The sequence below is a fragment of the Paenibacillus sp. H1-7 genome (assembly GCF_022354825.1).
GTDB lineage: Bacteria > Bacillota > Bacilli > Paenibacillales > NBRC-103111 > Paenibacillus_S.
The window spans coordinates 6,570,366-6,801,051 of the sequence record NZ_CP031168.1; the positions used below are offsets into that span (position 1 = coordinate 6,570,366).

Annotated in this window: 189 protein-coding genes, 1 pseudogene and 1 riboswitch (2 of these 191 only partly in view); of the genes and pseudogenes, 48 read left to right on the plus strand and 142 right to left on the minus strand. The window is 52.6% G+C overall.

Translation table 11 applies throughout. The annotated features are described in order from the left end of the window. From DVH26_RS28980 to DVH26_RS29010, 7 genes are all read right to left on the minus strand, one after another. Window positions 1-451: the beginning of an ABC transporter substrate-binding protein gene (locus tag DVH26_RS28980; protein ID WP_239628267.1), read on the minus strand. Its footprint begins 524 nt before the window's first position; only the first 451 of its 975 coding nucleotides appear in the window; its start codon is at window positions 449-451; its stop codon lies beyond the left edge, outside the window. 36 nt (window positions 452-487) lie between these two features. After that, window positions 488-1,513, minus strand: a complete 1,026-nt coding sequence (locus DVH26_RS28985) for a FecCD family ABC transporter permease (RefSeq protein WP_239628270.1) — start codon at window positions 1,511-1,513, stop codon at window positions 488-490. Between the two features lie 2 nt (window positions 1,514-1,515). Beyond that, a complete protein-coding gene (locus DVH26_RS28990; protein WP_239628273.1) occupies window positions 1,516-2,520 on the minus strand; it encodes a FecCD family ABC transporter permease in 1,005 nt (334 codons plus the stop codon). A 125-nt stretch (window positions 2,521-2,645) separates the two neighbouring features. Continuing rightward, complete coding sequence (locus DVH26_RS28995; RefSeq protein ID WP_239628276.1) at window positions 2,646-4,286, minus strand: helix-turn-helix domain-containing protein; 1,641 nt, start codon at window positions 4,284-4,286, stop codon at window positions 2,646-2,648. Between the two features lie 221 nt (window positions 4,287-4,507). Then, window positions 4,508-5,404 (minus strand): sugar phosphate isomerase/epimerase family protein, encoded by an 897-nt coding sequence (locus DVH26_RS29000; RefSeq protein WP_239628278.1) that lies wholly within the window; start codon window positions 5,402-5,404, stop codon window positions 4,508-4,510. 43 nt (window positions 5,405-5,447) lie between these two features. Further along, complete coding sequence (locus tag DVH26_RS29005) at window positions 5,448-6,356, minus strand: Gfo/Idh/MocA family protein (protein ID WP_239628280.1); 909 nt, start codon at window positions 6,354-6,356, stop codon at window positions 5,448-5,450. A gap of 17 nt (window positions 6,357-6,373) precedes the next feature. Beyond that, entirely contained in the window at window positions 6,374-7,402 is a 1,029-nt protein-coding gene (locus tag DVH26_RS29010) for a Gfo/Idh/MocA family protein (protein ID WP_239628283.1), read from the minus strand. Between the two features lie 260 nt (window positions 7,403-7,662). Between DVH26_RS29010 and pdxK the strand changes: the two genes are divergently transcribed. Further along, window positions 7,663-8,472 carry a pyridoxine/pyridoxal/pyridoxamine kinase gene (gene pdxK, locus DVH26_RS29015; RefSeq protein ID WP_239628286.1) on the plus strand — a complete coding sequence of 270 codons (810 nt, stop codon included), beginning with the start codon at window positions 7,663-7,665 and terminating at the stop codon, window positions 8,470-8,472. A gap of 117 nt (window positions 8,473-8,589) precedes the next feature. On the opposite strand, the gene DVH26_RS29020 is transcribed toward pdxK, so the two are convergent. Continuing rightward, window positions 8,590-9,051, minus strand: coding sequence for a DUF6884 domain-containing protein (locus DVH26_RS29020; RefSeq protein WP_239628288.1), 462 nt, complete (start codon window positions 9,049-9,051; stop codon window positions 8,590-8,592). A gap of 18 nt (window positions 9,052-9,069) precedes the next feature. Further along, complete coding sequence (locus tag DVH26_RS29025) at window positions 9,070-10,260, minus strand: MFS transporter (RefSeq protein WP_239628291.1); 1,191 nt, start codon at window positions 10,258-10,260, stop codon at window positions 9,070-9,072. A 238-nt stretch (window positions 10,261-10,498) separates the two neighbouring features. Here DVH26_RS29025 and DVH26_RS29030 point away from each other — a divergent pair, with 238 nt between their 5' ends. After that, a complete protein-coding gene (locus tag DVH26_RS29030; protein ID WP_239628293.1) occupies window positions 10,499-10,699 on the plus strand; it encodes a hypothetical protein in 201 nt (66 codons plus the stop codon). Window positions 10,700-10,712: 13 nt separating this feature from the next. Here the strand turns inward: DVH26_RS29030 and DVH26_RS29035 are convergent, their stop codons facing one another. Next, window positions 10,713-11,444, minus strand: coding sequence for a DUF1906 domain-containing protein (locus DVH26_RS29035; RefSeq protein WP_239628295.1), 732 nt, complete (start codon window positions 11,442-11,444; stop codon window positions 10,713-10,715). A gap of 199 nt (window positions 11,445-11,643) precedes the next feature. Here DVH26_RS29035 and DVH26_RS29040 point away from each other — a divergent pair, with 199 nt between their 5' ends. Further along, window positions 11,644-12,249 (plus strand): pentapeptide repeat-containing protein, encoded by a 606-nt coding sequence (locus tag DVH26_RS29040; protein WP_239628298.1) that lies wholly within the window; start codon window positions 11,644-11,646, stop codon window positions 12,247-12,249. Between the two features lie 96 nt (window positions 12,250-12,345). On the opposite strand, the gene DVH26_RS29045 is transcribed toward DVH26_RS29040, so the two are convergent. Both DVH26_RS29045 and DVH26_RS29050 read right to left on the minus strand, forming a co-directional pair. Then, on the minus strand, window positions 12,346-13,272 hold the full coding sequence (locus DVH26_RS29045; RefSeq protein WP_239635525.1) for an NAD(P)-dependent alcohol dehydrogenase: 927 nt from the start codon (window positions 13,270-13,272) through the stop codon (window positions 12,346-12,348). A gap of 155 nt (window positions 13,273-13,427) precedes the next feature. Further along, window positions 13,428-16,124: a winged helix-turn-helix domain-containing protein gene (locus DVH26_RS29050; RefSeq protein WP_239628300.1), complete on the minus strand. Its 2,697-nt coding sequence runs from the start codon at window positions 16,122-16,124 to the stop codon at window positions 13,428-13,430. Between the two features lie 420 nt (window positions 16,125-16,544). On the opposite strand from DVH26_RS29050, the gene DVH26_RS29055 reads away from it, so the two are divergent. After that, window positions 16,545-17,528 carry a cation diffusion facilitator family transporter gene (locus DVH26_RS29055; RefSeq protein WP_239628302.1) on the plus strand — a complete coding sequence of 328 codons (984 nt, stop codon included), beginning with the start codon at window positions 16,545-16,547 and terminating at the stop codon, window positions 17,526-17,528. A gap of 118 nt (window positions 17,529-17,646) precedes the next feature. Here DVH26_RS29055 and DVH26_RS29060 read toward each other — a convergent pair whose 3' ends face one another. The 6 genes from DVH26_RS29060 to DVH26_RS29085 all read right to left on the minus strand — a co-directional run bounded on the left by DVH26_RS29060 (window position 17,647) and on the right by DVH26_RS29085 (window position 24,375). Beyond that, a complete protein-coding gene (locus DVH26_RS29060; protein WP_239628305.1) occupies window positions 17,647-18,777 on the minus strand; it encodes a glycoside hydrolase family 88 protein in 1,131 nt (376 codons plus the stop codon). A gap of 70 nt (window positions 18,778-18,847) precedes the next feature. Beyond that, window positions 18,848-19,915: a LacI family DNA-binding transcriptional regulator gene (locus DVH26_RS29065; RefSeq protein ID WP_239628307.1), complete on the minus strand. Its 1,068-nt coding sequence runs from the start codon at window positions 19,913-19,915 to the stop codon at window positions 18,848-18,850. Between the two features lie 209 nt (window positions 19,916-20,124). After that, window positions 20,125-21,036 (minus strand): SDR family oxidoreductase, encoded by a 912-nt coding sequence (locus tag DVH26_RS29070; RefSeq protein WP_239628310.1) that lies wholly within the window; start codon window positions 21,034-21,036, stop codon window positions 20,125-20,127. A gap of 144 nt (window positions 21,037-21,180) precedes the next feature. Next, complete coding sequence (sdhB, locus tag DVH26_RS29075; RefSeq protein WP_239628313.1) at window positions 21,181-21,945, minus strand: succinate dehydrogenase iron-sulfur subunit; 765 nt, start codon at window positions 21,943-21,945, stop codon at window positions 21,181-21,183. Window positions 21,946-21,947: 2 nt separating this feature from the next. Beyond that, the gene (sdhA, locus tag DVH26_RS29080) at window positions 21,948-23,708 is read right to left on the minus strand and encodes a succinate dehydrogenase flavoprotein subunit (protein ID WP_239628315.1); all 1,761 of its coding nucleotides are present in this window, start codon (window positions 23,706-23,708) and stop codon (window positions 21,948-21,950) included. 16 nt (window positions 23,709-23,724) lie between these two features. After that, the gene (locus tag DVH26_RS29085) at window positions 23,725-24,375 is read right to left on the minus strand and encodes a succinate dehydrogenase cytochrome b558 subunit (protein WP_239628317.1); all 651 of its coding nucleotides are present in this window, start codon (window positions 24,373-24,375) and stop codon (window positions 23,725-23,727) included. Between the two features lie 343 nt (window positions 24,376-24,718). On the opposite strand from DVH26_RS29085, the gene DVH26_RS29090 reads away from it, so the two are divergent. Then, window positions 24,719-25,618 carry a LysR family transcriptional regulator gene (locus DVH26_RS29090; RefSeq protein WP_239635526.1) on the plus strand — a complete coding sequence of 300 codons (900 nt, stop codon included), beginning with the start codon at window positions 24,719-24,721 and terminating at the stop codon, window positions 25,616-25,618. Window positions 25,619-25,620: 2 nt separating this feature from the next. Here DVH26_RS29090 and DVH26_RS29095 read toward each other — a convergent pair whose 3' ends face one another. Genes DVH26_RS29095 through DVH26_RS29105 form a run of 3 tightly spaced genes read right to left on the minus strand, consistent with a single transcriptional unit; the run spans window position 25,621 to window position 28,930 of the window. Continuing rightward, window positions 25,621-26,862 carry a cation:proton antiporter gene (locus tag DVH26_RS29095; protein ID WP_239628320.1) on the minus strand — a complete coding sequence of 414 codons (1,242 nt, stop codon included), beginning with the start codon at window positions 26,860-26,862 and terminating at the stop codon, window positions 25,621-25,623. 29 nt (window positions 26,863-26,891) lie between these two features. Then, entirely contained in the window at window positions 26,892-27,566 is a 675-nt protein-coding gene (locus DVH26_RS29100) for a potassium channel family protein (protein WP_239628322.1), read from the minus strand. 11 nt (window positions 27,567-27,577) lie between these two features. After that, entirely contained in the window at window positions 27,578-28,930 is a 1,353-nt protein-coding gene (locus DVH26_RS29105) for a TrkH family potassium uptake protein (protein WP_239628325.1), read from the minus strand. A 58-nt stretch (window positions 28,931-28,988) separates the two neighbouring features. Beyond that, window positions 28,989-29,134: riboswitch (cyclic di-AMP (ydaO/yuaA leader) on the minus strand. Window positions 29,135-29,391: 257 nt separating this feature from the next. Here DVH26_RS29105 and DVH26_RS29110 point away from each other — a divergent pair. Further along, the gene (locus DVH26_RS29110) at window positions 29,392-31,044 is read left to right on the plus strand and encodes a CPBP family intramembrane glutamic endopeptidase (RefSeq protein WP_239628328.1); all 1,653 of its coding nucleotides are present in this window, start codon (window positions 29,392-29,394) and stop codon (window positions 31,042-31,044) included. Between the two features lie 198 nt (window positions 31,045-31,242). Here the strand turns inward: DVH26_RS29110 and uvrC are convergent, their stop codons facing one another. Both uvrC and trxA read right to left on the minus strand, forming a co-directional pair. After that, entirely contained in the window at window positions 31,243-33,231 is a 1,989-nt protein-coding gene (uvrC, locus tag DVH26_RS29115; protein WP_239628331.1) for an excinuclease ABC subunit UvrC, read from the minus strand. Between the two features lie 186 nt (window positions 33,232-33,417). Continuing rightward, entirely contained in the window at window positions 33,418-33,735 is a 318-nt protein-coding gene (gene trxA / locus DVH26_RS29120; protein ID WP_079909707.1) for a thioredoxin, read from the minus strand. A 246-nt stretch (window positions 33,736-33,981) separates the two neighbouring features. Between trxA and DVH26_RS29125 the strand changes: the two genes are divergently transcribed. Beyond that, complete coding sequence (locus DVH26_RS29125; RefSeq protein ID WP_239628334.1) at window positions 33,982-34,128, plus strand: YqzM family protein; 147 nt, start codon at window positions 33,982-33,984, stop codon at window positions 34,126-34,128. A 251-nt stretch (window positions 34,129-34,379) separates the two neighbouring features. Here DVH26_RS29125 and dnaI read toward each other — a convergent pair whose 3' ends face one another. From dnaI to DVH26_RS29145, 4 genes are all read right to left on the minus strand, one after another. Further along, window positions 34,380-35,330, minus strand: coding sequence for a primosomal protein DnaI (gene dnaI / locus DVH26_RS29130; protein ID WP_239628336.1), 951 nt, complete (start codon window positions 35,328-35,330; stop codon window positions 34,380-34,382). Window positions 35,331-35,354: 24 nt separating this feature from the next. After that, a complete protein-coding gene (locus DVH26_RS29135; protein ID WP_239628337.1) occupies window positions 35,355-36,863 on the minus strand; it encodes a replication initiation and membrane attachment family protein in 1,509 nt (502 codons plus the stop codon). A 147-nt stretch (window positions 36,864-37,010) separates the two neighbouring features. Further along, entirely contained in the window at window positions 37,011-37,208 is a 198-nt protein-coding gene (locus DVH26_RS29140; protein ID WP_239628338.1) for a YwbE family protein, read from the minus strand. 53 nt (window positions 37,209-37,261) lie between these two features. After that, window positions 37,262-37,546 carry a YuiB family protein gene (locus DVH26_RS29145; RefSeq protein WP_239628340.1) on the minus strand — a complete coding sequence of 95 codons (285 nt, stop codon included), beginning with the start codon at window positions 37,544-37,546 and terminating at the stop codon, window positions 37,262-37,264. A 219-nt stretch (window positions 37,547-37,765) separates the two neighbouring features. Here DVH26_RS29145 and hemQ point away from each other — a divergent pair, with 219 nt between their 5' ends. Continuing rightward, window positions 37,766-38,512, plus strand: coding sequence for a hydrogen peroxide-dependent heme synthase (gene hemQ, locus DVH26_RS29150; protein ID WP_239628341.1), 747 nt, complete (start codon window positions 37,766-37,768; stop codon window positions 38,510-38,512). 104 nt (window positions 38,513-38,616) lie between these two features. On the opposite strand, the gene DVH26_RS29155 is transcribed toward hemQ, so the two are convergent. Then, window positions 38,617-38,883 carry a hypothetical protein gene (locus DVH26_RS29155; protein ID WP_239628343.1) on the minus strand — a complete coding sequence of 89 codons (267 nt, stop codon included), beginning with the start codon at window positions 38,881-38,883 and terminating at the stop codon, window positions 38,617-38,619. A 4-nt stretch (window positions 38,884-38,887) separates the two neighbouring features. Then, window positions 38,888-40,078 (minus strand): NAD(P)/FAD-dependent oxidoreductase, encoded by a 1,191-nt coding sequence (locus DVH26_RS29160; protein ID WP_239628346.1) that lies wholly within the window; start codon window positions 40,076-40,078, stop codon window positions 38,888-38,890. A gap of 414 nt (window positions 40,079-40,492) precedes the next feature. Between DVH26_RS29160 and DVH26_RS29165 the strand changes: the two genes are divergently transcribed. Continuing rightward, complete coding sequence (locus DVH26_RS29165) at window positions 40,493-41,482, plus strand: NAD(P)/FAD-dependent oxidoreductase (protein WP_239628347.1); 990 nt, start codon at window positions 40,493-40,495, stop codon at window positions 41,480-41,482. A 90-nt stretch (window positions 41,483-41,572) separates the two neighbouring features. On the opposite strand, the gene sda is transcribed toward DVH26_RS29165, so the two are convergent. From sda to erpA, 3 genes are all read right to left on the minus strand, one after another. Next, window positions 41,573-41,725, minus strand: coding sequence for a sporulation histidine kinase inhibitor Sda (gene sda / locus DVH26_RS29170; RefSeq protein ID WP_239628348.1), 153 nt, complete (start codon window positions 41,723-41,725; stop codon window positions 41,573-41,575). 263 nt (window positions 41,726-41,988) lie between these two features. Beyond that, a complete protein-coding gene (locus DVH26_RS29175) occupies window positions 41,989-42,279 on the minus strand; it encodes a hypothetical protein (protein WP_239628349.1) in 291 nt (96 codons plus the stop codon). A 479-nt stretch (window positions 42,280-42,758) separates the two neighbouring features. After that, on the minus strand, window positions 42,759-43,130 hold the full coding sequence (gene erpA, locus DVH26_RS29180) for an iron-sulfur cluster insertion protein ErpA (RefSeq protein WP_239628350.1): 372 nt from the start codon (window positions 43,128-43,130) through the stop codon (window positions 42,759-42,761). 545 nt (window positions 43,131-43,675) lie between these two features. Here erpA and mqnE point away from each other — a divergent pair. Together mqnE and DVH26_RS29190 are read left to right on the plus strand one after the other, a co-directional pair. Then, window positions 43,676-44,776 (plus strand): aminofutalosine synthase MqnE, encoded by a 1,101-nt coding sequence (gene mqnE / locus DVH26_RS29185; protein ID WP_239628351.1) that lies wholly within the window; start codon window positions 43,676-43,678, stop codon window positions 44,774-44,776. A gap of 54 nt (window positions 44,777-44,830) precedes the next feature. Beyond that, window positions 44,831-45,892: an NAD(P)/FAD-dependent oxidoreductase gene (locus DVH26_RS29190; RefSeq protein ID WP_239635527.1), complete on the plus strand. Its 1,062-nt coding sequence runs from the start codon at window positions 44,831-44,833 to the stop codon at window positions 45,890-45,892. Here the strand turns inward: DVH26_RS29190 and DVH26_RS29195 are convergent, their stop codons facing one another. Further along, window positions 45,893-46,147, minus strand: coding sequence for a YuzB family protein (locus tag DVH26_RS29195; RefSeq protein WP_239628352.1), 255 nt, complete (start codon window positions 46,145-46,147; stop codon window positions 45,893-45,895). Between the two features lie 79 nt (window positions 46,148-46,226). On the opposite strand from DVH26_RS29195, the gene DVH26_RS29200 reads away from it, so the two are divergent. Beyond that, window positions 46,227-46,472 (plus strand): NifU family protein, encoded by a 246-nt coding sequence (locus tag DVH26_RS29200; protein WP_239628353.1) that lies wholly within the window; start codon window positions 46,227-46,229, stop codon window positions 46,470-46,472. Between the two features lie 119 nt (window positions 46,473-46,591). Here DVH26_RS29200 and DVH26_RS29205 read toward each other — a convergent pair whose 3' ends face one another. The 4 genes from DVH26_RS29205 to DVH26_RS29220 all read right to left on the minus strand — a co-directional run bounded on the left by DVH26_RS29205 (window position 46,592) and on the right by DVH26_RS29220 (window position 50,001). Beyond that, the gene (locus tag DVH26_RS29205; protein WP_239628355.1) at window positions 46,592-47,401 is read right to left on the minus strand and encodes an SDR family oxidoreductase; all 810 of its coding nucleotides are present in this window, start codon (window positions 47,399-47,401) and stop codon (window positions 46,592-46,594) included. Window positions 47,402-47,498: 97 nt separating this feature from the next. Continuing rightward, window positions 47,499-48,239, minus strand: coding sequence for a Cthe_2314 family HEPN domain-containing protein (locus tag DVH26_RS29210; protein ID WP_239628357.1), 741 nt, complete (start codon window positions 48,237-48,239; stop codon window positions 47,499-47,501). Window positions 48,240-48,499: 260 nt separating this feature from the next. After that, on the minus strand, window positions 48,500-49,414 hold the full coding sequence (locus DVH26_RS29215) for a COX15/CtaA family protein (protein ID WP_239628359.1): 915 nt from the start codon (window positions 49,412-49,414) through the stop codon (window positions 48,500-48,502). Between the two features lie 242 nt (window positions 49,415-49,656). After that, a complete protein-coding gene (locus DVH26_RS29220) occupies window positions 49,657-50,001 on the minus strand; it encodes a thioredoxin family protein (RefSeq protein ID WP_239628361.1) in 345 nt (114 codons plus the stop codon). Window positions 50,002-50,188: 187 nt separating this feature from the next. Between DVH26_RS29220 and DVH26_RS29225 the strand changes: the two genes are divergently transcribed. Further along, on the plus strand, window positions 50,189-51,034 hold the full coding sequence (locus DVH26_RS29225; RefSeq protein WP_239628363.1) for an SPFH domain-containing protein: 846 nt from the start codon (window positions 50,189-50,191) through the stop codon (window positions 51,032-51,034). Window positions 51,035-51,049: 15 nt separating this feature from the next. Then, a complete protein-coding gene (locus tag DVH26_RS29230) occupies window positions 51,050-51,253 on the plus strand; it encodes a type II toxin-antitoxin system antitoxin (RefSeq protein WP_239628365.1) in 204 nt (67 codons plus the stop codon). 146 nt (window positions 51,254-51,399) lie between these two features. On the opposite strand, the gene DVH26_RS29235 is transcribed toward DVH26_RS29230, so the two are convergent. After that, window positions 51,400-52,992, minus strand: a complete 1,593-nt coding sequence (locus tag DVH26_RS29235) for a copper amine oxidase N-terminal domain-containing protein (protein WP_239628367.1) — start codon at window positions 52,990-52,992, stop codon at window positions 51,400-51,402. A gap of 189 nt (window positions 52,993-53,181) precedes the next feature. Here DVH26_RS29235 and DVH26_RS29240 point away from each other — a divergent pair, with 189 nt between their 5' ends. Together DVH26_RS29240 and DVH26_RS29245 are read left to right on the plus strand one after the other, a co-directional pair. Beyond that, window positions 53,182-54,483, plus strand: coding sequence for a DUF2515 domain-containing protein (locus DVH26_RS29240; protein ID WP_239628369.1), 1,302 nt, complete (start codon window positions 53,182-53,184; stop codon window positions 54,481-54,483). Window positions 54,484-54,572: 89 nt separating this feature from the next. Further along, complete coding sequence (locus tag DVH26_RS29245; protein ID WP_239628371.1) at window positions 54,573-55,358, plus strand: HAD family hydrolase; 786 nt, start codon at window positions 54,573-54,575, stop codon at window positions 55,356-55,358. Between the two features lie 142 nt (window positions 55,359-55,500). On the opposite strand, the gene DVH26_RS29250 is transcribed toward DVH26_RS29245, so the two are convergent. From DVH26_RS29250 to DVH26_RS29320, 15 genes are all read right to left on the minus strand, one after another. After that, window positions 55,501-56,286 carry a DeoR/GlpR family DNA-binding transcription regulator gene (locus DVH26_RS29250; RefSeq protein WP_239628372.1) on the minus strand — a complete coding sequence of 262 codons (786 nt, stop codon included), beginning with the start codon at window positions 56,284-56,286 and terminating at the stop codon, window positions 55,501-55,503. A gap of 142 nt (window positions 56,287-56,428) precedes the next feature. Next, entirely contained in the window at window positions 56,429-56,884 is a 456-nt protein-coding gene (locus DVH26_RS29255) for a GNAT family N-acetyltransferase (protein ID WP_239628375.1), read from the minus strand. A gap of 194 nt (window positions 56,885-57,078) precedes the next feature. Continuing rightward, window positions 57,079-58,758, minus strand: a complete 1,680-nt coding sequence (locus DVH26_RS29260; protein ID WP_239635528.1) for a putative polysaccharide biosynthesis protein — start codon at window positions 58,756-58,758, stop codon at window positions 57,079-57,081. A 75-nt stretch (window positions 58,759-58,833) separates the two neighbouring features. Then, on the minus strand, window positions 58,834-59,316 hold the full coding sequence (locus tag DVH26_RS29265; RefSeq protein ID WP_239628377.1) for a DUF456 domain-containing protein: 483 nt from the start codon (window positions 59,314-59,316) through the stop codon (window positions 58,834-58,836). 44 nt (window positions 59,317-59,360) lie between these two features. Continuing rightward, on the minus strand, window positions 59,361-60,101 hold the full coding sequence (locus DVH26_RS29270) for a Cof-type HAD-IIB family hydrolase (protein WP_239628380.1): 741 nt from the start codon (window positions 60,099-60,101) through the stop codon (window positions 59,361-59,363). Window positions 60,102-60,119: 18 nt separating this feature from the next. Further along, entirely contained in the window at window positions 60,120-61,997 is a 1,878-nt protein-coding gene (gene asnB, locus DVH26_RS29275; RefSeq protein WP_239628382.1) for an asparagine synthase (glutamine-hydrolyzing), read from the minus strand. Between the two features lie 253 nt (window positions 61,998-62,250). After that, window positions 62,251-62,436, minus strand: a complete 186-nt coding sequence (locus tag DVH26_RS29280) for a hypothetical protein (RefSeq protein ID WP_239628384.1) — start codon at window positions 62,434-62,436, stop codon at window positions 62,251-62,253. A gap of 160 nt (window positions 62,437-62,596) precedes the next feature. Further along, window positions 62,597-63,232, minus strand: coding sequence for an SGNH/GDSL hydrolase family protein (locus tag DVH26_RS29285; protein ID WP_239628386.1), 636 nt, complete (start codon window positions 63,230-63,232; stop codon window positions 62,597-62,599). Between the two features lie 30 nt (window positions 63,233-63,262). After that, window positions 63,263-64,609, minus strand: a complete 1,347-nt coding sequence (locus DVH26_RS29290; RefSeq protein WP_239628388.1) for an FAD-dependent oxidoreductase — start codon at window positions 64,607-64,609, stop codon at window positions 63,263-63,265. 112 nt (window positions 64,610-64,721) lie between these two features. Beyond that, a complete protein-coding gene (locus DVH26_RS29295; protein ID WP_239628390.1) occupies window positions 64,722-66,251 on the minus strand; it encodes an extracellular solute-binding protein in 1,530 nt (509 codons plus the stop codon). 92 nt (window positions 66,252-66,343) lie between these two features. Next, window positions 66,344-67,219, minus strand: coding sequence for a carbohydrate ABC transporter permease (locus DVH26_RS29300; protein ID WP_239628392.1), 876 nt, complete (start codon window positions 67,217-67,219; stop codon window positions 66,344-66,346). A 13-nt stretch (window positions 67,220-67,232) separates the two neighbouring features. Beyond that, a complete protein-coding gene (locus DVH26_RS29305) occupies window positions 67,233-68,198 on the minus strand; it encodes an ABC transporter permease (RefSeq protein ID WP_481857555.1) in 966 nt (321 codons plus the stop codon). Window positions 68,199-68,539: 341 nt separating this feature from the next. After that, the gene (locus DVH26_RS29310) at window positions 68,540-70,369 is read right to left on the minus strand and encodes a sensor histidine kinase (protein ID WP_239628395.1); all 1,830 of its coding nucleotides are present in this window, start codon (window positions 70,367-70,369) and stop codon (window positions 68,540-68,542) included. A 17-nt stretch (window positions 70,370-70,386) separates the two neighbouring features. After that, window positions 70,387-72,006 (minus strand): response regulator, encoded by a 1,620-nt coding sequence (locus tag DVH26_RS29315; RefSeq protein ID WP_239628397.1) that lies wholly within the window; start codon window positions 72,004-72,006, stop codon window positions 70,387-70,389. 219 nt (window positions 72,007-72,225) lie between these two features. Continuing rightward, the gene (locus DVH26_RS29320; RefSeq protein ID WP_239628399.1) at window positions 72,226-73,647 is read right to left on the minus strand and encodes an FAD-dependent oxidoreductase; all 1,422 of its coding nucleotides are present in this window, start codon (window positions 73,645-73,647) and stop codon (window positions 72,226-72,228) included. Between the two features lie 163 nt (window positions 73,648-73,810). Between DVH26_RS29320 and DVH26_RS29325 the strand changes: the two genes are divergently transcribed. Beyond that, window positions 73,811-74,854, plus strand: a complete 1,044-nt coding sequence (locus DVH26_RS29325) for a LacI family DNA-binding transcriptional regulator (protein WP_239628401.1) — start codon at window positions 73,811-73,813, stop codon at window positions 74,852-74,854. Between the two features lie 262 nt (window positions 74,855-75,116). Here the strand turns inward: DVH26_RS29325 and DVH26_RS29330 are convergent, their stop codons facing one another. Genes DVH26_RS29330 through DVH26_RS29345 form a run of 4 tightly spaced genes read right to left on the minus strand, consistent with a single transcriptional unit; the run spans window position 75,117 to window position 78,672 of the window. Then, window positions 75,117-76,001, minus strand: coding sequence for a metal ABC transporter permease (locus DVH26_RS29330; protein WP_239628403.1), 885 nt, complete (start codon window positions 75,999-76,001; stop codon window positions 75,117-75,119). Next, window positions 75,998-76,963, minus strand: a complete 966-nt coding sequence (locus tag DVH26_RS29335; protein ID WP_239628405.1) for a metal ABC transporter permease — start codon at window positions 76,961-76,963, stop codon at window positions 75,998-76,000. Before DVH26_RS29335 ends, DVH26_RS29330 begins: the two co-directional genes overlap by 4 nt. 6 nt (window positions 76,964-76,969) lie before the next feature. After that, window positions 76,970-77,734, minus strand: coding sequence for a metal ABC transporter ATP-binding protein (locus tag DVH26_RS29340; protein ID WP_239628408.1), 765 nt, complete (start codon window positions 77,732-77,734; stop codon window positions 76,970-76,972). A 26-nt stretch (window positions 77,735-77,760) separates the two neighbouring features. Next, window positions 77,761-78,672, minus strand: coding sequence for a metal ABC transporter solute-binding protein, Zn/Mn family (locus DVH26_RS29345; protein WP_239635530.1), 912 nt, complete (start codon window positions 78,670-78,672; stop codon window positions 77,761-77,763). A 393-nt stretch (window positions 78,673-79,065) separates the two neighbouring features. On the opposite strand from DVH26_RS29345, the gene DVH26_RS29350 reads away from it, so the two are divergent. After that, window positions 79,066-80,298 (plus strand): aminopeptidase, encoded by a 1,233-nt coding sequence (locus DVH26_RS29350; protein ID WP_239628410.1) that lies wholly within the window; start codon window positions 79,066-79,068, stop codon window positions 80,296-80,298. Between the two features lie 1,048 nt (window positions 80,299-81,346). On the opposite strand, the gene DVH26_RS29355 is transcribed toward DVH26_RS29350, so the two are convergent. The 6 genes from DVH26_RS29355 to DVH26_RS29380 all read right to left on the minus strand — a co-directional run bounded on the left by DVH26_RS29355 (window position 81,347) and on the right by DVH26_RS29380 (window position 86,984). Beyond that, window positions 81,347-81,886, minus strand: a complete 540-nt coding sequence (locus DVH26_RS29355) for a hemerythrin domain-containing protein (RefSeq protein WP_239628412.1) — start codon at window positions 81,884-81,886, stop codon at window positions 81,347-81,349. Window positions 81,887-82,090: 204 nt separating this feature from the next. Beyond that, window positions 82,091-84,139 (minus strand): peptidoglycan D,D-transpeptidase FtsI family protein, encoded by a 2,049-nt coding sequence (locus tag DVH26_RS29360; protein ID WP_239628414.1) that lies wholly within the window; start codon window positions 84,137-84,139, stop codon window positions 82,091-82,093. A gap of 23 nt (window positions 84,140-84,162) precedes the next feature. Beyond that, a complete protein-coding gene (locus DVH26_RS29365) occupies window positions 84,163-84,876 on the minus strand; it encodes an HAD-IA family hydrolase (RefSeq protein WP_239628416.1) in 714 nt (237 codons plus the stop codon). 160 nt (window positions 84,877-85,036) lie between these two features. Further along, window positions 85,037-86,194: a transglutaminase domain-containing protein gene (locus DVH26_RS29370; protein WP_239628418.1), complete on the minus strand. Its 1,158-nt coding sequence runs from the start codon at window positions 86,192-86,194 to the stop codon at window positions 85,037-85,039. Window positions 86,195-86,264: 70 nt separating this feature from the next. Continuing rightward, the gene (locus DVH26_RS29375) at window positions 86,265-86,687 is read right to left on the minus strand and encodes a hypothetical protein (protein WP_239628420.1); all 423 of its coding nucleotides are present in this window, start codon (window positions 86,685-86,687) and stop codon (window positions 86,265-86,267) included. Between the two features lie 33 nt (window positions 86,688-86,720). After that, entirely contained in the window at window positions 86,721-86,984 is a 264-nt protein-coding gene (locus tag DVH26_RS29380) for a hypothetical protein (protein ID WP_239628422.1), read from the minus strand. Window positions 86,985-87,028: 44 nt separating this feature from the next. On the opposite strand from DVH26_RS29380, the gene DVH26_RS29385 reads away from it, so the two are divergent. From DVH26_RS29385 to DVH26_RS29395, 3 genes are all read left to right on the plus strand, one after another. Next, the gene (locus tag DVH26_RS29385; RefSeq protein ID WP_239635531.1) at window positions 87,029-88,198 is read left to right on the plus strand and encodes an MFS transporter; all 1,170 of its coding nucleotides are present in this window, start codon (window positions 87,029-87,031) and stop codon (window positions 88,196-88,198) included. A 171-nt stretch (window positions 88,199-88,369) separates the two neighbouring features. Further along, the gene (locus tag DVH26_RS29390) at window positions 88,370-88,465 is read left to right on the plus strand and encodes a YjcZ family sporulation protein (protein WP_239628424.1); all 96 of its coding nucleotides are present in this window, start codon (window positions 88,370-88,372) and stop codon (window positions 88,463-88,465) included. Between the two features lie 307 nt (window positions 88,466-88,772). Continuing rightward, the gene (locus tag DVH26_RS29395) at window positions 88,773-90,347 is read left to right on the plus strand and encodes an S-layer homology domain-containing protein (RefSeq protein WP_239628427.1); all 1,575 of its coding nucleotides are present in this window, start codon (window positions 88,773-88,775) and stop codon (window positions 90,345-90,347) included. Window positions 90,348-90,503: 156 nt separating this feature from the next. Here the strand turns inward: DVH26_RS29395 and DVH26_RS29400 are convergent, their stop codons facing one another. Beyond that, the gene (locus DVH26_RS29400) at window positions 90,504-91,277 is read right to left on the minus strand and encodes a pirin family protein (RefSeq protein WP_239635532.1); all 774 of its coding nucleotides are present in this window, start codon (window positions 91,275-91,277) and stop codon (window positions 90,504-90,506) included. A 286-nt stretch (window positions 91,278-91,563) separates the two neighbouring features. Between DVH26_RS29400 and DVH26_RS29405 the strand changes: the two genes are divergently transcribed. After that, window positions 91,564-91,929 carry a toprim domain-containing protein gene (locus DVH26_RS29405; RefSeq protein WP_239635533.1) on the plus strand — a complete coding sequence of 122 codons (366 nt, stop codon included), beginning with the start codon at window positions 91,564-91,566 and terminating at the stop codon, window positions 91,927-91,929. 41 nt (window positions 91,930-91,970) lie between these two features. On the opposite strand, the gene DVH26_RS29410 is transcribed toward DVH26_RS29405, so the two are convergent. The 9 genes from DVH26_RS29410 to DVH26_RS29450 form a co-directional block, all read right to left on the minus strand. Next, entirely contained in the window at window positions 91,971-92,894 is a 924-nt protein-coding gene (locus tag DVH26_RS29410) for an AEC family transporter (RefSeq protein ID WP_239628429.1), read from the minus strand. A 24-nt stretch (window positions 92,895-92,918) separates the two neighbouring features. Beyond that, window positions 92,919-93,536 carry an SCO family protein gene (locus DVH26_RS29415; protein ID WP_239628431.1) on the minus strand — a complete coding sequence of 206 codons (618 nt, stop codon included), beginning with the start codon at window positions 93,534-93,536 and terminating at the stop codon, window positions 92,919-92,921. A gap of 88 nt (window positions 93,537-93,624) precedes the next feature. Next, the gene (cyoE, locus tag DVH26_RS29420; RefSeq protein WP_239628433.1) at window positions 93,625-94,578 is read right to left on the minus strand and encodes a heme o synthase; all 954 of its coding nucleotides are present in this window, start codon (window positions 94,576-94,578) and stop codon (window positions 93,625-93,627) included. A gap of 334 nt (window positions 94,579-94,912) precedes the next feature. Then, window positions 94,913-95,797 carry an urease accessory protein UreD gene (locus tag DVH26_RS29425; RefSeq protein ID WP_239628436.1) on the minus strand — a complete coding sequence of 295 codons (885 nt, stop codon included), beginning with the start codon at window positions 95,795-95,797 and terminating at the stop codon, window positions 94,913-94,915. Further along, a complete protein-coding gene (ureG, locus tag DVH26_RS29430) occupies window positions 95,790-96,452 on the minus strand; it encodes an urease accessory protein UreG (protein WP_239628438.1) in 663 nt (220 codons plus the stop codon). The genes DVH26_RS29425 and ureG overlap by 8 nt, the downstream gene beginning before the upstream one ends. 61 nt (window positions 96,453-96,513) lie before the next feature. Next, the gene (locus DVH26_RS29435; protein ID WP_239628440.1) at window positions 96,514-97,224 is read right to left on the minus strand and encodes an urease accessory protein UreF; all 711 of its coding nucleotides are present in this window, start codon (window positions 97,222-97,224) and stop codon (window positions 96,514-96,516) included. Between the two features lie 56 nt (window positions 97,225-97,280). Beyond that, complete coding sequence (ureC, locus tag DVH26_RS29440; RefSeq protein WP_239628442.1) at window positions 97,281-99,029, minus strand: urease subunit alpha; 1,749 nt, start codon at window positions 99,027-99,029, stop codon at window positions 97,281-97,283. Between the two features lie 4 nt (window positions 99,030-99,033). Further along, complete coding sequence (gene ureB / locus DVH26_RS29445; RefSeq protein ID WP_239628444.1) at window positions 99,034-99,399, minus strand: urease subunit beta; 366 nt, start codon at window positions 99,397-99,399, stop codon at window positions 99,034-99,036. Between the two features lie 16 nt (window positions 99,400-99,415). Further along, window positions 99,416-99,727, minus strand: a complete 312-nt coding sequence (locus DVH26_RS29450; RefSeq protein WP_239628446.1) for an urease subunit gamma — start codon at window positions 99,725-99,727, stop codon at window positions 99,416-99,418. Window positions 99,728-100,199: 472 nt separating this feature from the next. On the opposite strand from DVH26_RS29450, the gene urtA reads away from it, so the two are divergent. The 8 genes from urtA (at window position 100,200) to DVH26_RS29490 (ending at window position 107,400) form a co-directional block, all read left to right on the plus strand. Next, a complete protein-coding gene (urtA, locus tag DVH26_RS29455; RefSeq protein ID WP_379462109.1) occupies window positions 100,200-101,468 on the plus strand; it encodes an urea ABC transporter substrate-binding protein in 1,269 nt (422 codons plus the stop codon). Between the two features lie 120 nt (window positions 101,469-101,588). Further along, window positions 101,589-102,494, plus strand: coding sequence for an urea ABC transporter permease subunit UrtB (urtB, locus tag DVH26_RS29460; protein ID WP_239628449.1), 906 nt, complete (start codon window positions 101,589-101,591; stop codon window positions 102,492-102,494). Between the two features lie 55 nt (window positions 102,495-102,549). Continuing rightward, window positions 102,550-103,662, plus strand: coding sequence for an urea ABC transporter permease subunit UrtC (urtC, locus tag DVH26_RS29465; RefSeq protein ID WP_239628451.1), 1,113 nt, complete (start codon window positions 102,550-102,552; stop codon window positions 103,660-103,662). Window positions 103,663-103,868: 206 nt separating this feature from the next. Continuing rightward, window positions 103,869-104,657 carry an urea ABC transporter ATP-binding protein UrtD gene (gene urtD / locus DVH26_RS29470; protein ID WP_239628454.1) on the plus strand — a complete coding sequence of 263 codons (789 nt, stop codon included), beginning with the start codon at window positions 103,869-103,871 and terminating at the stop codon, window positions 104,655-104,657. Further along, window positions 104,644-105,339, plus strand: coding sequence for an urea ABC transporter ATP-binding subunit UrtE (gene urtE, locus DVH26_RS29475; RefSeq protein WP_239628456.1), 696 nt, complete (start codon window positions 104,644-104,646; stop codon window positions 105,337-105,339). The genes urtD and urtE overlap by 14 nt, the downstream gene beginning before the upstream one ends. Before the next feature lie 180 nt (window positions 105,340-105,519). Continuing rightward, window positions 105,520-106,347: an aldo/keto reductase gene (locus tag DVH26_RS29480; RefSeq protein WP_239628458.1), complete on the plus strand. Its 828-nt coding sequence runs from the start codon at window positions 105,520-105,522 to the stop codon at window positions 106,345-106,347. Between the two features lie 135 nt (window positions 106,348-106,482). Beyond that, complete coding sequence (gerQ, locus tag DVH26_RS29485; RefSeq protein WP_345774016.1) at window positions 106,483-106,950, plus strand: spore coat protein GerQ; 468 nt, start codon at window positions 106,483-106,485, stop codon at window positions 106,948-106,950. 240 nt (window positions 106,951-107,190) lie between these two features. Beyond that, the gene (locus DVH26_RS29490) at window positions 107,191-107,400 is read left to right on the plus strand and encodes a hypothetical protein (protein ID WP_239628461.1); all 210 of its coding nucleotides are present in this window, start codon (window positions 107,191-107,193) and stop codon (window positions 107,398-107,400) included. 199 nt (window positions 107,401-107,599) lie between these two features. On the opposite strand, the gene DVH26_RS29495 is transcribed toward DVH26_RS29490, so the two are convergent. The 14 genes from DVH26_RS29495 to DVH26_RS29560 form a co-directional block, all read right to left on the minus strand. Further along, window positions 107,600-108,421, minus strand: coding sequence for an ABC transporter permease (locus DVH26_RS29495; protein WP_239628463.1), 822 nt, complete (start codon window positions 108,419-108,421; stop codon window positions 107,600-107,602). 4 nt (window positions 108,422-108,425) lie between these two features. After that, window positions 108,426-109,094, minus strand: coding sequence for an ABC transporter permease (locus DVH26_RS29500; RefSeq protein ID WP_239628465.1), 669 nt, complete (start codon window positions 109,092-109,094; stop codon window positions 108,426-108,428). After that, window positions 109,024-110,307: an ABC transporter ATP-binding protein gene (locus tag DVH26_RS29505; RefSeq protein WP_239628468.1), complete on the minus strand. Its 1,284-nt coding sequence runs from the start codon at window positions 110,305-110,307 to the stop codon at window positions 109,024-109,026. The genes DVH26_RS29500 and DVH26_RS29505 overlap by 71 nt, the downstream gene beginning before the upstream one ends. 189 nt (window positions 110,308-110,496) lie before the next feature. Further along, window positions 110,497-111,213 (minus strand): KDGP aldolase, encoded by a 717-nt coding sequence (locus DVH26_RS29510; RefSeq protein WP_239628471.1) that lies wholly within the window; start codon window positions 111,211-111,213, stop codon window positions 110,497-110,499. Between the two features lie 66 nt (window positions 111,214-111,279). After that, complete coding sequence (locus tag DVH26_RS29515) at window positions 111,280-112,380, minus strand: DgaE family pyridoxal phosphate-dependent ammonia lyase (protein WP_239628473.1); 1,101 nt, start codon at window positions 112,378-112,380, stop codon at window positions 111,280-111,282. 22 nt (window positions 112,381-112,402) lie between these two features. Continuing rightward, window positions 112,403-113,059 carry a DUF4310 family protein gene (locus DVH26_RS29520; protein ID WP_239628475.1) on the minus strand — a complete coding sequence of 219 codons (657 nt, stop codon included), beginning with the start codon at window positions 113,057-113,059 and terminating at the stop codon, window positions 112,403-112,405. A 1-nt stretch (window position 113,060) separates the two neighbouring features. Next, window positions 113,061-113,849 (minus strand): DUF4311 domain-containing protein, encoded by a 789-nt coding sequence (locus tag DVH26_RS29525; protein ID WP_239628478.1) that lies wholly within the window; start codon window positions 113,847-113,849, stop codon window positions 113,061-113,063. Window positions 113,850-114,103: 254 nt separating this feature from the next. Next, window positions 114,104-114,442: a DUF4312 family protein gene (locus DVH26_RS29530; RefSeq protein ID WP_239628481.1), complete on the minus strand. Its 339-nt coding sequence runs from the start codon at window positions 114,440-114,442 to the stop codon at window positions 114,104-114,106. A gap of 5 nt (window positions 114,443-114,447) precedes the next feature. Continuing rightward, complete coding sequence (locus DVH26_RS29535) at window positions 114,448-114,813, minus strand: glycine-rich SFCGS family protein (RefSeq protein WP_239628483.1); 366 nt, start codon at window positions 114,811-114,813, stop codon at window positions 114,448-114,450. A gap of 6 nt (window positions 114,814-114,819) precedes the next feature. Beyond that, on the minus strand, window positions 114,820-115,191 hold the full coding sequence (locus DVH26_RS29540; RefSeq protein ID WP_239628486.1) for a PRD domain-containing protein: 372 nt from the start codon (window positions 115,189-115,191) through the stop codon (window positions 114,820-114,822). After that, window positions 115,182-116,315 (minus strand): amidohydrolase/deacetylase family metallohydrolase, encoded by a 1,134-nt coding sequence (locus DVH26_RS29545; protein ID WP_239628488.1) that lies wholly within the window; start codon window positions 116,313-116,315, stop codon window positions 115,182-115,184. Before DVH26_RS29545 ends, DVH26_RS29540 begins: the two co-directional genes overlap by 10 nt. Next, entirely contained in the window at window positions 116,309-118,252 is a 1,944-nt protein-coding gene (locus DVH26_RS29550) for a BglG family transcription antiterminator (RefSeq protein ID WP_239628491.1), read from the minus strand. Before DVH26_RS29550 ends, DVH26_RS29545 begins: the two co-directional genes overlap by 7 nt. Window positions 118,253-118,287: 35 nt before the next feature. Further along, window positions 118,288-120,027, minus strand: coding sequence for a phosphoenolpyruvate--protein phosphotransferase (gene ptsP / locus DVH26_RS29555; protein ID WP_239628493.1), 1,740 nt, complete (start codon window positions 120,025-120,027; stop codon window positions 118,288-118,290). A 36-nt stretch (window positions 120,028-120,063) separates the two neighbouring features. Beyond that, the gene (locus DVH26_RS29560) at window positions 120,064-120,321 is read right to left on the minus strand and encodes an HPr family phosphocarrier protein (RefSeq protein ID WP_239628495.1); all 258 of its coding nucleotides are present in this window, start codon (window positions 120,319-120,321) and stop codon (window positions 120,064-120,066) included. Between the two features lie 348 nt (window positions 120,322-120,669). On the opposite strand from DVH26_RS29560, the gene DVH26_RS29565 reads away from it, so the two are divergent. Continuing rightward, a complete protein-coding gene (locus DVH26_RS29565; protein WP_239628497.1) occupies window positions 120,670-121,983 on the plus strand; it encodes an ABC transporter substrate-binding protein in 1,314 nt (437 codons plus the stop codon). 110 nt (window positions 121,984-122,093) lie between these two features. On the opposite strand, the gene DVH26_RS29570 is transcribed toward DVH26_RS29565, so the two are convergent. From DVH26_RS29570 to DVH26_RS29605, 8 genes are all read right to left on the minus strand, one after another. Beyond that, window positions 122,094-122,657, minus strand: coding sequence for a HupE/UreJ family protein (locus DVH26_RS29570; protein ID WP_239628498.1), 564 nt, complete (start codon window positions 122,655-122,657; stop codon window positions 122,094-122,096). Window positions 122,658-122,682: 25 nt separating this feature from the next. After that, on the minus strand, window positions 122,683-123,774 hold the full coding sequence (locus DVH26_RS29575; RefSeq protein ID WP_239628500.1) for a hypothetical protein: 1,092 nt from the start codon (window positions 123,772-123,774) through the stop codon (window positions 122,683-122,685). 250 nt (window positions 123,775-124,024) lie between these two features. After that, window positions 124,025-125,035 carry a Gfo/Idh/MocA family protein gene (locus tag DVH26_RS29580; RefSeq protein WP_239628502.1) on the minus strand — a complete coding sequence of 337 codons (1,011 nt, stop codon included), beginning with the start codon at window positions 125,033-125,035 and terminating at the stop codon, window positions 124,025-124,027. Then, on the minus strand, window positions 125,028-126,053 hold the full coding sequence (locus DVH26_RS29585) for a Gfo/Idh/MocA family protein (RefSeq protein WP_239628504.1): 1,026 nt from the start codon (window positions 126,051-126,053) through the stop codon (window positions 125,028-125,030). The genes DVH26_RS29580 and DVH26_RS29585 overlap by 8 nt, the downstream gene beginning before the upstream one ends. Before the next feature lie 17 nt (window positions 126,054-126,070). After that, the gene (locus tag DVH26_RS29590; RefSeq protein WP_239628506.1) at window positions 126,071-127,159 is read right to left on the minus strand and encodes a ComEC/Rec2 family competence protein; all 1,089 of its coding nucleotides are present in this window, start codon (window positions 127,157-127,159) and stop codon (window positions 126,071-126,073) included. Then, on the minus strand, window positions 127,156-128,781 hold the full coding sequence (locus DVH26_RS29595) for a type 2 periplasmic-binding domain-containing protein (RefSeq protein WP_239635536.1): 1,626 nt from the start codon (window positions 128,779-128,781) through the stop codon (window positions 127,156-127,158). The genes DVH26_RS29590 and DVH26_RS29595 overlap by 4 nt, the downstream gene beginning before the upstream one ends. A 99-nt stretch (window positions 128,782-128,880) precedes the next feature. Beyond that, entirely contained in the window at window positions 128,881-129,735 is an 855-nt protein-coding gene (locus tag DVH26_RS29600; RefSeq protein WP_379462228.1) for a carbohydrate ABC transporter permease, read from the minus strand. Window positions 129,736-129,778: 43 nt separating this feature from the next. Further along, window positions 129,779-130,684, minus strand: coding sequence for an ABC transporter permease (locus DVH26_RS29605; protein WP_239628510.1), 906 nt, complete (start codon window positions 130,682-130,684; stop codon window positions 129,779-129,781). Between the two features lie 220 nt (window positions 130,685-130,904). On the opposite strand from DVH26_RS29605, the gene DVH26_RS29610 reads away from it, so the two are divergent. Next, a complete protein-coding gene (locus DVH26_RS29610) occupies window positions 130,905-133,160 on the plus strand; it encodes a helix-turn-helix domain-containing protein (RefSeq protein WP_239628512.1) in 2,256 nt (751 codons plus the stop codon). Window positions 133,161-133,357: 197 nt separating this feature from the next. Here DVH26_RS29610 and DVH26_RS29615 read toward each other — a convergent pair whose 3' ends face one another. The 12 genes from DVH26_RS29615 to DVH26_RS29670 form a co-directional block, all read right to left on the minus strand. Continuing rightward, window positions 133,358-133,654, minus strand: a complete 297-nt coding sequence (locus DVH26_RS29615; protein ID WP_239628514.1) for a DUF2325 domain-containing protein — start codon at window positions 133,652-133,654, stop codon at window positions 133,358-133,360. A gap of 216 nt (window positions 133,655-133,870) precedes the next feature. Continuing rightward, window positions 133,871-134,629: a sugar isomerase domain-containing protein gene (locus tag DVH26_RS29620; RefSeq protein ID WP_239628516.1), complete on the minus strand. Its 759-nt coding sequence runs from the start codon at window positions 134,627-134,629 to the stop codon at window positions 133,871-133,873. Between the two features lie 12 nt (window positions 134,630-134,641). Next, the gene (locus DVH26_RS29625; protein WP_239628517.1) at window positions 134,642-135,820 is read right to left on the minus strand and encodes an N-acetylglucosamine-6-phosphate deacetylase; all 1,179 of its coding nucleotides are present in this window, start codon (window positions 135,818-135,820) and stop codon (window positions 134,642-134,644) included. Between the two features lie 12 nt (window positions 135,821-135,832). Further along, window positions 135,833-136,621, minus strand: coding sequence for a glucosamine-6-phosphate deaminase (locus DVH26_RS29630; protein WP_239628518.1), 789 nt, complete (start codon window positions 136,619-136,621; stop codon window positions 135,833-135,835). Continuing rightward, window positions 136,608-137,918 (minus strand): neutral/alkaline non-lysosomal ceramidase N-terminal domain-containing protein, encoded by a 1,311-nt coding sequence (locus DVH26_RS29635; protein WP_239628519.1) that lies wholly within the window; start codon window positions 137,916-137,918, stop codon window positions 136,608-136,610. The genes DVH26_RS29630 and DVH26_RS29635 overlap by 14 nt, the downstream gene beginning before the upstream one ends. A gap of 54 nt (window positions 137,919-137,972) precedes the next feature. After that, window positions 137,973-139,235 carry an AGE family epimerase/isomerase gene (locus DVH26_RS29640; protein ID WP_239628520.1) on the minus strand — a complete coding sequence of 421 codons (1,263 nt, stop codon included), beginning with the start codon at window positions 139,233-139,235 and terminating at the stop codon, window positions 137,973-137,975. 22 nt (window positions 139,236-139,257) lie between these two features. Beyond that, the gene (locus tag DVH26_RS29645; RefSeq protein WP_239628521.1) at window positions 139,258-140,766 is read right to left on the minus strand and encodes a sodium:solute symporter family protein; all 1,509 of its coding nucleotides are present in this window, start codon (window positions 140,764-140,766) and stop codon (window positions 139,258-139,260) included. 137 nt (window positions 140,767-140,903) lie between these two features. Beyond that, window positions 140,904-142,046, minus strand: coding sequence for an ROK family transcriptional regulator (locus tag DVH26_RS29650; RefSeq protein WP_239628522.1), 1,143 nt, complete (start codon window positions 142,044-142,046; stop codon window positions 140,904-140,906). Window positions 142,047-142,131: 85 nt separating this feature from the next. Further along, window positions 142,132-142,308: a hypothetical protein gene (locus DVH26_RS29655; protein WP_239628523.1), complete on the minus strand. Its 177-nt coding sequence runs from the start codon at window positions 142,306-142,308 to the stop codon at window positions 142,132-142,134. A gap of 299 nt (window positions 142,309-142,607) precedes the next feature. Further along, window positions 142,608-142,991 carry a DUF6220 domain-containing protein gene (locus DVH26_RS29660; RefSeq protein WP_239628524.1) on the minus strand — a complete coding sequence of 128 codons (384 nt, stop codon included), beginning with the start codon at window positions 142,989-142,991 and terminating at the stop codon, window positions 142,608-142,610. After that, entirely contained in the window at window positions 142,984-143,481 is a 498-nt protein-coding gene (locus DVH26_RS29665) for a DUF6022 family protein (RefSeq protein WP_239628526.1), read from the minus strand. Before DVH26_RS29665 ends, DVH26_RS29660 begins: the two co-directional genes overlap by 8 nt. Window positions 143,482-143,502: 21 nt before the next feature. Further along, window positions 143,503-143,937 carry a DUF6526 family protein gene (locus tag DVH26_RS29670; protein WP_239628528.1) on the minus strand — a complete coding sequence of 145 codons (435 nt, stop codon included), beginning with the start codon at window positions 143,935-143,937 and terminating at the stop codon, window positions 143,503-143,505. 169 nt (window positions 143,938-144,106) lie between these two features. Here DVH26_RS29670 and DVH26_RS29675 point away from each other — a divergent pair, with 169 nt between their 5' ends. Then, a complete protein-coding gene (locus DVH26_RS29675; RefSeq protein ID WP_239628531.1) occupies window positions 144,107-144,694 on the plus strand; it encodes a TetR/AcrR family transcriptional regulator in 588 nt (195 codons plus the stop codon). A gap of 92 nt (window positions 144,695-144,786) precedes the next feature. Here DVH26_RS29675 and DVH26_RS29680 read toward each other — a convergent pair whose 3' ends face one another. The 3 genes from DVH26_RS29680 to DVH26_RS29690 all read right to left on the minus strand — a co-directional run bounded on the left by DVH26_RS29680 (window position 144,787) and on the right by DVH26_RS29690 (window position 147,946). Continuing rightward, window positions 144,787-145,620: a carbohydrate ABC transporter permease gene (locus DVH26_RS29680; RefSeq protein ID WP_239628533.1), complete on the minus strand. Its 834-nt coding sequence runs from the start codon at window positions 145,618-145,620 to the stop codon at window positions 144,787-144,789. Window positions 145,621-145,637: 17 nt separating this feature from the next. After that, window positions 145,638-146,519, minus strand: coding sequence for a carbohydrate ABC transporter permease (locus DVH26_RS29685; RefSeq protein WP_239635537.1), 882 nt, complete (start codon window positions 146,517-146,519; stop codon window positions 145,638-145,640). 152 nt (window positions 146,520-146,671) lie between these two features. Continuing rightward, on the minus strand, window positions 146,672-147,946 hold the full coding sequence (locus tag DVH26_RS29690) for an ABC transporter substrate-binding protein (RefSeq protein WP_239628535.1): 1,275 nt from the start codon (window positions 147,944-147,946) through the stop codon (window positions 146,672-146,674). Window positions 147,947-148,197: 251 nt separating this feature from the next. Between DVH26_RS29690 and DVH26_RS29695 the strand changes: the two genes are divergently transcribed. Next, the gene (locus tag DVH26_RS29695) at window positions 148,198-149,037 is read left to right on the plus strand and encodes a helix-turn-helix transcriptional regulator (protein WP_239628537.1); all 840 of its coding nucleotides are present in this window, start codon (window positions 148,198-148,200) and stop codon (window positions 149,035-149,037) included. 75 nt (window positions 149,038-149,112) lie between these two features. Here DVH26_RS29695 and DVH26_RS29700 read toward each other — a convergent pair whose 3' ends face one another. The 14 genes from DVH26_RS29700 to DVH26_RS29760 all read right to left on the minus strand — a co-directional run bounded on the left by DVH26_RS29700 (window position 149,113) and on the right by DVH26_RS29760 (window position 167,144). Then, a complete protein-coding gene (locus DVH26_RS29700) occupies window positions 149,113-150,024 on the minus strand; it encodes a hypothetical protein (RefSeq protein WP_239628540.1) in 912 nt (303 codons plus the stop codon). 85 nt (window positions 150,025-150,109) lie between these two features. Continuing rightward, entirely contained in the window at window positions 150,110-150,502 is a 393-nt protein-coding gene (locus tag DVH26_RS29705; protein WP_239628550.1) for a hypothetical protein, read from the minus strand. Window positions 150,503-150,556: 54 nt separating this feature from the next. Further along, a complete protein-coding gene (locus DVH26_RS29710) occupies window positions 150,557-150,955 on the minus strand; it encodes a hypothetical protein (protein WP_239628552.1) in 399 nt (132 codons plus the stop codon). A 374-nt stretch (window positions 150,956-151,329) separates the two neighbouring features. Further along, entirely contained in the window at window positions 151,330-152,847 is a 1,518-nt protein-coding gene (gene arfA / locus DVH26_RS29715) for an arabinosylfuranosidase ArfA (protein ID WP_239628554.1), read from the minus strand. A 135-nt stretch (window positions 152,848-152,982) separates the two neighbouring features. Further along, entirely contained in the window at window positions 152,983-153,975 is a 993-nt protein-coding gene (locus DVH26_RS29720; RefSeq protein ID WP_239628557.1) for a LacI family DNA-binding transcriptional regulator, read from the minus strand. 531 nt (window positions 153,976-154,506) lie between these two features. Further along, the gene (locus tag DVH26_RS37400; protein WP_379462184.1) at window positions 154,507-154,674 is read right to left on the minus strand and encodes a zinc ribbon domain-containing protein; all 168 of its coding nucleotides are present in this window, start codon (window positions 154,672-154,674) and stop codon (window positions 154,507-154,509) included. Between the two features lie 123 nt (window positions 154,675-154,797). Continuing rightward, window positions 154,798-155,832, minus strand: a complete 1,035-nt coding sequence (locus DVH26_RS29725) for an alpha/beta hydrolase family protein (RefSeq protein ID WP_239628558.1) — start codon at window positions 155,830-155,832, stop codon at window positions 154,798-154,800. Window positions 155,833-155,849: 17 nt separating this feature from the next. Continuing rightward, window positions 155,850-156,971 (minus strand): glycoside hydrolase family 88/105 protein, encoded by a 1,122-nt coding sequence (locus DVH26_RS29730; protein WP_239628561.1) that lies wholly within the window; start codon window positions 156,969-156,971, stop codon window positions 155,850-155,852. A gap of 183 nt (window positions 156,972-157,154) precedes the next feature. Beyond that, window positions 157,155-159,446: a glycosyl hydrolase family 95 catalytic domain-containing protein gene (locus DVH26_RS29735; protein ID WP_239628563.1), complete on the minus strand. Its 2,292-nt coding sequence runs from the start codon at window positions 159,444-159,446 to the stop codon at window positions 157,155-157,157. A 294-nt stretch (window positions 159,447-159,740) separates the two neighbouring features. Next, complete coding sequence (locus DVH26_RS29740) at window positions 159,741-161,258, minus strand: extracellular solute-binding protein (RefSeq protein WP_239628565.1); 1,518 nt, start codon at window positions 161,256-161,258, stop codon at window positions 159,741-159,743. 18 nt (window positions 161,259-161,276) lie between these two features. Beyond that, complete coding sequence (locus DVH26_RS29745; RefSeq protein ID WP_239628567.1) at window positions 161,277-162,410, minus strand: glycoside hydrolase family 88/105 protein; 1,134 nt, start codon at window positions 162,408-162,410, stop codon at window positions 161,277-161,279. A 16-nt stretch (window positions 162,411-162,426) separates the two neighbouring features. Beyond that, window positions 162,427-163,299 (minus strand): carbohydrate ABC transporter permease, encoded by an 873-nt coding sequence (locus tag DVH26_RS29750; RefSeq protein ID WP_239628569.1) that lies wholly within the window; start codon window positions 163,297-163,299, stop codon window positions 162,427-162,429. Window positions 163,300-163,327: 28 nt separating this feature from the next. Next, window positions 163,328-164,296 (minus strand): ABC transporter permease, encoded by a 969-nt coding sequence (locus DVH26_RS29755; RefSeq protein WP_239628571.1) that lies wholly within the window; start codon window positions 164,294-164,296, stop codon window positions 163,328-163,330. 493 nt (window positions 164,297-164,789) lie between these two features. Continuing rightward, window positions 164,790-167,144, minus strand: a complete 2,355-nt coding sequence (locus tag DVH26_RS29760; protein ID WP_239628573.1) for a response regulator transcription factor — start codon at window positions 167,142-167,144, stop codon at window positions 164,790-164,792. A gap of 164 nt (window positions 167,145-167,308) precedes the next feature. On the opposite strand from DVH26_RS29760, the gene DVH26_RS29765 reads away from it, so the two are divergent. Then, window positions 167,309-168,148, plus strand: coding sequence for an AraC family transcriptional regulator (locus DVH26_RS29765; protein ID WP_239628575.1), 840 nt, complete (start codon window positions 167,309-167,311; stop codon window positions 168,146-168,148). Window positions 168,149-169,779: 1,631 nt separating this feature from the next. On the opposite strand, the gene DVH26_RS29770 is transcribed toward DVH26_RS29765, so the two are convergent. From DVH26_RS29770 to DVH26_RS29780, 3 genes are all read right to left on the minus strand, one after another. Next, a complete protein-coding gene (locus DVH26_RS29770; protein ID WP_239628578.1) occupies window positions 169,780-171,348 on the minus strand; it encodes a glycoside hydrolase family 43 protein in 1,569 nt (522 codons plus the stop codon). A gap of 14 nt (window positions 171,349-171,362) precedes the next feature. Beyond that, window positions 171,363-172,835 (minus strand): glycoside hydrolase family 28 protein, encoded by a 1,473-nt coding sequence (locus DVH26_RS29775; RefSeq protein WP_239628580.1) that lies wholly within the window; start codon window positions 172,833-172,835, stop codon window positions 171,363-171,365. A 202-nt stretch (window positions 172,836-173,037) separates the two neighbouring features. Continuing rightward, window positions 173,038-175,197: an endo-alpha-N-acetylgalactosaminidase family protein gene (locus DVH26_RS29780; RefSeq protein WP_239628583.1), complete on the minus strand. Its 2,160-nt coding sequence runs from the start codon at window positions 175,195-175,197 to the stop codon at window positions 173,038-173,040. A 238-nt stretch (window positions 175,198-175,435) separates the two neighbouring features. On the opposite strand from DVH26_RS29780, the gene DVH26_RS29785 reads away from it, so the two are divergent. The 3 genes and pseudogenes from DVH26_RS29785 to DVH26_RS29795 all read left to right on the plus strand — a co-directional run bounded on the left by DVH26_RS29785 (window position 175,436) and on the right by DVH26_RS29795 (window position 177,839). Further along, on the plus strand, window positions 175,436-176,806 hold the full coding sequence (locus tag DVH26_RS29785) for a dipeptidase (RefSeq protein WP_239628585.1): 1,371 nt from the start codon (window positions 175,436-175,438) through the stop codon (window positions 176,804-176,806). A 31-nt stretch (window positions 176,807-176,837) separates the two neighbouring features. Then, window positions 176,838-177,416: pseudogene (locus DVH26_RS29790) on the plus strand (P-loop nucleotide/nucleoside kinase family protein); the annotation flags it as partial. 72 nt (window positions 177,417-177,488) lie between these two features. Next, window positions 177,489-177,839: a GNAT family N-acetyltransferase gene (locus DVH26_RS29795; RefSeq protein WP_239635538.1), complete on the plus strand. Its 351-nt coding sequence runs from the start codon at window positions 177,489-177,491 to the stop codon at window positions 177,837-177,839. An 86-nt stretch (window positions 177,840-177,925) separates the two neighbouring features. On the opposite strand, the gene DVH26_RS29800 is transcribed toward DVH26_RS29795, so the two are convergent. The 7 genes from DVH26_RS29800 to DVH26_RS29830 all read right to left on the minus strand — a co-directional run bounded on the left by DVH26_RS29800 (window position 177,926) and on the right by DVH26_RS29830 (window position 208,461). Next, a complete protein-coding gene (locus DVH26_RS29800; protein WP_239628587.1) occupies window positions 177,926-178,873 on the minus strand; it encodes an SAM-dependent methyltransferase in 948 nt (315 codons plus the stop codon). Between the two features lie 373 nt (window positions 178,874-179,246). Beyond that, on the minus strand, window positions 179,247-179,924 hold the full coding sequence (locus DVH26_RS29805) for a S1 family peptidase (RefSeq protein ID WP_239628589.1): 678 nt from the start codon (window positions 179,922-179,924) through the stop codon (window positions 179,247-179,249). Window positions 179,925-179,958: 34 nt separating this feature from the next. Continuing rightward, window positions 179,959-190,863 carry a chitobiase/beta-hexosaminidase C-terminal domain-containing protein gene (locus DVH26_RS29810; RefSeq protein ID WP_239628592.1) on the minus strand — a complete coding sequence of 3,635 codons (10,905 nt, stop codon included), beginning with the start codon at window positions 190,861-190,863 and terminating at the stop codon, window positions 179,959-179,961. Between the two features lie 80 nt (window positions 190,864-190,943). Further along, entirely contained in the window at window positions 190,944-198,560 is a 7,617-nt protein-coding gene (locus DVH26_RS29815) for an S-layer homology domain-containing protein (protein ID WP_239628594.1), read from the minus strand. Window positions 198,561-198,632: 72 nt separating this feature from the next. Further along, window positions 198,633-204,032: a hypothetical protein gene (locus tag DVH26_RS29820; protein WP_239628597.1), complete on the minus strand. Its 5,400-nt coding sequence runs from the start codon at window positions 204,030-204,032 to the stop codon at window positions 198,633-198,635. Window positions 204,033-204,320: 288 nt separating this feature from the next. Next, window positions 204,321-205,430, minus strand: a complete 1,110-nt coding sequence (locus DVH26_RS29825; protein ID WP_239628599.1) for a response regulator — start codon at window positions 205,428-205,430, stop codon at window positions 204,321-204,323. Next, window positions 205,423-208,461, minus strand: a complete 3,039-nt coding sequence (locus DVH26_RS29830; RefSeq protein WP_239628602.1) for a hybrid sensor histidine kinase/response regulator — start codon at window positions 208,459-208,461, stop codon at window positions 205,423-205,425. The genes DVH26_RS29825 and DVH26_RS29830 overlap by 8 nt, the downstream gene beginning before the upstream one ends. A 203-nt stretch (window positions 208,462-208,664) precedes the next feature. Here DVH26_RS29830 and DVH26_RS29835 point away from each other — a divergent pair, with 203 nt between their 5' ends. Further along, window positions 208,665-210,125, plus strand: a complete 1,461-nt coding sequence (locus tag DVH26_RS29835; protein ID WP_239628605.1) for an amidase family protein — start codon at window positions 208,665-208,667, stop codon at window positions 210,123-210,125. Between the two features lie 248 nt (window positions 210,126-210,373). Here the strand turns inward: DVH26_RS29835 and DVH26_RS29840 are convergent, their stop codons facing one another. Beyond that, on the minus strand, window positions 210,374-212,950 hold the full coding sequence (locus tag DVH26_RS29840) for a hypothetical protein (protein ID WP_239628607.1): 2,577 nt from the start codon (window positions 212,948-212,950) through the stop codon (window positions 210,374-210,376). 148 nt (window positions 212,951-213,098) lie between these two features. Next, on the minus strand, window positions 213,099-214,172 hold the full coding sequence (locus tag DVH26_RS29845; RefSeq protein WP_239628610.1) for a glycoside hydrolase family 88/105 protein: 1,074 nt from the start codon (window positions 214,170-214,172) through the stop codon (window positions 213,099-213,101). Between the two features lie 257 nt (window positions 214,173-214,429). Here DVH26_RS29845 and DVH26_RS29850 point away from each other — a divergent pair, with 257 nt between their 5' ends. Next, window positions 214,430-215,317 carry an AraC family transcriptional regulator gene (locus tag DVH26_RS29850; protein ID WP_239628612.1) on the plus strand — a complete coding sequence of 296 codons (888 nt, stop codon included), beginning with the start codon at window positions 214,430-214,432 and terminating at the stop codon, window positions 215,315-215,317. A 135-nt stretch (window positions 215,318-215,452) separates the two neighbouring features. Here DVH26_RS29850 and DVH26_RS29855 read toward each other — a convergent pair whose 3' ends face one another. Then, entirely contained in the window at window positions 215,453-215,800 is a 348-nt protein-coding gene (locus tag DVH26_RS29855; RefSeq protein WP_239628614.1) for a winged helix-turn-helix transcriptional regulator, read from the minus strand. A 191-nt stretch (window positions 215,801-215,991) separates the two neighbouring features. On the opposite strand from DVH26_RS29855, the gene DVH26_RS29860 reads away from it, so the two are divergent. From DVH26_RS29860 to DVH26_RS29890, 7 genes are all read left to right on the plus strand, one after another. Next, window positions 215,992-217,116 (plus strand): MFS transporter, encoded by a 1,125-nt coding sequence (locus tag DVH26_RS29860; RefSeq protein WP_239628616.1) that lies wholly within the window; start codon window positions 215,992-215,994, stop codon window positions 217,114-217,116. A gap of 66 nt (window positions 217,117-217,182) precedes the next feature. Further along, window positions 217,183-217,887 (plus strand): response regulator transcription factor, encoded by a 705-nt coding sequence (locus DVH26_RS29865; RefSeq protein WP_239628619.1) that lies wholly within the window; start codon window positions 217,183-217,185, stop codon window positions 217,885-217,887. Further along, window positions 217,884-219,347, plus strand: coding sequence for a sensor histidine kinase (locus tag DVH26_RS29870; RefSeq protein WP_239628621.1), 1,464 nt, complete (start codon window positions 217,884-217,886; stop codon window positions 219,345-219,347). The genes DVH26_RS29865 and DVH26_RS29870 overlap by 4 nt, the downstream gene beginning before the upstream one ends. After that, complete coding sequence (locus tag DVH26_RS29875) at window positions 219,344-220,432, plus strand: hypothetical protein (RefSeq protein ID WP_239628624.1); 1,089 nt, start codon at window positions 219,344-219,346, stop codon at window positions 220,430-220,432. Before DVH26_RS29870 ends, DVH26_RS29875 begins: the two co-directional genes overlap by 4 nt. Before the next feature lie 192 nt (window positions 220,433-220,624). Continuing rightward, window positions 220,625-221,527, plus strand: a complete 903-nt coding sequence (locus DVH26_RS29880) for a hypothetical protein (protein WP_239628626.1) — start codon at window positions 220,625-220,627, stop codon at window positions 221,525-221,527. Window positions 221,528-221,863: 336 nt separating this feature from the next. Next, the gene (locus DVH26_RS29885; RefSeq protein WP_239628629.1) at window positions 221,864-222,202 is read left to right on the plus strand and encodes a DMT family transporter; all 339 of its coding nucleotides are present in this window, start codon (window positions 221,864-221,866) and stop codon (window positions 222,200-222,202) included. A gap of 5 nt (window positions 222,203-222,207) precedes the next feature. Further along, complete coding sequence (locus tag DVH26_RS29890; RefSeq protein ID WP_239628631.1) at window positions 222,208-222,522, plus strand: DMT family transporter; 315 nt, start codon at window positions 222,208-222,210, stop codon at window positions 222,520-222,522. 167 nt (window positions 222,523-222,689) lie between these two features. On the opposite strand, the gene DVH26_RS29895 is transcribed toward DVH26_RS29890, so the two are convergent. The 3 genes from DVH26_RS29895 to DVH26_RS29905 all read right to left on the minus strand — a co-directional run bounded on the left by DVH26_RS29895 (window position 222,690) and on the right by DVH26_RS29905 (window position 226,467). Then, window positions 222,690-223,100, minus strand: coding sequence for a DUF2188 domain-containing protein (locus DVH26_RS29895; RefSeq protein ID WP_239628634.1), 411 nt, complete (start codon window positions 223,098-223,100; stop codon window positions 222,690-222,692). A 475-nt stretch (window positions 223,101-223,575) separates the two neighbouring features. Further along, window positions 223,576-225,105, minus strand: coding sequence for a sulfatase-like hydrolase/transferase (locus DVH26_RS29900; RefSeq protein WP_239628637.1), 1,530 nt, complete (start codon window positions 225,103-225,105; stop codon window positions 223,576-223,578). Between the two features lie 24 nt (window positions 225,106-225,129). Then, the gene (locus tag DVH26_RS29905; protein ID WP_239628639.1) at window positions 225,130-226,467 is read right to left on the minus strand and encodes an ABC transporter substrate-binding protein; all 1,338 of its coding nucleotides are present in this window, start codon (window positions 226,465-226,467) and stop codon (window positions 225,130-225,132) included. 161 nt (window positions 226,468-226,628) lie between these two features. Here DVH26_RS29905 and DVH26_RS29910 point away from each other — a divergent pair, with 161 nt between their 5' ends. Further along, window positions 226,629-227,534, plus strand: a complete 906-nt coding sequence (locus DVH26_RS29910) for a helix-turn-helix domain-containing protein (RefSeq protein ID WP_239628642.1) — start codon at window positions 226,629-226,631, stop codon at window positions 227,532-227,534. A gap of 150 nt (window positions 227,535-227,684) precedes the next feature. Here DVH26_RS29910 and DVH26_RS29915 read toward each other — a convergent pair whose 3' ends face one another. Continuing rightward, entirely contained in the window at window positions 227,685-229,394 is a 1,710-nt protein-coding gene (locus DVH26_RS29915; RefSeq protein WP_239628644.1) for an arylsulfatase, read from the minus strand. Window positions 229,395-230,181: 787 nt separating this feature from the next. Further along, on the minus strand, window positions 230,182-230,686 hold the 3' end of the coding sequence (locus tag DVH26_RS29920) for a sensor histidine kinase (RefSeq protein ID WP_239628646.1). Its footprint extends 893 nt past the window's final position; 505 of the gene's 1,398 nt are visible here — the last part of the coding sequence; the start codon falls outside the window, past its right edge; it ends in the stop codon at window positions 230,182-230,184.

Genomic DNA, 230,686 nt, shown 5'->3' on the forward strand with positions numbered 1-230,686 from the left:
CCAGGTTGGTGCTAACGACCGGCGCAATTTTTTCCAGCTTCGCGCGCTCTTCCCCACCGAAATGCTCATCTATGAAAATATAATCCGGCTTCAGCGCCAGCACGGCTTCCATATCGGAGTTTCCAACTACGCCCAGCTTGGCAACTCCCTTGAGAAGATCCGCCACATGGGGAAGGAAATCGCCTACCCCGCCGCCGATGGCCGATCCGACAGGTTTAATGCCAAGCGCCAGCAAATTATTCGTCATGTGAATGGACATCGAAGCGATTTTCGATTTCGGATCGACACTCGTTGCGGTATCTGCACCCGATTTTTTAGCGCTGCCGGCAGCTTCCGTTGACGCGGATGAGCCGGATGCTGCCTTGTCCGGTGCAGCCGATTGACCACCGCATGCCGACAATAGGGCAATTAACGATACAATGATTAATGATTTACCAAACTTTCTGTTCATGAATCTCGTACCTCCGAGTTAGTATGATTTCTGTATTCAAGCTTTCGTTTTGAACAGTAAAAGCAGAAAATAAGGGCCGCCGATGGCCGCCACGACAACACCTGCCGGCACGGCGTTCGGCTGAAATAAGGACCGCCCGATCGTATCCGCAGCGACCAGAATGACCAGCCCCACCAAGCCTGCGACAGGGAGGAAATGTCTGTGGCGGGGACCGACGAGCCGCTTGGCAATATGCGGCGCGGCCAAGCCGATAAATCCGATGCCTCCCGCCATCGAAACGCTGGCGCACGATAACGCTACAGCAAGGGAGAGCAGGACAACCCGGCTCTTTATAACCGCCTCTCCTACACCGACTGCCGTATCATCACCCAGCGCAAACAAATCTAACGTACTGGAGCGGTAATAGATGATGGGAACCAAGACAACAATCCATGGCAGCAAGGCCCACACATTGATCCAATCCTTGCTCCAGACGCTGCCGGCCAGCCAACGCGCGGCAAACGCATACGTGTCTTCATCCAATCGAAGCGAGAGCAGAAGCGTCATAGCCCCTATGCCTGCCGAAATGGCGATTCCAACCAAAATGAGCCGGATAGGGATCAATCCTTTTACGCGATCGTAAGCCAGCAAAAAAATCACCAACGCGATCACGGCTCCTCCCCCAAACGTAAACAGAGGAATCATCAGCGCGGCAGGTCCGTCCAGCTTTTGAAAAAAAGATATGTAGGCAATCAATCCGAATGCAGCTCCGGCATTGATTCCCAAAATACCGGGATCGGCAAGCGTATTTCTCGACGCCACTTGAAATACCGCACCGGAAATGCCAAGACCGACTCCCGCCAGCATAGTAATGGCAATTCGGGGAAGCCGGAATTCGAACAAGATCATGCTTTCTTCGACCGAGCCATAACCGAACAAAGCCTTGACAACGTTCCACGGCGGAAGACGAAACGTTCCCGTATTCAAGCTGATAAAAATAACCGTCAATGCCACTCCTAACAAGACAAGCGAAACATAGACCGCTCTCTTTCTTCTTTGACTGGATAGTGCATTCACGTCCATAGCTACAAATCTCTCCTTTCTTTACGCGCCAAATAAAGAAAGAAAGGAACGCCGACCATAGCCACCATGGCTCCGATCGCGAATTCTCTGGGAGGGTTGACCATGCGCGAGGCAAAATCTGCCCATACCAGCAAAATAGAACCCAAAATGGACGAGAGGGGAATAATCTTCCTGTAATCCACACCCACAAGAGAGCGTACGATATGAGGAACGATTAACCCTACAAATCCAATGGATCCGGCTACCGAGACGGAAGTGCCTGCCAAGATTACCGCAGCGACCATGCCTAAGAAACGGACTTTATCGGTTCGAATCCCCAAATTCGTCGCCGATTCATCGCCAAGAGACAAAAAGCTGATAGAGCGCCCCATCGTACACGCCCATACCGTCGTAATCAGAACAATAGGAACCAGCAGCTTCAAGTGGGACCAGCTTACTCCCGCCACGCCTCCCGCGTACCAGAAGGCCAGATCTTGACTCAAAGCAAAATATATGGCTATTCCTGTGCTCAAAGAATGCAATATGGCTGCAACGACAGCCCCAGCGATCGTTAATCTAACCGAGCTCAGCCCTCCAGGCGTAGACGAACCAAGCAGTGTAATAAATACCGTCGTCATAGCTGCTCCCGCGAAGGATAAGAGAATCAAGGCAGAATAAGACAAATTCGGTAAAAAGGCGAAGCTGAGAGCAACAATAAGCGTAGATCCGGCGTTGATGCCGAGAATCCCGGTATCAGCCATCGGATTGCGGGTAACGCCCTGCATGATCGCTCCTGCCACTGCAAAAGCCATTCCGGTTATGGCTGCGCCTAATACACGCGGAAGCCGGATCTCATGAACGATCTGGTGGGATGTTAATTCCGCATCATAGTGCACGACAGCTGACCATACCGCGCTCATGGTTAACTCTTTGGCGCCATACGAAACAGATATGAATAAGGTAACCCCTAATCCGAGCAACGCAGCGAACAGTAGCAAAAAAAAGACCGTATGTTTGCTTCCATTCATAACAATAAGCAAGAACCCCTTCTCTCCGTTATCATTTGATAATAATTATCATTATCATTTTATAAGATACAGATGAATTGTACATGATCTTTTTCAAGAATTGCAACTGGAATAATTTTAGATCTTTAGTAGTGGGAGATCGTTCCTGCAAGCACATGTCCTAGTTCATCCAGCTGTTGATTGATGGCGTAAGGGGCGTAGACAATCCATTTATCCCAATCGAGAAAATATAGCGATTTCCGGCGAACCGCAGGATGGCCGGTCCAATACGGATTGGAACGCAGCAAATGGAGAATGCGCTGCCGGTCGCTTTCCGTCTCAATAGCAACAAACAAAAAGTCGGACTCATAGAACCTTATCTCATCAGGAGCTATGGCCTTCCAAGTAAACACGGTACCGGCGGGAGACTTCCCCATTTCCTTGGCGATTCGCTCCGGCGGACAAATATTTAGCGAGCGGTAAAATACATGACCGATGTTTCGGTCACCATACAAGCGAAGATCATGTCCCTTGCATACGCACAAGGCTACGGTCGCTTGCCCTATGATCGGCATCAGTTTTTTCCTCCACATTTCCGCTTTTTTGCCGTGCTCGTCGATCCACTGCTGCGCCAATCGTTGTTGATTAATGAGCTCCGCAATGTCGATCAGGTGCTGGTATACGTCTTTGTTGACCCACGGGATAGAAATGATAGGAGCAATGTCGTTAATATGTTCCTGTGCTTTACTTAATACATTATCCTTGCAAACGATTAAATCGGGCTGCTCTTCCAGAAAAATGTCCCGGCTGGCCTTCCAGGACTCGGAACCGTGCTTAGGAAGATTCAACTGCTTTGTGACTAGCGGTATGTGACGATGCACCTGAGCTGCGCGAGGTGTGTGCCCTAATGTAAACAGGTGATCCGTGTAAGGGGCGGAAAGCGATATAATGTTCAATTTCTTTTTCCCGGGAAATACCGTCGGTGAATAACCGCTTGTAGCTTTAAACCTTTTGCTGAAATAAAATTCATCGCCATACCCGACATGAGCGGCAATATCGGAAATCGATTTGTCTGTAACAAGGAGCATTTCCTTTGCTTTGTTGATTCTTAAGTCAGTTAGATAGGCCATCGGTGTTTTCTGCATCGTTTGTTTGAACACCTGGGAGTAATACGAAGGATGGAACTGTCCCAATTCCGCAAGCTCGCTCATCCGGATATTCTCCCGATAATGTCGCTGCATATACTCAATCGTCACTCTCAGCCTGTTCTCGGTATCATTGCCGTTTACTGCCGTTGCATGAGTCAACAAATCGTTCAGCATATTGTGCAAAAGCTGCTGTCTATGAAATCGTCTGCTCTCATCCGATTCCAGTTTCGTATCCGATATAAGCAAGTACATGAACCGTTTGAATTGGCTGCTAAAGGCGCGAATCTTGCCCTGGAGTGGGAAGGTCGTTTCCAGAACAAAGCCTCTTCGGGAATCTGTCTTTTCCGATAAAATGAACAAATCAAATGAAATCCAGTAAAACATTGCGGATGAGCCGGGGCTCAGTTGGATTTCCAGCTTGGTGCCGGGTGCATGAACATAAATAGACTCTCTCTCTAATTGTTCACGTTTCCCATCGATGAAGATGTCTCCCTTTCCTTTGGCAGCATACAAAATCAATTGATGCTCCAAGGCACGGTGCTCGTCGATGCACTCAGGCACCGCTTGAGATTTGCCGGATGCTTGAATATCATAAATCGCTCTTTGCAAGGATATCGTGTTATCGTTATGCGGCTTCATATATGCTGTCTCCAATTCTCATAATGCTTGAAGTACTCGTCTAGCCTCTTGTCCCGAGATACTGAGAATGATTATCATGGATGATATTTTAAGCCACTTCTTCCTTCTATGCAATCGATATTTCGATCAATATAAAAAAAGAAAAATAGTCGAGCAGTCATAATGCGCTGCTCAACCATTTTTCTTTACTAATTGCTGTTATTGCTTTGCATTACAGCCGGCTACTGCTGCGGCTTCTCATGGAAAAGCTCGCCAAGCAGCCCGAACAAGCTTTGCAGGCATTGTCTTGAAGCTTCCTCGCCACCCTCCGAAAACAGGTGGCCGGACGGGCGCTTCAGCTGCTCCTCCGTCAATTTGGAGCGGAGCCTGTAATGCGTCTCCACAATGCAATATCCAGCGTACCGGTCCTCCTCCAATCGGGCGAACAGCCTTCTGTAATCGACCTGTCCGGTCCCGACGGCTACCGCCTCGACCTCTTCTCCGCTGCGGACGGCATCCTTCAGATGGATATGGCACATGTAAGGCTTCAAATGCTCATACCCGTCCGGGTAGGGCACCTCTCCATCAGGGTCCCACATGTCGTTGCCCGGGTCATACAGCGCCCGGATCCACGGGGAGCCGACGGCTTCTACTATACGGGCTACCTTAGCCCCGTTCGTTGCGTATACTGCCGGATCGAACTCCAGCGCGAACACGACCTTCGCTTCCTCCAGCAGCGGAGCGATGCTTTGCAGCTCCCTTACGATGCGCGGAAAAGCGTCGGCGAACGGCACGTCCGCTTTCGCCCAAAAGCTGAAGCCGCGAAGGATGCCGGCACCAAGCAGGTTGGCGATCCGCAAATCCTGAAGCAGAATCTCCTTGCTCCGCTTCACCTCCTCCGGATCGTCCAGCTCGCATTTGAACACCGGCGTGGACAAGGCGCACACCGCAAGTCCCGCTTTGCGAATTTGCTCCCCGATCTGCTCCAGCCGCTGCGGTTCAAGCAGATGCAGCTGCAAGCCGTCGACGGAGCGCAGCTCGAGGGCGGTCAGCCCGAACTCGTGCGCGAGCCGGATGGCATCCTCGATATGCTGGGATACCTCGTCCGTCATTATGCCTAACTGAAATGGCAGCTTCATTGGCAACCTCCTTGGATGAAACCCATTCTATCTAAGGCTTTCCTTATAGCTGTACTGTCCGGCCAGTACTCCGGCTCTCGTTCGCCGCTTCAATGAAACGGATGACCTCCAACGTCTCGTTCAGGTCAATAGGAGGCACACCGGTACGGAACATCGCCATGACCGCTTCCAGCATGCTGGCGTAATACGGCTTTGGATGGGCATATACATCGACGAATCGGCTTCCTTTCTCCCTATGGATCAGTGCGCCGAAGGTCTTGTTCCCTTTCCGGTTGCCGCGAATCGTCCCGACCCGCCCGTCCGACCATTCGGCGACGACGAGATCATGATCGTCATTCGTGACGGTGCGTACTTGCCGGCAGCCTTGCCCGAGAGCGGCATACAGCATATCCGCCGTATGGATGCCGTACCAATATAGCCCCGGCTGCGTCGGCTGCAGCTCCAGCGGTCCGTAGCAGTCGGCTCCGATAAGAGCGCCTCCAGAGTCATCGGACAGCGCATCCGTCAGCCCTTGCGCATACCGGACCGAGGAGCAGCTCACGAGCGGGATCCGGTGAGCTTGGGCGAGCTCGGCGATCGCCTGGGCGTCGCCGCTGCTGACCGCAAACGGCTTGTCGACAAACACCGGCTTGCCGTACGGCGCTATTTTCCGGAATTGGTCGAGATGTACACGCCCGTCAACGGAAAGCAGCAAAATCGCGTCACTTGCTTCGGCCACCTCTTCCGGCGAGCCTGCCATCGCTACATCAAACTTTTCACGGATCTTCTCCGTAAATCCTTCTACACGGGATGCGCTCAGTTCAAAATCAGGCGAGCCCCCCGGATAAGCGGTAACTACTTTGCCCCCTGCAATGTGATAGGGATGGTTCGGATCGTTCAGCAGTTCAGCAAAAGCAGGCGCATGACTCGTATCGAGTCCGATCATGCCGATTCTCAGCGTCGTATCTCCCATAGGTAACGACTCCTCTCCTATAATTTGACTTCCCGGCCGGTGCGTGCGGATTCATAGATCGCCAAGATCAGCTCGACCGCTTTCCTTGCTTCCTCTCCGGAAATGAGAGGATCCCGGTCCTCGCGGATCGCGTGGATAAGATCGTCAATGAGGATGTAATGCCCGTCATTGGATATCGCCTGCGGATCATTGCTGCCTTCCGCCTTGCTGCTCGCCGCAGCGGCAGGAGGCTCCTCTCCGTCTATCGTCTTCCACAGCTTGATGCCGCTGTCTCCATAAATGATGGAGCCGTGCTCGCCATGAATTTCAAATCGCGGCTCTTGTCCCGGGTTAACCGACGTTGTGCCCTGAATGACTCCGAAGGCGCCGTTTTTATATCGAACGACCGCAACGGCGGTATCCTCCACCTCAATATCTCTTACCAGAGGCGCAGCATAGGCAAACACGCTATCTACATCTCCCATGATCCAACGGATGATGTCGATGCCGTGAACCCCTTGATTCATCAGGGCTCCGCCTCCGTCCACCGCCCATGTCCCTCTCCAGTCGGCGCTCTTGTAGTATTCCGGGCTGCGGTAATACTTCAAATAGGCGTCCCCCAGCACCAGCTTGCCGAGCTTGCCTTCCTGAACCGCTTTGCGGACTTGAATGGCGAGCTCCGTCGTCCGCTTCTGGAACACGGTAGCCAGCTTTACCTTATGGCTGCGGCAGGCTGCGATCATCGCATCCATACTGGCCAACGTGATGTCCAGCGGCTTCTCGCACAGCACATGCTTGCCCGCCTCGGCTGCGGCGATCGTCACTTCGCTATGCAAGCCGCTTGGGAGACATATGCAGACCGCGTCTACGTCGCTCTCCTGAAGAAGCTCGCGGATATCTCCGTATACCTCGGATACGCCATATTCTTTCGCCAGCTTCTCCGCCTTCTCCTTCACGGAATCGACGAACGCAACAAGCTCCGCCTCCGGATGCTGCTGAATCGCTCTTGCATGCAATGGGGCTATGACCCCTGCTCCAATTACGGCAAAACGAATTTTTTGCGACATAGTTAGTCCCGCTCCTCTTCTTTTTCATCCGTAGTTCCCAGGAAATTTCCCCCTGCCAACGTCTTCCCTGTGATCATAACCAAGAATTATTCATTAGCCAATTGTCCGATTTATCGTTTTTTCACCCATTTTGCGGTTTCAGCAAAAAAGGTTATGAATCGAAAAAAATGCATATTCGTTTTTGCCATTGAAAATTTCACGTAAAGTGATACGATTAAGAATACCAGTCACAGTAATCATACGTTTAGGAGAGAAGCATTATGAGCATGTACAAAGCATTAACCATCGCCGGATCGGATACTAGCGGAGGCGCGGGCATTCAGGCGGATTTGAAAACCTTCCAGGAACGCGACGTGTACGGGATGACCGTGCTGACGACCATCGTCACGATGGATCCGGACAACCATTGGCATCACGGCGTTCATCCGGTCGCGCTCCCTACGATTGAGGAGCAGCTGAAGACGGTTTTGGGCGGGATCGGCGTCGACGCCTTGAAGACGGGGATGCTCGGATCGGTTGAGATCATCGAGCTCGTATCGGATACGATTAAGAAAAAAGGGTTGAGCCGTGTCGTCATCGACCCTGTCATGGTGTGCAAAGGCAACGATGAAGCGCTCCATCCGGAATCTACGGTCGCTTTGCGCGAGCTGCTCGTTCCGGTAGCGGACGTCGTTACGCCGAACTTGTTCGAAGCGGCACAGCTGGCTAATACCGCTCCGATCCGGACGCTGGACGACATGAAGGAAGCGGCGCAGATCATTCACGCCGCCGGCGCCAAGTACGTCCTGATCAAAGGCGGAGCGAAGCTGGACCATCCTCGGGCGGTCGATTTGCTCTTCGACGGTACGACGTTCGATTTGTACGAGTCGGATAAAATCCCGACGTCGTACACGCACGGAGCAGGCTGCACTTATTCAGCTGCAATCACGGCCGAACTGGCCAAAGGCAGCGATGTGAAGCAGGCCGTCGCAACGGCCAAATCGTTCATCATGAACGCCATTCAACACGGCTTCCCGCTGAACGGGTATGTCGGGCCGACTATGCATTCGGCGCTTCGCAAGTTCGGCTAACAGCCGAAACGAAAAAACGGCAGTCTCAGAGAAATTTCTCTCGAGACTGCCGTTTTTTCGTTACAAGTATTTTAATGGCGCTCGAAGGCGCTTTTCTTTACATATTGTGGACAGAGTTTAGCCGCCGGCAAGCTCCCGCTTCAGCTGCACTGCCTGGTCCAGCCTTTGCAGCATATGGCCGATGCCTTTGCTGCCTTCAAGCGGATAAGCGATAGGCTTGTCCGGAAACAGCTGCGGGACGATGCCCTTGAACTTTTTTCCGCCCAGCACAACGATCTCATCATAGCGGTTCAAGCCTTTCTCCTCCACTTGCCTTCTTAACTCAGCCGGCGGGATGATATCCGGATGGTTCGTACCGAACGCAACATTGTAGTTGCCCTGAACCTCGTCATCCGGAAGCAGGAAGCCGTGCTTGGCCGACAAAATCACCCACTCGGGCACGAAAAGCTCCGCATAAGCCCGGCATTTGCGGTGCAAGGCGCCCGTATAGACGAGCCTTGCCGCATAAGGGCCTGCTGCAGCCGGATCCGTATCCCATATTTTCCTGGAACCGCAAGGAATGATACAAAGTCGTTTCAAGAGCGCAAGCCCCTTTCGTTATCCTTGACCTGCCGACGGCCTCGGACTGTTCGTCCGATAGGCGAGCCCGGCTGCTAACAGCAGCAGAATGCCCGTCACCCAAAAGACGCTGTGGATCGAGAACACGCCGCTGATCGCTCCCCCGACCAAAGGTCCAAGCATGCCTCCAAGCTGATTCGCGGTCTGATTGAGGCCGAAGGCTCTGCCACGGAAATCGGTTGGAGTAGAACGGACCACAAGGCCGTTCAGCGCCGGGAACACGGCACAGAAGAAGGCTCCGTAAATGAACCGGACGATCGAGAATCCCCAAATGCCGTGGAACAAGAGCTGCGCCAAATTGCCGAGTCCTCCGACCAGCAGGCCGATCACAAGAATTTTGTGAAACCCTATTTTATCGGCCAGCTTGCCCCAGCGAGGAGCGAACAAGATGCTGGCGATCCCGACGAGAGAGAAGACGATTCCCGCGACGAGCGAAGCGTCCTTGGCCGAGCCGCCGACCTGCACGATGTAGAGAGGAAGCACCGGCTCGATGGTCATAACCGAGAATTGGGTCAGCAGCGACAAGCTCAGCACAGTCAAGAATGGCCGGTTGTTCACCGCCATTTTCATCGACTCGATGACGGAAGCCCGGCCCTTGCTCGGAACGAATTTTTCCTCCTTAACCCAGAACAAGACCAGCAGCGTGCTGCATAATACGAACACCCCTGCGCTCGCAAATGCAATCCGGCTGTCGAAAATTTTGGCGATAATCCCTCCAAGCAGCGGTCCCATTATGCCTCCGGTTGCCGTCGCTGTGGACATCATGGACAACGCGTAGCCGACGTGCTTCTCGGGCGTGTTGGTGCCGACTAGAGCGATTGAGCCCGGAATAAAGCCGCTAAGAAGTCCCTGCAATATACGCAGAATGAGCAGCTGATAAGGGTTCGTCACCATGGAGGTTAGCACGTAAATAACGAATAATACGAACCCGGCGCGTATGATCATCGGCTTGCGGCCGTACTTGTCCCCAAGCGCTCCCCAGTAGGGCGAGGAGATGGCGCCCGCAAAAAAAGCGGAGCTGAACAGCAGCCCCGACCACATTTCAATATTCTGATTAACCCCGATATGCAGCAAAAAAAGCGGCAAAAACGGAACGACCATGGAGAAGCTGGCCGACGTAATGAAGCATCCTACCCATAGGAGCCATAAATTTCGTTTCCATGATTCCATGAGAGCCTCCGACTGGCAACATGATTTCCATATGCACAGGAACAATGTTGAAAATAATTAATTGTCTTAACAATTACTTAACATAGTTTATCGTACCACCGTCTATACTTTCTGTAAACCCTTCTTCTCCGCTGCCGCCGCTCCTGGGTTTATATTTTTTTCGTTTGCATGTAGCCTTGGACGTATCCGCTTCATAAAATGATACGAACTCCGACATTTAAGAAATGAGGGTGAGTTTATGCCAAGACTGCTGTACGAGTACATTTACGTGAACATGTGGATTTTGCTGTTCATGACGTTCCTGTGGACAACGAACGGGCAGCTGACCTATTGGGAGAGCGGCCTGCTTATCGTCGTATCCGTTACCGTGATCGCGCTCGTCGCCAACAAGCAGGACCGGCCTGACAGAAACGGCACCTATAAGAAGCCCCCGTTGTAAATCCGCAAACTTCCTATTCCTCCGGCTGCCCCGACGCTTTCCTTAATTCATTAGCTAACCGGTGAAAGTCTTCCTTCCCCTGCTCGTCATTTGCCGTCTCATATCCCGCCTTCAGAAAACCGATGATTTTATTGGCATCGTCCGCATCCAGCGAATAGCCTGACGGTACGGTGCTCCACCAGCCTTCGGCGCCGTAAGATTCATTGAGATCGACAGGGATTCCGTTGACCGTAATATCGTTCCTGTACTGATAAATATTCGCGATATCCGACTGCCTGCCTCCGCTCCAGGAGTACGTCTGCCAAAATCGCGAGCACGCTCCGGCGGCGTAGACCGCTTCAACGACCGAATACGATCCGTACACTCCCGTATAGTAGTTAGGCGTCGCGCTGCTCGCGCCTTTAATATATTCGATGATCGTCGCCATTTGAGTCGGCGTGGCATCAAAGTCTACGGCGAAATAGATGGCGCTTCCCGCCGGCTGACCCATCTGGGCGGCCAACGCCATTGCCGTGGCACCGTCGCTTAATCCTGCGGCTCTTCCGCCCAATGCCCGGTTCGCCGTCGTTTCAAAGACAGAGACGATTTGCAGTCCCGCATTGCTGATGATTTCAACCTCGGATCGGCTCAATGCCTTCCAGCTGCTTGGAACAAGGTAACGGGCTGCGAATACATATCCGTCCCGTTTAAACGCCGCGGCCGTACTCTCTGTCAGCGGCGTTGCGCAGTCAAATCCTTTGGCCATGGTGTATCTTCCCCTCTCTCCTTGTATGCTGAAACGGTATTGCTTACTTTAAAATATGCAGCAGCTTCCAAATCGTCATCCGTCACTGTCACCAAAGCACATGAAACGGGCTTCTCGGAGGTCTTCTTCGGTTATACTTGCGGAATGTAAGGCCGCCGTTACATAATAAAAGCTGATCACTAGCAAAGGGGATTTTACGATGCAATCCATTACGGACCAATGCTATTCCGAAGCGGATTTTAGCAATAACGATTTTCGGGACAGCGAGATGAAATACTGCACCTTTGTTCGCTGCAGCTTTAGGGGGGCTTCCATGGAGGAATTGCAGACGACGGGATGCCATTTTGTCGATTGCGATTTCTCGGGGGCCTTGCTGAACGCATCCATACACACAGGCTCGGCGTTTACGAACTGCCGCTTTAAGGCGGCCAGCCTGTTCGTAGCCAGGTTCGAGGAATGCAAGCTGGTTGGCTCCGACTTTTCGGAGTGCAATATGAACGGCGTGACGATCGATAGAGGGGATTGGTCTTACACGAATTTGCGCCACGTGAATTTAAGCAAGCAATCACTGCAGGGCATCCGTTTGGTAGAAGCGGATTTGTTCCGCTGCAATCTGGAGAAATGCGATCTTCGCGACGCAGACCTGACGCGGGCCCAGCTGAGTCAAGCCCAGCTTCAGGGAGCGGATTTGCGCGGGGCTATTTTGGACGGTGTTGACTTTCAGTCCGTTTCCGTTAAAGGAGCTCGTATGGACGCAGGGCAGGCCATCGCTTTCCTGCGCTCGTTCGGCGCCAAAGTGGAATGATCCTGAAACCTGCAAAAGTCCCGGCCTGCGGAGCCATCTCCATAGACGGGACTTTGTTGGTGTAAGGCAACTTTCCAGCTATAATACAATTTTCAGCTACAGGCTGTCTTCGTGACTCACCGTGATGATTACGTTGCCTTTTTTGTGGCCCTTTTCTACATAGCGGTGGGCCTCAGGAATTTGCTCCAGCGGATAGAGTCTGTCGATGACCGGTTTTATTTTGCCCGTCTCGATAAGCTCCTTGAGGAGAAGCACATCCTCCCTGCGTTCCTTTGCCACTCCCTGCCCTTCGACCGACACATAGATTCCGTTCGGAGCCAACGCTTTCCTGGCGCGGGATTTCGCTGCTTTGCCGACCGTATCGAACACGATGTCGTAATGCTCTGTTCCGTCCGCAAAATCCTCTGTCGTGTAGTCGACGATCTTATCGGCTCCGAGAGATTTCACCAATTCTACGTTTGCTGTACTGCATACCCCCGTAACCTCCGCTCCAAAATGCTTCGCCAGCTGTACCGCGGAAGTCCCGACCGCTCCGGACGCTCCATAGACCAGTACTTTGTGGCCGGCCCGGATATTGGCTTTTCTAAAAAAATGCAAGGCGGTAGTTCCCCCGAAAAGGACTCCGGCGGCTTCCGCAAAGGTCGCATTGGCCGGCTTCTCGGCCACTAAGCCGTCTTCCGCCATACATGTGTACTCGGCGTATCCGCCGAACCGCATCCCGGTCATTGCATAAATCCGGTCTCCCTTACGGAATCGTGTCACGGCTTTTCCGACTTCCTCTACTTCGCCTGCCAGCTCCACCCCAAGGATCGGTTGTCTTGGCTTTCGAATGCCGAGAAAAATTCGCATGGGGATCCAGTACGAGAGAGGACTGTTAAAGCCTCGTACTCTGCAATCTCCCGTCGTTACGGAAGTCGCACGAACTTTTACCAATATTTCATTGTCCTTGGGAGCAGGCTTCGGTACCTCTCTAAGCTCCAGAACGTCCGGTGATCCGTATTTTGTGCATATCATCGCTTTCATTTGTTTCATCGGTTTCATCGGTTTCATCGGTTTCATCGGTTTCCTCCACACCTCATTTTGCACTCAGTATAGCTGTAGTACGGCATGGACTTACAGATACTAAAGTATGGTTTTGAAGATGGGAGGCGCTGGAACGACGCGAGTACGGATAAACCTCACAACAGACCCAGGTTGCGGGCTCGTGCAATCGCCTCGGTTCGCCTGGTTACCTGCAGCTTGTCAAAAATCATCCGGTTATGCCCCTTCACCGTAGGCAGTGCAATGAACAGCCGCTCGCCAATCTCGCGATTCGAGAGTCCTTGGGCGATAAGCTGCAGCACTTCCAGCTCCCGTCCGCTCAACGGCTCTACAAGAGGCTGAACGAATGGAGATACATGCTGTTCAGCCGGGTTCGAGCCCGGTTCTGCTTGCGGCAGGCCCGAATCGGCGTCTTCTCCCCGTGCCTCGGCTTCAAAAGCAGCGAGCAGCCTGCCTGTATAGTCCGGCAGGATCTCATGTGCAGCCGCTTCGCGCAGCAGGCTGAACATCGTGACGCCTTCATCGATAAAAAGCCGGATAAACCCGCCAGGCTCCGCTGCGGTCAAGGCTTTCTCAAGCAGCCACAAGGCGTTCAACGTTCCGCCATGCGCGTACAAAGCAGCCGCTTGGAGGACTATGATCCGGAGGAGCTCATCCTCCAAGCCCTGTATTTCCGCTTGCTCTCGCAATGGCTCCAGCAGCGCGAGAGCAGCAGACGGGTCACCCTGCGCCAGGCACACCCGTGCAAGGCTAACGGGAAGCTCGTGCTTCTGCGCCAATCGGGAGGCCGCCATCAGTCGGCCTTGGCGAAGCAGCACGAGCACCTTTGCAGCTGCAATAGGCTGCAGTTGGCTCGCGAATTGCAGGCGAAGCGCGGTGCGCTCCGCCTCGGCCAATAGGGCGGCCGCGCCGCTGCTGTCGCCCCGCGCCAGCTTCAGGCGGGCGAGAAGCACCTCGCCCGCAACGGCTCTGTCCGTATGCTCGAGCTGCCTCGCGAGCTCGACCGACTGGAGGCCGTGCTTCATAGCAGCCTCCGGATCGTTCCACTCATACCGTATACGGGCCAAGCCCAGGTGTGCTTCGCATGCGGTCGGCAGAGGCGGATCGCCTGCCATCGCGAGCACTTCCCTGTAGGTCTCTGCCGCCGCGTCCAGCTGGTTGTCCGCCTCTTGCAAGTTCCCGAGGCCAAGCGCAGACATAATCGTGATGACGATATGCCCGATCGACCGGCTGCTCGATAATGCTTCCGTATAAGCTTCTCTGGCTGCGGCACGATCCCCTTGGAGCTGATGGGCATAGCCAAGCGTCCAGACCGTGGCTGTGCGGACAGGCAGATTGTCCGGGTCCAAGAAGTCCAGAGCGCGCTGCGATTCCGCCAAAATCATGTCCGCCTGATGCTTGCTGACAGCCAGTGTTGCGCGTATGGCTGCAATATGGCCGATAAGATCCCTCGTCTTCTTGTCTTGCCCGTAGCCTTCGAGTTTTTTTTCAGCCGCCTGGAGCTTCGGCTCCACGCCGCTCATTTGGCCCGTCAACAGCAGTGCTGATGCGTACATCACCCATAACGCGGGCCATGCATCCAATTCCGCACGGGGCAGCGAATGAAGCCATTGCAGCAGCGGAGCCACCGCCCCGCGAAAGATCAGCGGCATCCCTTCCCCTTCCAGCAGCCTGGCAGCACGCCCGGTATCCTGGGCCGCTGCGGCATGGTGAAAGGCCTCCGGCAGCAGGTTATGGTCTTCATACCATTGGCTTGCGCGAAGATGAAGCTCCGCCGCCTGCCTCTCATCTCCACTCTGATGGAGCCGTTTGCGCAGCAGCTCGGCAAAAAGATGGTGATATCGGTACCAACGCCGCTCATCGTCCAACGGCACGATGAACAGGTTGGCCTGTTCGAGATAAGCAAGAATTTCCCGCCCGGAAGTGAAGGGGACGCTCTGCTCTCCGAAATCCGAATCGAGGACAGCATCGCAAAGAGGACCGCAAAGCCGGTCAAGAATGGAGGTACTCAGTAAAAAGTGCTGTACGGCTGCGGGCTGCTTCTTCAGCACTTCTTCGACCAAATAATCCAGCACGAACCGATGGCTGCCGGTGAAGGATGAAATCAGCTGCGCGGGATCCTCATGTCCCTGCATAGAAAGTGCGGCTAATTGCAGACCGGCAATCCACCCTTCGGTGCGGGATTCAAGGAGAGCGACCTGCTCCGGTGCAAGACTTAGACCCATCACCCCGTCCAAAAATTCGGTTGTTTCGGAGGAAGTGAATCTCAAGTCTGCAGCACGTATTTCCGTTAAGTCGTCCCGCACTCGTAACCTTGCCAAAGGCAGACGAGGATCTTCGCGGGTAATAATCACCAGATGCATTTGCGGCGGCATGCGCTCAAGCAGTAGGACTACGGCATCGTTAATCGGACCGTTGGCATTTATTACGTGATAATCATCAAGAACGAGTACGAAATGGTCTGTAATGGAGGTTATCTCGTTAATAAGTGATGCAATAACCGATTCAGCCGTAGGCAGCTGTGGTGACTGAAGCAATAAGGATGCGGCTTCTCCGATATTCGCCGATATTTTACGCAATGCAGCGATGAAGTAAGTCAAAAAGCGGGCAGGCTCGTTGTCCCCCTCTTCCAGAGACAGCCAGGCGACAGGTTGAGTACAGCGGGAGAGCCACTCTGCAACCAGCGTTGTTTTGCCATAGCCTGCAGATGCGGAAACGAGGGAGAGCTTGCGCTTCATTCCCTTGATCAGACGCCCGGTCAGCCTATGCCGGAGAACTGCTTTAGAGCGGAGCGGAGGAATATGGAGCTTCGTGGATATAATGGGAGCGGACATGACAACCACCATTCTACGCCGTCAATCTCAGCGCTAAATTACATATTATGATTATGTTCGACCGCGAAATCGTTGTTCCTGCACAAAAAAAGAGACCCAGCCAACGGGGCCGGATCTGAAGTGTTTATATATTAAAAAGGGGGTCTTGTTTATTATATTACACAGGAAACATGTTAAAACCGTAACAGAAATATTTCAATTGTGTAACAATTTAGAAAACGCTTTCGATTTATTTCAGAAAAAAGCGCTTCCTTAGCGTAGTTGAGAAAAGCTCTCAAATAATTGAAAAAACTTCTCAAATCGGTGATAATTGCTCTCAAATTGGTGATAAACGGTCTCAATTAAAGTATTTGCCAAAATTTCGACCTTGACGTATAATCCGAGACATAAAACATTTTTCATTTAGGCAGGTGAGCCATCATGGCGGAATACGATTATCATCATTTACATCATGTAAAGGAACAATCCCGATCTAAGAAAACGTTGTGGGTCACGCTGTACTTGACCTTATTTTTTACGATAGTGGAAATTGTCGGAGGCTTGCTCTCGAACTCATTGGCCCTTCTCTCCGACTCAGCGCATATGATATCCGACGTGCTCGCGCTCGGGCTCAGCATGGTGGCGATTTATTTGGCGACGCGTCACCCTAACGCCCGGTTTACTTTCGGCTATTTGCGCTTTGAAATCATCGCCTCCTTCCTCAACGGTCTGGCGCTGGCCATTATCGCCGTCGGCATCTTCATCGAAGGGATTCGCCGGTTTATTAATCCGGAGCCCATCGATTTCAAGCTGATGCTGATCATCGCTTCCATCGGTCTTATAGTCAACATTGTTCTGACCTTCGTCCTTAGCCGAAGCATGGAGGAAGAGGAGAATTTGAACGTACAGAGCGCCTTGTGGCATTTTATCGGCGATTTGCTCAGCTCGGTTGGCGTTATCATCTCGGCGACGCTGATTTATTTCACCGGCTTGCAATGGTTCGATCCGCTGATCAGTATGGTCATTGGGGGCATTATTTTCGCGGGCGGTTCGAAAATTATCAAGGAATCGTACATGATCCTCATGGAGTCCGTACCGGAGAAGTTCAACCTGGATGAAATCCGCAAAGACATCGCCCTAGTTGAAGGCGTAGAGGACGTTCACGAAATGCATCTATGGGCAATCTCGACGGATCATTACTCCTTGACCGCTCACGTGTTTATTGACAATAAAATTCAGCCGTTCTGTATTATCCTCGCCATAAACGAGACGTTGAAGGACAAATACGGCATTGAGCACTCGACAATCCAGATGGAGAATGCCAGCATTCATCCGCACGGCGAGTACGGCAAGGAATTTCTCCGCCATCAGGAAGAAAAGCATCATGAACATGAACATGAACACGAGCATAAACATGAACATTAATGATGCTCTTCCTTGTGGCGAGCTTCGCTTCCGATCACCTTGAAACGTCAAAAAAATACCCTCCCCGAAGAGAACTGCTTCTTCAGGGAGGGATTTTTCTTAGCTTTGAACGGATGGACTATCTTTCGTACCAGTAGCCTTTGATTCCTTTATCCAATCGAACCAGCGCTTCCAGGTAGTAGTAGTCGCCCCAGATCATATAATCGTCCGGCGCATTGTTGCCGCGTACATGATAAGAGCCGTGCTCCAGGAAGCCTTCCGCATCAGGCTGACCGATCGTCGCATAGCCGTTCACGAGGCCCTTCAACGAACGCTGCAAGCCGTCCTCAAGGAAAGCGCGCTCCGGATCGTTCGCGTCCAGGTGAGACAACAGCTCGATAAGACCTGCTGCCGTAATCGCCGACGCCGAGCTGTCGCGCTCCGTTTTGTCGGTGACAGGCACATCGAAGTCCCAATATACGACGTCGTCCTGAGGCAGACGCTCCAGGAAGTAGCGAGCCAACCGTTTGGACGTATCCAAGTAAAGCGGATTTTTCGTGTAATGATACGACAGCGCAAAGCCGTAGATGCCCCATGCTTGACCTCGCGTCCAAGTCGAACCATCCTGATATCCTTGATGCGTGCCTCCGCGGATCGACTCTCCATTTTCCGGATTGAAGTAGAACGTATGGTATGAGGAATCGTCTCCGCGAACGAGGAAGCGGCGGGATTTGTCCGCATGCTTGATCGCTACGTCGCGATATTTGGCGTCGCCCGTTTGCTCGTAAGCCCAGTACAGCAGCGGCAGGTTCATCATGCAGTCGATAATGATCCGTCCGCCGTTGATCGGATCTCCTTCTTTGCCCCATGCTTGGATGAACTGGCCTTTCTCTCTCCAGCGGGTCAACAGCCAATCGGCCGCTTCAATCGTCAGCTGCTTGGCAGCTTCGTCGCGTTCGATGATCCATTGTGCTTTAGAGGATAAAGAGTACAAGAATCCGATATCGTGATGATCGATATGGCTCTTCGCATCCAGCCGTTTGCGGAAGCTGGCTACCGTCTTCTCAGCCGCTTGCTTGAATACCGGGTCTCCGGAATACTCGTAGCACAGCCACAAAATGCCGGACCAGAAGCCGTCCGTCCAATCCGTATTGTCGTTAAGCTGATATTTCCCGTCAGTGCTGACGTGAGGGAACAAGTCGCCATACTTCTCGATGTTGGCTCTCGTCTTTTGTACCGCGTCTTCAATTGCCTGCTTCCACATGCTCATGTCCTTCTCTCCTCATCGGTTTGAATAAAGTGCATTTTTGCTGTCATTTCTCTTCTCATCGGCCGCGTATTTAACGGAATGCTGTCGAAGTGGACAACCGCGGAATGAGCGTGAGCGGAATCCGGATTTCATTGCCGGCATTCCCCGCCTCCGGGATTTCCATCATCGCTTCTCCGGCGAGCTTATCTTCTTCACCAAGCTGGCGCAGCATCAGGGAAACCGCCCACTGCGCTTGCTGGCCGTACGGAATATCCAGCGTCGTTATCTGCGGATAGCACGAGGAGGAAATGATGTCATTGTTAATGCCGAATATTTTGTAATCCTCCGGCACGCGATACCCTTGCTCTGCAACCGCCGACATGAAGCGGAGCGCTACGAGATCGTCAAAGGCGAGAATTCCGATCGGCCCGTGACCGCCTCCCATATCCTGCGTCATGCGAACGATTTCGTGCATCGGCTGCTTGTCTCCTTCGATAACGAAGGAGCATACCTCTTCCCCGGCCTCCGCAATGCCTTTGCGGAATCCCAGCAGCCGCTGCTTGTTCGTCTCATGAGCGGTTGACCTCTCGAGGTAAAACAGCGAGCGGCAGCCCTGCTTCACCAGGTGATGAACCGCTTCCACACATCCTCCGGCAAAATCGAGATTGACCGCGCCGACCGCGATATCCTCCGGCCAATTCCAGCCGTTGAACAAGACGAGAGGCGTACCGTCGCTTACGATTTGCCGGGTTGTCTCTGTGGACATAGCCAAGCCGTGGCAGAACAAGCCGTCGACTCTGCGCTGCAGAAGCACGTCCAAGTGTCTTCGCTCCATCTCCGGATCGTATCCGCCTGCCGAGAATACGGACAAGTGGTAGCCGAACCGGTGCGCCGTACGTTCCATCTCCTCCGCGAATAGCCCGTAGTACCCGATGAAGCCGGGGACGATCAAGCCGAGCTCGTAAGACTTTTTCCGGCTCAGGCTTGCGGCCATGACATTGCGCCGATAGCCAAGCTCTTCAGCCGTTCGTTCCACCTTACGGATCGTTTCCTCGGACATGGGCACTTTGCGGCGGTTCAATACATTGGATACAGTAGCTATAGAGACGCCGGCTGCTTCCGCAATATCTACAATGGTAACGGAACGGTGTTTGCTCATAAAAGACTTCCTTTATTTATCATTTAAACGTTTCAATTAAAACGTTTAAATTTATTTTAGAAAAAATTTGCTTCCCCGTCAATAGCCTTTTTCGCAGGGCAAAAAAATGAACCGCCTTCGGATGAGGGCGGCTCATTGGAGTTTTTCGGGTAAACCAGGCTGCTCGACAATCTGTATGACCGCCTTCCTTTGAGAAGGCGGTTCGTTATTTAGCGGTAGCCCTCAGCATTAGCAGGCTTTCCTGCTTCCTGCACTTCAACAATATACCGCCAGCAGTCCGGCTGTGAGCCGTCCAGATCAGTAAATCCGTACACCTGCGCCAGCTGACCGCTTGAAACCGAGTCGCCGCTCCATCGGGCCGCCTCCGGGTCTCCGGCTAGAGCCGCAACTGCTCGCCCGACAAATCGCGGCGATTCGGAAATAACGAAATGCGGTTCCTTTTCGGTGGCGTCACGCCAGTTCTCTTCCGTAACGCCAAAATGCTCAAGCATAATTTCAGAACGAATCCAGCCGGGCGTCATAGCTACAGCGGTGCATTTATAGGGTGAAAGCTCATGAGACAAAGCTTTGGCCATTCGAATCACAGACGACTTGACTAGATCGTAAAACAGCGATAGACGATAGTTTTTATCATTGTATTCCGCCGTACCGTCCGTCATCTCAATGACGAGTCCATTCTGATTTTTTATTAACAGCGGCAGCGCAAAGTGACTTGTAATAATATGCGAATCCATCCCAAGCCGCAGCATGCGAAACCCCCGTTCGAGCGAGTGCTCCCAGACGGGCGTATTCCACTGCGTCAAATATTCGCCTCCCCATACATCGTTAACCAGGATGTCCAATCTCCCCTGCTCTCTCTCAATACGAGCGATTAGCGCCTGAACCTGATCAGGATCAAGATGATCCACTTGAACCGCTATGCCTTGCCCCCCTGCCTTGTTGACAAGCTCAGCGGTTTCTTCAATCGTTTCAGGACGATTGTACTCGGAGCGTTGTGCTCGTGTCGTTCGTCCCGTCACATATACCGTTGCGCCGGCCGCTCCCAATTCGATAGCTATTCCTCTGCCGGCCCCTCTTGTTGCGCCTGCCACCAAAGCTACTTTTCCTAATAGAGGTTTCATGAGCTTAAACTCCCTTCATTCATGATCTATATCCGATTATACCCTCACAAATATGTCAACCTCTGTCATAATTAAACCTGCCCTTTTAAAAAACAAAAAAACCTCCTGCGAACAAATTCGCAAGAGGTTCTTCAATTTACATTATTAAATTCCGAGCCATTGTTTAAACAAGTGCTTCGTAGTATCTTTATTCATCGCTGCAATGGATGTCGTCAATGGAATGCCTTTAGGGCAGGAACGCACACAGTTTTGCGAGTTACCGCAGCCCTCGATGCCTCCGTCTTCCATCAATGCTTCCAGACGCTCTTCCGCGTTCATCTCACCTGTTGGGTGAGCATTGAACAAGCGGACTTGGGAAATCGCTGCCGGTCCGATAAACGTCGTTTTATCATTGACGTTAGGGCAGGATTCCAGACAGACGCCGCAGGTCATACATTTCGACAGCTCGTAAGCCCATTGACGCTTGGACTCGGCCATACGCGGACCAGGACCCAAATCGTAGGTTCCGTCGATAGGAATCCACGCTTTAACGCGCTTCAAGGCGGAGAACATCCGCTCACGGTTGATAACAAGGTCGCGAACGACAGGAAAGGTGCTCATCGGCGCGATGCGAACCGGCTGCTCCAGCTTATCTACAAGCGCAGAGCAAGCTTGGCGCGGCTTGCCGTTGATAACCATGGAACAGGCTCCGCATACTTCCTCCAAGCAGTTCGATTCCCAGCATACCGGCGTCGTTTGTTTGCCGTTTGCGTTAACCGGATTCCGCTGTACTTCCATAAGCGCACTGATGACGTTCATGTTCGGGCGGTAAGGAACCTCGAATTCCTCCGTATACGGTTTGCTTTCCGGGGAATCTTGACGGGTAACGATGAATTTCACTTTTTTGTTGGTCGCAGTCGTTTCAGCCATGATTAATTTCCTCCCTTCTTCTTGTCAGTGGAGTAGTCGCGTTTACGAGGCTTGATCAAGGATGTATCAACATCTTCCCAGCTGATCGTAGGACCGTCTGGAGTCCAAGTTGCTTTCGTCGTTTTCAGGAAGTCCTCGTCGTTACGGTCAGGGAATTCCGGCTTGTAGTGCGCACCGCGGCTTTCGTTACGAAGCAGGGCGCCCAAAGTCATCGCATGGGACAGCTCCAGCATGTTCCACAATTGACGCGTGAACGCTACGCCTTGGTTGTTCCAGCGGGCTGTATCCGTCATGTTAATGTTGCGGTAACGATCTTTCAGCTCGTTGATTTTGGCGATCGTTTCTTCGAGCTTCTTGTTGTAACGAACAACGGTCATGTTGTTGGTCATCCACTCGCCAAGCTCTTTATGAAGCACGTACGCGTTCTCTTTGCCGTCCATTTTCAGCAGGCTTTCGTACTTGTCCGTATGCTTCTTCTTCTCGCGGTCGAACACGGAAGAGGAAATGTCGTCGACATGCTTGGACAAGCCTTTGATGTACTCGATCGCTTTAGGACCGGTAATCATACCGCCATAGATCGCGGACAACAGGGAGTTCGCTCCGAGTCGGTTCGCACCGTGGTATTGGTATTCGCACTCACCGCAGGCAAACAATCCAGGGATGTTCGTCATTTGGTTAAAGTCAACCCACATTCCGCCCATGGAATAGTGAACGGCAGGGAAAATTTTCATCGGAATCTTGCGCGGATCGTCGCCCATGAACTTTTCATAGATTTCGATAATACCGCCCAATTTAACATCCAATTCGTGCGGATCTTTATGGGACAGGTCAAGGTATACCATGTTCTCGCCGTTGATACCGAGCTTTTCGTCTACGCAGACTGCGAAAATTTCGCGAGTCGCGATATCCCGCGGAACCAGGTTACCGTAAGCTGGATATTTCTCTTCAAGGAAGTACCATGGCTTACCGTCTTTATAAGTCCAAATACGGCCGCCTTCACCGCGCGCGGATTCGGACATCAAGCGCAGCTTGTCGTCGCCCGGAATCGCCGTAGGGTGAATTTGAATGAACTCGCCGTTCGCATAATGAACGCCTTGCTGGTACACGGCACTTGCCGCCGTACCCGTGTTAATAACGGAGTTCGTCGTTTTACCGAAGATAATGCCAGGGCCGCCTGTCGCCAAAATAACGGCATCGGCTCCAAATGTCAGCACTTCCATGCTGCGAAGGTCCTGAGCAGCTACGCCGCGGCATACGCCGTCGTCGTCAAGAACCGCGCCCATAAACTCGTAATGCTCATACTTTGTAACCAGGCCGGCTGTTTCCCAGCGGCGTACTTGCTCATCCAGAGCGTACAGCAGCTGTTGGCCTGTCGTAGCGCCCGCGAATGCCGTACGGTGATATTGGGTTCCGCCGAAACGACGGAAATCCAGCAAGCCTTCCGGCGTACGGTTGAACATAACGCCCATCCGGTCCATCAAGTGGATAATGCCCGGTGCTGCGTCACACATTGCTTTTACCGGCGGCTGGTTCGCGAGGAAGTCGCCCCCGTACACGGTATCATCGAAGTGCTCCCAAGTGGAGTCGCCTTCACCTTTTGTATTAACCGCTCCGTTAATGCCGCCTTGCGCACAAACAGAGTGGGAACGTTTCACAGGAACCAAAGAGAACAGGCTAACGTGAACCCCGGCTTCTGCGGCTTTGATGGTAGCCATTAACCCGGCCAAACCACCACCGACTACGATAACTTTTTGATTAGCCATTGTTGTTCACTCCTCCTTAACCTTTCGTCATCTGCGGCACCGTTTGGAACGACGGATCGACAAACGCGCTCAAAGACATGATAAACATAATCGACATGACAACGAATACTACCATCCAGATAACGGAGGATACCCGTTGCGCCCGTGGACCGATCGTGATTCCCCAGCTTACGAGGAACGACCACATTCCATTGCTGAAATGGAATACCGCGGACACAATCCCAATACAGTAAATCACAAAGAAAACCGGATTCGATGCAATGCTGTGCATTTGAATTCCGATCTCATCCTGCGGCAAACCGAATGTGATTTGCAGACGTGTTTGGAAGAAGTGGAACGCTACGAACAAGAATGTGAGTACGCCCGTAACCCTTTGCAAGAAAAACATTTGGTTGCGGAAATAACCATAGTTGGACACGTTGTTGCGCGCCGTGTAGGCGACATACAAGCCGTATACCGCGTGGTACAAGAGCGGCAGCCAGATCCCTACGATCTCTAGCAGCAGAACCAGCGGCAAATCATGAAGCCAGTTCACGTGCTCCATGAACTTCTCAGGCCCTTTCGTTGCCGAGTAGTTCGTCAGCAGGTGCTCGATCAGGAAGAAACCGACCGGGATTACACCAAGCAATGAATGCAGCTTTCGCGAAAAATACGAATTACGAAACATTGAAATCCTTTCCCCCCTCAAAAGTATGTAGTGCTGTTCACACGATTTGACAAACCATTTTTCATTGTACTCCCGCAAGAAACAAGCGTCAACAAGATTCGCTACGCCTATTTTCCATGCATCGACAAATTTTTATGCAAAGCCTTTGAAAAAATGTGAACAATAATTGACATATCCCATAGTACTCCATTATCGCTTATAATGGAAGTGCCGATTATTTATAAACTCTTATTCAGTTTTGACATATGCAATGATCTTAATCACTATATTCTAAAAACATATAGTAAAAGTAGAGAATCTCCCGAGCATCACTTTTAAATAATAGAAAGAAGGACTCATCGTGTTGGAAAATATCGATATCTTCGCCAAAGTCGTCGAGCTGGAAAGCCTGAACAAAGCATCACAGGCATTAAACATATCCCAGCCCGCCCTGTCGCGCAAAATTCAGCGGCTAGAGGAGGAGCTCGGCGTCGCCCTGTTCACCCGTAAAGGAAAGCGTCTCGAAATCACCCGAGCGGGACAAATCTGCTACGAATACGCCTTGGAGCAAAAGCATCTCGAACGAAAGCTGCACCGTTCCATCGAGGAATTCAAGACGTCGATCAAGCCCGCCAGCATCACGATCGGCGCGAGCCTGACGACCTTGCAGTCGACGCTGCCCGATCTCATCACCATTTATACGAAAAATTACCCTAATACCGATATCAAGGCCATAACCGGCAAAACGCACGAAATTGTCCCTATGGTCAAAGACCGGAAAGTCGATATCGGACTTGTCGCATCGAAGATCGAACATCCGGGCTTAAAATGCGTCCCGCTGTTCGATGATCATTTGTGCCTCGTGCTGCCGCTCGGCCACCCGTACGTCGATAAAGCTTCTATAGATATCGCCGACCTGCACGAGCTGCCCATGATTCTGTTCTCCAGAGGAACCTGGTACCGCGTGCTGATGGATGAAATGTTTCACCGCTATGAAATTCAGCCCGACGTCAAGATGGAGATCGATTCCTTCGAGGCCATCATCCGCCTCGTATCCACCTGTAAGACGGCAACGCTGCTGCCGGAATCATACCTGCGAAGCAATCTGATCAAAGACAACGAGCTCGTCGTCCGGTTCATTCCCGCTCTGGAGCAAATGACAAGAACGACCTCCCTGTTGTTCACAGAAGAGGTCGTTCATCATCCTTCGGCACAGCAGTTCATCGAGAAGGCCAAAGATTATTTCAACCGCGGCGGCAACTAGTATTAGTGATGCCGAACCCCAGGCTCCTCTATGCCGAGCTTTCGCGCGGCATAGGCCGTCGTTCCCGCCTGCAGCACGATCGTAAGCAGCACGGCCATAAACGTCACCGAAGCGATAACATCCGCATATTTCACACCCATCCCGGCGACCATACCCGATAACGCTGCCGGGATGACCCCCGTTTCACGCACCCAGAACATGAAGACGATCTCGTTCCATTTCCATCCGGCCTTGCGGTCAGGCAGCGTCGAAGCCAGCACCGTCAACGGCCGGGCTATAAGCATAAACACGGCAATAACGGCAAGGCTCGGCCATAAATTGGCCAGTATGACCTGAAAGTTGACTTGGCTGCCAAGCAGGATAAAAATGAGCATCCGCATAATAACGGTCATGTTCTCGCTGAAGTGGCCGATCTCGTGAAGCTTGTCCTCCAGCTTGATTTTGAACACATCCGCATTCCCCCAGATGAGACCCGCCGTGAACGTCGCCATAAATCCGCTGACATGCAGTGTGTCTCCCAGCCAATAAGCTCCAAGAGCCGTAACGACCATTGCGATCGTGGCGTAATCCCGAAACCAGCCCAGCTTCAGATGGCCCGTCAAGAAAACGATCAGAAAGCCTACAACCGCGCCGACGACAATGCCGCCCGCAGCCGTTTTCACAAATTCGATAATGCTGGCTGAGACGGAGAACGTCTGCGTACCGGTCACAATCGCAAGCACAGTGAACGTAAGGATGGAGCCGGTCGCGTCATTGAAGGCCGATTCGCTTTCGACCGTTTCTCTTACTTTGGTGCGGATGCGAACCTGTTTAAATACCGGAATCAAAGTAGCCGGATCCGTCGACGAGATGATGGCCCCGAGTAGGACGGCATAGATCATAGGAATGCCAAGCAGCCAATGCGCGGTGACGGCTACGATCCCGCATGTAATCAGCACCCCCGGTACGCTCAGGAGAGCGACCGTAATCCATACCTTTCTCAACCCCGACAGCCGGATATTGCGTCCCCCGTCAAACAATATAAGCGCCGAACCGATGGTCAGGATGAACTGGTTCAAAAAAGAGCTGCTGCTCTCCGTAACCAAATGAAGCCCTTGTCCGACGATGATGCCGGCGACCAGAAACAAGGCGACATCGGGCAGCCTCAGCCAGCTCGAAAGTCTTCCGAAAAGAACACCCATAGCTAATATGAAAATTAATAAGAACAATACATGATGAATCATTTCGGTGACTTCGCCGCTCATCTAAGTGCACTCCGTTTCGCTTGATTAACCTACGCGGTTACCCGTCCGATAACTTCATTTTGGAACAGCTCGATTTGATCGTTCGTTCCGATAATAACCATAACATCCTTTTCCTCTAACGTATCGCTCGCCGTCGGCGCAATGATTACGCCGTGCTGCTTGTTGATAGCCACGACACTGCATCCGTACTTGGCGCGAGGGTCAAGCTCTCTCAAGGAGCGGCCTGCGAGACGCCTAGGCACGACAAGCTCGGCGATCGTGTAGTCCTTCGACAGCTCGATGTAATCGAGCAAATTGGGCGACACAAGCTGGTGAGCGACACGGATGCCCATATCCCGCTCCGGATAAATCACCCGGTCGACCCCGATCTTGTTCAGCACCTTGCCGTGAAGCTCGGACAGCGCCTTGGTGACCACCATTTTCACGCCGATATCCTTCAGTAAAATAGCGGTCAAAATGCTCGATTGAATGTCGTCTCCGATGGAGACGATGGCACAGTCGAAATTGCGGATGCCCAACGCCCGAAGCACCTCTTCATCGGTAGAATCGGCAACGACGACGTGCGTCAAAATATTGCTCATTTCCTCGACCGCTTCTTCATCCTTATCGATTCCCAAAACCTCATAACCCAGATTGATCAATTCCTGCGCCAGACTGGATCCGAATCTCCCCAACCCGATAACTGCGTACTGACTACGTTTCATTTACGGTTCCCCTATCCAATGGTGATTTTCCCTTCCGGGTATCTGTATAGCTCCTTCTCCGCCTTAGGTCCCAACGCGTAAGCCAACGTCAACGGTCCCAGACGGCCGACAAACATCATAAGTGCAATCAATATTTTCCCGACCACGCTCAGATCGGTCGTCAAGCCCATGGTCAAGCCGACGGTTCCGAAAGCGGACGTCACCTCGAACAAGATCATTAGGAACGGATGATCCTCCGTCGTAGACAAAATCATCGCCACAGCAATAACGAGGAATAATGCGATCATCGTCAGCGTAATGGCTTTCAATATCCGGTCTTTACCCAGCCGGTAATGGAACAGGACAATATCCTCCTTGCCCCGTATCATCGCTATGATGGCACCGATCAGCGTTGTGAAGGTGGTAGTCTTGATCCCGCCTCCCGTCGACCCCGGAGATGCCCCGATAAACATCAGAATGATGATGAAAAATTGGCTGGCCTGCCGCAAGCCCGCCAAATCGAGCGTATTGGCTCCCGCCGTTCTCGGCGTTACCGATTGGAAGAACGAACCCAAAACTTTGCCGCTCCAAGTCAACGGTCCCAACGTTTTCGGATTGGTGAATTCGAAAATGAAAATGACAAGAGCTCCCACCAATATAAGCGCGCCGGTCGCGCTCAGCACCACTTTGGAATGCAGCGACAGCCGTTTATGTCGTTTGTAGTCCATAACATCCGACATCACCACGAAGCCGATGCCGCCCAAAATAATCAATCCCATGGATACGACATTGACCAGCGGATCGTCGACATACGAGGTCAAGCTGCTGAACGGCCCGGAGACCGACCCGAACAGATCGAACCCTGCGTTGTTGAAAAACGAAATCGCGTGCCATATCCCGAAATAGATCCCTTTGGCCGGTCCCAAATCGAATGACCAGCGAATGGAGAACAAAATCGCCGCAACCAATTCTATGGTAAGAGAATATTGGATCACTTTGCGGATCAGGCGGACAATGCCTTCCATGCTCCCTTGGTTCATGGCTTCCTGAAGGATCAGCCTCTCTTTAAGCGAAATCCTTTTTTTCAGCGCAAAAGCAAACAGCGTCGCCATGGTCATGAAGCCAAGACCGCCGACTTGAATCAACGCGATAATGACGATCTGCCCGAATTTCGTAAAAAAAGTGCCGGTATCGACTACGACCAGTCCGGTTACGCAAGTAGCTGAGGTCGCCGTGAACAATGCATCCAGAAAAGGCAGCGGCCGTCCCGTAGCCGAAGCGATAGGTAGGGATAGCAGCGTAGCCCCAATCAGAATAATCGCTGCAAAGCCGATGACCAGTATTTGCGGCGGGGTTAGCTCAAATTTCCTTGTTGTTGCTTTCATCTTTCACCTCATCATGATTTTCAGACAACAAAAAAAGACACGGGAAACCCAATGTCTACAGGTTCCTGTCATAAGCCTACGAGGTTAGCTGTCGGATTCGGATGTACAGGTATCCTATCGTACCACTACTGAAGTGGAAACGAATTCACCCCTTACTACACATGGTTCCCCCGTTTTCAATAAGAAATTCGGCTTTATTCAATTGATAAGAATTATAATCCTCTTTCCCGGGAAGCACAAAGTCACTTTTGCTCGAAATTGACGAATTATTCGAATATAACATTGGCGGATTTACTGCGGACCCTACTATCGCTCTGCTTTTCACCGTTTTGCCCGTCCTGACGCTTCTAATCATTGGATTTTCGGTGGGCATGTATGCTAAGTTTATGGAATACAATGTATAAACTTGATATCCGTATCCTTTGTTAAGCGGCATCCATTCCAATCCAAGGAGTTATTCCATGCTGAAACGTTATTTCGAATCCTCCCTGTTGAAGCTGGCCCTTATAGGTATTTTGTTATACGTATCGGTAGCTCTGGGGTCCCTATGGCTGCAGCATGCAAGGAATGAACCCGATCTAGGCTCTCAGCAGCCCTCCGTAACGAAGCAGGCCGCGGCAGAGGCGGCCGTCCGATTTGTCCGGGAGCGCTTCTCCTTATCGCCCGATTATCGTACAAGCACCCTGTTTCAATCCCATACGGAACGAAGCGGCTATTTGCAAAAGGAGCAGCTGCTGGACGACTATTTGAAACGGTTTGCCGACTATCCGATCGATTATTTCGAGGTTGAGATCAATGACCCCGCATCTCGAACCACCTACTACATTGACGTCAATTTCACCAATTTGCATATTCTCGGATGGAACGCCTACACCTCCCCGTCGGCCAAGCAGCAGACCGTCGCTTCGGGCTCGGCCGATACCCGGGCTTTGATCGAGCAGACGATCAAAGAACAAGGCTACTCGATCGGCGAGTTTACCCGGCTAGAGCAAACGCCTCAAGACCGTCGGAGCGAGGGAGTTTGGGGCGCAGAAATCATCTATGAAAGCATCGACAAGAAGATTGGAGAATCCACTCTGCAATTGCAGCTCGCCGTAGCCGGCGGCAAAGTCGTCTCCTTCCATCCCGCGTTCAGCATCCCGGCTTCCTTCGCAGAGTGGCAGGAGAAGCAAAATGACAATGCTTCCTTCATGACCCGCATCAGTATGGGCGTTTCCTTGATTATGGCTGTAGCCGCCTTCATTATCGTGATCCGATACCGCAAAGAAATCACGTTCCGACGCGGACTGTTTATGACCTTTGTATTCTTGGCCATTTATATCGGCAATAACTTCAATATGGTGCCTGCCTTCCGGACGATGCATTCCGAAGGCCCTTCCCAATGGGAAGCGATGTTCAACCTGTGGTTCCTTAATGTGTTCATCGCGTTGATGGCTGTTAGCGTCTACTTTTCCTTCTTGTCCGGCCGCTACATGTGGCAGCGGTTAGGTTGGGTGACATGGCCCGTGTGGAAGGACGCCACGTTCGGCCATCAAATGGCTGTCGCAACGAGCAGAGGCTACCTGCTATGCTTGTTCATCCTCGGAATCCAGCAAAGCCTGTTCTTTGTTGCAGGAGAATACTTCGACGTATGGGCGGTCAATGACCCGTCCGACTCGGTGCTCAACATGGCAGCGCCCGCCTTTTTCCCGCTGATGGCATGGGCTGCCGCGATTTCCGAGGAAGCTGTATACCGGCTGTTCGGCATCGCCTTCTTCATGAAGCTGACGCGCAACCGGTTCGCCGCGGTGCTGCTCCCGAGCATGATCTGGGCGCTGAGCCATACCCAGTACCCGATTTATCCCGTTTACACACGCTTTATCGAGGTAACGATTATTGGGATCATCTTCGGCTACGCCTTCTTGAAATACGGCTTCCTGACCGTCATGCTCGCCCATGCGGCTATGGACAGCATCTTGATGGGATTGTCGCTGCTCGATTCGGGCAGCACGGCAATAACGGCAGTAGGCCTGTTTTACATCGTACTGCCCGCCCTTATCGGCTGGGCTGTTGCATGGCTGCACCGGACGATCGGCCCCGGCCGGCGCATCGTCTCCCCCGAATTGAACGGATAAAGTGCAAAATTTCCCCACTAAGTGGAGATTTGGCTCAATACATGTCAAAAAGGCCGAAAGGTGCTCCTGCAGATTGAATCTCGATCTGCCTGATAACCTTTCGGCCTTTTTACTTGATTCTCTGCAGCATTCGCCGATTCGGGGACGGCGTGTCGTGCCCGCTCCCCCTTCCGGTTCGGCTGCATGCTTTTTGCTCGCTTAGATTGGTTCCGTCGCTTCAATCGGAGACATCTGGTCATCCTGATTCGGTTCTTCTCCATCCACATCCGCATCGGCTGCGGCTTCGCTCTCCGGGGTGCCGTTAAGCGATTGAAGAATTTGTCTCGCCAGCTTCTCGCCGATGCCTAACGGCTTGAAGTCCTCGACGGAGGCCTCCTTGATTTTCTTCAACGAGCCGAAATGCTTCAGCAGCGCCTTGCGCCGCTTCTCTCCAATCCCCGGCACCGAATCCAGCGTCGAGACCACCATCGACTTCGCTCTCGTCTCGCGGTGGAACGTAATCGCGAAACGGTGAACCTCCTCCTGAATGCGCTGGAGCAGGTAAAACTCCTGGCTATCCCGCGGCAGCGGCACCACCTCGGGCGGATCCCCCATCATCAGCTGCGCCGTTTTGTGCTTCGCGTCCTTGACCAAGCCGCATACCGGGATATACAGCCCAAGCTCGTTCTCAAGCACATCGACGGCCGCCGATATTTGCCCTTTGCCTCCGTCTATGACAACGAGGTCCGGCAGCGGAAGATTCTCTTTCAGCACGCGCTCGTAGCGGCGCCGCACTACTTCCCGCATCGTTTCATAGTCGTCCGGGCCTTGTACCGTGCGGATTTTGTATTTGCGGTATTCCTTGCGGTCCGGCTTGCCGTCGGTGAAGACGACCATCGCGGATACCGGGTCGGAGCCCTGAATATTCGAGTTATCGAATGCCTCGATCCGGTGAATGACACCGGTTCCCAGCCATTCGCCCAAATTTTCGACGGCTTTTACCGTCCTCTGCTCATCCCGTTCGATCAGCCGGAACTTTTCCTCCAGACTGACGCCGGCATTGTCGCAGGCCATCTGAACCATATTCTTCTTCATGCCGCGCTGAGGAATATGCACCTTGACCTTCAGCCAGCTCTCCAGCGCGTCCTTCACGTCCGTTCTGGCTGCAGCCTCTGCCGCCGTTTCATCGGCGGCTTGCTCCACCGGCTCCGCAGAGGAAGATTCCGCCGTTCCTTGCTCCGGCTCCGCGGGCAGGAATACCTCCTTCGGCAGCGCCGGATTGTCGCTGTAATACTGGGTAACGAAGGAGATGAAGTCCTCGTATTCCTCTCCATAATAAGGGAATAACGAAGCGTGACGCTCGATCAGCTTCCCCTGCCGCATGTACATGATTTGCACGCACATCCAGCCCTTATCCACAGCATAGCCGAATACGTCGCGGTCCACGGCGTCCATCGTTGTAATCTTCTGCTTCTCCATGACCGCGTCGATATGAACGATCTGGTCGCGCAGCTCCTTCGCTCTCTCAAAGTTCAGCTCCTCGGCGGCTTCGGTCATTTTGCGTGACAATTCCTGCTTGATCTCGTCATGTCCGCCGTTTAAGAACCGCGCAATCTCCTGCACCATCCGGTCGTATTCCTCGGTCGCCACCTCGTACTCACAGGGCGCGACGCATTGGCCGAGATGAAAGTACAGACAGACGCGATCCGGCAGTGTCTTGCACTTACGCAGCGGGTACAGCCGGTCTAGCAGCTTCTTCGTCTGCTGTGCGGCGAACGCATTCGGATACGGCCCGAAATATTTCCCTTTATCCTTGTACACTTTGCGGGTTACTTCCAGCCGCGGATGCTTCTCGTTCGTTATTTTAATGTAAGGGAACGATTTGTCGTCCTTCAGCAGCACGTTATATCTGGGATGATGCTTCTTAATCAAATTACATTCCAGAATAAGCGCCTCGACATTGCTCGCCGTTACGATATATTCAAAATCCACGATTTCGTTGACCAGCGCCTGCGTCTTCGCGCTATGGCTGCCGGTGAAATAAGAACGCACCCGGTTGCGGAGCACCTTCGCCTTTCCTACGTAAATAATCGTGTCGTCTTTATTCTTCATCAAATAACAGCCCGGCTTCTCGGGCAGCAGCGCCAGCTTGTTGCGAATCGCCTCGGCTCTGCGTTTGCGTTCTTGCTCCCCGTCCTGCTTCGTCATCCGAATCACTCCTTCCCGGGACCCCATCCCATTTCTGTCCAAGAACAATCCCCAAAAGTGAAATTCATGCTTCGAAGCTTAGTCCTGTTACTTTTGGGGGAGCTGTCCAGCAAAAAAAAAAGCTCCTTTTTCAGCATAGCAGAAAAGGAGCTTTTTCTCATTAACCGTTTTTTGTAGAAATCGATCTTATTGATTGCGGGTAACGACGTTTTTCAAAGCGTCCTTGGATTGGAAGCCCACCACTTTGTCAACAGGCTGTCCATCTTTGAACACGATCAGCGTAGGAATGCTCATTACGCCGAAACGGGATGCGGATTCCGGATTGTCATCCACATTCACTTTAGCGATTTTTACGCTGTCTCCCAATTCTTGATCAAGCTCTTCCAATACCGGAGCGATCATTTTGCAAGGTCCGCACCAAGGCGCCCAGAAATCAACAAGAACCGTACCGGATCCTTCAACTTCATTCTTGAAAGATTGGTCCGTTACATTAACGATAGCCATTTAAGCCTTCTCCCTTCAACCGATAAAATGTTGTCAACATGTAAAGTATACCACAACGCCCCCCTTTTTCAACCGCGGCGCGGGTCGTCCATCTGTTTCCAAAAGACCATATCGGTAAATTCGAAATATGTAACAAAATCGTCGAATAATTGTCACTTTCCCCTGCTTTACATTTATCTTGGAAGTTGGGTATACTAGATCTTAATTAGATCTATGCCGTGTACCACCTAAGGAGGATATTACTGTATGAACGATCCTAAACACCCGGAACTTCATGTAATGGAAGAACCGACCAATGACTTTTTGGATGTTGCCATCGGCTTCGGAGCATTTTTCGGAGTTATGCTGTTGATGGGCGTAGTAGCAACTGTAATCCAAATCATGACTCGCTAATGTATCGTTACCAAAGGTCTGTCCAGCAGCTTAAGCTGCGGGGCAGGCTTTTTTATATTTAGGGAAACTTTAAGCTCACTAGAGCGATAAGCGCAGCGAAGATCCCTCCTATTGCGATAAAACCTACCTCAAACGCGCTCACACATTCAAGAGAAGCCTTGATGGTGGGTTTTCTCTTTGTGCCAGTGTTAAGCAAAATAAACCCGACAGCCAAGGCTTACGCCTCATCCATCGGGTTGTCACGCGCTCCGTTATTTCCCGCGCTTGTTATATCCGTTCACCATCACCATATCAACAAACGGACGTATGCGGTCCATAATCCGCTTGCCTTTGAACTCCTCGTCGCCGTCCTTGCTTGTAAAGCTGAAATGCTGCTCCAGTGCCGACAAATCATGATTCGAGGTGAAAAAGGTCGGCTTGCGGTTCATTCTGTAGTTCAGAATGGCCCCCATCACATGATCGCGCAGCCACGGATTCAAATTCTCCGCTCCGATATCGTCGAATACAAGCAAATCGGTCTCCTTCAGCACGTCGATCGTTTCCTTCAGCTTCGCCGAATCCTGAAACATCGCCTTCAGATCCTCGGCGAAATCAGGCATATAGACGATCGCTCCCGTATATCCGCTCTTGGCCAGCTCATGCAGCAGGTAACACATCAGGAACGTCTTGCCGGTTCCCAAAGGGCCTGCAAGATACAACCCTTGCTTCTGCAGTCCTGCCTGCTTCGTCTGCAAAATATAGCTGATCAGCTTGTCGACCGCTTCCTCGCGAGCCGGGTCCTTATCGAAAATTTCAGTGGACGAATACCCTTCCGACAACGCGCGCTCGTCCACATAAAAGCTGCGAATCCGGCTGCGAATCGTACTTTGCACCTGCTCGGCGAGAAACTTCTTGCAGGATACTTTATGGTCGTACAGCCGGGCGTCGCCTTCGGTCCCTTCGACGGTAATCATAGTGTAATGCCCCGTAAAATCATTGGGGCACTTGTCGAGCCCCGGGCATTGGGAACAGCTCTTATATTCGGTTACATATTGATATAACCGGTTCATATTGATTTTGATCGTATGGTCATCCAGCATCGGATATTTGGCGCGAAGCTTTTGTACTAACGGATCGGCCAATATTTGCTGGATTTTTTGTTCCGCCTGCTTCCTGTATTTCGGGTTAGGCAAAGATCTTAACACTTCACCAAGCGATTCCATAGGTTATGGCCACCCTCCCCCGTCTTAGATTTTGCCGTCGAGCATTTGCGCTCTGCGGCGCATCGCCTCGCGCTCCTCGGCCGTCCGCTGGCTTGCTGCTGCCGGCTTGTCCTCCACTACAGGCAGCTGAGGCTTCGCCTTGCCTCTCGTTCCGCCGCGTTGACTGCTTGCGGAGCTTGCCCCCGTCCGGCCGCCTCGCGGCGATGATTTGGCGTCCTTGTACTTGGACTGCTCGCGAATATACTGCACGGCTTCCTCATATGTGCCGACCTGTTTGGCCAGCATATCCGTAACGCTGAATTCGATCGAAGCTCTCGACCAGGAGCGTTTGTTCACATATAAATAATGAATAAGAACATTAATCACTTCATCTCTTAAGCCGTAATTCAAGTCAACCTTGGCGAGTGTATCGAGCAGCCCGTCAGGGACCGTTCCTTTGGAGAATATTTTCTCCAGCAAGAACGTGTAAGGCTCGTTGCGCAATATAAAATTGTATTGATGCTGGTTGCATTCGCCTTGAAAAATATCCGGCACCCCGAGATAAAATTCCATCTCGACCGCTTTTTCCACTGCAGCTTCCTTGGAAACAGCCGCTTCGGACGCAGCCCCTCGCCCTTGCTCGACTCGGGCCAAATATCGGGCTCTCTCCTCGCTCCGTTTCTTGTCCTGTCGGAACATCGAGTTAGCCTTATGCTGCAGCAGCTCCAGGGCGATCTCGCCGTTCGGATCGAACACGCCGTCTTCATCGAGCAGGCGGCACATATCGGTCAAATACAAGCCGTATTTCTTCGCCACGAAGTTGATTTGGGCCATTTGCTCCGGCTCGTACTTCAATCGTTCTACATACGCCCGATTACCCGATTCCCGGGGGAAGTGCATAATAATATCCGAATATTGAAACCCTTTGATAACCACTTCCGGCCTGGATTGATCCTGCTTAGTGCCCGCCGCATCGAACAGGGCCTCCTCCAGCTCGTAGTCAACAACTTGCGTATTCAAGCGGAACAGCTCATAGAAAGGTACGGACAAGTTTTCCGAATTAGCCTCCCGCAGCTCCTCGTGCTCCGCCGATATCAGCTCGTCTCTTAGCGAGAAAACCATATACTTGCCTACCTTATCCCGCAGGAGCAGGATCAAATGCTGGTTTTTGAAGAATTCTTCCGGCGGCAGCGGAGCATACAGCGTATATTCGTAGACATAATCGTCCGACGCCTCGACGAACCGGCGGCACGTTTTGAGCAGGCCGATCGCCTCCAGCTTCGAGGTTTGCTCGATAAACCATTTGCGCCCCCGCTCGCCGCCCTCCAGCTCCAGGGAGAGAAACAGCTTGCGCTGCTGCTCCATCAAAGAACTGCCTACTTTGTCGGCAGGCAGCTGCTGGTATAATGTATGGTAAAGACTGATCGCGTAAGCCCCGATCATAGGCTGGTATATGGTCGATAACATTTTCAAATCCATACTGCTTAACGAAAAATCCCGCACGACATAATAGCGGTGATATTCCGAAAAATGAAGCATATTCGTAATCCGCATTAACTCAATCCCATCTATATCTTAACTAGTAGCCTTCATTTTACCACATAAATCGACACCCAGGGCATGAAAATCAAATGAAAATACCCCCAGAGCGAAAAGAAAAAACATGGTCACCGTCCGTACCGGCTTCCATGCTTTCCTCTCTTACTCTGCAATGATTTCCTTCACTCTTCCTACGGTTCCATCCGTGAGTCTCACCTTGATCCCGTGAGGATGGCTGGCCGAATTGGTCAATATGTCTTTGACGATCCCTTCGGTGAGCTTGCCCGTCCGCTGATCCTGCTTTTGCACGACCTGGACCTTTCTCCCGGGAATGACGTCTTTACGCAGTTGTCCGTTCATTGCAGTACACTCGCTTTCTTATCCAAGAGGTAGATTCTCCGTCGATGCTCGGCCTAGAACATTTTGAAGCCTTTGTCCCGAAGCGATTTAATCGTCGAGCCGCTAAGAATGGCGCCGATTAAGCCCCCGATAGCGGGAATGTAATCGGCAATGGAGTATTCCGAAAGGTTGGAGGCAAGCGAACCTGTCTCCCATCCCCAGTAAATGACCAAACCAATAACGAGGGCGATATATCCATAGATAGGAAACCAGGTCGTTTTCATAAGCATGTTCAATATAAATCCGAGCCCGAAAAACAACACGAACAGCAGCACCGTAACAATAATCAGCTGCAGCAATTCAGCCAACTCCTTTATGCAAACTTCAGATACACTTATGTTTATTTTATATAAAAAAGTCTCCCGGGTAAAGTGAACGCTTCTTGAACTTCACGTATGGCATTTCTCTGAATTAAGTCAAAAACGGTTCTAGCCAATTTGCCCTTTCAGATCGATTTCGATACAATGAAACAAGTTAATAGAATATATATAGAATGTCTAAATAAAGGAGTGTATCCCATGAGCGAAGTGGTTAACACATTGGAAGGCTGGTACGTGCTGCACGACTTCCGCGCCATCGACTGGACTGCTTGGAAAAGCTTGACGCAGCAGGAAAGAAACCGTGCCGAGGACGAGCTGTACAGCTTGCTGGCCCAATATCAAAGCACCGAAGATCAGAAGCTGGGCAGCACGGCGTTCTATTCGATCGTAGGGCAAAAAGCGGACTTTATGTTCATGCATCTGCGTGAAACGCTGGAAGAGCTGAACGAGCTGGAAACCGCGTTCAATAAATCGCTGTTTGCGCAAGTAACCATTCCTACATACTCTTATGTGTCGATTGTCGAGCTAGGCGGCTATATGGCCAAGCCGGGCGTCGATCCGATGCAGGATCCTGACATCTTAGCCCGTCTGAAGCCGATCCTGCCGAAAGCGAAGCACGTCTGCTTCTATCCGATGAACAAACGCCGCGAAGGCAACGATAACTGGTACATGCTGTCTACCGAAGAGCGCCGCACCTTTATGCGTTCCCACGGCATGATCGGCCGTAATTATGCCGGCAAGATCAAACAAATTATTTCCGGCTCCATCGGCCTCGATGACTGGGAATGGGGCGTTACACTGTTCGCTGACGATGCGCTGCAATTCAAGAAAATCGTCCACGAAATGCGCTTTGACGAGACCAGCGCCCGCTTCGGCGAGTTTGGCGACTTCTATGTCGGCAATCTGCTCGACCGCAGCAAGATGGAAGCTATGCTGAAGCTGTAATCCGGCTTCTTGGAGACCTTTGACCCCATGCGGTCGAAGGTCTTTTTGCTTTTCACGTTATAAAAGCTAAAAAGCCCCACGGCCGTCACCGCAGGGCTGTCATTCTATGATTCGTCGTCATCTTCGTCTTCGAGGAGCGCGGAGTTTTTTTGCGCCAAATACGCTTCCGTATCGCGGTCGCGCTGACGCGACTTCTCTTTCAGACGCTCGATCGCGGGCAAGATCAGAATATCGATTTCCTTTTGCACCGTATAGACCAGGTCGTAGCGCGTCTGGGATTCCAAATAATGGCCGACGTCCATCAGTGCATTGTAGCGGTCCAGCTCTTCACGTGTCAACAATCCGCGTACTTGTACGCTGCAGTGGCGCATAAGCTTAGAACCGGCCTTTCTTCAGCACGAGCGGAATGCCGCCTATAATATACAAGTAACGCATATCGACGATTTTTTTCATCACCGCTGCTGCGCCGCCTTTGATCTTGCGGGAGCCGACGATGCCGATAGCCTCACCGCGGCCAAGGGATGCAACCGTTCCTTTGCTCTGGTAGACGAAGTTTTTCAGCTGCTCGCCACGGATGGAAGCAACCAGGTTATGCGCGCACACATCCGCTTGCTGCATCGAGATTTGCGCCGTCGGCGGGTAAGGACGTCCTTCCGGACTCATGACAATGGAGCAATCCCCAAGGATGTAGATGTTGTCGTGCCCCGGAGCGCGAAGCTTCTCGTCGACCTTGATCCGGCCGCGCATCGTTTCGAAGCCGGCTTCATCCAGCATATGGTTGCCGCGAATACCGCCGGTCCATACGACTGTTGTCGATTTGATCTCTTCGCCGGTAGCAAGCAGGACGCCCTCAGGAGAGCATTCCTTGATCGCCGTAGCGATCTTGAACGTAACGCCTTTATTTTCAAGAACCTTCATCGCATATTCGACTAGCTCGGGATCGAAGCCCGGCAATGCGGTAGGTGCTGCTTCAATGTTATAAATTTTTACGAGCGATGGATCTACGTCGTACTCCTTGCACAGCTGCGGAATACGGTCAGCCAGCTCGCCGACGAACTCGATGCCTGTAAATCCGGCTCCGCCCACTACGAAGGTGAGGTAGTCGGTACGGGAAGGCTCCCGTTTGAACTTGGCGAATTGATACTCGATATGTTCGCGGATGAAACGTACGCTGTTGATGCTGCGGATGCTCAAAGCATATTCCTTCAGTCCCGGAATGCCGAATGTTTCCGGCTCGCCGCCCAGGCCTACTACCAAATAGTCATAGGATAGCGTTCCTTCCTCCAGGATGACCTTCTTCTCTTGCGGGCGGATTTGGACGACTGTCGATTTCACGAAATCGATTTTGAACTCGTCGATCAGCTTCAAAATATTTACCCGTGCGTTCTCCGGATTATCCGTTCCTGCCGCTGGCATGTGCAGATGGGTCGTAATGTAGTGGTAGTCATGTTTGTTCACGAGCGTAACGTCCGCTTCGTTATAATTCAATTCCTTCTGCAAGCGAATAGCCGTTACAATGCCGCCATAACCTGCTCCCAAAATGACTATTCTTGGTATTCGACTCATGGTTTAATCCCTTCCATCACGTTATTTTCTGTATTGTATGATCTAACAAAATTGATTGTGAAAAATTACACAAAGTAAGTCGGAAATTTGTAATTCTCAGTCTTGACTAAGAAAATTCAAATTATAAGTGAACGTGCGAAAACAATCCAGTTTTTAACCAGTTCTCAAGACATAATATAATGTATATTGTCAAATAGCAAGCATTATTTTCATTCAAAAATGTCCAAAAAACGGAGGCCGGGGACGGCATTCGGAAGCAGTTCTTTTGTACCGAGTCGTTATCCCTATTTGGAAAAAGCGGCCTTTCTATGTCTACCCTTTTATACTCATCCTAATTGAGAATGTTTCTCTTTCTTTCCAACTTTTTTTATAATATAATGCGAATGAATTAAGCCTCGGAGGTGTGTTCTAGGAATGCAAAATGAAACGGTTGATATTGTTATCGTAGGCGGCGGTCCAGCCGGCATGTTTGCCGCTTTTTACGGCGGGATGCGTCAGGCATCGGTCAAAATTATCGAAAGCATGCCCCAGCTGGGCGGTCAACTGGCTGCTCTGTATCCGGAAAAGCACATTTACGATGTTGCCGGCTTTCCAAAAGTAACGGCTCAAGAGCTGATTAACCAATTGGATAAGCAAACGAAGCATTTTCCTATTGACATCTGCCTCGAAGAAAAAGTGCTTAAGGTCGTCAAGAAAGACGAGCGCTTGTTCGAGGTAACGACCGATAAAGGCGTTCATTATTCCAAAGCCGTGATCATTACCGGAGGCGTCGGCGCATTCGAGCCAAGACGTCTGGAGCTGTCGGAAGCGGCGAGGTACGAGAAGAAAAACCTGCATTATTTCGTCAGCGATCTGAACAAGTTCGCAGGCCAAAAGGTGCTTATCAGCGGCGGCGGCGACTCCGCAGTTGACTGGGCGCTCATGCTTGAGCCTATCGCAGAGAAAGTCACGCTCATCCACCGCAGAGACAAGTTCCGCGCGCACGAGCACAGTGTTGAGAACCTGATGAACTCCAATGTGCAGGTGCTGACACCAAAAGAAATTACCGCGTTGCAAGGCGATGATGTTATCACCAAAGCGACTTTGGCCGATTGCAAAACAGGCGAGTCGTTCGACCTCGATGTCGACGCTGTCATCGTGAACTTCGGCTTCATCTCTTCGCTCGGTCCTATCGCGGAGTGGGGCTTTGAGATTGACAACGGCTCGATCGTCGTTGACTCCCGCATGGAAACGAGCATTCCCGGCATTTTCGCAGCCGGCGACATTACGACGTATCCGGGCAAGCTGAAGCTGATCGCCGTCGGATTCGGCGAAGCGCCTACCGCTATCAACAACGCGAAGGTGTATATCGATCCGAATGCGAAGCTGTCCCCTGGACACAGCAGCAGCAGCATGAAGCTGTAGCCTATCCGCTGCACGGCGCTTCGTTCCGGTTTCTTGTCGGAGCGCGAGGCGCTTTTTTTCTATGCAAAAAGGGCAAAAAAAAGAGGCAGGTCAGCTGACCTGAACCTCGCCTCTATAATATTCCAAGTTTAACTTGCGTCGCTTTATCTCTGCCAGCAGCAATTCCAGAAATTCCTCATCCAGTTTCAGGTTTAATGCCTTGAAGTACGAATCGACTAAAATTTCATTGCTCATCAATCTCATACAATCACCTTACTTCTTTAATGTAAAATTATATTAACACGTCCCAAAAATTAGAACAAGCGTTCCGTTATCCACATGAATTTGTGTATAAGCTGTGCGTATGTTGTTAATAAGTGTAAAATTATGTATGATTATGGGGTGGATAATGTGGACAAGGTTATACACAGTTTCCCCAACCGTTCAGTGATAAAAAAAAATAATCAAAAAGAAAAACAGACAGCCTTTCCTTATCGGAAAGAACAGTCTGTTTTTTTCGCTTGCGTTTAGGCAAGCGCGCTTTTATTGCGTTCGTTTTGCGGCTCGAGCAAAAATTTTCGTTTTTGCATGCTTTTGAACTCCATCTGAGGCTCGTACACTTCGTGCGGGTCCTGAACATCCCGAACGTCATTCCAGTAGCACTGGACGCTTTTGCCCGCTTCCCCGCCCCTGAACATCGTGCAACCTTGACAATAATCTTTTATCTGAGATTCGTTGAGAGGAACAATTTTATTGCGCAAGCAGCAATAAACGTTGCCCTGCATATTGGCATAGTGAACGTGATTAATATAAGTCATGCGCATCATCCTATTCTTGTTGGTTTCATATAATAGATTGCTATTTTTCGAACGCAATAAAGCGATTATTTGCATTATATAGGAACGGCTTTGAAAAGACCCTCGAAATTTGCTGCCAGAAATAATAAATTTTGCTAGGAATAAGCTCGTTTCGTGTTGGAACTTATCGTCTCTTGGTAACGATTAGGGCGGCTTCCATGTAAAATAAAAAAACCGGCCTTCGGCCAGGTCCTTGGTTTACAATATACGTTTGTTAGTGCGAGGGAATTGGGTGTGGAATTCCGGCCGCTATTGAAGTCATGTTCCTTTGAATGGTAGGCTTGCCGCGGTAGGAACACGAGCTTCAAAGGCGGACGCTACCGCTCCTCCACCCCACACCCATTCCCTCTCTTGTTCTACTCTGTGCATGGTGATACTTCCCGACTTCCCAAAAAAAAAGCACCCACAAAGGGTGCTTTTCTACTAGCCTTGAATCTCTATTAAGCCTCGACCTTATCGTCGCATTTCTCCGGCGCGCCCTCTTCGTCCTTCACTTTGAACGAGGAGCCGCAGCCGCAGGAAGCAACCGCGTTCGGGTTATTGATGGTGAAGCCGCCGCCCATACCCGCTTCCTTGAAGTCGATTTCCACGCCGTACAAATATTTGGCGCTATCTCCGTCCACTACGACCTTCAGGCCGTTCAGCTCGAACGATTGGTCATCATCCTTCTCTTGATCGTCAAAGCCCATTCCATATGAAAAACCGCTGCAGCCTCCCGCCTTGACGCCAAGACGGAGAAAAAGGTTCGGCGTACCTTCGCTTTCCAACAGTTCTTTAATTTTATCGCTAGCCGTTTCGCTAATTTTAATCATTGTTCCTACCTCCTTGCGAGTGTGATCCACATGGGAACTGTGGCCAATCATCGATTGCCGCTATATGGAAATCATGAACCCGATAGATGCACTGCATAAGTAATGACATCCTGGGACAGATCAACATAAAGCTTCTTCTTCTATAGTATACTCCTTATAAGGATTCTCCTCAAGGACTTCTATCTACCGTGCTGACTTTTTCCTGTTCATTCCCCATCATTAAACTTCCTTTATAAGGCTGAGAAATTCATTTTGTCGAGTTATGTATTGCCCGTCCACATCATGAGGTTTATAATAGATTGTATTGTTTACCGATTCGGCTTACTTTTCGCAGCGAACCGTGTATCCATGTGCAACCTTTCACAAGTGAAATGGATACAGCTCATCCCGAAGGATGACGATAACCGGAAGCGCGGCAAGCCGGTATTTTTCATGAGCTTTTGCATGGCACGGACACACTTCACTGCACTGGATCAGCTGGTTTCTTACGTGCCGAGCACGTGATTTGTTATTTATACAACTACTATTACTATGGAGGTGGCTTTATGAGCATCGTAATCAGTAATCCCGATCAAAGAATGGCGGAAATCGCAGAAAAAGTAAAGCATGGGGAGCGGCTGTCCCTGGAGGATGGAGTTTTCCTGTACCAATCGGACGATTTGTTAACCATTGGTCAATTAGCGAATGAAGTCAATTTGCGCAAAAACGGGAAGAAAGTGTACTTTATCGATAATATGAGTCTTTATTTCACGAACGTGTGTGAAGCTCACTGTGCATTCTGTCATTTCCGCCGCGACGAAGGCGAAGAAGGTGCTTACACGCTCAGCCCGGAGGAAATGTACGAATTTATCGATGAGCATATTCACCCGGACATGCGGGAATTTCATATTGCACAAGGGCATAACCCTCACGTGCCGTTCGAATATTATGTCGACTGTATCCGCAAGCTGAAGGAGCGGTATCCGCAAGTTACCATCAAGGCGCATACGGCAGCAGAAATTGAGTTTTATTCCCGCATCAGTGGGTTAAGCTATAAAGAGGTTCTGAAAACATTAATGGATGCCGGACTAGCTACTCTTACCGGCGGCGGCGCCGAAATTTTGTCCGAGCGTTACCGCAAAAAAATGGGCGTAGGCAAGGCGACCACCGACCAATGGCTGCAGGTGCAGCGGGAAGCCCATGAGCTCGGCCTCAAAACGCATGCAACGATGCTCTACGGCTCCATCGAAACGATTGAGGAGCGCATCCAGCATATGATTCAGCTGCGCGAGCTTCAGGACGATACGAACGGCTTCATGGTATTCATTCCTAACGCCGTACAGCCGGCCAGCGTCAATGCAGGCATCAAACGCCGTGTAGCGGCATTCGACGATCTCAAGACGATCGCCATAAGCCGTCTGATGGTGGATAACATCCAGCATATTAAAGCTTATTTCATCAACCTCGGCACACAGCTGACGCAAATTGCTCTCACGTTCGGAGCCTCTGACGTTCACGGAACCATTGTCAAAGAACGGATCAGCCACGCCGCAGGCGCGCTTTCTCCGGAAGGCTTGACGCGCGACGAGCTTGTATGGCTTGTAAAAGGCGCCGGCCGAATCCCTGTTGAACGCGATACATTCTACAATGAAATTAAAGTGTACTAATTGCCACTGTCTCTACTGCATAGATGTTTTTACAAAAGAAAGGGTTAGTTCATGATGAAGAAAATGGTTATTTTGGGTGGCGGCTACGGCGGATTGACTGTAGCTACCGAGCTGTTGGAAAAAGAATTGCCGTCGGACACGGTGCTTGTGCTTGTAGACCGGATGCCGTATCAAGGTCTGAAAACGGAATATTACGCTCTTGCGGCAGGAACGGTATCCGATCAGGACATTAGGGTACAATTCCCTGTAGACCCGCGTCTTATTCTGAAATACGGTGAAGTCACCGGCGTGGATTTGGAAAACAAGCTGATTCTGTTTCAAAACGATGAGCCGTTGTCCTACGACTGGCTTGCGCTCGGCCTCGGCTGCGTCGATAAGTTTCATCAGATCGAAGGCGCCGATCAGTATGCCGAAAGCATTCAGACGCTCTCCTCCACGCGGAAAACGTATCAAAAGGTCAATGACATTGCGCCGTACGGTCAAGTGACCATCGTCGGCGGTGGCTTGAGCGGCGTTGAAGTCGCGGCTGAGCTGCGGGAGAGCCGTTCCGATCTGAACATCCGCATTCTCGACCGCGGTGCAAGCGTAATGTCCGCATTCCCCGGCAAGCTTCAGTCTTTCGTTCGCGACTGGATGCTCGAGCATGACATTGAAATGAGATCGCATGTTTGTCTTACGCGTCTCGAGAACGGTATCCTGCACAATCAGCAGGAGCTTATTTACACCGACGTCACTATATGGACGGCGGGAATCCAACCAAGTCCGATCGTGCAGCAGCTGCAGCTTCCCAAAGATAATCAAGGCCGACTCATCATTAACGAGTACCATCAAATAGAAGAATACCCGGAAGTGTTCGTCATCGGCGACTGCGCCTCGCTTCCATTCTCTCCTAGTGCCCAGGCGGCACAAGGTCAAGGCAAGCAGGTAGCGGAAGTCTTAAGAGCCATCTGGAAGAACGAAACCCCTCGGCTCGGCAAAATCAAGCTCAAAGGGGTTTTGGGATCGCTCGGTAAAAAATCGGGCTTTGCCTTACTCGGCAAACGCCCGGTTACAGGTATGGTGCCGCGGGCCATCAAGAGCGGCGTGCTCTGGATGTCGAAGCGCCATTTCGGCTAATTATTCACCCAGGAGATCGAACATCGCTTCGATCTCTTTAATTTTGTGCTCCACTTGCTTTTCCAGCTCTTCCGCCGTGGCTGCCGCTACGATCTCTCCATTGACTAGCGCATAAGGGAACATGTAGCATTCCCCGCAGTTGCCGAGACAGCCATATTCGATCACGTCGTAATCCGGATTCGCTTCGAGCTTTTTCATTAATTTATCGGTACCGTGATGCATATTGTTCGTACAAAATTCAATGATGGGTCTCATGACTAGGCAACCCCCTTGTTAACCATTTTATTTTTGATCCCGATGTAATATAATATAAGGTAGAAAGGAGATGATTGAAATGAGTGAAAACGCACAAAGCACCATGTACGATGAAGTACTGGAGGTTTTAGATAAGCTTCGCCCGTTCCTGCAGCGTGACGGCGGTGACGTAGAGCTTGTTGATGTCGAGGACGGCATCGTTAAATTGAAGCTGGTGGGTGCTTGCGGCAGCTGCCCAAGCTCGACCATTACACTGAAAGCCGGTATTGAACGCGCCCTTCTCGAAGAAGTGGAAGGCGTACAAGAGGTTGTCCAAGTGTTCTAATTCCTTCTTTTCCTACGTTGGAAAAAAGCGATAGAAAAGGCCCTCTGCAGCGGAACGGTTATCCTTCCTTTGCAGCAGGGTCTTCTTCTTTGTCCGCAAAAGGGATATCCGCCCCCCTATCAGCTGGTGCGGTTCGATGCGGATACGGCAGACGATGGTCCGATAATGGCGCGGATCGGGTCCAGACCGCCGGAAACATCCATGATGTTGCCGGTGATGAAGTCCGAGCGCTCCTCGCACAGGAAGGCGATGACTCTGGCAATATCTTCGCCCGCACCGGGACGCCCCCGCGGCGACTCCTGATCCTGCTCGTGCTCCACTTCCGCTATCGTCTTCTCCTTATTCGCCCCCCGAATGTCGCCGGGGCAGATCATGTTGACGGTAATGCCGTTCGGCGCTTCCTCCACCGCCAGCGTCTTCGTGAAGGATACGAGACCGACCTTGGCTGCGGCATAAACGGCTCGATGAGGCCATCCCCTTGCTTCCGCCGCATGACCGAAGCCGAAATGAACGATACGCCCCCAGCGCTTCCGTCTCATGTGCGGCAGCACAAGGTGATCCAGCTGCATGACGCCGAGCAAGTTGCCGTTCATCAAATAGTCGATTTCCTGCGGCTCGTATTGCCCGAACAGCCGGCGTTCCCTTACGAACGGCCCGGCATTGTTAATCAATATATCGATGCTCCCGAGCTCTTGTACCGCCTGCGCGACAAGCTCGCTCATCTGCTCCTGCCGGGCGACGTCGCCCTGGATGGCGAGACAGCGAACGCCTTTACTCCGGATTTGATCTTGTAACTGAAGCGCTTCTTTCTCGCTATGAACGTAATTGATTATGATATCGCAGCCGGAATCGGCGAGCAGAAGCGCTGTCATTTTACCTAAGCCCTTGGCGCTTCCCGTTATGAGTGCAACTTTGCGTTGTTCGATCATGCCCGCCCCCTGAATTCTCCTTAAGCTTAAACTCACATTGCGGCTCCGGCAAGTACCGGACCGCCTCATTCAAGTATAGAGGATGCGTGGAGCCGATTCAACTTTCCGTTACAACCGCCGGATATCTTCCCGAAGATTGAGACAGCTTGAAGATATAGGTAAATACAAAGTTAACGGCTTGATACGTCATTTCACAGCCTTTGGCCAAATCCTGCAAATGCTGCTCTACGTCCTCCGTCTTGATCCGCTCGTCATACTCCTGCTTGGCCTCCGCTGCTTTCAATAAATCATCCAGCAAATCCGCGCTGATCGTATGAATTTCCAGATTGCGCTGCGTTCGAAGCCGTTCTACAGGCTCTTTATATTTGACCTTCAAGCCGTACAGCTGTTCTTCCAGCTCTATGTACAGCCGGTTTTGATGCATATTCCTTAGCACAGTGAAATAGGAGAACCGCGATTTGATCTCCTCGGTTTTGAGCCGGAACCGCTCGTTCATGAATTGGCCGAGCTTATCTAGAATAGCGAACAACCGAATGATGGCATTGTTGTAAAAATACAAGTGGCGATGATAGTCGTCCTGCTCCTCTTCGCTCATCTCGTCCAGGTACCTGCTTCGGACCCGGCTTCCAAACCGGACCGCAGCATAGTGGCTCTGCTCGAACTCATCCAGCGACCGGAACAAGCTTCCGCTCCATATCATATAGCGGCGCTCCTGCTGATTGCGCTCCTTAACCGGCAGCGAGCCCAGCAGCTGGATGTATTGTCGGATCGAATCGTTGGCCTCCTTCAAAGCCCCCTGGTCCTTGCGGCGCGGCTCGTTAAACAACCCCCTAAGCATGTAAATCCCCTTCCCCTCTGTATAGATCTCAGGCTATCCCGTCCATCGGTAATAAATGGTAGTATGCGCCCTTCCTGCGGCTGTGATACGAGGCAGCCCGTCCCATTAAAAGGCATAGCCGCTTCCGGCGGCCAATAACCCCACAAAGCGGAGCTTTGCTTCGAAGTCAATCAGATACTTTGCAGGGTGACCCGGTTATCACTTCTATATATGCAAAAAAGCTTACGCAGCCGTCCAAGCTTGCGTAAGCCTCTTTTTCATTAAGCGGTCTTCTTGCCGGCCTGAAGCGTCAACACGCATAGATAACATATAATTCCGAATAAACAGGAGATCAATATCGTATGAAGCATGCTTGCCAGCAAATACCAATCGTAACCCATCGATAGCGTGACGAAGCCGCCGCTCAATATTTGCAGTACAACTAATATAAGTGCCCACTTGGAAGCCTGATAGGTGTTATCCGTCGAATTCATCCGCGCTCTCACGGCCAAGAAGAACCAGGCAATAAATACGAACAGCAGAATCGCTCCTAGACGGTGAACGAACACGATCAGCGTAGCGCCCGACAGCTCCGGGATGACCTGACCGTTACACAATGGCCAGCCTATGCATCCGCCGGACGATTCCGTATGCCTTACGAAGGCGCCTAAATATACAACAACATAGCAATAAATGGCGATCAGCCATACGCCCCATTGAATACCTGCTGTCATCGTTCCCTTTTTCCCTGTAAACACGGTGCCGTACCGCGTATAGACCAGGGCCAGCAGCAGCGTCAGAGCGAAGGCAATCAGCGAAATGCCGAAATGCAGCGCCAGCGTGGCGGAGGATTGCGGCCAAATGACGGCAATAGCTCCCAGAATCGCTTGTAAAATCGTAAACACCATGGCGAGAGACACGAACCATTTAGCATCTTTTCTGCGGCTGTACATGAATACCAGTATCGTCGTTACCAGCAAAATCATTCCGACAATACCCGTCACAAACCGGTGGCTGTATTCAATAATGGATTCGATCGTATAAGCAGGAACGAACTTGCCGTTACATAACGGCCAATCGTCACCGCAGCCCCGACCCGATTCCGTCTTCGTCACAAGAGCGCCCATGATCAAGATTAACAGCATGCCGTACATGCTGGCAAAGGAGGACCACTTCAACCATTTTTGCGTATTCATGCGATGAGCTCCCTTACTGTATAGTAAGTCTCGACAAATTGAGACAAATGTTAACGCTCATGTATCATTATAGCCATAAAACTAGACCAAATCCATGCGGAATTGTTACAAACCGTTGAAACAAGAATGAACGAACGATGTCCATTCCCGCCAGGCCGCTGCGCATCCTGTAAGGGGATAAAAAAAGACCATTCCATCCGGATAGCTCCGAACAGAATGGTCTTTTGGTGCTTGGAAACGGCTTATTTCTGCAGCGCGTCGGCAACCTCGAGAGAACGATCCAGAAATTGCTCGATCTCGTCTCTTGTTTTGCGCAGCTTGCTTACAAAGCGGATCAGCTCTTTGCCTTCACGGAACGCGATAAAGCTAGGAATGCCAAGAATGTTCAGCTTCTCGCACAAATCAGGCACTTCGTCGCGGTCCAGCTGAATAAAGTTCAAACGGTCTTTATACGCTTCAACCACTTCCGGCATGAAAGGATCGATAAAATGGCAGTCTTTGCACCAAGTCGTTTTAAACACGGCTACCGTCGGCTTTGCCGATGCGATTTTCTCTTCAAATACTTGTTCGGATTTTACTTGTTCCATTAGATGTGCACCGCCTTTAGCTTAGTATTACACCACTTATAGCATGCCGCATCCGCCCTGTCAACCCGCCCTTATTCCAATTGGGAAATGCTGCTACTTTACAATTATTTCTAAAAGTGATATCATAAAAATATCAAATCGATATTCAAATGATTGCTAATCCCAATCACAAAAGGAGTGTTGTATTATGAAAGAACATAAGGCATGGGTGTTAAACGGATTTATCGGGTTATTGCTCTTCTTTATTTTTACGGGTGCCGGCGTACTGCTCTTGATCCAAGAGAGCATCGTACTGGGCGTCATTCTGTTGATTGTCGCTTCTGCTCTTATATCCGGTATCACGATCGTTCAACCGAATCAAGGCTACATCGTGACGTTCTTCGGACGCTATGTCGGAACGATTCGTGAAGCCGGGATGTGGCTGACCGTTCCTTTCTCCACACGCAGCAAAGTGTCTTTGAGAGTGCGCAACTTCAACAGCGCCAAGCTGAAAGTAAACGACGTCGAAGGGAATCCTATTGAAATTGCCGCAGTCATCGTGTTCAAGGTCGTAGACTCCGCGAAAGCGACCTTCGATGTGGACAAATACGAGCAGTTCGTCGAAATTCAGAGCGAAACAGCTCTAAGGCATGTTGCGAACAAGTACCCTTATGATGTGTTCGAGAACAATAACGGGTACTCGCTGCGCGGCAACTCGGAGGAAATTGCCCAAGAGCTCAGCACCGAGCTGCAGGAGCGCTTATCGGTCGCAGGCGTTGAGGTGCTGGAAGCCCGTCTGACCCACCTGGCTTACTCGACAGAGATCGCCAGCGCCATGCTGCAGCGTCAGCAAGCTACCGCGATCATCTCCGCCCGCTCCAAAATTGTGGAAGGTGCGGTAGGTATGGTGCAGCTGGCCATCTCCCAGCTTCAGCAAGAAGGCGTCATCGAGCTCGACGAAGAGCGCAAAGCGGCGATGATCAATAACTTGTTGGTCGCAATCGTATCCGATCGTTCCGCCAACCCTGTAATTAACACCGGCAGTCTTTATTAGACTGCCCCTCTCTTTATGGCATCCAAGAAAAACTTCGCCCTCCGGCTCGATCCCAAGCTATATGAGGCACTCGAGCGATGGGCCCAGGACGAGTTCCGAAGCGTTAACGGGCATATCGAGTTTCTGCTGCGCGAGGCGGCGTCCCGGGCCGGAAGACTAGCAGGCCCGCGTCCTTTGGCATCATCGCCCCCGGAAGAGTCCGAGCCCCCCGAGGCTTGAGCGGGCGGAGGTTCTTATTCTTTGCAATAGAAAAAAGCCTGATCCGGCGGAATCAGGCTTTTTTTCCATTCTTTTTGTTCGATGCAAAGTGTCCGTGCTATAGTGTAATCCGGCTGCGTTCATGAGACGAGCCGGAACCGGATATACTAATCCCGGGTAATGGTTACCATTTGCAGCTCCTGGTCCCAGCTTACAACTGCTCCCATGTTCTCGGCAATGAATCGGACCGGAACGAACGTCGAGCCGTTCGTGAGCTCCGCTTCGGCCTCCAGCGGCTTGATCATGCCATTGACGGAAGCCTGCTTGCTGCCGATATTGAGCTTGATGACCGTCCCGTTAATCGAGTCGACGATAGAGACTTGCTGCGTTGCAGCATCCCAGGTGACATCCGCATCCAGCTGTTCAACAACGAAGCGGGCTGGCACCATGACCACGCCGTTACGGTTATAAGGCTTCACGGAATCGGCGTAGATGTCCTCCGAATCGTCCATAAACATGTTGATTTCTTTTTTCGTAATATGAAGATCAGATTTCAAGAGCTCATACAATTTGGACTTGGAATCAAGCGCCTGGAGCACTTTGCCCGGCTTGTTCAAGGATTCCAGCTCCAGCTTGCCGCCGCTCACGTCAATCGTATCCGCTGTGACAGGCTTGTTGATGTTCCACACTTCGGAAGTCGAAGTCACTTTCATACCTGTAACCGATTCTTCGCCGGTTGTTGGAAAGTTAACCAGAAGCTCCATATAAGATTTGCGAGGAATCAAATCGCTGTCTACATAAAGATCTAATTTCAAATAGTTTTTCTCGCTCAACAGCTCGCGCAAGGAGGATCCTGCCGGTGAGCTCAACGCCTCTTGAACGGATTGATCGTAGTTATCGAGCGTCTTTTTCAAATTCGTTTGCAGGAACGTATATGCGAACTCTACTGCCAACGTCTTGTTGTTCAAATACGGTGCAATCATTTCATCCATCGGATTCTCTTGATTTTGCGCCTTGCTTTCCTTCATCGCCTGCTGGGCCAGCGGCAGCACCAGATCGTACAATTGACCGATCAGCTCTTTCATGCCCTTCTCGTCTGCCAGCAAATTAGTCAAAAAGCCTTTGACCAATCCGAGCAGCTCGTCGCCCTTCACTTCTACATGTACTTGCTTCAGATTCAAGCTCTCGTTATTGATCGTTTGCTTGGAATCCGTGATGGAGACCGTCTTCGGATTCGGCAGCTTGGTACCGAAATAAGTAACGAAGGTAGGCGCCATTTGCTCCGCTTTTTTCTGAAGCTGCTTCAGTTGCTCCTGCATTTCCTTGGAGAGCGTGCTTTGAAGCTGCTCCATGGAAGCTCCGCCGCTGTTATGTAACACGATCGGTTTCTTCGCACCCTCAACCTGGATGATGTATTGTTGATCCGACATGACGATCTGGAAAGGAATTTTGCCTTTGGCATATTCGAAGGTTCCTTTGACAGACAGATGCGTCAGATCCTGCTGCTTCATATCCGTAATACTGAGCTTTACGTTGCCGAACAGATCGAGCATTTTTTGCTGTTCTTCACTCGGCTTCACCGAAGCGTTGCGGATTAGATCGAAGGTGATCGTTTGAGTGCCCTGAGATGTTTTCACGCTGGAGCTGCTCTCGATGAGTTTGTTTAAATCGACTCCGTTTACGGGTTGACATCCTGCCAGAACGACAAGCATGACAATCAGCAGCAGGGAAAGCCAACGTTGCATGGTGATGTTTTTCATTGCTAACCTCCAATAAGTGTAAAATAAATGCAGTGCTGCAAGCATAATGTACTACGTGAAATCTCTTGGAAAAGATTCAATATTCATTTGCAAAAGCACTCCTATAAGTTATACGACGTGCAACGACCCATTCCTTTATTTGTCATGAAAATCGTGCGGCACTGTATCGGGAAAGGAGGGAAAGCCTCTATGCAGCGCGGAAAGTACAGATGGGGCGTCTCGGATTTGCTGCATAAGCTGGCGAGCGTCCCGCAAGAAATCATCCATTGGGCAAAAGACAAGACGGATACGTTCCTGTACGAAAAGGATCAGCTGGAGCACATCCAGGTCATCCAAATACGGGATGAAGAGGTAGGCATACTGCAAGCACAGCTCCGGGGATTGCTTGATCCGGCGATGTCTGTAAAGGGAAAGTCACTGAGCGACGCGAGCAGCGCTGCCGAATCGCTCTCTGCCGCGGACCAGGAGCTTGTCAGGCACATCCGCTTGGAAACGGCGCGCCGGAACCGCAGCAATATAACGAGAACAGCCGCTTATCTCGACATGTTCACACGCCATCCCGAGCTGCATTGGTCGTTCCTGGCCCATATGGTTTCGCGCAACGGCGGCTGGAATATGACGGACTTGAAGGGCGAGCTGCTTCCTTACTTGCTGAGCACGATACAGCAGGAGCACGTGTACGCCTTTCTCGAACGCGCCAATGCGCTTATTTTCCATGACGCTTACCCCCAGCTTCTGCTGTATGAAGCGAGCCTGAGGGCGGGCAAGCCCAAGTTTCACTGCCTGCGAGGCCTCAATGTATCTTCCTTCATGCTTCCTGTCTGGGAATTATTCTGGGAGCGGCGCGATTCCGCTCTGCTCACAATGGCGCTGATCGTGAACGAGCAGCATTACATAGAGCACAGAGTGGTGCGCCATCCGACCTACCGCACGACCGTGCTGGACACGCTGTTCTTCAACGCGCAATCCAAGCTGCAGCTGAACCAGGTGGTGTTTCCTTATTACGTCGACGGCCGCCTTCGGCTCGCAGGCCTTATTCTGGAAAGCTTCAGCGATTTGCAGGAGCGAATCGAGCTCGGCAAGAAGCTGTATGCCATCCTGTTCGGCATCCCTGTCGTACTGGAAGGGGCTGTGCGCTACGCCGCAGCTCAGCGTCATACCGGCTCCCGCTCCGACTACTTCCCGCATCTGTTCGCCCCGATCCGTCAAGCGCCGCCCGTCCCGAGAGGACAGCTGAAGGAATGGCTTGACGGCTGCTCCCTCCGTCCGGGTGCCGCACCGCTGTACAGCCCCCGTCTTACCGATGTATGGAAAGATCGTCCAGTCGATGAGATCGAACCGGAGGACTGGCTGAGCGCGGAAACTATCGACGCCTCGCTTCGATATCTTGCGTCTGTGGAGCCGCCTTTTTCCTTTGATATGACGCATGAATATTGCTTTGGACTCAATAAAATCGAGCTTGCTGTGCTTGCCGGAGATTTGTGGAGTTAGATAATAATGTTTGTTATTTTGGTTTTTAGTGTTGACTTATGTTGTTTGTTGTTGCAAATTAATAGTAGACTATCGAGAGGATGAGTAGGATGTCTACTACAAAAGCTATTATTTTCGATCTGGACAATACGTTACTATGGGATGAAAAAAGTATAGACGAAGCATTCCAAGCTGTTTGTACTTTCGCAGCGGACCAAACGGGCGCTGCCCCAGAACAGCTTGAGACTGCCGTTCGCGACTCCGCTTCGGAGCTGTTCACTTCCATGGAAATCTATGAATGGGCCAATATGATAGAAGTAACCTATCTGGAAGCACTGTGGGGCCGGTTTGACTCTTGCGGGAACCCTGCGTTCCGGAAGCTTCAGCAGCTTGCACCCGAATACCAGACGGAAGCCTGGTACCGCGGCTTGCTGAAGACGGGCACGGACGATCCGGAGCTCGCCCGGACGCTTGCTTTGCGGTTTGCCGACGAAAGAAGGCGCCGTCCCCTGATTTATGACGATACGTTCGCGGTGCTGGAGCGGCTCAGCGGGAAGTTCAAGCTGCTGCTGCTTACCAATGGCGCGCCCGATCTGCAGCAGGAGAAGGTGGACAGCATACCGGGGCTGGCGGACTTTTTCGCGCATATTGTCATTTCCGGTACTTTCGGAGCCGGGAAGCCGGCTCCTGCCATATTTCAGCATGCGCTCAAGCTGCTGGATGTAACTGCAGGGGAAGCTCTGATGGTAGGAGACAATCTGGATACGGATATTCGCGGGGCTAACGGAGTAGGAATGAGGAACGTATGGATCAATCATCACCGGAGGACAGCGCCTTCCGGCAACCGACCTTCCTATGAAATTACGCGGCTGACAGAGCTGCTGGAAATAGTGTGATATCGAATAAGGAGATTGTCCGTGCAGACAGTCTCCAGCGGGAGTGAGACCCCGTTCAGAGGATAAATACTAAAGGATTAGGTTGGATAGAAATCCATCCGCAAAAAAAGGTTCGGTCAAAGACTTTTGCCGAACCCTCTTCCTATTCGCAGGTCAGCCAGAGAATGCCTTTTTTCTCCAAAAGCCCGTTCCAATCTTTCGGAGCTTCCTGGTCGGACACAATGATGTCCACATCATCCAGAGGAGCGATCCGGGTAAAGGCCTGCACCCCGACTTTGGATTGATCGGCAAGAACGATCACTTCCCTTGCCGCACCGGCGAATTGTCGCGATATATAGGCTTCATTCATATCATAATCGGTCACACCGCCGGCTAACGACAGCCCTCCTATGGACAGGAATGCTTTGTTCAAATAAAACTGCCCCATCATCTGCTCGCACAGAGGACCGGTAAGCGATTGCTGCTCCGGATTCAGCTGTCCTCCGAGCACGATGACTTTGCCCGTAAACCGGTTATGGTTCAGGGCATCCGACAGGTAGGACGCAATAGGCAGCGAATTGGTGAGAATGGTCAGATTCTTTTTGCCGACGATCGACCGGGCCAGCTCCATCATGGTTGTGCCTACATCCAGCGCAATCGTATCGCCGTTCTCAATAAGCTCCGCCGCACGCTGCCCGATTTTCTTCTTGGCATCGACATGCAGCTCGGTTCTTTGCTGGAACGTCGGCTCACCGTGCTCGTACCCCGACCGGACCGCTCCCCCATACACCCGCTGCAGCTTTCCCTCGGATTCCAGCGCATCCAGATCTCTGCGGATCGTTTCTGTAGATACCCCGAGCTGCTCCGCCATGGGAATCACTTTTACTTTCCCGTCGCGCAATAATGTCTGCAGTATAATTTCTTTTCTTTCCTGGCCCAAAAGCGACAAATCGGAACACCACCATCAGCTGAAAATATTTCAAAATTAGTTTCAGTATATCCGATACGGACGAATTTTCAACTATATGGCCGCAAGAAAGGCATCAGACTCAAGCAAACGTCCTTCCTGCTCCGATCTTTCCGTCCCTGGGCTAATTGATTTCGTACACGACCCAGTCCGACCGCTGTCCGCCCATTTTGTTATAAAAGGCTTGCGCCGAATGATTATCGTGAGCCGTTTCCCAAGTCATATACGCGTAATGGTGCTCCCGGACGTAAGTGAGACACGCCTGGAACAGCGCTTCGCCAATTCGGCGGCCCCTAGCATCGGCGGCTACGAACAGGTCGTTCATAACGGCAGCCCGCTTCAGCTGCAGCGTACTGAATGTATAGTAAAGGGTTGCAAAGCCTGATAGCTCCCCTTCCGATTCAGCTACGAACTGCAATCCGGAATCGGGGTGATCCAGCAAATGGACGATGAAGTCCTGAAGCTTCCCGTCCTCCGGAAGCGGCCTTTGGTAGAACTCCATATATTGCTTCATCAGCTCCGCCAGCTGCGGCACATCCTTCCGCTCGGCTCGTCTAACCATGATGTTTGTATTCGGCATATGCAAGTCTCCTTATGAAATAAATAACTCTTATCTTACCACCGGCGATAGCTTATGGGAACATTGGGGTAAGAAAAACCGGAGATACCATAACGTATCTCCGGTAGAGCTTGTTGAGCAACCTATTATTGAAATTTTTGCAAGGTCCCCCGGCGGGATACCTCCTCAAGCCGCTGTTGTTTCCAGACAAATAATTAGCTGCCCTGCTTTTCCTTGCCGCCGCTCAACAAGCGCGGAGCAAAGCGGCCGACCAAGCGCCGGATCGGTCCCGGCATATGCTGCAGATCAGTCAGGCGAACCGTTCTCGTAAGCATGAGCAGTACAGGATAGGCGGCACCGGCCACCGCGCAGATGATAACCGTCTGGAGGAACGCATCCGGGCGCGGACTGCCGAAAGGCGTCACATAGGCTTGGACAAGCCAGTCCAACGCGATGCCGACGGCAGTAATGACGGCCGTCGTAACGATCAAGCCTACCCAGCGGGCGCCGAGCACGCGGAACTTGATCTCCCGGCGCAGCACGCTCAGGTTAATCCACGTCATCACGACGAAGCACAGGCAGGTAGCGGCAATGATACCGTAAATTCCGAGCCATGGAGCCAATACGAAGCTGGCGGCCAGCTTGACCGCAATGCCTGCAATAACCCCAAGCACGAGTGCCCGCATCTTGCCCATCCCCATCAGCACGGCTCCGGACGTCTGCATGACGATCTGGAATATGGCGCTGATGGTGAGCGCGATAATGATAGGAGCCGAGTACGTATCGACGGCTGCCGAACCTTTCGGGTTGCCGAATATAAATTCGTTAATCGGCCCTGCGGCCAGACAAATCAGCAGTACCATAGGCAATCCGCTCAGAATGGAGATCTGAAGCACTTTTCCCGTCTGGTCGGACACCTGCTTCATGTCCTTTTGCGAATAGGCCGATGAAATGATCGGCACGATCGATTGGCTGAGCGCAACCGCCAGAATGATCGGGATTCCGGCCAGCGATTGGGCGCGGCCTACGAGAATCCCGAGAATTTCCCGCGCGCTCTCTTCCCCGACCTGGTCCTTCAACAGCAGCGTCACGATGGAGGAATCGATCGTGTAGATGAGCGTCACCGTCATCGAGAAGATGACGATCGGAATCGACAGCCGGAACAGCTGGCTGTAAATCGTCTTGAAGGCGAGCGAGCTGGTCGCGACGCCTTCCTGGGTCCGGTCAGCGCCGGCGTTCATAGCCGCGCGCTCCGCCGTGTCCGTGCGCCGCAGCCGCAGCGCATAGTACACCATGACGGCAGCTGCGGCGATGCTGCCGATTACGCCGCCGAACGAAGCGCCGGCGACGGCCCACTCCATGCTGTGGCTGAGCAGCATGTATGCGAGCACGACGGAGGTCACGACGCGGAAAATTTGCTCTATGATCTGCGACAAGCCGTTCGGCATCATCATCCGGCGGCCCTGAAAATATCCGCGCATAATGGCGATAAGCGGAAACAGCAGCAGCGCCGGAGCGAGAGCCCGTATCGGCAGCGTCGCCTGAGGGTTCAAAATGCTGTCCGCGTAGTACGGAGCGACCCCGTACAGGAACAAGGTCATGACAAGACCGGCTCCCCCGGCAAACAAAAGAGCTGCACGGTAGATCCGGTTCGCTTCCGCATGGAGTCCGAGCGCCGTTCGCTCGGAAATCATTTTGCTTAGCGCACTCGGTATTCCCGCCGTCGCCACGACAAGTAGCATCGAATACAAGTTAAATGCGATCCCGTAGGCGGCCATCCCGATTTCGCCCAACAGAAAAACAAGCGGAATCCGCTGCACGACCCCCAGGGCACGCGCAACCAGCGCCGCTAACGTTAATATTAACGTACCTTTGACTAGCGAATCCTTTGCCAAGACTTTCCCTTCCCCCTGATGAATTAAACCGGGCGGCAGCCATTTACGAAACAAGCGGCCGTCTCCGCCCGATTACTAAAGCAGCACCCAAATGAAGAACAAAATGATCATCAGAAGCTGCAAAATCACTTTGACCACGAGGCCCGAGAAAAATCCGACCACAGCGCCGACGCCCGCCTTGAACGCCTGCTTCCACTCCGTGCCGACCACCATTTCCCCAATGACGGCACCGATGAATGGCCCAAGCAGCAAGCCCGCCACCGGAATGACGAAGGGACCGAGCAACAGGCCGATCGTGCTGCCGATGACCGAGGCGCGGGTGCCGCCGAATTTTTTCACACCCAGCGCGCTGACCAAATAATCGGCTATCAGAAGAACGACCACAATCGTAGTCTGGATAAACCAGAACCAGAAGCCGAAGGGGCTGAAATCCACCATGAAGCCGTAAACGAAGAACGCCGCATAAATCGCCAACGCTCCCGGGAGAACAGGGTATACCGCTCCGGCCATCCCGATGACAAACAACAAAATAACGATAGTCCACGCCGCTATGACCACAGGCTGTCACCTCTAATCCTTAACATACGAACATTCCGATTCCATCAAGATAATACGTACTTCTCGATAATTTGCGCAACCCCGTGCTCCTCGTTCGTCCCGGTGACGACGTCCGCCAAACTTTTGACGGCATCCTGGGCATTGCCCATCGCTACGCCGAGGCCCGCTTCCCGGATCATCGATACGTCGTTCAAGCTGTCGCCCATAGCAATGACCTGGGACATATCGATTCCGAGCAGCCCGCATACGACATGGAGTCCGCTAGCTTTGCTGACTCCTTTGGGATTGAGCTCGATATTGCACGGATGGGAATTCGTTATCTCCAGTTGCCCCCAGGAAACCAGTTGGTCGTGAATAGCCTTCAGGCTTACTTCATCCTCGTAATAATAACCGAATTTGAGCCACTGCTCGGTCTCCAGCAGCTCCGTCGTCCACCGTTCCTTGTTGTAAATCCCGTTGACGGCATAAGCCCAGTACCATGTATCGTATTTCTGAGCAATCTCACGCATGCTCTTCACGAGCTCCGGCTCGAGAAACGTCCGGCTGTGAAGCTGCTTCGGCGCCGACCATACCTCGCTGCCGTTTACCGTTACAATGGGAGACTGGAGCCCCAGCTCCTCCACATACGGCATCACGTTCGGGATGCCCCGGCCCGTAGCGAACATGACTGTCACTCCGGCAGCGGCAGCCGCTTCAATGGCTTTCCGGTTTTCGGCGGATACCGTTTTTTCCTCGGTCAAGAAGGTTCCGTCCATATCTAACGCAATCAGCTTATACTTCCCCATGCCGTAATTAACCCCTTCCTACAGCGCTTCAGCCAGTGTCGGTTTCGGCAGCTCTTCCATATAGGTTACATGCCATAAAGCGAACATATAAATCGTCCACAGACGGCGCGCATAGTCGCCTTGCCCGTTTTGATGCTTGTGCAGCATTTGGCGGACCGTATCGATGTTGATGTAATCTTCAATGCCGCTGGCGGCGATTTGCTCCACAATCACCTTGCCCTGATTGCCCTTCACCCAATCGCGGAGCGGAACAGGGAATCCGAGCTTCGGCCGGTTCAGGATGAAATCGGGAATGATCCCTTCCATCGCCTTGCGGAAAATATATTTGGTCGTGCCTTCGGCAATCCGGTAGCGTGCAGGGATTTTCCTTGCTATCTCGTACAGCTCGACGTCCAGGAACGGTACGCGAAGCTCCAGAGAATGAGCCATCGTCATTTTGTCGGCCTTCATCAGAATGTCGCCTGGCAGCCACAGATTCATATCGATATACTGCATCCGCGTCACCGGATCGAGATGGCGGGTTTTATCGTAAAAGCGCTTCGCAATGGCCCACGGGTTGGTGTAGCTGCTCAGCATCTCCTTGTCGATGCGGACGACCTCCGCCTTCATCTCTTCGGTAAAAATTTTCGCGTTGCCGAGGAAACGTTCCTCCAGCGGCGTTGTACCGCGCAGCACATAGTTGCGGCCGTACAGCCCGCTAGGCAGCATTCTGGCTATCGCATGCAAAATCCGCTTGAGACCGTGCGGGAGCCGTTCGATAGGCTGCAGCGACTGAGGCTCGCAGTAGATCCGGTAGCCGCCGAACAGCTCGTCGGCGCCTTCACCCGACAGAACAACCGTTACCTGCTCGCGGGCAAGCTGCGCAACGTGATACAGCGCGATGGCTGATGGGTCCGCAACCGGCTCATCCTGATGCCATACGGCTTTGGGAAGAGTGTCGAAGAAATCCTGCTGCGTAATGATTTTGGAAAAATGCTCCGTATCCAACGCAGAAGCCGTTTGACGCGCGATCTCCGTCTCGTTGTTCGGGCCCTCGAATCCTACCGAGAACGTACGAATCGGCTCGATCGAACGCATATGCGTAGCAATCGCGGTAGAGTCGATGCCGCTCGACAGGAAACAGCCGCGCTCCACATCGCTTTGCATATGATGGATGACCGAGTCCTTCAGGCCTTCGCGGATCTGCTCGACGTAATAGTCGAACGGGCGCTCCTCCGGCTCGAACATCGGATCCCAGTAACGCTGGATCGACATCTCACCTTCGTATGTTATCTTGATCGTGTGACCAGGCGGAAGCTTATGTATGCCTCGGAACATCGTATCTGGTTCTGGAACGTACTGGAACGTCAAATAGTTGAGCAGACTTTCCGTATGAATCGTGCGGTCCATGCCGTTGGCCGCAAGCAGGCTTTTAATTTCCGATCCGAACAAGAACCGTCTATGATCCTTATAATAATAGAACGGTTTAATCCCGAACTGGTCGCGCGCTCCGAACAGCAGCTTTTTGCGGCGGTCCCAAATAACGAACCCGAACATACCGCGCAGCTGCTTTACACAATCCTCACCGTACTCCTCATATAGATGGACGATAACCTCCGTATCGGTATGAGTTTTGAACTGATGGCCCTTCTCCTGGAGCGTGTTGCGCAAATATTTGTAATTGTAAATTTCTCCATTGAACACAATCCATACCGTGTCGTCTTCGTTGGCGAGAGGCTGGTGCCCTTCCCGGATATCGATGATGGACAGCCGGCGAAAGCCCAAGCCGATCCGGTTCTCGCTCCAAAAGCCCACATCGTCCGGCCCCCGGTGAACGATAACGTCTGTCATCGCTTTAAGCATCGCATGGGACGGTTCTCTATCTTCAAAATACATCGTTCCGGTAATACCGCACATCGTATTGCTTCCTCCTCAAATGTCCTTACAGCAACGGTTAAAAATAATTCGATAGTATAGTATACCATATTCGCAGCGACTTCTGAAAATAGAGTATAGAATTACGGATAAATTTCATATTGCCAATAAAATCCATATCAAAATAAAAAGAGGAGCTACCGATACATTAGCACCTCCTGCACAGTAATATTATATTAAGGAAAGATTTCACCGTGTTTCTGTATCAATAAGTACTCATTACCGCCCAAACCCTTCAACGATTATTGGAAACGATGATGACGGTTGCGCCAACAACAAGAGTAACTGCAATAACGACGGTAATAAAAACCGTTTCCTCTACGTCATGAACCTGATGCAGCAAATTATAAAAGTACGCTAGTTCAATTAATAACAAGATAATCCAAACGGCAAAATAACGCTCTTTCTTGATCGCAACCATCTCCTTTGAAAAACTCTAAATAGAGACGGAAATTTATGGGAAAATGTTGCGAATACTGCTGTTCCTTAAGCAATAGGCGAACACGGCTGTGATATCTACGTCGCAACCCGGCGCAATGTATCAAACAGCCGCGGCCAGAGGCCACGGCTTGTTCTCTTGCTTACAGCCTTATCAAAAATTCCGCCGCAAGCTCTGCGATCCGCAGATGGCCGGCTTCGTTCGGATGCAGCCCGTCCGTAGTGTACTGCGGCAGCGTCTCTTTCGTAAATCCGCTTATCGCGTAAAGATCGAGGACAGGCAGCGAATACGCCTCCCCGATGTGCTTCACAGCTTCTGCGTAGTCGATCAGACGATGCCCCGCCGCATTGACATAATGAATATCGTAGCCGTCCTTGTCCCGCTGCAGCGGCGTCCAGACATTGATAACGGCCTGCGGATTCCGTTCCATAATATGCTCGACCAGCGTCGCGTAAGCTCCCAGAAACGTCGTGCGGTCCCTTTTCTCCTGCACGCCAATAGGCTTGTTAAGCCGGAAATCGTTGACTCCTGCATAGATCGTGACACAGTCCAGGGACGAATCGATCCGCTCCCCGACGTTTACGGTAGCGCCATAGTCGGTTTCGCCCCCCGCGGTCATAGGACATCCTCCGACGCCGTAATTCGTCACGCTGCGAAAGCCTGCCGCCTTCTGAACATGAGGCTGGTAACCCCCGGCTGCAGTAATGCTGTCGCCGAGCGTCCCCCAGGTTCTGCCATGCCATCTCTTGGATACTTCTTCTTCGCCTTCTACTTGCATAAGTGCAGTTCTCCTTCCCGTCTCCAGCCGTTAGTTCAATAAAGCGCCGTCCGCTTCAAGCACACTTTGAAGCTCAGCCATGTCGACATCGGCGGGAGCAACGCCGTGCTTGACGGCCAGTCCCGCCGCAGAGCCGGCCGCTTGCCCCGTCGCCATGCAGCTTGGCGTAAGCCGGGTCGTCGCCAGCGCTTCGTGGGTCGTAGAGATGCAGCGTCCGGCGGTGAGCAAATTCGTAATCCTTTGGGGCAGCAGGCAGCGGTACGGAATATCGTAGGCGCCGTCTCCCTGCACCCAGGCGGCCGTTACGCCTTTACCCGACGGATCGTGGATGTCGATCGGGTAGCCGCTTCGCGCGATAACGTCGGCGAACCGCCGGCCCTGCACGACGTCGTCGACCTGCAGCGCGTAGACCCCGTCGATCCGCCGCGTCTCGCGGATGCCGATTTGCGCTCCGACGGACGAGACGGACGCACGTTCAAACCCGGGCAGCCGGCTCCGCATAAATTCGGCGACGAGCAGCACCTGCTTGCGCCCGAGCTCCTCCGCTTCGGTCAAGTCCTCGACATCGGTGCCGTCCAGCCCTTGGACGCGGGTCGTATTGACCAGCACCTCGTCGTCCTCGGGACCTGTGAAGAACAGCACTTGATCGCGATTGATCGGCAGGTTCGCTTCCTTCCAGTGCTTGTAGAAGCCGAGAACGCCGGATAGAGGCAAATTCGGCAGCTCCTCGAACGGCGTTTTTTTATAAAACTCGTCGGGATTCTCAAGCATATACTGCTTCACACGCGCCAGATCGACGCCCCTCATGCGGAATTTCATCGTCATAGGCTGGGTCAGCCGGTCGCCGTCTCGTCCCTGCAAGCACGGAGCGCCTGCCAAATAGGCGATATCTGCGTCCCCGGTAGCGTCGATAAATACGCGTCCGCGAACATCGATTTTGCCCGATTTGGTCGTCAACCGGACCGATTGAATCCTCTGATCCTCGACTGTGTCCACATGGTCGATGAAGCTGTGCAGCAGCAGCTTCACGCCCGCTTCCCTGAGCATCTCCAGCGCCAGCACCTTATAATGCTCCGGATGATACGGAGTGATCGTATGCACAAATCCGACCGTATCGCGAACATGGCCGGGAGACGCGCCTCGCTCCTTCAGCCGGTCGATGATTTCCTGCGCGATGCCTTTGATCACCTGCTTGCCTTCCGTAGTATGGAAGGTCATCCACGGGTAGACCAGAGCAGCCGTCGACATGCCTCCGATAAAGCCGTATCGTTCGATCAGCACCGTCCTGGCACCGCTTCTGCCTGCAGCAATCGCCGCGTTAACTCCTGCGGGTCCTCCCCCGCAAACGACAACATCCGCTTCGATAATCGTTCCCATCGTTTCATCCTCCTCTAGTGCAAACAAGCCGACGCCGGGACCCCCCGTGCGCCAGCCTGACTGCATATCATGTTCTTTCTTTAACCGTAAACCGTACCGGCATACTATCCACTTACTTTTTCAACGTGGTATACCAATCGTTCACTTCTTTGAAGCTTGCGTCTCCGCCGGCCGCTTTATATTTTTGCTGGAACGCTTCGAGTCCGCTGATCGGCTCCGCACCGAATATGAGCTTGACCGTGTAATCGTTCAGCATCGTGCCCAACTGCTGGATATTTTTCGAGTACTCCGGCATGAACGGCGAGATGCCGAGCAGATCGACCTTTCTCATTTCGGCCGGCTGCTTCACATTCAGAAACTCCCATGCCTCGAACAAGCGAGGGTCTTTGCGGACGCGCGCCTGCCAATACGTCGGATAATTTTTCTCGTCGACACCCATGAGGAAGTTGTTCGCTTGATTGCGCTCGTCGGTGAAAATCGGCAGGATCGGCATGTAAGCCCCGTCCTTAAACGTATAGTGCTTTCCTTCTTCGCCGATCGCCATCAGCTTGAACGTATCTTTATCCAGCTTGGCGTTGATCCATTTGATTGCTTCCTCCGGGTGTTTGGACGCCTTAGGAATGAAGCTGATCCGGTCGAACCCGGAAGAGGCGGAGATGCCCATCTTGCCGTCCTTGCCTTTCATGGCAGGGGCGTAGGCCATCTTCGCATCCGGCTGATTTTTCTTCAGTGCGTCCGCTACCGTTGGCACGTCGGCCCAGTGCAGCGGAATGACGCCCGCCCGTCCGCTGGAGAACTTCTCCTTCATCGTCGCATCCTTGTTCACGCCGAATTCCTTGTCAAGCAGGCCTTGCTTGAACATATCGGTCATAAAAGCAACATATTCCTTATATCCGGGGTCCAGAACCCGGGGAGTCAGCTTGCCGTTCACATCGTTATACGAATTGGCAAGCCCGAATGCGCCTGAAATATTGACTACGATGGGATCGTCGCCTTTGATGGTCATCGGAATATTTTTATCGCCGTTGCCGCCCGGATCCTTCTCCTTGAACGCCTTCAAAACCGCTACCAGCTCATCCAGTGTTGTAGGCGCTTTCATCCCTACCTTGTCGAGCCAATCCTGACGGAACATGAGGCTGCTTCCCGAAAAAGAAATCGCTGTCGTCGGAATCGCATACAGCTTGCCGTCCACCTTGGCCGCATCGAGTGTAGCCTGGGAAATGGACGCTTTGATGTTCGGTCCGTATTTATCGATAAGCGGACCGAGATCGGTCAGCGCTCCTTTTTTCGCATAATCGGCATAAATCGCCTTGAACTCGCTGCCGCCGTTCGTCGTGATCACATCGTAAGGCTCGGAGGAAGCTATCAGCAGATTCAGCTTATCCTGCGGTTTGTCCTGAGGCAGCATATCGTATTGCACTTTATAGCCTGTTTTTTCTTCAAGCAGCTTGGCGACGGGATACGTGTTGTAATCGTCCTTCTGCCAAATTTGCAGCGATTTGAGCTGCGGCTTCGCTTCCTTATTCCCTCCAGCCGAAGTACCGGAAGAAGCTCCGGATGAGTCTCCCCCTTTGGAAGAGCATGCGGCGGAAGTGAGCGTTAAGGCGGCAAGCGTAACGGCGATCCATTTCTTTTTGTTCATATGAACCCTCCTTGAATTGTCTTCTATGGCTTCAATTTCTTAAGACCGGAATGCCGCTCAGGCGTTCCGACCCATGAAATATAAACCTCGCATCACCCTTTGACGGAGCCGATCAGCACGCCTTTGATAAAATATTTTTGCAAAAACGGGTAAACCAGCAGGATTGGCACCGTAGAAGCGATAACTGTAGCCGCCCGTACTCCTTCAGGAGAAACATTCATCAGATCGTCGACGCTCTTGTTGACGGCCGAGGACGAGTCGGCATCCATAACGATGTCCCGCAAATACAGCTGCAGAGGCTTGAGCGAAGGATCGTTGATATACAGCATCGGATTGAAGAAATCATTCCAATAATACACCGCATAAAACAAGGCGATTGTGGCGATAACGGGACCGCTTAGAGGCAAAATAATGCGGAATAAGATCGTGAACGTTCGCGCCCCGTCCATTTTCGCCGAATCCTCAAGCGCCTCCGGCAAGCTCTCGTAGTAGCTTTTGATCACAAGCATATTGAACACGCTGATCACCGCAGGAAGAATTAACGACCACAAGCTGTTGATTAAGCCAAGATTTTTCATCAGCAGGTAATTCGGAATCATACCCCCGCTGAACATCATCGTGAAGACGAACAGCACCATGATAACATTCATGAAAGGCAAGTGGCGCTTCGACAGCGGGTAGGCCGTTACAGCCGTTATTAGAATCGAAAGTGCTGTTCCGATGACCGTCACCAATACAGAGATGAGAAACGATTGGATAAACTGGTTGGAGGTGACGACATAAGCCATCGTTTTCAGTTGAAAGCCTACCGGAAAAATACCGACCTTGCCCGAGACGACCGCCCACTCCTCGCTCACCGATTTGGAGAGCACATTGGCAAAGGGCAGCAGCGTGGCGACGGCCATCAAGAGCAGCACCGTATAAGAAAACAAATCCAGACCGATGTCGCCGATCGTTTTTTTACGCATGAGTTCTCCCCCTTTACCAAATGCTTCGGTGAAGCAGTTTTTTGCTGAACGTGTTGCCGAATACGATGAGCAGGAAGCCAACGACGGAATTGAACAAGCCGACAGCTGTGCTGAAGCTGTAGTCCATTTTACCGAGACCGACACGGTACACGTACGTCCCGATGACATCGCCGGTTTGGTAGACGACGGGGTTGTACATCGTCAAAATTTGTTCCGTTCCCGCATCGAGCAAATGCCCTATCCGCAGAATGAACATGAGGACGATCGTAGGCAAAATGCCGGGCAGTGTAATATACCACATTTGCTTGATTCTTCCCGCCCCGTCTATGGAAGCGGCTTCATATTGCTCCTGCTCGATCCCCGCAATAGCGGCGATGAAAATAATCGCGTTCCAGCCGACTTCCTTCCAGCCAGCCGTGAATACGACGACGCTGCGGAAATAATCGTTGTCCAGCAGGAACGAAATCTCCTTCATGCCGAGCCAGGCCAGAAATTGATTGACCAGCCCGCCGGAAGGCGACAAAATGTTGATGAACAATCCGGAAATGATGACCCACGATAAAAAGTGCGGCAGGTAAATGATCGTCTGCACCGTCCGCTTGAAAAACATGCGCCGGATCTCGTTCAGCAAGAGCGCCACGACGATAGGAACCGGAAACAGGAGCACGATTTTGTACACGCTGATGAGCAGTGTGTTCGTAAACACCTGGACAAACTCCTCCGATTGCATCAGCTTGCGGAACTGCTCTAGCCCTACCCACTTACTTCCGGCTATGCCGTCGAAAATGTTGAAATCCTGAAACGCGATCACGATGCCGTACATAGGCGTGTACTTGAACAGAAGTAAAAAGATCAGGCCCGGAATCAGCAGGACGTACATCTCGATATGGCTTCGGAACAGCTTCCACCGGCTGTCCCGCTGAGCACGGGCTCTTGCCGCAGGCTTGCTGTCGATATCGGCAGCGGTTGTAGTGTTCATGTTAGCGTCACCTCCGAGTGCTTATAATACGTGTTTAAAAAGTTCGGTTTCAGAACCGAGAAGGTTGGACTTCCCGGCTTCGTTCAAGATTCGATGTCGAGTAGCTTCTCGTTTGACTTCGTTATGAGATAAACCTACTTTCGAGGTATTTCGAAGATGAACGACCGCGTTAAGAAGTAGGTTTATTCGCCAATCAGAATGCCGTTCTAGTTAGCACCCGATCATTCTGATGTGGTCAAAGTGAACTTTTTAAACAACTTCTTATAATGTAATTATAGGAGGTGAGGGTCATCGGCTGTAGATGGTGATTCTATGGTTTCTGGTTCAATCCTATGGAGTTTTCAATTCATCCGGCCAGGACGTATCGCTGTAAAGAGAACATTCACGGTCGTACCTTCACCTGGGCTGGAACGAACCGACAATCCGTATCCTTCACCCGCATATAAACGAATTCGCTCGTTCACATTGTACAGCCCGTAGGAGCTGCCTGTTCCGTCCATCCGGGTCTGCGAATGCGGCTCCGTCAGCAGCCTGGCAGCCTGCTCCTCCTCCATGCCTGCACCGTCATCCGAGACGGTGAGCAGCACATCGCTCCCTTCCCGGCGCGCTTCCACACGGATGGAGCCTTTGCCCCGCTTCGATTTGCGGATGCCGTGAAGCAGCGCATTCTCGACAATCGGCTGCAGCGTCAGCTTGGGCATCATGAAGCCCATGACTTCGGGATCGGCCTCTATGGTAAACTCGAAGCTTTGCGGGAAGCGGCTTTGCTGAATGTCTAAATACACCTTCGCCAAATCGAGCTCGTCCTCCACACTTACCATATCTCTGCCCTTGTTCAGGCTTAACCGGAAATACTTGGCCAAGGCGTCGATCATTTGACTAATATCCGTAGCCCCGCGCCCCACGGCAATCCAGTTGATCATATCGAGCGTATTGTACAAAAAATGCGGGTTGATCTGGGCTTGCAGCGCCCGCAGCTGCGCCTCCCGCTCCTGAACTTTGGCGGCGTACGTTTCCTCCATTAGCCCTTTGACCTTGTGCATCATATGGTCGACACTCCGCTCCAGTACGTTCAGACTCCCGCCCTCGCGAACGTTGTGCTCGTCCAGGCGCTCCAGCCCTTCTCGGTGAATGGCACGAATGACGAGCTGCACCCGCCGGTTCATGCCCCGGATGACGAAGGCAAGAAGCACGAAGACAAGGAGCAGGAACAAGACGGAAGCGCCTAGAAGGATAGCCGCTCCCGAGAACCGGTTCAGCGTCACCGCCTGCCTGGAAATTTCCCCTGCCGGCACTTCCGCAACCAGCTTCCAGTCGGTATTTTGAATCGATGTAAACACCGTGTAATTGACTTCACCGTCTTCCAATGCCTGTTCTATTCCTTCCCGGGACTGTACTATGCGGGACAGCAGCTCCCTAGGTTCAGCCGGCTGCCCGATTCGCGCTTTGTCCGGATGCCAAACGATCGCGCCATTTTTATCGATAATATACAGCGCATTCCGCTTGGACAGCTCGACGCGGCCTAATAAGCTCCCGATCGTTTGCTCATTCATATCGACGATTAGTACTCCTGCGAACCGGTCGTAGTCCGCAGGATCGCGCAGCATCCGCACCGCCGAAATGACGTAGGCATCGTCGCGGTCGATATAATGCTCTTTGTACGTTTCCGTCCATACCAGAGAGCCTCCCGCTTCAAGCACATGCGGATACCAGGGCCTGCCTTTGAGCGATTCCACCGGAAAAAAATTGACTTTCTCCCCGGCATACAGCTTGGAATCGTCGACGAAGAGCCGTACCCGGAATACATTCTCGTTGTTCTCAGCAACCTCCAGCAGCGAACGCAAATTTTTCATGACATCGATCGGAAACACGGAATCGGGCTCGGCCAAATACCGGTACAGGCTGGGGCTCATAAACAGGGAGTTGGACGTATCGCGAACGCGGTCGAGCTGATATTGCAGGTTGATCCCGGTTTGCTTGATCGTCTGCAGCATCGTCCGGGTGACCTCCTGCTCCAAAATCGCCGACGATTTCTGGTAGTACGTATACAGAAGAAATCCGGCGGGAACCAATATGAACACCACATAGGCCAACAGCCAGTTTCTTGCTTCGATGATGCCGCGGAAGAGCGCCGGAAGCTGGCGGATCCATCTTGGGTACCGTTTTTTCATCCGAATCTAGCCCCTTCTTATGTCAATTGGTCCCTGTAGCCACTGGGTGTGAGCCCCGTATATTTCTTGAAAATTTTACTGAAATGGCTCGGATCTGAATAGCCGACCGCTTCGCATACCTCATAAAACTTGTACTGTGGATCGGCAAGCATTTCCTTCGCCTTCTCAATCCGGACCTTCGTCAAATATTCATATACCGTCTCTCCGGTTTCCTGCTTAAATAGCAAGCTGACATAAGTGGAGCTTAAGTAAACGCTCGCCGCCACATCGGTTACCGTAAGATTCTCCGCGTACCTTTGCTCCATGACCGCTCGGATGCGCTCGATCACGTTGCGGGCTTTGCCGCTCCGCTTTTCTTGAATCCGCTTGCAAACGTCGAGCAGATGCTGCTCCAGCAGCAGCCGGACATCACGAATCGTTTCCTGTTTATGAATGCGGCTCCACAGCTCCGTCTCCTTCTTCTCCAGCTCCCTGTCATGTATGTTCAGCTCCAGCAGCAGCCGATTCGACATAAGAATCAGCTCCAGCGAGAAAATACGCCCGTAGTGGAAGCCGTCCTTGCGGTTTCGCGCCACCCTCTCGAACCAGACGTCCAGCTCGCGGAGCAGCGGCTCCGGCTCGGCCGCCTTTAGCGCCGACAAAAACCGTTCGTCCTGAGACATATCGAACCGGTAAGGGCTGTCTTCATCCGTTTCCAGACTATCCATAGTGATGATGCGGTTTTTGCCCAAATACCATTTCCGGTCGGCGGCCTCCCTTGCCTGTGTGTACGACAGCGGCAGAGCGGTAAGCTTATGCACCGGCTCTCCTACGCCGATAGTGACGCTGATTTTCAGCCAACGGGCCAAATTGTCGCGTATCTCCTCGGCCAGCAGGAACAATTGATCTTCCAGCCCGTCCTGTCCGTGCTCCCCGTACACGATGCCGACATACTCGCCGCTGCGGTTCTCAAAGGCGTATCCGTCCATATAGCGGGCGATCAGCTCCCCGCACACATTCATTACGGCATAGGCCAGCAGCTGCTTATCCCGTTCGGAGCGCACCTCGACCACATCCGCGCTGTCGTCGATCTGCACGATTATTACCCAGTAAGAAGCTTCCGCAGGCAGCTTAAGGCCAAGAAAATCAAGCCGGTCCTGTATACGCAGCGGCTGTCCGACCCCGTCACGGATTATGGACATGAGAAATTTCTCTCTTAGCAGCGGCATGCTCTGCGTCAGCTTCACCTGCATATCGGCGATGAGATTCCGCTCCCGCCGCTCCTCCTCCAGCTCACGGGTCACACGCTTCACAACCGTTTCGAGCTCCTGCATATTGACCGGCTTAAAAATATAATCGATCGCATTCACCTGAAGCGCCGATTTCAAATAGTCCGCATCGTCATGTCCGCTGACAAATACGATCTTGGTATGCGGATATTTGTCGCGAATTTCCGTCGACATCCGGATACCGTCCATATGAAGCATCCGAACGTCCGTCAGCACGATGTCCGGCTTGACGCGCTCGACCGTCTGCAGCCCCGTCAGCCCGTCATCCGCCTCATCCACCACCTCGATATCGAAATCGCTCCAGCGAAAATAATGACGAAGACCGTAACGGACATGAGGCTCGTCGTCCACGATGACAAGTGTATACATGCAATACCGGCCCCCTTCATTTATGATAGATACCCCAAGTAAAGCACAGGCACCGGCAAAAGAAAACTGTCATTAATAGGAATAGCCCCGGAGGACGAGCCTCCAGGGACGGATCGGATTTTAGTAGCAAAATGCGGCCAGCCGCGTCATGCCATGATGCGATTTACCTTTCACGTGGTGACCCCGGCTCATCGCTGTGAGGCGGGTGAGGAACCACTTTTACTCATTTTCCTCATCATAGGTGACATGGCCGGCGGCAACCGTGACCCCGCCGTCCGCCTGACCCGGCCGCTCGCCGAGCCATGCGCCCTGCTCTATGAGCTTGCTTTGGAGCTCCCGAATCGGAATATCGCGGAAGCCTCCGCCCGTTACGCTCAGCATCGCCGCCGCCGTTCCCGCCGCCTGCCCCATGGCAAAGCAATTCGGCATCACCCTGAGCGAGCCCTGCACCGGCCTATCGGAGGAGACCGAGCGCCCGGCCACGATCAGATTGGACTTGCCCTGCGGCAGCATGCAGCGGTACGGTACGCCGTGCGACTGCCCTTTCGGCAAATGCTTGATCGTCATCGTACTCGTCGCATTCGCCAAATGAATATCGATGAAATAGGAGTTTCTCGCGATATCGTCCTCGAATGTGCGCATGGACAGGAAGTCGTCCACTACCAGCGTATAGTCGCCGGCGATGCGCCGCGTCTCCCGGATTCCGATCTGATCGCCGGAATGAACGAGATGAGCGTTCTCGAAGCCGGGAACATACTTGCGCAAGAAGCGGATTTGCGTCTCGATCAGCCTGCGCCCCTCTACCGCGGCACGGGTTAAATCCTCCGCCTTCGAGCCGTCGATGCCGAAGATATGGCCGAAGTTAAAGCCGGCCACCGTATCGGATATCCAGGCGATGCCGGAAATGCGCTTGCGCCCGTCCGGCAGGTCGCCGTTTTGCTGCGCCTCTACGATCGTCTTCTCCAGCTGCCCGCCTTGGCCCGTTTCTTGGATGAACCGGTCGAAGCGGCTTTTATCCGCCCCCGTGACTACGTAGCACATGGTGCCCGGCTGCAGCTCGCCCTCCTCGCCGCCTACCTGGAACGGCACACCGGCAAGTGCTGCCAAATCGGCGTCGCCCGTAGCGTCGATATACAGCTTCGCCTGAACGACGGATCGGCCGGTCTTGTTGCTGATGACAAGCCCTTGAATCCGGTCCCCGTCCAGCAGCACCTGATCCGCGAACGTGTGGAACAGCAGCTTCGCCCCGCTCGCCAGCACGGCATCGTCGTAGACGCGCTTCAGCGTTTCCACATCGATCGGAACCCAATCGAGCCGATCCTTGTAGCGGTTCAGGAAATCCGCTCCCGCCGCCTGCTTCATCCGCTCGAGCAGATCAAGGCCGATGCCGCGGATTACCGGCTTTTCTCCATCCGTGTAGGGACAAAACGCAGGCACGAGCGCTGCCGTACCCATCCCTCCCAAATAGCCTCTTTGCTCGATAAGCAGTGTATCCGCTCCGTTGCGGGCCGCTGCCATAGCCGCCGCTATTCCGGTCGGCCCGCCTCCTACCACTACGACATCCGGCGTATAGGATACCGGAAGCTGCTGGGACGGAACGGTCATCGTATTCAAAGACTTTCCATTGGCTGAAATAGACATTGTAAGATCCTCCTTAGACCCGGCTTGGGGTGCTGATACTTACATTATAGTAAGCCGTACGGAGGGAACTAGTTTCACTTTAGTTTAACTTATCATTCACTTGCATCGGGGAAACGTGATACGATGGAAGAACAATCATCGGGATTACGAGGAGGGGGCGTATATGCCTGTCCGCAAAACAGTGACGCTGAAATCGTTGGCAAAGGAGCTCGGATTGACGGTACAGACCGTCTCCAAGGCTCTCAAGGGAAAGCCGGGGATGTCCGAAGCGACCCGCCAGCTGATCGTCCGGACGGCTGAACAAGCGGGCTACTACACTAGAGAGCAAATCCGCAGCCTGAGGCTGCAGCATATTGCTCCTTATCCGTTGGAGCGGCAGCGCTTCCTTCTTGTGCAGACCGAAGAATCGGTCAACTACAACCGCCTGCTGCTGGAAGGTCTGCATGAACGATTCGCTTCCTTCGGCCATCAGATCGATACGCTGCTGCTGCCCAAAACGATCGGCGAAAGAGCGATGGCGCGATGGCTTGAGGAGCATGAAGTACAATACGCCGACGGCATTTTTATAGCGCCGAGCATCGTGCCGAAAGCTTGGGAGAGACCGCTCTTCGAGCTTGCCATGCCGCGGATTCTGCTCAGCTTCCCTCCACCCGGAACGCGGCTTGATAGCGTCATTTGGGATGTGTACGAAGCAACGTACCAATCGGTCGCCTATTTGCGGAGCATTGGCCACTCGAGCATCATGTATGTCGGAGACATCCATGTACAGCGGGGGTTTGCTCTTCGCTGGCAGGCTTTTTGCCAAGCTATGAGCGAGTACGGCACAGCCGTCGATCCTGCGAAGCATTCGACGTCTCCGCGCCAATCGCACACGGATTGGCTGGAGGACTTGAAGGAGAAGTGGAGGCGCTGGAAGCCGACAGCAATCATTTGCGGCATCGACAGCGAGGTGCCGTTAGTGTACAAGCTCTGCTCGGAGCTTGGGCTGCGGGTGCCGGAGGATGTGTCGCTGATCGGCTTCCTGAACGAGCAGACCGGGAGCAGTCCCCTGCCGCCTTTTACACGCCCGCTTCTGCCGATCCGCGAAACCGGCTACCGTGCCGCAGACCGGATGCTGTGGCGGATCGCCAACCCTACGCTTCCCTTTGAGCATATCCGCATTCAATGCGAGATGCATATCGGCAGCACAACAAGGCCGGTCGATTGACCGGCCTCGAGCTTGTTGAGAAACCAAAGAAACTCGAAATTTGATTGTATACTCCGGTGGGATATGCCCCTCCAGCCGCTGTTGAATCCTGTGAATCGGATTAGACTTAGCGGTATTTTCACAGGTTTCAAAGGCGGACGTAAACTCCTCCCAGGCATATCCCCACCTACATATTACAAACATTTCGAAAAAACAAGGTTTCTACTAGAGCCTGGCAGTACGACAAGGCCGGTCGATTGACCGGCCTCTTTCTTATGTGCTGTTAAGCCGCTTCTTCCACCAAGCTGCGGCGCTGTTTCATTTTGCGCCATACGACGCCGTGTGTCGGAGAGAACAGCAGGGCGATAACGAACAATACTCCGGCTACCGATATCATGCAACCTGCAATCGATGCGTCAAGCAGCATGGATACGTAATAACCCGCCGTCGAGCTGATTACGCCGATGATCATGCTGTATACGATCATGACGCCCAGACGCTCAGTCAGCAAATAGGCCGTCGCTGCAGGCACTACGAGCATTCCGACAACGAGGATCGCGCCTACGCTTTCGAAGGAAGCGACGGTTGTCATGGACACCAGCCCCATCAGCAAATAGTGGAAGAAGGCTACGGGAATTCCTACCGCCGCCGCCATTGCCGGATCGAAGGAGCATATTTTGAACTGCTTGTAGAACAAGCCGATCACCGATCCGCTCAGAAGCAGCACTAGCCCCAGCGCCCATACCGCCTTAGGGCCGATCTCCATGCCCGCGAACGTTATCGTATCCCACGGAACGCGGATAATTTCGCCGTACAGCACGCAATCCAGATCGAGATCGACCTGCCGCGTATAAATGCTTACGAGAACGACACCGACGGAGAATAAGGCGGTAAACACAACCCCTATCGAAGCGTCGGATTGCACGCCGCTCTGCTGGAACATTTGGATTAAGAATACGGTGATCAAGCCGAGGATTGCCGCCCCGAGCATCATGAAGAACGAATCGCGGGAGCCGCTCAGCAAGAAGGCGATAACGATGCCCGGCAGCACGGAGTGGCTGATCGCATCGCCGATCATCGCCATTTTGCGGAGGACGAGAAAGCATCCGAGAAGACTGCAGGAGCAGGCCACCAATGCCGCCGTCAGCAATATCCAAAAGTCATTCATGCTTGCCCCTCCTTGCTTGGCTGCGCCGTCGTTTTGCCGATAGGTCTGACCGGACGGCTTTTCTCCTCCAGCACCGCCTTTTTCACCGATACCCGTTGAAGCACTTTTGCCAAAATGCCCCTTCGCGGAGCGAATACGACCGATACGATAAACAATGCCGTTGCCGCCAGCACGCTCAATGGGCCTGTCGGCATGTTGCTCGCGGTCGTGCTGATCAAGGTGCCGATAAACCCGCTGATCGCGCCGAACAGGCCGGACAATACGACCATCACGCCGAGCCGCTCCGTCCAATATCTTGCGGATACGGCGGGAGTAATAAGCAGCGCGGACATCAGCACCACGCCTACCGCCTGGATTCCCACTACAACGGCAACGACAATCAAGAACATGAGCAGCTGATCCAGAAAAGCTACCGGATAGCCGAGACCTTTGGCAAAGCCGGAGTCGAAGCTGAGCAGCTTGAACTCCTTGAACAGCAGCGTACATACAAGAACGAGCACAAGGGCTACAACCGTCATGATAACCACATCCGAATGAATCATGGATGCGGCCTGACCGAACAGAAACTTATCCAGACCGCTCTGATTGCCGCTCGACCCGTGCTGTATTTGCGTCAGCAGAACGATGCCGAAGCCGAAAAATACCGACAGCACAATACCGAGAGCAGAATCCTGCTTAATGCGGGAGTTTCTCGTCACGAACCCGACGCCGAACGTCGCGATCAGTCCCGAGATGGCAGCGCCGATCAAGAAGAAAAATATCGATTTGGAGCCGGTCAGCATGAAGGCGATACATACGCCGGGAAGTGCGGCATGAGCCAGCGCATCCCCCATCAGGCTCTGCTTACGCAGGTAGGCAAAGCTGCCGAGAACCCCGCTGCTCAAGCCTAGCAGGATGCTTCCGAGCAATATCCACTGCGCATTAGGATCGCGAAAAAGCTCCAGCAAGTTGAATCCTTCCATGCCGCCTCACCTCGCTGAGACGATGATCGATTCATCGTCGTGATTTAACATCGTCAGCCTGCCGCCGTATGTGCGCTGCAGCTGTTCCTTCGTAAAGATCTCTTCCGTCGGACCGATTCCCACCAGCTGCACATTGAGCAGCATGACCCAGTCGAAGTATTCCTTGACGGTAGCCAGATCGTGGTGGACGACCAGCACGGTCTTACCCTGTGTCTTCAGCTCGTTCAGCAGTGTAATGATCGCTTTCTCCGTCGCCGCATCGACGCCGACGAACGGTTCATCCATAAAGTAAAGGCGCGCGTCCTGGGCCAATGCCCGCGCCAGAAAAATCCGCTGCTGCTGTCCGCCCGACAGCTGGCTGATCTGTCTTCCCGCGAAGTCGGCCATGCCGACCTTCTCGAGACATTCCATCGCTGTCTGCCGCTCCTTCGCGCCAGGCCGCTTGAACCAGCCCAAATGCCCGTAACGTCCCATCATGACGACGTCCATAGCGCTCGTCGGGAAGTCCCAGTCGACCGATTCCCGCTGCGGGACATAGCCTACAAGCTTGCGCTGCTCCGCATAGGGCTTGCCGTAAATGCTCACTTCACCGGTTACGCGCGGAATGAGTCCCAACGCCGCCTTGATGAGCGTCGATTTGCCCGCTCCGTTAGGGCCGACGATCCCGATCAATTTCCCTTCGGGAATCTCGAAGGCGATGTCCCGCAAAACCGGCTTTTTCTGATAAGCTACCGTCATATTCGTTATGCTGAGTGGCGCTGCTTGTTTCATAGGATCTCTCCATCCTCTCCGCTTCTTTATTTCAGAGCTTTTACAATCGTATCGACGTTGTGGCGAACCATTCCGATATAAGTGCCTTCCGGCGTGCCTTCTTCTCCCATCGCATCGGAGAACAGCTCTCCGCCGATTTTTATTTCATGGCCTTGTTTTTTGGCCCCTTCGATGACCGCTTCAATCGATTTCTTCGGTACGCTCGATTCTACGAATACCGCTTTGATTTGATTTTTAACCAAATATTCACGAAGATCGCTCACGTCCTTGGAGCCGTACTCGGATGCCGTGCTGATGCCTTGCAGCCCCATCACCTTGATTTGATAGGCGTCGCCGAAATAGCCGAACGCGTCGTGGGCCGTTACAAGCACTCTCTGCTTCTCCGGAATCGAGGCGATTTGCTTCGTCGCGTAATCGTCAAGCTCCTTCAGCTGCTTGATGTAAGCTTCTGCATTGCTCTTGTAGTCGGCGGCATGTGCGGAATCGAGCTTGCTCAGCTCGTCGCGTACGACTTCCGTTGCCGAAATCCAGTGCTTCACATTGAACCAGATGTGCGGGTCATGGGACGCTTCTCCGCCCTCCCAGCCTCTCAGCTGCTTTTCGGGAATGTTCCGGGACACTGCCACAGTCGGTTTATCCTTGGTCATCTTCTCGAAAATTTCAATCATTTTGCCTTCCAGATGTAGTCCGTTATAAAAAATAATTTGCGCCTGCTCCAGCTTCTTGACATCCCCTTGAGACGCTTTGTATAAGTGCGGATCGACACCCGACTTCATCAGCCCGGTAACCTCTACGTGCTGTCCTCCGACCTGTCTTGTAATATCCGCAATCATTCCGATCGTGGTTGTAACTTTGATTTTACCGTTCGCCTGACTGCCGCTCCCCTGATTGCCGCATGCCGCCAGCGCTACTGCTACGGATAAAAAAAGAAGCGTCATAATAAACCTTCTGAACGATGAGATTGGCTTGCTTTTCACTTGAGCTCCACTCCTTTGGGTAGTATATGGTTATTCCCCTAAAAAGTTGACCGAGGCTCTAATTGTTTTCCTCATCAACTTTTGTTGCCCTGTACAATTTATTTTTATTATATACAAATTTGTTTCTCTAGTGCAACATTTATTCAAAAAAAATCCTTTTCACATTTTTGCCGCCCTTGTGAAGACGAGGACATATCTGTGCAGCACAAGTACGGCAAGCTCGTCCGGTCCTTGATTCAGGCGCCGCGTTACCTCGTTTTTCTGCCGCCTCGATTTATGCTTTGTTCAACTTGGAGTCTGCGTTGGTTTTTTGTTAAGATAAAGAAGGAAACCCATTCCAAAGGAGGCTTACTTATGACGAGTTTTGAAAAGCAGCTTCAGCAATATGCGGATATCATTGTGAATATCGGCGTGAATATCCAAAAAGGCCAGACTCTGGTCATCAATGCCACTATCGATGCGGCAGAGCTCGTCCGCCTTCTCGTCAAGAGAGCGTACGAAACCGGCGCCCACCACGTCAAGGTCAACTGGACGGACGATACCGTAACCCGTTTGCGCTACGACTTGGCTCCCGACGCCTCGTTCCTCGATGAACCCAAATGGTATGCGGCCGAGATGCTGGAGCTTGCGGAAAAAGGATTCGCCGTGATCAGCATCGTTTCGTCCGATCCGGATCTGCTGAAGGGCATACCGCAGGAGCGGATCGTCAATCATCAAAAAACCTACGGCAAAGCAATGGCCAAGTACCGTCAGTACATGCAGTCCGACAAATTCAGCTGGTGCGTCGTTTCCGTGCCATCCAAAGCCTGGGCTGCCAAAGTATTCCCGGGGCTTCCGGAAGAAGAGCAAGTCAGCAAGCTGTGGGACGCTATTTTCAAAACAGTGCGCGTCGATCAAGCCGACCCGGTCGGTGCCTGGGAGAAGCACATCCAAACCTTGAACTCAAAATCCGATTACTTGAACGCCAAAAAATACAAGAAGCTCCATTACATAGCGCCAGGCACCGATCTGGTCATCGAGCTGCCGGAAGGCCACATTTGGGTCGCCGCGGACAGCATCAACGAGCAGGGCAATGCGTTTGTGGCCAACCTGCCTACGGAGGAAGTGTTTACCGCTCCGCATGCAACCGGTGTACACGGCAAAGTGTCCAGCACGAAGCCGCTTAGCTACGGCGGCAACATCATCGACGGCTTCACGCTTACCTTTGAGAACGGCCGGATTGTTGACGTAACAGCCCAGCAAGGCGAAGACACGCTGAAAAATCTGATCGAAATGGACGAAGGCTCCCATTATCTCGGCGAAGTCGCGCTTGTACCGCACCAATCGCCTATCTCGCAGTCGAACATCCTGTACTACAATACGCTGTTTGACGAAAATGCTTCGAATCATCTGGCGATCGGAAGCGCCTATGCGTTCTGCCTCGAAGGCGGCAAGGGCTTGTCGCAGGACGAGTTGAAGGCAAGAGGTCTCAACACGAGCCTGACTCATGTCGACTTTATGATCGGATCGGCTGAGATGGATATTTTCGGAGTCACCGCGGACGGTACGGAAGAACCGGTATTCCGCAAGGGCAACTGGGCGTTCTAATTGGCGCCTGCTGATTTGAAAAAGAGCGGCTGCGTGCCGCTCTTTTATTGTTAAGAAACTATAGTAACTTGTAGTACGCATGGTAGTGTAAAAGGCTATGTCAACAACTACCCTCTCTGATGGGATAAGGGGTAGTCGATCGGACAAGAGATCGGCTATTTCGATGAAATACATCGAAAACGCACACGTATCGGACACAGATGCGCTTATTGAGCGATTTTTCGCTCAAAGCAAGCCGAATTTGTGCCAATAACGGAACCACGGTCCGATCCGTCCTCCTTTTCGGGCCTTTATGCACGAATAACGGAACCAATGTCCGATCGACCTACTAGGGGACATTTGATGCTCTTGAGTTTGAATGAGTAACCTTGTTCTCCCCTGAACCTTGCCTCCATAAAGATCGCCATGGTCGAAGCAAAGAGCGAGGCGGTGTGACAGAGGGGTAACCTTGGTTCTAACTATGGATTCTTCCAAAACAAGTGTACGGTGGGGCACAAAGCATTGCGGTCTGGCATGGAGTAACCTTGATCTGCCTTTTGCTCTTGACCAACCTTGCCCCCCATAGTCACCTTCTAATACATTCGCCATGGTCGAGGCACAGAGTATTGCGCTCTGATATGGAGTAACCTTGGTCTGCCTTTTGCTCTTGACCAGCCTTGTACCCCATAGTCATCTTCTAATACATTCGCTCTGGTCGAGGCACAAAGTATTGCGCTCTGATATGGAGTAACCTTGATCTGCCTTTTGCTCTTGACCAACCTTGCCCCCCATAGTCACCTTCTAATACATTCGCTCTAGTCGAGGCTCGAAGCATTGCGGTCTGGCTTGGAGTAACCTTGGTCTGCCTTTTGATCTTGACCAGCCTTGCACCCCCACGCACTAGCCATGAGCGTTCCAAAACGACACACCAGCCTCCCCCGCAAGCAACCGCAGCGCAACCGCAACATGCTTCTCCGGCACCGTACTACTCCTTCCCACCCATACAAAAACGCCACTACATAACGTAGTGACGCCATACCTGCATAAAATCATCGCCGCTGAACTCGACTCAGGAAAATAAAAAATCGATGTCGGTCAAAGCCCGATCCGTCAACGGAAATATAAACTGCTGCTCCTTCTCCAGATGTTCCTTCATGATGCGGCACGAGTGAGTCAAATAGGCTGCGGCCCGTTTGATCAGCATCGCGTCGGAATCCGGCCTCAGCGCATGCACGGCGCGGAAGAAGGAATTCATGTTATCCATAGCGAGTTCATGCTCTTTTTCCAGCATCCATAGCGACGGGACAATCGAAGGCTTATTGTGCTTGTGAAAATACACGTTCAGAAACGGATACAGCTCTCTTTCCTCCCAATCGGAGTGCTTTTGCAGCTCCTCCTGAAAAGCCGTCGCCCAGAGCCTCAAATGCAGCAGGCTTCCGATCGCCCTGCTCTTGTCCGTCTCCTGCTCCGCTTGAACCGATTGCTGCTCCATCTCGTCCAGCACCTGCATCAGCTCGGCGTGTTCTTCCTTCAAGCGGTCCACCAGCGCAGACAGCTCCGTAACATGAGCGCTTTCGGACTTCATTTGCGGCTTACCGTGCACCATCATTTTCCCCGCCTCCATGAACGAAAATATTGTATACTCTACAGATTACTACGCTCCCCCCTGTTTGTATGTGCGACTTATCACAACAATTTGGATCATTTTTTGCATCGGCGGCGAAAAAAAGAACCTCCGTTCGTAAGCAGCTTCTTCAAGCTGCGAACCGAACCGGAGGTTCTTTCACTATGTGCCAAGCCTGTCAGCCCAGCTCTATGGAGTTGGAGTGTTCGTATTAGTCGGCTTGCCCTTAGGCACCCCGTCTAGGCCGTACACTTGATCGTAGGCGTCAAACATTTTGCGCGCGATAGGCGCTGCATTCCATGCTCCGAAGCCGCCTTCCGGCACTACGACCGCAACGGCCAGCTTAGGCTTGTCCAACGGCGCATACGCTACGAACACCGCGTTATCGATCATTTTGCCGCCGACCGATTGAGTCGACGTTCCTGTTTTTCGCGCGAACTTGTAAGGGAAGCCGTCGAAGCCCTGCACGTTAACCTTTTCCATCCCTTTGATGATCGTATCCCAATAGGCTTTAGGGAATGTCGTTTCTTCGAGCACCTCCGGCTGGATTTGCGTCACCGGCTTGAAATCGTACGTCTCGATTTTATCGACCAAAATCGGCTTCATCTTTTTGCCGCGGTTCGCGAGCGTTGCGGCATACTGCGCCATCTGCAAGGTCGTATACTTCTCGTTCTGTCCCCAGGAGGCGAACACCATACGGGATTGGAGCGTTTCCTTCGTATTCGTCTTGAACTCGCTGCCCCCCGCGTACTCTCTCGGAAGCCCGCTGCCCGTCAGCACGCCGAGCCCGAACTTGTTCAAGTAGGACTCCCAAATATCTACGGATTTGGCGCCGCTGCGCATATAGAGCGCGTTGCCGATCATCGCCGACATGAACGTATTCGACGAATGCTCGATCGCTTCCGCAGCATTGATCGGTCCGTAAGCTTTCCGGTCGGAGTTCGTCAGCTTGGAATTGTTGTCCTTACCGTACGTGAACACTCCCGTATCGTTATACGGTGTATTGACCCCGAACAATCCTTCGTTCAAGCCGACCAGCACGGACAAAGGCTTAATGATCGACCCTACATACACGATGGAGGTAGGATGGTTTTTCAGCTCGTTCTCGGGGTAGTCCGGGTAAGCCGTCGTAATTGTCCCGTTGTTGATGAACGGCTGGATGTCGTTGTATTCCTGGGTAGAAATCCCCCCGCTCCATACGTTCGGATCATAATCGGGCATGCTCGCCATAGTAACGACGCGTCCCGTGTCGACTTCCATCGCTACGGCGTATCCCGCTTTGGCATACGGCGCGTACCCGTACCGGTTATTCCTCGCGGCCGGAGACTTTGCTTGCGCCAACTGATCGATAATCGCCTGCTCGGTTACTTGCTGGATGTCTTTATCGATCGTCAAAAATAAGTTATTGCCCTTCTTAGGCGCCTCGATCGACACTTTGCCGATAATTTTTTGCGAGGCGTTGACCGGGTAAGTTTTCATCCCGTTTTTGCCGCGCAGCTCCTCCTGATACATCAGCTCGATGCCGTCGTAGCCTACATCCTCGGTATCGAGATATCCGGTTGTATTGTCTTTGTTTTTGTAGAAATCAAGCCCGTTCTTAGGCTCTCTCGCTCGGGAGAAAGGCCGCATATAGCCGATCAATTGCACGGCGATTCTCTCATTGTCGTAGGTGCGGATACTTTCCTCCATGATTTCCAGCCATTTCATTTCGTCGCGATGCTCCAAAATATAGGCGATTTCCTTCTCGGACAAGCCGGATTTGATCCGCCGCGGCACGAAGGAATAGCTTGGAGACGTGGTCGAATTTTTTTCCAGATCGTATCCGACGTCCATTTCTTTGATAATATCGGCGGCCGTCAGGTTCGATTTCGGCGACTCGTTATACAGCTTGAACAATTCCTCCAGCCGATGGGCCAGAGCGATGACTTCTTCTTTTTTCTGATCGGTTTCCATACGGAAATATAAGGACTGGGTGGAGGAGGTAAAAGCGAGCGGGTACCCTTTGCTGTCAAAAATATTGCCGCGGATCGGCGCGATCGGCGTATCCCGCTTCGTGTTCATCGCTTCCTCAGCCTTCAGCTCTTTGCCCTCGACGAATTGAAGTATAGCTAAACGGACGATAAGGACGGAAAACAAAAAGAATGTGCAAAAAAACAATAAATTTATGCGGACGGTAAAATGACGCCGCTTATTTTTTTCATGTTGCTGCGGGTCATCCGTGGACATAGATTTTCTCATGATGCGACAGCTCCTTTAACAAATTACGCGAGCAGCTCGTGCAAGGAATGAATGCCTGTGCCAGAATGATAATCGTAACGCTTGATCTTCACTGCGTCAATCCCTGCCTGATTCGGCGCCCAAATATCGTTCAGATCGTGATCCCCTACATACAGCACGTCGGAAGCCGCTAACCCCGATTGCTCGAGAGCCAAATGAAAGATCGCCGGATCCGGCTTTTCCAGCCCTACCAGAGTAGAGACGATGACAGGATCGAAGTAGTGCAGTATTCCTTTGAGCTCCAGAATCGTCGGCAGCGTAGCCGCGAAGTTCGAGATAATGCCGAGGCGTAAGCCCCTCTCGCTCAGCTTGGTGATGCTCTCTTTTACGTCGTCAAACAGCTGGTATGGCTCCGGTCCTGTGAACAGATCGTACATGCCGTGGCAGCACTCGTGAATCTGATCCTCCGTCCAGCGCTCCTCATGAACGCCCAGCTTTTCCAATATATAATGATACAGCTTCATCCAAAAGGCGCGGTCCGACTCCGGCGTGCATACGGCGAAAGGGTCGAGCTGCTTACCGTAATAAAACAGACGGAACGCTTCGGTAAACAGCTCTCCTACCTGCTCTTCCCCGCGCTGCAGCGAACGGCTCGCCAGAAACTGCTGCATAATAATCCTCGATGCCGGAATCGTCATCAGCGTATCCCCTACATCGAAAAACACGGCTTTATATGTTTCAAGAGGTTTAGGCAACATGATCAGCTTACTCCTTCACAGACTCATGCGAGTTTCATCAACTGCATGGTTTTGCTATAATCCAACAATTTTCGCGGATGTTCACTATTGTGTAGTTTACCACATTTCACCCCAAAGAGAAAAAGCCGGCCATCCCATGCAGAGACGACCGGCTTGCAATCTAAGTTTCGCGTATATGCGTTTCGTTAAAGTTCGGCGGATTGAACCAGTTCCCGCCGCTGGACACCCAGGTGGAATCGAGCGGAACCCATTGCTGCGTTTCCGATAAGTAAACCTCGTTCCATGCATGAGGCCCATAGCCCCCCCGTCCGTCATAGCCGAGTCCGGTAACGACCTTTACATCCAGGCCTATGGAACGGGCCATCACTGCGTACAACCGGGAGTAGTCGATACACACACCCTTTTTCGTGGCAAACGTTTCGTCGGGCGTCTGCTCCTTCCAAATCCGTTTTGTCTCGTACAGCGTCACTTTGTCCCAATCATATTGGACGCGGGTTCCGACCCAGCGGTACAGCAGCCGCGCCTTCTCCTCGTCGTTCCCGCCTTTGGCCGTTACTTCCTTGGCGGCCGCTGCAATGTCGTCCGGGATTCTGGCATCCAGCACCTCGTACTTGCGCTGCAGGATGTTGCTGAACTCCTGCTCGACCGCCCGCGTAAATACCGGCAGCGAGCTGGCCAGGAAATCCCCGGTCACCGGCTTAATCACCTGATTGGCGCCTTTCTGGTACAGGCCCGAAGCCTGGATGTAATTGGCGGCAGGCGTCTGCGGAAACAGCGTAACGGCGATGAAGAGGGCAGCGATGATCAGCAAGGCTCTTCCCGCGCCGGTCACCATGCCGATGATGCCACCAAGCACACTGCTGATAAACGACGGCCCCCCTCTGCGGCGAGAATCCTCATTCCGCAGCGAGTCCGCTACCCAGCCGTCCATGATCGGATCGATAATGCGGCACAGCACCTGCTTGACGATACCGTACCCTAACACGAACAATATGCCGTACCGCAGCAGAGAGAAGTCTCTCATCCCTGTCATCAGCGTATAATACAGCTGCTTGAACCATCCTAGCTCCTCGTCGGGAATGTCGAGCGGCAGCGATGCCAGCCAGGCTTGAGCCTGCGGAGACAGCCAGGAGGCCAGCTTCCAGGCAAGCAGGAGACTGAGAACGGTCGCTACGGCTTCCGCAACCATCAGCATAAGATGGCGCGCTGAGGAAGAGGCTCCGCGCAGCATGCCCTGGATGGCGGACATCGCCAGCGTGACGACCAGAATGATCGTTATCCAATTCACGGTTTCCGCCGCGTCCATCAATCCGTTCATGCTCTCACCTCTTTCGACTTTGGCTCAGCACGGGAGCGTGCTCGGCTTCCTTTTAGACTCCTGATAGCCTCTACATTTTGGTATTCATTTTGGCTTGCTCGATCAAAGCATTGACGACCTCATCCATTTTCATCGTGAACGTCTGATTCATGAAGGTGACTTTAACCTCGTTGGAGCCGGGATTTCCTTCCAGCTTCAAGCTTTTGGTCGTAACGGTGAACGTGCCGTCCGCATTTTGCTTGTACTGCGCTTCCTTCATTTCCCCGGAAATGGTCTTGATCGCCTGGTTCTTCACCTCGGCCGTTACGGCGGTTCCGATCTCCAGCAGCTGATCTTTATAGTTGGCGCCGTAAAAAAACAACCCCGCCAAAATCGCCAGCACGAGGATCCACTTGATGACCGTCTTTACAATCTTAATGACAACGAATAACACGACAATGGCGGCTACAATGATAAACCAGCGCTCCTGCAAAAACGGTACGATAAAATCCAACTTCCATCTCTCCCCTTCAATAGGTAACGAAACTTACTCTTCTTCTCTTTTGCGCCGCAGCTCCGCGAGCTTCCTTTGGATTTCCTCCGACTTATCCGTGTCTCTCGCTTTTCGGTAAGTCATCCGCAAGCGGAACAGCACGGCGATGGCGATAACTCCCAAAATCGCAATGATGACCGGGTCCACAAACAACCGCCTTTCTTTCAAATAGGTTCCAACACAAACCGCTACGCCCCCGGGCTGCAAAATAATGGTACTAACCGTACGGCTTGTCACGTAAAAGTAATGATAAGGCAATCGTGTCCACGCGTTAGACAAACATGAGGTTCGAGGTGATGATGTTGAAAACCGCAATATGGCTATATTTATTTATGTTCGTAGCCTTTTTCGATTTGCATGCTCAGTACCCAATCTTGTCTCCGTTTGCCATCTCGCTCGGGGCTGCTCCCTCATTTATCGGGCTTATATTGGGCGTTTACTCCATAACGCATTTGCCCGGCAACTTGCTGGCAGGCTACGGAGTAGATAAGTATGGAAGCAAACGATTCATTGTGTCTAGCCTGATTGTAGCAGGTATCGTGCTGTTAGTTCAATCCCGCGTTACCGATCCGTGGCAGCTTCTTTACATTCGATCCGTCAGCGGATTCGTGCTGGCCTTCTTATCCCCGGCATGTCTCTCGCTTTTGGCCAAAATCGCCAGAGATAATGTCCAGCAAAGCAAGCTGATGGCGGGCAACGGGCTCGTTCATACGATGGCCTCGGTCTTGAGCCCTGCCGTCGGCGCCTATCTGGTAGCCAAGCTAGGTTTTGCGCTATCGTTCACGGTTCTCGGATGGATTCTCATCATCACGGGGGTTCTGGCCATCTTCGGTGTAAAAGAACGCCAGTATACGCTGGCCGCCGCTCAGCTGTTCCCTCCCGTACATGGAGACAGTAACGTCCCTGCGCTCAAAAACCAGAAGCAAGCCGGCGCATTGGATGAGCCGGTCCCTTGGCTGTTTTTCGTCATCCCGCTCGGCCTGTCCTGTTCGCAGGGCATTCTGTTCTTCGAGCTCCCTTTAATGAAAGAAGCGAGCGGATCGATCATGACGTCGGGCCTGTTGTTCTCCGTCGTCAGTCTGGGCGCTTTGGTTACGCTGAGCATGCTGTTCATCAACCGCTTTTCGCCTCTGCTCCGTACGACGACGGGGTGTCTCGCGCTCGCTCTAGTTTTTTTCGGCATGTCGGTGAGCTGGCCGCTTCCTCTCTATGTATCGCTGTTCCTGATCGGCATGGCCAAAGGAGTGATTTTCCCCGCCATCGCCTCTCTGCTCGCAAGCGTGACGAGTGCCAACCGCTACGGACGGGTATTTTCTTTTTTGTCGATATCCTATTCGATCGGAGCCTTTATAGGACCCATTGTTGCCGGTCATATAAGAAGTCATACTTCCCCTTATTTTATCGCATTTGTCGGCTTAATGCTGGCGCTCTGCATGCTCCCGCTTAAAGCCTTTAAGCCGGTTCAGGCATAAGCACCCTACGGGAAGAGCCGCCTCCCCGCATGTCCCTGCATGATATTTGCCATCCCATGGCGAGTACACGATATTTGCAGCGGATGGGTATTCGCACATACCGTTTTTTGCCTTCCACATATTATACAGTATGTCGGATGACAACTCTTTAGTTGAAGGGAGAGAGTCGGAATGGGAGACGTAGGATACGGTGGTTGGACTTCCGCTGCCATCATTTTGGTACTGTTCATCCTTCTGGTTATCGTACTTCGCGGTTTCGTGTACTAATTTAACGTTTCAAGCAAAGCCGTCCGTTCTCCGGGCGGCTTTTTTACTATGTCCGGCAAGCTGTATTGCAGCTGTTTCAACCGTATTTTTCTCGGGTAAGACAAGCTTATGCAGAACGGGACTTCACAATTTTGTCAATTTATCCATTTCATTATTTTTCAACCAAGGATAGACGGACATATACCGTGAATCCCATTCGAACATGTGTAAAGTGAAACTCAAATGCGAAGGAGGTGAAATCCGTTCCATGAAGGAATCCAGCGGCAGTACAAATCTTAGTCCATGCAGAGATAGGAGTGAAAGATCCATGAAGCCAGCTGTCTTCAAAAAGACGGCGCAAGTAACCGTATTGATGATGTTCATCTCGGCATTACTGCCCGTATTGGCTTTTGCGGCGACAGGCTTTAAAGATGTCGTTTACCGCAACAACTCAGTTTCAGGTTCGGTGTATTCCGATGTATACTCTGTAAACGCACAAGTATACTTGTATGACCCGAACGGCAATTACGTCGGTACCGCATCCAGCGCTACATACAGCGTTTATAACGGCGTATACACGTACGATTTCTCTTTAAACAACGTTTCCAGCTATTCTTATTTGAAACTTAAAGAAAAAGTAACGGATTCCGTATACTACACCGTGTACAACTCCAATAGCGGTCGTCCTGGCGGCGGCGGTGGTGGTGGCGGTGGCGGCGGAATCATCTCCGGCCCATCCATCAATGTGCCTTCCGACGGTTCCATTGATGCCTACACGCTGGAAAACGCTCTGAACAACAACGACATCGTTGAACTGGTTCTGAGCGGCGACGTTGCGTTGATTCCAGCCAAAGTGCTTGCGAAGTTCACAGGCGACACTAAAAAAGCGCTGAAAATCAAAAACGACAAAGGCTCCTACATGCTTCCTATCCATGTATTGAAGCTTGATGATCTTGCCGGCAAGCTCTCTGTGAGTGTAGACGACATGAAAATCAAAGTTTCTATCAGTGCAGCAAACGAAGCAGCTGTTAACGGCATTAAAAATGCTGCTACAGCATTGGGCGCTACGGTAGTAAGCGGTGCGGTTGATTTCAACCTGTCAGCTGTCGGCACCGGCGACAAAACGCAAGCCGTAGATCTGGGCAACAACTACATCAGCCGCACATTGCCATTGTCCAAAGCCGTAAATCCGGGTACGGCAACAGCGGTTGTGTACGATCCGAACACGCAAAAGCTGAGCTTCGTGCCTGCTCTGTTCTCCTCTTCCAACGAGTCGAACGAAGCGGTAATCAAGCGTAACAGCAACAGCATCTATACTGTAATCGAGCTGAGCAAAAGCTTTGAGGACGTGAAAGGTCACTGGGCACAATCCTACATCAACCTGTTGGCTAACAAGCTCGTCGTTGACGGCGTGACTGACACTTCCTTCGAGCCTGAGCGTAACATCACTCGTGCCGAATTCGCGGCATTGGTAGTTCGTTCGCTTGGCCTTGATCAATCCGCAGCTGCGAGCAGCAGCTTCAAGGACGTTTCTTCTTCCGAGTGGTATGCAAGCGTTGTGGCTTCGGCAGTCAACGCTAAAATCATCGACGGTTACGAAGACAACACGTTCAAACCAAACCAAGCAATCAGCCGTGAAGAACTGGCTGCTATGGTAGTTCGCGCTCTTGCTTACGCAGGTGCTAAACCGGACGTATCCGCTGATCGTCAATCCGAGCTTCTTGCGAAGTTTAAGGATTCCAGCAAAATCGTTTGGGCACAAAACGAATTGGCCGTTGCTATCGAAGCAGGCATCGTAGACGGTATGACCGACACTACGATTGAGCCTTCCAAGCAAGCAACTCGTGCACAATCCGCTACAATGCTAAACCGATTGCTGACAAAAGCAAATTTCATCAACTAAGCGGCGAACTGCTGCTTAACCACTCTCCATTCCTATATTGAAACGACCTGACAAGATACATGTCAGGTCGTTTTTTTAACGTATATATTGTCAATACGTGCTCCCCGAAAAGGAACTGATGGACATCGATGACAAAGCTCCACTTGGTGGGGTTATTTAGCGTTGCCGCTTTTGGTATAAAGGATAATCCACCTCGGTCGGAACCTCGATGACGATGATGCGGACCCCTCCATCGGAATGCAGACGAACCTCGGATGCTTGCTCCGCCCCGGCTTCCAGCACGGTGAAATCCTTATGATGGAAGCTCGCTTCGCCATCCTCATAGGCCCAGCGTCCTTTTCCGTGAATCGCCAAAGCCGCTAACGAACGCCCTGCAGGCAGCGTATGCGTATAGGAAGCGCCGGCTGCGAGCTCGATATCCCACATCCGAACGTCGGCGACCAGCTGCACAGGCGCATCCGCTCCAATGATTGTTTTGACAGCAGCTCCTTCGGCTGCGGCCGTCGGAAACTCTTCATGCTCGTATTGATAATAAGCGGGAGGACGTTGAAGCGCTTGGCTAAGATGAGGCTCGAACCAAATCTGGAACCCTTCGGCATCAGGCCCGATAAAACGCTCTGCATGCGACACCCCCGACCCGGTTTGCATCACCTGGGCTCCTCCGGCTGCGACCTTACTCTGTGTCCCCAGTGTATCTTGATGCTCCGCATGACCGTGCAGCATATACGTAATAATCTCGAACCCTTGGTGCGGGTGCAGAGGGATGTACCCTTCCACCGCGGAATGAGCCCATGCCCAGTAAAATAAAGGGCCGACCCGCTTCACCGCAGAGCCCTCGCCCGGAAATCCGATGGGCTTAAGCTCCGTAATTTTCCCACCGTCAAAAGCGCCTCTCACTTGCTGCTCCGGTGGATACATGGTGATTTTCATCATGAACGCCTCCCATTGTAAAGTTTCCTTATCATGAGCTACAAATCTTTTTATGTCATATCGCCAACGGTAATTAACTTACTTATATTAAGTAACTAATAATAGTATAAGTCTAATCAAGATATTCGTCAAGCGTTCAATGAGTCGATCTCCAGATATAAGCACGATGGACTGTATTCTCAACAATTCGACATTTCCTGGGAAATTACTGCGTCCTGCGACTTGGATCCTCGCCGAAAACGGGATATACTACAAGGAGATAAAAACCGGATTGGGGGAAGCTTCATTGTCCATTGCGATCATTGTGGAAGGCAAAAACGATAGGAGCAGATTACGGCGACTGCTGACCTCCGACATTGAAATTCATTGCACCTTCGGGTCCTTGAACACCGAGCGGCTGGAGAAATTGAAGAAGAAAATCGGGGCAAGCGAAGTGTACCTGTTCACGGACAACGATTCATCGGGTAAAAAAATTCGCGGCATCTTAAGAGATACTTTTCCTGATGCGGAGCAAATCTATACAAGGCGGGGTTATGCCGGTGTGGAAGGCACGCCGGATGAATATTTGATTCAGCAATTGGAAAAAGCCGGCCTAGAGGAATTTATTATTTATCCTCTTCAAGACGCGGCTTTAGGGTTTCCGATCGAATAAACCGCTAGTATGCAGACGGCTGCACGTCGGATTCAATTAGGTTAAGGTATGAACTTCATCAAGTAAATGACCATCGTCACCGTGAAAATACTGAATATTGTCGACGAGAACACCACCTGGGACGAAAACTCCGGCTCGTTGTCGTATTCCACGGCAATCAGCACGCTGCTAAGCGAGGTAGGAACCGCACAGGACAGCACCAGTGCTTGCGCCATCACTCCTTCGATCCCCATCAAATATACGATCAGAAAACCGACTGCAGGTCCGATCAGAAGCCGCAACACGTTGGACAGCATAACATCGGACAGCTTCAGCTGCCATTTCATATTCCCGAGCTGCACCCCGAGTGTAATAAGCGCCGTTGCGATAAAAGCGTTGGAAATGTAATTAATCGGAGCATAGATCGGATCAGGTACCGGAATATGAAGCCAGCGCATAGCAAATGCTATGGGAATGATGTAGATGACCGGCAGCGTCAAAATGGTCCGCAGCGTTTCCTTCGTGTCCTTCTTATGTGCATTAACGCTGTAAATTCCGTAGGTGTTCGGAAGCAAATTCTGCATCATCATGATGATAATTTGAATCGAGAGCGTAAATGCATCCCCGACAAAAACCAGCTGATTTAGCGGAATGGCGTAGTTGGCGCTGTTATAAAAAATGACGCTGTTGCGCATCGCAGGCACCATCCCGCCCTTATACCGCCTCCAGCGGATGACGATCTCCACCAGAATAAACATGGCAATGAAGAAAAGCGCGAAAAACGCCAGCGTCTGGAGCAGAAGTCCAAACGTCAGCGTCGATTCGTAAAGCATTTTAAATACAAGAGCGGGTGAGAATAAATAAAAATTCAATTTGGACAGCGTTTTGATATCGAGCTTGAAGGCCCTGTGCAATACGGCTCCAAGAGCTACCATGACCGATAGCGGAATGACATTGTTCAGTAAAATATGCGTGAAGTACGTCATGACTTAGCTCCTTGAGGGTTACGTCTATTCTTTCGTCAGCTTGATCATATCATCGGCAATTCTTTCGATGTTGAGATCGGCGTCATTTCCGTTATAATACGTGCGCAGATCGCCTTTTTTGTCCACCAGCAAAATGACGTTGTTGTGGCTGAAAGTACCCTGCTGATCTTTGACGACCATCACGCCGAACTTATTGGCCAAATCCATCGTTGCCGCTTCTTCGCCCCGCAGGAAATACCATCCCTTATAATCCGGGTGGTACCGGCTGGAAAACTCCTTCAGCTGAGCGACCGTATCTTTGGTAGGATCGAAGGAAATCGATGCAATGGCCGTTTTGTCGCCGAATACGCCTTTTTTCACCAGCTGATCCTGAACTTTGGAAAGGGAATACGTCGTAGGAGGACATACATCCGGACAAGTAGAAAAGAAGAAATAGACCAGCTTTACTTTCCCCGCCAAATCGCTGCTTAATCCGACCTGCTTGCCGTCGATATTTTCGAGCTTAAAATCCGGCGCTTTTTTAATGACGCCCATCTTCTCCTCGCTGCCCTTCATCAGCATGTAGCTGAATACGCCAATCATTGCGAGCAAGACGACGATGACTACGATTTTAAACCCATTTTTTTGCATATTTGCGCTCATTTTCGCATCCCCTTCTTTCTTCAAAAAAAATATCCCATGTTGCCATGGGATGGGTACGTTTCGTTCTCCAACCAGACGCTACTTATGCTTATGGTATTTTCACCGTCGTAATCACCATGATGATGAACAGAAGCGTCAAATAGTTGATGGAATAAATAAATATCTTCTTCGCCCATTGCACTTCGTCCTCGGCCTTGAAGCCTTTGACGGCGAGATACGCCCAGTACAAGCCCATAATCATAGCTGCATAAAAGAAAATCACATTGACATAGCCGAATACATACAGCAGCAAGGATACCGGCACAATCAGCACGATGTAGCGCATCATGCTGATCTTGGTTACATAAGAGCCGCGAACAACCGGAAGCAGCGGAAAGCCTGCTGCGCGGTACTCTTCCATACGGCGAATGCCCAGCGCCCAGAAGTGCGGCGGCTGCCACAGGAACAGGATGCCGAACAAGATCAGCGCGCCTGCGTCGATTTGCGGGGTGACGGCACAGTAGCCGATAACCGGAGGAATAGCTCCCGAAAAACTGCCGACGAAGGTGCTCCACACGGAGGTACGCTTAAACCAGGCCGTATAGATCCACACGTAAACGAACAAGCCGATCATACCAAGCAGTGCGGACATTGGATTCACTAGCAGCCAAAGCCCCGATACCCCGATGACGCCGAGAATAATACCGTACCAAAGCACCACATTAGGCGACATTTTGCCGGTAGCCAGTGCGCGCTTCTGCGTCCGTGCCATCTTGACATCCATGTCCCGGTCCAGGTAGTTGTTCAGTACACAGCCGGACGCCATGACCAATGCGGTGCCAATCATCGTGTACAACAGCTGCAGCCAGTTGACGTGCCAACCGGATGCGACCCAGAAACCGCCGAAAGCGGTGATCGAATTGGAAAATATAATACCCGGTTTGGCAAGCTGAACAAAATCTCTCCAAGTAACGGGCCCAAGATCTGTTGTGGGTTCTTGATGTGTTTCCGCCGCAGCCGCCATCCCGTCTCTGGATAGATCAAGCCTCATTTGCTCTTCCACTTTATAGCCCCCTTAAAAAAGTCCCCCGAGGGAAACTTATATCGATAAACAATACGGAAGGAGGAACTTATATGTCCTCCTCGCGTGTCCTCTATATAATATCAACCCGGACTCCGTTTGACAACAAACCTCGCAGGGAGTTCAAAATATTGTCGATATATCACAAAGTTCACCCGTTTGTCAAAAAACAAAGGAATGTACTAAACATGATTGCGAAAGCTGCGGATATCATTAGAATTTGCGCCGGTTCCGGTCATAAGAAAAGCCCCAGCCCTAAAGGAGCAGCGGAGGCGGCGGGACATTTCAATATTTCTGTGCATAATAAAAACCGACATTATTTGCGAATTTGAATATCTGTATCGACAAAATAAGTTCTTCGGATAAATTTCCAGATAGCTTCCAGCAATTGCTGAATTTCATAGACCTTGAAGCCCATAACGGATACCACAAGCCCGTATTTGTACGTTCGGCTCACCCCGCTGTACAGCTTCATTCCGCTGAACGGTACGGCGGTTTCCTCATCTACACCAAGCAGTCGGTTTAAATAATCGCGGACCCGATCGGCAAAGCCGGCATCCACCTGTTCCGAGAACACATAGAGAGCTCCGTAATGGGTAAAAGGCCCCCATGCCCCAATAGCGTCCAGCTTTTGTGTAGGTGATGAAGGCTCCACCCTTTGCTTGGCGCAAAAGATCAGCTCCGAGCCGAAGGTGACCTTAAGCTCGCTTCGGTACAAACCATACTGGAACAGCTCTCCCCGCTGCGTACGGCCCGGACATACCGTCTCGGACAGGATGAGCACAGAGCCCGGCTCCATTCGCACCTCGGTTTCGCTGTAAAAATAAGCATCTTTATACAGCATCAGCGGTTCCGGCATATATTCGACTACGCTGCCGCGGGCAAGAGTTAACGTCTGACGCTGCACGCTCGCCTGATCGGCCAAGCTTCCGTCTGCGCTGCGAAGGACGGGGTGCACCTTCGTGTACGATTGATTCGTAACATATACCTTCGTATTCTCGCCAAAATGCCAGTCGAGCTCATAGCGGTCCCCCGACATAATGCCGGGAGACGCGTCCATGACATATACGCCCAGCTGTCCGTCGTCGAACGGGAACGCCTTGGCGATTTTGAGCGGATAGGCATGATACCGGTCCCCAAGCCGCGTCTCTCCCCCCGCTTCCAGAAAAGCGGCCGAGACGCGGCCAGTTGTCCTAGGCATGGCGGTATTCCCGCTCGATCCAATCTACGATGTCGTCCAGGCCTTGGCCGTTGAACAGGTTAGAGAAAATAAACGGACGATCCCCGCGCATCCGGCGCGTATCCTCTTCCATTACGGCTAGGCTTGCGCCTACGTGAGGAGCCAGATCGATCTTATTGATGACGAGCATGTCGGACCGGATAATGCCGGGACCGCCCTTGCGAGGAATTTTCTCTCCTTGCGCCACGTCGATTATATAGATGAAGCGATCCACCAGCTCCGGACTGAACGCCGCCGCGAGATTGTCTCCGCCGCTCTCAATGAAGATCAAATCCAGATGCGAGAACCGGCGCTCCAGCTCCTCGATCGCTTCGAAGTTCATGGAAGCATCTTCACGGATCGCCGTATGCGGGCAGCCTCCCGTCTCTACGCCGATAATGCGCTCGGCAGGCAATGCTTCCGAACGGATCAAGATGTTCGCGTCTTCCTTCGTATAAATATCGTTGGTGATGACTGCGATGCTGTAGCGGTCGTTCAGCTTGCGGGCAAGTCTTTCTACCAGCGCGGTTTTACCGGACCCGACCGGTCCTCCGATTCCGATTCTCATCGGACGATCCAGATGAGTATGCTCAGGTGTTTCCCAATGGTGATGGTGATGCGCTCCTCCTTGACACATAGGCGTTTGCCTCCCTTTATATAGGTAGATAATAGTATGAAATAAATCCCGCATTGTACGCTTAAGACATGAACAGCCTGGAATACAATGCTTCATGCCGCATCATGGCAATTTCCGCAGACGGTGCATTGGCGAAGCCGTCCTCCAACGGGTCCAAATGCCCCGCTTCGTTCCATGCCATAGCAATCACTGGCAGCAGCTGCGCCAGAAGGCGCTGTCCCTCGGTCTGACCGATGGACATGAGCCGGAGTCCGCTGTTGATGCATGTCATCGTACATGTATACAAATACCCCTCGACGGCCATGGCCAGCGGCACCTGGAGATGGTAGCTGATCCAGCCGTGGATCAGCGGATGCGTCCCGAAGCAGCGCTGCTCGCGTACGGCCGTTTGCAGCGGCTCCCACGGCAGCTCGGGATGGATGGATCGGGCCAGCTGATTCAGCCGCCGGCCCATCTTCAGCACGCCATCCCTCGTCTCGGCAGCCGCCCTTTGCACGTGCTGCATCCGGTCGACAAGCCATAACGACTCCCAGTCTTCGTCCGGAGCGTACTGGTATACAGCCTTGACGGCGAGAGCGTCGACCGGTGTCCAGCTGTGGAACAGCATCGTCTCGATATACTGCCGCAGCTGCTCCGGCTTCTGTACCGCTCCCATCTGCACGAACGTTTCCAAACCGAACGAGTGGGAGAATCCTCCTATCGGCAGCGCAGAGTCCAACAGCTGAACGTAAGTCAGCCACGAGTACGCCGGCTCGCCGGACGGTTGTTTCATGAGCTTCCCTCCTGCCCGTTGCTTTCGTCATATCCGGAAGTCGGTTGGAAGGACTTCTAGAACAAAAAGTAGCGCTGCGCCATCGGCAGCTCGTGAGCCGGTTCGCAAGTAATGGCGGATCCGTCCACCTTGACCTCATACGTCTCCGGATTCACTATAATTTCCGGCGTCTCTCCGTTATGGATCATATCTTTCTTCGTTACGGAGCGGCAGTTTTTGACCGGCTCGATCCGCTTCTGCAGCCCCAGCTCCTTGTGCACGCCCTTATCGTAGGAAGCCTGCGATACGAAAGTAATGCAATGGTTCAAAGCCTTGCCGAAGGAGCCGAACATCGGACGGCCGAACACCGGCTGCGGCGTCGGGATCGATGCGTTCGGATCGCCCATTTGGGCATAAGCGATCATGCCTCCCTTGAGGACGAGATCCGGCTTGATGCCGAAGAACATCGGACTCCATACGACCAGATCCGCCAGCTTGCCGACCTCGACGGAACCGACCAGATGGGAGACGCCGTGAGTAATGGCCGGATTGATCGTATATTTCGCCACATAGCGTTTGATACGGAAGTTATCCTGCTCGGATGCGGCTGACTCCGTGCCGCCGGCTGCGGCCTGTTCTCCAGGCGCCGGCAAGTATCCGCGCTGCTTCTTCATCTTGTCCGCCGTCTGCCATGTGCGGATGATCACTTCCCCTACCCGGCCCATCGCCTGAGAGTCGGAGCTCAGCATACTGAACACGCCCATATCGTGAAGAATGTCCTCCGCGGCGATCGTCTCCGGGCGGATTCGCGAATCGGCGAAAGCAACGTCCTCCGGAATGCGGCTGTCCAGATGATGGCACACCATCAGCATGTCGAGATGCTCCTCAACCGTATTGATCGTATAGGGACGCGTAGGGTTCGTTGACGACGGGAGCACATTGGACTCCGCCGCCGCTTTGATAATATCCGGAGCGTGCCCTCCGCCCGCGCCTTCGGTATGGTAAGTATGAATCGTGCGCCCGCCGATAGCGGCCAGCGTATCCTCGACGAAGCCGGACTCGTTCAACGTGTCCGTATGAATTGCCACCTGCACGTCGTAGCGGTCCGCTACTTGGAGGCAAGCATCGATAGCTGCCGGCGTAGTGCCCCAATCCTCGTGCAGCTTCAAGCCGATGGCACCCGCTTCCACCTGCTCGATAAGCGGCTCTGTGAAAGCAGCATTGCCCTTCCCTGTGAACCCGAGGTTCATAGGGAACGCTTCGGCCGCTTCGAGCATCCGGTACATATGCCACGATCCCGGCGTGCACGTCGTGGCGCTTGTACCTGCCGCCGGCCCCGTACCCCCGCCGATCATCGTCGTCACGCCCGAAGCGAGCGCCGTCTCGATCTGCTGCGGACATATATAATGAATGTGCGTATCGATTCCGCCTGCGGTAATAATTTTGCCTTCCCCTGCGATGACCTCCGTGCCGGCCCCGACGATCATATTCGGATGGACGCCGTCCATCAGGTCCGGGTTACCGGCTTTGCCGATGCCGACGATCATGCCGTCCTTGATTCCGATATCGGCCTTGACAATCCCCCAGTGATCGATAATGACGGCATTCGTTATCAAAGTATCGAGCACGCCTTGCTCTCGAGTATGGCGGCTCGACTGCCCCATCCCGTCACGGATGACTTTGCCCCCGCCGAATTTGCATTCTTCACCGTATACGGTGAAGTCCTGCTCGATTTCCGCCCATAGCTCCGTATCGGCCAGCCTAACGGCATCTCCTGTTGTCGGTCCGAACATTTGGGCGTATGCTTTTCGATTCATTTGGACCATCCGCTTACACGCCCTCCTTCCACGCTTCCAGCCGCTGTCTAACGTCTTCAGGGATCGCGCCGTGCTCCGCCGGACCTTTGGACAGACCGTTCAATCCGTAAGAGAGCTTGGCACCGCCCAATTCCACAAGCTGCACCGGCTTTTCTTCGCCCGGCTCGAACCGGACCGCCGTTCCGGCGGGAATATCAAGCCGCATCCCGAATGCAGCCTCTCTGTCAAACGACAATCCGCGGTTCACTTCAAAAAAATGATAATGCGAGCCGACCTGTACCGGTCTGTCTCCCGTATTGACAACGATCAGGCTGCATGTCTTCTTACCTATATTTAATTGGATATCTCCCGCCCTAACACGGTACTCGCCAGGAATCATTCCTCACCGGCCCCTTTCACTTCCGATATCCGATCGGTTGATGTACCGTTACCAGCTTCGTACCGTCCGGAAACGTAGCCTCCACCTGAACCTCGTGAACCATCTCCGGTATACCTTCCATCACTTGATCGGCATTCAATATCGTCGTTCCATATTGCATCAGCTGCGCTACGGTCATCCCATCCCTCGCTCCCTCCATAATTTCTGAGGTAATAAGAGCGATGCTTTCGGGGTAGTTCAGCTTCACACCGCGCTGCAGCCTTCGTCTGGCCAAATCCGCCGCTACCGTAATCAGCAGCTTCTCCTTTTCCCTTTCGGTTAAATGCACGATATACAGCCTCCTTGACCCAAAACAGATAAGATAATGTTATATTACTTAACACAAAAAGACGAATGATCCATTGCCATATCGTTTATTATATTCGCTATTTCAGATTCTGTAAACCGATTACGTTAATTTTTATAACGCCTTTCAGGATTTATTTTCCGTTTTTCAGGCTCACACGAATGGAATATCACATATATTTTAAATATGTAGCCAGATTTTCCGTACAAAAACTTGAGAACAAAATTTATGTAAAGTATATTGACATATAAGTGACGCAAGATCTATGATAGGTCGTGTGAGAAAACTTTCCATAGTTTCGACGAAAAGAGAAACCGGATATTAACCGAACGTCGTACCGGAACGGATCGTTCTCCATGCTCGATTCGCTTAACCGATCATCAAGATCAACCCTGCAATTTCAACCGGTAAGCTATCGATGAAGCTGTACAATATGAAGAGGAGTGGATGGTCGATGGTCAACAAAATGAAGAAAAAAGGGATTCCGGTATTAATGGCGGTCTGCATGTCTCTGACAGCCTTGCTGGCAGGATGCGCTACTGAATCCAAGCCTGCGGCAAATTCTTCGGCAGCAGCGGATGCGAAGCCGGAGGCGGGCAAGGACGATTCGATTCCGGTCGGCATTTTGCACTCCCTCACCGGCACGATGTCCATAAGCGAGGTCTCCGTTAAGGATGCGGAAATGATGGCCATTGAAGAAATTAACAAAGCAGGCGGCGTGCTTGGAAAACAATTGAAGCCGATCATTGAGGACGGCGCGTCGGATTGGCCTACCTTTGCCGAAAAAACGAAGAAGCTGCTGCAAAAAGACAAAACCGCAGTCATCTTCGGCGGGTGGACATCGGCCAGCCGTAAAGCGGTGCTCCCTGTTGTCGAGCAAAACAAAGGACTCTTTTTCTATCCCGTTCAGTACGAAGGACTCGAAGCATCACCTAACATCTTCTATACCGGCGCTACAACGAACCAGCAAATCGTTCCTGCCGTTACTTGGCTGCTGCAAAATAAAGGGAAGAAGTTCTTCCTGCTCGGTTCCGACTACGTATTCCCGAGAACCGCTAACAAAATCATCAAAGAACAGCTGAAAGCCGAAGGCGGCACACTGATCGCTGAAGAATATACTCCGCTTGGCCATACCGATTACAACACCATCATCAGCAAAATCAAAAAGGAAAAGCCTGACGTCGTATTCAACACATTGAACGGAGACAGCAACGTAGCGTTCTTCAAACAGCTGAAGGATGCGGGAATCTCCGCCAAAGATTTGACTACCTTGTCCGTAAGCATCGCAGAGGAAGAAATCCGCGGGATCGGCGCCTCCGTGCTGGAAGGACACTACACGGCATGGAACTACTATCAAACGACGGAAACGCCGGAGAACAAAAAGTTCGTCGAGGCTTACAAAGCGAAGTACGGCAAAGACCGCGTAACCGACGATCCTATCGAAGCAGGCTACTTCGGCGTCTACTTGTGGGCGGAAGCCGTGAAAAAAGCCGGTTCCTTCGAAGTCGATAAAGTGCGCGAAGCGGCCAAAGGCATCGAATTCAACGCACCGGGCGGCAAAGTCAAAATTGACGGCGACAACCAGCACGTATTCAAAACCGTCCGTATCGGTCAAATTCAGGGTGACGGCATGATCAAGGAAGTATGGAATTCCGGCCAGCCGGTCAAACCCGATCCGTTCTTGAAAACTTACCCTTGGGGCGCAGAAGTAACGAAAAAATAACGGTTCACATCTTCAGAAACCGTCGCAGTTTAACCGCACTAACGAAAATACACAAAACCTTGGACCGGGGCTGCCTACTACAACGGGCGGTCCCCAGTTTTATCACGGAGGATGAGGCTCATGAGCTTACTGCTTCTTCAATTGTTTAACGGCTTGTCGCTAAGCTCCATTCTGCTGTTGATCGCCTTGGGGCTCGCCATTACATTCGGCTTGATGAATGTCATCAATATGGCTCACGGCGAGTTCATCATGATCGGCGCCTACATGGCCTACACCATTCAGCAGCTGTTTCAAAAATTTCTCCCCGCTCCCGTGTTCGGCTGGTATTTCGTCGTATCGCTCGGCGTCGCGTTCGCCGTAGCCTTCGCAATCGGCTGGCTGCTGGAAGCGACGCTCATCCGTTACTTGTACGGAAGGCCGCTCGACAGCCTGCTTGCTACATGGGGAGTCAGCCTCGTGCTGCAGCAGCTTGCGCGGCAAATCTTCGGCGCGCCGAATGTGGCGGTCAAAGCGCCGGAGTGGCTTGACGGCGGGTTGGCTATCACAGCCGACTTAATGCTGCCCTATAAGCGGTTGTTTATCATCGGGCTTGTCATCGTATGTATTACGGTCATCTACATTTACCAGTATCATACCCGCGGCGGCCGCAACATGCAGGCGGTTATGCAAAACCGCGGCATGGCTTCCTGCCTCGGCATTTCTACGCGCCGCGTCGATGCGCAGGCGTTCGCCTTCGGCTCCGGCATGGCGGGAATCGCCGGCTGCGCGCTGACATTGCTCGGCCCGATCGGACCGACGATCGGCACTTATTACATCGTCGACGCCTTCATGGTCGTCGTGCTGGGCGGCATCGGCAAGATCATCGGCACCGTTGCCGGAGCTCTCGGAATCGGCGTGCTGAACACCGCCTTCGAATATACGACAAGCGCCACGATCGGCAAGGTCATCGTGTTCACGCTGATCATTGCGTTCCTGCAGTGGAAGCCATCAGGGCTAGTTACGATCAAATCCCGCGCACTGGATTAACGAAGAATGCTTTTCGAAGTAAGTTTCCTTACGGAAACTCTCAGGAGTTGATACCATGACCATAAACAATACCAAAATCAAAATCGTGTTTACTTTCATTTTGCTGGCACTCATGCTGGTAGCACCGATGTTTTTGAGCGAATTCCGCTTATCGCTGCTGGGCAAATTTCTCGCGTACGCGATTCTCGCCATGGGCCTCGACCTGATCTGGGGCTACACCGGCATCTTAAGCCTCGGACACGGCGTTTATTTCGGGCTCGGCGCTTACTGCATGGCGATGCATCTGAAGCTGGTTGCCTCCAAGGGAGAGCTTCCCGATTTCATGTCATGGAGCGGCGTAGAGAAGCTGCCGTGGTTTTGGCTGCCGTTCCAGTCAGCGCCCGCAGCCCTTCTGCTTGCCGTGCTGGTGCCGATGGCGGTAGCCTTCGTGCTCGGCTACTTGACGTTCCGCAACCGGATCAAGGGTACCTTTTTCTCGATACTGTCCCAGGCGCTCGTCATTATTACCGTCACCCTGTTCGTGGGCCAGCAAGGCTTTACGGGAGGCACGAACGGCTTGACCAACTTCGATACGTTTCTCGGCTTATCCGTAGGCGATCCTTCCACGAAGCTGATGTTTTATTACATTACCGTTGCGGTCGTAATCGCTACGCTGCTGCTGTGCCTATGGCTTGCCGGCAGCCGGCTCGGTAAAATACTCGTTGCCGTTCGCGACGCGGAGAACCGGGTTCGTTTCATCGGCTACAATCCGGTGACGTTCAAGGTGTTCATCTACTGCTTATCCGCAGGTCTTGCGGGACTCGCCGGCATTTTGTTCGTACTGCAGGAAGGAATCATCTCCCCAGCGCAAATGGGTATCGTTCCTTCTATTGAAATGGTGCTCTGGGTTGCTATCGGCGGCCGCGCCTCCATCTTCGGGGCGATTATCGGCGCTGTCATTACTAACACTGCAAAAACTACGTTCAGCGAGGCTTATCCCGAATGGTGGCCAATAATTATGGGAGCGATGTTTATCGTCGTCGTCCTCTTCCTGCCTAAAGGCATTGTCGGTACCGCAAAAGATTTGGCTCAAAAATGGGGCTTGTTCCCTCTAAAATCAAAATCGGCCGCATCCGGAACCGGTTCGCTGCCGTCCTATGCGTCCCTGGAGCAGGAAGCCAAGCCGTAACACAAGCGCAAACAATCGAAATTGGCCCCGCCCGGGGGGATTGCAGCCGCTGCGAAGATGAATACCAAGCATACCCTGTTCTTGTTGTGCTCGCCTTGCCTTCAGCAAAACAGCAACGCTTACGAAGTAAGTTTTCCTTCGGAAAACTCAAGCTTATCCTTACGAAGTAAGTTTTGCCTTCAGCAAAACTTTTAGGAGGTAATCCCATGATAGAATCGTCACCAAGAAAAGAACCCGCATCGCCTCTCGTCAACATCGAACAGCTGGAGGTCGACTTCGACGGCTTCAAAGCGATCCGCGGCCTCAATTTTTCGCTTCATTCCGGAGAGCTTCGCTTTTTGATCGGACCGAACGGCGCAGGCAAAACAACGCTGCTCGACGTCATCTGCGGCAAAGTAAAACCTTCCAAAGGGAAAGTGTGGTTCAAAAATACGGATCTGTCGAAGCACCAGGAGCACCAAATCGCACAGCTCGGCATCGGAAGAAAATTTCAAGCTCCTTCCATCTTCGTCACTTTAACCGTTCAAGAAAATTTGCTTCTCTCGATGCGCCAAAGACGCGGTCTGCTCAGCTCCCTTGTCGCCAAAACGACACCCGAGCAGCGGGACCGGATGAAATATTATTTGCACATGATCGGGCTTGCGGAGAAAGCGAAGCAAGTGGCCGGGTCACTCTCCCACGGAGAGAAGCAGTGGCTCGAGATCGGTATGCTGCTCATACAAGAGCCGGAGCTGCTGCTGCTCGATGAGCCTGCAGCGGGAATGACCGACAGCGAGACGGAAAAAACCGGGGAGCTGCTTCACAAAATCAGCGACCGCCAAACCGTCATCGTCGTGGAGCACGACATGGAGTTCGTCCGCAATTACGCCAAGACGGTGACCGTCATGCATGAAGGTACAGTGCTCCGGGAAGGAACGATGCAGGAGATCCAGAACGACGATAAAGTCGCGGAAGTTTATTTGGGAAGACGAGGTGAGCGCGATGCTGATCATTAACGATCTAGAGGCCGGATACGGAGAAAGCATGGTTCTCCGCGGCATCAATTTGAAAGTGGAGCCCGGTCAGGTCGTCTGCCTCATGGGCCGCAACGGGGTTGGCAAAACAACCCTGATGAAGACGATCATGGGGCTGATCAAGTCCAAGCGCGGCCGGATCTCCTACGGCGACCGGGACATTACTCAAGCGACGCCGGACCGGCGGGCAAAAGCCGGTATCGGCTATGTCCCGCAGGGACGCGATATTTTTCCTCAGCTGACGATTGAGGAAAATTTGCTGCTCGGGCTGGAAGCATCCAGCACCCGCAAGCATGCCGTACCGGAATCGGTCTACGAGATGTTTCCGGTACTGAAGCAAATGATGCGCCGCAAAGGCGGCGATCTGAGCGGAGGACAGCAGCAGCAGCTTTCCATCGCGCGTGCGCTTGTCGCCGAGCCGAAGCTTTTGCTGCTCGATGAGCCGATGGAAGGCATTCAGCCTTCCATTGTGATGGAGATCGAACAGGTTATCGAGTCGATCAAAGCGCAAAAGCAGATGTCCGTGCTGCTGGTTGAGCAGAGCCTGACGTTCGCCACCAGCATCGCCGATTATTATTACGTGCTCGATAAAGGCACTATCGTTGCCGAGGGCAGCTCCGCCCAGCTTAGCGAAGAGCAGGTTAAGAAACACCTTGCCGTGTAACGATAAGCGGTGCCGCGTCCCAGAGTGCCTCCCCCATTTTCGACGACCGGGGGAGGCTTTTTATCATTCCATCGCGGCAAGCGGTAGTGACCGTACAAGGACAACCTCGCTGCGATTTTTATCCTACCGCATTAATATGATATGATTAATAAGTAAGCAAAAAATGGAGGAGGCGTAACAATGACACAGCATATTTCTAGCCGCACGGCTCTAAGCAATGGCGTCGAGATGCCTTGGCTTGGACTTGGCGTATGGAAAACCAAAGACGGTGAAGAAGTCATCCAGTCCGTAAAAGCCGCTATTCAAGCAGGCTACCGCAGCATCGATACGGCAGCGGCTTACGGCAATGAAGACGGTGTTGGAACAGCCATCAAGGAAAGCGGAGTCCAACGGGACGAGCTGTTCATTACCACCAAGGTGTGGAATGCGGATCAAGGCTACGACTCCACATTGCGAGCGTTCGAGGAAAGCCGCCGCAAGCTTGGTCTGGACGTCATCGACCTGTATCTCGTACACTGGCCGGTCAAAGGCAAATATAAAGACACTTGGCGCGCCCTGGAGAAGCTGTATAAAGACGGCGCTGTCCGCGCCATCGGTGTCAGCAATTTCCAGGTTCATCACCTTGAAGATGTGATGTCGCAAAGCGAGATTACCCCTATGGTGAATCAGGTGGAATTCCACCCTCTCTTGACCCAGGAGAAGCTGCGCAGCTTCTGCCGCGAGCACCGGATCCAGCTGGAGGCATGGAGTCCGTTAATGCAAGGTAACCTGGATATCCCGCTGCTGTCCGAGCTTGGAGCGAAGCACGGCAAATCCCCTGCCCAGATTATTTTGCGATGGGATCTGCAGCATGGCGTCGTCACGATCCCTAAATCGGTCACAGCAAGCCGCATCCAGCAAAACGGCGACATCTTCGACTTCCAGCTGTCTGCCGAGGATATGGCCAAGCTGGACGCATTGAACGAAAACCGCCGTTTCGGCCCCGATCCGGACAACTTTAATTTCTAATAACCAAAGCAAGGCTGCCATTCATTGTTGATGGCAGCTTTTTTTATTGGCCAACTAGTGCTATTTGTCCAAGCCTTCATAATAGGTATTAATGTAGGAGGTTTCATATACTTGTTAAAGGAGGAATTTGTGAGCATGATGAATAATCCTTACAACAATCTGGGGCCGCAGCAGTATCGCGCATATCCCGGAACCGGCTTCCAAGGCGGTGTACCTGGCTACGGTCCTGGTATGACAGGGCAGCCCGGAGGTCAAACGGGAGCTGGCGCATCGTACATACCCGGAGGTCCTGCCGGTGCACCTCCACCAGGTGCTCCCGGAAGCATGCCGATGCTGCCCATCGAGCAGTCTTACGTCGAGAATATTTTAAGGCTGAATCTGGGGAAAATCGGAACGTTCTACATGACTTATGAAAACAACAGCCAATGGAACGCCAAAGTTTTTAAGGGGAGAATCGAGGCTGCAGGACGCGACCATATTATCATCAGCGATCCGAAAACAGGCATGCGCTACCTGCTTCTGATGGTGAACCTCGACTATGTAACCTTTGACGAAGAGCTGAATTACAGTTATCCGTTTGCTCCGACGCCAACGCCTCGCTAAGAGGAGTTTGATGCTCCGAGTAGATTGAAGCCATGCGCAAATGATGCAACAGCTCAAGTTGCGGCAGAACGAGGATGAGGCGTCCAGTAGGTTGAGGTAAGCAAGGATGGGCAGCAACTGCGTAGGTTGATACAAGAGCGCAAGTGCGTTGTTCCTCCACCGTTCCGGCTCACCTTACGAAGACCACTTACGGCTAGCGGAACGAAAAGGTACAGCTTCATCGGACAGGAGATCCGTTATTTGCCAAAAATAACGCAAAAACGCATGGTTATCGGACACAGGATCCGCTATGGGCTGTTTTTCTCACCCAATCTCTCCGGATTGAGCCCTAATAACGGAACAACGGTCCGGAAGCCTTCCGTTTATGACCGCTTTTTCAATAATAACGGAACCATTGTCCGCAGCACCCTCATCTTTCGCGCCGCACAACGTCACTACATCTTGATGTAGTGGCGTTTTTTTCATACCGGAAAGGTGGTATCTTCATTCGATACACTAAAATGACAAGCATTTCTTCTTTCCTTCGACTACAGCGCGCTGAAGCGCTATTCGTTTTCGGCCAGCCCAGAGCAACCCGTACCACAAAAGAAAACCCCCAATCTCGCCATAATAGCGACATTGGAGGTTCGTAAACAAACTGCTTCAAGCATTACCCTGCAGCGCTCGAATAGCGTCTTAGACCGAACGACCAGACGCAATAGGTCAATGACATAACGACAACGGCCGCCGCCGGTACGCCCCAAACCGCCCATGGGTATTGCTCCGGACGAAGCAGGAATGCCGCTGGGAAGAAGCTTCCGACAGCATACGGAATCACGTAGGTCAACAATCCGCGTAGGAGCGGATGAAATATTTCCAGCGGATACCGGGTGAAATCGTACAGCCAGGTGATCGGATAGATGAGCGACCTCACCTCCTGCACCCAGAACGTCAGAACGCTGATCGTCAGCAGGATGGCGAACTGAATGATCGCGCTGCTGAACAAAGCGATGATGACATACGCCACCGTTCCTACCGTCCACTGCATCTCCAGATGTCCGGCTGCATATCCCATGACGATGACACCGGTCACGAGCTGCCCTACTCCGTTCAATTCTTGTGAGTTTCCAGTTGCTTGGAACAACACGCCTACCGGACGAATCATCATAATATCCAGCTGTCCCCGGCGAATGTACCCCGTTAACGAGAAAGGCGCATTAAGCAGCGTTTGATTCAATGCCTTCCCTGTCGCAGCCAAACCGAAGATAAAGACAAGCTCGTAAAAGCTCCAATCGGCCAAAGAAGGAATCCGCTGAAAAATAACCGTCAGAAAAACAAGCGTGCTGCCTTGAGCTACAATCCCGGCGATCACGGCGATAATCGTATCCGCCCGGTATTCCAGAAGCGTTTTTCCGTACACTTTCAAATATTGACCGTACAAACCGATTAAGTACAGCAGCTGTTGAGCCATATTTCGTTTCGGTACCTGCATGCCCTCACCCTCCGTTGATCGACAGCCGCTTGGCTGCTTTCATCCACAGCAATCGGCTAATAATAATCATGACCGCAGCCCAGCCGAGCTGCTCCAGCAGAGCGGTCAGCATATGTATCCCGGACAGCCGCCCCGTATAAATGGAGAGCGGAATATACGCCATCGACTGGAACGGCAACAATTCCAGCACCCGGCGCAGCGCCTCCGGAAAAAACTCGAACGGGATCAGCGTTCCCGCGAAGATGTCTACGATCGCTCGTTTGGCCAATTGAACCCCAAACGTATTCGTCGTCATGAAGGAAATCATCATGATGATCGAATTGATGCTGAAGGCGACCAGAAAGCCGATGCACAGGCTGACGGCGAAGCCTATTACGGCAGCCGCATCCGGCGGCGGGGAAATGCCCAGAATGAAAATGAGCAGAAGCATCGCAGGAATGTTCACCCAGAGCATTTCCACAATGAAGAACCCGGCGGCCTCCAGGAAGCGCTGAACTTGAAAATCGACCGGACGGATCAGATCAAGCGCAATATCCCCCGTCCTTACCCTCTGAGCCATAGCGTAAGTAGGCGCCCGCTCTGCCGGCGACCAGCGCGCAAAGTTAATGGCTTGCCCGACCATGACATATGTAATCAGCTGTTCCCAAGGGAGCGCCGTATCGGTCGAGTACATATAAATGGCTTTCCACAGCATGTAGTACATGACGCTGAACATGAGCGTGGAAATCAATGTCATAATAAAATCGAACCGGAACTGCATCCGCTGCCGGACGGCGATCCGCGACATTCCGACCATTCGCTGCACGGCGTGGATCATCGTACCGCTCCTCCTGACGCGGCAACCGCCGCTTCTTTCCTCGCATATGTATACGTATCCCTATCCGTATCGTCGATGCCTTCCGGTAAATACGGCTGATCAGCGCGTCGATGCTCTCATCCTGCATAGACAGGTCGCGCGGGTTCGCCCGCTGCAGAAGCAGCCGCAGCAGCTCCGACGTATCGGTCAAATGCTGGTCGTAGGTGACGCGCAGCACCTGCTCCTCCGTATGAACGGCGATCTCCTTAATCCCGTCCAATACGGCAGCCGCCGCCAACGCAGCATCCGAATCGGAGAATACGGCGCGGATCTGCCGCTCCGTTGCGAAACGATCGCGTATGTATTGAAGGTTGCCGTCGTAGATCAGGCGGCCTTTGTCAATAATCATCGTCCGATGGCACAGTCTCTCAATGTCATGCATATCGTGGGTTGTCAGCAGCAGCGTAACGCCCTTCTCGCGGTTAATGCTTTCGATAAAGGCACGGATGCGTTCCTTGGCTACCACATCGAGTCCTATCGTAGGCTCGTCTAGGAACAAAATATCCGGCTCGTGCAGCAGCGCAGCCAATATTTCGCAGCGCATTCGCTGCCCGAGGGACAGCGTTCTTACCGGACGCTCCAGGAGATGCCCGACTTCGAGAATGTCGGAATACTCCTTCAGGTTGCGATGGTAGCGCTCCCAAGAAATGCTGTACATATACCGCAGCAAATCGAAGGAGTCTTTGACCGGCAAATCGAACAGAAGCTGGCTGCGCTGTCCGAAGACGACTCCGATCTGGTAGCTGTTCAGCTTGCGGTTTTTGCTCGGAACGACCCCCGCCACCTTAATTTCTCCGCTGCTAGGCTCCAGTACACCGGTCAGCATCTTGATGGTGGTCGACTTGCCCGCGCCGTTAGGACCCAAATAAGCGACGCTTTCCCCTTTCTCAATGGTAAAGCTGATATCGTCCACTCCGACGACCTCCCGCTTCTCCGGCCGTACCAGGCTGGTAAGCGCGCCGAGCTTCCCTTTGCGCCGAACGTTCATTTCAAACACTTTTCGGATATGATTCACTTCAATAAGCGACAAATCGTTTCTCCCCCTAAATGTTTTAAAACGTATTATAGCAAAATATACCAATTTGTGGTATAAAAAATTCTCGTTTCTCCAAAATTCAACAACTTGCTCCGTTGATAATCGTCTAAAGGTAATTCGTACAATGCAAAAAAGCAGGAGCAACGGCCTCAACCGTCATTCCTGCTTCTTCATTAAATTTGCTTACTTGCAAAAGCGCGCCAGCTCGCGCACATCCTCAATACGCGTCAAGCCGGTTGCTTTGTCGATGATCGAGGTATAAATGTGCGGAATGATATAATCCGCTCCATTGTCAACGCACACTTCAATGACTTTACCGATCGTATGGATATCGATGCCGCCCGTAGGCTCGAAAATTTTGATCTTATGCTTCACGGCCGCTTTGACCATAGCCGCTACTTCGTCCAAATGATCCGTGCCGCCGATAGGATAAAACTTGACGGAATGGACTCCGATTTCCGCCAGCATGGCAGCGGCTGCGTCGCAGGATACCGTTTCCTTCAACGGCTCGCTCGTCGGTCCGGTTGTAATGATAACCTGGCCCGGCGTCCCGCTCGGCGTAATCAGCGCATTCACGATGGAATGCTCGCTGCCCACATGCTGAAGCGCGCCGAGCGTATAGCCCGCAGCCGGGAATACTTGGTTCACGTGAGCCGGCTTGGTTTGCACGGCAACGTCAACGACCTTTTTCCACATGGCAGGGTCACCCGCTCCCAAACCGACGGATACCGGCACATCCGCTTGCTGGAATTCCCGAACGGCTTCTACGGCAGCCTCCACCGTAGGGAAATTTTTCACCAGAAGTCCAACGTAGACGTTCCCTTCGGCAGCGTCGACGATTTGCTTCGCGTTGTCCGCATTTTTAGCCAAAACGTTCAATTTAATAATAGGATTACTCACCGTATGTCCTCTCCTTTACCTTCCCTGATGTCTATAGCACGTTAAACCGTAACGATCTCTTATCTCTTACTTGGCCAATATTTCCTTGACCCGAGCGACGATAATCTCTTCCTGACCTTCCAACAATGGTCTTGGATCGATGTTGATCAGGCCCAGATTGGCATAATGATTGCGTGTGTAAATCGCCGGGTTCCCCGACTCCAGCTCGCGGATCACATCGTAGGCCGTCTTGCCCGCAGCTTTGGCGTCGATAGCGAGCTGTGCCCGGTAAATCGCGCGGCCCGCCTCATCCTGCAATATCGTTCCGGTCACGCCCGGCGTACCTTTGAGCTGCTCGATGAGCCATTTCATCCGCTCCAGCTGCTGCTGGGATTCGTCTGGCCTATCATCGTAGCGCTGCAAAGCCGTCAGGAAGCCGATGATGCCTTCCTTGCCGATTTTCATCGGCCGGCCGACGCCTTTATACTGCGCCCGGCACGCCTCAATCAACGACGCCCGTCCGCAGATCATACCGGATGTCGGACCTTCAATCGCTTTGCCGCCGCTGTAAATTACGAGATCGGCTCCCATGGCGATATACTTGCGCAAATCTTCCTCGGCCGCCGCATCAATGATCAGCGGAATACCCTTCTCCTTGGCGATGGCGAGCATCGTCTCGATCGACTGCATACCTTTTTGCACGGCATGGTGCGATTTCACGTAAAAGAGCGCTGCGGTCCGGTCTGTCACCGCGTCGGCGATATGCTCTTTCTCCACGTGATTCGCCTGGCCGACTTCAACAACCTTCGCTCCGCCGATTGAAAGCATCTGGATGATCGGAGCCCCGAAATGAACGGAATGGCCCTTCTGAATAATGATTTCGTTCGGCACTCCATTCGTATTCGGAATGCTCTCGATTAACGACAAATTCGTTCCGGCGATAACGGCCGCCGCCGCGATAGCGGTTCCCGCCGCCGCGCCGGTCGTAGGACATCCGTCCTCGGCGCCTGTCACCGACGCGATTACTTTGCCTGCGGCGACCAACAATTCGGAAACGTCCACATAGTCCATTGCAGCAGTACGCAGTGCATCGGCAACAACGGGAGCGACGGCGCTTGCTCCGAGAGCGGTCATTTTGCCGCTCGCGTTGATGACTTTTTTGCAGCCGTATTGTTCGAATATACTCATGGCTTTCTCCTTGTAGTTCCTTTTATTTTGTAATAATCGGGAAAAATGCCCCCAAAATCATCGCACCGATAATAGCTCCGCCTGCGATCGGCTTTTTGTAATAGTAGAACACCGCCGCACCTATGGTCGCTCCGATGCCTACAGGAATGGACGCCATTACTGCGGAGATGACGATGAGCGGACCCAGGTACCGTCCGGCCGCATTGCCCGCGCCCATCATGACGTCGGCGCCGAAGGTCGAATTGGAAGCGTTGATCGTATATTTGCGGATCATAATGATAACGAAGCCGACCAGGAAGCCGAGCACCGCTCCTGTCAGCAAAGCCAACGGGAACGACGTAAGCGGAGCGGTAATTCCCGCACCCAGCATCAAGGCCGGAACTCCGATGCCAAGGCCGGTTTGCAGCGAGCCGCCGATATCGAGGATACCGACCAGCGGCCCTTCCAAAATACGGGCGAACAGGAAGCTCGCTCCGAACGCCGCGGCAGCTCCGAAGCTTCCGCCTTTAATGCCCGCTTCGAGCAGCGCCACGATAGCAATATCGTTAAAAGCCCCGACATGGTACACGTAGTACAAATGCGTTCCCGCAAAAATCCCTGAAGACAGACAAGCTACGAACAGCGTAAACGCCCATTCGGAATACCAAAAGCCTTTTTTCAATTGTTCCGTGTTTTCCATCTTACTTCACCACCGATCCGAAAAATGCGTGAAGATCAATAAGCCATTGAGGAATGACCTGTACATTCAAGCTGTGCAGCAAAGCAACGTCAAAGCCGCGGAAGAAGCCGCTGAAAATGTATAAGAGTACAACGGCTACAACAAGAGTTTTCGTAATCCGGTTCCAGCCGCTGTCATCAACACCTTTGCCGATAAGAATACCGAGCACGAGACCCGGAACGGCATTGCCCATAACGAGGTGGGCAAGTCCCCCCAAAGCCGTAGCCCATACGCCCGTTCTTTTGCCCGCATCCATCGCCGCCGTCCAGAAAACGATCGGCATGATCGGATTGATCAGCCAGTTGGCCGCGGGAACAAGCACCTTCGTAGCGATCGCCTGCAAGGACGCCGGAATCGCTGCGGCGGTGGAGTTCAGCACGGCTACGACGATAGCACCGATCAGCGCGCCGGCGATCGCCATCTTTTTCGGGTCGTGCAGCGTCTCCTCGACGTTTTTGTTCTTACTCATCAAAGCTGCCGCCGCCCAATGCGGGATAATCCGGTGGTCGACGTCCTGAGTCAAGCCGCCGGCCCCTACGACCGATGCCCATGCATTGAACAAGAAGCCGAGACCGAATGAAAAATGCGCTACCGGGTCGCCTTCGCAGGCATTCAGCTCTCCGAACGTCCGGAAAGCCCCCATTCCCTGAACGCTGGGCGCGTGGAACATCCGCGCCGCACCCGCTCCTACGCCAAAACCAACCAGGATGCCAATGATGATGGATTCGAATACAATCGTAAGTGTATTCATATGGTACCTCCCTACTAGATTCCTTGTTATAAGGTTTAAAAAGTCGTCTTTTGATCACGAAGCAGGTCGGGAGGCTCAATCGACATCGAATCTTGCGTTCACCTTCGAAGGAGTAACGCTTACGGTGCTAGCTTTCCTCCAGAAAAGCTCTCAGGTGCTCATGTAGGTTTCGCCTACACTCCGCTCCTCCTTCTTCAGGTTCTCGCAACCTTCTCGGTGCTGAAAAACCAACTTTTTAAACAAACTATTTCCGCTTAACGCATCTTCAAGACGCGCTGCAAAGGAGGCAGCTGCTCGGATTTTTGCTCGAACGGGACCTCGGAGAGGATCACCGCACGGATTTTGACATCCACCCGTATCGTAATGTCGTAACGGGTTCTCGTCCGCGGGAACAATAGCCCGAGAAACCGTTCCCTGTAGGTCGACTCCGTGGCGGACAGCACCTCGACATTTTGTGGCTCGATTTGCAGCAAAATATCCGGTATTTCCTTCGCGATGTTCTTCTTCATTTGCGTCAGCGCTTGCTGAAAGGCCATGGCCTTCGTCTCTGCCGAACCGCTTACGACAATCGAACGTTCCGTTACTTGAAACATTGGCGTCACCCCTGATTTTTTTTGATGTACGCTTCCGTCAGCTTTCTTCCCAATTCTTCGATATCCATAAAGCCGAAGCCGATCACCTTTTTACCTTCACGGATGGCGGTGACTCCCGCATCCACCGAACGAAGCCCGAACTCCATCGGATACTTATACTTCGTATTGGCCGTTACCGCTCCCGCGCCTCCGCTGCCGCAGAACGAGATGCCGAAGTCCGCGTTTTCCTTGTTCATGACATCGCCGACCTTCATGTCCGCGCCTACGCCCGGAATGACGATAGCGATACCGCCAGCGGCCTCAACGCCTTTCGCAACATTTTGCCCTTTGCCCAAACGATCGCCGATAACAACTTTTACTTTATTTTCCATATTGAATTACTCCTCTTCGTTAAATTTGGCTGCTTCAAAATGTACCGTCAAATAAAAAATTTCCGCCGCATCGAGCTTGCGCTCAGCTCCTGCTTCATAGCTGCTAAGCACCCGCTTGCTTAATTCGACCAGCTCCGGGGTGACTTCTTCAAACATGCTTTCCTCCAGCTCCGGCAAATATTCGTTGTTGCGGACTCGGCGCATATAAGCCAGCAGATGGATGCCGATAATGAGAAGCTTATCGTGAGTCAAGGTCAATCCCGCTTCTTCCGCGCTTGCTTTCGTGAAGGTCAGCAGCGGGCGCAGCTGCTCCAGCTCGGCTGTCGTTACCGTTGTTTTGTCAGGAATTTCATTCAGTATCGTTTCAATTATTTGCATGTGTAGATCTCTCCGGATTTCATGGTGTATTGCGCTTGAATCAGCTTGTCGAACGTAAGGCGGGCATTCTCCGAATCCACCAGCTCTACGTTCTGCTCTGCGATCTTAAGAATCGTGATGTCGGCGACGGTTCCTTCCTTCAATGTTCCGAGCTCGTCAGACCTGCGCAGAATGCGTGCCGGCGCGAGAGTAGTCCACTCGACGATTTGCTCTATCGAATACCCTAGCGCCAAAAACTTCGTCATCGTCGTGGTCAGGCTGTACACCGGCCCCCTCAGCAGGTTTTCCAAATACAAATCCGTGCTGATTGAATAAGGCGTTATCCTTAATTCGCGTGCCTTCTTCATCGTATCGAAGCTGAAGCTGGAGCTGCCGTGCCCTACGTCGAACCGGACGCCGCGAGCCAGCGCCTTGCGCGCCTGCGGGATTAGCTGCCCGTCCTCGCCTATCATGCCGCCGCGTTTGCCGTGAAACGCATGGGTGACGACATCGCCGTCGTCCAGCAAATCGAGCACCTCGCCCAGGCTCGGCGGCGCATTGCCGATATGAACCATGACAGGGAGACCGGCCCGCCGAGCGACGGATTTGGCTACAGCCAGTGGATAAATGCCGTTGTCCTTGACGACCGAGCCGCTCATCCGCGCCTTGATTCCTACGATCAGCTCCGGGTAGCGCTCGATACAGGCCAACGTTCGATCCGCCACGAGGTTATCCGTATTCGCGAGCTCCGATCTGCCTTCTACGAGGCCGGGACCCGCAATGTTCAACCATGCAAGCACTTGCGTCGCATTGGTTTTCACACTGTTCTCCACGAAGGCGTCGAAATTGCGCTCTCCCGCACTTCCTGCATCGACTACGGTCGTGACTCCCTGATCTATGCCGACACTATCGGGACGCACTCCCATCTCCGGCACCGCTTCGAATATATGAGCGTGAATATCGATCAGCCCCGGAGTGACCAGACAGCCTTCTGCATCCAGCATCCGGCGGGCTTCACCGGTGAACGTACCCGGCTCGAACATCCCTACGATACGATCTCCGGCTATGGCTACATCACGCTTGCCTGACGTGCAGGTCGAAGGATCGATGACCGTACCGTTCTCAATCAATACATCTATCAGCATGTTTCCACTCCCCTATCTGCAGGCTCGAAGTATCTGAGGATCGCATGAATCTCACCCTCTGTAGCGCTTACATTTTTACTTTTCAGCACTTGCTCCAGCTCCTCCTTCAAGGCTAATGCCGACCCTTCCAATGCAGGCGTTTCTCCATACTGCTTATAGGCCTTGTTAAAATGGAGGCGATTGACCATAAACAGCAGGTGCAGCATCAGGCCTTCCGCCCGTTCCTCCGACAAATACGGTTTGAATCGGGTAACGATGTCCCTGCTCAGCTCGAAGCCGGTGTAAATAATGTCTTGAACCATGCTTTCCAGCTGCCCGGTATCCGGAGAGAGCATTCCTGAACGGCCTATGTCTGCACGTTCTCTTGACGCGGAGCGTACCTTCTTGCCGGCTAACTCATTCAGCTGTATCTGGATAGCCTGAAAATCGTGCTTGCCCGGGATCGGGCTTACAACGACCACCGGCACATCGGCTTTAACAGGCAAAATGCTGACGACAAGATCCACTTGGATGTTGTCCAGCACCTTTTCCACGTCCATAACCGAGCAGGAGGCTACGAACTGAATATGCTTAATTTCATTTTCAATGATCGTCATTAGCAGCTTCGATGTGCCTCGACCCGTACCGCAAACGATCAGCGCCTTCCACTTATACTGATCAGCCCTGCGTTCGTAGGCGGTTTGAAAGTGAAGCACGATAAAAGCGATATCCGGGTCTGTCAAATGAACGCCTTGGCGGCCTAATACATCGCTGCATGCAGCCTTTACATAATCGAACATAGTCCGGTAGGAGTGGACAATTTCTTTCAGCAGCGGGTTCGGCTCCGCCACGCCGATACTGTATTTCATTAATTTGTCCGACATGTGGGCAAGAAGATTGTTGAACAGCTCCGGATCCTTCTGAAACGGAAACTGCATTTGCCGAGCCACATGCTCGATCAGCTCCTGCGTAACCGTATAGACGTCAGGCATGCCCTCCCCGTTCGTCTCCTGCTCGTTCGGGAACGGCGAAGCCATTCCTATCGCCTGCAGACTGATGAACCAGATGTCGTCGTCAGAGAGCCGCCATTCCTCCCGCTCCGACAGATCGATCAAGACCTTGCGGAACAAATGGTACATGTTCAAGCTGTTCTCGGAAAAAAACTCCCTGGATTCGGCGAAGTCCTCTGCATGTCCCCCGGGCTGACGGTGTCTCTGGATCACGATGCACAGCCGGACAAAGACGCCGATAATGACCCGGTCGGACAGCAGAACTCCGACATCCTTATCGATGTCTCTTACGATTCGGGATAACGCGCCGAACAGCGAATCCAGGTCCTTGACCGGACCCAGCAGCCGCTCCAGCACCTTGCTGAAATGCAGGGCCGGCTTTTGCCGCTGCACGACGCCTTGGACGATTTGCAGCATATCGTTGCCGTCCAGCATGTCATGTATGACATTCTCAAGCACCGAGCGGCGCTGCTTTTCCGTGCCGACGATGCGGATGCCGAACCGGCTGCGCTCCAGGCGGAGCTGCCAGTCGGCGAAGAACGCCTCGGCCAGCGCCAAATCCGAGAGGATCGTATTCCGGCTCACATCGTTCTTCTTTCCCCATTCGCCGATCGTTATATGAGAATCGCTAAGCAGCAAATCGAGCACCATGCGGCGGACTCGCTCCTGCTGATTGGCCCAGTTGTGATTGCCGGAGTCCTCCACCTGCTCCAGAAGCGACTTTCGCTCCGCTTCGTCGCATTCGATCCATATCCCCTTGCTCGGATTGGAACGCATGAAGACATTCTGCTCCTGCAGCCAAACGCGAATCGTCTCCAGATCATATTTGATCGTTCTCTCGCTTACATCGAATTGGTGCGCCAGCTCCTTGACTCTATGCGGCATCCGGGAGAGCAGCATTTTCTTAAGCAGCATGCGTGAACGTGTTGAGAGTGCTATCGGAATCACCTCGTTTGCCTGCGATTCGATTGTGATTGTGCTGTCTAAGCCCGCAAATCGGCAATAGCCTTCACTTGCTCTTCGACATAGCTTTTGATGTCTTCCGCCGAGGCCAGCTGAAGCACGTGCTCCGCCAGCTGCTCCATGTCGGCGCGATTCAGCTTATGAAGCAGCGCGCGTGCCGGAAGCACCGAGCTTGCGCTCATGCTGAACTCGTCGAGCCCCATGCCGAGCAATATCGGCACGGCCGTCAGGTTGCCGGCCATTTCCCCGCACATGCCGACCCACTTGCCTTCGCGGTGTGCAGCTTGAATGACCTGATAAATCAAGCGCAGCACGGCAGGCTGGAACGGTTCGGCCAAATAGGACAACCGTTCGTTCATCCGGTCCGCCGCCATCACATACTGCACCAGGTCGTTGGTCCCGATGCTGAAGAAGTCGACTTCCTTCGCCAGCTGATCGGCAATGAGGGCCGCTCCGGGAACCTCGATCATGATGCCGACTTCCATCTCCCGGTTGTACGGAATGCCTTCCCGGTCGAGCTCGGCCTTGACCTCCGCCAGCAGCCCGTTCGCTTGGCGCAGCTCGTTAAGCGTGGCAATCATCGGATACATGAGCTTAATATTGCCAAAGGCGCTTGCTTTTACTATGGCGCGAAGCTGCGTCTTGAACAGCTCCGTTTCCTCCAGGCAAAGCCGGATCGCACGGACGCCGAGGAACGGATTCGCTTCCTTCGGCAGCTCCAAATAAGGAAGCTCCTTGTCGCCGCCGACATCGAGAGTCCTGATGACGACAGGCTGATCTTTGCCGAATACTTCGGCCACCACTTTGTACGACTGGAACTGTTCTTCCTCCGACGGAAAGCTGTTTCTTCCCATGTACAGAAACTCCGTCCGGTACAAGCCGACTCCCTCGGCGCCTAGCTCTTTGGCTGAGTGGGCATCCTTCGGATTGCCGATATTGGCGACTAGCTCCACCGAATGCCCGTCGGCCGTGACCGTCGGCTGATTCATGTAGCGCATCAGCGCAGCACGGCGGCTTTCGAACTTCGCCTGCTTCGCTTTGTATTCTTCGATGACGGACGGCTCGGGATTCACATAGACGATTCCTTGTGCCCCGTCTAAAATAATGTAATCGCCCGCTTGGACTTGAGTCATCGCGCCGCCCATCCCGACTACGGCAGGTATCCCCATCGATCGGGCCATGATCGCCGAGTGGGACGTCTTGCCTCCGATGGCCGTAACGAAGCCCGCCGTCTTGCTGCGGTCGAGCTGTGCGGTATCGGAAGGCGTCAAATCATGGGCGAACAGCACGACCGGCTCCGAAATCGCGGATAACGGATCGCCGTCTTCGCCTCTCAGCAGCCGCATGACACGATTCGTCACATCGCGGATATCCGCCGCCCGCTCGCGCAAATGCTCGTCCTCCATGCTCTCGAATATCGAGATGATCATTTGTGAAGCCGCTTCCAGCGCCGCTTCCGCATTGATACGCTCGGATAGAACGGATTGTACGGCTGCGCCCGTAAATTCCTCGTCCTCAAGCAGCAAAATTTGCGATTCGAAAATTTTGGCCTGCTCTTCCCCTACATTGTTCCGCGTCTGAACGATGAGCGCTTCCAGCTGACGGATGGCGAGCTGAACATGCTCTTGAAGCCGAGATGCTTCAGCTTGCACTCGATCCTCGGCAACATTATATTTTTCAACCGTCCCGGAACGTTCCTGAAGCATAAACGCCGGCCCCATCGCAAATCCGGATGCAGCAGCAATCCCTTGTAACCGCATGGCGCCAACCACCTCCTCTATCCCGTCTTTCGACATCTATTCCAGAACCGATTCGAGCATCGCTCCGAGCTCATCCAGTGCTTCCTGCTCCCGCTCGCCCTTCGTCTCCACCGTTACTTTATCTCCACAGCGCATCTCGAGCGCCAATACGCCTACGATGCTTTTGGCGTTAACCCGTTTATCGTTTTTGATAATGCTTATTTCACATGGAAACGACTTGGCTTTCTTCATGACGTCTCCGGCCGGTCGGGAATGGATTCCTAACGGATTCGCAATCGTAAATTCCTTCTGCATGTTCTGCCTCCGAATATAGAAATCTGTTAAGTACAACCTGGATCATTCAACACATTAACAATAACTTAACAAGCTGACCCTGCAAAGATTCAACATCTTGCACTATGGTATGGGGCACATATTGGACATCCGCCTACCCATAAAATCACCTTGTATCATTCCATTTCTTAGGGCAAAGTATCCGTCTTCCATAAGCCCATGTTAATTAAATACAAAAAAAGGTTAACTTTAACCATCTTAATTGCAGGAAAAACCAACTAAAATAAGAGTTACTGAAAACGCTAACAAAAAAGAGGGTCACTCAGAAAAAGAGAGAACCGTACCTGAATGAAAAGGAGTCTAACGAGAATGAAAAAACAATGGAGTGCATCATTATTAACCTTGACGCTGGTAGCCGGAATTGGTGCCGGCTGTGGCAAGGAAGAGGCGGCGCCGCCTCCGGAAGGCAAGCCCCAAGCTCAAAGCAAAATCGGCACCAATCCGATTACTCTGAGCGTATTTACCGAAGTGCCGATGCTGGCGGAGGACTTTGACAATTTGATCGCCAAACCGGTAAAGGCCAAGTATCCGAATGTTACCTTGGAGCGAAGCGAGAAAGCCAAAGGCAACGAAATCACCGACCGGATTGCCGCCGGAGCGATCCCCGATATTTTGCTGACCGGCTTTTACTATATCCCTAACTTGACGGATGTAGGCATTCCTCTGGAGATCGACGACCGGATCAAACAAAACGGAGTCGATTTATCCAAATTTGAACCGGTGGCGCTGGATGCCCTCAAAGGGTTTCGCGACGGCAAGCTCGTAGCGCTGCCTTTTTACATGGGAACGACAGCCTTGTTCTATAACAAGGATATTTTCGACCGTTTCGGCGTGCCTTATCCCAAAGACGGCATGACCTGGACGGAGATCGTCGAGCTGGCCCGCAAAGTAACGCGCAACGACGGCGGCGTGACTTATCAGGGCTTGAACCCGGGAAGCTGGGATACGCTGGGAAGCCAGCTGTCACTGCCGAAGATCGATCCGAAGACGAACAAGGCTCTGGTCAACAGCGAGGGCTACGGCAAGGTGCTGCAGCTTCTGAAGGATATTAACTCGATACCGGATATCGGCAAGCTGAAAGGGATGGACGGATTTACGAAGGACCAGACGCTGGCGATGTATTCCTTCTGGTGGACCGATACGGTCTCCAAGCTGGAGGAGGCGCACAAAGCGGGGACGCCGCTGAATTGGGATCTTGTAACCACTCCGTCTTTCCCGGATAAGCCGGGCGTTGGAGCCAAAGTCGATGCGCACATTCTTATGGTCTCGTCCCAAAGCCAGCACAAGGACGAAGCGTTCGAAATCATTCAATATTTGACCACATCCCGTGATGTGCAAGTAGAAGTAGCCAAGACCGGAAGAATCCCGGTTCAGACGGATAAGGAAATCCGGAAGCATCTCGGCGAAAACTACCAAAGCTTGAAAAACAAAAACATCGATGCGATTTTCAAAAATAAAATGGCTCCGCTGCCGCCATTCCATGTTCTTGACAGCAGCGCCGTAGGCAAGCCGATGGGCGACGCGGTCACAGCCGTAACACAGAACAGCGTGGATATTAACACGGCATTACGCACGGCGGAAGAAGCCGTCAACAAAAATATCGAGCAGCAATTGAAGAAGTAACGCTCAAGCAAGGAAAGGAAAGCAGTGAAAAAAGCCTTCAACGTCGATGACGCTGGAGGCTTTTTTGTCGTATTCTAATTAGGTGTTGTTCCTTTTCAAGGTGATCCGCGCTACACGCCGCCCCATATTCGCTCCACGACCCAATACAAGCCGATAACCAATATGCACGCGGACGTGGCGCGGAAAAACCACGTGTACACCCCTGTTTGCTTGCGCAAACGGGACAGTATAGGCAGCAGAACCGCAACGATTCCCAGCTGGCCTAGCTCAATACCGACATTGAAGGATACAAGCGAGGTGACCAAATAGCCGGTATGAAAGCCGATTTCGCTGATCGAGCTCGCGAAACCCAGCCCGTGGATCAAGCCGAACAGAAACGTCAGCACCCAGCGCCAGCGGAACGACCGGACGAAGAAATTTTCGACCGCAACATAGCAAATCGTCAAAGCAATTCCTGCTTCTATCCATTTCGGATAGACCGGGATCAGGCCCAATGCCGCAAGGCATAAGGTGATGCTGTGAGCGATGGTGAAGGCGGTAACGATTTTTAAAATGACGGCGAACCGTTCGGAGACGATGATCAGCGCCAATAGAAACAACAAATGATCATATCCGGTCAAAATATGCTCCAGCCCCAGGTTAATATACATGAAAATCACGGTCATCATATCCATGCGGATCTATTTCCCCATTCTCGTATCAAATTTGAAGCCATGCCGATACGCATGCAAGGACAAAAAGCGGCTTGCGAAGCAGACCGATTCGCCTGCTCCAATGTCCTGCTTCCTGCAACGGGACGAGCTGCTTCACCACATGAAGCACATACATCATGGCGAGCCAGGCCGCCAGTCCACCCGCCGTGTACAGCACCAGGGAGACCAGCTTGAACTGGCTGCCGAGCTGCAGCGAGCCGATCATCGGCGCGGATGCGATGCCCCACGCCAATCCGATCAGGCCGGCGGCCAGCTTCGTCTTGGCCCTCCAGCGAGTCAGTACGATGCACAATACGACAAGGCCCGGCGCTATGAGCCCGCAGAGGCTCATCCATAGCGAGCCCATGCCGGAGGACAGCTTGTCCATCCCGACAAGCCCGATCAGGCAGTACAGCGAGGCTTGCGCCACGGAAGCCGACCCTTCTTTGAACGTTCCTGCCGCAAGCGAGAGCGAGAGCAGAGCGAACCAGCTGAACAGGCTTCGCACCGTATGCTGCGCCCCCACCGCCATATACGCTCCGAGCAGCGAGGCTGTGAACGGTTGACCGCCGTCCGGCATGTATCGGATCGCGCCGGTGCCTTTCTCCGCCACCCAATGCCCAATGAGCTGGCGATCTCCCTGGAACAACTGAATATAGTTTTGGTGACCCGAATCTATGTCGTCGAATATCAATTTATACAAAATCGTCAGGCTCCCTATCGGCATGGAGGAGCTATACTTCAGCTCCGCCCTTACGACAGTGTCCTCCGTTTGCTTTTGAATCGCCGTCCCCAGGCTGACCAGCTCCGCATCCATGGCGATTTCGTTGTTGAACAGCTCCAGATGCTTGTACAAATACGCTTCGATAGCAGCCTTGTTCATCTTCAGCTCCTCATCGCTTATCAGCTCATTCCCGTCCGTATCGTACTGCAGCAAGATGGGAAAAGGCAGGAGCAGCTCGTACTCGACCGAATGGTCCTGCTCCTGAATCGTCACATAGGAGTACCCGTTATTATAGTTATGCGCTTGTGCGGCAGCGGCCGGAAAGCAAAGAGCCATAAGGCAGATGAGGCAGCGGAAGATAAAATGGCGGGTCATGGATGAGCAAGACTTCCTTTCTTTGTGCCTAAGAACAGCTGAGTTTGGAACAGATGAATTTGGAACGGCTGAGTTTGGAACTGCTTAGCTTGGAGCTGCCAACAAAAAGCGGCGTGTTACCCTGGCTGCTAAAGCCCTGGATAAACGCCGCTATCGCTTGCGGGAATGCCGATACGCTTCGGCCTGTACAGTCCATGCTGCACTCCCGCGGTTAAGAGCTTATCTATGCATAAGGAGCAGCAGATTCATCTTATCCTAGCAGCTCGCTAATGGAGACGGAAGCTTTGCGCTTCACCGACTCGTATGCGGCCAGAGCTACCGCCGCCGAGTGCATGCCGTCTTCCCCACTGATCGGAGCCGGCGCGTTCTCCTTGATCGCGCGGACGAAATCCTGCAGCATGTAATGGTCCATCCGGTCGCCCCAATGGCTCCATTGCGATTTGGCCGCATCGTTGCTGTACACTTCGTTCTTCTGACCGAACGCATCGACGCTGATGACGCCGTTCGTGCCGATGATCTCCATGGTCACGTCGCCCCAGAACGGGAACGACTTGCTGCGCGACCAGCTCGTGTCCAATACGGCGATGGTGCCGTTATCGAACGTCACGTGCACCATGCCCGAATCTTCCACAGGCAGCTCATGGAACAAGGTGCCCATCTCGCAATATACTTGAGCCGGCTCGCTGCCGGTAATCCACCGCATCAAATCCATCACGTGGACGGTATGATCCAGTACCGCGCCTCCGCCGGACAGGGCGGGATTCACGAACCAGCTGCCCGGCATGGAGCCGCGGTTCGTTCCTTTAATGGCGATGATCTCACCGATGTCGCCGCGTTCAACCGCTTCTTTGGCACTCACGACCGCAGGCAAATAGCGGCAGGGGAACGCCGTCATCAGCTGCACGCCGTTCTCCTTGCAAACCCGGATCATCTCCTGCATTTCCTGGACCGTAACGCCCAGCGGCTTTTCGCATATCACATGCTTCCCTGCACGGGCGGCATCCAGAGCGAGGCGGGCGTGATGAACATTTTCCGAGCAAATGACGACGGCTACGATCTCCTTCAGCTGCAGCAGCTCCTGATGATCCTCATAATAGGCGACACCATACGAATCCAGCAGCGACTGGACACGGGACTTGTCGTTGTCCGCAATCGCGACGATTTCTACGTCCGGCATCCCCGCCAGCTCTTTGAAATAACTGCGCCCGTGAGAATGGGCGAAGCTGATCATGCCGATTTTTAGTTTAACGGAATCAGACATCGGAATTGTCTCCTTTCAAGGCGCGCTCTTGTGCAAAATCGTCCATGCGCACCGGCTTGCCGCTTTGTGCCGAAGCGACGGCGGCGAAGGCGATGCTCATCGCCTGATAAGCGTCCTCGGTGCTTACTATCGGCTCCGTACCGTTGGCAAGGCATTGGGCAAAGTGCTCCAATTCGTAATAATACGGATCGTGGTATGCCGGACTTTTCGGCACGGCAACGCTCGGACCGATATCCGAAGCTTTACGTGACGAGAGCACCTTCAAAGAGACCGCATCGTCGGAGTGATAACGAAGCACTCCTTTCGTACCGGCCATTTCAACAGCAGTTGTAAACGGCCCCGGATAACCCCAATACCCTTCCAGATTCGCAATGGCTCCATTGGCGAATCGAAGCGTTACGAGCGCATAATCCGCTTCCTCCGTCATCCGCTTCAAGGCAAAGACGGATTCGACTTCGCCTACGGCGTTTCGCAAATAGTCTATATCATGAATGAGCAGGTCTAGAATTACGCCCCCGCTCTTCTCTTGGTCGCAATACCAAGACTTCGCCCGGCCCGGATGGCCTCCGACCCGCTTCGTATGGATTACGCCCGGCTCGCCGATGACGCCGGCCTTCAGCTTGGCCGACAAGTCCCGATAGCTCGGGAAAAACCGCACGACATGCGCGATGAACAGCCGCACACCGTGCACCTTGCAGGCGGCGATCATTTCCGCCGCATCCGTAAGCGTAGAAGCAATCGGCTTCTCACAGACTATATGTACCCCTGCCTCGGCGGCTTGCAGCACAAGCTCCTTGTGCAAAAATGTCGGTACGCAGACGCTTACGACGTCGGGCTTTTCGGCCTCAAGCAGCTCCGCAAACGAAGTATAGGCTTTTGTCTTGTTCGATCCGGCCACCTTCTCCGCCAAATCCTTGTCGATATCGCACACGCCGACCAATTCGACTCCCGGTACCGAGACCCAATTTTTGGCGTGCGTTCTCCCCATAATACCGCAACCTACTACAGCTGCCTTCATAAGCTTGTGATCTCCTTTCACTTCTCTTCCATGGAAACGCCGGTTGTCCCGGACTTAATGGGGCGCTTGCCCTCCCGCTCCGTAATCACGTTCATGGTCTTGCCGTCGGACGTGATCAGCACATTACCGTGCATTCCGGTTGAATAAGCGGTAATTCCCTTTTTCTTATAACGTTCCATCAAATTCGGACTGACGAACAGGTTCTGGCTCAGAACCGCAATCGACGGGCTGACGGTTGTCAGGAAAATATCCGAGGACGACGTCGATTCGTTGCCGTGATGAGGCGCGTGCATCATCATGCTCTTCAGCAGCGGCTCCGCCGTCGCGGAGCCAACCAGCTCCACCTCGCGGTGCTTGTAAATGTCGGCCGTGAACAAATACGAAGTGTCCTTGTACATCAGCTTGAACACCATGGAGAAATCATTGATTTCCGCAGCCGAATACGATTTGATGGCGTCCGGCAGCGCGCCCTTCGGAGGGCTCAGCACTTCAATCGATACCTCGCTGCCCAGCTGGAACTTCGATCCTTCCTCCAGGAAGGTGACGGGAATTTGCTTGGCCTGGACGGCTTCCATCGTTCTGCGGTAGTAGCTCGAGTTCGTATACGGGAAATTTTCCATATAGAACGCCTTGACGTCCTTGCTTCTGACTACCGTAGCAAAACCGCCTATATGGTCGGAATGCGGGTGCGTATTCAGCGCGATATCGATGCTGTCGATGCCGAGCTTGTTCAAATAACCGACCACCTGCTGCCCGGCGTCGTTAACTCCTGCGTCAATCAGCATCGTCTTCCCGTCCGGGGACTGAATAAGAATGCTGTCTCCCATGAGCACGTCGCCATCCAGGTACAAGTACCTTACCGTAAGCATCCCTTTATATTTGGATGCATCGAACACCTCGCCGGTCCGCAGCTTCTCGGCTGGAGCCGCCGACGGAACCGGAGCCGGAGCAGGTGTAGCCTGCTCCTCCGGCTTCCATTGGGTGAAGGCCAGCGCCGCGATCCCGAACAGCGCGAACAAGGCCAGAGCAAGCTCCAGCCCGAGGCGCAGACGGGATTTGCCTTTCGGCTTCCCGTCCTTGATCTCCTTGTTGTTCTCCGTCATCATTTGGACTTGCTGTACCTTTCATAAGCCGCCTGATACGTTTTCATGTACTGGTCGAGTCCCATTTTTTGCACCGTTGCCACATATTTGTCCCACTCATCGAACGAGGCCGAGCCGTTAACGAACTTCGCCTCCATCTCCGTTACATAGGACGTGATGTCCTTGCCTACCGAAGACATAATTTCATTCTCCGCATCGGTGAAGTTGAAGTTGTTCCAGATCTCCTTCACGGCGTTCGGCTGAGCCTTCTTGCCTGTCGCAATCGCTTCAGGAAGCGTCTCGGAGCCTTTGAACCATTTCTCCGTCACATAACCCGGATAGCTTCCGCCGAGCCAAGTGAAGTATTTGGCGAGTGCTTGGTCCTGGGTCAAGCCTTGAGGATTTTTCGTGATGTCGTCCACGTATTCCATCTTGCCTTCGGCGCCTTCTTTGTACGTTACGTCCTTTTGCCCCATGAAGTAGAACTTCGCGCCTTCCTCGCTGTAGAAGTAATCCATCCAGCGAAGCGTAGCTTCCGGATTCGGGTTTTTGTTCGTAATCGCAAAAGCTCCGACGTGCACCATAGGCACTTTGACGTGAGAGTACAGCTGGTCGCCTTGCGGCCCTTTCAGTGCGCCCAGACCGATGTAGTTTTTCTGATTCATCAATGTTGCCGGATTCGGGATAACGGTGGAGCCGAGCACGCCTTTTTGCCCTTTCGCATAGAGCGCGCTGTCCTTGATCGTGAAAATTTCCTTATCCAAAAGTCCTTCCGCATACAGCTTGTTCACATACTGCAGCATTTCCTTATATTTCGGATCGGTCTTCGTAAATCTCAGCTTGTTCGAAGCCGGATCCATATCGACATACGCATGTCCCAGACCGCGGTTACCAAGACCCCATGCGCCCTTAACCTGATTAATCAGGTTGCCGATGCCTGCGCTGCTGTACGGAATTTCGTCCTTTTGGCCGTTCCCGTTCAAATCCGTATCTTTTACTTTCTTCAAATATTGGTAAAATTCCTCTGTCGTCTTAGGCTCTTCCATTCCCAGCTTGTCGAGCCATTCCTTGTTCACCCACAGCGGCGTACCGATCAGCATCGGCAGGAAGCTCGGATCATAGAAGGAAGGCAGCGAATAAATGTTGCCGTCCGGCATCGTCAAGCCTTTGCGGATATCCGGGTATTTGTCCATCAGCTTCTTGAAGTTAGGCGCATACTTGTCGATCATATCGTTCAGCTTGACGAAGACGCCCTGGCTGCCGTACTTGGACAGCTCCGCCGCGGACAGTCGAGCAGAATAAAACGCATCCGGGTAATCGCCGCCGGCCAGCACCAGATTCTTCTTCTCCGTCAAGTTTTCGAACGGGATCAGCTCGAAGGTGACGTTCATGTTGGACATTTTGGCATATTCCTTCCAAACCAGCGTGTCCTCGAACTTGTTGCCGTTCGTAGGCGATTTCCCTGTGAAAAATTTCAGATTAAGCGGCGTATTGACAATCGGCATCCCCGTAGGATTGACGCCCTTGCCCGCATCCGCGGCGCCCGGCTTGGCCTGCTCTTTTCCGTCACCGGAGCTGCAAGCGGCCAGCATGCCGCCGGCCATCGTCACGGTAAGCATCGATGCGATCCATTTGTTACGTTTCATCATTTGTAGTTCCTCCTCGAATCCATCCAATATATAGTATAACTTGAGATAAGGCCTCAATCGATTGAATCTTAATACGGAGTTGAAACTTGTCCTTGGTTACCCTTTAATAGCTCCCACCATGATGCCTTTGACGAAATATTTCTGTAAAAACGGATACAGCACTAGCACCGGCAAATTGGCGACGATGACGGCTGCATATTTGATCGCTTCCGCATCCATCACGCTCTTGGCCAGACTCGTGTCGCTGACGTCGACCATCTCCTGCATCTGGCCCTGCACAAGAATTTCCCGCAGGATAAGCTGCAGCGGGTATTTGGCCCGGTCCGTCAAATAAAGCAGCGCATTGAAGTATGCATTCCAATGCCCTACGCTGTAGAACAGCACCATAACAGCGATAATCGGCGCCGACAGCGGCAGGACGATCCGCACCAGGGTCTGCATATTGGAGCATCCGTCTATGCTGGCGGACTCCTGAATTTCCCAAGGAATGCTGCTCTGGAAAAACGTGCGCATGATTAGAATGTTCCACACCGAGAGAGCGGAAGGAATAACTAGCGCCCAGAACGTATTCAGCATACCGAGCTTTTTGATGAGCAAATAGGTCGGAATCATGCCGCCGCTGAAAAACATCGTGAACAAAATCAGCGCCGTGAACACGTTGCGGCCGTAAAAATCTCGGCGTGACAGCGGATAAGCCGCCGCAACGGTCATGACCAGGTTGATTGCCGTTCCGACTAACGTGTACAGAATCGTGTTCATATACCCTGTCAATATTTCTTTATTGTCGAAAATCCGCTCGTACCCGACAAACGTCAGCCCCTTGGGCCACAGCCACACTTCCCCGTTCATTACTCTCTCAGGGCTGCTGAGCGACGCGACGGCTACGAAGATCAGGGGGTACAACACGGTTATCGTCACGATGGCCAGGACGGCGTAGATGACAAGCTCGATCGTTTTATCTGTCCGAGTTTCGAGCAATACAGGCTCCCCCTTTTTACCATAAGCTAGTTTCGTTGACTTTGCGGGCGATCCGGTTCACCGTAAGCAGCAGGATGAAGTTAACGACGGAATTGAACAATCCGACCGCAGCCGAGTAGCTGAATTCCGCACCCAAAATCCCGCTTCGGTATACGTTGGTCGAAATAACGTCCGATGCGCTCATGTTAAGCGAGTTCTGCATCAGGAACACTTTCTCGAAGCCGACGCCGAGAATCGATCCTACATTAAGGATGAGCAGGATAACGACGGTCGGCATGATGCCCGGTAAATTAATGTGCCATATGCGCTGCAGTCTGCTCGCACCATCCATACGCGCCGCTTCATGCAGCTGCGGATCGATGCCTGCCAGCGCAGCCAAGTAAATGATCGAGCTCCATCCCATTTGCTGCCATACGCCCGACATCACATAGATCGTCTTGAACCAGCCCGGCTCCGTCATGAACGGAATCGATTCTCCGCCGAATATCCGGATCACGATATTGACAAGTCCCGTCTCCGGCGACAGAAACATCATGACCATACCGACGGCTACGACGGTCGACAAGAAGTGCGGCGCGTACGTCACCGTTTGGATGAAGCGGCGATACAAGCTCGAACGCACCTCATTGATCATAAGTGCGAGCAGGATCGGTACGGGAAAGCCGACGATTAGCTGGTACAATCCGATGCCCAGCGTATTTTTCATAATCCGCCAAAAATAAAAGCTGGAGAAAAACCGCTCAAAATGCTTGAACCCTACCCATGGACTCCCCCATATGCCTTTTGTCGCGATAAAATCTTTAAATGCGATCTGAACCCCGTACATCGGCACGTACTCGAATATGATGAAGAATGCCAAAACCGGCAGGAACAGCAAGTACAGATCTGCGTTTCTTCTAATGCGTCTGATGACTGTATTCATGGTCACCTTCCTCTCTATGGCAATGTTTCGCAGGTTGTCTGCCCCTGTTTCGGATCATACGACGCCAGAACGCTCTCTGACTATAGACTTTTCTTTTGTTTTCCGGCTTTACCTTCGTTTCTAAAAAAGAGATAAATATCTAAAATTTTGTTCCTTTCCTGTTCCGGACGCATCTTGTAAGATAGTAAGGACAAGCAAGAACGCTAAAGGGGTCGCTCTGATGAACCGTTTTAAAACTAGAAGAACTTCGTTGTTTTTTACTATACTTATCAGTTTTTTGGTCATCATTCTTTTGTTTTTTACATTTAATGTGGTAGCGTTCGCCTTCTTCAAAAGCAAATATCAGGACGAGCTGATCCGATATAACCGGCTCATTTTGCAAAATACGGCAGAACGGTACAACACTCATTTTGCCCGGGTGAAGACATCGCTTTACAAAATTTATAACGATCCCGAGGTTTCCGGGTTCAATCGTCAGCTCTTGACGAAGCAGGATCAGGACGTCAATTATTTGCAGGGTAAAAAAATCATCGAGCTGCTGCGCTCCGAGGTGTATAATCCGCAGCTGTTTCTGGACAATGTAACCCTGTATTACCAATCCAAGGAGTTTACGCTGGACAAGGAAGGAAGCAGCGGCGCGGAGGATCAGTTCAATGCTCTCTATTCGAGCGGCATTTATCCGCTCACGTTCTGGAAGTCGCATCTGGCGAAGAGCGCTAATTTCTCAATGCTTCCGGTTTCGCGCTTTCAGACGACCTGGAATGTACCGGAGAAAAAAGAGCTGCTGCCGATCAGCTTCAAGCTCCCGGACAGCCATTATATGGTAATCGGCTATCTCGACATCGCCAAGTCGCAGCAAGCCTTCTTCGACGATAGTGAGAACGCTCGCAAATTCATGATTGCCGATAAGGACGGCACCATGCTGTATCAGTCCGGAGGGGAATGGCGGGAGGAGCGGGTACCGCAATTTTCGGAAGGGATGAATTACGCGCTGAAGGACGGCATCTATTATTTCAAGGAGCAAGACAGCGAAGGAATGACCTACATTACGGCTGTTCCCAACGCCGCCATGGCCGCTCAGCTCAACCGGATGATGGTTACGCTGCTTCTCATTTTCATCATGTCGCTTAGCATAGGTCTTGCCGCTTCATTTTATTACAGCAAACGGATCAACCGTCCGGTCAAGCAGCTCATTACCTCGATTATTAACGGGCAAAAATCTGATCTGACCAGCTCGATCAGCGAGTTCGATTTCATCAATCAGAAAATATTCGATCTCGTAGCGGAGAAAAACGTCGTCCAATCCGAGCTATCAAGCAAGCAGTCCATTCTGAAAAGCTACAATTATATTAATAAACTAAAGAGCATCAATACGGATATTAATGAATGGAAGGACTTTATCGCGGCGGAGGAAAGCTTCACGATCGTCCTTTATATGCTGAGGTTTCGCAGCGGGTCGTTCGACGATACGACCTTGAAAAAGGACCGTGCCGCTTATTACTTCCGCGAGCATATTTCGCTTATTTTCTCGGAGCGGTTCCCGGGCTGCCATACGTTCCAAATGGAGAAAAATCAAATACTGACCGTTATCAACGGCCGTCATGAGAAAGAACAGATCGAGGAAGTGCTGAAGGAGCTGAAGGTGGTCTTCGACAGGGACAGCCAGTACAGCCTGTTCACCGTGGCGGTCAGCTCATGGTTCGAGCATTCTTCGCAGTTCAACCATGCGTACAGGCAGGTTCTCGAAATCGTCCGTCAGGCGAGACTCGAGGAGGAGACGCAAATCCTGCTCGGCAGCCGCATGCTGCCGGCAACGTTCACGTTAAGCCCTGCGCAGGATCAGGAGCTGAATGCCAGCATTCAAGCCGGTGACGCGGAAGGAGCGAACGAGCTTCTCCAGCGTTTTCTTGATGAAATGTACATGAAGGAAGCGAGCGTAACCCAATTCGCTTTGTTCGCGGAGTCGATCGAGGCCAAAGTATGGAAGTTCATGGACATTTATAAAATTGAGCAGGGCGCGTCGTGGCCCCTTAAGCCTCTGATGCAGCAGCTGAGAGAATGCTGTACGCTTGATGAGTACAAGCAGGCTTACGCCGGCATTATCGAGCTGGCCGTGTCCTTGATTGTCGAGAAAAAAGGGGAAAGCGATCCGATCATCAACTTCGTCATGGACAACCTTCATACGAAGTACGGTGAAGAGCTGTCTCTCGACTATTTGGCCGATAAGCTCAATATGTCGAGCGCTTATTTATCTGTATATATTAAGGAAAAGACGGGAACGAACTTCAGCGATCATTTGAACGATATCCGTATCCGCAAGGCGCAGGAGCTGCTGTCGGGCACGGATACGAGCATCAACGACGTCAGCCTGCAGATCGGCTACCGGAATATTACGTCGTTCAACCGGATGTTCAAGAAGTGGACCGGAATGACGCCGAGCGAGTATCGGCGAAGCGCCATGGTGGCCCAGAAATAAATGGAATGAGCCAGCTGTGCTGCAATTAGCGCATTCAATAGAAATAGACCCTTATGCCGCTGTTTCCGTGTTTCATCGATGAACTTGAACTCGACTCGATGGAACGAAAACTATGCGGGAAAGGGTCTTTTTTCGATACCATTACATCGAATTGCCTCCACCAGCTTTCTATTTGTTTCACCTTCTGAGTAGGATCATTAACCGACCAGCGTCAAAGCCTTCTTCAACGCGCCGGATGCGCCAAAGCCGTCGTGATAATCGATCTTCTTCCCTTTCTTCTCGGCAAGCTCCCGTACCGCCCACATCGACGTATGCTTGATCGCGCCTTTCAGCACAATGATCACATCCGCTTTATTAATGATCCGCTGAAAATAATGCTCCACGGATCCGCCGCCGGTCTTGCCGTTATGATGCTCAACGATCAAGCCTTGCTTTTCTCCCAGCTTCTTAAATGTGTCCGTCTGACTGCCTCCGATGATCGCTACCGTCTTCATTATAGATTCCCCCGATCCCAAGATATCGATTGATATCGATTCAATTCAACGCTGCAGCTTATTTACTAATTATTGTATCGCAATATACCTAAATGTCAATGTGTTTAGTCGGATTTATTTTATGGTTTCACTGTGCAGCAATGCAAAAGCCGCTCTATGGTACATAAAGCGGCTTCTATAACTATAAGAGCGGGAATGCAGGCTCATGAATCCGGGCTACAGCTTCTTGATTCTTCCTTTGAACTGTTCAATAAAGCGGGCGTTGGACTCATCGCCGCCGCTTGCATTGCCGCTCATCCAAATCGGCGGCCGGACTCCGTCCTTGACGAGCAGCTCAATCGTCTCCGAAACGAGCGAATTTAACAAATACGCGTTGGCGAACGTGGACATGGCCGCCACCCGCTGATCCAACCCGTCGATGTCGACGACGGCGTCTCCTACCTCGATCTTCGTGTCGAGGACGACATCGACGAGGTCGTGCAAGTTTTGCTTCGACGGATGGCGCGCAACGTGATGCTCGGGTGTGGCGAGCGCATGCCGGACGGATGTGACCCCGATCGTGGTGACGCCGCGTGCTCGGGCCTCCAAAGCCGCATCAATAGTAGCGGAGTTGATGCCATAGGAATTAATAATGATCAATAAGTCCCCCTGCTTCAATCCGTAATCGTCCATGACGATTCGGGCATATCCGGGAGTTCTCTCCACCGCCATCGACCTGAGTGCTCCGCCGCTCAGCAGCGTACCTTCATCCAGCATGGCGCTGATATGCATAAGGCCGCCTGCCCGGAAAAATATTTCCTGCGAGCCCAGGTTCGAATGCCCGCCGGGACCATAAGCATACACGATCTTGTCCAGCTTGATATGATCCGCCATCAAGCGGGCCGCGCGGGCAATCGGCGCTTGCTCCTCCTGATGAAGCAGCTCCAAATGGTGAACAATTTTATGAAGGTATTGGGTCATTACGGGTAAGCTCATACGGACTCCTCCTCACTCGGGTGCGGTCGAATCGTAAACCCGGCTGCCTTGTTTATACGTCTGCACAACAGTCACATTCTGATCCTTCAGCTCGAACAAGACCAGGTCGGCGGGCGCTCCGGCTGCAAGTCCGTGCTGCGAAGGCAATCCCATAAACGCGGAGGGACGGACCGAAGCCATGTCCCATGCATCCTCGAGAGGTGCCAAGCCGCTTTTGACCAGATGGGAGATGCCCCAGGGGAGCATCTGCACCGATCCCGCCAAAAGCCCGGGGGTATCGGCCATATGCAGCCGTCCTTCCGGTGTAAGGACCACCCGTCCGCCGATATGATTATCGTACGCTCCGGGGGCCAAGCCGCTGAAGGAAACGGCGTCGCTGACGAGCAGCGCCTTGTTGCCTTTGGTGCGCAGCACGACCTTCAGCACCGATCGCGGCAGATGGAAGCCGTCGGCAATGACGCATGCGGTCAGCCCGTCCTGGCTTAATTGCTCCCATATGTAATTGGGATGGCGAGGCAGCATCAAATGAGCCCCATTGCCGAGATGAGTGGACATTGTGGCACCGGCTTGGACAGCAGCATCGATCTGCTCTGCCGAAGCAGCCGTATGCCCGATCGATACGGTGACGCCCTGATCCGTAGCCCGCTCGATAAATTCAGTCGCCCCCGGCCATTCGGGCGACAACGTAATCAGTTGGATGCGGCCTTGCGCCGCCTCCTGCCACCGCTGGAACATAGGCCAGCTCGGAGCCTTCGTATAGCTTCGGTTATGGGCCCCGCGGGGGCCGTCCTCCGGAGAAATGAACGGGCCCTCGAGATGAATGCCTGCGACGCCGGCATCGGACACCGGGTCTTCCGCACAAGCAGCGGCAATGGTTTGCACCGCCTGTTCGATTTCGGCATCGCCATTCGTTATGACCGTAGGATAATAAGAGGTAACGCCTTCCTTCCACAGCTTGCGCGTAGCCTGCTGCACCGCTTCTGGGGCAATCGGAATCGAATTGAAGTCGGTGCCGAAGTAGCCGTTGATTTGCAAATCCACCAGACCGGGAGCGATATAAGGCAGCGAAGACCTCCCTTGCTCCGGTGCTAGCGGTTGAATCTCCCTAATAAGGCCGTCTTCGATATGAATCGTAACGGGCTCACCGGTTGTATAATGTATTCCTTCCACCTTCGTTACATATCCAGGCATGGCGATCATCTCCTACTCGAGCTCTCCGCCATAGGAATCGGTATCCACATACAGCGTGCAGTCCGGATGTGTGCGCAATACCGTAGAAGGACATTCCGTCGAAATGGAGCCGTTCAGCGTCCGTCGAACGGCAGCCGTCTTGGTCTTGCCCGGTACCATGCAATACAAATGCGCGCCGGAGCAAAGCGCCGGGATGGTCAATGTAAGAGCATGGGTGGGCACGTCCTGCAGCGTGGCAAAGCAGCCGTCGTTCACCTGCTGCTGCCGGCAAGGCAGATCCAGCTCCACGCTTTTCACCAGCATCGGATCGTTAAAATCGGCGACCGGCGGATCGTTGAACGCAATATGGCCGTTCTCCCCGATTCCCAAGCATACGATATCGATCGGCGCTTCTCCAAGCAGCCCAGCATAGCGCAGGCATTCCTCGTCAATATTTCCCGAGCTGTCGATCAAATGCACTTCTCCCGGCTTCACCTCGTCAAACAGCCGTTCACATAGGAACGTGCCGAACCGCTGAGGCGCATCCAGGGAAAGACCGATGTACTCATCCATATGAAACACGGTGACGCGGGACCAATCGATTCCTTCGCTGCTTTTTAACGTTTGCAGAAATTCGTTTTGCGAAGGGGCGGCGGCAAATACCATCCGGATGCGGCTTTTGGTGCTCAAAAGCTCCTTCATTTTGCCGGCGACATGGCTTCCGGCCGCATTCCCCATCTGCTGTCTGTTCTCATAAATTTGGACACGGAGCCGGTCGACGGCTGTTGTTTGTAAAGGTTGAATCGTTTCATTCAGGTTCATGGGTTTCCTCTTCCTTTCCGGTAATTAAAGATATGGCATTGCGAATATCGTTCTCAATCTGCGGACGAAAAGGCGACGGCAAGCCGAAGTAAGGGGCGGCATCCCGCGACTCGTACCCGCCTTGCGCCAGCTGTTCAGCGGTCGGCACATAGCCGATCATGCCGTTGGTGTAAGCTAAGGGAAGCATCGTTCCATGGGAGGCTTGCTTGACAAACAAGCCGTAGTCGACCACCATTTCCGCATTGAATGCGACGAAGGAAAGGTCCTTCGCCACATCAAGCCGCGTAATCTCCAGTGGAATGCTCTCCGCTCTGCGGTGCGGCTCGCGAAGCAGCAGGCGTGCCCACTCGCTGTGAATATCACTCCGATCGGCCTGTTCTTCAAGCAGCTCGATGGCCGGCACCGAATCGAACGCTAGCAGCAGCTCCAACGTCTTGCTTGTTAAATCGCCGGGAGCCAGCTCTTCCATCGGCAGGCTGTTGATGCGCAGCACTTCCTCCGTCAGCCAGCTGCCGAAGCGCTCCACCTCCATCCGGTGGCCCCGGTAAAACGCGCCGTCGCTGACGAGGGCAGGCCGGATGTCTCCGCAGCAGCCTTGCAAAAAGGCCCCAACGGCACCATCGCCCAAGGATTGCTCGATCCGTTCCAGGGCCACCCCGCAGTACTCGGAGGAGATTTCGTTATCTCCTGTCGTTGTCGGGTGACACGTATAATGAACGAACAGTGCTTTGACGCTGCCGTTTGACGTGCGAAAGCGGATCACGGTCACATCAGGATCGATCTGACCGTGTTCATTCGGGGCCATCTCGATGCGGCCGCCGGATTGCTTCCTGCGGTTCACCCCGATCCGGCATTGCCCGCTCCCGCGTTCCACCGTCACGGCCTCCGAATTGTGCAGCGCCTCCTCAATGCCGGCAAGCAGCCGCTGCTCCAAAGCCTCCAAATAACCGGGATCGGGCTTCCCAAGAGCATCCGTGAAGAGGCTGCTCGTTTGAGGCCCGCAATGGGTATGGGTCGCATGGAGCAGCATGGTTTGGAAGCCGTAACGCTCCCGTAATACCGGGGTCAGCCTACTCACCAGATCGCTCCCCCACCAGATCAAATCCGCGGAGACGAGGAGAGCGGAAGCTTTCCTTCCCGTCTTATCCTGCTGCTCAAAACAATGAATTCTCGCATATAACCGGTGTGCGATATGCTCGAACGGACCGGCCCGATGCGCAAAGCCTGCAAGCGGCACGGGCGCTGCCGGGGTAATATCCGCTTTGGCGGTGCCAAGCTTAAGCGGCGGTTCTCTCATCGCCGACTCCGCTCCTTTCATTCTATCTTTTGCCGCATCTTAGCCGCATGGATGCTAAGCTTTGGAATACAGCTCGATGATAAGCAGCACGTTGCGAAGGATATGAAACGGATCCTTGACGGGCAGCGCGACGACCTTCTCCATCGGGTTACCCTCCCGGTCGCGTATTTGAATCCATTCTCCGATCCGCCGGTCCGGCTGGGGGAAGGTCCGGAAGACGTAGTCGTGCGTTCTCGAGTAGAGCTCCTTGAACCGACCTTGGCCGGTCAGCTCGTAAGCTAATAATGAGCAGTACAGTGCTTCCGAGTGGGGCCACCACAGCTTGGAATCCCATGTATCCAACACTAAAGCTTCGTATGGATCCCCGGTGCGCTCTCCCTTCGGCTCGCCCCCGTCCGCATCGACGAAGCGGAACAGCCCGCCTTGCTCCGTATCCCATCCGAGCTCGAACGCTTTTTCGATGACCGGCATCGCTTGTTCAACCAGATCCTCCTGATGGAGATGCTTCGCCGCATGAATGACGAACCACATGCATTCCAGCGTATGGCCCGGATTGATATGCCGGCAAAGAACGGTAGGAGGCGCATCGCCTTGGACAGGCAGCAGCTCCGCAATCCGGTGATCGGGCTGGCGGAACTCCGTCATAATCCGCTCGCCATACGACTGGCATTCGCTCCTCAGCCGACCGGCTGCAGGATGCTGAAAGTGCTCCAGCGTTTCCATGAGCTGCGCGGAAATGTTCAACAAGATCATGGTGACGGAATGGGATTTCAGCCCTTCCGGTATCGGGTAAGGCTCGCTGCGGATAGTGCCGCTGCTTATGCGAGTCCGAATGCGGTCGTACAGCTCGAGCGCTTCGTCTGCAACATCTCCCCGCCCGCTGGCTCGGGCGAACTCGGCAAATCCCAGCACCACGAAGCAATCCGCATAAAAGCTCGTATCGTAGCCGGCGCCCGGAATGCTCTCCTTCTTGTGCCCGTCCTCGGTCAATAGAAAGGCACAATTGCCGTTGTCCAGGAAAACATGATTGCGGAGAAACGTTACCGCTTGCTCCGCTTCATTCATATAAGCTGAGGTGCTGCCAGGCAGTACGCCTTGTTCTGTCAGCCTGGCGATCCGGGACCATATCCAGATGTATCGTCCCTGCGACCAGGTGTATTTGTCCGTGCTTATCCGCTCGCTGCCTGAATTCGTAAAGCAGGTGTATAAGCCTCCGTGCCGGCGGTCAACCGCTTTGCTCCAGAAGGGCAGCAAATCCTCTAGCAGGTGGCGTTCGTAAAAGGTCCGCAGCAAGCGGGTATCCCACGCTTCGTTCATCCGGCTCCATCCTTTCCATGTCCTACGCTTTGACTCCATTCCCCTGCGAGTTCGGCTCGTATGAATCGGTGCTTATCGATTGAAGCAGCTCCTCCACCTTGGGGTCAACCGGCGTTTTCCGGTTCAACCAGCCCATGCCGATAAACAAAATCGCCGATACCAGTACGGGGGAGGCAACCAAGGTCGCTGTGCTGACGGTGAGAACATATTTTACGATGACAAAGGTGACGATCCCGGCTGCCCACGATACGATAGCCGCTTTGGAATCGCTTCGCTTGAAGACGGGAATCAAGCCTAGCAGCATAGGTATCGAGATCGGGCCAACCAGGGCGCCGAACCAGACGATGAGCAAGCTCAAAATACCGCCGAACGTGCTGGAGTAAACCGCAATAATTAAGGTGAGCACGACGAAGGTGATCATCGCCCCGCGTGCTACCCGAAGCGCCGCCTTCTCGCTGAGCGTGCGGTATTTCTTCGACATCACCGGCAAAATATCCCGGGTAATGACCGCCGTAATCGCGTTGGCGTCCGACGTGGTCATAGCCATCGTATGGGCAAACATGCTGGCCAGCACCAGTCCGATCAACCCGTGCGGGAGCAGATCCATCGTCATCATCGAATACGATTGTGTCGGATCCTTCAGGTTTTGGTAAAAGAGCGGAGCGGCCCACATCGGGAAGAACAAAATGAGCGGCCAAATGAGGTATAATGCGCCGGAAAGCATGGCGGCCTTGCGCGCATCGGAACCGCTCGGTGACGCGATATACCGCTGCGCCAGATTCCATGTGCCGCCGTTATAGCTGAGAAAATCTATGAGGATATAAGCGAGAACGAAGCCCATCGTATACGGCCCGACCAGAGGCTGGCTGTGCGAAGGCGGAAGCTGATCCCAGATGCCTGTGACCGATCCTATGCCGCCAAGCTTCATAACGACGATGACGAACATCGCCAGGCCTGCGATTAATTGAACGATGAATTGGGCGAAATCCGTCCAAGCGTCGGCCCACAATCCGCCGATCGCCGAGTACAGAAGAGAGATGGCGCCGGATAAGAAAATGCCTACGGTTAAAGGTACTCCTGCGAACACGTTCAGGATGACCGCGATAGCCGCCCATTTCGCGCCGACGTCGAATAGCTTGAGCAGCACACCGCTCCACGCCATCAGCTGCTGGGTAGGCACATTGTATCTCGTGGCCAAATATTCCATAGGGGATTCGATGTTCATCCGCTGGCGCAGACGGGCCCATCTTGGAGCAATGAGAGGTGCGCCGACGAACACGGCAATGGCTACCGGAACGGCCCACCAAATGTAGAGAGTAAACCCGTAAGTATAAGCTACTCCCGCATAGGCTACGAAGACCGCCGCACTATATCCGGACATGTGATGAGAGATGCCGGACAGCCACCACGGCATTTTGCCGCCTGCCGCAAAAAAGTCCTGAGTACCGCTGATCTGGCGAAAAGACCAGACCCCGATGCCCACCATGAGGAGGAAAAACAGACCTAGCACGATCCAATCCAACATTGTCATAATGGAGATCACCTCTTCATTTTGATGGTATGGACCAATTAATCCTAAACTAGGACAAATTGTTACTACTAAATTAACACGCTTACATTTTGCGTGTCAATGTTATTTCACTTTTATTTTATTTTGAAAAAAAGCTGTTATTCCTTTTCAAAATCAAGAATAACAGCGAATGCGGCTCCTACGCTTGAGGCATACGAGCTTTTGATGAACAATATGCTAGTTTTTTCGGTAGGAAGCTTTAAAGCCCTTCTATCTACGGTGGACAACACCGACTGCTTGAAGGCGTCCACCTCATGGAACGGGCTGTCAATGACGATATGCCCCGGGTTCAGCAGCAAAATGATTTGCGAGAGGGCCATCCCGACATACTGTCCGGATTTATCCATAATCTCTTGGAACCGGGAGCCCTCCGTTCCTTCTTCCGCTATATACCGCCCAAGATCGTCTTCGGTTTGCACGTCGGGATGCTGCTGCTGCATTTGTCTAACCATCGCCGGAATGCTGACCAAGGCTTCCAGGCAGCCTCTTTGCCCGCAGCTGCAGAGAGGTCCCTCCGGCTCCACGCACAGATGCCCCGCTTCTCCTGCAGTCCAGCTCGCACCGCTGTAGATTTGGCTGTCGATAATATGGGCTCCGCCGACCCCTTCGTCCATGCGCAAATAAAAGGAGTTGGACGAATGCTCCGCCGGAAGCCCTGAGGAAGGAGCGATGGCCGCTGCTTTTACGAGATTGAGCACCTTCGTTGTCACCGGCAGGCTCGAGTCCATTCTCTCCTTCAACCGGACATTCCTCCAACTCAGATGGGAAGAAAAATGGACGACCCCTTCGATCGGATCGACAAGAGCCGGAACGGCAATCCCTATGCCGAGCACCTCCGGGTGCTGCCGGATCAGCTCGCTGCACAGATGAATCAGCTTGCCGATGTAGGGCTCCGGATCGTCCGTTTCCATCGGAACGCTTCCCTTATCGAGCACCGCCTGGCAATAATCCGTCACGACATATTGAAAGTAGGAATGCTGGATCAGGATCCCGATGCTTTTGTACGCTTCCGCCTGCAAACGCAGCTGAATGCGGGGTCTGCCGACACCGCCTTGTTCATCGGCGCCGATTTCCTTGACGACCCCGTCTTTTATAAACTTATCGACGATTAATGAAATCGTATTTTTACTCAAGCCCAATGCGGCAGCGATTTCTTGTCTGGAACTGTGCTTCCCGGCCCTAAGCAGCGCCAGCGTCCGTTTTTCATTTTGCTGTCTTAACAGGGCTGTGCCTTTGCTCATGAATTGCCGGCCCCCTTACTAACGTTCACTTTTACGCTTCATCATAGCATATTTACTATTGGCCTTTCCATTCGCTTAAGACTCCTCATTCGACCACTTCCCAATCGATGCTGATCATCTTGTCCGCCCAGCTGCGGATATTGATTTCAATCGCCTGCTCGATCTCCTCATCGGTCAGCTCCCCAAGCTTCGTTTCTTCGATGACGAGCTCATCGGCCTTAACCTGCTGCCCGCCGACGGACAGCTGCACTTTAATGCGCATAATGTACCTCCTTTCCCGCCGGTTCTATTCAAGGGTTGTTCCCTAATTATACCATAGGTTGGATGTAAGTTATTTCTATGCGGGCGGGACCTCCCGGACTAAACAAAAAAGCCGCAGCTCATGCGGCTTGCATTAGGTCCTTTTTGACTGCGGAACGGTTAGATGTGGTGGGCAGACGCTTTCTATTTGGAGGTGAAGGCAGGTAGGAGGAAACGCAACGCGGCTGCCGTTACATACCGGTAGCAGCAGCATATTTGATATTACCCTCCAGTGTTTGTCCTGCATGGTCAAGCCTCCAACTAAGCCGAAAATCGGACGTTTGAACGGATAAGCTCCGCACAGCTCCAGAATAGCATAAGAGCGATCACCGGGTGAAGCGCAGACAAGCCTCCGATTCGTGATGAGAAGATAGCAGTCAAAAACATACCGATAATCATTCCAAATAGTCCGATGCATCTCCAAATCGTTTTTGAAGTCAGCCTTGCGCGCCATGCCAATACGGCCATTATCAAAGGAAGGAATGAGAAATATCGGGCAAAGCTTATATGGGTTACCCAGTTGGATGAATCGACGAATAACGCAAGTCCTGCAAAGAAAACTTGAAGACCTACGGAAATGGCAAACAGCCAAGCAAGCACGTTAAAACAGAGATGAGTATAATGATGGCCTTGGGTTTTATTCATACGTCCCTATACCTCCATCTATCGAATTCCCGCTTTCCGGATCAGCATGCAGGATACTATGCGAAATACGTTCCGGTTCCGTCTCCCGGATCACGTAAACTTGCGGCAATCTAGGCAATCGCAGGCGGGTATGGTCGTGAAAAATTCTAAAGACCAACGTTCCCAGCTTCTGTCCGTTATCTTGGTGAATTACGCTCCAAAACCGTCTTTCGCGGTCTTCCCATGGTCCCCAATGCTCCTCCGATTGTGGAAAAGCCCCTGGCAGCACAGGCTGGGAGGTAAAACCTGCTTCAACCATTTCCTTCACTAGCGGTTCAAAAAGCTTGCGGCAAAAGAAGCCATACGCAGAATCGCCGCCTTTTGAGAAAATCTTCTCGATTTCCGGCAGATGCATCTCCCATACTTGACGGCAGCTCCGATCGATATGCTGCTGAATATAAGTTTTCAGCGTCTCCATCGTGGTCCCTTTGAACGCTTCAGTTAAATTCATGTGACACCTCCGAGTTTGTATTTACACCCGATCGTAATCGGCTTTCCATGCTTTAATCGACCTCTTGATCTTGTCGGGAGCAGCATGTTCATTCACGGCCATTGCACACAAAGATAAAAATTCTTCATCCGCTGCAAAACGCAGCGCGATAATTTGGTCCATCGTTAGACTGGGATCGAGCAGCTTGCCGGTTAATACAAAGTAACGCAAGTTTTCTTCTGCGCGAATCGCACGATCTTGAGCTTTGCATGCAAATATCCGCGAGAATATCATAGTCATGACCATCATCAAGGATAGGCTTACAAGTATCAGTGATACAAACAGCGATATCCCGTTTCGTGCTGCTAAGATTAAATAGACGATTGCAGCCGTAAGCGTGACGAAACCGAGCGGTACGAGAACAAAATGGAATGCCGGTACTAGCCTGATGTAATTGCCGTAGCTTTGCGTCTTCATGTTGACCCACCTCCTTTCACTTTGACTATTCCCTGAGTGAGTGCACACTCATTTTGCAGCGCTAATTTCATCTATGCATTCAATCCGTCACTTGACTTTGAGTGAGTGCACACTCATAATATGAGCATAAACAGCTTTTCATCACCTGTCAATAGAGTGAGGGATAATCATGGATTTAAAAAACAAAATCACTGAAGCTGCCGAGCAAGTGCTCTTAATGAACGGGCTGGCCAAGACGACGACCAAAGAAATCGCCCGTGCAGCCGGCTGCTCGGAAGGATCGTTATATAATCATTTCAGGAACAAGGAGGATATCTTTCTCCACGTATTACGAGGACAATTGAAACATTTGATGGGAGCCTTAACCATGCTGCAGGGCCTTGCCGGTAAAGAAACGGTACGGAAAAATCTCGAACCGGTAGCTCTTACTGCACTGGAGGATTTCAGCAGCTCCATGTCCTTGATCTGCTCTATTTTCTCGGAACCGGATATTCTGCTCCGGCATCGGGAAGGCTTTACTCTGCGAAATGAAGGCCCTCATAGGGCGAATGAGGCGGTCGAAGCCTACCTGCAAAAAGAGAAAGGACTTGGAAGAATCCGGGAAGACATGGACCCTAGGGCTGCTGCGGATTTATTGCTTGGAAGCTGTTTTCAGCATGCGTTCCAGATCAACTTCTTGGGCAAAGTCGAATCTCACGAAGAACGAATTGAATTTGTGGATCGCATTTTGAACACCCTGTTTCCTCAAGAGCAGTAAGCTTTATTCCCGATCGGGCGCAATCCGCCCTTCAGCAAAAAAGACAGCCGAGCTATAAGCCCGGCTTCACACTTGATTACTATGATGTCGGCTCAATCCTTGATAGCTCCTGCTGCGATATCCGATATAAACTGCCTGCTGACGAACAGGAACATAACGACCAAAGGCAGCGTGGCCATCAGCGTCCCCGCCATAACCATGGCGTAGTCCGTTTTGTAAATCCCGTTCAACTGGGATAAGACAATCTGCAGCGTATATTTCTCCGGATTGTTCAAGATGATGAGGGGCCACAAGTATTCGTTCCAGTTGCCCATAAACGTGAAAATACCGAGGAACGCAAGCGCCGGCTTCAGAATCGGAAGCGCGATATGCCAATAGATGCGGAAATGATTACAGCCGTCGATCTTGCCCGCTTGAATCAAATCGTCATGGACGGCGCCCTGCGCATACTGCCGGATCCAGAAAATACCGAACGCCCGGGCCATATCGGGAATGATCAGCGCTTTGTACGTCCCTACCCACCCCAGCTTTTGCATAATGATGAAGGACGGAATAAGGGATAGCTGGCCCGGAATCATCATCGTTACCAGGAGCAGCACGAACAGCGCGTTTTTCCCGGGGAAATCGAATTTCGCAAAGAAAAAGCCCGCAAGAGAACAGAAAAACAGCACCAGCACCGTTGAGACGACGGACACGTAAACCGTATTGAATAGACCGCTGAAAAAATCGATATTGCTCAGTACATTGCGGATATTGGTCATCAGCTGAGTACCCGGAAGCAAATTCGGCTTGGAGCTGAATATTTCGCTGTTCGTCCTTGTCGACATGACAAGCAGCCAATAGAACGGGAACATGGAAAGTATGACCCCGCAGAGCAAGAACCCATGTAACCCTATTTTTCGAAACCACACATCCTGCCCAATCATGCGCTATCCCCTTTCCGTTACTTTGATCCGCTTCGCTGAACGATGGCCCAGTTCAACACCGAGAACAGCCCGATGATAACAAACAGCCCCCAGGCTACAGCCGAGCCGTATCCGAACAAGTTTTTCGTGAACGCCTGCTGATACAAGTAAAGAACGATCGTCATCCCGCCGCCCCCGGGTCCTCCGCTATCGCCCATAAATACTTGAGACTCGGTAAAAATTTGCATGCCGCCGATGGTTGAAGTGATGACGGTAAACAAAATGACCGGCTTGATCAACGGGATGGTGATGCCGAAAAACGTCTGCATAGGGCTTGCCCCGTCAATCCGTGCAGCCTCGTATAAAACGCTCGGAATGCTCTGCAATCCGGCCAAATAAATGATGGCGTTATACCCTGTCCAACGCCAGACAACCATGGAGGAAATGGCGATCTTGATCCAAAACGGCGAATCCAGCCATTGAACGGGCTCCAATCCCAACGAAGTAATAATAAAGTTCAAGAAGCCGTAGCGATTGCCGAACAGCGTACCGAAGACAATAGCAACCGCAACGATTGACGTGACATTGGGCAGGAAGAAGCTGATACGGTAAAAGTCCTTATATTTCACAAGCGCCGAATGAAGCATAAAGGCGATAACCAGCGCCATGAACAGCATAGGAATCGTCGAGAACGCCCAGATTTGCAGCGTATTCCATATCGACTGCCAGAAGTTCGCATCCTCCAGCAAATAACGGAATTGATTCAACCCGACGAACTCCATCTCGCCGATGCCGTCCCATTTGTGGAACGCCAGATAGAGAGAGAAAACAATCGGGAATAAGCCAAATATGGCAAATAATATATAGAAAGGAGAAATAAACAGGTAGATGGCTCGATTCCGGTATATTTCCCGCCACAGCTGCCTTCCCTTCTTCAATTCGTAGCTCGCCCGGGAGCTTACGGGAGCTTCCGCGTTATTCATAACCGGTGTCCTCCTCCTTTTATAAGCTGATTCATGAAAAGAAAGGGGACTCTTCTTTAACCTGCGAATCCCCTGACAGCCGTTAACGGTTAGCGCGAGAGCTCCTTCTTGATTTTCGTTATCGCATCGGTCCACGACTTCTCCGGATCTTTCCCCTGCTTCTCAATAAGAGGCAGCTCTTCCTTCAGGAACACCGTGTCGGGAACGGAAAATTTAGGACCGCGATAAGCAACCTTGACATTCTCGGCTGTTTTGGAGAAAATTTCTCCCGTTTTCTGACCGCCGAAGTAATCTTCCGAACGAGCCATTTTGGCATCGCTGTACACGCTCGGCGTAGACGGGAACAAATCCATCGTGACGTACGATTGCAGCTGATTTTGCGGATTCATTAACCATTTGATGACCTCGTAAGCTTCCTTCGGATGCTTCGACGTTTTTAGTATGCTGATGAACGATCCGCCGTTGTTGCCGTCTCCTCCCGGAGCACGGGCGATACGCCATTTGCCGGCCGTATCCGGCGAAGCGTCCTTCAAGATGCTCTTCATCCATACCGCACCAACGAACGACGCTATCGATCCGTTGCTCAGGGCCGCGTTCCATTCCGGCGTCGAACGGTCGAGCTTGGCGCTCAAATCGAATTTTTGCACAGCAGCAGCATAATCCCATGCCTTCTTCACATGCTCCTGATCACCGATAAACTTGTCTGACGTATCGAAATACAGCTTATCGCCTTGGCTTAACGCTTGGCTGAATACCGTTGTAATCGTATCCGTCATATAAGCGTTCGTAGCCGCCTTCACCTTTTTACCCGCTTCTATGTAGTCTTCCCATGTTTTCAATTTGGCCGCCACTTCAGCCGGCTCCGTCGGCAAGCCCGCTTTCTGGAACAAATCCTGACGGTAGAACAATGCCGTCGGCCCTGTATCCATTGGCAGCGCAATGAGAGACTTCCCGTCCGGCGTCACCGCTTGGCTCCATTTCCATTTCAAATAATCCTTCTCCAGCTCCTTGGCTCCCAGCTCGTAAAGGTTAACGAATTTGTTGGCATTCGGGAAAAACTCTCCAATCCATGTGTTCAAGCCTATAATATCGGGACCGCCGGCTCCGCCAGCCAATGTGGTCGTCAGCTTCGCCTTGAAGTCGCCGCCGATTTTTTCCGTTTTCAGTTCAATGTTAGGAAACTGCTTGCTCGCCTGTGCCAACAGCTCGTCATCAATCGATTTGTTCCAATACCATAAAGTCAGTGTGATTTTACCCTTGGTACCCGGATCCTGTGAATTGGCAGCCGGCTGGCTGCTGCATCCGATTGCCGTAAACAGCAATAATGAAATGATGATGAGGCTAATCCATTTTTTGAAGACCATGGGCTATTCCCCCTACATTCATAATGGAAAAGACGTTTCTCAACCTGAATTGACGAACAAATGCGAGGATAAAGCGTTTACAAATAGGTACAACCACCTCCCAAAAAACGCTCCGGTAGGTCCATGCTGTCTGTCCTGATATGTGGCATATTCTTATTATAAGATCTTGAAATGAATTGAAAATATAATATAATTCGGAATATATATGAGAATGTGAATATTGAGAAAAGAGATTAAAAGGAGACTCTGCTATGACGATCCCATCTTTTCGCAAAATGTTCCTGCTGTCCGCCTTGGATCAGCAGCTCCCCTTCTACGTTGAAAGCATCGGTATAATGTCCCATCAGGAAAATATTTACAGGAACGAAGGCTATCCTTATTTTCACTGGCTCCAGACCATCGACGGAGAAGGAGAATTCACTTTCGGCAACGAACGGTTTCTGCTCCCTACCAATCAAGGCATTCTGCTTATACCCCATATTCCTCATTACTACGAGGCTCGCACACCCGTTTGGACTACCATGTATATCACCTTCGGCGGAGACCAGATCCAATCGATCTTGACTTCGCTTGGTCTTCATCTGTCCTCCCTGTATAAATGGGAAGAACAATCACCGCTCGCAACCATTCTGGAACGCATTTTGGACAAAATAAAAATAGATTCGGATTTCTCCGAATTGGATTGCTCGATCGAGCTGTACCAGTTTTTGATATGCCTCAAAAAATACGGCCAAACGAATAACCAGACCTCGCTATCCCGGCTGTACTCAAGGTTGAAGCCGCTTCTGAACTGGCTGGATGAAGTGTGCCGGGACGAGAACATTACGCTCGATACGATGGCGCAGCGAGTACATATGAGTCCGCAGCATTTGAACAAATTGTTCCGAAGCACCTTCGGCATCAGTCCTTATTCGTACTTGATCCGGCTTCGCATTCAAAAGTCGAAGGAGGCTCTCGTAGCCCAAAGACAGACAAGCATCAAAGAAATCGCCAAAGACGTAGGCTTTTTGGATGTCAGCCATTTTACGGCCACATTCCGCAAGACAGTCGGCATGACCCCCGACCAATTCCGAAAGCTTCACACTTCTTAACCCTTAAACAACAAAAACTGCCCTCAAGGCCAACGAGCTGGCTTTGAGGACAGTTTCAACGTTCCTGTACGGTGCTTACTCAACCGTTATTTTGTTGTTGAAGTACACCATCCATGGAATTTTCGTATAGGTCCCAGATTCATCGTCGATTCTCTCGAAGGGATTCTCCACCACGATGAGCGTCAGATCGCTGAGCGGCCTTCCGCTTGGCGGCTCGAAGGCAAAGGGCAGGGAGATCAAGCCCTCCTTCCGCTCCGTCTTGCGGATAAAATGAACGGGCTGTTCCGCCTGCTCGTTATTGACGAGAGCGGTAACGGCATACTTCTCTACCTCCGGCCTCGTAAAGAAGTGGAGATCATAGGACGATCCCGGCTCATGCTTGAACCGTTTCAGCATATCGTTTAGGCTCGTCGGCTTTGGTCGGGTCAAAAATACGTTTCTGACCTTGCTTCCTTCGAGCTGCCCTACAGCCACTTCCTGAAACGCCGGCTCCGTCACTTTGTCGCTGCCGATCAACAGGGTGGCGCGACGGTAATAATACGTCTCCATCGGACTAACCAGCTGATCGGTCATCAATGGCTTATCCGGATTGCGCACGGCGACGAGCAGCAGCTCATGGCGCCCGGCAGGAAGTCCGGTTAGCTCCACATCAAGCTGGCCGGAGCCGTTCGGAGCGGTTTCCATACGAATTGTCTTCAGCTGCTTGCCTCCGTAGCTCACCGCAGTTTGCTTGTAATCCAGCAAAAAATACAGCTCGAACGTATTTGTCTCCGGCATCTCGTTCAAAATTTGTATCGAAGGCCGAAACGGCTCTCCTTCCTGAAGCTGAAAAGTGAAGCCCCGGTTGTAGAGAGCATGCTTCTCCATCATACCGAGGCCAACCCGGTATGTTTTCGACTTGTCCGTATTCATCGGCTTGACGGCTTCCCGGTTCGCGCAAGAGCTGGCCACTAGGACGAGAAGGAACAGCAAGAGCAGTTTTTTCATAAGCTTCTCCTGTTTGAGCGTTTTTGACCGGGAGGTACCTCTTCAATAAGTTTCTTTCAATGAGGGAGCCCCTGCTGTACTTTCCTTAAGGGCGGGTATCCAGTACAGCCGAGGTCATTTCTCTGAAATTGTACCAGTCGGCATGCGCATCATGCCAAGCGGTCAGATAGTAAAACTTGTTCTCCTGCACGGGAATTGCATTCGTCGTACCCACTTCGACAAAGCTGTCCGTATCGGTGGACGTATTCCCCGACCATACGGCCCAGCCGTCTTCCGTGATCGTAGCCTCGACGCCTACGCTGTAGTTCTGGCATGTGCCGGAGCATTGCAGGCCGGTAAACGCTGTGGCATCAATGTAACCGCCGGTATTGTTCATGTAAGAATAGTAGCTTGCGGTCGGGTTCGCTTGCGCACTGCCGGCCGCCAAGACAGAGACGAGAGCAAGCACGGCTGCTATCGTTTTATATTTCGGCTTCATCTATATTCCTCCCATGGATAGAAGATAGGGTATTCCGTTCTGCTGCGGTCAAGGTTAGAACGAGCTGGTCGTCGTCGTTCCCCATGAGAAGTAGGAGCCTTCCGACCAATGGTATGCCGTAGAATGGTAAGCTTTGCTGCTATCGACTGGAATGCTCCAGATCGTCGATACGACAGCCCAGCTGCTGCCACTATCGCTTACGTCCATGCTGTTCCATATTTGTACGTTATCCTCATACACGGTCATTTCTACGCCGGCCTGGTACAGCTGGCATTCCCACCACTCGCCGTCACAGCCCTCGTACGAGGTGTACGCCTCCGCTTCAAGATACGAGTCATTGTTGTAAATATAAGACCAGTAGTCCATAACAGGGCTGGCTGCTTGCGCACTGCCTGCAGCCAAAGCAAAGACAAGCGTAAACATAGCTAACATGGTTTTGAGCTTCGTTCTCACAATGATTCCTCCTTTAAGGGTCACATGATAAATAATGCGCTTTCAAAACGAAAACCGCTTGCGTTTAGAAGAGGGCATCACCTCCTTTAAAAGGCTAGTTTCAGGCATCATGAGCAATGTACAAAATACTGGGGCAGGATTCATGAGTGATGGTCTGTCTGCGGTCGGAAGATAACTGCGTCTGTGGGAGGATCGTTGATGTGACGATGTAAGCATAGCTTCTAGGTTCGGGCAACATTAGAGTATCATGCTCACGAACTTTCAGTCAATATATGGATTTTATGATATATATTGGTTTTATCTGCAAAACTAAAAGACAAGCCGCCGTCAGGGACTTGTCTCTGTGGTCATTCTTAATTAGTGGTTCATTATGGCTATTGCTGTTTCGCCAGCCGGATGACATTCCATGAAAACTTCGGAAGCATAGATACGACGCGACCGTCCTTCACTTCGGCGTCTCCCCGGCTGTGCGGAGCTACGCGCCCTTGATGCTCCTTCGTGTTTCTCGCCTTCACGTCGTCGTTCTCTAATACGATATGCTCTACGACTCGGTATCCCTGGAAGCTGCGGATATCGCACTCCAGCAGCAGCGGTTCGTTCAAGTCGCGGTTCACGGCAAAGATCGTAAGCTCATTGCTCTCCTCATTGTATACCGCCGTAGACTCCAAATATGGGACATCCGTGAAGTCTTTGCTGTCATATTTCTGCGAATGGACGATAGGATTCAGCGCAACGCCTCGTCCGTATACGGACGCATGCATGTACGGATAGAATATCGTCTGCTTCCACGCTTCTCCCCCTTTGTCCGTCATGATCGGAGCGATAACGTTGACGAGCTGCGCCATGCAGGCGATCTTGACCCGGTCGGAATGCTTCAGCAGCGTGATCAGCATACAACCGACGAGAATCGCGTCTTCGAACGTATACACGTCCTCCAGCTGTGGCGGAGCGATCTGCCAAGGCTCCAGCTTCCGGTCCGCATCGTGGGAATGGTACCATACGTTCCACTCGTCGAAGGACAAGTTGATCGTCTTCTTGCTTCGCTTCTTTGCTTTGACATAGTCGCAAATGGCGGTTACGGAACGGATGAACTGGTCCATGTCCAGCGATCGGGCCACGAAGTTAGCCGTATCGTTATCCCGGTTCGCATAGTACGTATGCAGCGAAATATACTCTACGTGATCATAGGTATGATCGAGCACGGTCGCCTCCCAATCGGCGAAGGTTTTCATCGCCCGGCTTGAGCTGCCGCATGCTACAAGCTCAATCGTCGGATCGACCCACTTCATCACTTTCGCAGCCTCGACGGCAATGCGTCCGTACTCATCGGCGGTTTTGTGGCCGATTTGCCATGGGCCGTCCATTTCATTACCCAGGCACCATGTCTTGAATTTGTGCGGCTGCTTGTAGCCGTGGGAAATCCGCAGATCGCTCCAGTAGGAGCCGGACGGATGATTGCAGTATTCGACCAGATTCCGTGCGGCGTCGATACCGCGCGTTCCGAGGTTTACGGCCATATTGACTTCGGTGTTGGCTTTTCTCGCCCAGTCGGCGAATTCGTTCGTCCCGACTTCGTTCGTCTCGATCGTTCTCCACGCCAGCTCCAGCCTTCTCGGCCGGTTCTCCTTCGGTCCTACACCGTCCTCCCAATTGTAGCCTGATACGAAATTACCGCCGGGATAGCGGACCAAGGGCACATTCAGCTGCTGCACCAATTCGATGACATCCTTACGGAACCCCTGCTCGTCTGCAAGCGGATGGTCGGGCTCGTAAATGCCCTCATAGACACAGCGTCCCAAATGCTCGACGAACGATCCATAAATCCGTTTGTCGATAGTAGAAATAATAAAGTCTTTGTCGAGAATCATGTTCGCCTTCTTAAAGCTGCTCATTGCTCGCTACATCCTCTCTATTATCGTATTTATAATAGACCGTGTGCGCACACGAAAATATCTTAAAAAAAGTGCGTGCGCTGCCGCATCCGGCCTCGTGTGCGCACACGGTTATAACCAAAAAAAGCTGCCGGATCATATCGAATGTCCGGTAATGATCTGGTAAGGAAGCAAAGGAACCTTCCTGGAGGTGCCTTGTTCGATCTGTTCGACCAGGCATTCGACGGCTTGCAGGCCGAACTCCTCTACCGCATATTCCACGGTGGATAAAGAAGGAGTCACATACTTCAGCACATCGATGTTATCGAAGCCCATAAGGCCGACATCGTCCGGCACGCGCAGCCCTCTGCTTTTCAAATGGTTCAGCACCTCCAGAGCGTAGCTGTCGCAAGAGCAGACGATAGCGGTTTTGCCCGAGCCGTCGGCAAGCTCCATTCTGCTGAGAGCGCCGATGTAGTCTTTGTCCGTTATGATAACAGGCGGTTCGTTCATTCCGCTCTCGGCAAGACCTTCCAGACAGCCTTGAAGCCTTTGCTCCTGCGTGTAAATGTTCGTCATTCCCTTGTAGGAAAGCGGGGGGCATATATAAACAAACCGCTCATAGTCGCGAGAGCGAATATATTGAACCGCCTCTTTCATCGCTTGACGGTCGTCGATACCGATATAAGTCCAGTGATCGGAGACATAGTTGCATATGGTGATAATGGGAATGCCGAGACTTTGCAAATAGTCGTCGAACGCTTCTCCTTCATTGATCGGGAACAAGATGATACCATCCACCTTGCGTTGGATCAAATGCTCAATGCATTTTCTCTCGTTGTCGGGATCCTTGCCTGTAAGCACCAGATCGACAAAATAGCCTTGACTGCGGGATGCGGCTTCTATCGCATTCATCAACTGGGCGAAGGAGCGGTTGTACAAGTCGAACAGCACGACGCCAATCGTCATCGTCCTTCCCCTCGCGAGGCTTCTCGCCATATAATCCGGCTGATAATTCATCTCTCCGGCAACCTTCAAAATTTTGGCCTTGGTCTTCTCGCTGATTCCCGGCCTGCCATTCAGAGCGCGATCCACGGTACCGGGAGACACTCCGCAAATGACAGCGATGTCTTTAATCGTAACTCCCATTGTTCCTCCTGAGGTGACTGCTGCGATGTATCCGGCTGAATTTCATAAATGCCGCATTGGTGTAAAAAATCATTCCGCGACGAATACGATGGTTTCGTGTGCGCACACGGAAGTGGTATAACCAATATATTCCGCCGATGCTTATCTGTCAAGACGGAAAATGTTACGGCTCCAGGAGCACAAAATAACTCTACAAAGTCCTTAGTGTACAATGAACGTTTGTGCGTAGAGAGGGAATTTTGGGTATGGGATTCCGGCCGCTGTTGAAGTTGTGTTCCTTTGAATTACACGCTTACTGAGGTAGAAACACGAGCTTCAAAGGCGGTCGCTGCCGTTCCTCCACCCCACACCCATTCCCTCTCTTGTTCTATGCTGAGCAACGTGCTGCTTCCTTAGAACACAATCTGCTTAAGGGAATGGCAAAAACCGCCCTTTTCTAGGACGGTCATCTGACTCAGGCAAGCTATCTTCCTATGGATTACGATATGGAGGGGACAACCTTATCTGAACATTCCCTGGGGAATGGTTAGCTTAATGTCTCCGTTTTCTTGCCTCTAATTCTTTTTTAAGGGCGATTTCTACAGAGTAGGCGAGCTGATCGAATTTCTCTGCAACCGACTGCTTGAAGATTTCGCCACAGGAAGGACAGGCTTTCTGTTGAATCTTGATAGGCTTAAGGCATTTAGGGCATTGGATCATTATGTGCTCACGACCTTTGAACTTAATGGATACCCTTTATATCGACCGATCACCGTCTGTGCATTATAGCAAAAAAAGAAAAAGCGGCTGAGAAGGGAAACCCCCGTTCAACCGCTTTTAAGCTTAAGACTGAACCTGCAGCTGCCGCTCCAGCCATGCATAAGACCGGTCGCCGCAAATCTCATGCCCGCCGGGGAACAAATGATAGTCGAGCCCTTCAGCAGCGTCTGCGACTCCATAAATTTGCTGCAATCGCGCGATCGCCTTCTCCGTTCCATGCAGAGGGAACAGCTCGTCATGCTGCCCCGCTTCGATGAAGAGAGGCCGCGGAGCGATCAGGCCGACCAGATCCGGCATCTCCGCATAACGAAGTATGCCGGGGATGTAATTGTCTATGCAGTGGCGGCGGTACAGGATGCTGTCCAGAAACGTATTCGTATAGCAGCTGACGACGGCAGCCCGAATCCGTTCATCCAGTGCGGCGGTGAATGCCGCCACCAGACCTCCGCCTGAAAGGCCGAAGATGCCGATCCGGGACGCATCCAGCTCTTCCCGCTCCGCAGCATAGCCAATCGCCGCCATCGTCTCCTGAATCCGGATGCCGGCGGTCGTCTTGCCGAGCATCATCAGATAGACGCTGATCGGAAAGCACGAGTTCGAATCGCGGTTCACGACGGCCTCGTTCTCCAGCTTGCGGTCGCCAAAGCCTATCAGCTCCGGTATGACGACGGCGAAGCCTCTTCTAACAAGCGCGATTCCGAACTTACGGTGAACGTTCGGATCATCGTTCGCTTCACTCCCGTCCGGCAGCAGCCCGACGGCCGATTTGCTCCCGTAGCCGTGCCCGTGGCACCCGACTACTACAGGAAGCTTGCCCTGCCTGCCCTTGGGCAGAAGCAGGTACGTCGGCATGACGAGCGAATCCGCCGTCCTGAGCTCGATCCGCTCACGAATGTAATCGTCGTACTCCACACGCTCGATGACTGTGGCCTCGGGCTTGGAGTACATATCGCCGAAGCCGCCCAACGCATCCACGAATTTCTCCCTTAGCTCCGTCCGCCATTCCTTCCATTGGTCTGCCGTCTTGGCCTTAAAGTCAAGCGTCTGCGAGCGGGTTTCGTACAGCTTGCGAAGATACTCGTCCGGGTTCCATTCCATTTGCATACCTCCTCGGATTAGAGTGCCGATTCCATTGCCTCGATTTCCAGACATGCCATAATGAAAGGCGCAGAGCCCTTCGGATCGTCTCTCCGGGTCGGCTCGCTGATGTAGTAAGCATAGGAGCCGTCGCGGTACGGTCTATTGCCAAGACCGGCAACACTGCAAATATGATCCAGATAATAATCCCCGTTCTCGTCCTTGCCGACACAGCGCTCTACTAATCCGGCATGTCCCCTTCTTGCGGCCTGCAAGGCGTCTTTGCCCAAATAGCCTTTGCGCGCGCCTTTGGCTAAAGCGCATACAAACATCGCAGAGCCCGACGCTTCCAAATAATTGCCCTTGCGGTCTCCGTGATCCAGCACCTGGTACCAGAGGCCCGATTCCTGATCCTGCACGCGCATGATCGCTCCGGCCAACCTGTGGAAAATGCCCACGATCTGTCCGCGCTTCGGATGATCGAGCGGCAAGTAATCCAGCACGTCGACAATCGCCATGACATACCAGCCGATGGCCCGTCCCCAGAAATGCGGCGAGCAGCCGTTTTCCTTGTTAGCCCAGCGTTCTTCTCTCGTTTCGTCCCAGCCGTGATACAAGAGTCCTGTAGCCGGATCGCGCGATACCTTCTCCATCAGCAAAATTTCGTTCGCGATATCGTCGTACCATTCCGCCTCATCGAACATTTGCCCGTAAGCGGCCAGAAACGGGGAAGTCATGTACACGCCGTCCAGCCACATTTGGAACGGGTAAATTTTCTTATGCCACAAGCCGCCCTCGCTTGTCCGCGGATGGCTTTTCAGCTGGGTGACCAGAAGCTCGATGGCTTTCTTGTACTTTTCCTCGCCGGTTTGCTTGTACAGCAGGAACAACGATTTACCCTGATTGATCTGATCGACGTTGTACTCGTTCAGCTCATAGGTAGCGATCGTTCCATCCTCGCGGATAAACAGATCCATATTTTCTTTAATATACCGGTAGTATTTGTCGTCTCCGGTTGTCCGCCACAGCCGTTCCATAGCCGTCAGCGCGCATCCGTTTTCATAATTCCAGCTTCTTCTTTTTTGGAAAGGCATGTCGGATACAATCGGATATTTTCTCATAAAAGACTCTGCCATTGCTACGGACCAAATCGTACTCAAAGTGCTTTCCTCCTCATGCATAGCTGCTTGGATATAACCAAACATAGCATATTTCATTGTAAGAAACTTTACGTTTTTTGCTAAAATGGCGGCGTAGTCGTCTTATTTTGCTGGCCATTTTATTCCACTCGGCTCGAACAGGCGGGACAAGGGGCCCTAGTTCTAGTTCCGTCTGCAAATTAATTAGTCTCTTACTACCGTATAGGAATGTGACGGATTCGTTTCGAACTGAAAGATATCACCGTTTCGCTCTGCCGCTACGGCGTTCCCGTTCGAATCCAGGACGCGAATGCTCCAGGACGCTCGCAGGCGGCATAGTCCGCCATGGATCGCCGTCACGGAAGCCTGCTTCAGCTCTCCGCGTTCCCACTCCAGCGCAACTTCAAATCCGCCCCGCGCCCGCAATCCGCTCACGGATCCGCTTTGCCATGCGGATGGCAGCGCAGGCAGCAAATGAATGGCTCCGGCATGGCTTTGCAGCAGCATCTCGGCAATGCCCGCCGTCCCGCCGAAATTGCCGTCGATTTGAAACGGCGGATGATTGTCGAACAAGTTGTTCAGCGTTGATTTGCTCAGCAATGCCGTGACATTGTCATAAGCTTGCTCTCCATTCCCCAATCGCGCCAAGAAGTTAATGATCCATGCCCGGCTCCAGCCGGTATGGCCTCCTCCGTTTGCTAGCCTTCGTTCAAGCGTCCGTGCAGCAGCTGCAGCCAGCTCCGGTGTTGTGGCAGGATCAATCGCGCTCCCCGGATGCAGGGCGAACAAATGGGAAATATGGCGGTGACCTGGATCCTTTTCCTCGTAATCCTCCAGCCATTCTTGAATTTGCCCGTGCTTGCCGATTTGGATTTGCGGCAGTCTACTTAATGCTTCGCGCAGCTGTCCGGCGAATTCCTCGTCGGTCTCCAGCAGCCGGCTGGCTTCAATGCAGCCTGTGAACAGCTCGGCCAATATTTGATTATCCATCGATGGCCCGTAGCATAACGTGCCGGATTGTCCGTTAGGCAGCATGTACCGGTTTTCCGGAGATACGGACGGAGAAGTCACCAGACGGCCCTTGTCGTCCTCCACAAGGAAATCGAGGAAGAACAGCGCCGACTCCTTCATCGTCTCGTAAGCTTTGGCAAGAAACTCCCGGTCTCCTGTGAACAAGTAATGCTCCCACAAGTGGAGACATAGCCACGCCGCTCCCATTGTCCAGTAGGTGGCCGGCAAATAAATGTCCTGCGGCGCCGTATCGGCCCAAATATCGGTGTTGTGGTGAGCGACAAAGCCACGGCAGCCGTACATCGCTTGCGCCGTCCGCCTTCCCGGCTCCCGCATCCTCTCGATGAGCTCGAACAAAGGCTCGTGACACTCAGTCAGGTTGCATGTCTCCGCATGCCAATAGTTCATCTGTGTATTAATATTGATCGTATACTTGCTGTCCCAAGGCGGCAGCATAAGGTCGTTCCATATCCCCTGCAAATTAGCGGGGAGAGAACCCGGACGGCTGCTCGCTATGAGCAAATAACGGCCGAATTGAAAGTAGAGCGTCATCAGCCCATGGTCGTCGTGTCCCTGCTTCACCCGCTCCAATCTTTCCGGCGTCGACAGCTTCTCAACATCCTGCTGCTGTGTGTCGGCAAGTTGCAGCGTAACCCGGTTGTACAGCGCCTGGTAATCGGCAATATGCGCTTGACGCATTGCCTCGTAAGACTTGGCTTCTGCAAGGTTTAGCAGCTCCGTGCAAGCCTGCTCCGGATCGGCATACCGGAATGTGGTGGCTCCGGCCAGCAGCAAAGTGACCGTTGTCGCCCCTTGAACCAGCAAATGCTCTCCGATAGTTTGCGTGGTTCCGCCCTCTGTAAGTGCCCGGACCATCATGACATAGTCCGTGCCTCCCGTGCCGTAACAGCTGTTGCGGAGTACGATCGCGTTATCTCCCGCTTTGGAGGCCCCGTCCATATATTTGGCTTTCTTCCTGTCGAACCGGGAATAAAAGGAAATACCTTCCGGGTTATCCGTCTCTATTCGGATCACCATGATCCCGTCCGGATAGCTTGCGAACGTCTCGCGTTTATATTGATACCCGCCCAGCTCATAGGCCGTAGCAGTGATAGCCGTGTTCAAATCAAGCTCTCTGCGGTAATTGCCGACGGCCCCTGCATGACCTTCAAACATGATCAGCAAATCGCCCGCGGTCATGTAATGCCGCTGACTGGCAGGCGTTCCCGAGAAAGCCGTCTCAGCCAGTCTGTGGGCTTCCGCCAATCTTCCTTCAAACAAAAGCTGGCGTATGACAGGAAGATGCCGCAGCGCATCCGGGTTATTGCGGTCGCTAGGTCCGCCGTACCAAACCGTATCCTCGTTCAGCTGAATCCGTTCCTTGTCCACTTGTCCGAAAACCATCCCGCCCAGCCGGCCGTTTCCTACAGGCAGCGCTTCGTTCCAGTCGTCTGCCGGACGGTTGAACCAAATACATGAATTCATCTTCTCTTCCCCCGCTTTACTAAAGATTTCAACTTGGGATCAGCGTCTCTATGCAAAGTGCAAAGCCCCATCCATTATAAAAGATGCATGTACAAAAAACTTCATGCATTGTTGTCCGAATCCATCCATTCTTGCGATAATTTGTCTGCTTTGTTTAATGAGCTGCTTGGATGGAAAAACCACGCGTTCCCCTTGACGAGGAATGCGTGGCTCTTGTGCTAATGGATCGGCTGGAGATGCTGCAGCAGTCCCTCTAGCACGACCGCTGCCTGTGCTCGGCTGGCCGGTTTCTTTTTACTTTTTCTTGCTTTTCTCGTAGGCTTCTTTATACTCTTGAGCCAGCTTGTCGCCGCCGGCTTTTTTCCATTTCTCGACCTCGGCTTTCCAGCCTGCCTCGTCGATTTTGCCCATGATGAACTTTGTTTGCGCATCGCTTATCATCTGCTCCAGCTCCTTGCCTCGCTCCGAATAGGTCGCGGAATCAAGCGTCAGAGCCGGGTTTGCTACGATATATTTCTCGTTGTCCTTCGTAATTTGGCCGTTTTTGCGGAACAGATCCGTCTGCTTCATCGGCTTGGCAATGTTGTAGCTTTCGCCGCGTTGAGGAAGCGTATCCCGGTACGGCTTCACTTCTTTGGCATCTGCCGCAGGATCGAGCGGAACGGTTACGTCTCCTTTATCCTCCCAATGCTTGCCTTCGACGCCTTTGACCAATAAAGTCGCCATTTGCGGGTCCATTAATTTGTCTACGAACGCCAGTACTTGCTTCAGCTCGTCCACGGATTTAACCGATTGCTTAGGAATCGCCAGGAAGCCGGCATTGCCGCTCTCTCCAGGCAGTCTTCTGCCGTTCGGGCCTTCTATGGCCGCCGCGTCTACGACAGCCGTCGGCACTACCTTCACGAGCTTATCTTGAATACTTTGAGCATTGCCTCCGGAAATACGGATGGCGGTACGGCCGGACTCATACGCTTTATCGATTTCCGTCGCATCGACCACCGCGAAGTCCTGGTTGATCAGCTTTTCTTCATACAGCTTGCGGAACAGCTTCATCGTATCGAAGAATGGTGTCGTCATAAATTCCGGCACGAAGCTTCCGCTTGCGTCCACCTGCCATTTGTTCGGTCCGCCTTGGGCTACGGACAGACGGGTCAACGTGGAAGCCGCGTCCTGATTGTATTTTTTGTCCAGCATGAAGCCGTACGTATCGTTCTTGCTGTTTTTATCCGGATCGCCCTGCGTCATCGCCTTGATGACGTTGTACCAGTCGTCCAACGTTTTCGGCACCTGAACGCCGGCTGCGTCGAACCAGTCCTTCCGGTAATGGATGACAGCCCGGCCCAGCTCGCGGAATAGAGGCACGCCGTAAATTTTGCCGTTGACCGAGATATTATCGTAAAATTGCTGGTTTTGAGCCGACAAGTTTTTATAATCTTTCAAGTACGGACCGATTTCCCAGAAAATATCCGATTTCAAAGCCCCGACGATCGTAGCCGTGTAGTTCAGCTTCATCAGCTTCGGCAGCTCGTTGGATGCAATCATTACGTTGACTTTCTCGTCATAGCTCGATGTCGGAATCCACTGAATTTGCAAATCGGTATTCGTGTAAGCCTTGATCGCTTTTTCGATCTCGTTGTCCTTGGGCGGAATTTCGCCGACCTGGTTGACTACCATTGTTAACGGGTATGGAGCGTTGCCTCCCGCCGCTCCTTGCTTATCCCCTTGCGCTTGCTTGTCCCCGCCGCATGCCGCCAGTATGGACGACAGCAATAGTACGGTACTCATGGTCATGGCTGCTTGCTTCTTTTTCATCGTTGAACCCCTCCGTTTTTATTTAGTGTACTTCAATTCAACGCCCGCCATAATAAAAGGCGACACCGCCTTCGGATCGTCCTGAACGACCGCCTCGCCGATGTAATAGCCGTAGGAGCCGTCCCGGTACGGGCTGCCTCCTAGCCCCGCCACACTGTTGCAGTGCGTCAAATGCAGCAGCCCTGACTCGTCCAAGACGACCAGATGGTCGAGCAAGCCTTGGTACCCGTTCTTGGCCGCTTGCTTGTATTCAGGGGATAAAATCCCCATTCTGCTGCCTTTGGCGAAGGCATAGCAAAACATCGACGTGCCCGAAGATTCCAGGTAATTGCCTTCCCGTCCGGCTTGGTCGAGAACCTGCGGCCACAGGCCGGTGACAGGCCCTTGGACCTTCACCAGCGCTTCGGCCAGCTGCTGCAGCATCCGGCTCAATGTGCCCCGCTCCGAATGCTCCTCCGGCATCCATTCCAGCACATCGACCAACGCCATCATGTACCAGCCCATCGCGCGGCTCCAGACATGCGGCGATCGCCCCGTGACCGGGTCGGACCACTGCTGCTGACCGGACGAATCCCAGCCATGGCGAAGCAGGCCGTTGTGCGGATCACGCGTCTTCTCGTAGACGAGCGTGAGCTGCTTGGCCGCTTCATTCAGCCAGCCTCTGTCGCCTGTCACGCCGGCGTACCGCGCCATGAAAGGCGCCGCCATATACAAGCCGTCGAGCCACATTTGGTGCGCGTACCCTTTTTTATGCCAGAAGCCTCCCTGTTCCGTACGGGGATGCGACTGCAGCTGCGTCATGAGCTGCGCTACAGCCCGGGCATATTTAGGCTCTCCCGTCGTGTCCAGAAGGAAGAACAACAGCTTTCCTTGGTTGATTTGATCGAGGTTATAATCCGCTGCTTTGTAATGAAGAATCGTACCGTCGTCTTGGACGAACAGATCCATCATTTCTTTAATAAACCGGGCATACGATTCATCGCCGGTTGCCTTGCAGCAAAGCTCCAGCGCGCGCAAAAAGCATCCGTTCTCGTAATGCCAGCGCTTCGTCAGAAAGCCGCCTCCGTCCGGCTGCCGGTATCGATCCATGAACTGCCGGGCCCAACGCTGCGGATCTGCCATAGCCGGATCCGGATTTGTTCGCGACATCATCGTCATCGTCCCCCACCTATCCTTTCACTGAGCCTAGCATTACACCCTTGGTAAAATGCTTTTGCAAAAACGGATACACAATCAAAATCGGCAGCGTTGCGAATACGATGACCGCCATGCGGATCGTCAAAGGCTGAATGCTTGCTTCATCAATGCTTGTATCGCCGATGCGGCTTTGCGCCAAGATGACGATCTCCCGCATCAAAACCTGAATCGGCCATTTCGTATTGTCGTTGATATACAGGACGGCGTTAAAAAATTGATTCCAATGCGCGACCGCATAAAACAGCGAGAACGTCGCCATAGCCGGCATCGACAGCGGAAGCACGATCCGAAACAGAACGCCGAGATCGTTGCACCCGTCGATTTTGGCGGAATCCTCCAGACCGTCGGGAATCTGCGAGAAAAAGTTCTTCAATACGATCAGATTGAACGCGCTGATCGCGCTTGGAATCATAAGCGACCACAGCGTGTTGGTCAAATGCAAATTTTTGACAACGAAGTAGGTAGGAATGAGACCGCCCCCGAACAGCATCGTGAACAGTACGCCGAGAAGGATGATGCGCCGCCCTTCCAGATGCGGCTTGGCCAGCGGGTACGCCATCAAAGCGGTGAACAGCAGGTTAATGATCGTTCCTACAACGGTGATGTAGATCGATACCAGCATGCTTCGCAGCAGCGTATCAGTGGAGAATATATATTCGTAAGCGGCAAACGACCACTCTTTGGGGAACAAAATGATTCCGCCTTTGGCCACTTCATGAGGGCTGGTGAACGAAACGGCAAGCACGTACAGGAACGGCACCACGCAAACCAGTGCAATAACGGTGAGGACGACGTAAATGGTCCAGTCGATGATCCGGTTCCCTAACGTTTTATCATAGGTCATAATCCGTCGATCTCCTTTCCAGGGCGTACTAGTAGACGCCCTCTTGTCCGAATTTTTTGGCCAGCCAGTTCGATCCCAGCACCAGTACGAGTCCTACGGCGGACTTGAACAAGCCTACCGCTGCGCTGTAGCTGTATTGCGCCTGAGTCAAGCCTTTGACATACACGTACGTATCGAATACTTCCCCTACCTCGCGGTTGGTCGGAGCCAGCATAAGGAATATATGCTCGAAGCCCGAATCCAGAAAGTTGCCGAGACGCAGAATCAGCAAAATGACAATCGTGCTGCGGATGGCAGGAAGCGTAATATGCCACAGCTGACGCCAGCGTCCGGCCCCGTCCATGCGTGCCGCTTCGTACAGCTGCATATCGACGCCGGATAAAGCCGCGAGGAAAATAATCGTGCCCCAGCCGACTTCCTTCCATATGGATTGAGTGACGATCATCGTCCGGAACCATTCCGGCTCCAACAGGAAGGCGATCTTCTCCCCTGTCAGCCGGAAGATCAGCTCGTTGACAATCCCGTTCTCCGTCGTCAGCAGCATATAGAAAATCCCGACGACGACAACCCACGAGACGAAATGGGGAACATACACCAGCGTCTGGATGAACCGTTTGAACCGCTCCAGCCTGATCTCGTTCAGCATCAGAGCCAATACGATCGGCAGCGGGAAAAAGAAAATTAAGTTGTACAGCGCGAGCAGCACCGTATTGCGGAACAGCATCCAAAATTGCGGCTCGCTAAAGAAGCGCTCGAAATGCTTCAGCCCCACCCAAGGGCTGTTCATGAAGCCAAGGTACGGCTTATAATCCTGAAATGCCATGACGATCCCGTACATCGGTACATATTTGAAAATGATAAAATAAGCGACTCCCGGCAGCAGCATGAAATAAAGCCATTTGTCCCGGAGGATATTGCGCAGCCGCGCATGAGCCGGCCGGTATCGAATCTGCGCCGTGCGCCGCTGTCCGGCCGGCAATGCCGAATCCATCTTCATGTCCTTCCCTCCATCTCTGTTTATGGCTCTCATTATCCGACAGGAGGAAGTGGCATGCTATATCCGGCATATAACTCTCTGCATGCTCCATTGCCGTAAAGCCCGGAATGACGGGGTTTCTGCGCAGGGGCATAGCTTGTACGCAACCTTGCCGTACGCTTCGGATAACCTTGCGGCTGGTAATGTCTTGTTGGTTTCTCGGCTGCTATGTGGGCATATGGAGCCTCCTTATCTGCAGCACAAAACCTCGAATCCGAGACGCGTTAATTGCAGCATAGTGTCGGTTCCGGTCGAATGCCGGTAGCCATCAGGGTGCAGGGCGCAATCCTTTCTCTCGGCCCGTACCTGTCTGCCAACGATGCGAAAAGCTCCTATTAGAGTACTTCGAGGTTACCACTCTATTACGATAAAAAAAGGGCTACCTCGGCTCCGTTTCCTTACGGCCGAAAGTACCCTTTTTTTCTGCAAAACGGATTGCCCCTTGCGCCGGGAGCTACTCCCGGTTTTGTTCCAGCTGCTCTCTGTATTGGCCTGGCGTCGTACCGAACGTTTTGCGAAAGGTGCGTATAAAGGCGCTTATATTTTTATACTGCAGCTTTTCCCCGATTTCGGATATTTTCATCGTCGTCGTTTCCAGCATTTCCTTAGCCTTATTCATCCGGTATTCGGATAAATAATCGCTGAAGGAAACGCCCATCTCCTTCTTGAACACTCGGCTCAAGTAGACGGGGTGAAAATTTAATGCAGCCGCACAAGATTCGAGGCTGATTTCTCCGTCGTACTGGTCGTGAATCATTTTGACAATCCGGTCGGCGATGTTGATGTATTGAGTTTCCGCTTTTTCCGAAAGCAGCTTCACGATTGGAGCGAAGAGGCGGGATTGGAACCAGAGCGCAATCTCCTCGCGGGTTTGCAGCTTCAGGAGCCGTTCCACCGCCGCTTCGCCGTCGACGATTTTCCGTACGGCCATCCCCTCGTCCTGCACAATTTGCAATATGCGCGACATGAGCTGGATCAGCAATATCGGATGCTCGTTCGTCAGTCCGTCTTTATTCAGCACGGAGGCCAAATACTGATGGAACAGGTCGACCGCCTTGTCCAGCTTCGCTTCCTTCAGCGCCTGGATCAGCTGATCCTCCATCACCTTCAAATGCGAATAAACGGCCGATTCGGCCTTGTCGTTGTTCTCGGTATCCTCATAATGAACGATGATGTCGGGCCCGAGACTGATTCTGCTCTTTAACGCAGCCGTGCTTTCACCGTAGGCCTTGACCGTTTCGGACAAACGGGAGAACGGCCTGCTGATGCCTATGCTGACCTTCAGCTGCAAATACTGCTCGACCTTGCCCTTAATTAGCTCAGCCGCCTCGTACATTCTCTCTCTTGCCTCGCCCGGCTCCGCGGTTGGCAGCGCCAGCATCGTGACCTGAGACGATCCCAGCAAAATCGGACTGAAGCGGCTCTCCGCCGGGAGCAGCTCGCCGACCATATTGTTAATCGCGAACAGCAGCAGCTCGCGATCCTGCTCCTGGTACCTGGTTTCCTGCAAATGATCGATTTGCAGCGTGAGCACGCCGAGACCCTTCCATTCGGCAGGAAAGCCGTACAACCGGGAACGGTACCGGAAATCGTCGTCGGTAATTTGACCCGTAAACAGCTTGAGTACGAAAAACTCCTTCAGATGCCCCGATTGCCCCTGCATCTGCTCCTCCAGCCGGGTTCTCGATACGGCCAAACTCTCGATGCTTTCTTTAATATAGGCAAGCTCGTCGCTCTTCGGCCCGGTGCGGGCGGAGTCGACGTCCATTTGCTGAGTAAACTCAAGCAGCTTGCGAATCGGCGAGTACATGCGCCGGCTCCCGAAATAGCCGATCAGCAGCACGACAAGGAATATAAGCGCACACGCTGCGGCCGTATATAAGCCGATTTTTTTCGTATCCTTCGTCATTTCGGCGATCGAAACGACGGAAACGTACGTCCATCCGTTATATCCGGACGTTCGGTACAGGACGGCGACAGGATGGCCGTTCAGCTCCGCATTCACAATCCCTTCCTTGGACCCGGATTGGGTCACAAGTCCGTTCACCGTACGGTCGATGTCGCCGTAAGCGGCTTTTTGCTCGGGTGTCGACAGAAACGATTGCCCCGATGCATCCAAAATATATTGGCTGCCCAGCCGGTCATTGGCTGTGAGAGCGCTGCGGATGTCGGCAGCCGACAGCTGCACGACCAGCATCCCCTTCGGCGTGTTCGTCTTCGGAAGCAGCGGAATCTTTTCCACCAGACTTACCGTATCGGCGGGAGTTCCGGCTGCTTGCTCCCGCTGTACGGCCGGGGCCGGTATGTCCAGAGCGGATTCTTCCTCTGCCGGAGCCGGTGTGCCCGCTAAATGCCGGGTGCTCCAGAACATGCTGGCCGGCTGGGAGGCGTAAGCGAGAAATTCCTGCTTATTTTCCATGACGACGAGCGGCTTCATCGCTCCAAGAGTAACGACCCAGTCCTTATCAAAATTGATCAGGTAGGCCTGCTTGACGACTGCCGTCGTCTGCAGATTGGTCAGTCCCGCCGTCAGCTCCCGCACCTGGATGAAATCCTCCCCGGTCAGACTGCTGTTCATGGCGGATTGAACCAATGTCGAGTTGGCAAGCTGTGTTGCCGACATTTCCAGCGATTTGAGCGTCTGCTCCACCCTCATTTGCGTTTGCAGAAGCAGCTGCATGTTGCCTTCGTTTACTTTTTGCTCGATATCTTGAGTAGCTGCGTAATACGATGCAAGACCTATGGCAATCGTAGGCAGTGCCCCCAGCAGCAGGCTGAATCCAAGCAGGCGCAGCAAATATTTGTTCATGGCCCGTAACTCCTTTCCGCGCTTGCGATGAACGGACCGCAGTTCCGATCCGATTCGTATCGCTAGTAAGTTCATGTTGAATGCGAGGCGCCGGTGCCGAATTTCCTTTCTCTTGCACGTCCGACACTCTCTTTGCTATGCTAGCCAGGAGGGGGGAACCCGCATTGAAGTCGGATTTCGAAATTCATTTTTCCAAGCAATCGGAAAATACCGCCATGGACATGTACCATTACCATGATTTTTATGAAATCTATTATTTGTTCGGCGGCGAACGATACTATTATCTGGAAAACCATATATATCACGTCACCAAAGGCTCCGTTGTATTCGTCAACAAAAATGACATCCATAAAACGCTGGAGGGCGGGAAGCTGGGTCATGACCGTGCGGTCATTTATTTCACCGAACGCTTCCTCCGCCGGTTTCAGGGTGAGGATCTGGAGCTGATGTTAAGCCCGTTTCGCTCCGGCAGCAAAATTATGTCATTCAATAACCAGCAGCAAAGCTATATCGAAAACTTGCTGTTTCAAATGAAAAAAGAATACGCCGATGCGGCGCTTCCCGGCCGATCGGTATTTTGCGAAGCGCTGCTTGTGCAGCTGCTGCTGTTCCTGTCCCGCATAAGCCAAGAATCCAGTCAGGTCACTCCCCAGCCGCTCGGCGGCAAAATGGCCGAAATTATTGAGTACTGTAACGATCACTACACGAAACCACTTACTCTGGAGTCGGTCTCATCGCAATTCTTCATCAGCCCGTATTATCTCAGCCGATTGTTCAAACGTTCCACGGGCTTTCACTTCCCTGAATACATCAACACGCTGCGCATTCGCGAGGCGCAAAGGCTGCTGCGGGAAGAAAGCGCCAAAATGATCGACATCTCCGAGCGCGTCGGCTATTCGACCGTCACCCATTTCAACCGGACCTTCAAGCAGGTCACCGGGATGGCTCCGCTCACTTACAAAAAAATGATCCTCTCCCCTCATCAGCAGGGAGGACAAAGATAGAGGGGGACCGGTATGTACCGGTCCCTTTAGTATGTTTTGAAGCATAGGCTCCAAGTTCCGCAGTTGCCGGCGGATCTGGGCAGCCGCTAGCGGATCCTCGGTCCGGAGCATGCGGACGGACTACTATTTCGCTGAGTCGCCCGTTCGCCTCATGGTTCCGCATTATCCAACGCGTGCGAATCCCAGGCATGCGTTTTGGCCCTGCGCAGAGGTAGTTCAACCCCCTCGTCGACACGACAGGCCGAGGCTTGGGCTGAACCGGGGACCTCAGTTGCCTGGCGGCACACGGAGCGGACTCAGAAGCCGTTATTTGCCGAAAATCACCGCATTTCGGCGTCCTTGCGGACAGGAGATCCGTTATTCATCTAAAATGAGCCGAGTTCGGCGTAATTTGAGCGAAATAACGGAACGTGTGTCCGCGAGCATGCCGATTCGGCCTGAAAATCGCCGAATAGCGGATCCTATGTCCGGAGGCATATGGAGCGGACGACTATTTCGCTGAGTCGTCCGTTCGCTTCATGGTTCCACATTATCTAACGCGAACGAATCCCAGGCATACGTTTTGGCCCTGCGCAGAGGTAGTTCAACCCCCTCGTCGACGCGACAGGCCGAGGCTTGGGCGGAACCGAGGGCCTCAGTTGCCTGGCGGCACACGGAGCGGACACAGAAGCCATTATTTGCCGAAAATCACGGCATTTCGGCGTCCTTACGGACAGGAGATCCGTTATTCGTCTAAAATGAGCCGAGTTCGGCGTAATTTGAGCGAAATAACGGAACGTGTGTCCGCGAGCATGCCGTTTCGGCCTGAAAATCGCCGAATAGCGGATCCTATGTCCGGAGGCATGCGGAGCGGACTACTATTTCGCTGAGTCGTCCGTTCGCTTCATGGTTCCACATTATCTAACGCGAACGAATCCCAGGCATACGTTTTGGCCCTGCGCAGAGGTAGTTCAACCCCCTCGTCGACACGACAGGCCGAGGCTTGGGCGGAACCGAGGGCCTCAGTTGCCTGGCGGCACACGGAGCGGACACAGAAGCCGTTATTTGCCGAAAATCACCGCATTTCGGCGTCCTTGCGGACAGGAGATCCGGTATTCGTCTAAAATGAGCCGAGTTCGGCGTAATTTGAGCGAAATAACGGAACGTGTGTCCGCGAGCATGCCGTTTCGGCCTGAAAATCGCCGAATAGCGGATCCTATGTCCGGAGCGCAATTATTTGCTCGGTCAGAGCAAACTAGTACGATTGCGATCCTCACAGATCACTTTCTCAACGAGCAACCTATTGTAATCAGCGCTCTGTATCTGCATAAACATGCCGGACGCTACTTCTTGGTTCAATGAACACTCGTTATCCACATCACCATTCGCAGCTAACAGAAAGCCTCGCCGTCATTTTCGCTGTATCCGTATCGAAATCGCCATCAGCAACCATCAGAGTGAGCGTTCAATAACTGGTCGTCCTCTGTTCCACCAATCGCGATTCCCCCAAGCCCGTCACGATTTTCGCCGTGCAATCCCATTGAATTCGCCTCAGCAACCAACGGTGTTTGCTAGGCGCAACAATTCGATGAGCCACCGATCAACAAGGCGATACAACTCCCCCTTGTATCGTATCGGCTTCCGCCGAAACTCTACTCGATACGGAACCAGTCGAAATCGGCATAGCCCCGCGCTCCACCGTCCGCCGACGCTTGCTCGATGCAGAACAGGCCGAGCTTAGCGCCGACCCAGTGGCCCGGAACCGCCTCGAACGGCTCGCCGATCTTATGGTACGTTTCGCCATCCAGGCTGTACTGGAATGTGCACACCGCTTCCAGTACGACGCTCACCCGCAAATACACCTCACGCACGGATGCAGGCAGCGCTACGGCGGCTTCTACCTCCTCCGAAGTGGTCTCCTTCTTGCCGAAGCCCTTCACGAAGACAAGCCGCGCTCCTTCCGCGGACGATTCCCATGCGAGGTAGCGGTAATCGTGGCCGAACACGGTCAGGCCGGCCCGTTCTTGTCCGCGTCCAGACGTAAGCTCCAGCTTGGCCGTCGCAATAAATTCCGGTGCCGGGAACTTCTGGCACAGCACGTTCCGCGCATCATAGAAGGTGGTCACGCCTTCCGGCAGCGGCTGTGCAAACAACCGCAGATGGCCCGGGCGCGCATCAAGCGAATGCCATTCCGGCTGCGGATTCGTCTGCCACTGCCATTGCAGCCCGAGTGCGTTCTCCTCGAACTCGTCGCTCGTAGCGGGAACGGCGAACGGATACTCTCGGCCTACATCCGGCTTTTTATGCGTCAGTACAGGCTCGCCGATGCCGTCTCCGTTCGTATCGATGCCCATTACCGGCCAGTCGTTCTCCCAGCCCATCGGCTGCAAATGGACGATCCGCCCGTAGGCTTCGCGGTCCTGGAAGTGCAGAAACCAAGATTCGCCCGATTCCAGCTCGATATATCCCCCTTGATGAGGCCCGTTGACAATGGAATCGCCTTGATGCAGCACAATGCGGTCTTCATACGGCCCGAAAATATGCTTCGAGCGTAGAATCGTCTGCCAGCCGACCGGAACGCCGCCAGCCGGAGCAAATATATAATAGTATCCGTTGCGTTTATACAATTTGGGTCCTTCGATGGTCGGATGATGCTCCGTTCCGTCGAACACAAGCTGCCCCTCATCCAGCAAAGACGTGCCGTCCGGGCTCATCCGGCAAATTTGCAGCTTGCTTTTGATGCCGCAGCGGCTTTTGGCAAAGGCATTCACCATATACGCCTGTCCGTCCTCGTCCCAGAACGGGCAAGTATCGATCCAACCCTTGACCTCCTTCACCAGATGGAGCGGAGTCCAAGGACCCGCAGGATCGACGGCGGTCGTCATGAAGATTCCCTCGTCCGGGGCGCCGAAATAAATCCAGAACTTCCCGTCATGATGACGGATGCTAGGTGCCCATACCCCGTCGCCGTGCCTAACTCCCTCGTAGCCTTCAGGCAGCTCCTGAATCGCATGGCCGATCAGCGTCCAATTCACCAAATCCTTGGAGTGCAGGATAGGCAGCCCGGGCACGCTGTTGAAGCTCGAGGCTGTCATGTAAAAATCTTCTCCAACGCGGATGACGTCCGGATCCGAATAATCGGCGTACAGGATCGGATTGCGGAACGTCCCGTCGCCCAGATCGGCATACCATACCGGCTTCTCTTGCTTGCTCACCTTCATGTCTCAAGTCTCCTTTAGGCTGTGGGATGTTGCGGCACCCGGACTTCTTCCCCGTCGGCACCGATAAACCGGATATCGCTGCAGCTGCGCTCCGTGTAAGCAGGAAGGCTTTTGGCATGAACCTGCACCTCACGAAACACAATCTGCTGAGCATCGATGCAGGTAATTCCTTCATCGGCGCTGACCGTCACTCTTTCGAACGTCAAACGATCGAGCGGCATCTCGGGAAGGCCGCGGAGGAAAATCCCTTTTTTCGCGCCCGTGCAGTATGTATCCTGAATCCGAATGTTTCTGAAAATCGGCGTCTCTTCCGATACGGGAACCATTTCGGCATATTCCTGGCGGATCTCATAGTACATGTCGAATACGATGGCACTGTGGACGATATCCTTCATCCACACGTTCGATACCCGGATGTCCTCGACTACGCCTCCGCGTCCGCGGGTGCTTTTGAACCGAAGTCCGTTATCCGTCCCGATGAACGTGCAGTCCCGCACTTCCACATGGCGGACGCCTCCGGACATCTCGCTGCCTACGGTAAACCCGCCGTGCCCGTGATATACCGTGCAGTCGCGGATCGTTACGTACTCGGTCGGGACGCCGATGCGCCGGCCCTGTTCATTTTTGCCCGATTTCAGACAGATCGCGTCGTCTCCAACGTCAAACGAACAATCATGAATGTTCGCATATCGGCAGGAATCCAGATCCAGCCCGTCGCCGTTAACCGAATGCCATGGATTGCGGACGGTGACATGACGGATCGTCACATGCTCACACAAGCGCGGATGCAGACACCAGCTTCCCGAATTTTGAAACGTCGGCCCGTCCAAAAGAACGCCATTGCAGCTTGTAAAGCCTAACAACACAGGTCGCAAATACACTTTGTACGGTTCATAAGGGGATAAATCCGTCACTCCTTCGGCTTGCAGCGCCTCCGTGACCTGTCTTCCCTCGCTCGCTTCTTTCGTCGGCCACCACATGCCGTTGCCGTCGTCAAAGCCGCCGGAGGAAACAATTTCCTTCCACTGGCGGTCATTCATTTTGAACTTCTTCACGGGCCGCCATGCCTCTCCCGAGCCATCAAAAATACCGGGACCCGTAATGGCAATATCGGTCAAGTTTTCTCCATAAATCGGCGGCATCACCCGCATCGCCTTCAAGCCTTCGTAATTGCTCCGGATGAGCGGATACTCATCAAAATTGCGGCTGAAGGTCACCAAAGCTCCCCTCTCGGCATGCAGCCTCACCTTGCTGCGCATTTGGATCGGACCGGTCAGCCATAGCCCTTTGGGAATAACGACCGTGCCGCCGCCTGCTGAGGAGCAAACTTCCAATGCCACGTTAAATGCCCGGGTGTTGCTTGTCACACCGTCTCCTACCGCTCCGAAATCCGTAACGTAAAAGGTTTTGTCGGGAAAAACCGGGATGCGAACGGCTTCCTCGTAACCGCCTGCTTCTCCCGCTCCGATATGTTGTTGCTTTGTCATGATGAAGCTCCTTTGGAATCGCTATAGTAAGCCGGATCCGACCTTTTGCATGCCACTTTATTGTACAGCAACGGGAAAAAAACGTTCTACACAATACATGCTCAGATAAGGAGAACTTGACAATTCTTGCACTCATTTTCGATAAGCACATAGAATCGGACTAATGACGGGTGTCCCGAACGAGCCCGCATCCCGTCTTAATTTAGGAAAGCTCCGTTCCTGCCGGAACAAACACGACGCACTGATCCGGACGCAGCGTCAACTGGATCGTACCCTCGGTCACCGTCAGCTCACCTAGTGAAGTGATGCCCTCTAATCCAACCTCGTACAGGGAGGCGGCAGCCACCGTACCCCAACGCTCCGGAAGCTTCCAAAGCTTATCCGTGCAGCCGTTCAGGCTATAAGCCATCCATTCCTCCGCTTCCGTATTCCACAATACCGGAAAACAAACATCATCCCCGTCGCGAAGCAATCGCTCGCCCTGCTTGATGATCCGGTACTGCTCCTTGATTTCACTTGTGACGCCGTCCGAGAAAATAATCGCACCGTTCTCATCGGCCAGCCTGTCCAGCCGGTTCAGGAAATACCAAGGCAGTGTGTGAAGCGCAAAATCGCGGGTGAAGCCGGCCAGCTTCTCCGGGTCTTTTTTCATCAAGCTCTCACCCAGCATACTGGAGCCGAACCTAGGGTCGCCTCCATCCCCTCCGATATATAAACGGGCGGGCACCGTCAGCTGCTCATCGCTTTGAAAACGGACATGCCAGGCAAAAGGCTGCAGGCCGATCAACGGATCCTGGCGGTAGCTTTTATCGAATTCGGATGTAAAATCGATTCCTTTGTCCCGGAAATAACGGATGATTTGCTTCTGGGTCTCGACTTCTTGCTCCGTAGAAACTCCGTGATAAGGGCTGATCGGGTCGATCTGCTGCTGCGGGATGATCTGATGGAACGCATCGACATGAATGGTTCCCGCCTCGTGAATCGGGAGCAGCTCCAACAGGCTGTCGATTCTCCGTGTCGTCAGGCCGGCCTCCCACTCCCGCGTATAGCTGATCGGGTAGCCCCAAACGTAAGTACGAAGCGAGCCGTCCTCCAGCCTCGCTATGACGTCCTTGTCTATGTATTCCTGCCAAAGCGGGCTCGAATCGCTCGCATCGAGCAGATTGATGTGAAGGCTTACTGTCGTATGATAGCGTTTCGCTTCCTTCATAAGCCAAATCAGACTGTCTTCCGCTCTGACGTCAGCGTCGCGCTTCAGCTTCGGATTCACGACATCCAGCGCAGGATATCCGGTATCATGGCCGTCAAACTGCCAGCCGACCAAATACATAATTTTGGGAATTCCTCTTGTCAAGCGGTCGACCTTTCGGATCGTATCCAGCGCCTGCTCGAACGTAGCCGATACATTGCCGTGGCGATCGGCCATGAACATTTTCATCGTCAGCGTTTGGTGATACTCGTGGCGGAACGGCCGGTCAGGCTCAAAAAGCACCTCGAATGCGACCTCCGCCGTCCTCGTCACGCCTTCCAGAGTGACAATCGCTGTGACGATGGCCGTCCCCGCGGAATGCAGCTTCGTTCCGGCACGTACTTCCGCTCCCTCAGCCGTTGGGCGAATGGACGCGATGACCGAGGAATTGCTCGCGGTATATTGTACCCGCGCCAGGCTCAGATCGGCAGCGCTTCCGTCGCTCATGGACGCGCTCAAGCGCAGCACCGCCAGGCTGTCCAAGTGCAGCGCCGTCCGGTCCGCATCCAAGCGCACGGACTCGAGAACGGCATCTCCGCGGTCACTCGCCGACCGCGACAACGAAACCAGCAGGCCCGTCACCGCTTGATGCAGCTTTGCCGCCGACGCGTCCGCCTGCTCCTGCGTCGCATCCGCTGCCTCGCTCACCGCTCGTGCGAACTCTATGGCGGCATGAAGCTCCCCCAGCGGTGACGGGCCTGTCGTGACATCCCGCGCCGCCTGCGGGCCGGCTGCGGTGTACTGCCGCTCCGCTTCGGCCAGCGCCTCGCGGAGCGCCGTTTTATTCGCAGCGGCGGCAAGCTCGATGGCGGGCACGACGACGGTGATCGGAGCCGTCGCCGCCTTTTCGCCGCTGGCTGCTTCCAATACCTCCAGCACAAGCTCCACCGTCGTATCCGTCCCGATAACCGGGAACACCTGGGCATCCTTCGGAATGACGTCTTCTCTGCTGGAAGCTAGGATTTGCACTTCATATCCCGCCGGAACGGCAGGCAGCTCCAATAGGGTTTGTCCTTTGGACAGCGTATGTAAGGTACGGATGCTCTGAGCAATCCCGGCCGCCGTATCGGATAAGGCTTGGGATGATTTTTCTTGATTAGGGGTGGAATCCAACTGCTGCACTTCCTCTCTAAATTTCGCGCTTATACACGGGGACTGACAAACGGAGCAGCACGTTCTATGTATAGCCAGCATACATGAAATGCGTCTTCCTCGTAAACAGCGTTTTCAAGACATCCGGACGGCGGTCCGCTTCCGAAAAGTCCTTGATTCGGTACCGTGATAAAAGTATGGTATCATGAATGTAAATCGGATAAGAAACCATTATTTTCATTAAACGAGGTGATCGTTCATGGATCAAACGCTTCAAACCTATTTGACAAATCAGCGTGAACGGCATTTGGCCGAGCTGATCGATTTTGTCCGCATTCCCAGCATCAGCGCCAGCACGGAGCATAAACCGGATATGATCCGGGCCGCCGAATGGCTCGCCGACGCGCTTCGCAAAGCATGCCTCGAGAACGTAGAGGTACTTCCTACGGCAGGTCATCCCGTCGTGTACGGGGATTGGCTCCATGCTCCCGGCCAGCCTACCGCGCTCATTTATGGGCATTATGACGTCCAGCCAGCCGATCCGTTGGAGCAGTGGAACACGCCTCCGTTCGAGCCCGTCATTCAAGACGGCAAGCTGTACGGCCGTGGGGCTACCGACGACAAAGCCCAGCTGTACACCCACGTCAAAACCGTAGAAGCCTATTTGCAAACCGTGGGCAAGCTTCCGGTCAATGTGAAGTTTTGCATCGAGGGCGAGGAGGAAATCGCCAGTCCAAGCCTGCCGGCATTTTTGCAGGCACAGGCGGAACGGTTGAAGGCCGATGCCATCGTGATCTCCGACGGACCGATGCATGACGAAGGCGTTCCTTCGATTTGCTACGGGCTGAGGGGCTTATGCGGCTTTCAGATCGACATTCAAGGGGCGAAGAACGATCTGCACTCCGGCTTGTACGGCGGCGGTGTCGCCAATCCGGCTATCGCTCTCGTTGATCTGCTGGCTTCGATGCGCGATGCCGACGGCCATATCACCATCGACGGCTTCTACGACGGCGTCAATGAATTGAGCGAAGCCGAGCGTGCAGCGTTCCGCGAGCTTCAATTCGACGATGCGAAGCAAGCGCGGGAGCTTAAGGTACCCGAGCTGACCGGTGAGCGGGGCTTCTCCTTCCTGGAGCGGACTACGGCCAGACCGACGCTCGAGATCAACGGCATTTACGGCGGCTATCAGGGAGAAGGGCTGAAGCCTATCGTACCTTCTGCTGCGAGCGCAAAAATATCGTGCCGACTCGTGGACAACCAGGACCCGGATCAGATCATGAAGCGGATCGAAGGCCATATCGAGAAGCATAAGCCTGCCGGCGTTACAATCAAGGTGCAGCAGACCCACCGCGGCAAGCCGTTTTACATATCGCCTGAGCATCCGTATATCCGGGCCGCCGCCCGCTCGTATGAAGCCGGGTTCGGCAAAAATCCCGTTTACATTCGCAGCGGCGGCTCCATACCGATCGTCGAAGTGTTTTCCCGGGTGCTTGGGGCTCCCGTCGTCATGATGGACTTCGGTCTGCCAGGCGAGAACATGCATGCGCCTAACGAGCATTTCCATCTCGAGAATTTTGACAAGGGCATTGCTACGCTGTGCTATTATTGGCAGGAGCTGCGCCGCGATTAGAACGACCGGCTTTGCAAGGGGGAACGTACTTATGCGCAAACTTGTGTTTTTCCTAGGCCCTGCCGGAGCCGGGAAGACGACGCTAGCCAAAGCGCTCTCTTCCCGTCGGGGGGCCGCTTTTTTCGATATGGATACACTGCTGCGTCCCGCGGCGGAAGCCATGATGACATTGGCGGGACTCGATCCGAATGACCGGGACTCCGCTATGTATAAGAAGCTGTGCAGAGATCTCGGCTACCGGATCACGATGGATGCTGCGCTAGAGAATCTGGAGCTCGGAACGGACGTTTATGTCGTCGGTCCTTTTACGAAGGAAACTGAGGACCCCGCCTGGATCGAAACGGAGCTGGAGCGAATCGGGGCGTCCTTGCACAACGTAGAGGTCAAGGTCGTATTTGCCTATCTGAAGGATGAGGAGCTTTACCGCCGCCGCATCGAAGCCAGAGGCTCCGTATTGGACGTCTGGAAGCTGGAGCATTGGGCCGAGTTCAGCCGGTCGCTTCAGATCCGGGATATTCAGTGGAGAATTCCCGCTTCCTCGGTCCTGTATTTCGATAATTCGGAGTCGATGGTGGAGCCGAATGTCGGTCCTGTTGAAAGCTTCTTGTACAGAAATGAAGCCGCTGCGGTACAGGTATGCCATGTAAGCTTGAATGATGTGTGGGAGCTGCGGCACCGGGTCATGTGGCCCGACAAAGACCTGGATTTCGTGAAGCTGCAGGACGACTCGGCCGGGCTTCATTTCGGTTTGGCTGCGAATGGCAAGCTCGTCTCCGTCATCTCGCTTTTTATCGAGGGAGACCGCGCACAATTCCGCAAATTTGCTACTTTGCAGGACGAGCAGGGCAAAGGGTACGGCACCCGGCTGCTGCAATTTACGCTGGATGAAGCCAAACGGCGGGGAGCCCGCACGATCTGGTGCAATGCCCGGGCATCCAAGATCGGCTTGTACCGCAAATTCGGCCTTCAGGAGACCGGCGATGGTTTTCAAAAGGAAGGAATCGACTACGTCATTTTGGAAAAAGCCTTGTAAAGGGCGCTCCTGCTTACATACAAAAAGGTCAGGCCCGTCAATATGCGCGGGAACCTGACCTTTTTTACTTTTAGCGCAAATGCATCTTATCCTACCGCATCCCGGATGCCGATGCCTACTTCGTTTTCGAGAGGCACACTGACGGACTGTACTTTTTCCAAAATCATCGTGTCATAAATCGAACGGTTCTGACTGATAATCGTCTGCATCCAATCGCCCGGAACATTCGGCTCCATCGGATAATTGAAGATCGATTTCAGACCGTTGCCGAATCGCAAAATAATTTTGGCGCAGTCATTCATCGCTTCCTTCACCTCGTTGATGACATCAAGCTTGTTCTTAACCAGCGAGGCGATAACGATATGAGTCGCTTCCTTCACAAAAGGAATTTCCTTCAAGCTCTGGCCGGAGAAGGCGACAATGGCATCCAGGCCCGATACTTTGGCTACTTGCTTACCGAGAGCGACCGCTTCCTGGTCAATATCTACGCACAGTACTTGGGCTCCCAGCTCTTTGGCGATAGTCAGCGCGGATACCGGCAATGCGCCTGAGCCGATGAACAATACTTTCGATGCCGGTGTAAATCCGAAAAAAGCGAGCTCCTGTTTGACAGAGTGAGACAGTGCGGATATGTACTGGCTGACATCCAGCTCATTATTGCATACGCAGTTCGACTGATATTTCTCCATATCGCACAGCGCTCTCACGGAAGTTTCCCTCAAACATTCCGATTGATTGCAAATTTCCGCATGGCTCCCCCACCGGCACCACCGCTTCATATTTTCCTGGCACGTGACGAATTGGCACAAATGATCCAATTTGTCCTGCAGCAGCTCGTAGCAGCCGCAGCATTGGCGGCAGTATTCGTTTAATTCTCTGATTTCGAAATCAAGCCGCTTCATGTCTAGCAAAAATTCATATTTATCCTTCACCGGACGATCCTCCGTTTCAGATGCATACAGGTTGTAATACCGCTCCATAGGCCACACGTGACCTAACGAAGCGGCCGGTCGGACGATATAGTGTTCGATCACCCTTCCTTTTCGCACATAGTTATTATTTGCCAATCACTGCAAAAATAATCTTGGCTGGACGGCAGGATGGTCGTCTCTTCCGCCTCTAATTTTGCGGACCGCGAACCCGATCTCTGATCATCTCATTGCATTAAACCGGATTTACATCCGAAAATAGTGACTATATAATTAACAAATATTGTAAATTATTGAATGATAACCATTATGGGAGTGCGATGCCTTGATCAAACAAAAGTATGGAAATTTTGCTTTTGTAAGATTCGCTTCGCTTCGTATGCAAGATAGGTTTATCGCGAAATGACGAAAAAAAGAGGCCCCCTAAGGGACCTCTAATTAAAAACCGCTTCAATCTCAAAGCTTGTATTAACTATATTTATTGTTGATTTTCCGACAGCAGCTTGCGTACATCCGACATATCCACTACAAGATGAATGTTGTTCATCGTCCGCAGCGAGCCGGAGATAATGCCGCTCAAACGCCCCTGCTGATCCAGCAGAGGACCGCCGGACATACCGCTGGCAATTTGCGCGGAAGTCAGGATGCGATCCCGGCCGTTCACTTCAGCCTTCGGAGCATTGATTATCCCTTCTGTGATGATCGGCGTATCTTTGATCGGGTAACCTAATGCATACACTTTTTCCCCGTATTTGACGGCCGTCTCCCGGATCGTAAGTGCAGGATACGGCTGATCTCCCGGAGCAGGCAGCTTCAATACCGCCGCATCGGTGACCTCGTCGAAGCCGATAACTTCAATCGGACTGACGACACGCCCATCCGGATACGTTCCTTCGATGCGCCCCGCATCCTTGATAACATGGTAGGCCGTAACCGCCTTACCCTCAGGTGTTATAGTTACCCCTGTTCCGGCAGACGCAACGGTATCATCACTGCGCAGAATACGGATATAAAAAAGTGCAGGATGAGAAAGCTCGTAAATTTGCTCTGCGTTGTACAATGTCAGCTCATCCGCATCTGCGTTATGCTCCGAATACAGCAGGATGCCGGAGCAGAGCAGCAGCATAATGAATAAAAGCGATAATTTCCTTTTCATGTTGAACACAACCTTTATATGCGGTCTGGGGCGATTAGCGGGTTACGCTCATAATATCCTCAAACGCCCAATGATCAGGAGTAACATCCGCGAATGCTGCCGGACGGCTTTGCTTGTCAGCTCCAATCACCCGATTGATTAGGACGACAGCCTCCGCTCTGGAAATTTTACTGTCAGGACGGAATGTTCCGTCCGGGAAGCCTTCTACATAGCCTGCTTGCGTAAAGGCGTTGACATAAGGAGCGGACCAGTGGCCCGGCACGTCCGTCAAGCTCGCCTCTCCCGCAGCGGCTGCCGGCTGCAGCTTCATTACCCGCGACATCATGACGACGAATTCGGCTCTTGTCAGTTCGCCTTCGCCGCCGAAGGTGCCATCAGGATAGCCGTCAATAACTCCGGCCGATGCGAAGAACGAGACCAGCGGCTCCATACCGCTTCTTACGTCTGCAAACGGGTTGCCTACGTTCACTTCCTCCCAGCTCAGCAAACGATCGAGAATGTACATGAGATCGTACCTCGAAATAGCTTTATCAGGTTTAAAGCTGCCGTCCTCGTACCCTTCGATATACTTGATTTGTCCGGTATTCTTTTTCCAATCAAATGCCGCATTCTCAACTTCGCAAATCATAGTGAACACCCGATTGTCTTTATCGGTAATCGCCTTGATGGTCATGCTGCCTTTAATGATCAGCTCGCCGGTCCATATCGGGCTGTTCGTCGTCGGCGTGCTGCCATCGGTTGTATAATAAATCGTTTGCCCCTCCGGCGCCGTCAGCGACAATTTACTGTTTTTCGCCAGCTTCACCGGCGTCTTGCCGTCCCCACTTACAACTGCACTTCCTACAGCTGCTCCTACACCCGTTCCTGATTCCGGAGTTGGTTCAGTAACGACAAAGCCGCCACCGCCGCCACCGCCGCCTCCGCCGCCTGTTTTTTTCGTCCAGACTCCCGTTAACGTCTCGCTGCTTTCTTTGCCTTCAACGAGGGTAACCGCTTTGAGAGTTGTCGTATTAGTCAGAGTAATCGGGCCGGTGTACAATTTGGAATACATGTCAGGCACGCCGCCGTCAAGCGTATAATAGATCTCGCCCAACGGTTCGCCAGTTGTCATGGTTACCGTAGTATCGCCCCGGAAAGCAGATGGTAAGGATACGAATTTCGGTATCAAGGCGGACTCTGTATATTTCGGAGCCTGAGTTTGGATCGTAATCGTCCTGCTCTGGCCTTGAACGGCTGCCGTGATCTGGGCTATCCCCGCCGATTTCAACGTGCCGCTTCCATTCAGAATTGAGATCTGCTCTGGATTGGCCGACCATACTACGGATGCTTCCTTAGTCAGCTCGAAGCCCGAACGGATGCGATGTACCGTATCCTTATCGTCGAGAATTACCGCCACAGTGCTCAGCTTAGTTTCATCGGAGCCTTGGAACGGCTTCAACTGAGGATAAAAGCCCGGCACAGCCTGCCAAACAGAAGCATCAAGGGCTATCGGCAACGAGCCGGAAGCCAATTGCTTGGTCAGCAGCCCCGTCGCTTCCGCGTATCCCGGAACTCTGCTGCCTGCCGCATCGTAGTACGCCGTGTTCGTTTTGAGCATCTGCTTGTCATAGGCGGTTTGCATGACTTTGGCAGCTTCTTCCTTTTTACCTGCAATTCCGCCGAAGTACACGGCATTAGGAACTATCGTTCCGTTGATGCTTGCTGTGGCTTCCCCATAGTTCATGGCAAAGCTCAGCGTTCCTCCAACAGCATGGCCTACCAACCCGCCTGTATAAGCTTTGTCCTTGCCTTCAGCTTGAATGCGCCCTGAATTGTACGAGTTGCTAATGGTGCCGCTGTTACTTCCTGCAATGCCGCCGGCGGTCGCTTCCTCGGAATGTACGCTCACATCCGAATAGGAGAACGACTGCGTGATCGTTCCGGCAGCACTATTGTCGCCGGCAATTCCTCCCGCGGCCTTCATGCCGGAATGATCGGCAAGGATCGCTGCATGAGCAATGGAACGTTCGATTGCTCCTGCGTTGACTCCCGTGATACCGCCAGCATATCCGCCTGAGCCCGTTACGGTTCCTTCGAAGGAAGCCATATTAATCTTGCCGCTGTTATTGCCGGCGATACCACCTGCATAGTACGTCTCCGGCTGGTTGGCCGACTCACCGGTGCGGAAAGCAACCGCCGATTTTTTCACGGTTACACCCGAAATGTCGCCGGCATTAGAACCGGCAACCCCTCCGGTATAGCCTCCGCCTTCCACGTTGAATGATTGCAGCTGGGCTTGTGTGATGATGCCTTCGTTCGTTCCCGCGATAGCTCCGACGTTCTCTGTACCTTTCACCACTCCGCTAGAGACGATGTCGACGATGGCAGCTCCGCCAGCATTGAAACCTGCAACGCCTCCGGTATGTTTGCCGCCTTCTACGTTCACCGTTTGCAGCTGAGCTTTGGTGATAGTGCCGTCGTTAATTCCTGCGATGGCTCCAACGTTCTCCGTGCCTTTCACCGTTCCGCTAAGAACGATGTCGCTGATGGAAGCTCCGGCAGCATTGATCCCGGCTACTCCGCCTGTACGATTGCCGCCTTCCACATTCACCGACTTCAGCTGAGCCTTGGCGATGGCGCCTTCGTTCGTTCCTGCGATAGCTCCAGCGTAATCTGCTCCTCTCACCGTTCCGCTAAGGACGATGTCGTTGATTGCAGCACCGTTCATGTTGGCACCGGCTACGCCGCCGGTATGACTGCCGCCTTCCACGTTCACCGACTGCAGCTGAGCTTGAGTGATTGTGCCCTCGTTTGTTCCGGCGATAGCTCCAACGTTCTCTACACCTTTCACTGCTCCGCTAAGGACCATATCTTTCACTGTAGCTCCGCCAGCATTGATGCCTGTCACACCACCAGTAAGTTTGCCACCTTCCACATTCACTTTCTGCAGCTGAGTTTTGACGATGGTGCCTTCGTTTGTCCCAGCGATAGCTCCAACGTTCTCTGCACCCTTCACAGTCCCGCTAAAGACGATATCGCCGATGGTAGCTCCGTTGGCATTGATTCCTGTTACACCACCGATTCGAATGCCGCCTTCCACGTTTACCGACTGCAGCTGAGCTTGGGTGATTGTGCCTTCGTTTGTTCCTGCGACAGCTCCAACGTTCTCTGTACCTTTCACCGCCCCGCTAAAGACGATGTCACCGATACTGGCTCCATTAGCATTGATGCCCGTCACACCGCCGGTATGACTGCCACCTTCCACATTCTCTGTCTGCAGCTGAGCTTTGGTTATAGTGCCTTCGTTTATTCCTGAGACAGCTCCAACGTTCTCTGTGCCTTTCACCGCCCCGCTAAAGACGATGTCACCGATACTGGCTCCATTAGCATTGATGCCCGTCACACCGCCGGAATGTTTGCCACCTTCCACATTCACCGTCTGCAGCTGAGCTTTGTTTATAGTGCCGTTGTTTATTCCAGCGATAGTCCCGACATTCTCTGTACCTTTCACCGCTCCACTAAAGACGATGTCGCCGATGGCAGCTCCATTAGCATTAACACCGGTAACACCGCCGGTATATTTGCCGCCCTCCACACTCGCCGCCTGCAGCTGTACCTTGGTGATAGTTCCTTCGTTTGTTCCAGCAATAGCTCCAACGTTATCTGTACCTTTCACTACTCCGCTAACGAGGATGTCGCTGATGGTAGCTCCGCCAGCATTGATACCTGCAACGCCACCGGTATTACTGCCGCCTCCCACATTCACCGATTTCAGCTGAACCTTGGCGATGGCGCCTTCGTTTGTTCCTGTGACAGCTCCAGTGTAATCTGCACCTTTCACCGTTCCACTAAGGACAATGTCGCTTATTACAGCACCGTTGACGCTTCTTCCTGCCACAATCCCTGTATGGGATCCCCCAGTGACGGACACGTTTTCGAATTCAATGCGTGTGACCGTTCCCTTATTTTTCGTAATAAAGCCAAAATCGTTATCCAATGCTTGTGCAGCTGCTAGTGTAAGGCCAATGATCTTATGGCCTTTGCCGTCAAACTGACCTTCGAACTCAGCAAACGGCGTCCAGTTCACCCCGCTTACATCGATATCGTTCCCGAGCGCAAGCTTGTCCAGAACCGGCTTTTCCGTTGCACTGCGATGAAACAACTTATAAAAATCCAGATCGTTGTGCAAAAGCACGACACTGACGAGCTGCTTACTGCCTGTTATGACAACCTCCGCTTGCGCGGTGTCCGCCAGGAAGGAAGCATCCTGAACAAAATTCCATGTCCCGAAGCCGAACGTATTTGACATATCCGCGTCCTTGGGCTCCGCTTGCACTGCTTTGCCTATATTGCGCCCTACCGGCGGCAGCGAATTCATGTATGACGATTCGGTTAGCTTGCCGTCTCTGAAATTGTAGCCGACCAAAGCACCTTGATACACGTTCGCACCGCTTACGTTAACCGCCATATCGGAAGTCTTCGCAAAGCTTTTATCTATCGTGCCGTCGTTATAGCCGGCAAAGCCGCCCGTATAGGATCGGGTAGCATGATTGATACCCATAGTCGCGATTTTGTCCTGCACGGCATAAGCATGACGTACTATGCCCTTTCTCTCGATAGCACCTGCGAAACCGCCGCTTCTCGTATCGAAGCCTGCGTTAGAGATATTCCCGACAGCATATGCATCGACGATAGAGTAATGATCGACCGATCCTGCAAAGCCGCCGACGAAAGTTCCCGTAATCCCGCTTACATCCAAACTGCCTTTGGAGTAAGCTTGCTCGATTAGACCTTCTCCGACTTCCGAGTCACCCAGCAGCCCGGCGAAGCCGCCCGCATAAATCGTATTGTCCTGATTATCACAAATGATTTGGACCGGTACGTCCGCGAAAGAATGCTTTATCTTCGTTCCGTCCGCCGTGCCGACGAAGCCGCCCACATGTGTTCCCGGCGTAACGTCCGGTACGGTGACCGCACTGCCTACCGCAATCTTTTGCTCTGCTGGAGAGACGGCATTCGAATAATGAACTTCTCCGCCTTGCGTGACGCCCGCAACTCCCCCGATGTGATATAACGTACTGGTGTCAGTTTGAATGGAGTTAGCAGCCATAGAGCCTACGATAATCCCGCTACTATACCCGACGAGTCCGCCCGCGGCAGCAGTCTTGGCACCATGAAGCTGCATGGCGGATGTGCTTGCTGCGTTGTACATGGAAGCCGTAATAAGCTTGCCTGCGATGCCGCCTGCATATATATCGGCGCCGTTGTCCGCCCCCGTCACCTCAAATGTATCGGTATTCACCTTCGTGTTATAAATACCCAGGTATAATGGAATACCCAGCCCAAAATCGAGCGCCCGATGAACATCGGCTGCTTCCATAATCCCTGCAATGCCGCCAATCGCGCTTTCGCCCGCTCGGATTGCAGCTGCGATAGCCGGAGCGGCTTCCGCTTTGTACACGATCGATTGGCGCGCATGACCGACAATTCCACCGGCAGTTACTTTGTCCGCATTGGCTTGAATTGTCCCGCTGAACAAGGATTGCCGGACTGCCGCATCGGTAAGCTTCCCTGCTATACCGCCAAGCAGAATATCCGGCGATCCGTCCACTGAGGACAGAACGATATTCTCTACTTTGACATTATCCATATCAAAGCTGCCTGTGCTTGTGCTTGTGCCTGTACCTGCTTTCACCCCGACGATCCCGCCGATCACGCCCGTCCCTGTCAAATGCGGGCCCTGCTGGACCGACTTGACCGTTACGTTCCTAATTGTATTGCCCGTATCGGACTGGCCAATGATACCGCCGATAACCGACCCGGAGCCAAGCGCCTCTATCGTATGGGTTGCCAATACAACGGAGCTTTGGTCTACGGTGCCGGATGTCTGATGGCCGGCCAAGCCTCCCATGATCGTCCCCGTTCCATTTGAGGACATCCGGTAGCCGGTATAATCAACGTTCAATCCATTAATGTCGCCCGATTGCAAACCGATTACGCCACCTATGACAGCATGATCGGACGAACTTCCGATGCTGCCGTCACGTACCTGGAAGCTGAGAGCTCCCGAAAGGATAGAATACGCATTATCGCCGACCACGCCTCCGACGGTGGTCTGCGGGCTCGTTCCTTCGATGCGGCTGCCCCCTTCTATAAGAACGGTAATCCCGGTGAACGTTCCCGTATTTTTACCGAACAAGCTGCCCACGGTTTGTCCGCTTATTTTCGCGCCGTTGACAAGATGAAGGCTCAAGCCCGATACCGTGCCTTGATTGGATCCGGCAAGGGCACCCGTCCATTGGCTGCCCGTTACAGCAAGCGGCTCCAGCTTGACACGCTCTACCTTACCCTGCTGCCCTATTACCCCGAACAATCCTGCATAGGGCTGATTCGATACGACGGTTAACCCGTCAATCAAGTAATCGTTCCCTTCAAAAGTACCTTGGAACGCATTTTCCTCGCTGTTGCCGATCGGTATCCATTGCTTGGATTGAATATGAATCGCACTCGATAACCGGATGATACGGCCTTCAAAAGTCGATTTCGGTACACCGGTCACCGTTCCGTTCACAATCGCTGCCAACCCAGCCAGCTCCGCTTCGCTTTTCAGTTCGAAAAATATCGCGTCCTTATCCCGTGTATACCAGTTGATGTTCACATTCACATCATTGCCGCCGTTCCCGCCGTCTCCGCCGGTATTAGCACTCCGGATCAACTCGGGATATTTATAGTCCGCGTCCAGCGAGCCGTATTTCCACGTGTTGGTGAAATCCCACCCCGACAAGCCCGGATAGATGTTTCTGTCCTGCAAGGTGGAAGCCAGGATAGTGCTTAACCGAACATGGACGTTCAGGAAACGGTGATGGCCGTCTGCAAAATCCGGCAAATCTTTATTGATGCCCGCATCCTCGTCCTTGACATAAAAAGCTTTGTACAGCAAGTCTTTGCTCGCATTACCGTAATATCCGGCGAAGCCGCCGGCATAAGCGCCGTTCGTCCCTGTAACCCGGCCTGCCGAGTAGACGGTAGACACTTTACCGTTCTTAATTGCGCCTAGAAAACCTCCGGCATACGAATACTCATTGCTTGCCGACACGTCTTTGGCTGCGTAAGAATTGATTATGTTGCCGTCCGCATGCTCCCCTACCAGTCCGCCAACTCTTGTATAGGCTCCTTCCGCTGTAACGGCTGCATTCGTATAAGACTTCTCGATGGTGCCGCTGTTGCGTCCTACAAGCCCTCCTAAGTAGACGGGGCTATCCTCGATACCGCTTGCCTGGCTCGTTACCGGAATATCGATATAGGAAGCAATAATTTGCCCCTGATTTTTCCCTACAAGTCCTCCAGCGGACGTTCCTTGACCTTCAATAGTCAGACTCGCATTCGAATACGTATAGTATAGTGTCCCTGTTGCTGTGTTCAAGCCGGCTAGTCCGCCGGCGGTTCCTTCGTCCCCTATCGAGATGACGGGGCTTTTATCGACGATGCTGTTGTTTGCAATCAGGCTCTCATTTATGCCCGCCATACCCCCTGTAATCGTTGAAGGCGAAGAGACCTGTACGCTTCCGGTAACCCGGCTAGTCTGAATCGTGCTGACCCCTGCGGCCGGATTTGGAATAGGATCGCTCGCTCGCGCCTTGTTTACTCCAACGAAGCCGCCTACTGTGGATGAAGCCGCCGAAGCATTTACCTTAATATTAGCAGCTTCCAAATAAGTGTCCACAATGATGGCTGCTTCGGTTCCGTGGTTATAACCGGCGATGCCGCCTATGATAGACGTCGGTCCGCTTACAGTTAAGTTCACATTGCTGCCCACGATCCGTTGCAGCTTCGTTGCATCCTCGTATCCGGCAATACCGCCGACTGTCGCATTTGCTGCTGCTGCCGTCGTAGAAATGATCACATTCGCGACGTTGCTCATGACAGCATCACCTTCGATCGTGCCGTTTGCCATCTGTCCGGCGATACCGCCAACCATCGCATTAGTACCTGCAACGGCTATTGAGACGTATTCCGGGGACACCGCTTCGAAAACCGGATTCTTGATGCTCGTGTTCTTTGCGGAGCCCACAATACCACCGATTTTAGCATTCTCTCCGGATGCCGAAATTAGCTGCCCCTCTTTATGAACATGCGGGCTCACAATCGATGCTCCAACCGCACTGCTATCTGCCGTTTCCGAACGACCGGCAATGCCGCCGATTTCCGCATTCGTGCCGCTCGATTGCACGGACAAAGTATCCACTTTGCTGTCACGAAGAGCACCGGTATGTCGTCCTGCTATACCGCCAATCCAGTTGGCCTCGCCCGAGGAGGTAATCGTAACGTTCTGTGCGAGCACCTTCGGAGCGTTGTTCAAATTCTCTCCGTAAATACCTCCAATATGTGCGCCGTCCCCGCTCGCATTGACTTTAAGATCCACAGCAGCAAGCGCTGTGATGGCCGCATCGAAATGCACAGCTTCCACATCGTTCAGCCCGATGATTCCGCCTGTGATGGAGTTGGTGCCCTCAATGTCCAGCTCGAGCTGATCGGCTTGGACATACACCGACGTTGAGCGATTAACGCCAATTGCACCGCCGGCCATTGTGTTTCGTGCTTTTACACGGGTCGTCACTTGCTTGACTTCCACAGGATGTCCTGCTTCGCCGATCTGTGCTGATGACGTTGCTTCCCCCGTAACAGCTCCCAGCTTATAGCCGCTTCGTTCCGTCTCGTTGAGCAAGCCGATACGAGTCACGGTGCTGTCAGCAATGACTAGCGCATCCATATTAAGTCCGACGATCCCTCCTGCGGTCATTCCGTCGCCGGTCGAAGCGATAGTCATGCTGAGGCTGTCTTCGGCATTCTCAGCACCAATCCTGGCGCCCGTTATCGTTCCGGTCGCCTTGCCGGCAACACCGCCTGCGAATCCATTCGGCGTCTTGGCAGTCAAGCTGATGTAACGGACCTCCGGCGCTTCAACCATTCCGCTAACATAGCCGGTTACACCGCCCAAGCTTCCGTCGGAGCCAATCGCTGCGAAGCTGTCTGCGCTGTCTCCTGCTTTAGCATGGTTTATCTTGCCGCCGTTCATATACCCGGCTATCCCGCCCGTGTAGGTATGGTCTCCACCACCGGTTGCCGTCAGCTTCCCGGTAAACGACACCTCATTCAAGCTCGCACTCTGGCTCTCGATGGAACCAACAATACCGCCCGTACGAATGGTATGCATCGCATCAGGAGACTCCGCCGTCACGGTAATCGTGCTGCCGAACGCAGCTCTCTCTACGGATTTATCAGCTGAATCCTTCTGTATGAAGCCGATAAATCCCCCGGTATACAGCGTGCGTTGGCCGCTCACGGTAATACCGCCCTTGCTGTTGACGTTGGTTACGGCCCCGGTTTCCTTAGCGTAAGCGGTGTTGGCTGTAATCCCGCCCGTATAAACACCGATTCCGCCGTTCACGGTGATCGCTCCGTTGTTCTCATAGGCGTTGCTTGCCGTATGCTCCAGCAGCAATCGCTGGCCTGCGAATCCGACAAAGCCGCCGGTATACGCATTATCCGGATACTGCTCATCACCGCCGGACACATTGATGGTTCCGCTATTGCGTATGGTACCGTTATTGAAAGTGACCGTACCGGACGCTTTGCCGATCAACCCGCCGGTATATACCTCTTTATTGCCTGTCGCTTCCATAGCGACCTGGTTGTCGAAGCCTTGAATCCAAGTAAAGCCGCTGTTGATCAAACCGGCAATCCCGCCGGTGTAGACGTTCTCCCCGCCGTGGTTCGTGACAGGCTTCGTGCTTTTGAACACTACGTCGAACACCTTATTGTCCTGCTCGGCCCCTATGGCACCGATCAACCCTCCGGCATAGGAGCCGTCTGCTTGAGGAGCTTGGATGGCGATGGCTCCATTGTTGGAGCTGTTTTTGGAAAATCTCACCTGAGCAGCCGCTTTGCCGATCAATCCGCCTGCATAGTTGATGTTCCCGTTCTCCGCCGTAACGGAACCGTTATTTTCGAACGGCGTGCTTTCCTCGTCCATAACCACGTTACCGAAAGCAAAGCCTACGACTCCGGCTGCGTACACATCGCCGATGCCGCTGCTTTTGGCAAGAATCGCTCCGTTATTCGTCAATTTCTTGAGCTTCAGGCCCTTTAGAGACGCGTGACCTATCAAGCCGCCCGCGTATACGTTAATCCCGTTGACGGTTACAGCCCCTTTGTTCACGGAGTTGGACAAGTCCCCTTCGCCCTCTCCTACAACGCCCCCTACAGCAGTCTGCGATTGCGTCGAACGGACCTGAATCGGAATGTTGTTCGTAATGCCGTAAACGGTGCTGTGATTGGTCATTTTCCCGACCGCAGCCCCTACGTAGACTTCACTTGCTGCAGCTCTGAGGGTTGAAGCCGTTTTGGCGCTCGCCGTACCTCCGTATACACTGTATACGGCCGTTTTCACCGAATACACGCTGCGCAATACGGTCTGTGTCTGCGACGCCTGTATATCTATTGTTCCGTTGTCAAAAATAAATCCGCCGACGGTCCCCCCGTTCATAAACCCGATGAGTCCCGAGTAAGTCCGGTTTTCCGTCAGTTTCATCCCGGAGATGGTAAAGGTAGCGCCGTTCTTCGCGATCAGCGTTCCTTTAAAAGGATATGTTTCTGTTCCGATAGGAACCCAGGAATATGCGGATAAATCGAGATCGTTCTCGATAGCGATAATTTTACCTTCAAAACCGTACAAATCCTTGGTGCCTTCGTTAACCAGCTTCGCAACACCGGCTAATTGAGCAGCATTATGGATTGAGTAGCTGGGAAAAACAGGATCGTACCAGCTCGTATCCGCATGCTCATCCCAGCTGCTGCTGTCCGCGTTTGCAAAAAAAGCTCCGGACCATGCCAAGATGGCTGCACATACTATAGCAATTACAATACCGAAGATTGATTTTTGCTTCACAGTTATGTTCATTTTATACCGCCCCATAAAATAGTTAAGCTTGCAGCAGACAACCCGCACTCCTCCTCGCGATTCGTGCGGGTCCGCAACCATTAATGCTCCATTATCCACCGGTCCAGTCTAACCGCTATCGCAGCTGCCTGTGACCTTGTCAACGCATCGTTCGGATGGATGACTCCGTTCTCTCCTTCGATGATGCCGTTTTTGATGCTGAGTGCTACCGGCTTTCTAGCCCAATCCGGGATCGATTCATCGTCGCTGTATGCTTCAAGAATCCGATTCACTTCTTCATCGCCGATGTCATTGCTTAGTCCTAGGACGTCCAACATGCGGCCGATCATCGTCATCGCTTCCACCCTGGACAGCGTGGCATCCGGTCCGTAGGAGCCGTCGCCAAAGCCGTTAACGATACCGAGCTGTGCTGCAACGGCGACACTGCGGTAATACCAATCGGCTTTTTCCACATCGGCAAAATTCGCGTCCGCCTTCTTATTCATCATCCCGGCAACCCGAAGCAGCATTGTAGGATACTCTGCTCTAGTCACCTTGCTGTCCGGCTCGAACTTCCCGTCGCTGCGGCCCAGCACGAACAATTTGCCTGAAGCTTGATCGATGCTCGTTTTGCCCCAGAAGCCGTCCTCCACATCACCGAACGATTTGCTGCTGCGGATGAACATCAGATTGCCCTGTCCTGTCCATTTCACATCGGCATACGTTTGTTGTCCTGCTGCCGAAGCCTGCTTCCATGGCAATGTCGTCCATTGGCCGTTCGGGTCTCGCAGTACGACCGCGGTCATGCCGTCAGCATATACCGGTACGGTCACTCGAAGATACGAATGCTGATTGACAGCCGGTATGTTCGTTTCCAACGATACGCCTTCGCCTTCTGCAAGAAGGGTGCCTTCCACCTCAACCGCCATATCGCGTAATGCTTGCTTCGCGTCATCGCTGTTGCGGCCGATCATGATTTCCAGCTCACGGTCCATTCCCGCAATCATATCCGGCGTAATGACCAATTTGGCCAGAGGCACGTTTAGGATGATGCTTTTGTTGGCAGCAACAAGCTGCTTCATTGCTTCCTGCTCTACCCGGAACGTGAAGCTTTCAACTGTTCCATCCTGCGATGCAATCGTGATGTCGCCGCTGCCGGCCGCTTCCACATCTTTTGCCGTAACAAGCGCCGTTACTTTATTGTTGACTTTATCTACAATCAGAGACTTGTCGTTGACCGTGACGCCTTCGGATCCTACCGGCAAGCTGATGAAGCCGCCACCGCCTCCACCTCCGCTTGATCCTTTGAATACGTTGGCGGTCAAAGGCTTGGAGATGACAGCCATAGCCTGCTTGCTTCGGTCTACAGTTCTTTTGGCGACAACTACCGTATCGCCGGACACAGCCGCAACCTCGCCATTATTTGGAAGTACATTCCAATCAATTAAACTCTGCTTGTACGTTGGCATCGTGACAGCTGTATTTTGGGAAAAGACCTTGTAAGCCAATTCTTGATCGGTCATATCTCCAGCCGCTGTTACGACGACCTTGGTTATTCCCCTTTTGCCAATGATTTGCTCCGTATGGGCGGTGATGCTCTCCATTCTACCCGCTGCGGATACGACCATCATTGATTGGAGCGTAACATTATCGGACACATGGTATTCCGCTTGAATGATGTTCGACCCTTCTGCTGTGGCTAAGACCTGCTCGTTATCCAGCTTGACCGTATCTCCCGCATACACGGTAAAGCTCAATTTGCTGCGGTCCTCGGCGCTGAGAGGAAGCTCTTTGAATTTCGGCTTTCCTGCCGCGTCCTTGCCGTCCGGATAGCGGAGCGACGCCTCAATAGCTTTTTGTTCCCCCGGCTCTAAAGAGTCCATCTTTTTCAGGACGAGCGCTACCGGCACTTCGAACTGGTCGTTCGTTACCGAGACGACAGCTTTATTGCCATTACCTGCCTTGTCCCGGGCGACGAACGTCAGCTCTGATTCAGGACTTGCAGCGGATACCAGTTCCACTTGCCCTTGGAAGCTTCCGTTGTCCGATACCGTAAGCGGTGTTTCCTTCACCACTTGCTTTTGTCCGTCCTTCATTACGGCTTCCTGAATCGTTACACTTGCATCGTTGGACGTTTTTCCGGCCACCTGTACTTTGCCGCTGCTCGTACGCTGTCCGGTTAACGGCTCGTCGATATACAATGTCGGAGCGATCTTATCGACGGTCAAATAGAGCATGGTTAATGACATATCTTTCGTCTTCTTATTTCTGGCTTTCAACTCAATCGCATAAGGCCCGTCGACATCGAACTTATCCAGCTCCAACGTCCCGCGACTGCCTCCGTCTTCATTAACGAAGCTTACTTTGCCGAGCGATTGATCGGAATAGAATGCTTCCAATTCCATATCCTGCTGATCCGAGAACAATTCAATCGACTGCTTCGCCTGGTTCGTCAGCACTTCCATATGGGACGCATATGGTCCTTCCTTGGATGCGGACAAGCTCGGCTTGACCGGTATCGGCAGCAGCTTCTTCACACTGTCCGCTCTGGCTGCAAAATGGTAATTTTCGTTTTTGTCAGCTTCCTTTGTTGCTTTGACTGTGGCGGAAACTCCCAGTACATATTCCTGACCGACCTGCAGTCCCGTATATTTTACGTTCTCAGTGTCAACGGTTTGGCCTTCCAGGCTGTTTGTATGAATCTCGTTCGAGGTCGACATCGCTGTCCAGCCTCCCACAAGAATGCCCTCATATTTGCCAGTAGCCGGATTCCAGTTCTTTTCCAGCTCCTTCTCGGTCAACAGCGTATCCCCAAAGTTCCGGTATATATCCAGACGGCCGTCCCGTTCCTGCAGAGCTTCAATTTTGTAGCTGTGCTCGAACTGCTCCTGCCCCGCCTTCTTCGGCGACGGCTTGAAGGAGAGTGCGAACAAGCCATTGCCCGCAGGCTCAATCTCGACATCACTTACTTCCTGAGGAGCAAGCGGATCGATGATTTCGAACTTCTCCGCCGATGTCTTCGTATCGAACGTATTGTCCGACTTCAGCTCGGCACGCAAATAATAGTCACCCTGCTGCAGCAAGCCTCGAATGTCTTCCTTACCGCCAAGCAGCTCCACATTCGTTACATCTATTGTTATACTGCCGCTTGCTGCACCGCCGGTTGCTTCGCCCACAGCCACATCTTTGGCAATGAGCAGACCCGGATCGCCCGGTTGCAGTACATCCTGCCCGTTTTCAAGCTTCGTCGTGTCGTTTGTAACAGCATCTTTGGCAAGAAACAGATTGATCTTGTCCCCCGGTTTTGCATTGTCTACGGTCCATGACGCTTGGAACTCGTTAACGTTTGAGCTGCTTTTCTCAAGACGAACATCCTTCAGCTTCGGTGCCATCGGAATGTTCATCAAACGGGTTTCTATCGACGATGCCGAGGTCAGCGTCCAGTTGCCTCCTTTTTTCGTCTGCTCGTGCGGGATAATGATATATGCTTTTCTTACATCAACTTGATCCTTCTCATTGCTTGAAGCCGGCAAAAACTGCGTAAACGCATTGGCCGAAGGATTCGTATTCGTGTTGTCGAAAACGATCGGATACGACATGCCTGACGCGTCCTTCATAGCAAGTGCGGGCACGTCATTCTCCGTATATTCCACTTCAACGATCGCATTGCCGGAAACGCCAGTCATAGGAATTTCGTGCACTCTGCCACTGTTCTTGGACGTGATGCCGCCGATACCGGCACTCATAACGCCCGAGCTCATCACACTCATGCCTTCATCGACTTTGTGATACTCGATTTCATGGCTGGCTTGTTCGGAATCGATCCAAGACGTGGCTACCGTCTGCATCCCTTGCCCGATGACGAGCAGCTTTGGCCCGCGCTCCGGATCCTCGATCAGCAAATGAACTAATCCATCCGGCAAATTCTCATCCGAGGTGCCGAATTCGACTCCGCCGCCCCAATAGTAGGTGATTCCCAAGGATATGAACAAAATCCCGATGCTGCCCCACAGCTTATCGTTGTTAACCCCGAGGAACACGCTCGAAAGCGGCATGCCGCCTACCACAGGCACATCGTTCGGAATTTGCAGTCTCGCGCCGATATATCCCTCGAAGTCGGTCCGCTTCTTCTCCAGATTTTGTCCGACGAATATGCCGGCTTTCCCCATGATGATATTCCAGCCGCCGATATTCACTTCCGCTTCTACACGGACGAACCATGGAGTGACCCACTGCGCTTCCAGCAGCGCCATGCTGATCATTTCCATTAACTGACCATCCTCTGGCTCTGGAACGGTGGAGAAATCCATTTTGCCTTGCAGGGCAATGCCCGTACGCTTCAGCGTCAAATCGATGTCGCCAAAATGATACGCCGGTGCAATACCGAATCTCGTGCTGACTCCCGCCTGAATGACCAGAGGGAACGGATCGTCCTTCGTGCCGCCTGCGATGGTATCGGCCAGCTCACGTACAGCCCCGCGAACGGCGGTCAAGTACGTAGCCCCGGTAACGAGCACGCCCGGCTTGCCGAGTGTCGTACCGAACGCGATAACGTCAGGCAAAATACGGCCGTCGTCCACCTTTTTCAAGGAAAGCTCCGCCTTGATTTCGAGCATATTTTTCAGCTGTGCATCGAATTTCAGTCCATATCGGTTCGATACACCCTCGACCGGTTGAACATAATGAACGATGTTGATTTCCCCGCTCGGCTTTTTCGGTCCGTCTTCCTTCTCCGCTTCGCCTTCGGGCTTCTTGTCTTTGGGCTCGAACAGTCCCAGCTCCTCGTTCAAATCGAACTTCAATCCGGCGTCAACGCCGACGAATCCCTTATCGTTAAAAATAACGTTGCGTACTTCCGCCTCCACGACTTTCATGGAGATTTTACCGCCGAAGGAAATGCCGCCCTCGCGTAAAATAAAATCGTTGAAGGAAAAACCGAATCCGGAAAAAATAAAGTTCGGCGGTGCAAACAAGCTGTGCTTGTTGAAATAAACATGAGGAATCATAAGCTGACGCATCGGATTCAGCCTGTCACCGAGCGATCCTACCGCCCAGCTGATCGAGCCGTTCAGACTGTCGTCCTCCTCATTGTCCCCGCTGTCCGGGAACGTTTCGTTCTCGATGACGTAGCCTTCACCAAGCGACTTATCGAAGCCGTTGAAGAAGTCCAGCGTCCATTCTCCTTGATGGAATACAAATCCGCTGTTCGCCACACTCAGCTTTCCGTCTCCCTTGACGAACAAAGTGTCAAAAAACGGTATTGTATATCCGTTCATCCGCTGCTGCGAGCCGAACAGGTCGAGCTTGCCCCGGACAAACACCATATCTTTGCCCTTGTAAGCAACCGAATCGTTAATGATCGCCGGCTCGGTCTTCGTATCGACGATCACCTGCATATCATTGCCGGTGCCAACTTCTTTGATCATCCCGCGCACGACAACCAGCTGCTCGCGGTCCTCATCCTCGAAAAACTCTTCCATCTCTTCGTCGGAAGCAAACATCCGGTAATTATAAGCAGGCGTCTCTGCCAATGCTTCTTCGCCCAAATATTCCGAAAGATCAAAGTTCGGATCGACGGCCTTACTCGCCATACCGACATACTGCTTAAGATCCTTATAAGCCGTTACGACACTGAACAAATCGGTGCCTGCTTTGAAAGGCTCTCTCGGATACGCTTCGTTAATCTCTTCCAGCAGCTTTCCATTCAGCGATATCGGAGCATGACTCAAATCGACCATTTGCTTGTAAATCGCCAATATGCCCGCTTCGCGGATCCGCGACTCTTCATTGTCCGTTACAAGGAAGGTCTGTGCCGTCGTAATATCGTACAGCGCTGCGATGTCCTCGTCGCCTCCGGTATCTCCCTTGTAATCAATTTCCACTTGATATTCGCCAAGAGGCAGCTCCGGTCCGAGTCCGTCTTGAATTACTTTTCCCGTTGAATCGACCAACGCGCCGCCACGGTAAGTGATCCGCATATCTCCCGAAAAGCCGTCGTCGGTCGGCTGCAAAATGACCGAGCTTTTGACCGGTACTTTATACCGTTCGCCGCTCATCTTGTTTCGTAAATACAGATCAAAGTTCGGGTCGCCGTTCTGATTCCCCGTATTGTAAGCGTCGATGTTCGTAAGGTTGACCGTCACATATTTCACATCGCTGCTGTACAGCTCCTTGGGTGACATCCCGTAGGCGTACGTAGCTGCAGCTTGCCCAACGGGTGGCAGCAAAATAAAGTTTGCTTTGCTCGACTCATACTGAGCCTTGATTCCTTCATCCTCAACCCCGTCCAGCTTCGCTTGGGTTTCCGGACTTTTTGCCGTCAAAATGTATTCTTTGGTCGTCGGCCACGGTCTTCCTTTGGCCAGCACCTTGTAGGAAGCCGTTACATAATCGCCGGGCTTGTACTTGGGCTTGATTCCTTGAGCCGCTTCCTCCGGCGTCGCCGTTTTGCGGAACTCCAGCTTCTTGCTGCGATAAGCTTCCGTCGCCACTTTCCCGTCAGGGGTTCGTACGATACCGCCCTTCTCGTCCAGCTTGACGAAGCTCAGCCCGCTCTCCAGCGTCATTTCCACTTCGATGTTGGTATGCTCCATATGGAACATATCCAGATTCTCGATCTCCGCCGTAATATCGAATACTCCCTCGTCAACATAAGCGCTGCCGTCCTCCAGCGTCGCCAGCTGCTGAACCGGATCCATATAACGGATTGAGAAAATCTTGTCCGGCTCTATGATTTCGCCCAAGCCGTACACCGTTTCAAACGATTGCACCCCTTGATTCGGCAGAGCCTCCGGCTCCCAATAAAAAGCTACAGCGGAATCCGCACTGCCGTAATCGTTCGTATCTCTTGTAAAGTCAAGGTTGCCGTTAGGCTTGTAATCCCATTTCGTATTGGCCAAGCCGTTCCAATGGCCTACGATCATTTTGTCCACGATGTGGACGTTGTTTTCCGCAAAGTTGTTAAAGCCGTAGGCAATGACATTCGTGGCAAGCGGATTGGTCAAATCGAGCTTGTCTCTCATCACCCAATAAGGCGGAATTTTATAGTACGCCCGGTCTTCCTCGGAAATATCGGGGTTATTCTCCGGGTCGTGAACCAACGTTCTTTCTACAGTCAGAGGCGCTTTGTACGCTGTTCCGATCTGGAACTGCGGTCCGTCATTGCCTGCAACCATCGTATCCAGCAAAATCCGCGAGCCCAGCTCGACCTGAGCGCCGCTTCGATTGTTTACCTCATAGCGGACGTTGACATTCCCCGCGTTCTTCTTGTCTGACGCCGAGGCATACAGCATAATGATCTGTTTAATATACACGCCTTTTATGGACCAGACGGTCTCGATCTGTTTTGTACCGTTCGTATTGTTAACGATTCGTGGCTCCGTAATTTCCGAGAAAAAACCCGGTGCAAACTTATACGGATTGCCGAATATATAATCGGTACCGTCGATGCGGAACGTCGTGAAGGACGTTTCCGGGTCGTCCCCGCCGAACAGCAGATTCACATTCTGGTCCTTCTTGCGGATCGGCTGCCCTTCGATGGTCCGGATGCCGAACCGGCCTGTGGCATTATCTACCGTCACCTTGATAAAATCGTTTTGCAGCTCCGTTACCTCAGGTGCGCTTGCTGCATTCGCCAAGGCCGACGTAATTCCAGTCATTGAGGTCCATATCAATAGAAACGCGAGGCATAAGGCCGCCGTTTTTCTGACAAGCTTCACATTCGTACCTCCTATCCTTTGCTCATTCGGTAAGGGAGCAATGACGCTCCCTTACCTGTTTTTTACTGCGGATTAATCGACATTACCTATGAAGAACATGGCGTATTCGCGCTCCCGTTCCTGAGTACGGACAATCATGGTGTACCAGCCGACTTTATCGAATTCAATGGCAAATTGCTTGTTCACCAATTCATCGTAAGTGAGCTTCTCGGCAATGTACTTCATTTGACCTTCACGATACAAACCCGAGTAGTACAGCACATCATAAGTTCCCCACTCATTCACCTGGGACCAGCCCTCCACATCCATCAGGTTGTATTTCGTAATATGGAAGTCGAGCGTATTGTGGTCAAACAATGCGGACTCAGTGCTGCCGCCCGAAATAAGTACATCGTCGGCAAAAATCAGCATGCCTTCAGCACTTACAACGACAACATCCTGGTACGCTGTGGCCATATTGCCGACCTGATCGAACGCCGTATACGTCACGCGCTGGCGCCCGAGCTTCGTCAAGTCGAGACCGCTGATCTCCACCCGGATTTGTTCCGGCTTCGATACATTGTCGGACACCGTGTAGCCGCCCAAATCTTTGCCGAAATCAAAATCAGGCTTGTTTTGCACGATACTTACTGCAGCCGTATTCAACGCGATCTCCGGTGCCTTATTATCCAAGCCCGCAATCGTTACCGGCACTTTCTTAATATTTCCAAGCAAATCCGAAATCGCGAGCATGGTAGAGCCGTCGGCCGAGTACACTCTCGAATAGGAGTACGTACCGTCCGGAGCGCTAATTTGATTCGTATAAGCTCCGTTCTGCATGATTGGCGCCATGCCGGAGAATACCTTATTCGGCGACTTCGTCTTGCCGCTTACAGACACTTGAACTTGCCCACGCGCATATTTCTTTCCGTCAATCGTGACGATCCGTTCTTCCGGCAGCGGATTCCCTTTTTCATCAACGAATGTATATGTGACGGACTCAGGAACCGGCGCAGCGGAAATAATGTTGGTCACTTCCTCTCTTACAACGGACGTATTGCCTAACCGGTCGGACACCACAAAGGATGCTACGCCGTTTTCCTCCATTGTAATAACCGATTTGCCGCTGAGCACGACGAAATCTTTGGCCTGTGCGTTCGCCTTTTGCACTTCAAGCGTCACTCCCGAGGAATACAGTATGCTGCCGTTCTCATCCTTTATCGTTTCGAACGTCTGGCTGTAATTCTCCCCGTAAGCATAGGAACGAACGATTTTAACATCCGGTTCTTCCTTATCGATATTGCTTACGGTAATTTCCGCCGTTCCCTTGTTGCCTGCTTCATCCGAGAATTCAAAGGCAAACGATCCGTTATTTTCGAACGTATAGACCGCCTTGCCGTTATTGTTCGTAATCGTCACTGGCTCGGATAGATCCTCCAGCATCACAGACACGTTGCCGTTCGTCGTAGCCGGACGCATATTGGTCACCGTTCCATTGGGTTCGGTCGTGTCTATATTGCCGATAGAAACATACAGCGTATCTTTCCTCGATATATCGGACGCATCTGTAAGGTCGAAGGAATAAAAACCATTCTCCTTCACATTAAACCTGTTTCCGCTTCGAATTGGTGGAGACGGGTTTACATCGGACGGAACGATTTTGATTCCAATCGGTACCGTAATATCTATATCGACTCCCGTCTGTGGATTCGCCGGTTTGGAGCTTACTGCCGCCAACGCATAAACCGGCTCGATCCCCAATTTGACGTTGCTCGTATCCAACGCCGCTGGCTTCCCTATGGCACCGCCAGGCGCTCTATATTTCACCTGAATATGCAGCTCCGCAGCTTTGTTCGTCGGAACTTTCATCGAGGTAAAATTTGTGTATGGGTGCCATTTGACCCAGCTTATGCCATTGTCGGCAGAAAGGGAATATTCGTATCCGTTCTTATCCTCCCTGTCGAGATTCAGCTTCATAATCGCCGTATATCCGTCCTGTGCGTCCCCGTACAAATAGATCAATGCCGCTTCGGCATCAGCAGCGGGAGTTCCCGGACCAGCCTTGGATACTTTAAATATGCCTGTCGTTCTTACTACAACGCTATTATTGGCTCCGTCGACGGCTTTCACAAACAAGCGGTAGTCCGCCGTTTCTCCCGGTTGCAACCCGTTATTATCAATCCCGACTTCGCCATTTGCCGGAATATCCACCCAGCCTGCCGACTGTTCATCCGGTTCCGGCATCCCTGCTTTTACCCATTGGTACTGTCTCAGCGGAACATTTTTAGTAGTATCTTCAATTGCTATCGTTACCGTCTGTTTTGCCAGCGGATATTCCACGCCGCTTTTACTGAACGTAACTGCGGGAGGCAAATTATCGAATTTATACATTTTCGTAAAATAATGCTGCCGCCCATCCGACTCCATCACGCGGATATGGACAAACTGCTCGCCGTTCTTCGTCCGGTCCGCAGGAATGCGGTAAAGCAGCTCCCCGTTGGCCGGATTGATCTGCTGCAATACAAGAGGAGTATAGGCTCCATCCCCCGGACGGGCGACGCTGCCGCTGAATGCGTATCCTACGTTAGTGACGAGCGACCCCAGCATGCCGTAGGCTGAGCTTGTCACGGATATCCCTCCGTAGACGGCGTTCGTAACCAGCCCTTTGGATTTATAGGTCGCTTCGGTTACGCTCTTCCCGTATGCGGCGAAGGTAACGGTTGCCGGGGCAAGACCTTGCAGGTGGAACTCAATATCGTGGCTTTGAACAAATTCCGGATTCGCGTCAGATAGCTGTCCGACGACACGGTTGGTCGAATCGACCTCGATCGCTTCCTCCGATTTCACTACCCGTTCGTTTCCTGCTTGGTCCGCAGCCTTGATGGCTAAAGCGTAGATGCCATCCTCCATAATGTCATTTTGAGTGGCTAGAGTGACGCCATTGCCGGCAAACTCCGCCGTTTTCCATTCAATCTCTTGCAGCTCCTCGCCCTTCTTCACCCATTGGTAGGCTAATTGGCTTGAACCGCTGCTGCTGCCTGCCTGAACGCCGCTGTGCTCGTCCACGATCGTTACTGGAACCTTGACATTACCTGTCTTCTTGTCTTGCGCATTATTGACGTCTATCGTAATGACCGGCGCGCGATTGTCCAGCTTGATGGAGGCAACATTGTATGCCCAGTTCGAATCGTTTTGTTTGTAATTATCGAACGTCCACTCGTCCAAATTACCGTAATCTCCAACTGCCGCCAAAGCTTTATTGGTCGCATAAAATTCCTTGTCGGCTTCCGACCCTGCTGCTTCATTTTTCCAACGCTCGTATTCATCAGGATGGTTTGTAACGTACTCATCCTTTTTCTTATGCTGCATCAGCTCTCTCGCCGAATCCCAGGTCATATCCGCCGTCCACGTATGCAAATACCATACACCGCTTCCCTCATCGGTCAACGCTTCGGCCGGTGGAGCAATCATGTTCGTCTTGTTATTGACGACCTTGAGCTGCATCCCCCCGAATTTTGATTTCGGGTACAGTTCTTCTTCAGGCTGCTTCCCGGCAAGAGCATAGCGCTTAACGGCTGCAAAGTTATGCTCGCTCACAGAAGCGAACGGATCCTCCGGATTGCGGCTCCAATAGTAGTACACAAGGCCGACCGCCGGCGATGCTTCTCCCGTCATATTGGAAGGACGGTAAATGCCCTTGCTTGGCCGCTCCGCCCCACGATCAGGCGACGGATCAAGAGGCGGGATGATCAGAGGCGGATCGTTCGCATCGATCGTTACTTTCCCGTTTCTCCGGTAGGTTGCGTCGGTCGCCCCTCCCGCTTCATACCGATAAGCGATCCATGGTTTCGTGTAGTCAACCGATAGCTTCGCCCAATCGATTTTGGAATTGACGTTCGATTCATCACCATCTACATGAATGCCTTCGAAATTGGCCGGCTGGATCAGCATATTTCCGGCATAATCCTGAATGACACTCGTGTCGGAGTCTGCTGGATTCTTCAAATCATGAGACAAAGAGATGACTTTAAGAAGCGGAGTTTCTAGCCATTTCTCGACGTCTTTAACATTCGTCTTGAAAGTTAGCTTGGATGAATTGAATCCGGAGTCATAGTAGGCCTTCATTCCATTGTTGAACAGCAGAAACGTCTGCTCCTCTTCATTCTTCCATTCTGACTTAACCACCGCTTCTTCGGTTAATTGGACCGTGAACTCGAGCGTATGGTCGTCTTTGCTCAACACGACCCCGGTTAAAATCTCCGGCTGAATTCCGTTACCCGTCTTCGAATATTTGGGCGCTACCGCATCCACGATAACCCGATAACCGCCATGGTTGTAATCGAAGGGGTTGACCGTCTTGCCTTTCAAATGATTGTTGCTCGAATCGCTAACCTTAATGAACTTGTTACTGTCGATCACGGCAACGTTACCCGCCGCATCCGCGAGCACCGCTCCTTTAAGCTTTTGCTCCAACGTTTGATCGATTGGCGCCCCAGATGCAGTACCGGTTATTTTAGGCTCCAGCGGAAGGTTTCCGCTATGATGATACTTTGTCGTTATGTATTTGTATTCAATGCTTTGTCTCAGCGGAGCATCGAAATAGCCTAAGCTGAAATCTCCGGGAGCAAAGCTTGTATTCTGCATATATTGCTGCTGTCCGGCCGCCGGCAATCCGGTCCCGTCCGGGTTCACGAACAATGGGTGCTTGAGAAAATGCTCGTAGAACGCTGAGCTCAACGCGGTCGGCTTAACCGGCTCGTTGAAATTGTAGGCAAGGCTTATGTATTCGTTTTGTTTGGCATACAGCTCTTCTTGATTAATGATTCCGTTTGTTCTTTCCGCCCCGTTGCCTCTGAACGTATAATTTTCCAGTACTGGCCGATGCTTATCCTGGAACTTGATAAAAATTCCGTATGCGCCTGCACCTTCTCCTTCCACCCACACGGAGATATTGATCACCGAATTATCCTTGATCTGTTTGGTCATGCTTCGGTAAAACGTATCTCCTCCGTGAGAGCTTCCCGACAATTCTTGACCGTCTACGGTAATGGATGCCGAAGTAACCCTTGTCTTGCACCATGCTAAAATGCAATCCTCATCGTAATCCAGTTTATCCCAACCGACAAATACTTCGGCATCCTTGCTCTGCGCAAGCGCACGGAGAGCTGGGTTGTCTGCAACTTTAATTTGAAATTGTACTGTTAAGCCATCATCGTTTTTCGGGAGAACATGTCCGCTCGCCCAGTCATAGTTCGCATCTTTATCCGTCTCTGTCTGCGCAAAGCCCGGCGTCTGGTTGTTGTAAAAATTGAGAAAAGCATTGTCCGCAGCGAACGTTTCATTTCCTATCCTCGTCCCTGCGCCAAACCTTACTTCCAAATCGCCGCCAGCGGCCTGCACAGAGCTTACTCCCAGCTGAGGCAGCATTGAAAACAGCATGCTCAGCGTTAAAGCAACGGCAATCCAACGGCTCCTTAGCCACTTCTTATACATCGTTCTCCCCCATCCTAAACATGTTGAAATACTATACAGCTCCAATTCACCTTGCTCATTCGACACCATATTCCAAATTTCTCCACGGCTACCCCCATTTACCCTGTTTACTGCCATTTTAGATCTAAAGGTCTTAACAAATTCTGAACATCTTCGTCAAATTAGTACAAAATACCCCAAAACCACTATCCATTCTTCTTTAATCACTAGGACTTTGTCCTCATTTACAAAAAAAGAAAAAAAACCTGACGGCAACTGCTCCGCCAGGCTTCAGCAAGTATGTAAAAATCAGTCCAATGCAAGCTCAATCCCGAGCTCACTTTGAAATTTTTGCACCATCTGCCCCTTTAGCGTCTGAGCAGCAGACGTATTCCCCGCAGACTTCAAATCCTGCAGAAGCAGCTTATAATAAGCTTCCGTATAAGGCTCCAGCTTGATCATCTTACGCAAAATTTCTTCCCGTCTCGCTCTGTCCATGTATCCCAGCAGCCGGTCGAGACTCGTCAGATAGCACGAGCGCAGCTCGCTGCGCCGGACTTCCGCCCAAATATAATGCTCCGCTTCAAAATAATCGCCCCGGTACATTCCAATAATTTGCTCCACGGTCCCTACATCCGTCTCTTGCGATTGAATCAGCCTGGTGATGTGCTCCGTATCGCTCACGGTGTATTCCGTCTTCATCCAATAGCGCTCATCCCCATACACGATCATATCGGGAAATCCGGCCTGCTTCAGCGTATTGCGCACATGATACAGCGTTGTATGAAGCAGCGCCTGCGCGCGGTCGAAGGGCAGCTCCGGCCACAAATCGTCCAGAATCCGGTCGCGCTGTACAGGCGTTCCATTATAATGCCACAAGTAGGCGAACATTTCCTTCGCCTTTTTCGTCCGCCATGTCACCAGCTTGCGATGGCTGTCGTATAGCTCCATGCTACCCAGCGCATTCAAAAATAATCGGCGCTCCGGCTCCTCCGTATGAAGCTTTTCAGCGGCGATACCTACGGCTTGGCCAGCCCGGGATATCCCATTATGATTTTGGTATTGGTTACGGTACCGGTCCAATGTTTTGGCCAGCCGCTCCTTGGACACCGGCTTCAGCAGGTAACCGAACGCGTTCACTTCGAAGGCTTCTACCGCATACTCCTGATAAGCCGTCACGAAAATAATCTGCATGCCGGGCCACCGCTGCGACAACCGCTCGGCTACCGCAAGCCCGTTCATTCCGGGCATTTCGATATCGAGAAAGATTAAATCGACGGCAGAATGCTCCAAATAAGCCAACGCTTCGTCCACCCGGAAAAACTTGCCTTCTACGGATACGCCGCCGACCTCCTGCAGCACAATTTCCAGTACGTCCAAAGCAATTTCTTCATCATCTATTAATACGGCCTTAAGCATCCGATTCCTCCGGTAAATAAAATGTGATGATCGTTCCACGGTCCGGCTCGCTGTCGATTCGCAATGTCTGGTTGTAGAGCATTTTCAACCGACGGTTCACATTGCCGGTACCGACACCGCTTCCTTGATCCTCGTTAAGCTTGAAGAGCAGCTCCTCTCCCATCCCTATGCCGTCGTCCTCGACCGTAAATTCCACACCGCCGGGAACCCGGCAAGCACGGATTTCGACCGTCCCGCCATTAGGCTTCTGCCCTATGCCGTGGCGGACTGCATTTTCCACGAGCGGCTGGAGAAGGAGCGGAGGCATCATGCAGTGAAGATCCGGTTCGATAGTGTACTTGACCTGCAGCCTGCTTCCGAAGCGAAGCTGTTCGATAGCCAGGTAAGCTTTCACCAGCTCCATTTCTCTATCAAACGAGACGAGCTGGCTTTGGAAGGTGAGCGTAAACTTTCCTCTTAAATACGTGGTCAGATGATGAATCATCTCCCTCAGCCTGTCCGTATCCTTATAGCTGAGACCGACCAGCGCATTCAAGCTGTTGTACAGAAAATGCGGCGTAATCTGCGCCTGCAAATAATCGATCTCCCGCCGTACAGCGTATTCCGAGGATCGTTTCATGGAAAGCAGCGACTGCATTCTCGCCTTGAGCACCTCCAATTCGAACGGCTTTTGCAGGATATCGTTAGCACCGGCGGCAAATGCCGCAATGACGTCCCCTTTTTGACCGGATGCCGTAAGCATCAGAACCGGAAGCTCCGCCAAGCCGTGCTTGCGCCGGATTTCCCCGCACACGTCCAAGCCGGACACGCCGGGCATCATCAAATCCAGCAGCACCAGATCCGGCTGAAAATGCCGGTTCAGCAGCTCTATCGCTTCTTTTCCGCTGTATACCGCCGTGTAGCCGAACTTCAAGGATGTGACTGCATCGATCAGCACTTTTACATTCGACGGCTCATCATCGACAATGAGTACGGTGAATTCGTCACCTTCCTCGCTGGCCGATTGGACTGTGTACGCCAACCCGTTAACAGGTTCAGCAGCGTCATCTAGATCCGAGTCCGTGCGGGCAGCCCCTTCTGCGACGGGCAATGTAAATGTGAAGCGGGTACCGCTTCCGACCTCCGAATGGACCTCAAGCGTCCCTCCCTGCAGCTCCACGAGCTGCTTCGTAATGCTGAGTCCGAGCCCGATACCGCTCCGCGACTGTGCCCCCGTCTCCGAATAATGCTCGAATGGCTCGAATATCGCCTCGATACGCTCCGGCGGTATGCCTATCCCCGAGTCGATGACGGAAACCGCAATTTCATTGGCTCTGAGCTCCGCCGTTACGCGGACACTGCCTTTGTCCGTAAATTTCAAGCCGTTTTCAATCAAATTGTGCAAAATTTGCTTCAGCCGGTTCTCATCGGCATGGACAAGAGGAAGATCGGCGGCCAGCTCGTTAACCATCTGAACCTGCTTGTTCATCGGTGTAATGGATAGCGTATCGAGCACAAAACGGACCGTCATCCGCAAGTCAACCGCGGTTTGATGGATGCGAAGCTGCCCGTGTTTAATGAGCGACATATCCAAAATGTCGTGAACGAGCCCCGCCAGCCTGCGGCTGATCAGATTCATTAGTCTCACATTTTCCTTATACTCGGATTGCAGCCCTCTGCCCCGGTCATCGAGGATGGACTGCGACAGATTAATGAGCCCGTGAAGCGGCGTCCGGAGCTCATGCGACGTTTTGGCCAAAAACTCGTCTTTTTGCCGGTCATATTCGAGCAGCTGCTGTGATAATTTCTCGTTCTTGTAGAACGCCTGCTGCATTCGGTTCGACATCAAGAACGCTTGGGAGAACACAAGCAGCAGCGGAGTAACGATCATGAAATACGGGTTGTCCAGCGCCAGCTCATAGCGGATTTGTGCGAAAATCCAACTGGCAATAAGAAAAAACACCCCTAGAGCCAAATATCCCGTACCGGGAACTCCCTTGTTCCGGCTGCGGATCAGCATCAAAAAAATATTGATGAATGCCGCCGTTTGCAGCGTTAAATTCAATACCAGCGTGTACGCCAGATGATCGTTAGGGAGAATGATGACGATTAAGTAGACATAGGTAAGCCGTCGGATCCATACGAACAGCGTATTTTCCTTTTCACCCAAATAGGTAAAAATATAATAATTGAACCACAGGAACGAAAGGTAAACCGAGACAAACACGATTTTTTGAATCATGACAAAGGAGATCGACGGGAACAAGGTGGAGAGCAAAATCTCATTGTCGACAGTAAAAAACAATCCCGTTGCCAAGCAAAACAAGCTGAAATACATCAAATGCGGATCCTGGCGCCAGCGCCTGAACATGCCGCCGTAGAACAGGGCGAACAGCAGCATGGCTGAAATTTGCACCATATCGGCAAGCTTGGAGTTGTCTGCACGATCGGTCACAGCCTGATAGGACCCGAACTCGGGAGCCTGGACCAAGCCGCCTGCAATATAATTAAAGCTGGCAACTTGAATAATGAGCTCAACCGTGCCCGATTCAGCCTTCTCCGCTCCAAAGAAAGGCAAATTGCTGGCTACAAAGCCTTCTTTGTCTAGCGATGTCCGGCCATTGCCCCCAAGATCTGTGCCGTTTAAGTAAATATGGCTGGACATCCGCACTTTTTTGGAACGGAGGGCATAAATGTCCGTTTTATCTACCTGAATGAGCAGCCGGTAAGTGCCGACTCCGTAGCCGTCCCTGCCATCGGTTGCGACCACTCCCTTCCACCCATGAGGAACCTGCAAAAGCCGCTTCTCGGACTGCAGTGCCGGGTTGTTCTTGAAATCGGCCGGCTGCAGCAGCTTGTCCGGATAAAATTCCCACTCCCCTCTCAGCGGGATGATTCCTTGCTTGGCGAAATCCCAGCCTCTTGCATCCAGCTGTCCTTGGACAGCAGCAGGATAAGTGGCGGCTGGATTCAGCCATTGGTATAGAAAAAACAGAACAATGGCCAAAAAAATAAAAAGCATACTAAGCATCGTTGCGGTCGGTTTTTTCATGATCTGATCTGCGCCTCTATGTAGTAAATTGGTTCTGTTTCCAGTGTACTTCTCGATTATAGCAAAAAAATACTCAACAAATTCTAAAAACAATTGGGAATATATTGATTTTAATCATTTACAATCTTGCATCGGCTGGATTCCTCCAACAAAATAGAAAGAAAGAAGAAAGCTCCAGCGGAGCAGAGAGGCAGAGTGTCCCTATGATACGAATCGAAGAAGCGACCATAACCGGCATGCAGCAAGCGATGGAGCGCGGCGAGACCTCCTCCTTCGAGCTTGTCCAGCGCTATATGGAGCGAATCGCCCTCCATGACCGGCAAGGACCGAGGATCAACTCGGTGCTAGAGCTGAACGCCGATGCGCTGCACCAGGCCGAAGCAGCCGATGCGGCTAGGCTGAGGGGCGCTGCCCTCGGCCCTTTGCACGGAGTCCCCGTGCTGCTGAAGGACAACATCGACACGGCCGACCGGATGCACACGAGTGCCGGCTCGATTGCATTGGCGAACCATTACGCCCAGCGTGACGCGTTCCTCGTCACCCGGCTTCGGGAAGCCGGAGCGGTGATTCTGGGGAAGGCCAACATGACAGAGTGGGCCAACTTCATGACCGAAGGCATGCCCGGCGGCTACAGCTCCCGGGGAGGCCAAGTGCTGAATCCGTACGGACCCGGCCGCTTCTATGCCGGCGGGTCCAGTACGGGCTCTGCGGCCGCGGTCGCCGCCAGCTTCACGGCGGCTGCCGTCGGCACCGAAACGTCGGGCTCGATACTGTGCCCGGCCGTGTACCAATCGATCGTCGGCATCAAGCCGACGGTCGGGCTTATCAGCCGCAGCGGCATCATTCCGCTGGCGCACAGCCAGGACACCGCGGGTCCCATGGCCCGCACCGTCGCCGACGCCGCTCTGCTGCTCGGCGTGATGCGCGGTCACGACCCGCGCGATCCCGTCACCGGCTGCTCCATCGGCATGGAGCAGCCCGACTATGCGGCGCAGCTGGATCGCGCCGGGTTGCAGGGGGCGCGGATCGGCATCCCGCGCCGGGTATTCCACGATTCGCTCTCCGAAGAGGAGCAAATATTGTTTGAGGAGCTGCTCCGGGAAATCGCCGATGCCGGAGCCGTGCTCATCGATCCGGCCGACATCCCGTCGGCCGGGGAGCTGTCCCTGCTCCACTCCAGCGTGCTTGTCCATGAGTTCAAAGCCGATTTGAACGCTTATTTGAGCAAGCTGCCGCTGGATCAGCCCGTTCACTCTCTGAAGGAGCTCATCGCCTTTAATGAGGCGCATGCCGACAAGGCGTTAGCCTACGGGCAAAAGATTCTCGTTTATGCCGAGAGCAAGTCGGGTACGCTGACCGAGCCGCAATATATTATGGACCGGTTGAAAGATATCCGGCTGTCCCGCACCGAAGGAATCGATCGTGTGCTGAAGGAGCATCGCCTGGATGCGCTGCTGTTCCCCCACGACAGCGGAGAAGAAATTGCCGCCAAAGCCGGCTATCCGTCTATAGCGGTTCCCGGAGGCTATCTCCGGGACGGCAAGCCGTTCGGCGTCATGTTTACCGGCGGCGCCTTCTCCGAGCCGTCGCTGATCCGGCTCGCCTACGCGTTCGAGCAGCTGAGCCCGCGCCGAGTTCCGCCTGAATTGGCGGCGACGGAGTAAGCCAGCAGGCGTCTTGGCTCCGCCGCACCTTCAGTTTGGCTTACACCTTTCCAAAGCACAAAAAGCCTTGCTGCCAGCCTCCCAAAGGAGGCGTTGCAGCAAGGTTTTTCATGATATGCGATTTCGTTGTCCGAGTTCTTGTAGCTGTAAACATCACCCCATTGCGTTACGCAAACATACGTCAGGAACATCGATTGCCATGTTCACACAACAGACTTACAGAGACAACCGAGCGCTATAAGTTACCGCTACCGTTCTACGCTCCAGCCGCCGTCCGCCTGAACTGAAATACGGATTCGGCCCGGCTTCCATTTCTCCGTAGGAAGCAGCTCCACTACCGCTGTTCCATCCGGTCTAATTTCGGTCGCAACGCCTTTGTTCTCTTCCCCGCGGTTGACGGCGAGCGAATGAAAGTGCTTCTTCCCGCTCACGTCGGAGCCGGACAGAGCGCTGTCATGGGGCAGGATGACGGATACGAATACTTCCTCCCTGCCGGCTGTGAACACCGTCCTGTCATATAGGGCATAGCCCTGGTCGTTCCACAGCTTCGGCTGAAACTTGGCGCCGTATTGATGTCCCCGCTGCGGATGGAAATACACGAGCACGTTGGTATTATGCTGCCTGTCGGCTGCAGAATCGAACCAGAACAGACCCTGCTGTAACGGATCCTTCACCTGCCATACCGGTCCTCCCGTCATCCTGTCCGCTTCCGCTCCCGGCAGGAACCGGTCGACAACAAGCAAATAGCCTTCCTGCGTCAGTACGGTCTGGCGTTTCCAGTGAGAATCGAACGTATACACACCTTCGTATTCCATGGAGCCGAAGCTGTCTTCCCCGCGCTGTTCTGCTCTCGCATCCTTCAGCACGCCTCCTTGCTGTCCGTCCACATACATGCTGCGGCACGTCATGCCGTTCACGAACAATCGGACCGGCGTGCGCAAGAAATCTCTTGCGTCGCTGATGTACAAATAATCAAAGCCGATGCGCTGGTATTGCTCCGTCAAGTGAATGCTCTCGCCGCCGAAGCCTCTCCAGGTCAAATCCGTGCGGCCCGGATGGCATACGATCTTGAGAGCCGGGGCACCGGACAGCTCATCGAACGTAAGGCTGACGCGTTCCCGCACCTCTTCCGGCGTTAGAATCCGCTTTTCCTGTATGGTCCCTTTTTTGCCGTCCTCGTAGAACGCCACCTCCAGGTACTCCGCGAATTCGCGTAGATCGACCAGCATTCTTTTGCCTGCGGGGCCTCCCAAATGAATGTTCCGGATCAGCATCTCGACGGGTCCGTCTGCCGGGGCGACCTCCCTGTAATCCCTGTACCATTCCAAGCTTTTCGGGAACGAGTGGTTACCGCCTCTCAGGAACGTGTTCAGCGAAATGGTGAAGCTTTCAAGCTTCAGGCTCTCGTTCTTCCCGGCCATCCCTTCCGGATTGCACAGAAATACGCCATACGGACTTTCCTTGTCCCGGAAAAAATGCGGCAGCGGCATCATCGTCTCGTCGCCCTCGACAGGAACTCCGGTATGCCGGAATCCTTCGGGGGTCCGGTACAGCTGCTCGTACCGGTCCGACGCCATAAAGTCGCGAAGCAGACGGAGATTCGAGGACGCCTTGTACCAACGGCCCGACAGCAGTCCCTGCGTATAATTGAAAGGAAACTCCGAGAGGGCATCGCCTACGACGAGCGTGTTGCTTTGTCCTGCCCATTTGTGCCATCCGGAGCGCTGCAGCACCATCACACCGTTCACTTCATAATGGTACAAATCTCCCCGGTTATCCTCGTGGGCATGATGCAGCGTTTCCATCCTGTCGTTGATGTAGAATGCGGCGTACGGCTTTCCTTCCTTCTTGGAAGGCGACAGCAGCAGCCGGTCCGGTATACGATAGGTAGCGGGGTACATCGTCTGAACCTCGCTTCCGGTGTCCGGCAGTTCCGGCTTGATCCCCTCGAAATGATTCTGTGCGAATCTGGCTTCCAGCGATTGCTCGGCTTCTTCCGCCGGAATACGCCCCCGCACCGCATTATAGTAGCCCCCGTATTCACCGGCCAAAAATGCTTGCTGCTCCGCCCATAGGAACGTACCGTCGCCCGTTACTTTTGCCATCAAGGCAAGCGCATCAACATACGCTGCCTGGGTGCCGCCGTCGCCCGGCTGAATGGCAAGCCCTGACGGACTGATGTGATCGCGGTAGCGGCGATATGCTGCGAGCGCCTTGTCGCTCCGGAGCTCCTCCGCTTTGCCGAGAATAAGCCCCAGCTCGATCACCTGCATAATATTGTGCGCTACATATCCCGGCTCATAGCAATCGCCCGGGCCGTACCAGTCATTCCACACGCCTTCGGCGTAGTGGCTCCAGCCCTTGGCCTCCGGCAGCGCCGGAAACAGCCCGGACGCAAGCGCCATCCCTATGGCGAAAAAGAAGGAGCGGTTGTTCGCATCCCGCTCCGCCGGCCTCAAAATATCCTGCGCGAGGCTTGCCGCCGAATGCCAAAACGTCTCCTCGATCAGCCCCCGGCTCGCAAGCTCGCTGAACGCCTTGAAGTAGTTGCCTTGCGAGAAAAAGCAGCTCATCATCGTCTGCCGGATCGAAGAGCCCGTATGAGCCGACAGAGGGGCTGAAGAGGGGGCGTTTTCCTGCTCCGGCATCCGTCCGGACCGGTCCTGGTTCCATGCCTCTGTAAGCAATTTCAGACGCAGCAGCGCTTCTTTGTCTCCCTCCGGCGTTCCCTGATTCAACAGCTCCAATACGACTGCTATAAACTGCCGTACTTGCAGCGTCGGCTTCAGTTCTTTTCGAATCGCAGCCTCAATCGTTTCCTGCATTAGTAGTTCAGCCCCCTTGCATTAGCTTGATTTGCGGTACTTTATGGTAACGGCCACCTATGGCCGAAAAAATCGTTGACGCTCTTATTATAAAGCATCGCGCCCGCGTTCTTATAGACACGGCGGCTTGGAGCGGATGAAGCACGTGCTATTGCGGGTCCGCTTGAATCCATTCGGCAAGCATCATCAAAGTTAGCCCTTGGCCGTACAGCGATGCGATCAACGGAATCCGGTTATAATCCTCAATGGTCTTCATGACCGGCGTACCTCCCGACACCCCGAGCACCGTGCCGTCCGTGTCGATCATGCTAAGAACCGCCCGGCATGTTGCGGCCGCTTCCTCCACGTAGCCCGTATCGAGCAAGCCCAAACGCACGGCACACAGGATTCCGGCTGCGATTCCTGCACTGCCTGAGGTTTCCTCATAAAATTCGCTGCGGTCCATAACCGTATGCCACAAGCCCCGTGCATTCCGGTATTGGAGGAGGCCGTCCACAAGCACCCTGTACCGCTCCAGCAGCTCAGACGGTACTTCCGCCACTTGCTTCAGCTCCTTGACAATAAGCGGGAATCCGATGACGATCCAAGCGTTGGCCCGCGTCCATCGGGCTGCAGACATATGATTGCCCGACGTGCAGTCCCAGCCATGGTATAATACGCCCGTCTCCCCATCCTGCAGCAAGCGGAAATGAAGCTCAACCTGGCGAAGCGCTTCCTGCGCGAGATCCGTACGCTTGGTCAAAGACGCTTGTCTTGCCAGAAACAAGACGGCCATAAAGATCGTATCCGCCCACACTTGCTCCGGAAAGCTGGCCTTCTCCGTCACCGTATGCTCGAACGCACCCTCCCGGGTACGGGGAGCCTCGTGAACCATCCATTCGGCGATGTCCCCTGCCGTTTCCAGGTAATAATCGCGGTTCGTGCGCCGGTACAGTTCAGGAAATACGCCGTAGGGAGCCATGGAATTAATGACTTTGGCGTGCGCCGCCTTTTCCTTGTTTCTCTCGATCCAATTCTCCAAATACCTTATCGCATCCTTCTCCCCCAAAGCTTCGGCATAATGAAGAATGGCGATCAGGCCCACGCCTGGCGTCCAGTCCCATTGGTTCATATTCATGCCCCAGTCTTGTGTATCGGAGCCGATCATCCTGCGGTAAACCCTGCCTGCGGCCTCCTTCACTTCCTCTGCCGCAGTCCCTTGCCAAAGAGCCGATTTCAACATGATGTCCTTGTCCCTTCCTTTCGCGTCTTCCCTATATTCCATTATCGAATTGAAATAACATATCCCTGCATCCTCGATTGCCATTAAATTATAAGGAAAAAGGCAAGCTCCTTTCTCTCTCTCCATTGTTTAAAAATATAACAAAATTGCTGTTGTTTTCTCGCTAGAAAAAAAGAACCCTAAAGAGGATTGTGTTTCTTCTGAAGGAGGAGTACATTAAATGTAAGCGCTTTTTACAACGAGGATGGTGAATGGACATGCAAGCTAGCCCAGTCATACGGACGGACGATTTCATAAACAGTCAGCTGAAGGATCTTCCGCTTTCGATGAAGTACAAAGAAACGGAAACGAATTTCTATATGGATTTCCACTCGCATGAAGGGTTCGAAGTGTATTTTTTCCATGAAGGCAGCGGCTGCTTCCTGATCGAGGATCACATTTATCCGCTGGAAGGAAACGATTTGATCCTTATCAGCGCCCATGAGTCTCACAAAAGCTCGCCCAAAATCGAAAAGCCGAATACACGCAGCGTCCTCCATTTTCTCCCCGAGCTGATGGATAGCCAATCCAGAGATATTTTGCTGGATATTTTTCGACAAGGACTGAACCGCCGGCATATGAGGCTGAACGAAGAAAGAATGAGCCGCTGCCAGTACTTGCTGGACCGGCTGCATGAGGAATATACGAGCCGCTCCCTGGATCATCTGCTGGCGATTCGCATCTATTTAAGCGAGCTGCTGCTGGAGCTTAGCCGGTTCTTATCGAACGATTCCGTCAATGAAGACCGGGTGGCCAGCCATCGCGGAGTCAATCCGAAGGTGGAGCAAGCGGTCAAATTTATTTCCAATCATTTCGCGGAACCGTTGACGCTGGAGCAAATATCCCAAGAGCTGTATTTGAACCAGTATTACTTGTGCCATTTATTCAAAAAAACGATCGGAATTACCATTACGGAGTTTTTGCTGCAGACAAGAATCCACCATGCGAAACGAATGCTTGTTCATACCGAGCTGCCCATATCGGAAATTTCCGTCAACGTCGGCTTCAACAGCTTTTCCTATTTCGGCCAAACGTTCAAGCAGCTGGTCGGCGCAACGCCGCGGGATTTTCGGAAAAAGCAGCAGCAAACAGGCCCTAGCGAGTAGCTTCGGGCCCATTAGAAGATCTGCTGGATTACAATCCTAGAGCCGACAACTATATGGAAGCTGAAGTTCATATAGAAAGGAGCAGACCGCCGGGGCAGCTGCTCCTTTTTTTAATGGCTATGCTACGAAAGAGCATCAAGAGGTGCTGCCCGCTTGCTTATTCCCCCACTTCATGACCCATTTATCCATTTCCCGCAAGGCCGCCTGAAAATCCATTCCCTTCTCCGTCAATGAATATTCCACGGTGACAGGGACGGTTGGATATACCTCCCGGTGCACGACCCCCGTATGCTCCAAATGCCTCAGCGTATCCGTTAACGACTGCGTCTTGATAACAACAACATCCCGCTGCAGCTGCTTGAATCGCCTCGGTCCTTTGGCCAGTTCAGCGATCACCAGAAACGCCCACTTCGCTCCGAGAATTTCCAGCACTTCGCAAATGCTCGATTTCGAATCCGTTTCGTTATCCCGTTGTTGCTTCATATTCGCCACCTCACTTACATTTCGTTAGTAAGTCCATTTATCAGGATAATGTCCAAATACTTTGCCTTCTTACATTATGTAACTCGGCTGTTTATAATGTCAATCAACGGAGTACTCCCTATCTTATCGACAGGAAAGGACAGATACCTATGAACCGTCTTGCTGTATATCTTCTTACCTTAGGAGCTTTCGTGACAGGGGTCGCGGAGCTTATCGTCATCGGCATTCTCCCTGTTATCGCAGATGATTTGCATATTTCCATTGCCCTCGCCGGACAAATCATAACCGCCTTTTCGCTCTCTTTTGCTATCGGCACCCCTATTATCGTTACTCTAACGTCCCGTGTACGGCGCAAGCATCTTCTGATCGGCGCTCTCGCGATGTTCATCCTGGGCAGCCTGGCGTCCTACGCAAGCACCAGCTTTGCCGCCTTGATGGCGTCCCGCATTATGCTCGGCTTGAGCGGCGGCGTATACACCGTCGTTGCCTTCAGCTCGGTCGCCAAGCTGGTCTCGCCGGAGAAAACGGGCCGGGCGATCGGCATGGTTGCCATGGGATTCAGCGCCGCTTTGGTACTGGGCGCGCCTATCGGCGTCACCGTAGCCAAATGGTGGAGCTGGCAGACCATTTTTGCCGCGCTGGGCGTCATTACGTTCCTTCTTCTGCTCGGGACGATCCGGCTGCTGCCGCAAATTGCAGGAGATGCACCGGTTCCTTTCCGAAAGCAATTCCATGTGCTCGGCAGCTCCGTTATCGTCAGCGGGCTAGGGTTATCGTTGCTGTTTACATCGAGCAGCTCCATGATGAATACGTATTTGGCGCCGTACCTGCAGCAAATTCTTCATATGAACGCTTCCTATACCGGCTTAACGATGTTTGCTCTCGGGATTGCCGGCGTGCTGGGCACTCGCGCAGGCGGAACGCTTGCGGACGCTTGGGGCACTTCCAAAGTGATCTCATTCGGCTTGACGGTGCTGGCCGTATCGCTCTTCTTGCTGCCTCTGCTCAGCTCCTATCTCGTTGCCGGGGTGGCGCTGCTGCTCATTTGGATGTTCGCCATGTCTTTGATCATCCCGGCGATCCAAATGTATTTTATTCAACAGGCTCCCGAATCGTCCAATCTGGTTCTAGGGCTGAACACTTCGGTGCTTCATTTGGGAGTGGCTGTGGGCGCCGGGCTTGGCGGCATCGTCGTAGACGCTACCTCCACCGTTCTGTACAACCCGTGGATTGCTAGTTTGACGGTAGCGGTCGGCCTTGCGATTGCTGCGGTATCTTTTTCCATGAGCAGGAGAAAAGTGGCCGGAACCGTCTGATCGGCCGACAAGCTGGCAAGCAGATAGCGGATTGTGCTACCATTCAGTTAGATTGGAGTGGAGCCCATGGAACAAGCCAAAATCATGATCATCGAAGATGAGACGGCGATTGCCGATTTGCTCGCCTACGGGCTGACCAAGGAAGGCTTTGAAACCCGAACGGCCAGCAAAGGCTCGGAGGGGCTTGAGCAGATCGGGCAATTCCGCCCGGATTTGCTGCTGCTGGATTGGATGCTGCCTGATGTGAGCGGCCTTGACATATGCAAAATGGTAACGGAAATCTACAACATCCCCATCATTATGCTGACGGCCAAATCCGATATATCCGATAAAATTTCCGGGCTGGAATTCGGAGCCGACGATTATATTACGAAGCCGTTCGACATGAGAGAGGTTATTGCGAGAATTCGCACGATTCTCCGGAGATGGTCCCAAACGAACCGTCCGGTGGATAGTGCAGGTGATGAGACAATCCGATTTATGGACATTAAGATCGTGCCAACGGAGCGGCTGGTTACCAAAAACGATACCGTCGTAGAGCTCACCCCCAAAGAGTTCGATCTCCTGATGACGCTGTACAATTACAGAGGCAAAGTATTCACACGAACCGAGCTGCTTGACTTTGTGTGGGGGTATGATTACTTCGGAGATACCCGTACGGTCGATATTCATATTCAACGGCTGCGCAAAAAGCTTGACGCGAACGATCTGATTACAACCGTATTCGGCGTCGGTTATAAATTCGAGAAGCAGACGGTGTCCCGCCCATGATCCGCTCGATCAAAGCGAAATTTCTGGTCGGCTTCCTGATCATCTTTTCCGTGTCCTTGCTGCTGCTGAACCATTTTGTCGTACGTATCGTCGAATCTAGCAATGAGAACATCATTACCCAAGACCTTATCGCCTTGAAAAAGAACAGCAATGTGTACGTTAAGCAGATGTTTATGATCAATCACTATGCCAGTGATGAAATATATTTTCAGCAAATGTCCAAAGAGCTGGTCGACGAGCTTCGCCACGTAAGCTCCAGTCACGTCAGCGCCTATTCCGTCCAGGGCGACAAGCTGCAATCGTCCGCAGGCTTCCCGTTGTCGCGTGAAGGCGATGAAGACCTTCACAACGCTTTGAACGGGCAAACGTCTTTTACCGTCCAGTATTCCAACCGTGCCGCCGAAGTTTATTACTCGTATCCGGTGGAAATCGACGGCAAAAAGGTCGGTATACTGCGGTTCGTCAAAGATTTCTCTTTGCTTTATGAGCAAAGCAGGCACATTCTGGACTTTATTTTCTATGTTACGATCGCCATCTTTGCCGCCGCCTTTCTGTTCTCGTATATTTTATCGCGAAATATATCGATCCCCATTGTTCAGCTTACCAAAGCGTCCACGGATGTGACGAACGGGAATTTGGATACCCGCATCGGCATTCGCCGCAGGGATGAAATCGGAAAGCTGGCGCATAACTTCAATCTGATGATTGAAAAAATCAACCGGCAAATCCGCACCATAGAGCGCGACCGCGATCGCTTGAACGAGCTGAACCTGCATCGCAAGCAATTTTACGACAATGTCACGCATGAGTTGAAAACGCCCTTGACCTCCATCCTCGGCTATGCGCAGCTGATTAAGGAGAACGGGCAGAGCGACGAGGCATTCTTTCGCAAAGGGATGAACCACATTATTGAAGAGAGCGACCGTCTTCACGGGATGGTGGTGAAGCTGTTGGAGCTGTCCAAGGAAGCCTCCATGGAAGAAGCGCCGCAGCTCGTCGAGGCCGGTTCCTTGCTGCACGGGGTGTGCGAGGGGATGGCTTTTAAAGCCGAGCGGTATAAAAAAACCATTGAATGCTCAGCAGGCCATGACCTGTGGGTTTACGCCAATTCGGAAAAGCTTAAGCAGCTGTTCATTAACCTTATCGACAATGCAGTAAAATACGGAGCAGCTCATACGGTGATTGCCGTCTCAGGCATTCCTGCTGCGGACGGGATCCGATTCACCGTTACGAATCAGGGCGATACGATCCCGCCCGATCAATGGAGCAAGCTGTTCGAGCCGTTTTATCGTGCCGGTCCGCGGGATGAAGATGAATCCGGAAGCCGCGGGCTCGGACTTAGCATATGCAAAGCTATTGTTGACGAGCATCAAGGAACGATCTCTATCGAGAGTGTAAATCATGAGACAACGGTAACGATTGTACTGCCTCATCACGAAAACACGGGGGAACCTGCATGATGAACCGGATGCTTGTCTGTATCGTGTTGCTAAGTCTGGTTTTGGCGGGATGCGCGCCATCTCTGAAATCCAAAACAATCATCATCCCCGAAACCGGGGATAGCGGCAGCTCTCCGGCGGCAAACGAAGCAATGGAATTGAGCGCCATTTATAAACTGTCGGAAAACGGGAATATTCTTGGCTGGCAATCGAAGGATGAATTGCTAGGGACGATCTGGAAAACAAGCCGGAGCCGAAGCCTCGACCGAATCGATTATAAGCATAATTCCTACGAAACGTGGATCAATCTGGAAGGAAGTACGGAGATTCAAGGCTTATCGCCGGATGGATCGTTCGCCGTCTCCAGCGTTCAGGCTGATAGGAAAGAAACGATGAAGCTGCTTCGGCTAACCGGCTCCCAGCCCGTGGAAATCGGTGAATTATCTACGGAAGCGATGCGGGTCAGTATGCTGACCTGGTCGAATAACAGCCGTTATACGGCTTATAGCGAGCAAAAGACGGGACAAGCGGGAAGGGCTATCGCCGTTTACGATACTGCAGCCAATAAGATGAAGGAATATCCCATTCCCGATTGGAATGTGTTGGCGGTTAAAATATCGAACGACGGATCAAGCGCTCTTCTCGTACGATCGTCCGGCAGACAGTATTCCCTCGTTTACGGCAAGCTGGACGAAACCGGCTTCGCAAGCTTATACGAGCATGATATTGCCGGCGACTTCGGAACGTTCGATTTTATGAACGACGATCAAGTGATGCTCGTCGGTTCCAGCGGAGCTCTTATCGTGTTTGACCGCCGTAATAACACAACGAGCGTCGTGACGGAGCAAATCGGGAGCTTCCGGCTTTCGCCCGACCGAAAGATGATCGTTTATTCCAGAGGCCGCGACTCTCTCTATGTCGCCAAGGTGCAAGGAAACAGCTTGTTAAACGAAAAAGAGGTTTATAAAGGGATTGTGCCGTTCCAGCTGGAATGGAGTCCCGACAATAAAAAAATTGTGCTCAACGGCAATAAAGCCTATGAGCCGCGCCCCGTGGCTTCCGCTCAGGTCGTTGTAACGGATCCGCTCATACTGGAATTGAAATAAGACATCCCCGTTTATCGCCGCGGCGTTAGACGGGGATGCGTTTGTTATGCAGGGATGGATAGGGTTTAACGCGCTGGTATCGCCGGCCGCTGTTACACTTTGTTTACAAGTTGGAGACATGCTGTACACATCTTTGCTTTAGGATAGGAGTCGTTCATGATCCTCTGATGACGCAAAGGAGAGTACACCCCTATGCAAATGAAACGTCAAGCTATCCTTCTGTTAAGCTTCGCCCTTCTATTGACATCGGCTGCTTGCAGCAGCAGCGAAAGCGCAACGAATACCAATGGTACGGCGGCTTCGACCGACCGTAGCAAAAGCGCAGATACCGGCTCCAAACAGCAGGAGCCGGGCAGCAAGGAAGCCGCCGACAAGCCGGCTGACGCTGGAAGCACCGATAGCGGTGCAGCGGCGGGCACTTCGTCCGCAATCCAGGGAGCCGGATCGCAGTCGGCTTCTTCGGCGGACGGCGGCACGGCGGCTGCAAGCTCCGGCGAGCCGCAGCAGAGCGCGCCAGAGGCATCGCAGCGCGATGGCGCCTCTCAGGCGGCTGGCTCCAGCGCACCTCGCCCAGTCGCTCCCGCGGCTTCGCAGCGCGGCGGTGCTTCCCGCGCTGCAGCTTCTGCCGAGGCTCCGCAGCCGGTTCCTGCTGCTTCGACGCGCGACGGCGCTTCTCGCGCTGCAGCTTCTGCCGAGGCTCCGCAGCCGGTTCCTACTGCCTCGCCGCGCGACAGCGCTTCTCGCGATGCAGCTTCTGCCGGGGCTCCGCAGCCGGTTCCTGCTACCTCGCAGCGCGACGGCGCTTCTCAGGCGGCTGGCTCCGCTGAGCCTCGGCCCGTCGCTCCCGAGGCCTCGAAGCGGGACGGCGCTTCTCAGGCGGCTGGCTCCGCTGAGCCTCGGCCCGTTGCTCCCGAGGCCTCGCAGCGCGACAGCGCCTCTCGGGCGGCTGGCTCCGCTGAGCCGCAGCCCGTTGCTCCCGAGGCCTCGCAGCGCGACGGCGCCTCTCGGGCGGCTGGCTCCGCTGAGCCGCAGCCGGTCGCGCCGGATACTCCGCCGACGGTTCCTTCCGCCATCCCGTCCTCGAACGGGGGCTAACGGAGCAGCAAGTCCGCCGCCATTGCGCTGCTCGCTGCCCTGTCATTGGCCCCCCCAGCGCTTTAGCATCCACTTCAGAATGAAAAAAAGTATCGAATAAGGCCATCCGCCTTGCTCGATACTTTTTTTGAGTTGGTTCTTTTCCTCTCACCTTTTGTTTTAAAAACGATTGACACCCGTTAGAAAATGTGCAAGAATGATTCCTAACTAATATTAGTTAGGTAACTCTTTCTTGCGTGCAAAAGCAGCCAGTAAAGGAAATAATGTTTTAAATGATAGGATATTTATTGGCGCAGACTCGCAAAATATACAAAGAGCCTAAGGAGGAACGGGGTCATGAACAACAACTGGCTTAAAGTAGTTATTGCGGCTGTTTTCGAAGTATTCTGGGTTATCGGACTAAAGCACTCTTACAATGTGTGGACTTGGATCGGTACGGCTATCGCTATTTACGTGAGCTTTTACCTTATGATTGTTGCCAGCCGACAGCTGCCGGTCAGCACGGTATATGCCGTTTTCGTCGGGCTTGGAACCGCCGGAACGGTGCTCGCGGAAATTGTTCTGTTCGATGAGCCGGTCAAAGCAGTCAAAATCGTGCTCATTCTGCTTCTGCTCGCCGGTGTCGTCGGACTGAAGCTTGTAACGAAAAGTAAAGAAACCGCGGAAGGAGGCTGATTCTGATGCCATGGGTATATCTTGTATTGGCCGGTATTTTCGAAATGTTCGGTGTTACAACCATTAACAAACTGAATCAAGAGCGAAATTTTCAATCGTTAGCGTTGATGCTCGGCGCATTCGGCGCAAGCTTCCTGTTCCTTGCTCTCGCAATGAAATCACTGCCGATGGGAACGGCTTACGCCGTCTGGACAGGAATTGGCGCGTCCGGAGGCGCGATATTAAGTATGGTGCTATACCGCGAATCCAAAGACATTAAGCGCATATTGTTCATTGCGATGGTTCTCGTTGCCGCGGTCGGCTTGAAGCTCGTATCTTAAATTATCGAACATCAATTGATTATCGAACTTATTGTAACCAATTTTAATAACTTCATAAAGCATAAAACAAGGTCAGTACCCTATTCTGGTGCTGACCTGTTTTTTTCCAATATCCTTATGCATCAAGACCTCCGGTTTCTTCGCTTTCTTGAGAGAGTGCCTGTTCCTTATGTGTAATTATACGCTGTCTCCACCGTACCGTCTTTGCGGTGAATGATCGCCGACTTGTTGCTATCGGATGCCCAGGCTCTCGCTTGCTCTACCGCCTCTGCCTTTGTTTCCGCAGTAAGCCGCGCGCGGACGGCGCCTTCTTCCTTCACAGCCCATCCGTCCTTGCAAGGAACGACATGGAGGTTGGAGGCGCTCCCCTCCCGCTTCAGCCGGTGCTCGTCACCATGGCGATGGTGAAGCGGATGGTCGTCATTCCATTCTTTTGCCTTTGCCGTAGCTATCGCAATTGCACGGCCCTCCTCATAGCCTTCTTCCAGTAAAGCGTTAGCAATCTCGATTGCTTTGTTTCTTACTCGCGGCTCCAAATTTTTCATGGAAACGGGGTAATCGTTTTTTCTCCACGGCATAGTCTGTCCCTCCTCTGATGTTGGGTGATGGTTGTCCTACCATTACTTAGCCTGTTCATTACATATCGAAACAAACCAATCCGATAGGACAGAACCAGCGGCGGACAAGGGATGGGGAGTATTGGAGCGATTCGCCGTAGAAAAGCTCGGTGGTCTTGGGCTTATTTCTTTACTTTTTGTGAAGGAAGACGCTCCGAATTGTAGGCCTTTTTCACCAAATAGCGGAACGTAGGTCCGATCACTTGACTACGAGCATCGATGCGGACCGTACATCCGCTATTTCTCTAAAATCTTGCAGTCCCCCCTGCCTGCGGACATAAGATCCGTTATTCCCCTCATTTTCGTCGAAAATCAATGCGTTATGAACGAATAACGGCTCTCAAGTCCGATCACTCCCCGCTTGGGGGCTTTTTTCGCCAAATAGCGGACCGTAAGTCCGATCCCTTTACAAATCCATCCGGTGCCTTGGGGATCATCACGTATTCGCGTTTTCTTTCCTCTTATCCTCGTAATTCAATTTAACGGTCGTATTCATCGGGAGGCGATCCTCTTTGGCCATCGACCACAGGAGCAGCTTTCGTTCGAGCTCGCGGACGATAGCGTCATAGGCAGGATCGCCGAACCGGTTCGTCAGCTCGTGGGGGTCGTTCTTCAAGTCGTACAGCTCCCCTTCTCCGTTCGCGTAGACGTTCAGCTTCCAGTCGCGGGTGCGGATGCTTTTCCCTTTGCCCAGCCAGGCATCCCGGTAAGCGCACCAAACAAAGTACCGCTCGTCGAGCGGATGCTCCGGCCGGCCCGTAATATCAGACAGCTTCGGCGGCTCTCCCTCTTCCCCGCTTTCCATGACCACATACTCCCGAGGGACGTATTCCTGCTCCGAGCGAAGGAAGGGTGCGAGGCTCCTGCCTTGGCATCCGTATGGAACCGGTACACCCGCCATATCCAGCAAAGTCGGCATGACGTCAACCAGCTCGACCATATGGCCGGTTCGCTTCGGTCCCTTGTAACCCGGGGTATAGACGATAAATGGAACATGCGTAAACGAATCATAGAACCCGTTATGCTTCTGGATGAGCCCGTGCGCCCCCATGGAATCTCCGTGATCGGAGGTGAAGATGATCATCGTATGTTCCATTAAACCGAGCGATTCCATCTTGGCGAAAATAGTCGCGAGCGTGTCGTCGATAAACCGGATCATGCCGTAGTGAATGGCCCGTACCTTGCGGAGCAATTCGTCGTCGGCGCGATCCATCGCGTCCATCACGTGCATGACCTTCTGCCTCTCCGGCTTGCCATCCAGATTGTCCTTTGGCGGCAAAGGCACATCGGCCGGGTCGATCATACTGGCGTAAGGCTCCGGCACCTGGTACGGAGTATGCGGATCCGGGAACGACAGCCACGTGAAGAACGGCTTCTCGGGATCTCTCCCCTTCTCCAAGTAGTCAACCATCGCTTGGCCGAGGAGGTAGGTACCGCAATGCTCCGGCCTGGCCGGATTTGCGCCATGTCCGAGCGGGCTGTTCCAGCAGTTGCGCTGTGCCCATTCATGAGCCGTGATACATTCGGGATCGTTGCGATGCCCGTCGACCATATGGCCGTGATCGGCAAGACGGACATGATCGAATACTTGCCGCAGCAGACTCGCCTTCTCGGGAACGGAGCCTGGATAGTACGATTGGGCCGCGTTGTTCATGAACGCGTGATTTTTCCCGATAATCGCTGTCTGGTAGCCGTTCTCCTTCAACACCTGAGGCAGCGTCGTTTCGTTCGGGTTGATCAGCATATGATTCGCATGCACGCCGATAGTCGATGCGTAACGGCCCGTAAACATGGATGAACGCGAGGGCGAGCATGCCGGATAGTTGCAGAACGCAAGCTCGAACACGACCCCCTTCTCAGCAAGACGCTCCAAAGCTGGGGTTTGCAGTACCGGATTGCCGTACAAGCTTAACGTTTCCGCCGTTTGCTGGTCGGTTTGAATAAGTAGAATGTTAGGTCTGAACATCTGGCTCACTCCTTGTCTATTTTGCTATTTCATCATTTGGATATGATTTTCTATCTCTTTGTCAGCCAATTCTCCGGCTTCTCTCAAAGCGGTGTTCAAATCAACGTTGTCGATAGCCATCTTCTGCAGCGCGTTAGACAACTGAATGACGACATAATCGTCATAAAGAGTAAAAGGTCTTGGCTTAGCCGGCTGGAGCGTCGTTACAGCCTTCACGTTTTTGTCGGACAGCTGCTTCAGATTGGCCCCGTACTGATCGCGGATCGCTTTATCGTTCAGGACCGTCAGCCGTCCTTCTTTATTGTAAAACGTTTGCATTTCATCCGACAGCAAGTAAGCGATCACCTTGAAAGCCTCATCCTTATAGGCCGATGTAGGCGTAATGCCGTAGTAGGGGGTATTCACTTGTGTACCCGTACCCGGCACATCGCTGAAGCTCGGCATCGTCACCATATCCCATTGCAGCTCCGAATCCGGAATCGTCATCAAATTGTTCAAATAGTTGATATGGCTGACATACATGGCAAGCGTTTTGTCCTTATAAAACAAAAGTCCGTTACCGATCGTCTTGTCCGGCTTATTGCCGGGGATATCGTATACCGCCTTCAGCGTCGAAAAAAACTTTTGCCATCCGTCCGAGGCTGTGATCGCTTTATTCGTCTTCGAATCGACGAACGGCAGCGACATCTGGCTATTGTTAATCGGGAAATGCCGGTCAAAATCGAGCCCTCTGAAAGCAGTGCCGTTATCCGTCTTGCTGACGTCGCGCGCAACCGTCATAATCTGTTCCCATGTCATGCCATCCTTCGGATAGGGAACCCCGAATTTGTCGAATATCGCTTTGTTGTACACGAGAACGAGCGTGGCCATACTTTCGGGCATGACTTCGATTTTGCCGTCCTTGGAGTAGCTTTTGATCGTTTCAAGCACTTGTGGATGGAGTCTGCCCATATCGAAATGATACTTTTGGATAAGCGGTGTCAGATCCTCGAACACATGGCTCAGCTGAAGTTTCCCGTACCATCCAGGCACCGCATAGAACAGGTCGGGAGCGTTGCCGGCAGACAGTAGAATGTCCATCCCTTCGGGACCGCTTTTTTCCGGTACCAGCCGCTCCAAGGTAACGTTAGGAAACTTTTTCTCAATCGGTTCCTTTACGAATCGGTTGTAAACGTCGTCGGTAAAAGGAAAATAGATTTTTAACGTAACCGGCTTCTCGATGACATCCGCCTTCTCTGCCGGTTGAACGTTCTCGTTCTGCTTGTTTCCCGCGCCATCCTTCGGCCCTCCAGAGCTGCACCCGGCGAGTGCAATTGCGAGAATAACCGTCATCAACGCCGTCAAATGCTTTCTCTTTTTCAACGATGCTTACCTCCCATTTTTCGATTCCCGTAAACGCTTGCACACTTCCGATGAGCGAATGTGCTACAATAAAATAGTAGCATACGGGTATGTTGAGAAACCGATTATACATTATGCATTTTCGATTATGTTGATATGAATTAAGGAGGAGGACGGCTCGGGTGGCCATACTAAGCAGAATCAAATTTGTCGAGGACCTATTTATACGAATGGCCTGGGTAATCGAAAATGTTGTGAACGCCGAAACGGAGTTTCCTCGGGCGAGTTACGCAAAAACGATTATATGGGTCGTCGTGGAAGGAAAAAGAACGATCGAGGTGAACGGCTTTCTTCATGAAGTGCAGGCCGGGGACATCGTTGTCATTCCGCCTCAAACCCCCAGAACCGTTCTGTCTAGCGATCCGAATTCAGTCCCGTTTCACTTCTATACGATAGGCTGCGATATAAAGATCGGTTCCTTAAACTTTGCGGAGCTGTACAAGCTCCCACTGCTAACGAGAGTGGCGGATACGTCCTCCTTTAAGGAGCTTTCGAGTCTGACCGCGAAGCTCCTGGTGCAATCTCTGCAAGTGATTAAAGAGCTTAATGCGCTGAATCAGCCGCAGCTGGTCATAGCTAGGGTCAATACCGACGAGACGGCCGCTTTGCTAGCCGTAAACGCCTCGTTCCACGTCTGGTTTGCCCGTTTCCTCGACATGATGCGGTGCTATTTGCCTGACGAGCCCCAGGAGATCGACCCCCGTATCCGCAGGCTGTGCACCTATATGCAGAGGAATCTGGACAGGAAGCTGACGCTGCCTGATTTGTCCCAATATTCGTATATAAGCGAAAGCCACCTGCGCCTTCTGTTCCGCAAAACATTGGGCGTTTCGCCTTCGGAGTATTTGCGGCAGCTTCGCCTTCAGCGCGCGAAGGACCTGCTCGTCAATACATCCTATTCGCTTAAGGAAATTGCGGAGCTTTCCGGCTTCGAGACGCTGAATCATTTCAGCCGGGTGTTCAGCGCGTACGAATCCCTTCCGGCCAACCAATACCGGAAGCGTTATTATGGCAGCGTTCAAGGGTAGCTTGGGAGCAAGGCTCAGCAACGGAACCAAGCCCGCTTCGCACCTGTCATGCGAGCGGGCTTGGTGTACGACGGCTGCGCTTGCTGCTGTCTTATCCTGCGAACAGTTAAGCTTGTCCGCCTCATCGTAAGTCTGCCGTCCATTCTGTCACTAGGCACTCGGTACCCCTTTAATCTTCCGTAAATCGATAGGACCGGTCGGCCCTTTCCCATCGTTGTTTCCCATCCAGTATTTAAGGTACTCCCGTTTGTTCATGACGTTCGCCCTTTTCGTCCATTTCTCATATTCGTCGCTAAGCTGCTTCACGATCTCGGGCTGACTTCCGGCCACATCGTGCATCTCCGTCCCGTCCTTCTCCAAATCGTACAGCTCCCATGGGTAATCCTCGAATTTAACCAGCTTCCAGTTGTTGTTCCTGACGCCGCAATTCCCCTCATGCTCCCAAAATAAATATTGCTTGCTCGTCGTGTCGTTCTCGAGAATGGAGAGAAGACTCGTTCCTTCGGCAGGGATAATCTTATGCCCTTTATATTCCTCCGGATACTTAGAGCCGCTCAATTCGAGAACGGTTGCCATTATATCGGTAAGCTGAGCAGGCATCTTCCTCAGTACTCCTTTCTCGTTCAAGCCGGCAGGCCAGTGGACGATGAAAGGAGACGCGATGCCTCCCTGATGAATATAATGCTTATACATACGGAAGGGGGTATTGGATAAACCGGCCCAACCGGCACCGTAATGACCGTTGCCCTCCGTGTAGCCCGGCCCGCCGGGCAGCTTCGTCGTATCTTTAATATGGAGAAATTCCGCGTTCCCGCCATTGTCGGATAGAAATACGAGGAACGTATTGTCGAGCTCGCCGGACTTCTCCAGCGTTTGGATAAGTCTTCCGATATTTTGATCCATACTGTCAACCATCGCGGCATAAACCTCCATCGCCCGAAGCCTCCATGACTTGGAGATCTCTTTCTCCCAAGCGCCGGCTCCTGAATCGTCCATTGCGGGCAGCTCCCAATCCGGGTCGATAATGCCCATCTCCTTCATCCGGGCGAATTTCTCTTGCTGCAGAGCGTCCCATCCCCGGTCGAACCGGCCCTTATACTTGGTTATATCTATGTCCTTAGCCTGAAGCGGGAAATGCGGAGCCGTATAAGTCATGTACAGGAAAAAAGGCTTTTCCGGCGTCGCGCTCATATGCTCCTCCAGAAGACCGATCGCCTTATCCGTCATATCGTCCGTTGAATAATAGTTTTTGCCGATAGACGAAGGATCGATCTTCACCCCGTTAAGCGTAATACGTTCAGTGGCGAAATAGTCGACGCCGAGATAATGGTATGCTTTGTCAAAGCCTCTCTGATGCGGCAGCCCAGGACCCAAATGCCATTTGCCCGACATGTATGTCCCATAGCCGTTCTCCCTCAACACCTCGGCGATCGTCACGCAGCTGTCATTCAGCTTCAGCGTGTAAGGTCCATAGTAGCCCTGCAGATGCGCCATTCCTGCCTGATGAGGATGAAGCCCCGTCAGAAGCGAGGCTCGGGAAGGCGAACAACGGGCCGTATTCGTAAATTGGGTCAGCCGGATTCCTCCTGCGGCCAGCTTATCCAAATTCGGCGTTTCGATATGGCCCCCGTAGCAGCCGATATCTGAATATCCGAGATCATCCGCCAAAATAAGGACGAAATTAGGCTTTTTTTTCATGGCTGCAGGAAGCTGCGGAACGCTCCCGTTTCCTGCAGGCATTGCTTCGCCATTCGGGTTCGACGAACTAAGCAGCCCGCCTCCTGCCGAAGCGGCAAGAATGGTTCCGCCCAGCGCTCCGAGTCCGATCATGAAATCCCTCCGCGATATTTTTTTATTCATCCCCATATGCCTCCGATAGATTTTCTTGAATCAGCCGCCTTGTGCAGCCGGACACCTGCAATCATGTACAGGGAAATTATATCAGCATGCGTTATTCGAGCCTACGGCAGGATCGATTAAGCACTTTGCCGATTCGATTAATTTGTTGGAAGCAGCGGGGAGCCGCAACGACAAAAAGACTCTCGCTATCGCAAGAATCCTCGGTTACCGTAACCGCCACGGCCTTATTCTTTTTGTCTTCGTATTCTTATACAACAAAAACAGGATGGAGGAACTTCCCCCATCCATACCTATTATTTTGCTTTTTCAGTATAAAGCCTTTGTCCATATAGTTTAAGAGGAAAATGGTGACGATACGTTTACGTTAGTTATTCACTCAAGTAGGAGTAACCTAAAAGAGAAGAACGGTACCCCTTGCCATGGGATGCCGTCCTCTTCTTCAAGCGCATGTTATAATGAAACATCCTTGTAGCCCATCCTCGCGTATTGCCATTCCGGCGCCTGGTACTGTTTCAGTAACTGGAGGAGCTTGGAGGCGTAATGCTCTTCCAGGGCATGATTCTGTATTGGCGTCACCTGCTCAGGATCTTTTTCGATATCATACAATAAATGATGGTCGGGAGCGTTATGAGTTCCACAGGCTGCCGATACACCATTGGGGATGTCCTCGGACGTCCCATTGAGGTTCTGATCCTATTATAAACTAGTTGAATGATTGGAAGCCTTCGATATTTACGGACATATCTTAAAATTCTACAGGGTAGGTTGATGCGGGATTAACACAAACTCAGTCCATCACACGATCCATCGGCAAATAAACGAGGAACGTCGTCCCCCGGCCTACTTCGCTGTGAACGTCGATCCAACCCTTATGCAGCATAATGTTTTGCTGAGCAATGGCGAGACCCAGTCCTGTCCCCCCGCCGTGGCGGGTTCTAGAATCGTCCACCCGGTAAAACCGGTTGAAAATATGCGGAAGGTCCCCGGCAGGGATTCCGATTCCCGTATCCTCGATAGTCAGCAGAGCGTATTCTTTCCTGCTGTCGGCCCGGTACTGTCGTTCTACCCCGATCCTTACCCTGCCGCCGGGCTCTGTATAATGGATCGCATTGGAAACGATATTATAAAGCGCTTGGACGATCCGGTGCTTCTCTATCTCCGCGAGGACCGGCTCGTCCGGACTGTGCAAGGAGATGTCGATTTGCTTATCTTCCGCCAAGTAACGGACCTTGTCGATAACACCTTCCGCCACGTCCGCCAAACTTTCGGCTGCAGATCGGAGCTCCATCCTT

Bases quoted from the DNA above. Each gene is read 5' to 3' on its own strand.
- DVH26_RS29540 (WP_239628486.1), bottom strand. From the start codon at position 115,191: ATGCAAATAATTGAAACGATACTGAATGAAATTCCTGACAAAACAACG.
- DVH26_RS29560 (WP_239628495.1), bottom strand. From the start codon at position 120,321: ATGCAGAAGGAATTTACGATTGCGAATCCGTTAGGAATCCATTCCCGA.
- sdhA (WP_239628315.1), bottom strand. From the start codon at position 23,708: ATGGCTAATCAAAAAGTTATCGTAGTCGGTGGTGGTTTGGCCGGGTTA.
- ureC (WP_239628442.1), bottom strand. From the start codon at position 99,029: ATGGTCCAAATGAATCGAAAAGCATACGCCCAAATGTTCGGACCGACA.
- DVH26_RS29245 (WP_239628371.1), top strand. From the start codon at position 54,573: ATGTCTACTACAAAAGCTATTATTTTCGATCTGGACAATACGTTACTA.
- erpA (WP_239628350.1), bottom strand. From the start codon at position 43,130: ATGATTAAAATTAGCGAAACGGCTAGCGATAAAATTAAAGAACTGTTG.
- DVH26_RS29520 (WP_239628475.1), bottom strand. From the start codon at position 113,059: ATGGAAAACACGGAACAATTGAAAAAAGGCTTTTGGTATTCCGAATGG.
- DVH26_RS29810 (WP_239628592.1), bottom strand. From the start codon at position 190,863: ATGAACATAACTGTGAAGCAAAAATCAATCTTCGGTATTGTAATTGCT.
- DVH26_RS29640 (WP_239628520.1), bottom strand. From the start codon at position 139,235: ATGAACGAAGCGTGGGATACCCGCTTGCTGCGGACCTTTTACGAACGC.
- DVH26_RS29785 (WP_239628585.1), top strand. From the start codon at position 175,436: ATGGATCAAACGCTTCAAACCTATTTGACAAATCAGCGTGAACGGCAT.
- DVH26_RS29590 (WP_239628506.1), bottom strand. From the start codon at position 127,159: ATGATGACGGAGAACAACAAGGAGATCAAGGACGGGAAGCCGAAAGGC.
- DVH26_RS29835 (WP_239628605.1), top strand. From the start codon at position 208,665: ATGATACGAATCGAAGAAGCGACCATAACCGGCATGCAGCAAGCGATG.
- DVH26_RS29345 (WP_239635530.1), bottom strand. From the start codon at position 78,672: ATGACGCTTCTTTTTTTATCCGTAGCAGTAGCGCTGGCGGCATGCGGC.
- mqnE (WP_239628351.1), top strand. From the start codon at position 43,676: ATGAGCATCGTAATCAGTAATCCCGATCAAAGAATGGCGGAAATCGCA.
- DVH26_RS29675 (WP_239628531.1), top strand. From the start codon at position 144,107: ATGGATTTAAAAAACAAAATCACTGAAGCTGCCGAGCAAGTGCTCTTA.
- DVH26_RS29320 (WP_239628399.1), bottom strand. From the start codon at position 73,647: ATGTCTATTTCAGCCAATGGAAAGTCTTTGAATACGATGACCGTTCCG.
- DVH26_RS29225 (WP_239628363.1), top strand. From the start codon at position 50,189: ATGAAAGAACATAAGGCATGGGTGTTAAACGGATTTATCGGGTTATTG.
- DVH26_RS29725 (WP_239628558.1), bottom strand. From the start codon at position 155,832: ATGGAATGGAACCCGGACGAGTATCTTCGCAAGCTGTACGAAACCCGC.
- DVH26_RS29755 (WP_239628571.1), bottom strand. From the start codon at position 164,296: ATGAAGATGGATTCGGCATTGCCGGCCGGACAGCGGCGCACGGCGCAG.
- DVH26_RS29300 (WP_239628392.1), bottom strand. From the start codon at position 67,219: ATGCGTAAAAAAACGATCGGCGACATCGGTCTGGATTTGTTTTCTTAT.
- DVH26_RS29650 (WP_239628522.1), bottom strand. From the start codon at position 142,046: ATGAGCAAAGGCACAGCCCTGTTAAGACAGCAAAATGAAAAACGGACG.
- DVH26_RS29795 (WP_239635538.1), top strand. From the start codon at position 177,489: ATGTGGCCCGACAAAGACCTGGATTTCGTGAAGCTGCAGGACGACTCG.
- urtE (WP_239628456.1), top strand. From the start codon at position 104,644: ATGCTGATCATTAACGATCTAGAGGCCGGATACGGAGAAAGCATGGTT.
- DVH26_RS29515 (WP_239628473.1), bottom strand. From the start codon at position 112,380: ATGAGTATATTCGAACAATACGGCTGCAAAAAAGTCATCAACGCGAGC.
- DVH26_RS29625 (WP_239628517.1), bottom strand. From the start codon at position 135,820: ATGCCTGGATATGTAACGAAGGTGGAAGGAATACATTATACAACCGGT.
- DVH26_RS29500 (WP_239628465.1), bottom strand. From the start codon at position 109,094: ATGTACTCGACCGATACGGCGCTCCCTTGGGAACAGCTGATTACATAT.
- DVH26_RS29070 (WP_239628310.1), bottom strand. From the start codon at position 21,036: ATGAAACCTCTATTAGGAAAAGTAGCTTTGGTGGCAGGCGCAACAAGA.
- DVH26_RS29855 (WP_239628614.1), bottom strand. From the start codon at position 215,800: ATGAAGCAACAACGGGATAACGAAACGGATTCGAAATCGAGCATTTGC.
- DVH26_RS29030 (WP_239628293.1), top strand. From the start codon at position 10,499: ATGCCAAGACTGCTGTACGAGTACATTTACGTGAACATGTGGATTTTG.
- DVH26_RS29690 (WP_239628535.1), bottom strand. From the start codon at position 147,946: ATGGTCTTCAAAAAATGGATTAGCCTCATCATCATTTCATTATTGCTG.
- asnB (WP_239628382.1), bottom strand. From the start codon at position 61,997: ATGTGCGGTATTACCGGAACGATGTATTTTGAAGATAGAGAACCGTCC.
- DVH26_RS29085 (WP_239628317.1), bottom strand. From the start codon at position 24,375: ATGTTTCGTAATTCGTATTTTTCGCGAAAGCTGCATTCATTGCTTGGT.
- ureB (WP_239628444.1), bottom strand. From the start codon at position 99,399: ATGATTCCTGGCGAGTACCGTGTTAGGGCGGGAGATATCCAATTAAAT.
- DVH26_RS29425 (WP_239628436.1), bottom strand. From the start codon at position 95,797: ATGCCTAGGACAACTGGCCGCGTCTCGGCCGCTTTTCTGGAAGCGGGG.
- DVH26_RS29110 (WP_239628328.1), top strand. From the start codon at position 29,392: ATGCTGAAACGTTATTTCGAATCCTCCCTGTTGAAGCTGGCCCTTATA.
- sdhB (WP_239628313.1), bottom strand. From the start codon at position 21,945: ATGGCTGAAACGACTGCGACCAACAAAAAAGTGAAATTCATCGTTACC.
- DVH26_RS29805 (WP_239628589.1), bottom strand. From the start codon at position 179,924: ATGAAAAGGAAATTATCGCTTTTATTCATTATGCTGCTGCTCTGCTCC.
- DVH26_RS29595 (WP_239635536.1), bottom strand. From the start codon at position 128,781: ATGAAACGTAACAAATGGATCGCATCGATGCTTACCGTGACGATGGCC.
- DVH26_RS29310 (WP_239628395.1), bottom strand. From the start codon at position 70,369: ATGAAAAAACGGTACCCAAGATGGATCCGCCAGCTTCCGGCGCTCTTC.
- DVH26_RS29050 (WP_239628300.1), bottom strand. From the start codon at position 16,124: ATGTCCGCTCCCATTATATCCACGAAGCTCCATATTCCTCCGCTCCGC.
- DVH26_RS29295 (WP_239628390.1), bottom strand. From the start codon at position 66,251: ATGAACAAAAAGAAATGGATCGCCGTTACGCTTGCCGCCTTAACGCTC.
- DVH26_RS29900 (WP_239628637.1), bottom strand. From the start codon at position 225,105: ATGTTCAGACCTAACATTCTACTTATTCAAACCGACCAGCAAACGGCG.
- gerQ (WP_345774016.1), top strand. From the start codon at position 106,483: ATGATGAATAATCCTTACAACAATCTGGGGCCGCAGCAGTATCGCGCA.
- trxA (WP_079909707.1), bottom strand. From the start codon at position 33,735: ATGGCTATCGTTAATGTAACGGACCAATCTTTCAAGAATGAAGTTGAA.
- DVH26_RS29105 (WP_239628325.1), bottom strand. From the start codon at position 28,930: ATGAAAGCAACAACAAGGAAATTTGAGCTAACCCCGCCGCAAATACTG.
- DVH26_RS29775 (WP_239628580.1), bottom strand. From the start codon at position 172,835: ATGACAAAGCAACAACATATCGGAGCGGGAGAAGCAGGCGGTTACGAG.
- DVH26_RS29705 (WP_239628550.1), bottom strand. From the start codon at position 150,502: ATGAAGCCGAAATATAAAACGATAGCAGCCGTGCTTGCTCTCGTCTCT.
- hemQ (WP_239628341.1), top strand. From the start codon at position 37,766: ATGAGCGAAGTGGTTAACACATTGGAAGGCTGGTACGTGCTGCACGAC.
- DVH26_RS29745 (WP_239628567.1), bottom strand. From the start codon at position 162,410: ATGATGTCGCGAACAAATCCGGATCCGGCTATGGCAGATCCGCAGCGT.
- DVH26_RS29655 (WP_239628523.1), bottom strand. From the start codon at position 142,308: ATGCGCATTAAAGTGCAGCTGTCCGTCGGCGGGCAGCAGGTTAAGGCC.
- DVH26_RS29865 (WP_239628619.1), top strand. From the start codon at position 217,183: ATGGAACAAGCCAAAATCATGATCATCGAAGATGAGACGGCGATTGCC.
- sda (WP_239628348.1), bottom strand. From the start codon at position 41,725: ATGAGATTGATGAGCAATGAAATTTTAGTCGATTCGTACTTCAAGGCA.
- DVH26_RS29290 (WP_239628388.1), bottom strand. From the start codon at position 64,609: ATGGGAACGATTATCGAAGCGGATGTTGTCGTTTGCGGGGGAGGACCC.
- uvrC (WP_239628331.1), bottom strand. From the start codon at position 33,231: ATGACGAAGCAGGACGGGGAGCAAGAACGCAAACGCAGAGCCGAGGCG.
- DVH26_RS29850 (WP_239628612.1), top strand. From the start codon at position 214,430: ATGCAAGCTAGCCCAGTCATACGGACGGACGATTTCATAAACAGTCAG.
- ureG (WP_239628438.1), bottom strand. From the start codon at position 96,452: ATGTGTCAAGGAGGAGCGCATCACCATCACCATTGGGAAACACCTGAG.
- DVH26_RS29330 (WP_239628403.1), bottom strand. From the start codon at position 76,001: ATGAATGACTTTTGGATATTGCTGACGGCGGCATTGGTGGCCTGCTCC.
- urtB (WP_239628449.1), top strand. From the start codon at position 101,589: ATGAGCTTACTGCTTCTTCAATTGTTTAACGGCTTGTCGCTAAGCTCC.
- DVH26_RS29350 (WP_239628410.1), top strand. From the start codon at position 79,066: ATGACGAGTTTTGAAAAGCAGCTTCAGCAATATGCGGATATCATTGTG.
- DVH26_RS29395 (WP_239628427.1), top strand. From the start codon at position 88,773: ATGAAGCCAGCTGTCTTCAAAAAGACGGCGCAAGTAACCGTATTGATG.
- DVH26_RS29525 (WP_239628478.1), bottom strand. From the start codon at position 113,849: ATGAATACACTTACGATTGTATTCGAATCCATCATCATTGGCATCCTG.
- DVH26_RS29870 (WP_239628621.1), top strand. From the start codon at position 217,884: ATGATCCGCTCGATCAAAGCGAAATTTCTGGTCGGCTTCCTGATCATC.
- urtC (WP_239628451.1), top strand. From the start codon at position 102,550: ATGACCATAAACAATACCAAAATCAAAATCGTGTTTACTTTCATTTTG.
- DVH26_RS29140 (WP_239628338.1), bottom strand. From the start codon at position 37,208: ATGAACGGACAACTGCGTAAAGACGTCATTCCCGGGAGAAAGGTCCAG.
- DVH26_RS29205 (WP_239628355.1), bottom strand. From the start codon at position 47,401: ATGATCGAACAACGCAAAGTTGCACTCATAACGGGAAGCGCCAAGGGC.
- DVH26_RS29680 (WP_239628533.1), bottom strand. From the start codon at position 145,620: ATGATTGGGCAGGATGTGTGGTTTCGAAAAATAGGGTTACATGGGTTC.
- DVH26_RS29735 (WP_239628563.1), bottom strand. From the start codon at position 159,446: ATGAATTCATGTATTTGGTTCAACCGTCCGGCAGACGACTGGAACGAA.
- DVH26_RS29545 (WP_239628488.1), bottom strand. From the start codon at position 116,315: ATGCTGATAGATGTATTGATTGAGAACGGTACGGTCATCGATCCTTCG.
- DVH26_RS29175 (WP_239628349.1), bottom strand. From the start codon at position 42,279: ATGACTTATATTAATCACGTTCACTATGCCAATATGCAGGGCAACGTT.
- DVH26_RS29415 (WP_239628431.1), bottom strand. From the start codon at position 93,536: ATGAGCGCAAATATGCAAAAAAATGGGTTTAAAATCGTAGTCATCGTC.
- DVH26_RS29495 (WP_239628463.1), bottom strand. From the start codon at position 108,421: ATGCAGGTACCGAAACGAAATATGGCTCAACAGCTGCTGTACTTAATC.
- DVH26_RS29760 (WP_239628573.1), bottom strand. From the start codon at position 167,144: ATGAACAAATATTTGCTGCGCCTGCTTGGATTCAGCCTGCTGCTGGGG.
- DVH26_RS29165 (WP_239628347.1), top strand. From the start codon at position 40,493: ATGCAAAATGAAACGGTTGATATTGTTATCGTAGGCGGCGGTCCAGCC.
- DVH26_RS29240 (WP_239628369.1), top strand. From the start codon at position 53,182: ATGCAGCGCGGAAAGTACAGATGGGGCGTCTCGGATTTGCTGCATAAG.
- DVH26_RS29695 (WP_239628537.1), top strand. From the start codon at position 148,198: ATGACGATCCCATCTTTTCGCAAAATGTTCCTGCTGTCCGCCTTGGAT.
- DVH26_RS29035 (WP_239628295.1), bottom strand. From the start codon at position 11,444: ATGGCCAAAGGATTTGACTGCGCAACGCCGCTGACAGAGAGTACGGCC.
- DVH26_RS29370 (WP_239628418.1), bottom strand. From the start codon at position 86,194: ATGAACGGATTGATGGACGCGGCGGAAACCGTGAATTGGATAACGATC.
- DVH26_RS29305 (WP_481857555.1), bottom strand. From the start codon at position 68,198: ATGAACACTACAACCGCTGCCGATATCGACAGCAAGCCTGCGGCAAGA.
- DVH26_RS29235 (WP_239628367.1), bottom strand. From the start codon at position 52,992: ATGAAAAACATCACCATGCAACGTTGGCTTTCCCTGCTGCTGATTGTC.
- DVH26_RS29315 (WP_239628397.1), bottom strand. From the start codon at position 72,006: ATGTATACACTTGTCATCGTGGACGACGAGCCTCATGTCCGTTACGGT.
- DVH26_RS29160 (WP_239628346.1), bottom strand. From the start codon at position 40,078: ATGAGTCGAATACCAAGAATAGTCATTTTGGGAGCAGGTTATGGCGGC.
- DVH26_RS29000 (WP_239628278.1), bottom strand. From the start codon at position 5,404: ATGAAGCTGCCATTTCAGTTAGGCATAATGACGGACGAGGTATCCCAG.
- DVH26_RS29360 (WP_239628414.1), bottom strand. From the start codon at position 84,139: ATGAGAAAATCTATGTCCACGGATGACCCGCAGCAACATGAAAAAAAT.
- DVH26_RS29605 (WP_239628510.1), bottom strand. From the start codon at position 130,684: ATGAATACAGTCATCAGACGCATTAGAAGAAACGCAGATCTGTACTTG.
- DVH26_RS29535 (WP_239628483.1), bottom strand. From the start codon at position 114,813: ATGGAAAATAAAGTAAAAGTTGTTATCGGCGATCGTTTGGGCAAAGGG.
- DVH26_RS28990 (WP_239628273.1), bottom strand. From the start codon at position 2,520: ATGAATGGAAGCAAACATACGGTCTTTTTTTTGCTACTGTTCGCTGCG.
- urtA (WP_379462109.1), top strand. From the start codon at position 100,200: ATGGTCAACAAAATGAAGAAAAAAGGGATTCCGGTATTAATGGCGGTC.
- DVH26_RS29040 (WP_239628298.1), top strand. From the start codon at position 11,644: ATGCAATCCATTACGGACCAATGCTATTCCGAAGCGGATTTTAGCAAT.
- DVH26_RS29580 (WP_239628502.1), bottom strand. From the start codon at position 125,035: ATGTCTGATTCCGTTAAACTAAAAATCGGCATGATCAGCTTCGCCCAT.
- DVH26_RS29670 (WP_239628528.1), bottom strand. From the start codon at position 143,937: ATGAAGACGCAAAGCTACGGCAATTACATCAGGCTAGTACCGGCATTC.
- DVH26_RS29750 (WP_239628569.1), bottom strand. From the start codon at position 163,299: ATGACCTATGATAAAACGTTAGGGAACCGGATCATCGACTGGACCATT.
- ptsP (WP_239628493.1), bottom strand. From the start codon at position 120,027: ATGCGGTTACAAGGGATTGCTGCTGCATCCGGATTTGCGATGGGGCCG.
- DVH26_RS29645 (WP_239628521.1), bottom strand. From the start codon at position 140,766: ATGACAATGTTGGATTGGATCGTGCTAGGTCTGTTTTTCCTCCTCATG.
- DVH26_RS29100 (WP_239628322.1), bottom strand. From the start codon at position 27,566: ATGAAACGTAGTCAGTACGCAGTTATCGGGTTGGGGAGATTCGGATCC.
- DVH26_RS29740 (WP_239628565.1), bottom strand. From the start codon at position 161,258: ATGAAAAAGAAGCAAGCAGCCATGACCATGAGTACCGTACTATTGCTG.
- DVH26_RS29840 (WP_239628607.1), bottom strand. From the start codon at position 212,950: ATGCAGGAAACGATTGAGGCTGCGATTCGAAAAGAACTGAAGCCGACG.
- DVH26_RS29340 (WP_239628408.1), bottom strand. From the start codon at position 77,734: ATGAAACAAGCAGCGCCACTCAGCATAACGAATATGACGGTAGCTTAT.
- DVH26_RS29585 (WP_239628504.1), bottom strand. From the start codon at position 126,053: ATGAAGGCAGCTGTAGTAGGTTGCGGTATTATGGGGAGAACGCACGCC.
- DVH26_RS29820 (WP_239628597.1), bottom strand. From the start codon at position 204,032: ATGTATAAGAAGTGGCTAAGGAGCCGTTGGATTGCCGTTGCTTTAACG.
- DVH26_RS29270 (WP_239628380.1), bottom strand. From the start codon at position 60,101: ATGGGGAAGTATAAGCTGATTGCGTTAGATATGGACGGAACCTTCTTG.
- DVH26_RS29365 (WP_239628416.1), bottom strand. From the start codon at position 84,876: ATGTTGCCTAAACCTCTTGAAACATATAAAGCCGTGTTTTTCGATGTA.
- dnaI (WP_239628336.1), bottom strand. From the start codon at position 35,330: ATGGAATCGCTTGGTGAAGTGTTAAGATCTTTGCCTAACCCGAAATAC.
- DVH26_RS29125 (WP_239628334.1), top strand. From the start codon at position 33,982: ATGAACGATCCTAAACACCCGGAACTTCATGTAATGGAAGAACCGACC.
- DVH26_RS29410 (WP_239628429.1), bottom strand. From the start codon at position 92,894: ATGACGTACTTCACGCATATTTTACTGAACAATGTCATTCCGCTATCG.
- DVH26_RS29700 (WP_239628540.1), bottom strand. From the start codon at position 150,024: ATGAAAAAACTGCTCTTGCTGTTCCTTCTCGTCCTAGTGGCCAGCTCT.
- DVH26_RS29025 (WP_239628291.1), bottom strand. From the start codon at position 10,260: ATGGAATCATGGAAACGAAATTTATGGCTCCTATGGGTAGGATGCTTC.
- DVH26_RS29355 (WP_239628412.1), bottom strand. From the start codon at position 81,886: ATGATGGTGCACGGTAAGCCGCAAATGAAGTCCGAAAGCGCTCATGTT.
- DVH26_RS29615 (WP_239628514.1), bottom strand. From the start codon at position 133,654: ATGAAGACGGTAGCGATCATCGGAGGCAGTCAGACGGACACATTTAAG.
- DVH26_RS29830 (WP_239628602.1), bottom strand. From the start codon at position 208,461: ATGAAAAAACCGACCGCAACGATGCTTAGTATGCTTTTTATTTTTTTG.
- pdxK (WP_239628286.1), top strand. From the start codon at position 7,663: ATGAGCATGTACAAAGCATTAACCATCGCCGGATCGGATACTAGCGGA.
- DVH26_RS29400 (WP_239635532.1), bottom strand. From the start codon at position 91,277: ATGAAAATCACCATGTATCCACCGGAGCAGCAAGTGAGAGGCGCTTTT.
- DVH26_RS29825 (WP_239628599.1), bottom strand. From the start codon at position 205,430: ATGCTTAAGGCCGTATTAATAGATGATGAAGAAATTGCTTTGGACGTA.
- DVH26_RS29480 (WP_239628458.1), top strand. From the start codon at position 105,520: ATGACACAGCATATTTCTAGCCGCACGGCTCTAAGCAATGGCGTCGAG.
- DVH26_RS37400 (WP_379462184.1), bottom strand. From the start codon at position 154,674: ATGATCCAATGCCCTAAATGCCTTAAGCCTATCAAGATTCAACAGAAA.
- DVH26_RS29065 (WP_239628307.1), bottom strand. From the start codon at position 19,915: ATGAGCAAACACCGTTCCGTTACCATTGTAGATATTGCGGAAGCAGCC.
- DVH26_RS29055 (WP_239628302.1), top strand. From the start codon at position 16,545: ATGGCGGAATACGATTATCATCATTTACATCATGTAAAGGAACAATCC.
- DVH26_RS29135 (WP_239628337.1), bottom strand. From the start codon at position 36,863: ATGCGGATTACGAATATGCTTCATTTTTCGGAATATCACCGCTATTAT.
- DVH26_RS29280 (WP_239628384.1), bottom strand. From the start codon at position 62,436: ATGGTTGCGATCAAGAAAGAGCGTTATTTTGCCGTTTGGATTATCTTG.
- DVH26_RS29845 (WP_239628610.1), bottom strand. From the start codon at position 214,172: ATGTTGAAATCGGCTCTTTGGCAAGGGACTGCGGCAGAGGAAGTGAAG.
- DVH26_RS29210 (WP_239628357.1), bottom strand. From the start codon at position 48,239: ATGCTTAGGGGGTTGTTTAACGAGCCGCGCCGCAAGGACCAGGGGGCT.
- DVH26_RS29660 (WP_239628524.1), bottom strand. From the start codon at position 142,991: ATGAATAAAACCCAAGGCCATCATTATACTCATCTCTGTTTTAACGTG.
- DVH26_RS29635 (WP_239628519.1), bottom strand. From the start codon at position 137,918: ATGAGAGAACCGCCGCTTAAGCTTGGCACCGCCAAAGCGGATATTACC.
- arfA (WP_239628554.1), bottom strand. From the start codon at position 152,847: ATGAGCAGCTTTAAGAAGGCGAACATGATTCTCGACAAAGACTTTATT.
- DVH26_RS29880 (WP_239628626.1), top strand. From the start codon at position 220,625: ATGCAAATGAAACGTCAAGCTATCCTTCTGTTAAGCTTCGCCCTTCTA.
- DVH26_RS29220 (WP_239628361.1), bottom strand. From the start codon at position 50,001: ATGGAACAAGTAAAATCCGAACAAGTATTTGAAGAGAAAATCGCATCG.
- DVH26_RS29200 (WP_239628353.1), top strand. From the start codon at position 46,227: ATGAGTGAAAACGCACAAAGCACCATGTACGATGAAGTACTGGAGGTT.
- DVH26_RS29155 (WP_239628343.1), bottom strand. From the start codon at position 38,883: ATGCGCCACTGCAGCGTACAAGTACGCGGATTGTTGACACGTGAAGAG.
- DVH26_RS29575 (WP_239628500.1), bottom strand. From the start codon at position 123,774: ATGACCCGCCATTTTATCTTCCGCTGCCTCATCTGCCTTATGGCTCTT.
- DVH26_RS29530 (WP_239628481.1), bottom strand. From the start codon at position 114,442: ATGTTTCAAGTAACGGAACGTTCGATTGTCGTAAGCGGTTCGGCAGAG.
- DVH26_RS29720 (WP_239628557.1), bottom strand. From the start codon at position 153,975: ATGGGAGTTACGATTAAAGACATCGCTGTCATTTGCGGAGTGTCTCCC.
- DVH26_RS29565 (WP_239628497.1), top strand. From the start codon at position 120,670: ATGAAAAAACAATGGAGTGCATCATTATTAACCTTGACGCTGGTAGCC.
- DVH26_RS29010 (WP_239628283.1), bottom strand. From the start codon at position 7,402: ATGTCGCAAAAAATTCGTTTTGCCGTAATTGGAGCAGGGGTCATAGCC.
- DVH26_RS29060 (WP_239628305.1), bottom strand. From the start codon at position 18,777: ATGAGCATGTGGAAGCAGGCAATTGAAGACGCGGTACAAAAGACGAGA.
- DVH26_RS29890 (WP_239628631.1), top strand. From the start codon at position 222,208: ATGCCATGGGTATATCTTGTATTGGCCGGTATTTTCGAAATGTTCGGT.
- DVH26_RS29630 (WP_239628518.1), bottom strand. From the start codon at position 136,621: ATGAACCTGAATGAAACGATTCAACCTTTACAAACAACAGCCGTCGAC.
- DVH26_RS29570 (WP_239628498.1), bottom strand. From the start codon at position 122,657: ATGGATATGATGACCGTGATTTTCATGTATATTAACCTGGGGCTGGAG.
- DVH26_RS28985 (WP_239628270.1), bottom strand. From the start codon at position 1,513: ATGGACGTGAATGCACTATCCAGTCAAAGAAGAAAGAGAGCGGTCTAT.
- DVH26_RS29190 (WP_239635527.1), top strand. From the start codon at position 44,831: ATGAAGAAAATGGTTATTTTGGGTGGCGGCTACGGCGGATTGACTGTA.
- DVH26_RS29620 (WP_239628516.1), bottom strand. From the start codon at position 134,629: ATGAGCTTACCCGTAATGACCCAATACCTTCATAAAATTGTTCACCAT.
- DVH26_RS29435 (WP_239628440.1), bottom strand. From the start codon at position 97,224: ATGAAACAACCGTCCGGCGAGCCGGCGTACTCGTGGCTGACTTACGTT.
- DVH26_RS29325 (WP_239628401.1), top strand. From the start codon at position 73,811: ATGCCTGTCCGCAAAACAGTGACGCTGAAATCGTTGGCAAAGGAGCTC.
- DVH26_RS29610 (WP_239628512.1), top strand. From the start codon at position 130,905: ATGAACCGTTTTAAAACTAGAAGAACTTCGTTGTTTTTTACTATACTT.
- DVH26_RS29895 (WP_239628634.1), bottom strand. From the start codon at position 223,100: ATGCCGTGGAGAAAAAACGATTACCCCGTTTCCATGAAAAATTTGGAG.
- DVH26_RS28995 (WP_239628276.1), bottom strand. From the start codon at position 4,286: ATGAAGCCGCATAACGATAACACGATATCCTTGCAAAGAGCGATTTAT.
- DVH26_RS29915 (WP_239628644.1), bottom strand. From the start codon at position 229,394: ATGAATAAAAAAATATCGCGGAGGGATTTCATGATCGGACTCGGAGCG.
- DVH26_RS29665 (WP_239628526.1), bottom strand. From the start codon at position 143,481: ATGAATTTAACTGAAGCGTTCAAAGGGACCACGATGGAGACGCTGAAA.
- DVH26_RS29005 (WP_239628280.1), bottom strand. From the start codon at position 6,356: ATGGGAGATACGACGCTGAGAATCGGCATGATCGGACTCGATACGAGT.
- urtD (WP_239628454.1), top strand. From the start codon at position 103,869: ATGATAGAATCGTCACCAAGAAAAGAACCCGCATCGCCTCTCGTCAAC.
- DVH26_RS29285 (WP_239628386.1), bottom strand. From the start codon at position 63,232: ATGCAAGTAGAAGGCGAAGAAGAAGTATCCAAGAGATGGCATGGCAGA.
- DVH26_RS29770 (WP_239628578.1), bottom strand. From the start codon at position 171,348: ATGAAGGTGAGCAAGCAAGAGAAGCCGGTATGGTATGCCGATCTGGGC.
- DVH26_RS29255 (WP_239628375.1), bottom strand. From the start codon at position 56,884: ATGCCGAATACAAACATCATGGTTAGACGAGCCGAGCGGAAGGATGTG.
- DVH26_RS29875 (WP_239628624.1), top strand. From the start codon at position 219,344: ATGATGAACCGGATGCTTGTCTGTATCGTGTTGCTAAGTCTGGTTTTG.
- DVH26_RS29230 (WP_239628365.1), top strand. From the start codon at position 51,050: ATGGCATCCAAGAAAAACTTCGCCCTCCGGCTCGATCCCAAGCTATAT.
- DVH26_RS29045 (WP_239635525.1), bottom strand. From the start codon at position 13,272: ATGAAAGCGATGATATGCACAAAATACGGATCACCGGACGTTCTGGAG.
- DVH26_RS29390 (WP_239628424.1), top strand. From the start codon at position 88,370: ATGGGAGACGTAGGATACGGTGGTTGGACTTCCGCTGCCATCATTTTG.
- DVH26_RS29335 (WP_239628405.1), bottom strand. From the start codon at position 76,963: ATGGAAGGATTCAACTTGCTGGAGCTTTTTCGCGATCCTAATGCGCAG.
- DVH26_RS29885 (WP_239628629.1), top strand. From the start codon at position 221,864: ATGAACAACAACTGGCTTAAAGTAGTTATTGCGGCTGTTTTCGAAGTA.
- DVH26_RS29215 (WP_239628359.1), bottom strand. From the start codon at position 49,414: ATGAATACGCAAAAATGGTTGAAGTGGTCCTCCTTTGCCAGCATGTAC.
- DVH26_RS29095 (WP_239628320.1), bottom strand. From the start codon at position 26,862: ATGAGCGGCGAAGTCACCGAAATGATTCATCATGTATTGTTCTTATTA.
- DVH26_RS29195 (WP_239628352.1), bottom strand. From the start codon at position 46,147: ATGAGACCCATCATTGAATTTTGTACGAACAATATGCATCACGGTACC.